Annotated in this window: 220 protein-coding genes, 4 pseudogenes and 1 riboswitch (2 of these 225 only partly in view); of the genes and pseudogenes, 112 read left to right on the plus strand and 112 right to left on the minus strand. The window is 70.4% G+C overall.

Features of this window, described 5'->3' with window-relative positions:
- Together OHA25_RS46575 and OHA25_RS46580 are read left to right on the plus strand one after the other, a co-directional pair.
- On the plus strand, positions 1–97 hold the 3' end of the coding sequence (locus tag OHA25_RS46575) for a carbohydrate ABC transporter permease (RefSeq protein ID WP_327583267.1). It extends 779 nt beyond the left edge of the window; 97 of the gene's 876 nt are visible here — the last part of the coding sequence; its start codon lies beyond the left edge, outside the window; it ends in the stop codon at positions 95–97.
- Positions 94–1,011: a carbohydrate ABC transporter permease gene (locus OHA25_RS46580; protein ID WP_327583268.1), complete on the plus strand. Its 918-nt coding sequence runs from the start codon at positions 94–96 to the stop codon at positions 1,009–1,011. Before OHA25_RS46575 ends, OHA25_RS46580 begins: the two co-directional genes overlap by 4 nt.
- On the opposite strand, the gene OHA25_RS46585 is transcribed toward OHA25_RS46580, so the two are convergent.
- The 5 genes from OHA25_RS46585 to OHA25_RS46605 all read right to left on the minus strand — a co-directional run bounded on the left by OHA25_RS46585 (position 1,008) and on the right by OHA25_RS46605 (position 6,418).
- The gene (locus OHA25_RS46585) at positions 1,008–2,093 is read right to left on the minus strand and encodes a glycosyltransferase family 4 protein (RefSeq protein WP_327583269.1); all 1,086 of its coding nucleotides are present in this window, start codon (positions 2,091–2,093) and stop codon (positions 1,008–1,010) included. The two genes, OHA25_RS46580 and OHA25_RS46585, sit on opposite strands and share 4 nt — an antisense overlap.
- The gene (locus OHA25_RS46590; protein ID WP_327583270.1) at positions 2,090–3,508 is read right to left on the minus strand and encodes a M48 family metallopeptidase; all 1,419 of its coding nucleotides are present in this window, start codon (positions 3,506–3,508) and stop codon (positions 2,090–2,092) included. Before OHA25_RS46590 ends, OHA25_RS46585 begins: the two co-directional genes overlap by 4 nt.
- A gap of 13 nt (positions 3,509–3,521) precedes the next feature.
- A complete protein-coding gene (locus OHA25_RS46595) occupies positions 3,522–4,388 on the minus strand; it encodes a hypothetical protein (RefSeq protein WP_327583271.1) in 867 nt (288 codons plus the stop codon).
- Positions 4,389–4,638: 250 nt separating this feature from the next.
- On the minus strand, positions 4,639–5,148 hold the full coding sequence (locus OHA25_RS46600) for a C40 family peptidase (protein ID WP_327583272.1): 510 nt from the start codon (positions 5,146–5,148) through the stop codon (positions 4,639–4,641).
- A 73-nt stretch (positions 5,149–5,221) separates the two neighbouring features.
- Positions 5,222–5,379: riboswitch (cyclic di-AMP (ydaO/yuaA leader) on the minus strand.
- Between the two features lie 286 nt (positions 5,380–5,665).
- Complete coding sequence (locus OHA25_RS46605) at positions 5,666–6,418, minus strand: methyltransferase domain-containing protein (protein ID WP_327583273.1); 753 nt, start codon at positions 6,416–6,418, stop codon at positions 5,666–5,668.
- A 71-nt stretch (positions 6,419–6,489) separates the two neighbouring features.
- Here OHA25_RS46605 and OHA25_RS46610 point away from each other — a divergent pair, with 71 nt between their 5' ends.
- The gene (locus tag OHA25_RS46610) at positions 6,490–7,410 is read left to right on the plus strand and encodes a LysR family transcriptional regulator (protein WP_327583274.1); all 921 of its coding nucleotides are present in this window, start codon (positions 6,490–6,492) and stop codon (positions 7,408–7,410) included.
- Positions 7,411–7,484: 74 nt separating this feature from the next.
- Here the strand turns inward: OHA25_RS46610 and OHA25_RS46615 are convergent, their stop codons facing one another.
- The gene (locus OHA25_RS46615; protein WP_327583275.1) at positions 7,485–8,432 is read right to left on the minus strand and encodes a C40 family peptidase; all 948 of its coding nucleotides are present in this window, start codon (positions 8,430–8,432) and stop codon (positions 7,485–7,487) included.
- Between the two features lie 111 nt (positions 8,433–8,543).
- Positions 8,544–9,866: an NYN domain-containing protein gene (locus OHA25_RS46620; RefSeq protein ID WP_327583276.1), complete on the minus strand. Its 1,323-nt coding sequence runs from the start codon at positions 9,864–9,866 to the stop codon at positions 8,544–8,546.
- Between the two features lie 144 nt (positions 9,867–10,010).
- Here OHA25_RS46620 and OHA25_RS46625 point away from each other — a divergent pair, with 144 nt between their 5' ends.
- A complete protein-coding gene (locus OHA25_RS46625; protein WP_327583277.1) occupies positions 10,011–11,069 on the plus strand; it encodes a phosphotransferase family protein in 1,059 nt (352 codons plus the stop codon).
- Here OHA25_RS46625 and OHA25_RS46630 read toward each other — a convergent pair.
- Together OHA25_RS46630 and OHA25_RS46635 are read right to left on the minus strand one after the other, a co-directional pair.
- A complete protein-coding gene (locus OHA25_RS46630; protein WP_327583278.1) occupies positions 11,059–11,715 on the minus strand; it encodes a response regulator transcription factor in 657 nt (218 codons plus the stop codon). The genes OHA25_RS46625 and OHA25_RS46630 overlap by 11 nt on opposite strands.
- Positions 11,712–12,950, minus strand: a complete 1,239-nt coding sequence (locus OHA25_RS46635) for a sensor histidine kinase (protein WP_327583279.1) — start codon at positions 12,948–12,950, stop codon at positions 11,712–11,714. The genes OHA25_RS46630 and OHA25_RS46635 overlap by 4 nt, the downstream gene beginning before the upstream one ends.
- Positions 12,951–13,061: 111 nt before the next feature.
- Here OHA25_RS46635 and OHA25_RS46640 point away from each other — a divergent pair, with 111 nt between their 5' ends.
- From OHA25_RS46640 to OHA25_RS46650, 3 genes are read left to right on the plus strand one after another with little or no spacing between them, the layout of a single operon-like run.
- Positions 13,062–13,289, plus strand: coding sequence for a hypothetical protein (locus OHA25_RS46640; RefSeq protein ID WP_305919891.1), 228 nt, complete (start codon positions 13,062–13,064; stop codon positions 13,287–13,289).
- Positions 13,286–13,777, plus strand: a complete 492-nt coding sequence (locus tag OHA25_RS46645) for a PH domain-containing protein (RefSeq protein ID WP_327583280.1) — start codon at positions 13,286–13,288, stop codon at positions 13,775–13,777. The genes OHA25_RS46640 and OHA25_RS46645 overlap by 4 nt, the downstream gene beginning before the upstream one ends.
- Positions 13,774–15,312: a PH domain-containing protein gene (locus OHA25_RS46650; protein ID WP_327583281.1), complete on the plus strand. Its 1,539-nt coding sequence runs from the start codon at positions 13,774–13,776 to the stop codon at positions 15,310–15,312. Before OHA25_RS46645 ends, OHA25_RS46650 begins: the two co-directional genes overlap by 4 nt.
- A 190-nt stretch (positions 15,313–15,502) precedes the next feature.
- Here OHA25_RS46650 and OHA25_RS46655 read toward each other — a convergent pair whose 3' ends face one another.
- The 3 genes from OHA25_RS46655 to OHA25_RS46665 form a co-directional block, all read right to left on the minus strand.
- On the minus strand, positions 15,503–17,056 hold the full coding sequence (locus tag OHA25_RS46655) for a hypothetical protein (protein WP_327583282.1): 1,554 nt from the start codon (positions 17,054–17,056) through the stop codon (positions 15,503–15,505).
- An 82-nt stretch (positions 17,057–17,138) separates the two neighbouring features.
- Positions 17,139–18,566 (minus strand): serine/threonine-protein kinase, encoded by a 1,428-nt coding sequence (locus OHA25_RS46660; protein ID WP_327583283.1) that lies wholly within the window; start codon positions 18,564–18,566, stop codon positions 17,139–17,141.
- A complete protein-coding gene (locus OHA25_RS46665; RefSeq protein WP_327583284.1) occupies positions 18,556–20,055 on the minus strand; it encodes a serine/threonine-protein kinase in 1,500 nt (499 codons plus the stop codon). Before OHA25_RS46665 ends, OHA25_RS46660 begins: the two co-directional genes overlap by 11 nt.
- A 75-nt stretch (positions 20,056–20,130) precedes the next feature.
- Between OHA25_RS46665 and OHA25_RS46670 the strand changes: the two genes are divergently transcribed.
- Together OHA25_RS46670 and OHA25_RS46675 are read left to right on the plus strand one after the other, a co-directional pair.
- A complete protein-coding gene (locus OHA25_RS46670) occupies positions 20,131–21,855 on the plus strand; it encodes a DEDD exonuclease domain-containing protein (protein ID WP_327583285.1) in 1,725 nt (574 codons plus the stop codon).
- A 17-nt stretch (positions 21,856–21,872) separates the two neighbouring features.
- Positions 21,873–22,160, plus strand: coding sequence for an Lrp/AsnC family transcriptional regulator (locus OHA25_RS46675; RefSeq protein WP_305919884.1), 288 nt, complete (start codon positions 21,873–21,875; stop codon positions 22,158–22,160).
- Positions 22,161–22,369: 209 nt separating this feature from the next.
- On the opposite strand, the gene qcrB is transcribed toward OHA25_RS46675, so the two are convergent.
- Genes qcrB through ctaE form a run of 4 tightly spaced genes read right to left on the minus strand, consistent with a single transcriptional unit; the run spans position 22,370 to position 26,612 of the window.
- Positions 22,370–24,019, minus strand: a complete 1,650-nt coding sequence (qcrB, locus tag OHA25_RS46680) for a cytochrome bc1 complex cytochrome b subunit (RefSeq protein ID WP_327583286.1) — start codon at positions 24,017–24,019, stop codon at positions 22,370–22,372.
- Positions 24,016–25,131: a cytochrome bc1 complex Rieske iron-sulfur subunit gene (gene qcrA, locus OHA25_RS46685; RefSeq protein ID WP_327583287.1), complete on the minus strand. Its 1,116-nt coding sequence runs from the start codon at positions 25,129–25,131 to the stop codon at positions 24,016–24,018. The genes qcrB and qcrA overlap by 4 nt, the downstream gene beginning before the upstream one ends.
- Complete coding sequence (gene qcrC, locus OHA25_RS46690) at positions 25,128–25,940, minus strand: cytochrome bc1 complex diheme cytochrome c subunit (protein ID WP_327583288.1); 813 nt, start codon at positions 25,938–25,940, stop codon at positions 25,128–25,130. The genes qcrA and qcrC overlap by 4 nt, the downstream gene beginning before the upstream one ends.
- A 15-nt stretch (positions 25,941–25,955) precedes the next feature.
- On the minus strand, positions 25,956–26,612 hold the full coding sequence (gene ctaE / locus OHA25_RS46695; RefSeq protein ID WP_305919880.1) for an aa3-type cytochrome oxidase subunit III: 657 nt from the start codon (positions 26,610–26,612) through the stop codon (positions 25,956–25,958).
- 208 nt (positions 26,613–26,820) lie between these two features.
- On the opposite strand from ctaE, the gene OHA25_RS46700 reads away from it, so the two are divergent.
- Positions 26,821–27,219 (plus strand): hypothetical protein, encoded by a 399-nt coding sequence (locus OHA25_RS46700; protein ID WP_127940564.1) that lies wholly within the window; start codon positions 26,821–26,823, stop codon positions 27,217–27,219.
- Positions 27,220–27,225: 6 nt separating this feature from the next.
- Positions 27,226–28,272, plus strand: a complete 1,047-nt coding sequence (trpD, locus tag OHA25_RS46705) for an anthranilate phosphoribosyltransferase (RefSeq protein WP_327583289.1) — start codon at positions 27,226–27,228, stop codon at positions 28,270–28,272.
- Positions 28,273–28,343: 71 nt separating this feature from the next.
- Here the strand turns inward: trpD and OHA25_RS46710 are convergent, their stop codons facing one another.
- The 4 genes from OHA25_RS46710 to ctaC all read right to left on the minus strand — a co-directional run bounded on the left by OHA25_RS46710 (position 28,344) and on the right by ctaC (position 32,590).
- The gene (locus OHA25_RS46710) at positions 28,344–29,537 is read right to left on the minus strand and encodes a L,D-transpeptidase (RefSeq protein WP_327583290.1); all 1,194 of its coding nucleotides are present in this window, start codon (positions 29,535–29,537) and stop codon (positions 28,344–28,346) included.
- A 151-nt stretch (positions 29,538–29,688) separates the two neighbouring features.
- The gene (locus OHA25_RS46715) at positions 29,689–30,102 is read right to left on the minus strand and encodes a cytochrome c oxidase subunit 4 (protein ID WP_305919877.1); all 414 of its coding nucleotides are present in this window, start codon (positions 30,100–30,102) and stop codon (positions 29,689–29,691) included.
- Entirely contained in the window at positions 30,102–31,766 is a 1,665-nt protein-coding gene (gene ctaD / locus OHA25_RS46720) for an aa3-type cytochrome oxidase subunit I (RefSeq protein WP_327583291.1), read from the minus strand. The genes OHA25_RS46715 and ctaD overlap by 1 nt, the downstream gene beginning before the upstream one ends.
- Positions 31,763–32,590 (minus strand): aa3-type cytochrome oxidase subunit II, encoded by an 828-nt coding sequence (gene ctaC / locus OHA25_RS46725; protein ID WP_305919875.1) that lies wholly within the window; start codon positions 32,588–32,590, stop codon positions 31,763–31,765. Before ctaC ends, ctaD begins: the two co-directional genes overlap by 4 nt.
- Before the next feature lie 159 nt (positions 32,591–32,749).
- Here ctaC and OHA25_RS46730 point away from each other — a divergent pair, with 159 nt between their 5' ends.
- Positions 32,750–33,883 (plus strand): cysteine desulfurase family protein, encoded by a 1,134-nt coding sequence (locus tag OHA25_RS46730; RefSeq protein ID WP_371825850.1) that lies wholly within the window; start codon positions 32,750–32,752, stop codon positions 33,881–33,883.
- The gene (locus OHA25_RS46735) at positions 33,880–34,125 is read left to right on the plus strand and encodes a sulfurtransferase TusA family protein (protein WP_043638353.1); all 246 of its coding nucleotides are present in this window, start codon (positions 33,880–33,882) and stop codon (positions 34,123–34,125) included. Before OHA25_RS46730 ends, OHA25_RS46735 begins: the two co-directional genes overlap by 4 nt.
- Before the next feature lie 90 nt (positions 34,126–34,215).
- Here OHA25_RS46735 and OHA25_RS46740 read toward each other — a convergent pair whose 3' ends face one another.
- Complete coding sequence (locus tag OHA25_RS46740; RefSeq protein ID WP_327583292.1) at positions 34,216–35,202, minus strand: carbohydrate kinase family protein; 987 nt, start codon at positions 35,200–35,202, stop codon at positions 34,216–34,218.
- Between the two features lie 116 nt (positions 35,203–35,318).
- The gene (gene erpA, locus OHA25_RS46745; protein ID WP_049566397.1) at positions 35,319–35,672 is read right to left on the minus strand and encodes an iron-sulfur cluster insertion protein ErpA; all 354 of its coding nucleotides are present in this window, start codon (positions 35,670–35,672) and stop codon (positions 35,319–35,321) included.
- Between the two features lie 168 nt (positions 35,673–35,840).
- Here erpA and nadA point away from each other — a divergent pair, with 168 nt between their 5' ends.
- Both nadA and OHA25_RS46755 read left to right on the plus strand, forming a co-directional pair.
- Positions 35,841–36,998, plus strand: coding sequence for a quinolinate synthase NadA (nadA, locus tag OHA25_RS46750; protein WP_327583293.1), 1,158 nt, complete (start codon positions 35,841–35,843; stop codon positions 36,996–36,998).
- Between the two features lie 207 nt (positions 36,999–37,205).
- Positions 37,206–37,706: a rhomboid family intramembrane serine protease gene (locus OHA25_RS46755; protein WP_327583294.1), complete on the plus strand. Its 501-nt coding sequence runs from the start codon at positions 37,206–37,208 to the stop codon at positions 37,704–37,706.
- Positions 37,707–38,116: 410 nt separating this feature from the next.
- Here the strand turns inward: OHA25_RS46755 and OHA25_RS46760 are convergent, their stop codons facing one another.
- Complete coding sequence (locus OHA25_RS46760) at positions 38,117–38,878, minus strand: alpha/beta fold hydrolase (RefSeq protein ID WP_327583295.1); 762 nt, start codon at positions 38,876–38,878, stop codon at positions 38,117–38,119.
- A 93-nt stretch (positions 38,879–38,971) separates the two neighbouring features.
- Between OHA25_RS46760 and OHA25_RS46765 the strand changes: the two genes are divergently transcribed.
- From OHA25_RS46765 to OHA25_RS46775, 3 genes are all read left to right on the plus strand, one after another.
- Positions 38,972–39,373 (plus strand): winged helix-turn-helix transcriptional regulator, encoded by a 402-nt coding sequence (locus OHA25_RS46765; protein WP_327583296.1) that lies wholly within the window; start codon positions 38,972–38,974, stop codon positions 39,371–39,373.
- A gap of 310 nt (positions 39,374–39,683) precedes the next feature.
- Positions 39,684–40,934: an ATP-binding protein gene (locus tag OHA25_RS46770; protein ID WP_327583297.1), complete on the plus strand. Its 1,251-nt coding sequence runs from the start codon at positions 39,684–39,686 to the stop codon at positions 40,932–40,934.
- A gap of 242 nt (positions 40,935–41,176) precedes the next feature.
- Positions 41,177–41,926 (plus strand): alpha/beta fold hydrolase, encoded by a 750-nt coding sequence (locus OHA25_RS46775; RefSeq protein ID WP_327583298.1) that lies wholly within the window; start codon positions 41,177–41,179, stop codon positions 41,924–41,926.
- On the opposite strand, the gene OHA25_RS46780 is transcribed toward OHA25_RS46775, so the two are convergent.
- The 5 genes from OHA25_RS46780 to OHA25_RS46800 all read right to left on the minus strand — a co-directional run bounded on the left by OHA25_RS46780 (position 41,895) and on the right by OHA25_RS46800 (position 47,449).
- On the minus strand, positions 41,895–42,497 hold the full coding sequence (locus OHA25_RS46780; RefSeq protein WP_327583299.1) for an SIMPL domain-containing protein: 603 nt from the start codon (positions 42,495–42,497) through the stop codon (positions 41,895–41,897). The genes OHA25_RS46775 and OHA25_RS46780 overlap by 32 nt on opposite strands.
- A gap of 61 nt (positions 42,498–42,558) precedes the next feature.
- Positions 42,559–44,625 carry a serine/threonine-protein kinase gene (locus OHA25_RS46785; protein WP_327583300.1) on the minus strand — a complete coding sequence of 689 codons (2,067 nt, stop codon included), beginning with the start codon at positions 44,623–44,625 and terminating at the stop codon, positions 42,559–42,561.
- Between the two features lie 157 nt (positions 44,626–44,782).
- Positions 44,783–46,132: an alpha/beta fold hydrolase gene (locus OHA25_RS46790; RefSeq protein WP_327583301.1), complete on the minus strand. Its 1,350-nt coding sequence runs from the start codon at positions 46,130–46,132 to the stop codon at positions 44,783–44,785.
- A 217-nt stretch (positions 46,133–46,349) separates the two neighbouring features.
- A complete protein-coding gene (gene pspAA / locus OHA25_RS46795; protein WP_305919838.1) occupies positions 46,350–46,628 on the minus strand; it encodes a PspA-associated protein PspAA in 279 nt (92 codons plus the stop codon).
- On the minus strand, positions 46,625–47,449 hold the full coding sequence (locus OHA25_RS46800; RefSeq protein ID WP_327583302.1) for a PspA/IM30 family protein: 825 nt from the start codon (positions 47,447–47,449) through the stop codon (positions 46,625–46,627). Before OHA25_RS46800 ends, pspAA begins: the two co-directional genes overlap by 4 nt.
- Positions 47,450–47,601: 152 nt before the next feature.
- Between OHA25_RS46800 and OHA25_RS46805 the strand changes: the two genes are divergently transcribed.
- Positions 47,602–48,186 (plus strand): DUF3043 domain-containing protein, encoded by a 585-nt coding sequence (locus OHA25_RS46805; protein ID WP_327583303.1) that lies wholly within the window; start codon positions 47,602–47,604, stop codon positions 48,184–48,186.
- A gap of 15 nt (positions 48,187–48,201) precedes the next feature.
- Here the strand turns inward: OHA25_RS46805 and OHA25_RS46810 are convergent, their stop codons facing one another.
- The gene (locus tag OHA25_RS46810; RefSeq protein WP_327583304.1) at positions 48,202–49,215 is read right to left on the minus strand and encodes an SMI1/KNR4 family protein; all 1,014 of its coding nucleotides are present in this window, start codon (positions 49,213–49,215) and stop codon (positions 48,202–48,204) included.
- 57 nt (positions 49,216–49,272) lie between these two features.
- Here OHA25_RS46810 and OHA25_RS46815 point away from each other — a divergent pair, with 57 nt between their 5' ends.
- Complete coding sequence (locus tag OHA25_RS46815; RefSeq protein ID WP_327583305.1) at positions 49,273–50,271, plus strand: aldo/keto reductase family protein; 999 nt, start codon at positions 49,273–49,275, stop codon at positions 50,269–50,271.
- Between the two features lie 65 nt (positions 50,272–50,336).
- Here OHA25_RS46815 and OHA25_RS46820 read toward each other — a convergent pair whose 3' ends face one another.
- Positions 50,337–50,543: a hypothetical protein gene (locus OHA25_RS46820; protein ID WP_305919833.1), complete on the minus strand. Its 207-nt coding sequence runs from the start codon at positions 50,541–50,543 to the stop codon at positions 50,337–50,339.
- A gap of 82 nt (positions 50,544–50,625) precedes the next feature.
- Between OHA25_RS46820 and OHA25_RS46825 the strand changes: the two genes are divergently transcribed.
- Positions 50,626–51,324 (plus strand): SCO2322 family protein, encoded by a 699-nt coding sequence (locus OHA25_RS46825; protein ID WP_327583306.1) that lies wholly within the window; start codon positions 50,626–50,628, stop codon positions 51,322–51,324.
- A gap of 118 nt (positions 51,325–51,442) precedes the next feature.
- Positions 51,443–52,522: a bifunctional adenosylcobinamide kinase/adenosylcobinamide-phosphate guanylyltransferase gene (locus OHA25_RS46830; protein WP_327583307.1), complete on the plus strand. Its 1,080-nt coding sequence runs from the start codon at positions 51,443–51,445 to the stop codon at positions 52,520–52,522.
- 171 nt (positions 52,523–52,693) lie between these two features.
- Here OHA25_RS46830 and OHA25_RS46835 read toward each other — a convergent pair whose 3' ends face one another.
- Positions 52,694–53,494 (minus strand): ABC transporter ATP-binding protein, encoded by an 801-nt coding sequence (locus tag OHA25_RS46835; RefSeq protein ID WP_327583308.1) that lies wholly within the window; start codon positions 53,492–53,494, stop codon positions 52,694–52,696.
- Positions 53,495–53,527: 33 nt separating this feature from the next.
- On the opposite strand from OHA25_RS46835, the gene OHA25_RS46840 reads away from it, so the two are divergent.
- Positions 53,528–54,484 (plus strand): adenosylcobinamide-GDP ribazoletransferase, encoded by a 957-nt coding sequence (locus OHA25_RS46840; RefSeq protein ID WP_327583309.1) that lies wholly within the window; start codon positions 53,528–53,530, stop codon positions 54,482–54,484.
- Positions 54,485–54,573: 89 nt separating this feature from the next.
- Here OHA25_RS46840 and OHA25_RS46845 read toward each other — a convergent pair whose 3' ends face one another.
- From OHA25_RS46845 to OHA25_RS46865, 5 genes and pseudogenes are all read right to left on the minus strand, one after another.
- Entirely contained in the window at positions 54,574–55,473 is a 900-nt protein-coding gene (locus tag OHA25_RS46845) for a CPBP family intramembrane glutamic endopeptidase (protein WP_327583310.1), read from the minus strand.
- 106 nt (positions 55,474–55,579) lie between these two features.
- Positions 55,580–55,858: an RRXRR domain-containing protein gene (locus OHA25_RS46850; protein WP_327583311.1), complete on the minus strand. Its 279-nt coding sequence runs from the start codon at positions 55,856–55,858 to the stop codon at positions 55,580–55,582.
- Between the two features lie 104 nt (positions 55,859–55,962).
- Positions 55,963–56,265 (minus strand): annotated as a pseudogene (locus tag OHA25_RS46855) (RRXRR domain-containing protein); the annotation flags it as partial.
- Positions 56,266–56,362: 97 nt separating this feature from the next.
- Positions 56,363–57,343, minus strand: a complete 981-nt coding sequence (locus tag OHA25_RS46860) for a hypothetical protein (protein WP_327583312.1) — start codon at positions 57,341–57,343, stop codon at positions 56,363–56,365.
- The gene (locus OHA25_RS46865) at positions 57,340–57,687 is read right to left on the minus strand and encodes a GntR family transcriptional regulator (RefSeq protein WP_327583313.1); all 348 of its coding nucleotides are present in this window, start codon (positions 57,685–57,687) and stop codon (positions 57,340–57,342) included. Before OHA25_RS46865 ends, OHA25_RS46860 begins: the two co-directional genes overlap by 4 nt.
- Before the next feature lie 104 nt (positions 57,688–57,791).
- On the opposite strand from OHA25_RS46865, the gene OHA25_RS46870 reads away from it, so the two are divergent.
- From OHA25_RS46870 to OHA25_RS46925, 12 genes and pseudogenes are all read left to right on the plus strand, one after another.
- A complete protein-coding gene (locus OHA25_RS46870) occupies positions 57,792–59,261 on the plus strand; it encodes a leucyl aminopeptidase (RefSeq protein WP_327583314.1) in 1,470 nt (489 codons plus the stop codon).
- 51 nt (positions 59,262–59,312) lie between these two features.
- Entirely contained in the window at positions 59,313–60,677 is a 1,365-nt protein-coding gene (gene lpdA / locus OHA25_RS46875) for a dihydrolipoyl dehydrogenase (protein WP_327583315.1), read from the plus strand.
- Between the two features lie 39 nt (positions 60,678–60,716).
- Positions 60,717–62,207 (plus strand): 2-oxoglutarate dehydrogenase, E2 component, dihydrolipoamide succinyltransferase, encoded by a 1,491-nt coding sequence (gene sucB / locus OHA25_RS46880; protein ID WP_327583316.1) that lies wholly within the window; start codon positions 60,717–60,719, stop codon positions 62,205–62,207.
- A gap of 101 nt (positions 62,208–62,308) precedes the next feature.
- Positions 62,309–63,202 (plus strand): TIGR01777 family oxidoreductase, encoded by an 894-nt coding sequence (locus OHA25_RS46885; RefSeq protein WP_327583317.1) that lies wholly within the window; start codon positions 62,309–62,311, stop codon positions 63,200–63,202.
- Positions 63,203–63,240: 38 nt separating this feature from the next.
- Entirely contained in the window at positions 63,241–63,978 is a 738-nt protein-coding gene (locus OHA25_RS46890) for a peptidase E (protein ID WP_327583318.1), read from the plus strand.
- A gap of 38 nt (positions 63,979–64,016) precedes the next feature.
- On the plus strand, positions 64,017–64,721 hold the full coding sequence (gene lipB, locus OHA25_RS46895; protein ID WP_327583319.1) for a lipoyl(octanoyl) transferase LipB: 705 nt from the start codon (positions 64,017–64,019) through the stop codon (positions 64,719–64,721).
- A 58-nt stretch (positions 64,722–64,779) separates the two neighbouring features.
- Complete coding sequence (locus OHA25_RS46900) at positions 64,780–65,760, plus strand: M48 family metallopeptidase (RefSeq protein ID WP_327583320.1); 981 nt, start codon at positions 64,780–64,782, stop codon at positions 65,758–65,760.
- 42 nt (positions 65,761–65,802) lie between these two features.
- Positions 65,803–66,732: a lipoyl synthase gene (lipA, locus tag OHA25_RS46905; RefSeq protein WP_327583321.1), complete on the plus strand. Its 930-nt coding sequence runs from the start codon at positions 65,803–65,805 to the stop codon at positions 66,730–66,732.
- A 173-nt stretch (positions 66,733–66,905) separates the two neighbouring features.
- Positions 66,906–67,286 (plus strand): annotated as a pseudogene (locus tag OHA25_RS61685) (hypothetical protein); the annotation flags it as partial.
- Between the two features lie 250 nt (positions 67,287–67,536).
- Positions 67,537–70,068 (plus strand): beta-glucosidase family protein, encoded by a 2,532-nt coding sequence (locus OHA25_RS46915; RefSeq protein WP_327583323.1) that lies wholly within the window; start codon positions 67,537–67,539, stop codon positions 70,066–70,068.
- Positions 70,069–70,132: 64 nt separating this feature from the next.
- Positions 70,133–70,813, plus strand: coding sequence for a DUF4191 domain-containing protein (locus tag OHA25_RS46920; RefSeq protein WP_305919812.1), 681 nt, complete (start codon positions 70,133–70,135; stop codon positions 70,811–70,813).
- Positions 70,813–71,577 carry a class I SAM-dependent methyltransferase gene (locus OHA25_RS46925; RefSeq protein WP_327583324.1) on the plus strand — a complete coding sequence of 255 codons (765 nt, stop codon included), beginning with the start codon at positions 70,813–70,815 and terminating at the stop codon, positions 71,575–71,577. Before OHA25_RS46920 ends, OHA25_RS46925 begins: the two co-directional genes overlap by 1 nt.
- Before the next feature lie 3 nt (positions 71,578–71,580).
- On the opposite strand, the gene OHA25_RS46930 is transcribed toward OHA25_RS46925, so the two are convergent.
- Positions 71,581–72,042, minus strand: a complete 462-nt coding sequence (locus OHA25_RS46930; RefSeq protein ID WP_305919810.1) for an RDD family protein — start codon at positions 72,040–72,042, stop codon at positions 71,581–71,583.
- 77 nt (positions 72,043–72,119) lie between these two features.
- Between OHA25_RS46930 and OHA25_RS46935 the strand changes: the two genes are divergently transcribed.
- From OHA25_RS46935 to OHA25_RS46950, 4 genes are all read left to right on the plus strand, one after another.
- Positions 72,120–73,232 carry a hypothetical protein gene (locus OHA25_RS46935; protein ID WP_327583325.1) on the plus strand — a complete coding sequence of 371 codons (1,113 nt, stop codon included), beginning with the start codon at positions 72,120–72,122 and terminating at the stop codon, positions 73,230–73,232.
- A 126-nt stretch (positions 73,233–73,358) separates the two neighbouring features.
- Positions 73,359–74,783 (plus strand): type I glutamate--ammonia ligase, encoded by a 1,425-nt coding sequence (gene glnA, locus OHA25_RS46940; RefSeq protein ID WP_305919807.1) that lies wholly within the window; start codon positions 73,359–73,361, stop codon positions 74,781–74,783.
- A gap of 447 nt (positions 74,784–75,230) precedes the next feature.
- A complete protein-coding gene (locus OHA25_RS46945) occupies positions 75,231–75,728 on the plus strand; it encodes a hypothetical protein (protein ID WP_327583326.1) in 498 nt (165 codons plus the stop codon).
- A gap of 454 nt (positions 75,729–76,182) precedes the next feature.
- Positions 76,183–77,379, plus strand: a complete 1,197-nt coding sequence (locus OHA25_RS46950) for an LpqB family beta-propeller domain-containing protein (RefSeq protein WP_327583327.1) — start codon at positions 76,183–76,185, stop codon at positions 77,377–77,379.
- 175 nt (positions 77,380–77,554) lie between these two features.
- Here the strand turns inward: OHA25_RS46950 and OHA25_RS46955 are convergent, their stop codons facing one another.
- A complete protein-coding gene (locus tag OHA25_RS46955) occupies positions 77,555–77,833 on the minus strand; it encodes an HU family DNA-binding protein (RefSeq protein ID WP_327583328.1) in 279 nt (92 codons plus the stop codon).
- Between the two features lie 188 nt (positions 77,834–78,021).
- On the opposite strand from OHA25_RS46955, the gene OHA25_RS46960 reads away from it, so the two are divergent.
- Positions 78,022–78,633, plus strand: coding sequence for a hypothetical protein (locus OHA25_RS46960; protein ID WP_327583329.1), 612 nt, complete (start codon positions 78,022–78,024; stop codon positions 78,631–78,633).
- Positions 78,634–78,869: 236 nt separating this feature from the next.
- Here OHA25_RS46960 and OHA25_RS46965 read toward each other — a convergent pair whose 3' ends face one another.
- On the minus strand, positions 78,870–79,604 hold the full coding sequence (locus OHA25_RS46965; RefSeq protein WP_327583330.1) for a helix-turn-helix domain-containing protein: 735 nt from the start codon (positions 79,602–79,604) through the stop codon (positions 78,870–78,872).
- Positions 79,605–80,111: 507 nt separating this feature from the next.
- Here OHA25_RS46965 and OHA25_RS46970 point away from each other — a divergent pair.
- From OHA25_RS46970 to OHA25_RS46980, 3 genes and pseudogenes are all read left to right on the plus strand, one after another.
- Positions 80,112–80,342 (plus strand): CopG family ribbon-helix-helix protein, encoded by a 231-nt coding sequence (locus OHA25_RS46970; RefSeq protein WP_327583331.1) that lies wholly within the window; start codon positions 80,112–80,114, stop codon positions 80,340–80,342.
- 470 nt (positions 80,343–80,812) lie between these two features.
- Positions 80,813–81,238, plus strand: a pseudogene (locus tag OHA25_RS46975) (Clp protease N-terminal domain-containing protein); the annotation flags it as partial.
- Positions 81,239–82,354: 1,116 nt separating this feature from the next.
- Positions 82,355–83,056, plus strand: coding sequence for an MBL fold metallo-hydrolase (locus OHA25_RS46980; protein ID WP_327591145.1), 702 nt, complete (start codon positions 82,355–82,357; stop codon positions 83,054–83,056).
- 254 nt (positions 83,057–83,310) lie between these two features.
- Here OHA25_RS46980 and OHA25_RS46985 read toward each other — a convergent pair whose 3' ends face one another.
- Positions 83,311–83,553 carry an AbrB family transcriptional regulator gene (locus OHA25_RS46985; RefSeq protein ID WP_327583332.1) on the minus strand — a complete coding sequence of 81 codons (243 nt, stop codon included), beginning with the start codon at positions 83,551–83,553 and terminating at the stop codon, positions 83,311–83,313.
- Positions 83,554–83,627: 74 nt separating this feature from the next.
- The gene (locus OHA25_RS46990; RefSeq protein WP_327583333.1) at positions 83,628–84,815 is read right to left on the minus strand and encodes an amidohydrolase family protein; all 1,188 of its coding nucleotides are present in this window, start codon (positions 84,813–84,815) and stop codon (positions 83,628–83,630) included.
- A gap of 46 nt (positions 84,816–84,861) precedes the next feature.
- Between OHA25_RS46990 and OHA25_RS46995 the strand changes: the two genes are divergently transcribed.
- Positions 84,862–85,458 carry a TetR family transcriptional regulator gene (locus OHA25_RS46995; RefSeq protein ID WP_327583334.1) on the plus strand — a complete coding sequence of 199 codons (597 nt, stop codon included), beginning with the start codon at positions 84,862–84,864 and terminating at the stop codon, positions 85,456–85,458.
- Here OHA25_RS46995 and OHA25_RS47000 read toward each other — a convergent pair.
- From OHA25_RS47000 to OHA25_RS47015, 4 genes are all read right to left on the minus strand, one after another.
- Positions 85,448–86,140, minus strand: a complete 693-nt coding sequence (locus OHA25_RS47000; RefSeq protein ID WP_327583335.1) for a B3/B4 domain-containing protein — start codon at positions 86,138–86,140, stop codon at positions 85,448–85,450. The two genes, OHA25_RS46995 and OHA25_RS47000, sit on opposite strands and share 11 nt — an antisense overlap.
- Before the next feature lie 157 nt (positions 86,141–86,297).
- Positions 86,298–86,828, minus strand: a complete 531-nt coding sequence (locus tag OHA25_RS47005) for a GNAT family N-acetyltransferase (RefSeq protein WP_327583336.1) — start codon at positions 86,826–86,828, stop codon at positions 86,298–86,300.
- Position 86,829: 1 nt separating this feature from the next.
- The gene (locus OHA25_RS47010; protein WP_327583337.1) at positions 86,830–87,864 is read right to left on the minus strand and encodes a hypothetical protein; all 1,035 of its coding nucleotides are present in this window, start codon (positions 87,862–87,864) and stop codon (positions 86,830–86,832) included.
- A gap of 32 nt (positions 87,865–87,896) precedes the next feature.
- Positions 87,897–90,827, minus strand: coding sequence for a bifunctional [glutamine synthetase] adenylyltransferase/[glutamine synthetase]-adenylyl-L-tyrosine phosphorylase (locus OHA25_RS47015; RefSeq protein WP_327583338.1), 2,931 nt, complete (start codon positions 90,825–90,827; stop codon positions 87,897–87,899).
- An 81-nt stretch (positions 90,828–90,908) separates the two neighbouring features.
- Here OHA25_RS47015 and OHA25_RS47020 point away from each other — a divergent pair, with 81 nt between their 5' ends.
- Positions 90,909–91,580 (plus strand): HXXEE domain-containing protein, encoded by a 672-nt coding sequence (locus OHA25_RS47020; RefSeq protein ID WP_327583339.1) that lies wholly within the window; start codon positions 90,909–90,911, stop codon positions 91,578–91,580.
- Here the strand turns inward: OHA25_RS47020 and OHA25_RS47025 are convergent.
- On the minus strand, positions 91,558–92,241 hold the full coding sequence (locus OHA25_RS47025; protein WP_327583340.1) for a type 1 glutamine amidotransferase: 684 nt from the start codon (positions 92,239–92,241) through the stop codon (positions 91,558–91,560). The genes OHA25_RS47020 and OHA25_RS47025 overlap by 23 nt on opposite strands.
- Before the next feature lie 57 nt (positions 92,242–92,298).
- Between OHA25_RS47025 and OHA25_RS47030 the strand changes: the two genes are divergently transcribed.
- Complete coding sequence (locus tag OHA25_RS47030) at positions 92,299–95,811, plus strand: serine/threonine-protein kinase (protein WP_327591146.1); 3,513 nt, start codon at positions 92,299–92,301, stop codon at positions 95,809–95,811.
- 9 nt (positions 95,812–95,820) lie between these two features.
- Positions 95,821–96,675 carry an alpha/beta hydrolase gene (locus OHA25_RS47035; RefSeq protein WP_327583341.1) on the plus strand — a complete coding sequence of 285 codons (855 nt, stop codon included), beginning with the start codon at positions 95,821–95,823 and terminating at the stop codon, positions 96,673–96,675.
- Here the strand turns inward: OHA25_RS47035 and OHA25_RS47040 are convergent.
- Positions 96,609–97,589, minus strand: a complete 981-nt coding sequence (locus OHA25_RS47040; protein WP_327583342.1) for a hypothetical protein — start codon at positions 97,587–97,589, stop codon at positions 96,609–96,611. The genes OHA25_RS47035 and OHA25_RS47040 overlap by 67 nt on opposite strands.
- A 40-nt stretch (positions 97,590–97,629) precedes the next feature.
- Positions 97,630–98,343: a PaaI family thioesterase gene (locus tag OHA25_RS47045; RefSeq protein WP_327583343.1), complete on the minus strand. Its 714-nt coding sequence runs from the start codon at positions 98,341–98,343 to the stop codon at positions 97,630–97,632.
- Positions 98,344–98,691: 348 nt separating this feature from the next.
- Here OHA25_RS47045 and OHA25_RS47050 point away from each other — a divergent pair, with 348 nt between their 5' ends.
- The 5 genes from OHA25_RS47050 (at position 98,692) to OHA25_RS47070 (ending at position 103,240) form a co-directional block, all read left to right on the plus strand.
- Positions 98,692–99,459, plus strand: coding sequence for a potassium channel family protein (locus OHA25_RS47050; protein WP_327583344.1), 768 nt, complete (start codon positions 98,692–98,694; stop codon positions 99,457–99,459).
- 104 nt (positions 99,460–99,563) lie between these two features.
- Positions 99,564–100,193: an AAA family ATPase gene (locus OHA25_RS47055; protein WP_327583345.1), complete on the plus strand. Its 630-nt coding sequence runs from the start codon at positions 99,564–99,566 to the stop codon at positions 100,191–100,193.
- 157 nt (positions 100,194–100,350) lie between these two features.
- Complete coding sequence (locus OHA25_RS47060) at positions 100,351–102,312, plus strand: S8 family peptidase (RefSeq protein ID WP_327583346.1); 1,962 nt, start codon at positions 100,351–100,353, stop codon at positions 102,310–102,312.
- Between the two features lie 115 nt (positions 102,313–102,427).
- A complete protein-coding gene (locus tag OHA25_RS47065; RefSeq protein ID WP_327583347.1) occupies positions 102,428–102,775 on the plus strand; it encodes a YciI family protein in 348 nt (115 codons plus the stop codon).
- 21 nt (positions 102,776–102,796) lie between these two features.
- Positions 102,797–103,240, plus strand: coding sequence for a GNAT family N-acetyltransferase (locus tag OHA25_RS47070; protein WP_327583348.1), 444 nt, complete (start codon positions 102,797–102,799; stop codon positions 103,238–103,240).
- Between the two features lie 56 nt (positions 103,241–103,296).
- Here OHA25_RS47070 and glnA (OHA25_RS47075) read toward each other — a convergent pair whose 3' ends face one another.
- Entirely contained in the window at positions 103,297–104,658 is a 1,362-nt protein-coding gene (glnA, locus tag OHA25_RS47075) for a type I glutamate--ammonia ligase (RefSeq protein WP_327583349.1), read from the minus strand.
- Between the two features lie 163 nt (positions 104,659–104,821).
- Here glnA (OHA25_RS47075) and OHA25_RS47080 point away from each other — a divergent pair, with 163 nt between their 5' ends.
- Entirely contained in the window at positions 104,822–105,367 is a 546-nt protein-coding gene (locus OHA25_RS47080) for an EF-hand domain-containing protein (protein ID WP_327583350.1), read from the plus strand.
- Positions 105,368–105,375: 8 nt separating this feature from the next.
- The gene (locus tag OHA25_RS47085; protein WP_327583351.1) at positions 105,376–106,350 is read left to right on the plus strand and encodes a terpene synthase family protein; all 975 of its coding nucleotides are present in this window, start codon (positions 105,376–105,378) and stop codon (positions 106,348–106,350) included.
- A gap of 64 nt (positions 106,351–106,414) precedes the next feature.
- Here OHA25_RS47085 and OHA25_RS47090 read toward each other — a convergent pair whose 3' ends face one another.
- A complete protein-coding gene (locus OHA25_RS47090; protein ID WP_327583352.1) occupies positions 106,415–107,377 on the minus strand; it encodes a DUF5937 family protein in 963 nt (320 codons plus the stop codon).
- A gap of 59 nt (positions 107,378–107,436) precedes the next feature.
- On the opposite strand from OHA25_RS47090, the gene OHA25_RS47095 reads away from it, so the two are divergent.
- The 8 genes from OHA25_RS47095 to OHA25_RS47130 all read left to right on the plus strand — a co-directional run bounded on the left by OHA25_RS47095 (position 107,437) and on the right by OHA25_RS47130 (position 116,657).
- The gene (locus tag OHA25_RS47095; protein ID WP_327583353.1) at positions 107,437–108,630 is read left to right on the plus strand and encodes an MDR family MFS transporter; all 1,194 of its coding nucleotides are present in this window, start codon (positions 107,437–107,439) and stop codon (positions 108,628–108,630) included.
- Between the two features lie 72 nt (positions 108,631–108,702).
- Entirely contained in the window at positions 108,703–110,574 is a 1,872-nt protein-coding gene (locus OHA25_RS47100; protein ID WP_327583354.1) for a sensor histidine kinase, read from the plus strand.
- A gap of 49 nt (positions 110,575–110,623) precedes the next feature.
- Positions 110,624–112,078 carry a BTAD domain-containing putative transcriptional regulator gene (locus tag OHA25_RS47105; RefSeq protein WP_327583355.1) on the plus strand — a complete coding sequence of 485 codons (1,455 nt, stop codon included), beginning with the start codon at positions 110,624–110,626 and terminating at the stop codon, positions 112,076–112,078.
- A gap of 32 nt (positions 112,079–112,110) precedes the next feature.
- Entirely contained in the window at positions 112,111–113,889 is a 1,779-nt protein-coding gene (locus OHA25_RS47110; RefSeq protein WP_327583356.1) for an NAD+ synthase, read from the plus strand.
- Between the two features lie 30 nt (positions 113,890–113,919).
- The gene (locus OHA25_RS47115; protein ID WP_327583357.1) at positions 113,920–114,615 is read left to right on the plus strand and encodes an alpha/beta fold hydrolase; all 696 of its coding nucleotides are present in this window, start codon (positions 113,920–113,922) and stop codon (positions 114,613–114,615) included.
- Positions 114,616–114,685: 70 nt separating this feature from the next.
- Complete coding sequence (locus OHA25_RS47120; protein WP_327583358.1) at positions 114,686–115,048, plus strand: metalloregulator ArsR/SmtB family transcription factor; 363 nt, start codon at positions 114,686–114,688, stop codon at positions 115,046–115,048.
- Positions 115,045–115,548 carry an SRPBCC family protein gene (locus OHA25_RS47125; protein WP_327583359.1) on the plus strand — a complete coding sequence of 168 codons (504 nt, stop codon included), beginning with the start codon at positions 115,045–115,047 and terminating at the stop codon, positions 115,546–115,548. The genes OHA25_RS47120 and OHA25_RS47125 overlap by 4 nt, the downstream gene beginning before the upstream one ends.
- Before the next feature lie 35 nt (positions 115,549–115,583).
- Positions 115,584–116,657, plus strand: a complete 1,074-nt coding sequence (locus OHA25_RS47130) for a DNA alkylation repair protein (protein WP_327583360.1) — start codon at positions 115,584–115,586, stop codon at positions 116,655–116,657.
- A gap of 56 nt (positions 116,658–116,713) precedes the next feature.
- Here the strand turns inward: OHA25_RS47130 and OHA25_RS47135 are convergent, their stop codons facing one another.
- Positions 116,714–117,352, minus strand: a complete 639-nt coding sequence (locus OHA25_RS47135; RefSeq protein WP_327583361.1) for an SDR family NAD(P)-dependent oxidoreductase — start codon at positions 117,350–117,352, stop codon at positions 116,714–116,716.
- A gap of 87 nt (positions 117,353–117,439) precedes the next feature.
- Here OHA25_RS47135 and OHA25_RS47140 point away from each other — a divergent pair, with 87 nt between their 5' ends.
- Together OHA25_RS47140 and OHA25_RS47145 are read left to right on the plus strand one after the other, a co-directional pair.
- Entirely contained in the window at positions 117,440–117,808 is a 369-nt protein-coding gene (locus OHA25_RS47140) for a MerR family transcriptional regulator (RefSeq protein ID WP_327583362.1), read from the plus strand.
- A 115-nt stretch (positions 117,809–117,923) separates the two neighbouring features.
- A complete protein-coding gene (locus tag OHA25_RS47145) occupies positions 117,924–118,946 on the plus strand; it encodes a sigma-70 family RNA polymerase sigma factor (protein ID WP_327583363.1) in 1,023 nt (340 codons plus the stop codon).
- A gap of 15 nt (positions 118,947–118,961) precedes the next feature.
- Here OHA25_RS47145 and OHA25_RS47150 read toward each other — a convergent pair whose 3' ends face one another.
- The 3 genes from OHA25_RS47150 to OHA25_RS47160 all read right to left on the minus strand — a co-directional run bounded on the left by OHA25_RS47150 (position 118,962) and on the right by OHA25_RS47160 (position 121,659).
- Positions 118,962–119,795, minus strand: coding sequence for an SgcJ/EcaC family oxidoreductase (locus tag OHA25_RS47150; RefSeq protein ID WP_327583364.1), 834 nt, complete (start codon positions 119,793–119,795; stop codon positions 118,962–118,964).
- Positions 119,796–119,853: 58 nt separating this feature from the next.
- Entirely contained in the window at positions 119,854–120,855 is a 1,002-nt protein-coding gene (locus tag OHA25_RS47155) for a sigma-70 family RNA polymerase sigma factor (protein WP_327583365.1), read from the minus strand.
- 93 nt (positions 120,856–120,948) lie between these two features.
- Positions 120,949–121,659, minus strand: a complete 711-nt coding sequence (locus OHA25_RS47160) for a TetR/AcrR family transcriptional regulator (protein ID WP_327583366.1) — start codon at positions 121,657–121,659, stop codon at positions 120,949–120,951.
- An 83-nt stretch (positions 121,660–121,742) separates the two neighbouring features.
- On the opposite strand from OHA25_RS47160, the gene OHA25_RS47165 reads away from it, so the two are divergent.
- The gene (locus tag OHA25_RS47165; RefSeq protein WP_327583367.1) at positions 121,743–122,888 is read left to right on the plus strand and encodes a hypothetical protein; all 1,146 of its coding nucleotides are present in this window, start codon (positions 121,743–121,745) and stop codon (positions 122,886–122,888) included.
- Here the strand turns inward: OHA25_RS47165 and OHA25_RS47170 are convergent.
- The 3 genes from OHA25_RS47170 to OHA25_RS47180 form a co-directional block, all read right to left on the minus strand.
- Positions 122,862–123,146, minus strand: coding sequence for a TetR/AcrR family transcriptional regulator C-terminal domain-containing protein (locus OHA25_RS47170; protein ID WP_327583368.1), 285 nt, complete (start codon positions 123,144–123,146; stop codon positions 122,862–122,864). The two genes, OHA25_RS47165 and OHA25_RS47170, sit on opposite strands and share 27 nt — an antisense overlap.
- 353 nt (positions 123,147–123,499) lie before the next feature.
- Entirely contained in the window at positions 123,500–124,081 is a 582-nt protein-coding gene (gene cyaB / locus OHA25_RS47175) for a class IV adenylate cyclase (RefSeq protein ID WP_327583369.1), read from the minus strand.
- Between the two features lie 14 nt (positions 124,082–124,095).
- Complete coding sequence (locus OHA25_RS47180; RefSeq protein ID WP_327583370.1) at positions 124,096–124,737, minus strand: hypothetical protein; 642 nt, start codon at positions 124,735–124,737, stop codon at positions 124,096–124,098.
- 468 nt (positions 124,738–125,205) lie between these two features.
- On the opposite strand from OHA25_RS47180, the gene OHA25_RS47185 reads away from it, so the two are divergent.
- From OHA25_RS47185 to OHA25_RS47200, 4 genes are all read left to right on the plus strand, one after another.
- Complete coding sequence (locus tag OHA25_RS47185) at positions 125,206–126,111, plus strand: SAM-dependent methyltransferase (RefSeq protein WP_327583371.1); 906 nt, start codon at positions 125,206–125,208, stop codon at positions 126,109–126,111.
- A complete protein-coding gene (locus OHA25_RS47190; RefSeq protein WP_327583372.1) occupies positions 126,108–126,473 on the plus strand; it encodes a hypothetical protein in 366 nt (121 codons plus the stop codon). The genes OHA25_RS47185 and OHA25_RS47190 overlap by 4 nt, the downstream gene beginning before the upstream one ends.
- Entirely contained in the window at positions 126,470–127,180 is a 711-nt protein-coding gene (locus tag OHA25_RS47195) for a hypothetical protein (RefSeq protein WP_327583373.1), read from the plus strand. Before OHA25_RS47190 ends, OHA25_RS47195 begins: the two co-directional genes overlap by 4 nt.
- A 757-nt stretch (positions 127,181–127,937) precedes the next feature.
- Entirely contained in the window at positions 127,938–128,078 is a 141-nt protein-coding gene (locus OHA25_RS47200) for a hypothetical protein (RefSeq protein ID WP_327583374.1), read from the plus strand.
- A gap of 874 nt (positions 128,079–128,952) precedes the next feature.
- On the opposite strand, the gene OHA25_RS47205 is transcribed toward OHA25_RS47200, so the two are convergent.
- Positions 128,953–129,336, minus strand: a complete 384-nt coding sequence (locus OHA25_RS47205; RefSeq protein WP_327583375.1) for a hypothetical protein — start codon at positions 129,334–129,336, stop codon at positions 128,953–128,955.
- A gap of 205 nt (positions 129,337–129,541) precedes the next feature.
- Here OHA25_RS47205 and OHA25_RS47210 point away from each other — a divergent pair, with 205 nt between their 5' ends.
- Genes OHA25_RS47210 through OHA25_RS47225 form a run of 4 tightly spaced genes read left to right on the plus strand, consistent with a single transcriptional unit; the run spans position 129,542 to position 130,792 of the window.
- A complete protein-coding gene (locus OHA25_RS47210; protein WP_327583376.1) occupies positions 129,542–129,793 on the plus strand; it encodes a hypothetical protein in 252 nt (83 codons plus the stop codon).
- A 25-nt stretch (positions 129,794–129,818) separates the two neighbouring features.
- Positions 129,819–129,992 (plus strand): hypothetical protein, encoded by a 174-nt coding sequence (locus OHA25_RS47215; RefSeq protein WP_327591233.1) that lies wholly within the window; start codon positions 129,819–129,821, stop codon positions 129,990–129,992.
- A 24-nt stretch (positions 129,993–130,016) separates the two neighbouring features.
- Positions 130,017–130,520, plus strand: a complete 504-nt coding sequence (locus OHA25_RS47220; RefSeq protein WP_327591234.1) for a hypothetical protein — start codon at positions 130,017–130,019, stop codon at positions 130,518–130,520.
- Complete coding sequence (locus OHA25_RS47225; RefSeq protein ID WP_327591147.1) at positions 130,403–130,792, plus strand: ABC transporter permease; 390 nt, start codon at positions 130,403–130,405, stop codon at positions 130,790–130,792. The genes OHA25_RS47220 and OHA25_RS47225 overlap by 118 nt, the downstream gene beginning before the upstream one ends.
- Positions 130,793–130,825: 33 nt before the next feature.
- Here the strand turns inward: OHA25_RS47225 and OHA25_RS47230 are convergent, their stop codons facing one another.
- From OHA25_RS47230 to OHA25_RS47245, 4 genes are all read right to left on the minus strand, one after another.
- Positions 130,826–133,009: a hypothetical protein gene (locus OHA25_RS47230; protein WP_327583377.1), complete on the minus strand. Its 2,184-nt coding sequence runs from the start codon at positions 133,007–133,009 to the stop codon at positions 130,826–130,828.
- A 191-nt stretch (positions 133,010–133,200) separates the two neighbouring features.
- A complete protein-coding gene (locus tag OHA25_RS47235; RefSeq protein ID WP_305919751.1) occupies positions 133,201–133,803 on the minus strand; it encodes a TetR/AcrR family transcriptional regulator in 603 nt (200 codons plus the stop codon).
- A gap of 167 nt (positions 133,804–133,970) precedes the next feature.
- On the minus strand, positions 133,971–135,524 hold the full coding sequence (locus OHA25_RS47240; protein WP_327583378.1) for an MFS transporter: 1,554 nt from the start codon (positions 135,522–135,524) through the stop codon (positions 133,971–133,973).
- 177 nt (positions 135,525–135,701) lie between these two features.
- Positions 135,702–136,949, minus strand: coding sequence for an MFS transporter (locus tag OHA25_RS47245; RefSeq protein ID WP_327583379.1), 1,248 nt, complete (start codon positions 136,947–136,949; stop codon positions 135,702–135,704).
- Between the two features lie 136 nt (positions 136,950–137,085).
- Here OHA25_RS47245 and panB point away from each other — a divergent pair, with 136 nt between their 5' ends.
- Complete coding sequence (panB, locus tag OHA25_RS47250) at positions 137,086–137,916, plus strand: 3-methyl-2-oxobutanoate hydroxymethyltransferase (RefSeq protein ID WP_327583380.1); 831 nt, start codon at positions 137,086–137,088, stop codon at positions 137,914–137,916.
- A gap of 302 nt (positions 137,917–138,218) precedes the next feature.
- Here panB and OHA25_RS47255 read toward each other — a convergent pair whose 3' ends face one another.
- Positions 138,219–139,184 carry a serine/threonine dehydratase gene (locus OHA25_RS47255; protein WP_327583381.1) on the minus strand — a complete coding sequence of 322 codons (966 nt, stop codon included), beginning with the start codon at positions 139,182–139,184 and terminating at the stop codon, positions 138,219–138,221.
- 27 nt (positions 139,185–139,211) lie between these two features.
- Positions 139,212–140,384 (minus strand): trans-sulfuration enzyme family protein, encoded by a 1,173-nt coding sequence (locus tag OHA25_RS47260; RefSeq protein WP_327583382.1) that lies wholly within the window; start codon positions 140,382–140,384, stop codon positions 139,212–139,214.
- Between the two features lie 59 nt (positions 140,385–140,443).
- On the opposite strand from OHA25_RS47260, the gene yczR reads away from it, so the two are divergent.
- Complete coding sequence (gene yczR / locus OHA25_RS47265) at positions 140,444–141,886, plus strand: aminotransferase-like domain-containing protein (protein WP_327583383.1); 1,443 nt, start codon at positions 140,444–140,446, stop codon at positions 141,884–141,886.
- A 13-nt stretch (positions 141,887–141,899) separates the two neighbouring features.
- Positions 141,900–142,601 (plus strand): alpha/beta hydrolase, encoded by a 702-nt coding sequence (locus OHA25_RS47270; protein ID WP_327583384.1) that lies wholly within the window; start codon positions 141,900–141,902, stop codon positions 142,599–142,601.
- Positions 142,602–142,672: 71 nt separating this feature from the next.
- On the opposite strand, the gene npdG is transcribed toward OHA25_RS47270, so the two are convergent.
- Both npdG and OHA25_RS47280 read right to left on the minus strand, forming a co-directional pair.
- Positions 142,673–143,362: an NADPH-dependent F420 reductase gene (gene npdG / locus OHA25_RS47275; protein WP_327583385.1), complete on the minus strand. Its 690-nt coding sequence runs from the start codon at positions 143,360–143,362 to the stop codon at positions 142,673–142,675.
- Between the two features lie 237 nt (positions 143,363–143,599).
- Positions 143,600–144,742 (minus strand): lipase family protein, encoded by a 1,143-nt coding sequence (locus OHA25_RS47280; protein ID WP_327583386.1) that lies wholly within the window; start codon positions 144,740–144,742, stop codon positions 143,600–143,602.
- Positions 144,743–144,916: 174 nt separating this feature from the next.
- Here OHA25_RS47280 and OHA25_RS47285 point away from each other — a divergent pair, with 174 nt between their 5' ends.
- Positions 144,917–145,495: a hypothetical protein gene (locus OHA25_RS47285; RefSeq protein WP_327583387.1), complete on the plus strand. Its 579-nt coding sequence runs from the start codon at positions 144,917–144,919 to the stop codon at positions 145,493–145,495.
- 233 nt (positions 145,496–145,728) lie between these two features.
- Here the strand turns inward: OHA25_RS47285 and OHA25_RS47290 are convergent, their stop codons facing one another.
- Positions 145,729–146,685 carry a LysR family transcriptional regulator gene (locus tag OHA25_RS47290; protein ID WP_327583388.1) on the minus strand — a complete coding sequence of 319 codons (957 nt, stop codon included), beginning with the start codon at positions 146,683–146,685 and terminating at the stop codon, positions 145,729–145,731.
- 73 nt (positions 146,686–146,758) lie between these two features.
- On the opposite strand from OHA25_RS47290, the gene OHA25_RS47295 reads away from it, so the two are divergent.
- Both OHA25_RS47295 and OHA25_RS47300 read left to right on the plus strand, forming a co-directional pair.
- Positions 146,759–147,010, plus strand: a complete 252-nt coding sequence (locus OHA25_RS47295; RefSeq protein ID WP_327583389.1) for a CBU_0592 family membrane protein — start codon at positions 146,759–146,761, stop codon at positions 147,008–147,010.
- A complete protein-coding gene (locus tag OHA25_RS47300) occupies positions 147,007–147,651 on the plus strand; it encodes a cyclase family protein (protein ID WP_327583390.1) in 645 nt (214 codons plus the stop codon). The genes OHA25_RS47295 and OHA25_RS47300 overlap by 4 nt, the downstream gene beginning before the upstream one ends.
- Here OHA25_RS47300 and OHA25_RS47305 read toward each other — a convergent pair.
- Positions 147,648–147,824: a hypothetical protein gene (locus OHA25_RS47305; protein WP_305919737.1), complete on the minus strand. Its 177-nt coding sequence runs from the start codon at positions 147,822–147,824 to the stop codon at positions 147,648–147,650. The genes OHA25_RS47300 and OHA25_RS47305 overlap by 4 nt on opposite strands.
- A 32-nt stretch (positions 147,825–147,856) precedes the next feature.
- On the opposite strand from OHA25_RS47305, the gene map reads away from it, so the two are divergent.
- Positions 147,857–148,705: a type I methionyl aminopeptidase gene (gene map, locus OHA25_RS47310; protein ID WP_305919736.1), complete on the plus strand. Its 849-nt coding sequence runs from the start codon at positions 147,857–147,859 to the stop codon at positions 148,703–148,705.
- A gap of 109 nt (positions 148,706–148,814) precedes the next feature.
- On the opposite strand, the gene OHA25_RS47315 is transcribed toward map, so the two are convergent.
- The 4 genes from OHA25_RS47315 to OHA25_RS47330 all read right to left on the minus strand — a co-directional run bounded on the left by OHA25_RS47315 (position 148,815) and on the right by OHA25_RS47330 (position 153,372).
- On the minus strand, positions 148,815–149,207 hold the full coding sequence (locus OHA25_RS47315; RefSeq protein WP_327583391.1) for a sensor histidine kinase: 393 nt from the start codon (positions 149,205–149,207) through the stop codon (positions 148,815–148,817).
- Positions 149,208–149,414: 207 nt separating this feature from the next.
- Positions 149,415–151,391 (minus strand): cytochrome c oxidase assembly protein, encoded by a 1,977-nt coding sequence (locus OHA25_RS47320; RefSeq protein WP_327583392.1) that lies wholly within the window; start codon positions 151,389–151,391, stop codon positions 149,415–149,417.
- A complete protein-coding gene (locus OHA25_RS47325; RefSeq protein ID WP_327583393.1) occupies positions 151,388–152,002 on the minus strand; it encodes a copper resistance CopC family protein in 615 nt (204 codons plus the stop codon). The genes OHA25_RS47320 and OHA25_RS47325 overlap by 4 nt, the downstream gene beginning before the upstream one ends.
- Before the next feature lie 44 nt (positions 152,003–152,046).
- Complete coding sequence (locus tag OHA25_RS47330) at positions 152,047–153,372, minus strand: helix-turn-helix domain-containing protein (protein WP_327583394.1); 1,326 nt, start codon at positions 153,370–153,372, stop codon at positions 152,047–152,049.
- A 386-nt stretch (positions 153,373–153,758) separates the two neighbouring features.
- On the opposite strand from OHA25_RS47330, the gene OHA25_RS47335 reads away from it, so the two are divergent.
- Positions 153,759–156,644, plus strand: a complete 2,886-nt coding sequence (locus tag OHA25_RS47335; protein ID WP_327583395.1) for an AfsR/SARP family transcriptional regulator — start codon at positions 153,759–153,761, stop codon at positions 156,642–156,644.
- Positions 156,645–156,663: 19 nt separating this feature from the next.
- Here OHA25_RS47335 and OHA25_RS47340 read toward each other — a convergent pair whose 3' ends face one another.
- Together OHA25_RS47340 and OHA25_RS47345 are read right to left on the minus strand one after the other, a co-directional pair.
- Positions 156,664–157,425, minus strand: coding sequence for a DUF6461 domain-containing protein (locus OHA25_RS47340; RefSeq protein WP_327583396.1), 762 nt, complete (start codon positions 157,423–157,425; stop codon positions 156,664–156,666).
- 208 nt (positions 157,426–157,633) lie between these two features.
- A complete protein-coding gene (locus OHA25_RS47345) occupies positions 157,634–157,957 on the minus strand; it encodes a hypothetical protein (RefSeq protein ID WP_327583397.1) in 324 nt (107 codons plus the stop codon).
- On the opposite strand from OHA25_RS47345, the pseudogene OHA25_RS61690 reads away from it, so the two are divergent.
- Positions 157,928–158,225, plus strand: a pseudogene (locus OHA25_RS61690) (transposase); the annotation flags it as partial. The gene OHA25_RS47345 and the pseudogene OHA25_RS61690 overlap by 30 nt on opposite strands.
- 50 nt (positions 158,226–158,275) lie before the next feature.
- Here OHA25_RS61690 and OHA25_RS47350 read toward each other — a convergent pair.
- Both OHA25_RS47350 and OHA25_RS47355 read right to left on the minus strand, forming a co-directional pair.
- A complete protein-coding gene (locus tag OHA25_RS47350) occupies positions 158,276–159,211 on the minus strand; it encodes a hypothetical protein (RefSeq protein WP_327583398.1) in 936 nt (311 codons plus the stop codon).
- A 59-nt stretch (positions 159,212–159,270) separates the two neighbouring features.
- Positions 159,271–160,764 (minus strand): helix-turn-helix domain-containing protein, encoded by a 1,494-nt coding sequence (locus tag OHA25_RS47355; RefSeq protein ID WP_327583399.1) that lies wholly within the window; start codon positions 160,762–160,764, stop codon positions 159,271–159,273.
- A 95-nt stretch (positions 160,765–160,859) separates the two neighbouring features.
- Here OHA25_RS47355 and OHA25_RS47360 point away from each other — a divergent pair, with 95 nt between their 5' ends.
- From OHA25_RS47360 to OHA25_RS47370, 3 genes are read left to right on the plus strand one after another with little or no spacing between them, the layout of a single operon-like run.
- Positions 160,860–163,031 (plus strand): xanthine dehydrogenase family protein molybdopterin-binding subunit, encoded by a 2,172-nt coding sequence (locus OHA25_RS47360; protein WP_327583400.1) that lies wholly within the window; start codon positions 160,860–160,862, stop codon positions 163,029–163,031.
- Positions 163,032–163,048: 17 nt separating this feature from the next.
- The gene (locus OHA25_RS47365; RefSeq protein ID WP_305924655.1) at positions 163,049–163,282 is read left to right on the plus strand and encodes an EF-hand domain-containing protein; all 234 of its coding nucleotides are present in this window, start codon (positions 163,049–163,051) and stop codon (positions 163,280–163,282) included.
- 58 nt (positions 163,283–163,340) lie between these two features.
- Positions 163,341–164,720 carry an NCS2 family permease gene (locus OHA25_RS47370; RefSeq protein ID WP_327583401.1) on the plus strand — a complete coding sequence of 460 codons (1,380 nt, stop codon included), beginning with the start codon at positions 163,341–163,343 and terminating at the stop codon, positions 164,718–164,720.
- Here the strand turns inward: OHA25_RS47370 and OHA25_RS47375 are convergent.
- Positions 164,717–165,640: an excalibur calcium-binding domain-containing protein gene (locus OHA25_RS47375; RefSeq protein WP_327583402.1), complete on the minus strand. Its 924-nt coding sequence runs from the start codon at positions 165,638–165,640 to the stop codon at positions 164,717–164,719. The genes OHA25_RS47370 and OHA25_RS47375 overlap by 4 nt on opposite strands.
- Before the next feature lie 147 nt (positions 165,641–165,787).
- Here OHA25_RS47375 and ald point away from each other — a divergent pair, with 147 nt between their 5' ends.
- A complete protein-coding gene (gene ald, locus OHA25_RS47380; RefSeq protein ID WP_327583403.1) occupies positions 165,788–166,903 on the plus strand; it encodes an alanine dehydrogenase in 1,116 nt (371 codons plus the stop codon).
- A 21-nt stretch (positions 166,904–166,924) separates the two neighbouring features.
- Here the strand turns inward: ald and OHA25_RS47385 are convergent, their stop codons facing one another.
- Positions 166,925–167,626: a DUF3105 domain-containing protein gene (locus OHA25_RS47385; RefSeq protein ID WP_327583404.1), complete on the minus strand. Its 702-nt coding sequence runs from the start codon at positions 167,624–167,626 to the stop codon at positions 166,925–166,927.
- Positions 167,627–168,223: 597 nt separating this feature from the next.
- Here OHA25_RS47385 and OHA25_RS47390 point away from each other — a divergent pair.
- Both OHA25_RS47390 and OHA25_RS47395 read left to right on the plus strand, forming a co-directional pair.
- A complete protein-coding gene (locus OHA25_RS47390; RefSeq protein WP_327583405.1) occupies positions 168,224–168,856 on the plus strand; it encodes a DUF305 domain-containing protein in 633 nt (210 codons plus the stop codon).
- A complete protein-coding gene (locus OHA25_RS47395) occupies positions 168,856–170,298 on the plus strand; it encodes a phytoene desaturase family protein (protein ID WP_327583406.1) in 1,443 nt (480 codons plus the stop codon). The genes OHA25_RS47390 and OHA25_RS47395 overlap by 1 nt, the downstream gene beginning before the upstream one ends.
- Before the next feature lie 679 nt (positions 170,299–170,977).
- Here OHA25_RS47395 and OHA25_RS47400 read toward each other — a convergent pair.
- The 6 genes from OHA25_RS47400 to OHA25_RS47425 all read right to left on the minus strand — a co-directional run bounded on the left by OHA25_RS47400 (position 170,978) and on the right by OHA25_RS47425 (position 178,737).
- Complete coding sequence (locus tag OHA25_RS47400) at positions 170,978–172,036, minus strand: threonine aldolase family protein (protein ID WP_327583407.1); 1,059 nt, start codon at positions 172,034–172,036, stop codon at positions 170,978–170,980.
- Positions 172,033–172,662, minus strand: a complete 630-nt coding sequence (locus OHA25_RS47405; RefSeq protein ID WP_305924664.1) for an SDR family NAD(P)-dependent oxidoreductase — start codon at positions 172,660–172,662, stop codon at positions 172,033–172,035. Before OHA25_RS47405 ends, OHA25_RS47400 begins: the two co-directional genes overlap by 4 nt.
- Entirely contained in the window at positions 172,659–174,785 is a 2,127-nt protein-coding gene (locus tag OHA25_RS47410; RefSeq protein ID WP_327583408.1) for a DUF6421 family protein, read from the minus strand. Before OHA25_RS47410 ends, OHA25_RS47405 begins: the two co-directional genes overlap by 4 nt.
- A 70-nt stretch (positions 174,786–174,855) precedes the next feature.
- Positions 174,856–175,512 (minus strand): response regulator transcription factor, encoded by a 657-nt coding sequence (locus tag OHA25_RS47415; protein WP_327583409.1) that lies wholly within the window; start codon positions 175,510–175,512, stop codon positions 174,856–174,858.
- A gap of 70 nt (positions 175,513–175,582) precedes the next feature.
- The gene (locus tag OHA25_RS47420) at positions 175,583–177,268 is read right to left on the minus strand and encodes a serine/threonine protein kinase (RefSeq protein ID WP_327583410.1); all 1,686 of its coding nucleotides are present in this window, start codon (positions 177,266–177,268) and stop codon (positions 175,583–175,585) included.
- Entirely contained in the window at positions 177,268–178,737 is a 1,470-nt protein-coding gene (locus OHA25_RS47425; protein ID WP_327583411.1) for a zinc ribbon domain-containing protein, read from the minus strand. Before OHA25_RS47425 ends, OHA25_RS47420 begins: the two co-directional genes overlap by 1 nt.
- A gap of 106 nt (positions 178,738–178,843) precedes the next feature.
- Between OHA25_RS47425 and OHA25_RS47430 the strand changes: the two genes are divergently transcribed.
- Both OHA25_RS47430 and OHA25_RS47435 read left to right on the plus strand, forming a co-directional pair.
- The gene (locus OHA25_RS47430) at positions 178,844–180,913 is read left to right on the plus strand and encodes a hydantoinase/oxoprolinase family protein (protein ID WP_327583412.1); all 2,070 of its coding nucleotides are present in this window, start codon (positions 178,844–178,846) and stop codon (positions 180,911–180,913) included.
- The gene (locus OHA25_RS47435; protein WP_327583413.1) at positions 180,910–182,607 is read left to right on the plus strand and encodes a hydantoinase B/oxoprolinase family protein; all 1,698 of its coding nucleotides are present in this window, start codon (positions 180,910–180,912) and stop codon (positions 182,605–182,607) included. The genes OHA25_RS47430 and OHA25_RS47435 overlap by 4 nt, the downstream gene beginning before the upstream one ends.
- On the opposite strand, the gene OHA25_RS47440 is transcribed toward OHA25_RS47435, so the two are convergent.
- The 10 genes from OHA25_RS47440 to OHA25_RS47485 all read right to left on the minus strand — a co-directional run bounded on the left by OHA25_RS47440 (position 182,565) and on the right by OHA25_RS47485 (position 191,422).
- Positions 182,565–183,143, minus strand: coding sequence for a Uma2 family endonuclease (locus OHA25_RS47440; protein WP_327583414.1), 579 nt, complete (start codon positions 183,141–183,143; stop codon positions 182,565–182,567). The two genes, OHA25_RS47435 and OHA25_RS47440, sit on opposite strands and share 43 nt — an antisense overlap.
- Positions 183,144–183,206: 63 nt before the next feature.
- The gene (locus OHA25_RS47445; RefSeq protein ID WP_327583415.1) at positions 183,207–183,845 is read right to left on the minus strand and encodes an adenosylcobinamide amidohydrolase; all 639 of its coding nucleotides are present in this window, start codon (positions 183,843–183,845) and stop codon (positions 183,207–183,209) included.
- The gene (locus tag OHA25_RS47450; RefSeq protein WP_327583416.1) at positions 183,842–184,615 is read right to left on the minus strand and encodes an ABC transporter ATP-binding protein; all 774 of its coding nucleotides are present in this window, start codon (positions 184,613–184,615) and stop codon (positions 183,842–183,844) included. The genes OHA25_RS47445 and OHA25_RS47450 overlap by 4 nt, the downstream gene beginning before the upstream one ends.
- The gene (locus OHA25_RS47455) at positions 184,612–185,646 is read right to left on the minus strand and encodes a FecCD family ABC transporter permease (protein WP_327583417.1); all 1,035 of its coding nucleotides are present in this window, start codon (positions 185,644–185,646) and stop codon (positions 184,612–184,614) included. Before OHA25_RS47455 ends, OHA25_RS47450 begins: the two co-directional genes overlap by 4 nt.
- 2 nt (positions 185,647–185,648) lie before the next feature.
- Complete coding sequence (locus OHA25_RS47460; protein WP_327583418.1) at positions 185,649–186,608, minus strand: ABC transporter substrate-binding protein; 960 nt, start codon at positions 186,606–186,608, stop codon at positions 185,649–185,651.
- Positions 186,609–186,806: 198 nt separating this feature from the next.
- A complete protein-coding gene (locus tag OHA25_RS47465; protein ID WP_327583419.1) occupies positions 186,807–187,661 on the minus strand; it encodes a Gfo/Idh/MocA family protein in 855 nt (284 codons plus the stop codon).
- 62 nt (positions 187,662–187,723) lie between these two features.
- Positions 187,724–188,527, minus strand: a complete 804-nt coding sequence (locus OHA25_RS47470; protein ID WP_327583420.1) for an SDR family NAD(P)-dependent oxidoreductase — start codon at positions 188,525–188,527, stop codon at positions 187,724–187,726.
- On the minus strand, positions 188,524–189,717 hold the full coding sequence (locus OHA25_RS47475; RefSeq protein WP_327583421.1) for a cytochrome P450: 1,194 nt from the start codon (positions 189,715–189,717) through the stop codon (positions 188,524–188,526). The genes OHA25_RS47470 and OHA25_RS47475 overlap by 4 nt, the downstream gene beginning before the upstream one ends.
- Complete coding sequence (locus tag OHA25_RS47480) at positions 189,714–190,670, minus strand: phosphotriesterase family protein (RefSeq protein WP_327583422.1); 957 nt, start codon at positions 190,668–190,670, stop codon at positions 189,714–189,716. The genes OHA25_RS47475 and OHA25_RS47480 overlap by 4 nt, the downstream gene beginning before the upstream one ends.
- On the minus strand, positions 190,655–191,422 hold the full coding sequence (locus tag OHA25_RS47485; RefSeq protein WP_327583423.1) for a phytanoyl-CoA dioxygenase family protein: 768 nt from the start codon (positions 191,420–191,422) through the stop codon (positions 190,655–190,657). The genes OHA25_RS47480 and OHA25_RS47485 overlap by 16 nt, the downstream gene beginning before the upstream one ends.
- Positions 191,423–191,519: 97 nt before the next feature.
- Here OHA25_RS47485 and OHA25_RS47490 point away from each other — a divergent pair, with 97 nt between their 5' ends.
- Positions 191,520–192,164, plus strand: coding sequence for a hypothetical protein (locus OHA25_RS47490; RefSeq protein ID WP_327583424.1), 645 nt, complete (start codon positions 191,520–191,522; stop codon positions 192,162–192,164).
- Between the two features lie 191 nt (positions 192,165–192,355).
- A complete protein-coding gene (locus tag OHA25_RS47495; RefSeq protein ID WP_327583425.1) occupies positions 192,356–193,273 on the plus strand; it encodes a TIGR03621 family F420-dependent LLM class oxidoreductase in 918 nt (305 codons plus the stop codon).
- Here OHA25_RS47495 and OHA25_RS47500 read toward each other — a convergent pair.
- A complete protein-coding gene (locus tag OHA25_RS47500; protein WP_327583426.1) occupies positions 193,257–194,225 on the minus strand; it encodes a zinc-binding dehydrogenase in 969 nt (322 codons plus the stop codon). The two genes, OHA25_RS47495 and OHA25_RS47500, sit on opposite strands and share 17 nt — an antisense overlap.
- A 58-nt stretch (positions 194,226–194,283) precedes the next feature.
- On the opposite strand from OHA25_RS47500, the gene OHA25_RS47505 reads away from it, so the two are divergent.
- Positions 194,284–194,871 carry a histidine phosphatase family protein gene (locus OHA25_RS47505; protein WP_327583427.1) on the plus strand — a complete coding sequence of 196 codons (588 nt, stop codon included), beginning with the start codon at positions 194,284–194,286 and terminating at the stop codon, positions 194,869–194,871.
- On the opposite strand, the gene OHA25_RS47510 is transcribed toward OHA25_RS47505, so the two are convergent.
- The 6 genes from OHA25_RS47510 to OHA25_RS47535 all read right to left on the minus strand — a co-directional run bounded on the left by OHA25_RS47510 (position 194,858) and on the right by OHA25_RS47535 (position 198,229).
- A complete protein-coding gene (locus tag OHA25_RS47510; protein WP_327583428.1) occupies positions 194,858–195,121 on the minus strand; it encodes a sigma factor in 264 nt (87 codons plus the stop codon). The two genes, OHA25_RS47505 and OHA25_RS47510, sit on opposite strands and share 14 nt — an antisense overlap.
- The gene (locus tag OHA25_RS47515; RefSeq protein WP_327583429.1) at positions 195,121–196,002 is read right to left on the minus strand and encodes a hypothetical protein; all 882 of its coding nucleotides are present in this window, start codon (positions 196,000–196,002) and stop codon (positions 195,121–195,123) included. The genes OHA25_RS47510 and OHA25_RS47515 overlap by 1 nt, the downstream gene beginning before the upstream one ends.
- Positions 196,003–196,022: 20 nt before the next feature.
- Positions 196,023–196,781 carry a hypothetical protein gene (locus tag OHA25_RS47520; protein WP_305924686.1) on the minus strand — a complete coding sequence of 253 codons (759 nt, stop codon included), beginning with the start codon at positions 196,779–196,781 and terminating at the stop codon, positions 196,023–196,025.
- A 43-nt stretch (positions 196,782–196,824) separates the two neighbouring features.
- A complete protein-coding gene (locus OHA25_RS47525) occupies positions 196,825–197,082 on the minus strand; it encodes a hypothetical protein (RefSeq protein ID WP_327583430.1) in 258 nt (85 codons plus the stop codon).
- Positions 197,083–197,170: 88 nt separating this feature from the next.
- A complete protein-coding gene (locus OHA25_RS47530; protein WP_305924688.1) occupies positions 197,171–197,407 on the minus strand; it encodes a DUF397 domain-containing protein in 237 nt (78 codons plus the stop codon).
- On the minus strand, positions 197,408–198,229 hold the full coding sequence (locus OHA25_RS47535) for a helix-turn-helix domain-containing protein (protein WP_327591148.1): 822 nt from the start codon (positions 198,227–198,229) through the stop codon (positions 197,408–197,410).
- Positions 198,230–198,450: 221 nt separating this feature from the next.
- Between OHA25_RS47535 and OHA25_RS47540 the strand changes: the two genes are divergently transcribed.
- Together OHA25_RS47540 and OHA25_RS47545 are read left to right on the plus strand one after the other, a co-directional pair.
- On the plus strand, positions 198,451–198,957 hold the full coding sequence (locus OHA25_RS47540) for an ATP-binding protein (protein ID WP_327583431.1): 507 nt from the start codon (positions 198,451–198,453) through the stop codon (positions 198,955–198,957).
- 78 nt (positions 198,958–199,035) lie between these two features.
- A complete protein-coding gene (locus tag OHA25_RS47545) occupies positions 199,036–201,456 on the plus strand; it encodes a helicase-associated domain-containing protein (RefSeq protein ID WP_327583432.1) in 2,421 nt (806 codons plus the stop codon).
- On the opposite strand, the gene OHA25_RS47550 is transcribed toward OHA25_RS47545, so the two are convergent.
- Positions 201,440–202,453, minus strand: coding sequence for an ABC transporter substrate-binding protein (locus tag OHA25_RS47550; RefSeq protein WP_327583433.1), 1,014 nt, complete (start codon positions 202,451–202,453; stop codon positions 201,440–201,442). The two genes, OHA25_RS47545 and OHA25_RS47550, sit on opposite strands and share 17 nt — an antisense overlap.
- 103 nt (positions 202,454–202,556) lie before the next feature.
- On the opposite strand from OHA25_RS47550, the gene OHA25_RS47555 reads away from it, so the two are divergent.
- From OHA25_RS47555 to OHA25_RS47565, 3 genes are read left to right on the plus strand one after another with little or no spacing between them, the layout of a single operon-like run.
- The gene (locus OHA25_RS47555; RefSeq protein ID WP_442942238.1) at positions 202,557–203,606 is read left to right on the plus strand and encodes a FecCD family ABC transporter permease; all 1,050 of its coding nucleotides are present in this window, start codon (positions 202,557–202,559) and stop codon (positions 203,604–203,606) included.
- Complete coding sequence (locus tag OHA25_RS47560; RefSeq protein ID WP_327583435.1) at positions 203,603–204,610, plus strand: FecCD family ABC transporter permease; 1,008 nt, start codon at positions 203,603–203,605, stop codon at positions 204,608–204,610. The genes OHA25_RS47555 and OHA25_RS47560 overlap by 4 nt, the downstream gene beginning before the upstream one ends.
- Positions 204,610–205,416, plus strand: coding sequence for an ABC transporter ATP-binding protein (locus OHA25_RS47565; RefSeq protein ID WP_327583436.1), 807 nt, complete (start codon positions 204,610–204,612; stop codon positions 205,414–205,416). The genes OHA25_RS47560 and OHA25_RS47565 overlap by 1 nt, the downstream gene beginning before the upstream one ends.
- A gap of 6 nt (positions 205,417–205,422) precedes the next feature.
- Here OHA25_RS47565 and OHA25_RS47570 read toward each other — a convergent pair whose 3' ends face one another.
- Entirely contained in the window at positions 205,423–206,061 is a 639-nt protein-coding gene (locus OHA25_RS47570; protein ID WP_327583437.1) for a TetR/AcrR family transcriptional regulator, read from the minus strand.
- Between the two features lie 36 nt (positions 206,062–206,097).
- Here OHA25_RS47570 and OHA25_RS47575 point away from each other — a divergent pair, with 36 nt between their 5' ends.
- From OHA25_RS47575 to OHA25_RS47590, 4 genes are all read left to right on the plus strand, one after another.
- Positions 206,098–206,415, plus strand: a complete 318-nt coding sequence (locus tag OHA25_RS47575; protein WP_327583438.1) for a rhodanese-like domain-containing protein — start codon at positions 206,098–206,100, stop codon at positions 206,413–206,415.
- Between the two features lie 142 nt (positions 206,416–206,557).
- Entirely contained in the window at positions 206,558–207,850 is a 1,293-nt protein-coding gene (locus OHA25_RS47580; protein ID WP_327583439.1) for an FAD-dependent oxidoreductase, read from the plus strand.
- A gap of 78 nt (positions 207,851–207,928) precedes the next feature.
- Positions 207,929–208,849, plus strand: coding sequence for an endonuclease/exonuclease/phosphatase family protein (locus tag OHA25_RS47585; RefSeq protein WP_327583440.1), 921 nt, complete (start codon positions 207,929–207,931; stop codon positions 208,847–208,849).
- A gap of 80 nt (positions 208,850–208,929) precedes the next feature.
- Entirely contained in the window at positions 208,930–209,250 is a 321-nt protein-coding gene (locus OHA25_RS47590; protein WP_138670682.1) for a GroES family chaperonin, read from the plus strand.
- Here OHA25_RS47590 and OHA25_RS47595 read toward each other — a convergent pair.
- A complete protein-coding gene (locus OHA25_RS47595; protein ID WP_327583441.1) occupies positions 209,245–210,159 on the minus strand; it encodes a TolB family protein in 915 nt (304 codons plus the stop codon). The genes OHA25_RS47590 and OHA25_RS47595 overlap by 6 nt on opposite strands.
- Before the next feature lie 54 nt (positions 210,160–210,213).
- Positions 210,214–210,669, minus strand: a complete 456-nt coding sequence (locus OHA25_RS47600; protein WP_327583442.1) for a TIGR02611 family protein — start codon at positions 210,667–210,669, stop codon at positions 210,214–210,216.
- A 160-nt stretch (positions 210,670–210,829) separates the two neighbouring features.
- On the opposite strand from OHA25_RS47600, the gene OHA25_RS47605 reads away from it, so the two are divergent.
- From OHA25_RS47605 to OHA25_RS47620, 4 genes are all read left to right on the plus strand, one after another.
- The gene (locus tag OHA25_RS47605; RefSeq protein WP_327583443.1) at positions 210,830–211,738 is read left to right on the plus strand and encodes a phosphotriesterase family protein; all 909 of its coding nucleotides are present in this window, start codon (positions 210,830–210,832) and stop codon (positions 211,736–211,738) included.
- A 33-nt stretch (positions 211,739–211,771) separates the two neighbouring features.
- On the plus strand, positions 211,772–212,161 hold the full coding sequence (locus OHA25_RS47610) for a PPOX class F420-dependent oxidoreductase (RefSeq protein ID WP_327583444.1): 390 nt from the start codon (positions 211,772–211,774) through the stop codon (positions 212,159–212,161).
- A gap of 46 nt (positions 212,162–212,207) precedes the next feature.
- On the plus strand, positions 212,208–213,236 hold the full coding sequence (locus tag OHA25_RS47615; protein WP_327583445.1) for a sensor histidine kinase: 1,029 nt from the start codon (positions 212,208–212,210) through the stop codon (positions 213,234–213,236).
- 243 nt (positions 213,237–213,479) lie between these two features.
- A complete protein-coding gene (locus OHA25_RS47620; protein ID WP_327583446.1) occupies positions 213,480–214,214 on the plus strand; it encodes a response regulator transcription factor in 735 nt (244 codons plus the stop codon).
- 12 nt (positions 214,215–214,226) lie between these two features.
- Here OHA25_RS47620 and secY read toward each other — a convergent pair whose 3' ends face one another.
- Complete coding sequence (gene secY / locus OHA25_RS47625) at positions 214,227–215,516, minus strand: preprotein translocase subunit SecY (RefSeq protein ID WP_327583447.1); 1,290 nt, start codon at positions 215,514–215,516, stop codon at positions 214,227–214,229.
- Between the two features lie 139 nt (positions 215,517–215,655).
- Between secY and OHA25_RS47630 the strand changes: the two genes are divergently transcribed.
- The gene (locus tag OHA25_RS47630; protein ID WP_327583448.1) at positions 215,656–216,231 is read left to right on the plus strand and encodes an AAA family ATPase; all 576 of its coding nucleotides are present in this window, start codon (positions 215,656–215,658) and stop codon (positions 216,229–216,231) included.
- On the opposite strand, the gene OHA25_RS47635 is transcribed toward OHA25_RS47630, so the two are convergent.
- Complete coding sequence (locus OHA25_RS47635; RefSeq protein WP_327583449.1) at positions 216,216–216,995, minus strand: putative hydro-lyase; 780 nt, start codon at positions 216,993–216,995, stop codon at positions 216,216–216,218. The genes OHA25_RS47630 and OHA25_RS47635 overlap by 16 nt on opposite strands.
- A 57-nt stretch (positions 216,996–217,052) precedes the next feature.
- Between OHA25_RS47635 and OHA25_RS47640 the strand changes: the two genes are divergently transcribed.
- A complete protein-coding gene (locus tag OHA25_RS47640; RefSeq protein ID WP_327583450.1) occupies positions 217,053–218,687 on the plus strand; it encodes a sodium:solute symporter family protein in 1,635 nt (544 codons plus the stop codon).
- Complete coding sequence (locus OHA25_RS47645) at positions 218,684–218,845, plus strand: hypothetical protein (protein WP_305924709.1); 162 nt, start codon at positions 218,684–218,686, stop codon at positions 218,843–218,845. The genes OHA25_RS47640 and OHA25_RS47645 overlap by 4 nt, the downstream gene beginning before the upstream one ends.
- On the opposite strand, the gene OHA25_RS47650 is transcribed toward OHA25_RS47645, so the two are convergent.
- Complete coding sequence (locus tag OHA25_RS47650; protein WP_327583451.1) at positions 218,832–219,242, minus strand: winged helix-turn-helix transcriptional regulator; 411 nt, start codon at positions 219,240–219,242, stop codon at positions 218,832–218,834. The genes OHA25_RS47645 and OHA25_RS47650 overlap by 14 nt on opposite strands.
- Before the next feature lie 67 nt (positions 219,243–219,309).
- Between OHA25_RS47650 and OHA25_RS47655 the strand changes: the two genes are divergently transcribed.
- On the plus strand, positions 219,310–220,269 hold the full coding sequence (locus OHA25_RS47655; RefSeq protein WP_327583452.1) for an NADP-dependent oxidoreductase: 960 nt from the start codon (positions 219,310–219,312) through the stop codon (positions 220,267–220,269).
- On the opposite strand, the gene OHA25_RS47660 is transcribed toward OHA25_RS47655, so the two are convergent.
- Positions 220,270–220,506, minus strand: coding sequence for a hypothetical protein (locus tag OHA25_RS47660; RefSeq protein ID WP_327583453.1), 237 nt, complete (start codon positions 220,504–220,506; stop codon positions 220,270–220,272).
- Positions 220,506–220,730, minus strand: coding sequence for a DUF6158 family protein (locus tag OHA25_RS47665; RefSeq protein ID WP_305924713.1), 225 nt, complete (start codon positions 220,728–220,730; stop codon positions 220,506–220,508). The genes OHA25_RS47660 and OHA25_RS47665 overlap by 1 nt, the downstream gene beginning before the upstream one ends.
- 96 nt (positions 220,731–220,826) lie before the next feature.
- Between OHA25_RS47665 and OHA25_RS47670 the strand changes: the two genes are divergently transcribed.
- Both OHA25_RS47670 and OHA25_RS47675 read left to right on the plus strand, forming a co-directional pair.
- Complete coding sequence (locus tag OHA25_RS47670) at positions 220,827–221,759, plus strand: LysR family transcriptional regulator (protein ID WP_327583454.1); 933 nt, start codon at positions 220,827–220,829, stop codon at positions 221,757–221,759.
- An 84-nt stretch (positions 221,760–221,843) separates the two neighbouring features.
- Positions 221,844–223,304: a S1 family peptidase gene (locus OHA25_RS47675; protein WP_327583455.1), complete on the plus strand. Its 1,461-nt coding sequence runs from the start codon at positions 221,844–221,846 to the stop codon at positions 223,302–223,304.
- A gap of 69 nt (positions 223,305–223,373) precedes the next feature.
- Here the strand turns inward: OHA25_RS47675 and OHA25_RS47680 are convergent, their stop codons facing one another.
- Together OHA25_RS47680 and OHA25_RS47685 are read right to left on the minus strand one after the other, a co-directional pair.
- Positions 223,374–224,510: an FAD-dependent oxidoreductase gene (locus OHA25_RS47680; RefSeq protein ID WP_327583456.1), complete on the minus strand. Its 1,137-nt coding sequence runs from the start codon at positions 224,508–224,510 to the stop codon at positions 223,374–223,376.
- Positions 224,511–224,618: 108 nt separating this feature from the next.
- A protein-coding gene (locus OHA25_RS47685) for a response regulator transcription factor (RefSeq protein WP_327583457.1) crosses the window boundary here: on the minus strand, positions 224,619–225,062 show its 3' portion. It continues 192 nt past the right edge of the window; only the last 444 of its 636 coding nucleotides appear in the window; its start codon lies beyond the right edge, outside the window — the gene reads right to left on this strand; it ends in the stop codon at positions 224,619–224,621.

The raw sequence follows: 225,062 nt of genomic DNA on the forward strand, positions 1-225,062 counted from the left end.
CGGGTTCGGCTCGGCGATCGCGGTGGTGCTGCTGGTGATCTCGCTGGGGTTCATCGTCACGTACCTGTCGCAGCTGTTCAAGGGGGAGGAGCGATGACGCTCACCGCACCGGCCGCCGCTCCCCCGGCCGAGTCGCAGCGCTCGCCGTCACGGCGGCCGGTCCGGCCGTTGCGGATCCTGCTGCACGCGTTCCTGGTGCTGGTGGCGCTGGGGTGGCTGCTGCCGCTCGTCTTGGCGGTGTACGCGTCGCTGCGTCCGTACGAGGAGACCGCCCGGCTCGGCTACTTCTCGCTGCCCGAGCACCTCACGCTCGACTACTACGGACAGGCGTGGAGCCAGGCCGAGCTGCCCCGCTACTACCTCAACACGTTGATCATCGTGATCCCCGGCGTGCTGATCACGTTGTTCATGGCGTCGTTCACGGCGTTCGCGATCGCACGGCTGCGCATCCCCGGCCGCAAGACGCTGCTGATCGTGTTCACCGCTGGAAACCTGCTGCCGCCGCAGGTCCTCATCACCCCGCTCTACACCCTCTACACGCTCATCCCGCTGCCCGCGTGGCTGTCGGACTCGCAGTCGCTCTACGACTCCTACCTGGGGCTGATCCTCATCCACGTGGCCTTCCAGTTCGGCTTCTGCGTCTTCGTCATGGCCAACTTCATGCGCACGATCCCCGAGGAGATCAGCGAGGCGGCGCTGGTGGACGGGGCCGGGGTGTGGAAACGCTACTGGCGGCTGACGTTGCCGCTGTGCCGGCCGGTGCTGGCGGCGCTGTCCACGCTGCAGTTCACCTGGATGTACAACGACTTCCTGTGGGCGCTGGTGCTGATGTCGTCGGGCGACAAGCTGCCCGTCACCTCGGCGCTGAACAACCTGCGCGGCCAGTTCTTCACCGACTACAACCTGCTGGCCGCCGGGTCGATGCTGGTGGCGCTGCCGACGCTGATCGTGTTCCAGATGTTGCACAAGCAGTTCGTGGCCGGGCTCACGCTCGGCTCGACCAAAGGTTAGAGGAGGCTCTGGAAGCGGGCCGCGACGTGGTCCCACGACCAATCGCCGGCGATCCAGTCGCGGCCACCCGCGCCCATCTTGCGAGCCCTGTCCGGGTCGCTCAGCAGCTCGACGATCGCCTGCGCGATCTCCTCCGGGTCCGTGCCGTCCACCACGAGCCCGGTCTCGCCGTGCTTGACCGCGTCGGGCGCGCCGCCCGACGCGCCGGCCACCACCGGCAGGCCGGTGGCCGACGCCTCCAGGAACACGATCCCGAGCCCTTCCACGTCCACCCCGCCCCACCGGGTACGGCAGGGCATCGCGAACACGTCGGCGGCCGCGTAGTAACCGGGCAGGCTCGCGGCCGGCACCGTGCCGGTGAACCTGATCGACTCGTGCCCGGCCGCCAGCCGCTCCAGCGTGCGCCGGTAGGGTCCGCCGCCCACCAGCAGCAGGACGGCGTCAGGCACCGCCCGCAGCACCCGGGGCCAGGCCCTGATGAGCTGGTCCTGGCCCTTGCGTGGCACCAGCCGGGATACGCATGCCACGACCGGCCTGCCCTGCAGGCCCAGCTCGGCCTTGGGCGCGCCGGGGTGGAACAGGCCGGCGTCCACGCCCGGCGCGAGCCGTACGAGCTTGTCCGGCGGGATGGCCGCGACCAGCCGCCGCCGCGTGTACTCCCCCAGATACGTGACTACGTCGGCGTGCTCGCCGATCCTGCGCAGCACGGCGCGGAAGCCCGGTGCGCTCGCCCACGACGCCTCGTGGCCGTGGGTGAGCATCACCACGCGCCGCGCGCCCGCCCTGCGCACGTGCGGAGCGAGCAGGCCGAGCGGCGCCGCCGCCCCGAACACGACGGTGCCCGCCTCGTGCTCGACCACCAGCCGGGCCGCGCGGCGTGCCACGGCCGGGGTCGGCAGCATGAGCCGTGTCGGATGCCGCACCACCCGGAACGGCTGCCGCCGGTCGAACTCAGCGCAGCCCGGCCAGGCGGGTGCGTAGACGGCCACTCCCGGTGTGCGCAGCGCGAGCCCGTGCACGAACGACTGGATGCCGCCCGGCCTGGGCGGGAAGTCGTTCGTGACGATGACCACATGGGTCACGGCACCGGGATGCCGTTCAGCTTCGCCCATGCGCGGGCCATGGCGATGCGCTCGGGGCTGGTGGGATGGGAGGCATAGAGCACATATTCCACCGCATCCGGCGACAAGTCGGAAATATTGGTTACTGCCAGACGTTTCTGCATTTTTATGAATGTGGCGGGATCTCTGGTGAGGTTGAGGGCGTGGACATCGGCCCGGGCCTCGACGCGGCGGCTGATCACGTTCTCCGCGGGTCCCAGGAGCAGTGAGCCCAGGGTCATCAGGCCCAGTACCGCGCCCACGGCGCGAGGGTCGGCGATCGAGGTGACGCCGGTGCGGCGGCGTACCGGATCGAAGACCAGGAACAGCAGCACGGCGCCCAGGCCGGCGCCCAGGCCGCCGATGAGCGTGCCGGTGAGCACGTCGTTGTCCTTGGCGTGGCCCAACTCGTGCGCCACGACCAGCTCCACCTCCGGCTGCGGGGCCTTGAGCAGCGTGTCGTAGACGACGATGCGGCGCGTGGCGCCGAAGCCGGACACGTAGGCGTTGAGCGCCGTCGTCCGGCGCGAGGCGTCGGCCACCAGCACGTCCTTCACCGGCACGCCGTCGCGTTCGGCCATGGCCAGCAGGTTCGTGCGCAGCGGGCCTTGCGGCATGGACCTGAAGTCGTTGAACAGCGGCTCGAACAGCACCGGATACACGAACGACGCCACCACTGTCAGCGCGAACGCCCCGACGGCCGCCGGGATCCACCAGCGCCGCACCTTGCGGGCCAAGGCCACGAGCACAACCAGCATCAGGCAGAGGATGGCCGTCTGCACGCCCATGTTCTTGAGCCGGTCGCCGGCCCAGGACCCCCAGTCCTGGGTGGACAGGCCGAAGGCGCGCAGCAGCGTCTCGAACCACATCCCGAGCGGCCAGCGGACCAGCTCGGTGAGCGCGGTGATGACGACGACGCCCAGGATCACCCGCAGCCACCAGGGGCCCCTCAGCCAGCCCACGGCCTTCGCACCGATCGGGGTGGCCACCAGGAGGCCCGCGATGATGATCGACAGGGCCAGTGATAGGTAGCTCGGGAGGGTGGTGGCCGCGTCGAACGCCTGCGCTCTGGCGATCTGGGCGGCGGTGAAGTCGCGGGCAGGGTCGGGCGGGCCCCCGGTCAGCACCCGCCAGGGGGTCGCGAAGGCGGCCACGGCCAGGATCACCACCCCCAGCGCCACGGCCGCGACCGCCGCCTCCCGCCGCAACCGCCTCCCGTCCGCATCCGGAGCCCCGCCCTTGCCGGCACGCCGATCGCCGCCCACGGCCCGGCCGCCGTCGCCGCCGCCACCCGGGCTCCGAGCGTCGCCGACGGCGGTGGGATCGCCGGTCGAGACCTCGGTTCGGGGCTTCCTCGTCCCTGGTCCTGCGTCGTCCGTGTCGTGCCGTTCGCTCATCGGCCTCCCCCTCTTACGTGAGCTGCTCCCGGACGTACACGCGCCACCGTGCCGTCAGCGTCGCCACGGACAGCCCCAGCGAGGAGAGCGCCCGATCGACGCCGGACGCCTGGGCATCACGGTAGAACCCCACCAGGGTCTCCTCACTGAACCGGTCGGCGAGGAAGCGACACGCCAGCCACGCCTCCTGGTACGCCCGTGCGAGCCGCACGGGATCCCGGCCATCCGCCGCGAACGCCGCAGGCCCCGGCAATTCGCTCGGCACCCGCCCGGCCCGCACCTCGTCGGCCAGCTCGGCGGCGGCCGTCCGCACGGGCAGCCCCGCGTCCCGGTAGCCCACGTAGTCGGCGAACCCCTCGTAGAGCCAGACGGGCAGGTCGCCGGTGCCCGCCACGACGTGGGTGAGCTCGTGCGTGAGCACCACGTCCTTCCCCGTGGAGTTGAGCCTGGCGAAGACCTCCGGGACGACGATCACCCGGCCGCCGTCGGCCACCGCGGCCAGCCCGTCGACCCGCTCGACCCCGGCCAGCCCTGCCGCCTCGCGGGCGGACCCGGGTACGACGACGAGCGGCCGCACAGGCCTGCCGAGGACGTCCGACACCCGGCGTCCCGCCGTGTCGGCCCGCCGCGCCAGCTCGTCCAGCGTGCCGGGCGGGGTGTGGCGGCCGACGACGAGGGAACGCCCTGCGCGGGCCAGGACGACGCCGTCGCGCCACAGGTCACGTGCTTCCGGGGGAAGAAGGGGGGATTCGGGGACCGGGGCGCTGGCGGGGGCGAGGGCGAGGAGCAGGAGTCCGGCCACCACGGCTCGTCGGCTCACCTGCTCGGACACGATGTCCGATCGTAGCCGGGCCGGATCGTAGCCGGGCCCGACCGTCATCGGGCCGATCGTCGCCGGGCCCCGATGTGCCACGGCAGGCGGCCCACGTCGCGTCGTAACGGCGGCCTGCTTGTGAAGGGATCAGACACCGTCTCCCTGGAGGGCCATCAGCCCCGTACGGCGGGTGGGGGACGGTGGCTCGCCGTACAAGAAAGAGGGTGTGCATGAAGAACAAAAGCGGATGTGCATGAAGAACAAAAAAGCGGGTGTGCATGAAGAAAGGGCCCCGATGGGATCGGAGCCCTTTTCCTCACAAGCCGGGACGGACAGCGCCGACGAAAGACGCCTTGCGCCAGCTGCTCAGCTTGTCGATACGCACCCGCTCGCCTGTCCGCGGGGAGTGGAGCATCTTGCCGTTGCCGACGTAGATGCCCACGTGACCGAGCCCTCTGAAGAACATCAGGTCGCCTGGCTGGAGATTCTTCCAGGAGACCTTCTTCCTGATGCCGGCGAACTGGCTGGCCGCCACGCGGGGGATCTTCACGCCGGCCTTCTTCCAGGCGTACTGGGTCAGGCCGGAGCAGTCGAACGAACCAGGGCCCGTGGCACCGTACCGGTAAGGGTCACCGATCTGGTCCTTGGCCACGGCGACGGCCTTGCTGGCCTTCGCCTGCTGCCGGGCGATCCTGAGAGCCTTGGCCGACTTCGCGGAGCTAGCCGCCGTACTGGCCTTGGCCGTGGAGGCACCGGCTGAATCGCTGGTCGTCGCCGCCTGCGCCGTCGGGGCATGGAGGATCAGACCTCCGGCCGTCACGGTCATGGTGAGCGCTACGCCACTCAGGGCAATGCGGGACAGACGGGGGTTCTGCGGGGAGGTAGACAGGATTTCTCCTTGGGTCTTCCACGAACGCCTACCGGGTTAGCTGACGGATTCGGGCCTGGAAGTCGCCCTACGGCGCGATACGCGCCGATTCACCCCTGATCCCGGGAAGGGATCGATGGTTCCCCGGCTCCGTGCCTCCTGGCTGCACGGACTCGGCAGGTCGCCGTCCGGTGTCGTGTTCGACAAGGGGACGTACGGCGGCGACCGGCGGATCTCTATCTGGCTCACATCGGGGGACCGATGCGGATTCGCGGCGACATGGCTTGTCGCTGCGACGCCAGAAGCTACGCCGAAACGTCAAGACTCGGCAAAGCGCCAGTCAGGTTGTAAAGATCCAACAACTGGTTCTGTCAGGTCCGAAACCCCTGTTGGAACGCCAGGTTCAGTTATGGAAATGTGACCCTTCTCACAAACTGCGGCACACTGTCGTGTAAGGTCCCAATTGTCACTTTCGTCACACGCTTCGCGCCGTCATCCTGAAGCCGGTGGGCGGGAGCGTTCCCGCGGCCATACGGTCCCGTTCGATGCGCCATAGCTCGTTGAGGACGTCGGTGCCGCCGTTCGTCACCTTTCCGCCGATATATCGTGACAAGTACGGTTCTCGCCGCATGCTCGTGACCTGGAACCGTTCGGCAAGGGCGGCGAGCATGGCGTCCGCGGGGGTGTGGTCCCCATGCGCCTCGCGCCATCGCTCGAGCGGGTCACGTCCGGGACCGCCGGGCTCGCGCGTGACATCCGCCACTCCCGCGGCGGCGAGCAACGATCCGGCATCGTAGAACCAGGTGGCTGCGGCCAGGTCGGCCCAATCCCACCCGAACTCGTCCACCACCAGCAGCCCGCCCGGCCGGAGCAGTGACCGTACGCGGTCCAGCGCCGCCTGGAGCGGATGCACGTGGTGCAGCGAGAGCGACATGACGACCGCATCGAACAACGATTCACCGTCGTAGTGGCGGACGAGCGCCGGGTCGTCGGCGGCGGAGTCGGGATAGGTCACGACATCGGCCTGCACCGCCGGCACCCCGGCCGCCCGCGCCGCTCCGACCGCCTCCGGCGAGATGTCGATAGCGGTGACCGAGTGACCGCGCCGCATCAACTCGGAGGCCAGCACGCCCCGCCCGCAGCCGACGTCGAGGATCCGCTGCGGCTGCCGGGGAAGCACCTGACTCAGCCACGCGTACTGGTGGTTGTCCACCGTTTCTGTCTCCATGCGACCGAGCATGACCGCCCGCAGCCATGCACACCACTGCAGGCTCGGCATGGAACCCATAAGCTCGGTGCATGCTTGATGTGTGGTCGCTGAAGGTGCTGGTGGAGGTGGGGAGGCTGGGATCGTTCTCGGCGGCGGCCGAGGAGCTGTCGATGACGCAGCCCGCCGTGTCGCGGCAGATCGCCACGCTGGAGCGGCACACCGGCGTACGGTTGTTCGAACGGCTGCCGCGTGGCGTCCGGCCGACGGACGCGGGGCGGGCGGCACTGGAGCAGGCGGATGAGGTGCTGCGGGGGTTGAGGCTGTTCGAAACGCGGATGCGGGCCTTCGCGACGGCGGAGGCGGGGCGGGTCCGGGTGTCGGCCTTCCCGAGCGCCGCGACCAGCTACCTTCCCGACCGGTTCCGTTCGTTCGCGGCCAGGCATCCGGACGTGGAGCTCTCCCTCACGGTCCGCTCCGGCGAGCACGACCCGTGCGCCGCCGTCCTGGACGGTGAGACCGACATCGCCCTCCTGACCTCCTGGGACATGGGCGGCCCTTCGGGAACCGCGGGCATGCCCGGGGTGGCGCTGACGCCGCTGCACGAGGACGAGCTGCTGGTCGCGCTGGCGGTCAGCCATCCGCTGGCGAAGCGAAGCCGGGTGCGGCTGCGGGATCTCGCGGCGGATCCGTGGATCGACGGCACCCATCCCGACTGCCTCGGTCCCATCGCCCAGCTCGCGGCGGCTCTGGGCCGGGCGCCACGGATCAGTCACGTGTGCGACGACTGGAACGGCAGGCAGGGGTTGGTCGCCGCCGGGGTGGGGGTGATGCTCTATCCGTCGATCGCGGGCTACTCGACCGCCCGCCCGGACATCCGGCTCCTGCGCCCCTCACCGCCCCTGCCGTCGCGCACCATCCTCGCCGCCACCCTGCCCCCGACCGACCGCCCTCCGGCCGTCTCCGCCTTCCTGAGCACGCTCACCTCCCTGCCCACCGACCCGGTGCGGTAGGCGGAGAAGATCTGCGGTGGCGAGGGCGCGGTGGCCCAGCGCCTTACCGGCGACCAAACCGGTGGGCGAGCGCCTTACGGGCGGACGGCGCCGGCGAGGGTGCGGCCGTAGTCGGAGAGCTGGACGACCTTGATGACGTCACCGGTCTGTGGCGCGTGCACGATCTCCCCGTTCCCGGCATAGATGCTGACGTGCCCCAGCCCTTCGCTGAAGATGAGGTCACCGGGCTGGAGGTCGTCCAGAGACACCTTGCGGTCGGCCCCCCACGCCCACTGCTGCCACGTCGTGCGGGGAAGCGACACCCCTCCGGCCTGCCACGCCGCCTGCGTCAGCCCCGAGCAGTCGAACCCGCCGGGCCCCGTACCCCCGTAGACATACGGCTTGCCGACCTGCGCGTACGCGAACCGCAGCACCGCCGCCGCGTTCCCCGACGCCGACCCTGTGTACTTGATGCCGGCGCTGCTGGGATTTCCGGGATTGTAGGCGCCCAGCTTCTTCAGGAGCTTCTTCTGCTCGGCGATCAGCTTGAGGATCTCCGAGCGTTCCTTCTCCACCCCGTCGCGTTCGCTGTCCGCCGCTTCCAGCGCCTCCTGCGCCTTGTCACGCTCGGCCTTCAGCCCGCGGTTCTCCCGGTCGAAAGCGGCGAGCTTCTGCGCCCGCTCTTGCGACATCTGCCCCGCGACCGCCAGCCGCGACAGGAAGTCCTCGGGATTGCCCGCGCCGATCAGCCCGGGAAGGGAGATGACGTCGCCACCGAGCCGGTAGCTGTCCACGGCCATGTTGATCACCTGGGCCCGCAGGTCGGCGACCGTCTCCAGCTTGCGCTTGTAGCCGTCGTTCAGCTTGACGTAGGTGCTCTTGGCCTTCTTGTAGCGTTCCGTCGCCGTGTTGTACTGGTCGACGACCTTGTCGGCCTTGTCGTTGAGCTTCTCGAGCTTGGCCTTCGCCTGGCTGATCGTGGGCTTGGGATCAGCGACGGCGGCTCCCATGGGGGACAGCACCAGCCCGAACGCGATACCCACGGACACCGGTACCCGGCCAAACCTCACTGTGTCGCCTCCCAGGGATAACATCTGGGGCGAAATAGTACAGAAGTGGCGGCTGGGGTTGTCCCCAAATCGTCAATTCGTAACCTAGGCCCGGCCGAGCCGACGCAGCAGCAAGGCAGACGGAACGGGTCTGGCTCCCATCCGCCTGACGGACTCGGCCACCTCGCGGTCCGACGACACCACGGCCATGGCCCGGCCGGGCGGCTCCGCGCGTACGAGCTGGCGGATCAGGTCGTCCGCGGTCTCCCCCGGCGCGCTGAACAGCACCCGCACCCCGCGCGGCGCGACCACCTGGACGGGGGCGTTGAGCTCGGCGCCGTCGAACACCACGGTCACCTCGACCCTGGTCTGCGCGACCAGCCCGCCGAGCCCGGTCATCAGCCGGTTGCGCTGGTCGGCGAGCGTGAGCGTGCCGTAGCCGGTCTTCGTGACGTTGTATCCGTCGATGACCAGGTGCACCTGCGGCACCGCCAGCAGCTGGTCGAGCAGCTGCGGGTCGTCGTCGGCGAGGGCGCGCGCGGGCACCGCGCGCACGCCGGGCCGCTCGCCCGTGACGGCGGCGACCGAGTCCGCGGGCCGGCTGATCGTCGTGGGCAGGGCGAGCTCCCGACGCAGCCCGGCCGAGGCGTCCTGCAGCGCGTCGAGCAGCACCCTGATGCGGGCGTCCTCGATGCTCCTGCCCTCGCGGGCGGCCCGGCGCGAGGCCTCGAGCTGCTTCTCGACGTCGGCCAGCCGCTCACGCAACCGCCGCAGCTCGGACTCGCCGGCGCTGCCCGCGACCACGGCGGCCGACCTGGCGTCCTCGGCCGCGCGCTCCATCTCCTCGGCCCGCGCGACCGCGGCCTTGGCGCGCTCGCGGGCGTCGTGGAGTTTGCGCCGCAGGTCGGAATTCTCGGCGCGGGCGAGCTTGACCTGCTCGCGCAGCCGATCGGCCTCCTCCTTGGCGGCGCTCTTCTGCGCGGCGAGCTGCTCACGCAGCCGCGAGACCACCTCTTCGCGCTCCGACCCCTCGGCCGCGGCGGCCGACTGCTCCAGGTCGGTGCGGGCGAGCTCGATCATCTCCTCCCAGCCGGGCGGCCGGATGAGGTAAGCCGCCGCGGCCACGAGCACGGGATCGGCGGCCGGCGGCACCTGGCCCTCGGCCAGGGAGGCCACCAGCTCGGGCCACCCGGCGGCCACCGACTCGGCGACCAGCTCGCGGAACTTCTTGTCGTTCTCCAGCTGCGCGGCGATGGGCGCGCTGCCGAGTTTGGCCCGCTTGCGCGGGTCGAATTTGGCGATGCCGCGCAACGGCGGTGGAATGGAGGCACCGGGCATCGTCCCGAGGACTTGAGCCGCCAGGTCGACGACATTGAGCCGCACCTGCTCGGGAAGCGGGCGAGACAGGCCTTCACCCGCTGAACTCATCCCACTTGTCCCTTCGTGACATGCCCTTTCAGACAAGGGTACGGCTGCCGCGTACCTGACCGTAACGGCCACCTGCGTATGGACGAGCGCTTGGTTGGGGGTGTACGACTGTGCCGGGGCGCCTGTTGAGCCGGGAGGCCGGTCATGACCGAGCAGATGCGTACGTCCACCCGCGACCTGGAACAACTGCATGATCAGCTGACCGCCTGGCTCCGCGGCAGGGTCGGCAGGGACGCCTCGGTGTCCGGACTGTCCAGACCGACGAGTAACGGCATGTCCAGCGAGACCCTGTTCTTCACCGCCACCTGGGATGAGCAGCGAACGCGCTGCGTAGCACGGCTCGCACCGGCGGGAGAAGCCGTTCCGGTCTTTCCTTCGTACGATGTGCGGGCGCAGTTCGACGTGATGCGCCTGGCCAGGGAAATAGCTGGAATTCCAGCGCCCAGGGTCCTCTGGCTCGAGCCGGATCCCGGTCCACTCGGCACGCCGTTCTTCGTCATGGAATGCGCTGAGGGCGAGGTGCCGCCGGACGTGATGCCGTACACGTTCGGCGGGTGGCTGTGCGACGCCGCTCCCGAGGACCAGCGCAGGTTGCAGGACGCCAGCGTCGGGATCGTGGCGGCGCTGCACCAGGCGCCGTTCACGCCACGGGAGCTGTCCGTGATCGGGACCGGCGGGCTGCGGGCGCACGTCGAGGCGCAGCAGGCGTACTACGAGTGGGCGCACGGCAAGCGGCGCATCCCCCTGCTGGAGCGGGCCTTCGGCTGGCTGGAGTCGCACTGGCCGGAGGATCCCGGGCCCGATGTGCTGTGCTGGGGCGACGCCAGGATCGGCAACCTGATGTTCCAGGACTTCACCCCGGTCGCGGTCCTCGACTGGGAGATGGCCGCCGTGGGGCCGCGCGAGCTGGATCTCTCCTGGATGATCTTCCTGCACCGGTTCTTCCAGGATCTCACCGTCGCCGCGGACTTCCCCGGCATGCCTGGATTCATGCGGCGTGACGACGTATGCCAGAAATATCGGGAGCTGACCGGCTACCAGCCCCGCGACATGGACTTCTACGAGATGTACGCCGCCCTCCGGCACGGGATCATCATGGCCCGGGTGTGGCGCAGGATCCATTTCGGCGAGCAGCCCGATCCGGCCGACCCCGACGACCTGGTCCTGCACCGGGCCACGATCGAGCAGCTGCTCAGTCGTTAGCGTCGTAGACCAGCAGCGCCACCTGGACCCGGTTGTTGAGGTCCAGCTTGGTCAGGATCCGCGAGACGTGCGCCTTGACCGTGGGCACGCTCATGTAGAGCTCGCGCGCGATCTCGGCGTTGGACCTGCCCCGGCCCACGGCCAGCGCCACCTCGCGCTCGCGCTCGCTGAGCCGGCCGAGCAGCTTCCTGGCCCGGTCCGTACGCTGCTCCGCGCCGCCGTCCGACACGTGCGTGATCAGCTGCCGGGTCACCGCCGGCGACAGGATCGGCTCCCCGGCGGCCACCTTCCTGATCGCCTGGACGAGGTCGCCGGGCGCGATGTCCTTCAGCAGGAACCCGGCCGCCCCCGCCCGCAACGCCCGCAGCACCTGCGCATCGGCGTGGAACGTGGTCAGCACCACCACCTCGGGCGGCGACGACGTGCCCCGCAGCGCCTCGGTGGCGGTGAGACCGTCGACGCCCGGCATGCGGATGTCCATCAGCACCACATCGGGCCGGTGCTCGGCCACCAGCGGCGGCACCTCGGAACCGTCGCCGGCCTCGGCCACGATCTCGATGTCGGCCACGCCGCCCAGGATCATCGACAGCCCCGCCCGCACCATGGCGTCGTCGTCGACGATCAACAGCCGGATCGGCCCCGTCATGCGTCCTCCAAGGTCGTCTCCACCGGCCACGGCAGCCAGGCGCGTACCACGAACTCCCCCTCGGGCGTCGGGCCGTGCTCCAGTGTGCCGCCGGCGAGCTCCGCCCGCTCCGTCAGCCCGATGAGTCCCGCCCCCGCCCCGGGCAGACGCAGGGGGCGGCGGGACCACAGCGGGTTGCGTACCTCCGCCGACAGCCCCTTGCCGCGCATGCCCGCCACGGTCACGGTCACCGGCGCGCCGCCCGCGTGCTTGCGCGCGTTGGTGAGCGCCTCCTGGACGATGCGGTAGACGTTGCGGCCCAGCCCTTCCGGCACGTCGTCCGCCCGCAGGTCGAGCCGCACGTCCATGCCCGCCTGCCGGCACTCCTCGACCAGCGTCGGCAGGTCGGCCAGCGTGGGCTGCGGCCGGTCGGGCACGGTGTCGTCCCCCGTGTCGTCCGCGCCCGGCCGCGCGTGCCGCAGCACGCCGATCACCTCACGCAGATCCTGCAGCGCCAGGTGGGCGTTGGTCCTGATGGCCCCGGCCGCCTTGGCGATCTCGCCGGCGGGCGCGTCGGGCCGGAACTCCAGCGCGCCGGCATGCAGGCTGAGCATCGAGATGCGGTGCGCGAGCACATCGTGCATCTCCCTGGCGATCCGCTCGCGTTCGAGCCGCTTGGCCTCCTCGGCGGCGATGTCGGCACGCTGCCTGAGCGACCAGATGAGCTGCCGCCTGGCCCTGATCACGATGCCCCACGCGTACACGGTCAGCACGAGGGCCGCGCCGATCAGGCCCCATGTCAGCGGGTCGATGTCCTCCTGTGGCCGGAGGGCGACGTACGGCACCAGGGTGATGAGGGCCAGCAGCGTGATCGGCCCGGAGATCTTGAACGGCCGGTGCACCGCCACGGTGAACAACGCCACGATGGACGCGCCGCCGACGAGCTCCAGATAGGACGACAGCACCCCGGTCACCAGCGCGAGCGCGACCGGCCAGCGGCGCCGCAGCCAGACCGCGACGCACGCCAGGGCCCCCGTCACCTGCTCGATCGCGATGACCGGCTCCGGCTGCTTCTCGATCTCCGGCAGCCCCAAGAGCGTGATGCCGCAGGCAATCAGGAACATCGTGATGTCGACGATCCAGTCGCGCAGCGAGCGCCGCACCCGGCGGCCCTCGCGGCCGTCGCCGAGCAACACCGACGGGAGCACCCACCGGTATTCGGGGACGAGCTCGTCCCGCCCTCGCGCTCGCGTCACAGGCACCGAGATTAGGCCCTTCCACCGGCTTGGCGACACCGACCAAAGTCGCAGCCGGGCGAGACCTCCGGCCGACGCGGGAGGAGCCGGCCGGGCAGGACGCTGGTGCGTATGGAAGCGGTATTGAAGGTGTTCGGCTGGCTGCTGCTCCTGCAAGGAGTGGCCGGCCTGGTGAACGCCGTGCTCGGATGGTGGCGGTGGGCCGAGAGCCTGATCGTGGTCAACCACGTGGCGTTCCTCGACGGGTACGAGGTGTTCGCGGGCGTCGTGATCGGCGTGCTCGGCTTCGTGTTGCTGGCGGTCGCCGACTCGGCGAAAAAGGCGGAGGCGGGCGAATGAGCACGACGTCGCTGCGGCCGCCGCGCCACCAGGCCGATCCGCGGGCGATCCCGTGGTGGACCGTGCAGTGGCTGATCCTCATGGTGCCGGTCGCCGCCGGGGCGGTGGTGTCGTACTGGGTGTTCACCGACCGGCCGGTCTGGCTGGGGACGGTGGTCGCGGCGTTCGCCGTGGGCTGCCTGGTGCTCGCGGTGGTGGCGCCGCGGGCCTCCTACCGGGTGGAGCGGTGGGAGGTCACCGACGAGGCGGTCTACACGCGCAAGGGCTGGCTGACGCACACCTGGAAAGTGGCGCCGATGTCACGGATCCAGCGGATCGACACCGCGCGGGGGCCGGTGCAGCGATGGTTCGGGCTGGCGGACGTCACGGTCACCACGGCGTCGTCGGCGGGCGCCGTCAAGATCGAGGCTCTGGACCACGCGCTGGCCGCCGACCTGGCCGAACGCCTGACCGCCATCACTCAGGCCACCCCCGGTGACGCCACATGAGTGAGATCTCCGTACGGCGCGAGCAGGATGCGAGCCGGAGCCAGGACTGGCAGCGACTGGCGCGCCGCAGCCTGGGGGCGTCGGCGGTCAAGTCATCGGTGTTCGTGGTGCCCGCCGTGCTGGGGCTCGTCCGGTTCCTCACCACTCGGGATTGGCCGGTCGCCGGCGTCGTGGCGGTGTGTGCGGGGGCCGCGGTGCTGATCGTCGCCGGAGTGCTGGCGTACGACCTGATCAGGTTGCGCACGACCCGCTGGCGCCTGACCGGCGACCGGCTCGAGCTGCGCTCGGGCATCGCCGTGCGGCAGCGCCGCTCGATCCCGCGCGATCGGGTGCGGAGCGTGGACCTGCGGGCCGATCCGGTGCTGCGAGCGTTCGGGCTGACCGTGGTCAAGGTGGGCACGGGCGAGCGCTCGGCCGGGGACGACGAGCTCCGCCTGGATCCGCTGACCAGGCACGACGCCGAGACGTTGCGCCGTGCGCTGCTGCCCGGCGCCGTCGCGGGGCCGCAGGCGGACGCGCCTCTGGCGGAGCTCAAGTGGTCGTGGATCACCTACGCGCCGCTGTCGGTGTGGACGTTCACGGGCGCGGCGGTCGTGCTGGGCCTGGCCTACAAAGGGCTCGACACGATCGGCGTCAAGGTGCTCACCACAGAGGTCGCCGCGGGCCTGTGGAGCTGGGTGACCGCGCGGCCGCTGGTGACCGTCCCCCTGCTGGTCGTGGCGAACGCCGCCGTTGGGGTGCTGGGGGCCGTGCTGCTGTTCGCCGAGTCGTGGGGGCGTTACCGGCTGGAACGTGAGCCGGGGCGGCTCCGGCTACGCCGCGGCCTGCTGACCGCCCGGTCGCTCACGATGGAGGAGCGTCGCCTGCGGGGTGTGGAGATCAGCGAGCCGCTGCTGCTCCGGCTGGGCGGCGGGGCGCGCGTCAAGGCCATCGCCACCGGGCTCGGCAAGGCCGGCGAGAACGAGACCGAGGACGTCGCCGCCCTGACCCCGCCACTCCCCCGCGCCGTCGCCGGCCACCTCGCCGCCGAGATCGCGCGTACGAACCTCCCCGCCCCGGCGGGGCTCGCGGCACATCCCCGGGCGGCCAGGCGCAGGCGGATCAGGCGGGCTCTGGTGACCGTGCTCGTTCTGGCGGCGGTCGCGGCCGCCGTGTCGTCGCTGGTGCCGTGGGCGTGGGTGCGGGCCTGGGTCTGGGCGGCGCCCGCCGTGGCTCTGCCGCTCGGGTTATGGCTGGCCGCGGAGAGCGCCAGGAGCCTCGGGCATGCGCTCGCCGGACGTCATCTGATCACGCGGACCGGCGCCGTGGTCCGGCGTACGGTGGCGCTCGACCGCGCCGGCATCTCCGGCTGGACCATCACCGAGTCGCTCTTCCAGAGGCGCCACGGCCTGTTGACGGTGTCGGCCACCACCGCCGCGGGCGACGGGCGCTACGACGTCGTGGACGTCGGTCGCGGCGACGGTCTGGACCTGGCCTCGTGCGCGGTGCCGGGCCTGCTGGAGCCCTTCCTGGACCGCTCAGCACGCAACACGTGACGGAAAAGAAGCGAGCCGCGTGATCCCTTTGGTTTGCCCATGCCCCTGTACTGGACAAACGCGGATCGCGCGGCTCAAGTGCTTGCAGACATAACGGTATTTGTCTCACTTGCAACCCGGTTGCAGCCTCATTAACCGCTGATGCGGAGCACTGGTCAGGAGGACGATCCGCGAGGGGCGCCGCCCCCGCCTAGCTGCCGGCCGGCTGCTTGTCCAGCTCCGCCATGTACGCCCTGGCCAGGGTGAGCGCGCCGCCCAGCGCGTCCTTCTCGGTCATGAGCTTGACCGTGGGCGAGTTCGTCGCCTCACCCTCGGGCCGCTGGTGCCCCGAGTAGTCGACCCGCACGACGACGGCGCCCTTGCGCATCAGCACCGTCCCGGAAGAGGCCGAGACCTCGCCCCGCCCCCTGGTCTGGACGAACTGCCGGTAGGCCTGCTCTCCCAGCCCTTCGACGTCGGTGACCTTGCTCCAGGTGATGCCACCCATCGAACTCTCCGCCATATGGCGGTCGCCGCCGCGCTGGCTGGCGTAGTAGCCCTTGGCCGAGGCCTCGTCGACGCCGCCCGCCCGGTTGGTGAACCGGTGCACGGTGATCAGCGCGCTGCGGATCTTGATGATCCCCTCGCCGCCGGACAGGTTCTTGTTGAGCCAGCGGCACTCGGTCTGGTTGTCGGCCCCGATCGTGGTGCCGCGGGCCCGCGTTTCCGGATCGGGCACCAGCCGGGTGGCCACCTCCGTCAAGGCGCCGCAGTCGGCGGGGAACGAGGGCAGGACGGACGGCGAGGGCGTCGGCGGAGCGCTCGTCGCGCTCGGGGTCTGCGACGGCTCCGGCTGGGCCAGCACGTCGGGGTTCTTCGCCTGCCAGGCGGCCGTGCCCTTGGCGAAGTGCGCGATCAGGCCGCTCACCTCGCGGATCGCGTTTTCCTCGGTGATCGCCTGCACGGTGTCGTTGGACAGCATCTGCGCGTCCTTGCGCTGCTGACTCGCCTGGTATCGGAGCTCGATCGTCATGTCACCGACCCGGGCGTGCGCCTTGCCGAAGGCGTACCAGCTCAGCTTCTTGTCCCGGGTCCAGGTGTATTGGGCGAATGCGCCCTCGCCCACGCCCGGGATGTCCTTGACCGGGGAGTTGTACATCCTCTCGCCGGGGTCCAGGGTCGGCTTGGCGGTTTCGGCGTATTTGCCGCCGCCGTAGTCGATCTCGTAGGAGTTTTGGGCGAGCGACCTGCCGGTCCTGGCGCCCTCGCCCTTCCACTGATCGATCTTGACGTCGATCTCGCGCTCGCGCCGGAACTCCCCGAACGAAATGTTTCGGTTCACCCAGTTGCAGGAGAACGTCACCGTGGTGTCGGACTCTCTGGAGGACTTGGTCACGGTCGCCTCAGGCACGAGCCGGTCGACCTCCTCTTTGGGCAGCATGGCGCACACGTCCGGCCCCTTCGCTCCGCCCGCCGGGGACTGGGACGACGCCGGCTGCCCGGTCTTGGCGGGAAACCACGAGCCGTAGACCTTGCCGTACACCAGATAGGCGCCCACACCGCCGGCCGCGACCAACACCACCAGCGCGGCGGCCAGCGTGGGCAGCAGCCAGGCCGGCCGACGCCGCGTCGGCGGCGGAGGCGGGAACGACGGCGGCAGGTATGGCGCACTCGGCATGGTCGGAGGCGGTCCCTGCGGCTCGAACGGCCTTCCCGGCACCTGGTAGGGGGTGGTCGGCGGCTGGTGCTCGCTACCGGGATTCACGAAGACTCCTGGGGTTGCCCTGACTTGCGGGAGAACATGCTAGTCACGCACCTTGCAAGGTGCTTGCGGCTCACGATCGGCATCACTTCGGGATGGCCGCGGCCACCAGGCGGGCGGCGGCGATGGCCGTCTCCTTGTCCGCCGGCTTCGAGGCCGGCACGTCCTCGCGATGCCAGACCACTTCGCCCAGCAGGTTACTCGTCCGGAAGAGGACGATGCTGTCGGATCGTCCGCTTTCCGCGGAGTTCAGATAGAAAGTGAACGAGTTCTGGATGAACGCCGACTCCCCCGCGCCCTTGACGTCGGTGACGTCCCCCCGGTTCTCTCTCTCGTGCGTGCCCTCCGCGGCGGCGCGCGTGACCTTCTCGCTGGCGAAACGCCGCTCGGCCACCCGAGGGCCGCCGAGGTCGCCGTCGGGACGCTCCGCCCAGACCCGCACGATGAGGCGGCGTTGGGGCTTGTCGCGAATGACCCACTCGCACTCGCCCGGCCTGCTCGCACCGCGCTTGGGCGTGCCCTTCACGAGCCGGGCGGCCTGGGCGTCGCTCACGAGCTTGCACGGGTCGGGCGCCTGGGCGAATCTGCCGGTCTCCGGCTCGACGCGGAGCGCGGCGGCGGCGTACCAGCCGCCCGCGCCCAGCGTCACGACGGCGGCGAGCACAGCGACGGCCGGCCACCAGCGGCGGCGCCGGGGTGCCGTGGCGGCGGGCTGGGCGCGCAGCGCCTGGCGAATCTGCGGCGCGGTGGGCCGCACGGCGGGGTCCTTGGCGAGCATGGCCATCAGCAGGCCGCCCAGGTGGCGGCCCGCCCGCATCGGGAAGGGCGGCTCGTGGAGCAGCACCGCCGCCGCCACCGCGGCCGGCAGGTCCCGCTCGAACGGCGCCCGGCCCTCCACTGCGGTGTACAGGCTCGCGCCGAGCGACCACAGGTCGGACGCCGGGCCCGAAGGCTGCTCGTTGAGCCGCTCCGGGGCCATGTAGCCGGGCGAGCCGCCGCTGCCGAACTGGCCCCGCCCGCCCATCGGGGCCGCGATGCCGAAGTCGGTGAGCATGGCCGAGCCGTCGGAGTCGAGCAGGATGTTCGCCGGCTTGACGTCCTGGTGCAGCATGCCATGCGCGTGCGCGACCTCCAGCGCCGAGAGCACCTGCAGCCCCACCTGGGCCACGAACTCGGGCGGCAGCGGCCCCCGCTCCTTGATCAGCTTGTCGAGCGAACGGCCGGTGACCAGGTCCATGATGATCCACGGCTGGTCGCCTTCGAGCACCACGTCGTGGACCAGGACGATGGCCGGGTCGCGCAGCCGCCCCGCCGACCTGGCCTCGTGGATGGCCCGGTCGGTGAACTGCGCGCGCTCGGCCGGGTTGAGCCCCTCCGGCACGCGCACCTGCTTGACGGCGACCTGCCGGTCCAGGATCTCGTCGATGGCCCGCCACACGGTGCCCGCGCCGCCCTGTCCGAGCCGCTCGATCAGCCGGTAACGGCCTGCCAGCAGGTAGAGGTCATGCGGCATGGCGCAACGCCTGCTCGCTCGCCTGTGCCGCTTTCAGGGCCGACTGCTTGATGTCCTCGTCGGTGGGCCGGTCGGCGATGGTGGCGTATTCGACGCTCACCACGAGGTTGGCCAGCCGGTAGTAGACGTGGGCCGAGAGCATCCGCCCGGTGGGGCCCGTCAGCTCGAAGGCGAACGCCTCCTCCCCCACGCCGGTGATCTGGCGCACCGGCGTGCGTTTGACCGTCATGGAGTCCTTCACCCCGATCTCCGGCCATTTCCACTGCAGCTGGTCGAACTTCGACCAGTGGCGCTTTTGGTTCTGAAACAGCCTGCGGGCGCTGGCCGGGGTCATCGACCAGGGGTCCACCGTGTCGGAGTCCTTCTGCACCTGCAGGCCCACGCCGGTGCGGGAGATCGGCCAGCCGCACTTGGGGCCCACGCTGTCGGCGCCCGGCTGGCCCTTGGGCGGGCTCTGCGTGCGCAGGAGCAGGCCGGCCTCCTCCTGGTTGATCAGCGTGCACACGTCCATCGGCGCGGTGAACGCCGCCGGCGCCCCGCTGTCCATGCTCCTCAGCACGAAGAAGCCGCCGGCCGCCACGACCACGACGGCGGCCGCCGTGGCGATCCACGCCACGGCCCGGCCGCGCTTCCTGACCGGACTGGGCGCGGTCGTCTCCTGGCCGGCCGGCACATGGGGCAGCGGGCCGCCGGCGGCGACCTGCCTGAGCGCGGGCACGATCATCCGCGGGTCCGGCCGGGCCTCCGGGTGCTGCGCCATCAGGGCGCTGATCAGCGGCCCCAGCGGGCCGGGCGCGACCGGCGGCGGCTGCGTCAGCGTGTCGCGTACGCGCTGGGCCGCCGACCCCTCGTAGGCGGCGGCGCCCGTCACCGCGGTGTAGAGCGTGGCCCCGAGCGACCACAGATCGCTGGCCGGGCCTCCGGGGTGGCCCTCCAGCCGCTCGGGCGCGATGAACCCGGGCGAACCGATCATCAGCCCCTGCTCGGTGAGCGTGGCCTGGCCTTCCTGCCGGGCGATGCCGAAGTCGGTGAGCACTACCCTGCCGCTCTCGGTCAGGAACACGTTGCCGGGCTTGACGTCGCGATGCTGCATGCCCTGCGCGTGCGCGACGGACAGCGCCTCCAGCACGTCCGCGCCGATCCGCGCGGCGTAGTCGGGCGGCATGGGCCCGAACTCGCGCACGGTGTCGGCGAGCGTGCGGCCCCGCAGCAGCTCCATAACCAGCCACGGCCGCTCGTGCTCGACCACCACGTCGTGCAGGGCCACGATGCCCGGGTGGCGCAGCCTGGCGGTGGCCTGCGCCTCGCGCACGGACCGCTTCACCGAGTCGGCCCGCTCCTTGGGCGACATGCCCTCGGGCAGCATGAGCTCCTTGACCGCGACGTCGCGGTCAAGCATCTCGTCCCTGGCCAGCCACACCGTTCCCATGCCACCAGCGCCGAGAGGGCGCTGGAGTGCGTAGCGGCCGGCAAGTCTTCCCGTGGACACAAAGGGAAGGGTAACTAATGATCAAGGGGGTTGGTTATTCGATCCTGTCGGTCGGTCTCTCTATGGTCTTGGTTCGTGGACGCGGTACAAGGCACTCTCGACGAACTCGGCACTCCGCTCAACGAGGTCACGTTCGTCGTGTTCGACCTGGAGACGACCGGCGGCGCCCCCAATGAGGACGCCATCACCGAGATCGGGGCGGTCAAGGTGCGGGCGGGCGAGGTGCTGGGCGAGTTCTCCACGCTGATCGATCCCGGGGGGCCGATACCGCCGTTCATCTCCGTGCTGACCGGGATCACCGACGCCATGGTCATGGCCGCGCCGCGGATCGAGGCGGTGCTGCCGAGCTTCCTGGAGTTCATCCGCGGGGCCGTGCTGGTGGCGCACAACGCCGGGTTCGACACCCGTTTCCTCAAGGCGGCCTGTGCCGCGCACGGCTATCCCCCGCCCGCCAACCCGGTCGTCGACACCGTGGACCTGGCGCGGCGCGTGCTGACCCGCGACGAGACGCCCAACGCCAAGCTGGCCACGCTCGCCAGATTCTTCCGCAGCCCGGTCGAGCCGTGCCACCGGGCCCTGCAGGACGCCAGGGCCACCGTGGACGTGCTGCACGGGCTGATCGGGCGGGCCGGCTCGTTCCAGGTGCACACGCTGGAGGAGCTGAAGTCGTTCGTCCGCGCCCCCACGCCCGAGCAGCAGCGCAAGCGGCACCTGGCCGAGTCCGTGCCGCACGCGCCCGGCGTCTACCTCTTCGAGGACGAGCGGGGCGAGGTCCTCTACATCGGCAAGAGCACCAACCTGCGCAACCGCGTGCGCTCCTACTTCACCGCCAGCGAGACCCGGCCGCGCATCCGCGAGATGATCGGCATCGCCGAGCGGGTGCGCCACATCGTCTGCTCCACCTCCCTGGAGGCCGAGGTCAGGGAGCTGCGCCTGATCGGCGGCGCCAAGCCCCGCTACAACCGGCGTTCCCGCTTCCCCGAGAAGGTTCTCTGGCTCAAGCTCACCGCCGAGCCCTTTCCCCGCCTGTCGATCGTGCGCGAACTGAAGGACGACGAGGCCACCTACCTCGGCCCGTTCACCAGTGCCCGGCTGGCCGACGACGCCCGCATCGCGCTGCACGAGGCCGTGCCACTACGCCAGTGCACCCAGCCGATCAGCCTGCGCACCCGGCGCGCGGCCTGTGTGCTGCACGAGATGGACCGCTGCGGCGCGCCGTGCGAGGGCCGGGAGAGCCCGGAGGAATACGCCGTCCACGTCGAGAGCGCCCGCCGCGCCATGACGCTCGACGCCACGCCCGTCTTCACCGCCGTTCAGGCCCGCATGGAGCGCCTGTCGGTCGAGCAGCGCTACGAGGAGGCGTCCGTGGACCGCGACCGGCTGGCCGCGTTCGTCCGCACGGCGGCCCGCATGCAGCGGCTGAGCTCCCTCACCCGCATCCCGCAACTGGTCGCCGCCAGCCCGGCGTTCGGCGGCGGCTGGGACGTCCACGTCGTCAGATACGGCAGGCTCGCCGCCGCCGGTGTCCTGCAGAAGGGCGTTCACCCCACCCCTTTCGTGGCCTCCCTGACGGCTACGGCCGAGGTCGTCATCCCCGGTCCTGGCCCGGTCCACGCCGCCAGCGCCGAGGAGACCGAGTGCATCCTGCGCTGGCTGGAATCGCCGGGCGTGCGACTGGTGGAGGTGGACGGCGTGTGGAGCCTGCCCGCCCGGGGCGCCGCCCGCCACAAGGCCCGCATCGACCTCGCCTACCGCCATCTCGACCAGGGACGTGGCCGCGAGGGGCGGCCTTTGCGGTAACCCGCTAGAGTTGCTCCATGGTCACGGCTATCGTCCACATCAACGCCGAGGTAGACCGGATCACGGAGGTCGCCGAGACGATCGCCGAGATCGACGGCGTCAGCGAGGTCTACTCCATCACCGGCGAATACGACCTCCTTGCCATGGTCCGCGTCCCGGCCTATGAACAAATCGCCGAGGTCGTCCCAGGAAAGATCAACAAGGTCCAGGGCGTCCTGCACACGGAAACGCACATCGCCTTCCGCGCCTTCAGCAAACACGACCTGGACGCGGCCTTCTCCATCGGCTTCCCGGAAGCCGACTGACCGCCTGCCTCCTCCTGGTGCCGCATTGACCACGGAGCAGGCCCAGAATGCGCTCCGTCACGGCGAGCAACCCGTGAGCCTTCACGACCGGCCATGACGGACGGCAAGGGTTTACGGCGTGTGCGGTGACGCTGGGCGACCGTAAAAATGAAAGACACCGGCCCCGGCGGAAAGATCCGTCCGGGGCCGGTGTCATCAGCGGGCCGGTGTCATCGGGTGAGCGTGTGATCCTCGCCGCCGCTGATGGCGGCGTGCTCTTCTTCGTGCTCGTGGCCCTCGTCCAGCGGGATCTTCTCCCCGCCGTACGCCTTGGACATGCGTGCGCGCAGCTTGCCGAGCGGCCCGCGCATGCCCTTGGGCGGGATGCCGGCGGTGTCCTCGGCCACCGGCAGCATCAGCACCGGCTCCTTGCCGCGCACGTGCGCCTCGATGTCGTCCGCCGGCGGCGTGTGGACCTCGATGAACTCACCGTGCGGCAGCCGCTTGATCACGCCGGACTCCACGCCGTGCGAGACGACGGCGGCGTCCTGGCGCTGCAGGCCGAGGCAGATGCGGTAGGTGATCAGGTAGGCCAGCGCCGGCGCCACGAAGATCAGGAACCGGCCGGCGTACGTCGTCCAGTTGAGGCTGATGTGGAAGTTCGCCGAGATCTCGTCGTTGGCGCCGAGCAGCCAGAGGACGCCGTAGAACGTCATGGCCGAGAAGCCGATCGAGGTGCGGTGCGGGTTGTTGCGCGGCCGGTCCGCGATGTGGTGCTCGCGGTTGTCGCCCGTCACCCAGCGTTCCAGGAACGGATAGAGCGCCAGACCGGTCATGATGATGCCCATCGGCACCAGCGCCGGGATGATCACGCTCAGCGGCAACGTGCCCGCGTGGGTCGTGCCGAAGAGGTTGATCTCCCACGGCGGCATGATGCGCAGCGCGCCCTCCAGGAAGCCCATGTACCAGTCGGGCTGCGAGCCGGCCGACACGTCCGCCGGTGTGTAGGGGCCGAACAGCCAGATCGGGTTGATCTGGGCGAAGGTCGCCAGGCCCGCGATCACACCGAGGGTGAACAGGAAGTAGGCGCCCGCCTTGGCCATGAAGGCCGGGTAGAACGGCGCGCCCACCACGTTCTGGTTGGTGCGGCTCTTGCCGGGCATCTGGGTGTGCTTCTGCACCCACATGAGCACCATGTGAGCCGAGATCAACGCCAGGAGGATGCCCGGGATGAGCAGGATGTGCAGCGAGTAGAACCGGGCGATGATGTCCTCACCCGGGTATTCCCCACCGAACAGGAAGAATGTGAGGAACGTGCCGATGAGCGGCAGCGAGATCGCCACGCCCTCGGTGATCCGCAGACCGGCGCCGGACAGCAGGTCGTCTGGCAGGGAGTAGCCGGTCAGACCCTCGAGCAGCGCCAGCGTCAGCAGCAGCACGCCGATGATCCAGTTGAGCTCGCGCGGCTTGCGGTAGGCGCCGGTGAAGAACACCCGCAGCATGTGCACGGTCATGCCGGCCACGAAGAGCAGGGCCGCCCAGTGGTGCATCTGCCGCATGAGCAGACCACCCCGGACTTCGAAGCTGATCTCCATGGTCGAGGCGTAGGCCGCGGACATCCCCACGCCCTTGAGCGGCTCATAGACGCCGTCATAGATGACGTGCTCCATGCTGGGCTTGAACCAGAACGTCAGGAACGTGCCGGTCAGCAGCAGGATGATGAACGAGTAGAGCGCGATCTCACCCAGCAGGAACGACCAGTGGTCCGGGAAGATCTTGCGCAGGTTGCGCTTGAGGAAGTTGGCCCCGCCGAGCCGGTCGTCGAGGAAGGTCGACGGACCGGAGATCGCCTTGGGAACCGTCTTCAGTTCGGTGGTCATGCCTGGCCTCCCTGCTCCCGGGCCGCCTTCTCGGCGTCACCGCGCTCCCAGTAGCTGGGACCGACGGGCACGTCGAAATCGCCCTGAGCGATGAGGTAGCCCTGCTCGTCCACGGCGATCGGCAGCTGCGGCAGCGGCCGCGCGGCCGGGCCGAAGATGACCTTGGCGCCGTCCGCGGCGTCGAACGTCGACTGGTGGCACGGGCAGAGGATGTGGTGGGTGTTCTGCTCGTAGAGCGCCGCCGGGCAGCCCACGTGGGTGCAGATCTTGGAGTAGGCGACGATGCCGTCGTGCGTCCAGTTTTTCCGCACCCCGGACTTGAGCTCCTCCGGGCGGAACTTGATGAGAATGAGCGTGGCCTTGGCGAGGGCGTTGAGGTCGTGCTCGTAGCCCTCGGGGACCACCGACAGGATGCCGCCGGGCGAGTTGAAGTCGGCGGCCCTGATCGGCTGTCCGGTGCCCTCGACGACGAGCTTGAGCGGCTTGCCTTCCTTGTTCTTCTCGCCCCAGACGGTGTGGCGCAGCTCCTCGTTGAACTTGGAGCCCGGCATCTTCGAGTTGTCCAGGTCGCGCAGCAGCACCAGCGGCACCAGGCCGAGCGGCGCCGCCGCCAGCAGCAGCGTGCGGCGCAGCAGCTTGCGCTTGACGAAGCCGCTCTCGTTGGCGCCCTGGACGAAGGTGTCGGCCACGACCTCGCGGTCGGGCTCGTCGGAGGCCATCGCGTGGCGCTCCTGGATCAGCGAGTATTTCGGCATGATCTGGCGGACCCAGACCACGATGCCGACCGCCAGGCCCAGGATCGCGATCGTCAGCGTGCTGCCCAGCGCCAGGTTGGACGTCCCGGTCGCCTCCGGGCTGCCCACCTGGAACACCACATAGGAGACGATGAACGCGACGGACGCGAGGAAGGTGATCGTGAAGCAGAGCGCCACGATCTTCTCCGCCTTGCGGGCCTTGGCCTCGTCCTGCAGCGTCACGCCGGGGACCTCTTCGGCGGCGGGCTCCGCCGCTTCCACGGTGCCGAGCATCGAGGTGCCCGGCGCGGGGGTGCCGATGACGCGCTTGGGTACGCGTTCGTCCGGCTGCTCGATCTCGTGCTCGTTGTCTGTCATGACTTCTGTCGCTTCTTCGCGGTGATCCAGATGGCGGCGAGTGCCAGGGCGCTGAGTCCTACAACAAACGCTACGAGACCTTCGGTGACCGGGCCAATACGCCCGAGGCCGAAACCTCCCGGGTCCTTCTGCGAACGCACCTGGGTGATGTAGGCGATCATGTCGCGCTTCTCTTCCGGCGTGATCGTCGTGTCGTTGAACACCGGCATGGCCTGCGGGCCCGTGACCATCGCCTCGTAGATCTGCGTGGGGGACGCCTCATTGAGGTTGGGGGCGTACTTGCCCTGGGTCAGGGCGCCACCGGCGCCGACCCAGTTGTGGCACTGGATGCAGTTGGCGCGGAACAGCTCGCCGCCCCGGCCGGCGTCGCCGAGCTTCGCGTCGACCTGCTCGGCTCCGGGAACCTGCGGGCCGCCGCCGAGCGACTGCACGTAGGCCGCGATCTGGCGGGTCGTCGTCTCGTTGACCCAGGACGCCGGAGGCTTGCGCGGGACCTGAGGGGCGGGCGCGCCCGCGGGCATGCGGCCGGTGCTCATCTGGAAGTCGACGGCCGCGGCGCCGACGCCGATGAGCGTGGGGGCCTTGTCGCTGATCCCCTCGGCGTTCATGCCATGGCAGCTCGAACAATGCTGGACGAACAGGCTCTTGCCCTCGGCCACGTCATCGACCTTGCCTGCCGCGAGTGCCGCGTCGGCAGGCTTACCCGCCTGGACAAAGGCGGCGTATACCATCCCGACCAGCGCCAGCGCCAAAATCAGGACGGCGTATCTCGCGAGGGGATGCCGCCGCCAAGCGGTGATCCTAGTCACTAGAGATCCCGTTCCTTAACGAATGATGTAGATGGTCGCGAAAAGACCGATCCAGACGACGTCGACGAAGTGCCAGTAGTAGGACACGACGATCGCGCTGGTGGCCTGCTCATGCGTGAAGCGCTTCGCGGCGTACGTGCGTCCCAGCATGAACAGGAACGCGATCAGGCCACCGGTCACGTGCAGGCCATGGAAGCCCGTCGTCAGGTAGAACACCGAGGTGTAGGCGTTGGCGGACAGGGTCGCGCCCTCAGACGCCAGCTTGGAGTACTCGAACAGCTGGCCCGCGATGAAGACCGCGCCCATGAGGAAGCTGACGATGTACCAGAAGCGGAGCCTGCTGACCTGCCCCTTCTCTGCGGCCCACACGCCGAGCTGGCACGTCACACTCGACAGCACCAGGATGATCGTGTTGACCGTTGCGAACGGGATGTCCAGGTGAGCGACGCCCTCGGCGGCTTGCGCGCCTGCGGGAAGTAGCGCGGGGCTCCATTCGAGACCCTTGCCCTCGCTCACCGACCGGATGGTGAAGTACATCGCGAACAGCGCCGCGAAGAACATGAGCTCAGAGGACAGCCACACGATCGTCCCGACGCTGACCAGATTGGGTCTGCGGTACGACGGTGCTGTCGTCGTCGAAGTTATTGCGGATGCTGTCGCCACGGGCAGCATTATTGCGGCTCCAGTAGCCGGTCCCGCGCACGACCCCCCGTTAGCAGGTACAAACCGGCCACCAACCTGGGATAATTGCCGCAAAACGCCCCCAACGGGCGGCAACCTGGGTTTGCACCCCGGCACACCGGTACGATCCAGGGTGACCCTACCGCTACGACCGATAGTGAGCGCGACAGTGACGTCATCTGGGAGCACCGACGACACGATGAAGGTTCTCGTTTACAGCGACGACGCCGCCACGAGGGCCGAGGTGATCCAGGCCATCGGCAGACGGCCCGCGGCGGACGTGCCTTTCGTCGAGATCGTGGAGTGCGCCACCGAGCCCAAGGTCCACCAGTGGCTGGGCTCGGGCGAGATCGACGTGGCCGTCCTCGACGGCGAGACGCAGCCCGCGGGCGGCATGGGCGTCTCGCGCCAGGCCAAGGACGAGGTCTATGACTGCCCGCCCATCTGCCTGATCATCGCCCGGCGCGACGACCGGTGGCTGGCCGAGTGGTCCAAGGCCGACGCCGTGGTGTCGCAGCCGCTGGAGCCCATGGTCGTGGCCGACACGGTGGCCGACCTGATGCGCCGCCGTTCCTCCACCCGACTCAACGCTAAGTAGGTGCCCATGGACTCCCGGACGACCTGGCCTGCCCTGCTCTCCGCTCTCCTGGCCGGAGAGCATCTGACATCAGACGAGACGGCCTGGGCGATGCGGGAGATCATGTCCGGCTCCGCGACGCCGTCTCAGATCGCGGGCTTCGTGATCGCCTTGCGCGCCAAGGGTGAGACGGTGTCCGAGGTGGTGGGCCTGGCCCGCACCATGCTCGACCTGGCCACGCCGCTCAGCGTGGAGGGCCGGGTGGTCGACATCGTCGGCACCGGAGGTGACCGCGCCCACACCGTCAACGTCTCGACGATGGCGGCCATCGTCGTCGCCGCGACCGGCGCGCGCGTGGTCAAGCACGGCAACCGCGCCGCCTCCTCCTCGTGCGGCGCCGCCGACGTCCTGGAGCACCTGGGCATCCGCCTCGATCTCACGCCCGAGCAGACGGCGCAGGTGGCGCAGGACGCCGGCATCGCGTTCTGCTTCGCCCCCGTCTACCACCCCGCGCTGCGCTTCGCCGGGCCGACGCGCAAGGAGATCGGCGTACCCACGATCTTCAACTTCCTCGGCCCGCTCACCAATCCGGCCCGCCCGGCGGCCCAGGCCATCGGCGTCTTCGACGCCAGGATGCTGCCCGTGCTCGCGGGCGTCTTCGCCGAGCGCGGGGTGTCCGCCCTGGTGTTCCGCGGTGACGACGGCCTGGACGAGCTGACCATTTCCAGCACCTCGACGGTGTGGGTGGTCAAGGACGGCACCGCCACGCAGACGACGTTCGACCCCGCGGCCCTCGGCATCCCGCGCGCCGACGCGGGCGCCCTGCGCGGCGGCGATGTGGCGTTCAACTCCCAGGCCGTGCACGACCTGCTGCGCGGCAAGACCGGGCCGGTGCGCGACGCGGTGCTGCTCAACGCAGCCGCCGCGCTGGTGGCCTACGACGGCCCCGGCGACGATCTCGACTCCGCCATGACCGAGGGCTATGCCCGCGCGGCGCAGGCCGTGGACTCCGGCGCCGCCGCGGCCCTCCTGGACCGGTGGGTGGAGGTCAGCCGCTCCTTGCGTCCCGCCTGACGGCGGGGCTCCCGGGCACGGAGCTGCCGGGTCCTCAAGGCATCGCCTGAGGCGGTGCCAGTGCCGACCGGCTACGACAGGCTGATCGTGGGGCCCGCCTTGAGCGAGCTCCACTTCAGCCATTGCCGCCAGTTCTCCTGCCAGTGCCCCCACCCGTTCGTGGGCTCCAGCTTCCGCGGCGACCCGGTAATGATGATCGGGTCGCCGATGAGGGTGTTCTTGATGAACCACTTGGCGTTGTCCGGGCTGATGTTCACGCATCCATGGCTGACGTTCGAGTTGCCCTGCGAGCCGACCGACCAGGGCGCGCTGTGCACGTACTCGCCGCTGTTGGAGATGCGCACGGTGTTGTAGACCGTCAGCCGGTAGTAGCCGGCCTGGCCGGGCCCGATCCCGGGGGAGGTCATGACGGTGACGGGCTCGCGCGACATCGCCAGGTGGATGCCCGAGGTCGTGTAGTACTTCCACTGCCCGCCCTGGCCGGCGCTCATCGGCATGGTGCGGACCTTCTTGCCGTCGCGGCGGACCGTGAGCACGTGCTCATCGGTGCTCCCCTTGGTGATCTGCGATCGGCCGATCTTGAAGTTGAGCGTGACGTCGCGCTTGCCGTACATGGCCGGTCCCCCGCGCACCCCCGCCAGCCGCGCCTCCACCCGCACTCGGGTACGGGCGGGCCAGTACTTCTGTGGCCGGAAGTCGACGTGCTGGTCGTCGAACCAGTGCCAGGCGCCCTCCACCGGCTTGGAGCTGCGGACGGTGAGGTTGCGCTCGATGGACACCCGGTCGGTGACCGGCTTGTCGAAGGCGATCATGATGGGCATGCCGACGCCGACCGTCAGCCCGGTGTCGTCCTTGTTCGGGGTGATCGTCTCGATGTCGAACGTCTCTTTGCCCTTGACCGTTGTGAACGTGCTGCTGGTCGTGGTCTGCTTGCCCGCGGCGTCCTCGGTGACGGCGGTGACCGTGTAGGCGGTGCCGGGGCGGGCGGTGCCGATGCTGCGCCAGCGAGTGCCGTCACCGCTCAGCATCCCCTTGAGGGCGGACTTGCCACCGTCCACCCGTACGCTCCTGAGCTTGCCGCTGTTGGCCGCCACGACCACAGGCTGGTCGGTGGACACGTCCTTGGTCTTGTCCTGAGGAGAGAACGACACCGCGGGACCCCGCGCGCCGCCGACCATGGCGATGGGCGCCGGGTCGTTCGCCGAGCACGCGGTCACCAGCACCAAAACCAGAAGACCGGCGGATCCATACGTTACGCGCTCCACGGTGACTCCCTCGCCCAAGATCGAACCGCTTCTGCCTCCTTTATTACCCTGAGTGCTCGAATCACCACATCCGGCCACTGGTAAAGAACCTGAAAAAGCGGGCGTCCTCCCCCAAGGAAGGACACCCGCTCCGGTTTCGCTCAGCTTTCGCTCAGTGCGAGAAGTTGCCCCGGTAGTACTGGAACACGAACCCGATCATGGCCATGAGGATCAGGAAGACCCCGATCAGGAACATCCAGAAGCCGAACACGAACCCGGCGAAGGCGAAGGCCGCCGCCAGGCACACGAATAGCGGCCACCAGCTGCTCGGGCTGAAGAACCCGATCTCACCGGCTCCCTCGCTGATGTCGGCCTGCTTGTTGTCCTCCGGCTGCGGGCCGATGCGCCGCGCGGTGAACATCAGGTAGTAGCCCACCATGAACGCGAACCCGACCGAGATGGCCATGGCCGTGGTGCCGACCGGCTCACCCTGGCCGGTGGCGGCCTTGGTCCAGAACCAGTAGGCGACGTCGACGCCGGCGAAGAACAGGCCGCACGCGAGGAAAAGCCACCCTTGAATCCTCATCAGGCCTCCACCTCCTGGACGGGCTTGGCGGACACGTGCGGATAGTGCAGGTCGAACGCAGGGCGCTCGGACCGGATGCGCGGCAGCGAGGTGAAGTTGTGCCGCGGCGGCGGGCAGGAGGTCGCCCACTCGAGCGAGCCGCCGTAACCCCACGGGTCGTCGACCGTGACCTTGGGCGCGCTGCGCCACGTCTTCCAGACGTTGTAGAAGAACGGCAGCGTGGACAGGCCCAGGACGAATGCGCCCACCGACGACAGCATGTTGAGGTCGGTGAAGCCGTCGGCCGCACTGTAGTCGGCGTAGCGGCGCGGGAAGCCCGCCATGCCGAGCCAGTGCTGCACCAGGAACGTGGTGTGGAAGCCGATGAACAGCAGCCAGAAGTGAACCTTGCCCAGCTTGTCGTCGAGCATCCTGCCGGTGAACTTGGGCCACCAGAAGTAGAACCCGGCGAACATGGCGAACACGACGGTGCCGAAGACCACGTAGTGGAAGTGGGCGACGACGAAGTAGGTGTCGCTGATGTGGAAGTCGAGCGGCGGCGAGGCCAGGATGACACCCGTCAGACCGCCCAGGAGGAAGGTGATGAGGAAGCCGACGGCGAACAACATCGGCGACTCGAAGCTCAGATGCCCTCGCCACATGGTGCCGACCCAGTTGAAGAACTTCACACCTGTCGGTATCGCGATGAGGAACGTCATGAACGAGAAGAACGGCAACAACACCTGCCCGGTCGGGAACATGTGGTGCGCCCAGACCGTGATGGACAGACCGGCGATCGAGATCGTCGCGACCACGAGGCTGATGTAGCCGAAGATCGGCTTGCGGCTGAAGACCGGCAGCACCTCGGTCACGATGCCGAAGAACGGCAGCGCGATGATGTAGACCTCGGGATGGCCGAAGAACCAGAACAGGTGCTGCCAGAGCAGCGCGCCGCCGTTCTCCGGGTCGAAGATGTGGGTGCCGAGCTTGCGGTCGGCCTCCAAGGCCAGCAGCGCGGCGGCCAGCACCGGGAAGGCCATCAGCACGAGCATGCTGGTGAGCAGGATGTTCCAGGTGAAGATCGGCATGCGGAACATGGTCATGCCGGGGGCGCGCATGCAGATGATCGTGGTGATGAAGTTCACCGAGCCGAGGATCGTACCCAGACCGGACAGGGCCAGACCCATGATCCACAGGTCGCCGCCGATGCCGGGCGAGTTGATCGCGTTCGACAGCGGCGTGTAGGCGAACCAGCCGAACGACGCGGCGCCGCCCGGGGTGAAGAAGCCGGACACGGCGATGATGCTGCCGAACAGGTAGAGCCAGTAGCTCACCATGTTGAGGCGCGGGAACGCCACGTCGGGGGCGCCGATCTGCAGCGGCATCAGCTCATTGGCGAAGCCGGCGAACAGCGGCGTCGCGAACATCAGCAGCATGATCGTGCCGTGCATGGTGAACAGCTGGTTGAACTGCTCGTTGCTGGTGAACTGCAGCCCCGGCTGCGCCAGCTCCGCCCGCATGATCAGCGCCATGACGCCGCCGATCAGGAAGAAGATGAACGACGTGATCAGGTAAAGGTGCCCGATGATCTTGTGGTCGGTGGAGGACAGCCACTTGGCGATCACCTGGCCCTTGGTGGTGGGCCGCCCGACCGGCGCGCGAAGTGGTTCTTGAATGGCGGTCACTGGGCACTCCCAGCCTGTGTAGCGATGTACTGGTTCCACTCGGTGTCGTTGACGAGCTTCACCGAGAAGAGCATCTTGCTGTGGTCGACACCGCACAGCTCGGCGCAGCGGCCCGCGTAGACACCCGGCTTGTCAAGTGTCTTGATCTCGAACTTGCGGCCCGGGTTGCCCTCCGGGATGCCGGGGATCACGTCACGCTTGAACAGGAACGCCGGCACCCAGAACGAGTGGATGACGTCGTCCGTCGACAGGTCGAACTCGACCGTCTTGTTCACGGGCAGGACAAGCTGGGGGCCCTGCCTGTAGTCGTTCACCGGCAGGCCGGCGACGGGCTGCAGCGTCTTGCCGCCGACATTCGTGGTGAAGCGCCAGCTCCACTGGAAGGCCTCGACCTTGACCCGCACATCCGGGTTGTTCGACATGCGGGTCAGGTATTCGCTGTCGCGGGCGGTGAAAAAGAAGAACACCGACACCATGACCAGCGGAATCAAGGTGTAAAGCATCTCGATCGGCAGGTTGTAGCGGACCTGCGGCGGGAGATCGGCCTTCGCCTTGCGCTTGCGGTGGAAAATGGCCGCCCACACGATCAGGACGATCACGACGGCGCCCGTGGCGAGTGCGGCGATCCAGGCCCCGTTCCACAGAGTCTGGATCGGGCCACCCTGCTCGGTGATGTGTTCGGGAAGAAGGCCGCGAGACCAGTCGGCCTCGGGGACGTCATTAGCACACGCCGTAGCAGTGGCCAGCAGCAACGCCAAAGCGGCGGCGCGTGGCACCCTGCGCCGGGCCAACGAACGCCGCGTCGTACGGCGAGTCGGACTCACGGATCGCCTACCCCACAGATGAAGCCCAAGAGTCTTCCCTTGGGCGCTCGTATTACTGTTCTGATCAATGCACAACTGACAAGCAGACACATTAGCGTGCAGGTGCCTTGCCCCACCGCGCGACCCCTCGATGGCCCCGCAAGTGGGACGATGAGTCTCGTGGCGTATTTCGACGCGGCTTCGAGCGAGCCGCTCCACCCGCAGGCGCGTGAGGCGCTGCTGGCGGCGATCGACGTCGGCTGGGCCGATCCCGCGAGACTCTATGGCCAGGCCCGCCGTGCGCATCTGCTGCTGGAGCAGGCCCGCACGGAGGTGGCCGAGGCGCTCGGCGCGCGCCCGGACGAGGTGTCGTTCACCTCTTCCGGCACGCAGGCCGTGCATCTCGGCGTGCTCGGCACCCTACACGGCAGGCGCAGGGCCGGGCGCCATCTGGTGACGAGCGCGGTCGAGCACTCCAGCGTGCTGCACGCCGGCGGCGTGCACGAACGCGACGGGGGCACGGTGGAGACGGTGGGAGTGGATCTGACCGGCCGGGTGGACCTCGACGCGTTCGCCGAGGCCGTGGCGCGGCCCGGCACCGCGCTGGCCTGCCTGCAGACGGCCAACCACGAGGTCGGCACCCTGCAGCCGGTGGCGGAGGCGGCCGCGGCGTGCCGGGCGCACGGCGTTCCGCTCCTGGTGGACGCGGCGCAGACGGCCGGCCGGATGCCGATGCCGCCCGGCTGGGCGGTGCTCACCGCCAGCGCACACAAGTGGGGTGGCCCGGCCGGGGTGGGCGTGCTGGTGGTGCGCAAGGGCACCCGGTTCCGCTCGTTCCTGCCGGAGGACGAGCGGGAGCGGCGGCGGGTGCCGGGCTTCGAGAACGTGCCCGGCATCGTGGCCGCGGCGGCCGCCCTGCGCGCGATGAGCGCGGAGGCCGCGCAGGAGCAGGCGCGGATCTCCGAACTCGTCGGAAAGATCAGGGAGACGGTGCCGAAGATCGTCCCGGACGTGGAGGTGATCGGCGACCCCGAGGAGCGGGCGCCGCACATCGTGACCTTCTCGTGCCTCTATGTCGACGGCGAGGCCCTGCTCACCGAGCTGGACAAGGCGGGATTCGCCGTATCGTCCGGAAGTTCGTGCACCGCTAGTACGCTTCGTCCATCGCACGTTCTTGAAGCGATGGGCGTGCTGACGCATGGGAATGTCCGGGTGTCGCTGCCCAGGGGCGTCTCCGCGGCGGAGGTCGACAGGTTCCTCGCCGTGCTGCCCGAGATGGTGCGCCGCATCCGCCAGGACGCAGGAGTCGCATGACCGAGGTTACTCAGCCGGCTTTGACGATCGACGCACTCGGGAAGAAGTGCCCGATCCCGATCATCATGCTCGCCGAGCAGATCAACTACGTCCCGCTGAACGCCGTGGTGGCCGTGCTGGCCGACGATCCGGCGGCCTATACGGACGTGCCGGCGTGGTGCAGGTTGAAGTCGCATCGCCATGTCGGCTCGTACGAGCTGCCGGAGGGCGGCTGGGCCATCCACGTCAGACGCAACTACTGAGGCCCCGCCCCGGCACGTAGGCCGAGGACGGGGCGGTCTGAAGCGCGCCTCTTGGCGCCGACTCAGGCGTGGTGGCAGCTCGGAGTCGGCTCAGGGGTGGTAGCAGCGCACGTGCTCGGCGATCTCCGCGGCCGCCTCGGCGCCATACGCGGCGGTGAACCGCTCGAGGAAGCCCTGCTGCCCGAGCTCGTATTCCTGCCCGCCGACCCGCTCCAGCACGTGCGTGGCGGTGAGGTTGCCGATCTGCCCGCACCGCTCCAGCGGCAGCGCCCAGGCCAGCCCGGACATGAACCCGGCCCGGAAGGCGTCACCGACGCCCGTGGGGTCGGCCTTGCCCAGCTCGGGAGCGGGCGCGACCTGGATGGACGGCTCGCCCTTGCGGTCGATGACGGCGCCCTTGGGCCCCAGCGTGGTGACCCGCACGCCGACCCGGCCCAGGATCTCCTCATCCGACCAGCCGGTCTTCTGCTCGATGAGCCCCTTCTCGTAGTCGTTGGAGAAGAGATAGGCGGCGCCGTCGACGAGCTGGCGGATCTGCTCGTCCTCCATGCGGGCCAGCTGCTGGGAGATGTCGGCGGCGAAGGGGATGCCGCGCTGACGGCACTCGTCGGTGTGCCGCAACATCGCGTCGGGGTCGTTGGGGCTGATGAGCACCAGGTCGAGGCCGCCGACGCGGTCGACGACGGGCTGCAGCTCGATGAGCCGGGCCTCGGCCATGGCGCCGGTGTAGAACGAGGCGATCTGGTTGTGGTGCTCGTCAGTGGTGCACAGGAAACGCGCGGTGTGCTGGGTCTCGGAGATGTGCACGGAGCCGCAGTCCACGCCGTGGCGCTCCAGCCAGGACCGGTAGTCGGCGAAGTCGTTGCCGACGGCTCCCACGAGAATCGGCTTCAGGCCGAGGCAGCCCATGCCGAATGCGATGTTCGCGGCGCACCCGCCGCGACGAATCTGCAGATCGTCGACCAGGAACGAGAGTGACACCCGGTCGAGCTGCTCGGCGATGAGCTGATCGCCGAAGCTTCCTGGGAAGGTCATCAGGTGGTCTGTCGCGATGGAGCCGGTGACGGCGATGCGCACGGGATTCTTCTTCCTCGTTGTCAGCAGGCCAATGAGCCCCACGAGAATACGCGAAGGTCCCGCGCGCACAAAGGCGAACGGGACCTCGCGGCCGACCTTCGACCAGTGGCCGACGACTAGTTGAACGAGTCGCCACAGGCGCAGGAGCCGGTGGCGTTCGGGTTGTCGATGGTGAAGCCCTGCTTCTCGATGGTGTCGACGAAGTCGATGCTGGCGCCCATCAGGTAAGGAGCGCTCATCCGGTCGGTGACCACGCTGACGCCGCCGAAGTCCGTCACCACGTCGCCGTCCATCGAACGATCGTCGAAGAAGAGCTGGTAGCGCAGGCCGGAGCAACCACCCGGCTGCACGGCGACCCGCAGCTGCAGACCCTCTTCACCCTGCTGCTCCAGCAGGCTCTTGACCTTGGCGGCGGCCGCGTCAGTCAGGATCAGACCCTGCGTCGTGGTCTCGCTGCTCTCAACCGTCATCTGCTGACTCCCTAACCCGGCTGTCTGTTTTCGACGTCCTACCAATGACGCTACCAACACCTGGACGATGCCACACATTCCCGGGCCGCCCGCCGACCGTCCAGCCCCGGAATAACCATGGATGCCCGTGTGTCATCATGAGTATCGTCACTTCGACGATAAGGGGGTATGGCCATGGCCACCCAGACTGGGCTGCCGCTCTTCGTTCTCGGCCGGAACGCCGATCCGCACAGCGAGAAGGGGGTCGACTGCCCCGGCGAGCTGCCACCCGCTTCCGACCCCGGCCTGGTGGAACGTGCCCGCAAGGCCAAGGAGGCGCTCGGCGAACGCCTGTTCGTGCTCGGCCACCACTACCAGCGCGACGAGGTCATCCAGTTCGCCGATGTGACGGGCGACTCGTTCAAGCTCGCCCAGCAGGCCGCGGCACGGCCGGAGGCGGAGTACATCGTCTTCTGCGGCGTGCACTTCATGGCCGAGTCGGCCGACATCCTCACCGGCGATGACCAAAAGGTAATACTTCCGGATATGGCGGCCGGGTGCTCGATGGCCGACATGGCCACGTTCGACCAGGTCGAGGAGTGCTGGGAAGCCCTGGAGGACGCCGGCCTGGCCGATCAGGTGATCCCGGTCACATACATGAACTCCAGCGCCGACATCAAGGCCTTCTGCGGCCGCAACGGCGGCGCCGTCTGCACCTCCTCCAACGCCCGCCGGGCCCTGGATTGGGCGTTCGAGCAGGGCCAGAAGGTGCTGTTCCTGCCCGACCAGCACCTGGGCCGCAACACGGCGGTGCTGGACATGGGCATGTCCCTGGACGACTGCGTGGTGTGGAACCCCCACCGCCCGAACGGCGGCCTCACCCAGGAGCAGCTGGAGCGGGCCAGGATGATCCTGTGGCGCGGCCACTGCTCGGTGCACGGCCGCTTCACGGCCGACTCGGTGGACGACGTACGCGCCCGCATCCCCGGCGTGAACGTCCTCGTGCACCCGGAGTGCCGCCACGAGGTCGTGCTCAAGGCCGATTACGTGGGCTCGACGGAATACATCATCAAGAAGCTGGAGGCGGCCCCCGCCGGCTCGAGCTGGGCGATCGGCACCGAACTCAACCTGGTCAAGCGCCTGGCCCAGATGTTCCCCGACAAGAACGTCTCGTTCCTGGACCGGACGGTCTGCTACTGCTCCACGATGAACAGGATCGACCTCCCCCATTTGGTGTGGGCCCTGGAATCGCTGGTTCTGGGTGAGGTCGTGAACCAGATCACGGTGGACGAGGACACGACGCACTGGGCCAGGGTCGCCCTGGACCGCATGCTCGCCCTCCCATAGGCCGATTTATCCCCATATCCCCCGCCCAACCGCATGGACCTCCGCAGGGGACGCGCTACGCGCGACTGGGCTCCGGGCTCCTCTCACGGGGGAGCCCGGCTCCCCCGCCGAGACGTCGACTCCAGGAGATCCGATACGGCGCGGCGACGGACGCCCCTGTGTTTGAGAGCCACTGAAATTCCAGCCACCGGCCGCACGGCCGAGATCATGATCGCCGAAGCCCGCAAGGCGTTCTGGGTGATGGTCGGGTTCCTGGCTGTCATCTGGGTCGTGCAGATCGTCAGCTGGGCATCGGGCTATGCGCTGAGCTATGAGTTCGGCGTACAGGCATGGAACCCCGCGAGCCTGCCCGACATCGTGGCCAGCGGCCTCGGCGCCTGGTTCACTTCTCAGCCGATGAGCGTCGGCGCGGGCGCGAGCGGCGTCGTCTTCGGGTACTTCGGCTACGTACTGGTGCGCGGCGCGTTCGACCGGCATCTCATCGACATCGTGGTCGGCGTGGTCATGGCGCTGTGCTTCGCCTATCAGTTCGCCGGATTGCTGCCCCAGGAGGGCATCGGCTGGCAGGCTCACTTGTTCGGCTTCCTCGGGGGTCTGCTGGGCGGCTGGTTGTTCCGCGACCGCGGCCGCCCCCGGCCCGCAACGGCGTCCCCTGACCCGAACTCTCGGGCCACGCTACTGAAGGAATTGGACGATCTCGGGCTCTGACGGCGCGCGGGACACTAGCTGGTGAAGGCCCTACAGGTTCCCAAACAGCGAGAACATGACGTAGCCAACCGAGCCGACAAGCAGGCACACCGCACCGAGGGCCGCGCCCGCCGCAACTGCGAAGATTCGCACGTCACGAGGTCGCCCTGCCGAGACCGCTCGCCCCACAGCCATGCCAGCGGCAGGAAGAGCCACGGCCGCGATGCCGCCTCCCTTGATCAGCTCCGTGGTTAGCCACTCCAACTTCCAGAGGCTTCACGCCAACAGCCCGTAGCCGGTGAGGACCGCCACACATACGACGCTGAAGCCGAAAGCGGCAAACAGACGGGTGCCCTGATCAGGGAAGGACGTCTTGGCGCAGATGATCGCATGTCATCGCAACTGCTGTCCTGAGGCTAGATAGTGCGTGGTCAGGTGTTGGCGGCCAGGAATGGCAGCACTTGGGGAAGCACGTCCCCGGACTTGTCCCAGCCCTCCTTGTGATCGGCATCGGGCAAGGAGAAGAAGGCCGCAACACCGGTGCGGTCGGCGAAGGTGCGCATCGGGTCGTGCCAGGGATCCGCCGTGCCCGCATACAGCATCATGGGCACGCCGGAGGCGGCGAGCTCGGCGTGCAGGCCAGCCTCGCGGGAGAACGCCTCGTAGTTGGCGCGGAAGGCGCCGAGGTCGCCGGAGCCGATCAGAGCGGCCTGGTAAGGGTCGGTGGCGGCGCCCTGCTTGATCAGGGTATAGGGGTCGGTGTCGGCGGGCAGGGCCAATTGCCGCAGTGTGGGCTCGATGGCCGAGCGGAAGCCGCCGATGGGGTCCCAGGCGCCGGCCACCAGGCAAGTCAGGCGGTCCGGGGCGAGCGCCGCGACCGCGTAACCGGTCATTGCGCCCAGGGAGTAGCCCCAGAACGCGGCACGGTCGGCGCCCACGTCGTCGAGCACGGCCGTCACGTACGCGACACGCCGTTCCAGCGCGTACGCCTCGACCTCGCGCGGCGCGTCGCCGGCGCCCAGTCCCGGAGGGTCGATGGCGATCACCGTGTAGGCGGGCGTCAGGGACGACGTGTAACCGCTATGGGTCCAATGTGCCCCGTCCTGAAACATCCCGGGGTGGAGCACCAGCGGCGGGCCGTCCCCCGAAACCTCGTAGGAGATCTTGAAACCGTTGCTGCGTGCGATGGGCACACATCCTCCAAAGGGCTTGTACGCAGGAACGTTACGACTTGTAACGGGACCCATCGTGGAGCATGATCGGACGGACCGGAAGGAGGCACTTTCTTGTCGCAACGGAACACCGGGGTAACGGACCAGCTCGCGGCCGGGAGCGAGGCGGGCGGTCCCGACGACGAATGTCCCTTGCCCGAGGTGCTGGCCTTGATCGGCGGCAAGTGGAGTGCCCAGGTGCTGGTGGAACTGGGCGACGGCCCGCGCAGGTTCACCCAGCTGGAGCGGGCCATCCCGGGGATCAGCCGCCGCATGCTGACGGTGAGCCTGCGCGACCTGGAACGCAACGGGCTCGTCACGCGCACCGTCTATCCGGACGCGCCGCCACGCGTCGAGTACGCCACCACGCCGTTGATCGAGGACATCCGCGAGCCGTTGGAGGCGCTCACGGCCTGGGCCCGCCGTGCCGCGCCGGTCATCACGGCGGCCCGCCGGGAGTACGACAACCGTCAGTGAGCGGGCCGCACGCCCATCACAGCCGGTCTGTCAGGAACGCGCTCACCGCCGTACGGAAGCCGTCCGGGTCATCGGCCCAGGGCACGTGGCCGGCCTGTGGAAGGACCACACGGGACACGCGGGCCAGCGCCCGCCGTGGTGCACTCGCTCCATCGATCCACTCTCCAGCGTCTGGACTGGTGTCTTCGGCAGTATGTCGGCTCACGATCCCGCAGAATGTCAGTCCAATGGCTCAACTATGTCGGTTTGGAAAGCCGTGAAATGTCGGTGCTCCCTCCGTAGAATGTCGGTTCTACAGATGGGGGAGCTCGTGGAGCTGGTGCCGAGACACATCGTCGATCATGCGGTCGAGTTCCTGGCGGCCTTCAGAGTGGTGATCATCAACGGGCCTCGCCAGTCCGGGAAGACCACACTCCTGCGGCAACTTGAGGCCTGTCGTGGCGGCACGTACCTGACATTGGACGATGGCACGCTACGCGCCGCCGCGCATGCCGATCCGGAGGTGTTCGTAGCCGACGGGCCCAAGCCGATGATGATCGATGAGATCCAACGTGGCGGTGACGACCTTGTGCTCGCGATCAAATCGGCCGTGGACCGCTCGGCGGAACGCGGGCAGTTCGTGCTCGCAGGCTCGACCAGGTTTCTTGCGACTCCGTCGCTGAGCGAATCTCTGGCCGGACGTGCGAGCATCATTGAAGTCTGGCCCTTCGCGCAACAGGAGCTCTCGGGCGGCGGCACATCCTTTCTCGAGAGAGCATTCCAGGAGCCGGAGTCCTTCAGGACGACGACACCGAGTTCGTGCGACAGGGAGGACTACTTCGATCTCATCGCCCGGGGCTTCTACCCCGAAGTCATGGCGATGCGGTCGGAGCTCGCCCGCGGCGAGTGGTACAGGGCCTACGTGCAGTCCATCATCGACACCGACATTCGAGAGATGGCGAAGATCGATGAGCCCAGCAACCTCCGGCAACTTTTGAGACTTGTCGCCGCCTCCACCGCTCAGGAGCTCAACGTCGTCAAGACCGCCGGCGATCTCGGGCTCCACCGCACCACGGTCAGTCGCTACCTCGGCCTGCTGGAAACCGTTTTCCTCGTGCAGTCGCTGCCTGCCTGGTCGCGCAATCTCAACGCCAGGGCCGTACGGCGTCCCAAGGTGCACATCACCGACACCGGGCTGGCCGCGCACTTGCTGTCGGTGGACGCTGAAGGGTTGTCAGCACGCGTGGCGCCCGCCCGTGGGGCGCTCGTGGAGACCTTCATCGCCAATGAGCTGGCCAAGCAAGCGACATGGGCGCCGTACCGGATGAATCTTTTTCACTGGCGTATCAGTCAGGGTGCCGAGGTCGACCTAGTGATCGAGCGGACCAACGGCCGGGTGGTCGGCGTGGAGGCCAAATCCACCGATGCCGTGGACCTCAAGGACTTCAAGGGCTTGACGACCCTCAGGGACGCTCTCGGCGATCAATTCGTCCACGGATTCGTGCTCTACACCGGGAAGCGCTCACTCGCCTTCGGCGACCGGCTGACCGCGCTGCCGATCAGCGCCCTGTGGGACCGCTAGGAGGGACGCGCGGGCTCGATCGCGGCGGCGGTACTTGCCGGGCTGCCGTTCCCCGCAGCGGAGTTCGACTCGCTGATCTGGGAGCTGGAGGAGCGGCTGGCGCGCGAGCGCAGCGAGGAGTTCAGCGAGCGGTTCCCGCTCTGGGACCTGCTGTGGGGCCGCTACTACCTGGAGTTCCTCGTCTTCGATCTCATGCCGAGCCTGGACGAGACCGGCCTCCTGGCCGGATTGGAGCACAAGCCATGATGCGAAACGCCCTGTACATCGGGCGCGAATGGAACGTCGAGCATGACCGGCGGGCGCAGGTGAGCGACGCCGAGCTCAGGTACGCCGTGCTGGGAGAGGGCGAGCCCGTGCTGAGCATCGAGGGCGGCGCCCAGCACGCCCGCGAACTGCTCGATCACCTGGGCATCGAGAAGGCGCACATCATGGCCTTCTCCTTCGGCGGGGTGATCGCCTTCCAGTTCCTGCTGTCCTACCCCGAGCGGGCGCACAGCGCGATCCTGCTGGAGCCGTACCTGCCGCGCGAGGAGCCGGACACGATCACCGCCAACGTCGACGCCTTCATGAACGCGATGAAGCTGTACGAGACGGGCGACAAGCTGGGCGCGGCCCAGCTGTACATGGAGGCGGTGTGCGGGCCGAGCTTCCTGCCCGCCGTCGAGATGACGGGGCCGCTCGACGTGTGGGACCGCGTCGAGCAGTGCGTCGACACGACCTTCGCCGACTTCCCGGCGATCTCGCAGTGGGGCTTCAAGCCGTCAGACGCAGCGGTTCCTCATGAACTGGCTGCCGCAGGCCGAGCGGGCCGGCATCCCCAACGCCACGCACGGGATGTAGAGCATGAACCCGGTGGCCGTGGGCGAGGCCGCCCACGCGTTCCTCAAGCGCCACCCCATGTGAGGTGGCACACCCACCCGTGCCCCGTCCGGCGTCCCGCCGGGCGGGGTTCGGCGCCTCCTAGGCGAAGTCGTAGCCGACTTCGACGGTGACCGTGAGGGTCTGGCGGCCGGGGCTGATCGAGGCGCTGGTGTCGGCTGCCGCCGCGGCCAGGGTCATCAGCGGCTGGGGGCCGCCCTTGACGTCCTCGCTCACCGAGACGACCCGGCCCAGCGGGCGGCCGGCCAGCTCGGCGTATTGCGCGGCCTTGGCGGCGGCGTCGCGGAACGCTCTGGTCCTGGCCTCCCGCAGCACGTCGGCGGGGCTCGACAGCTCGAAGGCCACGCCGTTGAGCCTGGCCTCCTCGCCGACCCCGGCCACCGTGTCGATGACGCGATCGGCCCGGGTCAGGTCGCGCACCACGACCTCCACGCCTTGAGCCGCGCGGTAGGCGGCCACCTTCGGGTAGGTCTCGTATTCCGGTCCCAGCGACAGCTCGACCGTCCGTACGTCCTCCGCGGCGATCCCCGCCTGGCGCAGCGCGTCCGCGAGGCGGGCGGCGGCGGCGCGGACGGCGGTGAAGGAATCCGCGGCCGACGCCCTGCGCACCTCGACGCCCGCGTGCAGGCGCAGGATGTCGGGCGCGGCCAGCACGCTGCCCTCGCCGATGACGGTGATGTCCACGCCAACCCCCTTGGATGGGTTCCGCCCTTGATCCTAGGACGCCTGCCCGGCGAGCCGAAGCTCATGCGGTGGTGCGCGTGAAGCGGAAGCCCATCGTGTCGAACTCGGCCTTGGCGGGGGCGGTCGCCAGCACCCGGCTGACCTGCCCGGACAGGTCGATCACCACGGCCTCGTACCCGGCCCCCTTTGTGCGCCACACCGCCAGGTGGTCGTCGTCCCACCAGCCGATGAGGCGGCTGCTGGCGAACGGGATGATGACCGGCTGCGGGTCGTCGCCGGAGGTGGAGCGGGCGCAGATCGCGGTGCCCGCCGTCGTGCAGTGAGCCAGGAAGCGGGTGCCGTTCGGGGAGATGTCGTCGCCCTCCACCCACACCGGCGTGCCCACGTTCGCCAGGGTACGCAGCAGCTTGCCGTTCAGGTCGTAGAACCTCATCTGGCCGCCCACCCACGTGCCGACCGCCCGGCCGCCCGCGTCCCAGAAGAAGCGCCACTCCCCCGCGCCAGCCTCCTTGATCGGGAACGCGCGTCCCCGCTCGGTGGTGACGTCGACGATGCCGTACCCGTACTCGACGGTGTTGCCGCCGGCGTCCTTGTAGAGGGTCACCAGGCCGTGCTTGCCGTCCGGCGACCAGCGGGGCGTGGTGGGGAAGACCGGTTTCCTGCTCACCTTGACGATCCGCTTGGCACCGGTGACGTGGTTGATGATCGACACGGTGGCGTAGAGGTCGGTGCTGTAGTCCACGTCGGTGCCGAGGGCCAGGTTGGTCCTGGCGTCCAGGGCGTACTCGAAGTAGCGGGAGTCGGCGGAGAAGGCGTTGGTCGCGTGCTTGCGCACGTAGAGGCGCTTGCCGCTGCCGACGGTGTAAGAGGCGAGCTTGATGGGATCGCCGTCGGCTTCCTCGACGCGGATGGAGGTGCCGGGGAGCGCGATCGAGCGGCTCGCCGGTTTTGGGGTGGACGAAGGCGTGGTGGAGGTCGTCACCGCGCCGCTGGAGGTGGGTAATGCGCTGGAGGTCGTTGCGGAAGGCGTGGTGGAGGTCGTCACCGCGCCGCCGGAGGCGAGTGGCGTGGTGGTCGTGCGGCCGACGCCGGGCAGGCCGCCGAGGCGGATGGCGACGAAGGCGGTGACCGCGATGAGCACGAGCGCGCCGACGGCGCTGCCGGCGACGATCCAGCCGGTGGCGCGGCGTGGAGCGGGCCTGTGGGGCGGGCCTTGGCCGAGGGGCCTGTTGGGCGTGCCTTGGCCGAGGGGCCTGTGGTGGGCGGGTGCCTGCCAGGCCGGGCCGGCCACCCCGGGCACCGGTCCTGACGCGGCCGCGGCGCTGCCTTCCTGCAGGAGGGCGGGAGACTGCGCGGCGGGGGCGTGGCCGAGCAGGCGCATGAGCGCCTCACTCGCCGCGGGCCGCCGGGCCGGGTCCTTGGCCAGGCAGTCCCGCACGAGCGCCCGCAGCCCCGCGTCCTCGATCGCCCCGACGTCCGGCTCGGTGTGCAGGATCCGGTTGACGACCGCGGGCAGGCTGTCGTGCCCGAACGGCGGCCGCCCCGACGCGGCGTACAGCAGCGTGCACGCCCAGGCGAACATGTCCGACTTCGGCCCGGGGCTTGACTCGGTGAGCTGCTCGGGCGCCATGTACGAGGGCGTCCCGATCGCCGTCCCGGTGAGCGTCGAGGACAGGTCGAGCGCCCTGGCGATGCCGAAGTCGATCACCCGGGGGCCGTCGGAGGCCAGCACCACGTTCGACGGCTTGAAGTCGCGGTGCACGATGCCGGCCTGGTGGATGGCGACCAGCGCGGTGACGGTGCCGATGGCGAGCCGGTGCAGGGAGGCGCCCGAGCGGGGCCCCTGCGTGCGGACGACGTCGGTCAGGGTGGGGCCGTCGATGTACTCGCTCACGATGTAGGGCCGGCCGCCGAACAACCCCGTCTCGATGACCTGCGCGGTGCAGAACGGCGCCACCCGCCTGGCCATCGCCACCTCGCGGACGAACCGCTCCGACGCCTCGGCGTCGCCGGCCAGGTCGGCCCGCAGCAGCTTGAGCGCGACCTTGGCGCCGTCCGGGGCCGTGGCGAGGTAGACAATGCCCTGCCCGCCCTCACCGAGGCGCCCGATCAGGGTGAAATCCCCCACCGACGTGGGATCCCCTGGTCTTGGGTCCGCGAGGTCCGGCATTGACGTCTCCCACGTTATGGCGTCTTTCTCGCCATTCTGGTGCGTCGCGCGCTTCCCCGTCACCCGTTATGGCGGGCTTGCGGGCACGGCTGTTAGGGCGGCTTGTGGGAACAGCTCAGACCGCGTCCACGACCGCTCCTGGGTCCTCGAGGTGGATCCGGCGCCCGGCCCGCGGCAGGCGGACGAGCTTGCCGCCGAGATCGCCGGCCAGCCGCTCCGCGCAGCCGGCCCGCTCCCCCGCGCACAGCACGGTCACCGGCACTTCGGGGAACGGCTTGTCCTCCCTGACGCGGCGCAGGTCGGCGGCCATGTCGCGGCGGGCCAGCCACTCCCCCGCCACGGCCGCGGGCACCTTGCCCATGCGGTAGACGCCGAGCGGATCGGGCAGACCGGCCAGTCTCCGATGCGCGGCCGGCCCCGCCAGGCGGGCCAGCGCGGTGGCGGCCCACGTGCCGCCCAGGGCGGGCAGCCACCTGCCCGCCGCCCTGGCGACGGCCTGCGGCCTGCGGCCGTCCGGGCAGACGGGCTCCACCAGGACGAGCTTGGCCACGCGGAGCGGGTGCAGCCGGGCGAAGGCCTCCGCGTGCCAGCAGGCGACGCCGTGGGCCACGACGGTGACCTGCTCCGGGTGGGCGGGGGCCAAGGCGGCCAGGCGGGCGACCTCGGCGTAGAGGGTGGGCGGGGCCGGCGAGCGCGGGCTGAGGCCGAGCCCTGGGCGGTCGAAGCGGATGACGCGGCGGCTGCCGGCCAGTTCGCCGGCGACCGCGTCCCAGTGGAACCAGGCGCCCGCCGGTCCCGCCGTGATGAGCACCGCCGGTCCGTCGCCCTCCTCGACGACGTGCGGCCGGCCATGCCCGGAGTGCCACAGGTCAGCGACGAGCAGGCGCAGCGCCACGTACACCAGCCAGACGGCGATGAGCGTGAGTTGCGCGCGGTGCGCGAGCCCCGCGCCGCGCCCGGCGGCGAGCGCGGCCGCGGTGAGCGCCGTCGCGGCCAGCGTCGCCCAGGTGAGCAACCAGGCGATCCGGGTACGCCACCGCGCGGCCAGCAGCACCATCGCGGCCACCACGGCGCCGACCGCCAGGGCCTCGGCCAGGAGGTGCACATGATGGGCGGGGGACAGGCCCTGCCGCCCGCAGGCGGGATCGCTCAGTGAGGCGCAGTCCAGGGGGAACACCGCGGCGACGATGGTGAGGAGCGCGTACGCGGACAGCGCCAGCCAGCCCTGCCACTCGCGCTCCACCCGGGGCACGAGCGCCACACCGAGGAGGCAGACCAGACCGGACAGCGCGTCGCTGACCCGGAACAGGCGCGCCCAGGGCTGGTCGCGGGCGGCCAGTTCGGTGACGTAGCCGTGGGTCTTGTCGACTCCCGGTGTGGTGAACTGCCCGGTGATCCAGGCACTGCCCAGCACGGCCGCCACGATGAACGCGGAGGCCGCGAGCACGTACAACCTTCGCTCCACGTGATCATTAGACCACTTTGGGTGATCGCCGCACGGGAACCGCGGAAAAGCCGGTGGCGAACGCGTCGGGGACGTCGGAATCCGCGATCGCCACACACGGCTTGGGGCATGCGAGCACCAGCGCGGTCGGCGCCCGCGCGCCCGGGGCCATCCGGGCGGTCAGGACGCCGGCGAACACGCCGTCGCCGGCCGGACGCGCATCGCGTCCGGCGGAGGCTCAGCCGGGGATGAGGCCCTGATCGCCGAGCATCTCCCGCACCTCGTCGATCGAGGCGTCCGCCGGCGGAAGGATCAGCTCTGACGGCTCGAGACTGTCGTCGGGCAGCGCCTTGCCCACGTGACGCACCTTGTCGAGCAGCGCGTGCAGCTTGACGCGGAAAGCCTCCTCGTTGCCGACCTCGATGGCCGCCTCGAGCTCGCTGTCCAGCTCATTGAGCACGGCGATGTCGTCGGCGGAGATCTCCACCTGGCCCTCGCCCATGATCCTGACGATCATGCGCCCTCCCCAGGCTGGCGCAGCTGCTGGGTCTGACCCTGGCCCTGCTGCTGAGGCTGCGACTGGGGCTGGGGCTGCTGCTGCGGCTGGCCCTGCTCGATGGCGGACTGCGGCGCCGGGCCCTGCCCCAGCTCGGCCTTCATCCTGGCGAGCTCCAGCTCGACGTCCATGCCGCCGCCCATGCGGTCGAGCTCGGCCTGGATGTCGTCGCCCTTGGTGCCGGTGAAGTCGTCGAGCGCGCCGCTGGCCAGCAGCTCGTCGATGGCGCCCGCGCGGGCCTGCATCTGCGCGGTCTTGTCTTCGGCCCGCTGGATCGCCAGGCCGACGTCGCCCATCTCCTCCGAGATGCCGGAGAACGCCTCGTTGATGCGCGTCTGCGCCTCGGCGGCGGTGTAGGTCGCCTTGATCGTCTCCTTCTTCGTGCGGAAGGAGTCGACCTTGGCCTGCAGCCGCTGGGAAGCCGTGGTCAGCTTCTCCTCCTCGGCCTGCAGATTGTCGTGCTGGACCTTGAGGTCGGCCATCTGCGTCTGCAGACTGGACCGCCGCTGCAGCGCCTCGCGGGCCAGGTCCTCACGCCCGACGGACAACGCCTTGCGGCCCTGCTCCTCCAGACGCCTGGAGGACTGCTCAAGACCGTTGATCTGCAGCTCCACCCGCTTGCGCGATGTGGCGACGTCCGCCACTCCCCGGCGCACCTTCTGCAGCAGCTCGAGTTGCCGCTGGTAGGAGTAGTCCAGGGTCTCGCGCGGATCCTCCATCTTGTCCAAAGCCTTGTTGGCCTTGGACTTGAAGATCATCGAAAGTCTCTTCATCACGCTCATGCGCGTCGGCCGTCCCCTTCTAGGTCGTGCTGGTGGTCACCCAATGCAGCGCAGCCGCCTTGGGATTACCCTACGCATAACGCACGGGGGCGTCACTAAGTTGCAGTCCAGGTAGGGTTGACGTCGTGTTGCGACGCCGATCCCAAACCTCTGTGGACGACACCCCCGTCCCCGTTGACGATCCTAAGCCCCAGGGTAAAGGTCGTCCCACACCCAAGCGCCGGGAAGCCGAAGGCAAACGGCGCCAGCCAGTCAATGCGCCGAAAGACCGCAAAGAGGCCTATCGATCGATGCGGGCCAAGCAGGCCGCCGAGCGCGACAAGGCCCGCAAGGGCATGCTCGCCGGTGACGAGCGGTATTTTCCCGCTCGCGACAAGGGTCACGCGCGCAAGTTCGCGCGTGACTGGGTCGACGCGCGGCGGCTGCCGAGCCAGTATTTCCTGCCGTTCTCGCTAGTGATCCTGCTGGCCACGTGGGTTCCGTGGCCCATCGAGATCCGGGCGATGGTGCTCAACCTGGTCATCGCGATCGGCTGGCCGGTCATGATGCTGGGCGTGCTCTTCACCTCGATCTACGTGGCGTGGAGGGTGAAGCGGCTGGTGGCGGAGAAGCTGCCGGACGAGCCGCTCAAGGGCGTGGGCTTCTACGCCGCGATGCGGGCGCTGCAGATCCGCAGGCTGCGCTTCCCGCCGCCCATGGTGCTGCCCGGCGGCAAGCCGGTCCCGCCGAAGAAATAGCCGTCCACGGGACGGCTATGTCCTGACGTCGTCCCAGCGCAGCACGCCTCGCCTGACCGCGGGCCGCCAGCCGTCGACCTCCTTGCCTTGCTCCAGGGCGTCGGCGACGGCCCGCAGCAGCGCATGGGTGGACCGCAGGCGAGGCTCCATGCCGGAGATCGTGTCGTCCCATCCGACGGCACCGCCGGCGGAGTCGACCACGGCATACTCCGCCTCCAGCTCCTCCGGATCGCGCTCCGGGAAGGAGAGGAACGGGATCATCCGGCCGTTCCAGTATTCGGTAGCAGGATCGGTCCCGATGTCCGTGCGCTGCCACGAGCACATGTCGCGCCAGGTGTTCCTGATCTCCCGGATGCTGAGGGCGTAGGCGCCGTGGGACCAGAAGCCGAACACCGACGCTCCTCGCGAGCCGTTGTGGCGCAGGAGCGAGGCCCGCAGGTCGTCCGGGAAGTCCACGCCCATCTGCGACTCGGCCACGGCGATCGTGTGCGCCCTGCCGGGCCGGCCGAGCGCCTGGTACGTGCGAGGCGCGTTCACCTTGAGCCACCGCTCGATCCGCCGCCATTGCCGGTCCACAGCCCGCCCGACCCTCGGATCGATCGGCCGCACGGTGACCGGGCGCGGGGCGGGCGTGCAGTTGGGGTCGGGGATCTCGGCCGCCGGCGGCGTATGCGTGACGGGCGGGCCGGTGGGAGCGGCCGTCGCCGGACCGGCGGGAGACGGCATGGCCGGCCGTTCCGGCTCGGCGGGAAGCGCATGCTCGGCCGTGAGGGCCGCCTGCTCGACCTGATACGCGCGCCATGCCGCCGCGGCCGAGTGCTCGGCCTCCGTGGGAGTCAGCGCGGCCGCCAGGGTCACCGCCACGATCGCCGCGATGGCGGCCCACACCGGTCCCATGCGCCGGCGCCGGTCCGGCCTGACCGCCGGGGACTCAGGCCGCTCCCCGGGCACGCGGGAGCGGCGGCGCAGCCGTATCGCTATCGCGGTCAAGATCGCCGCCGTCAGCGCCAGCCGTACGAGCTTCAGCACGTCGCGCACCCTATCCCGAAACAGATCACCCCAGATGCCAGGACTAAGGTCGGACCCATGGAATTCCGACACCTCGGTCGCAGTGGTCTCAAGGTCAGCGAAATCAGCTACGGTAACTGGCTCACCCATGGCTCTCAGGTCGAGGAGGACGCCGCCAAGCAGTGCGTTCAGGCGGCGCTCGACGAGGGCATCACCACGTTCGACACAGCGGACGTCTACGCCGGGACGAAGGCCGAGGAGGTCCTCGGCCGGGCGCTGAAGGGTGTGCGCAGGGAGTCGCTGGAGATCTTCACCAAGGTCTACTGGCCGACGGGCCCCGGCCAGAACGACCGCGGCCTGTCGCGCAAGCACATCACCGAGTCGATCAACGGCTCGCTGCGCCGGCTGCAGACCGACTACGTCGACCTGTACCAGGCGCACCGCTTCGACTACGAGACGCCGCTGGAGGAGACGCTCAAGACGTTCGACGACCTCGTACGCCAGGGCAAGGTCCTCTACATCGGCGTCAGCGAGTGGACGGCAGACCAGATCGCCCAGGCGTTGAAGATCGCCGACGAGATGCGTTTCGACCGGATCGTCTCCAGCCAGCCTCAGTACTCGATGTTGTGGCGGATCATCGAGGCCGAGGTCGTGCCGCTGAGCGAGAAGGAGGGCATCGGCCAGATCGTCTGGTCCCCGATCGCCCAGGGCGTGCTCACCGGCAAGTACATGCCCGGCCAGCAGCCGCCCGAGGGCTCCAGGGCCACCGACGCCAGCGGCAGCGCCATGATCGCCCGGTTCATGAACGACGACGTGCTGGCCCGCGTACAGGACCTCAAGCCGATCGCCGCCGACCTGGGGCTGAGCATGGCGCAGCTGGCGATCGCCTGGGTGCTGCAGAACCCCAACGTCTCCAGCGCCATCGTCGGCGCCAGCCGTCCCGAGCAGGTGCGTGACAACGTGAAGGCATCGGGCGTCAAGCTGGAGGAGGACGTGCTGCGGCGGATCGACGACGTGCTCGGCCCGGTCGTCGAGCGCGACCCGGCCAAGACCATGAGCCCCCGCACCCGCCCATAACCTCATCACAGCAAAAACCCCTTGAGCCACAACAGGGCTCAAGGGGTTTTTCATTTATCCGCAATTCACTCCTGACGCAATGACAAACCCGTGTATTCGACACGGTCCTCATCAAGCAGCGCGACCTGCTCGACACCCAATTCGACCAGGTCACGCCAGTTCTCGCCGATCCAGGACTCGGCGTCCGCCTGGCTCGGAAAAACCTCTCGCGGCAAAGGGCGATCTGTCACCTCACCACCATTTGCATTTTCATAACGCCACCGCCATGTCATGCCATACGCTCCTTTTCCGCGGGTTCGCCGGCGCACCTTCCGACGGCACTGGAACCCTACTCCCGAGCTTGGAGGTCAATCGATGCTGCGCGCATACCGTGTTGCGGCGGGGGTCGCCCTCGGGGCGGCCGCCTTCCTCTCCCTCCCCTCCTCCGCCCTCGCCTCCCCCTCGATCAATCCCAACGCCCCTCTGCCCGGTGTGGCGGATCCCCATGCCACGCGGCTGTGGAGCGTCTGGCAGAGCGACGGCACGGCCTGGCTCGCGACCGCGGCCGGGGACACGCCGGCGGACGGCTCCGTCATCGGCTGGCGCTTCTCCGCGGCCCCGGACGGGGCGGCGAGCGAGTCCCCCGGCGGGGACCTGCCCGCGTTCGAGACCGTGTGCGGCAAGGACACCGCGGCGTCCGGGCACAAGCGGGTTGCGGTGGCAGTGGACTTCGGCGACGGCGACACCGACGCCTACCCCGGCGACCAGCCGCCCGCCCAAGGGGTGCTCACGTGCGTGGCCGGGACCGAGGACGCCACCACGGCCCAGTTGCTCGCCACCGCGGCCAAGGTGCGGGTGAACGGCCAGGGTGACGTCGTGGCCGTCAACGACTACCCGGCCAAGGAGAAAGGCGGCACCCAGCTGACTGCCGCCGCGCCCGCCGCCGGCGGAGGGGGTGGCGGGGTGCCGGTCGCACTGATCGCAGGCGGCGCGGGCGCGCTCGCGCTGATCGCCGGCGGCGCCGTCGTGGCCACCCGCCGCCGCGCCAAGCCCTCCGCCCCTGCGGCCCGCTAGGCGCCCGCGCGGCTCGACCGCCGACGACCCGGCCCGCTAGGCTCCCGCGCGGCCGGACCGCCGACGACCCGGCCCGGCGAGCGCCCGCGGTCCGGCGCCCCTCTGTACGCTCGGCGCGGTGAAGGTCCTTCTCTCCGGTACGGCGGGCGGCGCGGGCTGGCCCGAGCCCGGCTGCCGGTGCGTCTCCTGTGCAGGGCTGCCGCCCGGACATCGCCACCCGTTCGAGCTGGTCGTGGACGGCGCCGTCCGTTTTCCGTTCGCCGAGGCGCCGCGCGGCTACCGCGTCTGCGGCGGCGGCCGCGGGCTGGTCGGCCCGGATGGGGCGGCGCTGCTGTGCCTGCCGCCGAGCCTGAAACCGTCGCCCGACCCCGGCGTGGCCCCCCGGTACGACGACGAACCATCCCGGTACGACGTGGTGCTGATCGACCTGCTGGACCGGCCGGAGCGGCTCGGCGCGCTGCGGCGGGCGGGACTGGTGGACGAGGCGACCCAGGTGGTGGCGATCGGGCTGGATCACCGGGTGCGGTCGGAGGACGAGTTGGCCAGGCGGCTTCGGCTGTGGGGCGCAGTGGCCGTCCCGGACGGGACCGCGCTGGAGACCCCGGACGGCACCGCGCTGGAGACCCTGCCGATCGCACACCGCGCGCCCGTTGAGCGGCGGCGGTCGGCGTGCAGCCCGCAGGTGCGGCGGGCGTTGTTACTGGGTGGGACGCGGTCAGGAAAGTCGGCGGAGGCCGAACTGCGGCTGGCGGCCGAGCCGTACGTGACCTATGTCGCCACCGGCCCGGACGGTGCGGGCGACGGCGAATGGGCCGCGCGGGTGCGGGCACACCGGTCCCGGCGGCCCGCGCACTGGGACACGGTCGAGACGATCGACCTGGCCACCACGATCGCGAACGCCACCACCCCGCTGTTGATCGACGGGCTCGGGACATGGCTGGCAGCGGTGTTCGACGAGCATGGGGCCTGGGAGGGCGACCGGGCGCCGGTCGGCCACCGGTGCGACGAGCTGGTGGCGGCGTGGCGGCAGGCTCCGGAGCCGATCGTGGCGGTGTCCGACGAGGTGGGGATGGGGGTGGTGCCCGCGACGGCCAGCGGACGGCTGTTCAGGGACACGCTCGGCCGGCTCAACGAGCGCCTCGCCGCGGAGTCCGAGTACGTGGCACTGGTCGTGGCGGGACGGCTCCTGGAGCTGTGACCCGCGGAAACGGACCGCACGCGCGACCGGCGTGCGCCGTCACGGGCAGGCGGCGCGGGCGTTCCAGCGGCCGGGGTACGCCGTCACGGGCAGGCGGCGCGGGTGTTCCAGCGGCCGGGGTACGCCGTCACGGGCAGGCGGCGCGGGTGTTCCAGCGGTCGGGGTGCGCCGTCACGGGCGGACGGCGCGGGCGTACCAGCGGCCGTCGAGCCGGTCCACGTGCAGGGGGCGGCCGAAGCAGTCGGAGAGGTTGGCCGGGGTCAGCACGTCCGCGATCGGTCCGGCGGCCAGCACCCCGGCCTCGCGCATGAGCATGGCGTGCGTGGTCGTCGCGGGCACCTCCTCCACGTGGTGCGTCACCGTCACGGTCGTGAGCACCGGCCTGGTCGCGGCCAGGTCCTCGACGGCGGTGATGAGGTCTTCGCGCGCCGGCAGGTCGAGCCCCGCGAACGGCTCGTCGAGCAGCACCAGCGCAGGGTCCGCCATGAGCGCCCTGGCGATCCTGATCCTGGCCCGCTCACCCTGCGAGCACACGCGGAACGGCCGGTCCGCCAGGTCCTTGCAGCCCAGGTCGGCCAGGAGGCGGTAGGCCCGGTCCCGCTCGGTGTCGCCGTACTTGTCCCACAGCGGAACGCTCGTCCCCGTGTGCCCGGTGAGCACCACGGTGTGCGCGGTCGCCCCTTCCTCCTCCATGAGCTCCTCGTCGATGAGCCGCTGGCTGGAGGCGACCAGGCCGATGTGGCGGCGCAACTCCCGCACGTCGACCCGCCCGAGCCTGTGGCCTAGTACCTTGACCGTGCCCTCGCTGGGGTGCCGTACGGCCCCGGCCAGCGACAACAACGTCGTCTTGCCCGCGCCGTTGGGGCCGAGGACCACCCAGTGGTCGCCGTAGTCCACCTGCCAGTCGACTGCGTCCAGCAGCGACTTGCCGACGACTCGGACGCCTACGCCTTCGAGTTCAACCACGTGCATCCCGCCACCCTAGTGGCCCTACGATCGTCGGATATGCCACTGATGCACGGGCTGCGTTTCGCGATCGGGACGCTCAGCGTCTTCCCCGTGCGGGTCGATCACGTGGACCGGCAGGTCGCGGGGCAGGCGATGACGCTGGCGCCCGTCGTCGGGCTGGCGCTCGGCGTGCTCGCCGGATTGCCTCTGGGCCTGCCCGTGCCCGCCTTGCTGGGTGCGGCGCTGGCGGTCGGGCTGCTGGCCCTGCTGACCCGGGGCCTGCACCTGGACGGGCTGGCCGACCTGGCGGACGGGCTGGGCAGCGGCAAGCCCGCTGATCAGGCGCTCGACATCATGAAAAAGTCGGACATCGGGCCGTTCGGCGTGATGGCTCTGGTCTTCACGTTGCTCGTCCAGGTGGCGGCACTGGCGGAGGCCGGGTTCGCGGCCCTGGTGGCCGCCTGCGTGGCGGGGCGGCTGACCCTGACGTGGGCCTGCCGGCCGAGCGTCCCCGCCGCCCGGCCGGAAGGGTTGGGGGCGACGGTCGCCGGCACGGTACGCCCTTCCGCGCCCTGGCTCGTCACCTTGGCCGCCCTGCTCGCCTCCGCCGCCTTCGGCCTGTCCATCGACTCCCACGTCTGGGACGGCGGGCCGGCGGCCTTGGCCCGGGAAGCGACCACGTGGTTCACCGGCTCGGACCCCCGGTACCTCACGCCAGGGGTCAAGTACGGCGACGAGGCCGTGCTCGTTGAGAAGTACCTCGTCGGCGAGCCCTCGACGCTGGGTGTCGCCATGGCGTCCCGGTACCCGCCGGAGGGCGTACCAGGGAACGCGGGCCTGGGGCTGCCCGCCCTGCTGGCGCTGCCGCTCGGCCTCCTGACCGGGCTGGCGGCCGCCCTGCTGCTGCTCCGGCGCGCCAGGCGGCGTCTCGGCGGCATCACCGGCGACGTCCTAGGCGCGCTGGTGGAGACGGCCACGGCCGCCACGCTGGTGGCCTGCGCGCTGCTCAGCTGATCGCGCTCGACTGACCGCGCTCGACTGACCGCGCTCGGCTGAGCGGGCTCGGCTGACCGGGCTCGGCTGAGCAGCGGAGTCGGGCCCGGCTAGGCGGCGGGCTCGGCAGCCGGTTGCGGCGGGCGTACCGGGAAGAAGCGCAGCAGGGCCGCGCCGATCACCGCGATGAGGACCCACCCCACCAGGCCGGTCACCCCGACCAGCACCTCGTTCGGCGGGGCGGCGGCGTCGCCGAGCAGGATGGCGGCCGGGGCCACCGCGTTCAGCGAGCCGTGCGCCACGACAGCGGGCCACACGCTGCCCGTGCGCAGCCGCAACCATCCGAACACCACCCCGGCGAGCACGCAGAACCCGATGAAGTACAGCGCCGCCCACGACCCGAGCCGGGGATAGTTGTAGCCGAGCAGCGTGAGCGGCGCGTGCCAGACCCCCCAGATGGCGCCGGACAGCAGAAGCCCGGCGAAGACGCCGTTCCCGGACACGAGCCGGGGCAGCAGCCAGCCGCGCCAGCCCCACTCCTCCCCCAGCGCCGGGATCGCGTTGAGCACGGGACCGGCGAGCAACGCCAGCACGACCTGGATGGCGGCCACCGAGCCGAGGTCGGGTGGCACCGGGGCGCCCCGGCCCTCCAGCGCCGACCTGAGCAGGCTGAGCCCGCCGAGGTCCAGCGACACCAGCCCGACCGCGGCACTGAGCCCCATCGCGAGAAAGACCAGCAGGGGGACGCCGAACCACGCGGCGAGCACGAGCGCGCCCGTGCGGCCCTTGCGCTCGCCGAGCGTCAGCCCGGTCTGCCTGGCCCACTCCTTGAACGGCGTGCGCGAGAGCGCCCACACCCCGAGCACTCCCACGGTGGGCGTGAACATCATCAGCGTGGCCAGCCCGGCCATCAGCGGCGAGCCGAGCCCACCGCCGAACCAGATGGGCAGCACCGCCGCCCAGGACAACCCGAAGGCCAGGACGATGAAGATGAGCAGAGGTCTTTTCATCAGAATCTCCGTGGATACTCCGGCCTTCTGGCCGGAGAGGAAACGGACTCATGCGGAGCATGGTGGGGACGGCGATTCGACGCCAGGCGAATCGCCGTCGAACCAGTCACGGTGGCGCATCGTCGCTGCCTTCTCTTTGGTGGTGGTAGGCGTAGCCGTCGCCCCGTTGCAGCAGGCGGACGTGCCGATGGACGGTGCCGTGGGCGGTGGTGATGTTGGTGTCCACCCGGTGCCGCAGCGACGGGGCCAGCCACCCCTGCGGCCGGGCTCGGTTGAGGAAACGCGGCGCCCGATAGCGCAGGTTCGCTCCCCGGCGGCGCCGCCGCAACGCGGCCCGCGCCGCCAGCCGGTCTCGGATGCGCCCGCCCCGGTGGTCGAGCTGCACCGCGAACAGTCCCGTTCGGGTGCCGTCACCGTCGTGGAAGACGGACAGCCGGTGTGCTTGCCGCCGGGGTCGACACCGATCTCGACGCCGGGCACCGCGCAGGCGTCGGCGTCCCGGTCTTTCAGCCGGATGACCAGGGGGGTGTGCCGGTGGATCACCGCCCGGCCGGAGGCCGGCAGCTTGCGCGCCATCACCGGGCGGGTGGGTTGAAGCGGCGCGCCGTGCTTGTCCAGCACGAACACTCGGGTCTCCCCTCGCCCATGTCCCACACCGGGTGCGCGGCCTGCCGCGCGCCTGTCCCCCGTTTCGTCCCTGCTCCCGGGGTTGTCTGCTGAGACAGGTTCCAGAGCGTGCCGCTGAGGAAGCACGGCACGGTGGGTCTTCTGTCCTGCGTGAAACGTAGCCATCAAGGATGCACCTCCTTGTCGGTGATGGCTCGGGCTGGTCAAACAACGCTCACCCGCCGACGACGCACAGCCGTCCACGGCGGGCAAGCCCCGGCCTTCAAGCCGGGGGAGCGTTTGACGATTCCACTCGCTCGTTGATGAGAGCGTTGATGAGGGACGCGCCGCGCACGGTGTCGTCGATGCTGATCGCCAGTTGCCCGCCGGTACGGTAGCCGAGCACCAGGCATTCGCCACCGCGCAGCATGATGGTGGCATTTCCGGGCAGGCCGCGTATGCCCCATCCGCCGACTCGGCTCGGATGGCGCACCTCCGCCCAGGCCGACTCGATCTTGGAAAGCGGGATCCTGCGCACGGGCCAGCCCAGCGGGCCGAATTGGATGACGACCCGGTCGTCTCCGGCCCGTACGGAGACCGACGAGGTCAGGACCCCGAGCGCCAGCACGAGGGTGAGCCCTGGCAGGACCAGCACCGCGAGCTCACCCGGCACGATGCCGGCGAAGGAGAGCGCGGCCAGCACGGCGATGACAGCCGCCGCGACCGCGGTGACCACGGCCAACCACGGGTTGGCGACGTGACTGACCCAGACGGTCCGCTGCCCTGCCCTGAGCCGCAGGAGCGGCGGCCGCGGCCCGGCGGGCGCGGGCTCGTCGGGCGCTCCCCTGCCCAGGTAGCCGGCCGCGACGGCGACGGCCAGTGTCGCGCCGACGATCGCGAGGACGGCCCAGCCCGGCAGCCGCGCCTCGCGCCAGCCGGGCGCGTCCAGGTTGGCCAGCACGGTCGTGACGTTCATGCCGAACGCGAACACGCCCGCGCCGAACAGCACGCCCCACCAGAGCATCCGGCCCTGCCTGTGGGTCAGGGCCCGCACCGTCGCGAGCAGGACGAGCCCCGGCACCGCCCAGACCAGCGCCACCATCGCCACGTACGCGGTGAACGGCATCGAACCGTCGGGCCGGTCGCCCAGGCCCCAGTGTGTGGCCAGCGGATCGGGCAGCCGCTCCCGCATGGCCAGGGGCAGCAGGACCTGCCCGGCGAGGACGAGCAGGCCCCACGCGGGGGCGGCCACTCGGGCGTTCATGACAGCTCCTCCAAGATGGTGATGAGGTCGTTGCGGCCGTAGCCGTGTTTCCTGGCCTCTTCCAGCAGTTCGCGCGTCCGCTGCACGAGCAGGGCGCGACCGCCGGCGAGGCCGGCGACGCTGACGCCGCGCCCGCGCCGGAACTCCAGGAGCCCTTCGTCCCGCAGGTCGCGCAGCGCGCGCAGCACGGTGTTGGGGTTGATGCCGAGCGCCTGGGCCAGGTCGCGGGCGGGCGGCAGGCGGTCTCCCGGCGCGTAGGAGCCGTCCCCAATGGCGCGCCGGATCGCGCCGGCCACCTGCTCGTGCAGGGGCCGCGCGTCGTTGAGATCGAGCGTCAGCAGCATGGTGCTAATGACACTAGCACCATGTCTCGGAAGACGCTACCGGCCATTCATAGGATGAACCCCTGTTTGTGAGTACGCAGAAACCCTGGATAGCATCGGTTTACGTGACCACTGTGCGGCTGAACTCAGCAGATCCCGTCTCCCTGGACACCGACGCTTTGATCGTCGGCTTCACGTCGAGCGAGGAAGGTCCCAGCCCTGCCACGGGCGCCGAGTCCCTGGACGCGGCCTTCGGCGGAAAGCTGGCCGCGTCGCTCGCCGCGGTGGCCTTCTCCGGGAAGGCCGGGGAGCTGGCCAAGCTGCCCACGTTCGGCGCCATCGCCGCCCCGCTGCTGGTCGCGGTCGGACTCGGCGACTCCTACGACGCCGAAGGGCTGCGCCGCGCCGCCGGCGCCGCTGTACGGTCGCTCGCCGGCACCAGACGCGCCGCGCTCGCCCTTCCCGCGGGCTCCCCCGAGGAGGCCGAGGCAGTCGCGCTCGGCGGCCTGCTCGGCGCCTACTCCTTCGCCCGCTACCGCACCAACGGCGAGCAGAAGGCGCCGGTGGCCGAGCTGACCGTGGTCTCCGGGCAGCCCGAGTCCGTCGCCGAGCGCGCGGGCGTCCTGGCCGAGTCGGTCGCGCTGGTCCGCGACCTGGTCAACACGCCGCCTTCGGACCTGTGGCCGGCCAAGTTCGCCGAGATCGCCGAGCAGGCGGGCGGCAAGGTGGGGCTGAGCGTCGAGGTGCTCGACGACAAGCAGCTCAAGGACGGCGGCTACGGCGGACTCATCGGCGTCGGCCAGGGCTCGGCCAACCCGCCGCGCCTGGTCCGCCTCTCCTACAGCCACCCGGACGCCGGCAAGACCCTCGCCTTCGTGGGCAAGGGCATCACGTTCGACTCGGGCGGCCTGTCGCTCAAGCCGTCCAACGCGATGGACTGGATGAAGTCGGACATGGGCGGCGCGGGCGCGGTGCTCGGCGCCCTGATCGGCATCGCCAGGCTGGGCCTGCCGGTCAACGCCATCGGCTATCTGTGCCTGGCGGAAAACCTGCCGAGCGGCACCGCGCAGCGCCCCTCCGACGTCATCCACAGCTACAGCGGCAAGACCGTCGAGGTGCTCGACACCGACGCCGAGGGCCGCCTGGTGCTCATGGACGGCATCGCCAGGGCCGCCGAGGACAACCCCGACGTGCTCGTCGACGTGGCCACGCTCACCGGCGCGCAGATCGTCTCGCTCGGCTGGCGCATCTCCGGCGTCATGGCCAACGACGACGCGATCAGGGAGCTGGTTCTCCAGGCCGCGGGCGCGGCCGGCGAGGGCGCGTGGGGCATGCCGCTGCCGGAGGAACTGCGCAAGGGTCTCGACTCACCGATCGCCGACATCGCCAACCTCCATCCCGAGCGGTGGGGCGGCATGCTGGCGGCGGGCATCTTCCTGAAGGAGTTCGTGCCCGAAGGGGTGCGCTGGGCCCACATCGACATGGCCGGGCCCGCCTTCAACAAGGCCGAGCCATATGGCTACACCCCGAAGGGCGGGACCGGAGCCGTCACCCGTACCCTCATCGGACTGGCAGAGCGGCACGCGAGCATCTGAAACAAATGAAAAGATGGCGGCATCACGTACACCCCGACAAGGAGCCTTCCTGTGGCCTATGACATCGTCGTCCTAGGGGGCGGCAGCGGCGGTTACGCCTGCGCGCTTCGGGCGGCTGAGCTGGGCAAGTCGGTCGTCCTCATCGAAAAGGACAAGATCGGCGGCACTTGCCTCCACAGGGGATGCATCCCCACGAAGGCTCTGCTGCACTCGGCCGAGGTCGCCGACGAGACCCGTGAGAGCGAGGCCTTCGGCGTCAAGGCCCGCTTCGACGGCATCGACGTGCAGGGCGTGCACGCGTTCAAGGACAAGATCGTCACGCGGGCCTGGAAGGGCGTGCAGGGCCTGCTCAAGGGCGCGGGCGTGACGATCGTCGAAGGCGAGGGCCGGCTGGTCGGCGCCAACAGGATCCAGGTGGGCCAGGACGTCTACGAGGGCCGCACCATCGTGCTGGCCACCGGCTCGGCGCCCAAGTCGCTGCCCGGCCTGGAGATCGACGGCGAGCGCGTCATCACCAGCGAGCACACGCTGAAGATGGACCGCGTGCCGACCTCGGTGATCGTGCTGGGCGGCGGCGTGATCGGCGTCGAGCTCGCCAGCGTCTACCGCTCCTTCGGCGCCGAGGTCACGATCGTGGAGGCGCTGCCGCACCTGCTGCCGACCGAGGAGGAGTCGAGCTCCAAGCTGCTGGAGCGGGCCTTCCGCCGCCGCGGCATCAAATATGAGCTGGGCGTCTTCTTCGACAGCGCCAAGACCACCGAGACGGGTGTCGTCGTCACGCTGGCCAGCGGCAAGACCCTCGACGCCGAGCTGCTGCTGGTCGCCGTCGGCCGCGGCGCCGTCTCCTCGGGCATGGGCTTCGAGGAGCAGGGCATCGCCATCGAACGTGGCGCCGTCGTGGTCGACGAGCACTGCCGCACCTCCGTGCCGGGGATCTACGCCATCGGCGACCTCATCCCCACCCTGCAGCTGGCCCACGCCGGCTTCGCCGAGGGGATCATGGTGGCCGAGCACATCGCCGGGCTCAACCCGCCGCCCATCGACTACGCGGGCGTGCCCCGCATCACCTACTCCGACCCCGAGGTCTCCTCGGTGGGGATCACCTCGAAGCAGGCGGCCGAGCGCGGCATCGAGATCGTCGAGCAGGTCTACGACCTCGCCGGAAACCCCAAGAGCCAGATCCTCGGCACCTCGGGCGCGGTGAAGGTCATCGCCCAGAAGGACGGCCCCGTCGTCGGTGTCCACATGGTGGGCCGGCGCATCGGCGAGCTCGTCACGGAAGGCCAGCTGATCTACAACTGGGAGGCGCTGCCCGCAGAGGTCGCCCAGCTCATCCACGCACACCCGACCCAGTCCGAGGCCTTGGGTGAGGCGATGCTGGCCCTGGCCGGCAAGCCGTTGCACGTCCACAACTAGTCCTAGCCCTCGAGATCAGAACGCGAGAGAAGAATAACGATGCCGGTCTCCGTACAGATGCCCCAGCTCGGCGAGAGCGTGACCGAGGGCACCGTCACCCGTTGGCTGAAGAAGGAGGGCGAGCGCGTCGAGGCCGACGAGCCGCTCCTCGAAGTGTCGACCGACAAGGTCGACACCGAAATCCCGTCGCCGTCCGCGGGTGTGCTCACCAAGATCGTCGTGGCCGAGGACGAGACGGTCGAGGTCGGGGCCGAGCTCGCCGTCATCGACGAGAACGCCCAGCCGGGCGCCGCCGCCCCGGCTCCTGAGGCGGCGGCCCCCGCCCAGGCGCCCGCTCCGCCGCAGCCCGAGCCCGAGCCCGAGCCCGAGCCTGCCCCGGCGCCGGTCTCCTCGATCCCGCAGCCGGCCCCCGCTCAGCCGACGCCGCCGCCCGCCCCGGCGCCCGCCCCGGCCCCGCAGGCCGCTCCTCCGGCCCCGCAGGCCGCTCCCCCGGCGCAGCCGGCCGCCGAGCCGACCCCGCTGCCCTCGGGTGAGAGCCCCTACGTCACGCCGCTGGTGCGCAAGCTCGCCAACGAGCACGGCGTCGACCTCGACGCGATCAACGGCACCGGCGTGGGTGGCCGCATCCGCAAGCAGGACGTGCTCGAGGCGGCCAAGGCCCAGCGTGAGAAGGCCGCCGCGGCCGAGGCCGCGCCGGCACCCGCCGCCGTCCAGCCCGCTCCGGCCGCCGCCCCGGCTCCGGCCGCGCAGGCCGCCCCGGTCGCCGCGGTCGCCGCGGCGCCCGAGCCGGTGGCGGTCGACACCACGCTGCGGGGCCGCACGGAGAAGATGTCGCGACTGCGTCAGACCATCGCCAAGCGCATGGTCGAGTCGCTGCAGACCGCCGCGCAGCTCACCTCGGTCGTCGAGGTGGACGTCACCAAGATCGCGCGGCTGCGGGCGAAGGCGAAGGACGACTTCTTCCGCCGCGAGGGCGTGAAGCTGACCTTCACCCCCTTCTTCGCCATGGCGGCGGTCGAGGCGCTCAAGCAGCACCCGAAGCTCAACGCCACGATCAACAACGAGACCAACGAGGTGACCTACTTCGACGTGGAGAACCTCGGCGTCGCGGTGGACACCGAGCGCGGCCTGCTGGCGGCGGTCGTCAAGAACGCCGGCGACCTCAACCTGGCCGGTCTCGCCCGCAAGATCACCGACGTCGCCGAGCGCACCCGCAACAACCAGGTGACGCCCGACGAGCTCACCGGCGGCACGTTCACGCTGACCAACACCGGCAGCCGGGGCGCGCTGTTCGACACGCCGATCCTCAACCAGCCGCAGGTGGGCATGCTCGGCACCGGCGCCGTCGTGAAGCGGCCCGTGGTGGTCGACACGCCTGAGGGCGAGGTCATCGCGGTGCGGTCGATGGTCTACCTGGCGCTGACCTACGACCACCGCCTGGTGGACGGGGCGGACGCGGCGCGCTTCCTGACGACGATCAAGCGCCGTCTGGAGGAGGGCCGCTTCGAGGCCCAGCTCGGCCTCGCGTAAGGGGTTCAGGGAAAGGGCCGGGCGGGGTTCCGCCCGGCCCTTTCCCTGTGCCGGCCCGGTTCGCCGGGCGCATCCGCGGGTGGGCCGCGTAGGGTGAGCGTATGGCGATCATCGTGACGGGAGCGTCGGGGTTGCTCGGCACGTCGCTGGTGGCGGCGCTGCGGGCCGAGGGGCAAGAGGTCGTCAGGCTGGTGCGCCGGGAGCCGAGGAGCCCGGACGAGGCCTACTGGCAGCCCGCCGAGCAGGAGGTCGACCTTGCCGCGCTGGACGGCGCCGAGGCCGTCGTGCACCTGGCCGGGGCCTCGATCGGGGACAAGCGGTGGACGGCGGCGTACAAGCGGGAGCTGGTCGACAGCCGGGTGCGGAGCACCCGGGTGCTCGTGGACGCCCTGCGCGCGCTGTCCAGGCCACCCGAGGTGCTCCTGTCGGCCTCCGGAGTGGACTTCTACGGCGACACCGGCGACCGGGAGATCGACGAGAGCGAGGACCGGGGCACGGGGTTCCTGGCGGACCTGTGCGTGCAGTGGGAGGCCGAGGCGCGGCGGGCCAGCGAGGCGGGCATCAGGACCGTGCAGATGCGGTCCGGGCTTGCGCTGAGCCGGCGGGGCGGGGTGCTGGGCCGGGTGTTGCCGATCTTCAAGATGGGGCTGGGAGCGCCGCTGGGATCGGGAAAGCAGTACTGGTCGTGGATCTCCTTGAACGACTGGGTGGGAGCCGCACGACATGTCCTGAAAAATCGGGATGTGGCTGGGCCGGTCAACTTCACCTCGCCCTCCCCCGTCACCAACGCCGAGTTCACCCGTGCCATCGCAAAAGCCCTGGGCAGGAGCATGATGCCGATGCCGGTCCCGGCGTTCGCGCTGTCCATAGGGCTCGGTGAGTTCGCCCGCGAGGGGCTGCTGCCCAGCCACCGCGTCCTGCCGCGCACCCTGCTGGACAGCGGCTACGGCTTCGCCCATACCAGTCTCGGTGAGGCGCTGAGCGCCGTACTCTAGGGGCCGTTCATCCTTCTTTTCAGGTAGGAGATCATGACATGATCCGGTCAGGACAGTCGCACATCCTCGCGATCGGGGGTGGCTCGTTTCGCCCGAGTGCGCGTTACAGCTTCATCGAGGCGAGCGGCCTGCTGCGCTACGGGCTCGACCTGACCGGCCAGGACCGGCCCAAGCTCGGCCTGCTCGCCACCGCCACGGGCGATGCGTCGGACTGGCTGCTGAAGATGTACGGCGCGTTCGCGGGCTGGGACGTCGAGCTGAGCCACTTGACGGTGTTCCCGATGCCCAACGTGGCCGACCCCAAGGCGTGGATCCTGGAGCAGGACATGATCTACGTGAGCGGCGGCAGCGTGGCCAACCTCATGGCGTTGTGGCGGCTGCACGGCCTCGACGAGGCGTTCGAGGAGGCCTGGCGGTCCGGGGTGGTGCTCACGGGGCAGAGCGCCGGCGCCCTGTGCTGGCACGTGGGCGGCAACACCGACTCCTTCGGCCCCGAGCTGCGGCCCTGGTCCGACGGGCTCGCGCTGCTGCCCTACTCGTGCGGCGTCCACTACGACTCCGACCCGCAGCGGCGCCCGCTGCTGCACGCGTCGGTGGCCAGCGGCGAGCTGCCCGCCGGCTTCGCCGCCGACGAGGGCGTCGGCCTCCACTACGTGGGCACGGAGTTCATCCAGGCGGTGTCCGTCGAGCCCGGCGGCTCCGCCTACCGGCTGGAGCACGACGGGGCGGCGGGCATCAAGGAGTTGAGGATCGAGCCTCGTCTGCTCACACCCTGAATTACCCTTCAAGGGTGAGGGAACGGCACAATAGGCTCATGCGCCCCGGAGCTCGCACCCACGGGGACGATCCCCACGCACTGGCCATCGTCCGTCTCGGCGTCGACGTCCCCTACGAGCAGGCCTGGTCGCTGCAGCGCTGGGTGCACGGCAAGCGCGTGGCGGGCGAGCTGCCCGACACCGTACTGATCCTCGAGCACGCGCCCGTCTACACCGCGGGAAAGCGCACCGCCCCGCAGGAGCGCCCGTCCGACGGCACCCCGGTCATCGACGTCGATCGCGGCGGCCGGCTCACCTGGCACGGTCCCGGGCAGCTCGTCGCCTATCCGATCGTCGGCGGCGTCACGGACGTGATCACGTACGCCTGCCGCCTGGAGGAGACGATGATCCAGGTGTGCGCCGACTTCGGCGTCACCGCCCGGCGGGTGCCGGGCAGGGGCGGCGTGTGGGCGAAGGGCGATCCGAACCTGGGGCTGCCGGATCGCCAGCTCGGCGCGGTCGGCATCCGCGTCTCGCGCGGCGTCACCATGCACGGCTTCGCGCTCAACTGCGCCAACGACCCTCGCTGGTTCAACCGCATCGCGCCGTGCGGGCTGCCCGACGTGGGCGTCTCCTCGCTGTCGGCGGAGACCGGCCGGCGCATCGTGGTCGAAGAGGTCCTGCCGATCGCGGAGAAGCGGCTGGCCGAGGCGCTCGGCATGGAGGCGTTCGAGCTGCACGAAGAGGACCTCCTCCGGAGGTAACCGGATCGGCATTTAATAGCGTCGAAAACCGGGATATCACCGGCTTACCATCACCCGTGTGAAGCGCCTCCTGGCTCTCCTTCTCGCGCTCCTCGTGCACCTGATGACGCTGGCGTTCCTCGTGCTGGGCGCGTGGACCATCCTGGCGCACGCGGATTCACTGCTCGCGTGGCTGCTCGGCGGGCTGTGCCTGGCCATCGGCTGGGTGCTGCGGCCACGCCTGGCCCGGCTGCCCGCCGACGCCGAGACGCTCGAGCACGACTCGGCCCCTGAGCTGTACGCCGTCGCCGAGCGCGTGGCGGACCGGGTCGGCGTGACGCGGCCGCGCAAGATCGCGATCAGAGACCTGGCCGCCGAGACCGGCTACGACCGGGTGGGCCTGGCACGTACGCCGGTGCTGGTCGTGGGGCTGCCGCTGTGGCTGGCCCTGCCGCCCAGGCAGCGGGTGACGCTGCTGGCGAGCGCGTACGCCCGCGTGCCGACCGGTGAGGAGCTCATCGTGGGTGGCGCGCTGGACACGCTGGAGGCCTGGCGGGACGCCCTGATGGAGGCCGGGCCGCTGCGGGTCAGGGAAGAGGCGCACACCACGATCACCGCCGCCTCCCTGGGCGTCGCCGACCAGCCGGGGACCGCGTACGAGGTGGCGGGGTTCTTCGGCCGCCTGCTCGGCCGGGTGCTCGGCGCTCCCGTGCTGCTGATGCGGTACGCGCTCAGCCGGCTGGCCCGCGCCGGCGAGCCCCGTACCAGGGAACGGCGGCAGGCGCTGACGCGGCGGGTCGCCTCCGCGGCGGAGCAGGCGGAGCTGGAGGAGCTGCGGTCCGGCGGCTACCTGGCGCCGATGCAGGCGGCGGCGCTGCGCGGCGAAAACGCGGCGTCGATCAGGCAGGCTGCGCTGGCCAGGTCCCGGCTCACCGCCGACGGCGTGCTCGCCGCGGCCCCGCACTGCGATCTGCTCGGCACGCGCGCGTCCGAGCGCATCGACGACGAGCTCCAGACCTATTACGCCCGGGCGATCCGCGGCTTCGGTCTCATCTCGTGACCCTCGACCGGGCCGGCTCACCGGGAGACGTAAGCTGAGGACGTGACCGTTGCTCCTGAAGGCCGAAAGCTCCTCCGCCTGGAGGTGCGCAACGCCGAAACCCCTATCGAGCGCAAGCCCCCATGGATCAAGACCAAGCTCAAGACGGGCCCCGAATACACCGAGCTGAAATCGCTCGTGCGCCGCGAGGGCCTGCACACGGTCTGTGAAGAGGCGGGCTGTCCCAATATCTACGAGTGCTGGGAAGACCGCGAGGCGACCTTCCTCATCGGCGGCGACCAGTGCACGCGCCGCTGCGACTTCTGCCAGATCGACACGGGCAAGCCGAAGGAGTACGACCGCGACGAGCCGCGCCGGGTCGCCGAGTCCGTCCAGCAGATGGGCTTGAAGTACGCGACCGTGACCGGCGTGGCCCGCGACGACCTGCCCGACGGCGGGGCCTGGCTCTACGCCGAGACCGCCCGCCAGATCCACGCCCTGCTGCCCGGCTGCGGCGTCGAGCTGCTGGTGCCCGACTTCAACGGCAACCGCGAGCAGCTGGAGGAGGTCTTCTCCAGCAAGCCGGAGGTGTTCGCGCACAACGTGGAGACTGTGCCGCGGATCTTCAAGCGCATCCGTCCCGCGTTCCGCTACGACCGATCCCTCAACGTGATCACCATGGCCCGCGAGGCCGGGCTGGTCACCAAGTCCAACCTGATCCTGGGCATGGGCGAGACCCGCGAGGAGATCGTCGAGGCCATGCGCGACCTGCACGCGGCCGGCACCGACCTGCTGACCATCACGCAATACCTGCGGCCGACGCCCCGCCACCACCCGGTGGAGCGGTGGGTGAAGCCGGAGGAGTTCGTCGAGCTGCAGGCCGAGGCCGAGGCGATCGGGTTCGCCGGCGTCCTGTCCGGGCCGCTGGTCCGCTCGTCCTACCGGGCGGGCAAGCTCTACAAGCAGGCCATCGAGGCGCGCCAGACCGCTTGAGGCCAGCTGAGGACAGCCCCGGGCGCGCTCGCCCGGGGCTCTTTCGCTTTCGCGTGCTGGGGCGCGTCGTTACCATGGCCGGGGGCATCCGACGGAGGGCGACGGGGCATGGCCGTACTGATCCGCACCAGTGATGTTCCCGCAAGCGCCGCCACGACGCCTGGCGGAGCATCGTGTGCGACACGCTCGGCCCCCTCGACTTACGCATCGATCCGGAAGCGCCGTTGCGGGGCGAGATCGAGATGGGGCGGCTCGGCGCCGTGGGCGTCGGCCGGATACTTACGTCCACGCCGCACAGCGTGCACCGCACCGCCGGGCTGATCCACCGTGACAATCCCGACCTCTACCGGGTGGTGCTGGCCCTTTCTGGCAGCCCGCGCCTGGCCCAGGACGAGCGGTACACGCAGCTGAGCCGGGGCGAGTTCGCGATCTACGACTTCACTCGGCCGTACGAACTGGCCTATGACAGCGCCGTGCGGCTGGCCGTGTTCAGCGTCCCGCACGACCTGCTGGCCCTGCCCGCCGGCTCGGTCGCCGCGCTCACCGCGTTGCCCATCAGCGCCGACTGCGGCGCGGGCGCGCCGGCCGTGCCGCTGCTGCTGCGCGTGCACGCCTTCATCGAGCAGCGCCTGGGCGAGATCGACCTGGACCCGGGCGCGATCGCGGCCGCGCACCACATCTCCGCGCGCGCACGATGTGGCGGTCGAGGCGCTGGTGCCCGAATTGCTGGAGTTCTTCGCACTTTAGGTAACGCTAAGGTAACAAACCTATCGAGTGGTTGGTTTTCTGGTGAACACTGGGCGGGTGGACTTCGACGAACTGATCACCCGCCTGGACCTCACCACCAAGATCGGACTGCTCACCGGGGCGGACATGTGGTCGCTCCCGCCGGTTCCCGAGATCGGCCTGGACCGGCTCGTCATGAGCGACGGACCCATCGGCGTGCGCGGGGAGCAGTGGAGTTCCGCCGACCCGTCGATCGCGCTGCCGAGCCCGACCGCGCTCGCCGCGACCTGGGACCTGGACCTGGTCAGGCGGGCCGGGCGGCTGCTCGCCCAGGAGGCCCGGCGCAAGGGGGTGCACGTGCTGCTCGCCCCCACGCTCAACCTGCACCGTTCGCCGCTCGGTGGGCGGCATTTCGAGTGCTTCTCGGAGGATGCGTACCTGACGGGTGAACTCGGCGCGGCGTACGTCGAGGGCGTGCAGGAGGGCGGCGTGGCCACCACGCCCAAGCACTTCGTGGCCAACGACTTCGAGACCGACCGGTTCACTGTGGACGTCCGTGTGGGTGAGCAGGCGCTGCGGGAGGTGTACCTGCGGCCGTTCGAGCGCGTGGTGCGGGCGGGCGCCTGGGGCGTCATGACCGCGTACAACGCGGTCAACGGCACGACGATGACCGAGCACGCGGAGCTGGTCAACGGGGTGTTGAAGGGCGAGTGGGGGTTCGACGGGTTCGTCGTGTCCGACTGGACGGCGGTGCGCTCCACCGAGGCGGCCGCCATGGGCGGGACCGATGTGGCGATGCCGGGGCCGTACGGGCCGTGGGGCGAGAAGCTGGAGGCGGCGGTGCGGGACGGGCGCGTGCCCGAGGCCGTCATCGACGACCGGATCCGCCGCATCCTGCGCCTGGCCGCACGCGTCGGCGCCCTCCACACCCCGGACGAGTCCACCGGGGCCTTGGCCGCCTCCCCCACCGGCGCCTCCGACCCGGCGGCCGCCACACGCATCGGCGCCTCGGCCACCGACCCGACCGGCCCGGCCGGCGCGGCCGAAGTTGCCGACGCCGGCGAAGGGGCCGATGCGCGGGCGGGCGCAAGCGCGGGTGCGGGCGCGGGTGCGGGCGCGGGCGCGGGCGCGGGCGCGCGTGGCGAGGTGATCGATGGTGTGGCGCTGGCGCGTGAGGTCGCCGCACGGGCCTTCACGCTGCTGACCAACGACGGCGTCCTGCCGCTCCGGGGCGCTCCGACGATCGCCGTCATCGGCTCGGCCGCCGACAAGGCGCGCGTCATGGGCGGCGGCAGCGCCCAGGTCTTCCCCGACCGGATCGTCTCACCCCTGGAGGGTCTCGGTGCGCGTGCCGAGGTCCGGTACGCCCTCGGCACCGACCCCCGGGTCCGCCTGGCGCCGATCCCTTCCCCCACCAGGGCCCTGTTCCTGGACGAGGCGGGCGGCGTGCTGGCCGAGCACCCACTGGCCGACGGTGAGGCGCGCTGGATCGGCCAGCTGCCGCCGGACGTGGACGGCGATCGGCTCAAGGCGGTCCGGCTGGTGACCGCATACACGCCGGGGCTCTCGGGTGAGCACCAGCTGTCCGTCGTCGGCGCCGGCGCCTTCACCGTCACCGTGAACGGCGAGACCGTCTTCGACGACACCATCGACCCGCCGGGCGGCGACCCGGCCGCGGCGTTCCTTTCTCCGCCGGAGCAGCGATTGAGCGTGCCGATGACGGCGGGCGAGCCGTACGAGGTGACCGTGACGCACCCCACAGGGGCGTTCGGCGGCATGGCGATCGTGTCCTTCACGCTCGGCCACGCCGACCCGAGCCCCGGCGACGAGGCGCTCATGGCCGAGGCCGTGGGAGTGGCGGCGGAGTGCGACGTGGCGGTGGTCGTGGCCGGGACCACGCCGGAGGTGGAGAGCGAGGGCTTCGACCGTACCGACCTCAGGCTGCCCGGACGGCAGGACGAGCTGATCCGCGCAGTGGCCGCGGCCAACCCGCGCACGGTGGTCGTGGTCAACGCTGGCTCGCCGGTCGAGATGCCGTGGGCCGGGGAGGTGGCGGCGGTGCTGCTCACCTGGTTCCCGGGGCAGGAGGCGGGGGCCGCGCTGGCCGAGGTGCTGTTCGGGGACGCCGAGCCGGGCGGGCGGCTGCCGACGACCTGGCCGCGCCGCCTGGAGGACGTTCCCGTGGCCGGTGTGACGCCCGTGGACGGGGCGGTGGCGTACGAGGAGGGGGTGTTCATCGGCTACCGGGCATGGCAGCGGTCGGGGAAGGAGCCGGCATTCTGGTTCGGGCACGGCCTGGGGTATACGACCTGGTCGTACGACTCCATCGCCGCCGAGGGCACCACCGTCACGGTGGCCCTCACCAACACCGGCGACCGCCCGGGCCGCGAGGTCGTCCAGCTCTACGTCGCCGACGGGGCCGATCGGCGGCTGGCCGGGTTCGACGTGGTCGAGGCCGAGCCGGGGCAGACCGTGCTCACCACCGTCTTCCTGCCCGAGCGGGCCTTCCAGGTGTGGGAGGGCGGTTGGCGCACGCTCACGGGCGAGCACACGATCGAGGCGGCACGCCACGTGGCCGACTCGCGGCTCTCCGTCACCGTCAAGATCTAGCCGTCGGCGAAATCGCCGGGCCGCGTTTCCCATAGCCCACCAGTTGGTTTGTATCCTTCAGAGCATGGCAAAGTCCGAGGATCCAGAGAAGCCGGGGCGCATCAAGCAGCTCCGCATGGTCGCGCAGATCATTAAGCAGGCCAATCCCAAGGGGATGCCGCTCGTCTTCCTCTCGGCGGTGGGCACGCTCGCTGTGGTCGTCGTGATCGGCCTGGTCACGGGCTATTTGTGGTATTCGGTCTTCATCGGCGTCCTGGCCGCGTTCACCGTCGGCCTGGTGGTGTTCGGTCAGCTCGCGCAGAGGGCGCAATACTCGATCCTGCACGGGCAGACCGGCGCCGCCGCCGCGGTGTTGCAGGGCATGCGGGGCAACTGGCAGGTCAACCCGGCCATCGCGGTCAACCGCGACCAGGACCTCGTGCATCTCGTGATCGGCTACCCGGGAGTCGTGCTGGTGTCCGAGGGGCCCGGCAACCGGGTGGGCAAGATGCTGGCGGCCGAGAAGAAGCGGATCGCGCGGGTGGTGCTGGGCATCGAGATCTACGACATCCAGTGCGGTGACGGCGAGGGGCAGGTGCCGCTGGGCAAGCTGCAGCGCCACCTCATGAAGCTGCCGCGCAACCTGAAGAAGCCCGCGGTCAACGAGGTCAAGGACCGCCTGCGCTCGCTGCCGCGCAACATGCCGCTGCCCAAGGGCCCGATGCCCAAGGGTGCCCGCATCCCGCGCGGCCCCAAGATGCGCTAGTGCTGTCGCTTTCCTCGCGGGCCAACCGCGGCTGGTGGGACGTCAACGCCGACGACTACCAGGTGGAGCACGGCGAGTTCCTGCGTGACAGCGGGTTCCTGTGGTGCCCCGAGGGCGTGGACGAGGCCGACGCGCACCTGCTCGGGCAGGTGCGCGGGCGGCGTGTGCTGGAGATCGGCTGCGGTGCGGCGCAGTGCGCGCGGTGGCTGGTGACGCAAGGTGCCAAGGTGGCGGCGTTCGACATCTCACATCGCCAGCTGCGCCACTCCCAGCGGATCGATCTCGACACAGGGCTGCACGTGCCCGTGGTGCAGGCCGACGCCGAATTGTTGCCGTTCGCCGGCGCCGCCTTCGATCTGGCGTGCTCGGCGTTCGGGGCGCTGCCGTTCGTGGCCGACCCGCTCGCGGTGTTCCGCGAGGTGCACCGGGTGCTCAGGCCGGGAGGCCGGTTCGTGTTCTCGGTGAGCCATCCCATCCGGTGGGCGTTCCCTGACGACCCGGGGCCGCGCGGGCTGACCTCCGACCGGTCCTACTTCGACCGCTCCCCCTATGAGGAACGGGACGAGCGCGGCACGGTCACCTACGTCGAGCATCACCGGACGCTGGCCGACTGGGTCAACCTGCTGGTCGCCTCCGGCCTGACGATCACGGGGCTGCTGGAGCCGGAGTGGCCGGAGGGGCACGAGCGGGTGTGGGGCGGCTGGAGCCCACTCCGCGGCCGGCACCTCCCGGGTACGGCGATCTTCAGCTGCGTGCGCGGCTAGCGGTCACATCCGAACGGCCATCGTGTTGGACGCGCGGTCATGGATGCCGCGATGGTCGCGGTCGAAGATCAGCGCGGGCACGACCAGGCACAGCAGCACCGTGCGGGCCAGCACGGGCAGCCATCGGGGCCTGCCCCCGTCCATCGCGGCCACCCTGATCCCCATCAGCCGATGCCCGAACGTCTGCCCCATGAAGCCGACCAGGATCAGATATTGCACGGCGAACACGGCCATGGGCGCCCACGGCGACTCGGCCGGATTCATCCTCAGCAGCAGCTGCACGACGGCCCACGTGCAGATCACCCAGTCGATGACGAGGGCGCCGATCCTGCGGCCCCACCCGGCGATCGACCCGCTGCCCTCCTCGGGCAGCCCCAGGCGCTCGCCCGGGTATCCGAGGTCGACCCCGGCGGCCCGGACCCCGCCGAGCCACGTCTGCGTCCACCGAGGTTCCTTGCTGCTCATGCCCTCCACGGTATCCGCCCGATACGCCGGTCGGCATTGTGACCCAACCGCGTCGTGGAGCGGCCACGATGTACGCCATGCCATACGGGGATGACCTCGACGAGCGTTTCAACGAGCTGGTCGCGCAGATCGACGCCGAAGAGCGGCGCAGGATGCGGGCCACCGCCAAGAAGGAGGCCAGAACGGGGCGCCGCAGCCGCTCAGGACGCCGGCCCGGCCGCGCCGACGGCCCGTCGCAGGACTCTCACTTAGCCGGGCCGCCGCGCCGGATCGGGCAGGTCTGGCTGGCGATGGCCACGGTCGCGGCGCTGATCGCGGCCGCGGGGGTCGTCATCACCCTCCGCCCCGACCTGCTGGCTCCCTCAGGCGCGATACCGGAGGAGACCATGCCGGTGCAGGCCGCTCCTCTGGCCGAGGAGCCGGAACCCGAGGAGACGGTGGCGGCGGAAACGACGGCGGGCCAGGAGGAGACGGCGGGTCCGTCCGAGGGATCGACGGCGGCAGGGCCGTTCGAGGGATCGGCGGCGGAAGACTGGGCGGAGGGCGCGGCCGGTTTCGCCATGCCCAAGGCCAAGGCGCTCGGCGGGCTGTCGAAGAAGCAGGTCGCCGAAGGACTGAAACGGGCGCGCGACCTGTTGGCGGCGGCGCATCTCGACCGCGAGACGCTCATGGGCGGCAACCCGACGCCCTTCGTCAAGCTGCTCCATCCCGATCAGCGATCGTGGTTCCGGAAGAATCTCAACGGCGCGAAGGAGCGGAACACCAGGTCATGGGTGACGAGCTTCGCGCCGAAGACCGCCGAGCAGGCCACCGATGTGATCAAGGTCCACGGCCGGACCAAGCTCTCGGCCTTCAAAGAGGACGGGATCACCGGCGCCAAGCTGGAGATCAACCACTTGATCGTGTACGCGATCCAGCGCCCGGGTCGGCCCGACACGACGATGCGGCTGGTCAAGCACCACCGCGGCACCGTGCTCATGTACCGTGACACACGGGGCACGATCACCTGGATCACCGATTGGGGCAGCAGCGCGACGCCCGCGCGGTGTGACGTACGCGACGGATATATCCACCCCGCGTACCCCGACTCGGCCCCTGATAAGGAAGTCCCGGTGGGCACGCCCACAGACCCATATGTCCTCGACGAGGAGCGGCATACGGGCGAGTGCCGCGCCGCCAAGAGAACATGATCGGCTCCCGGCTCGATCATGTGCGAAGCTGACCCTGCGTAACACGTGCGAAACAATCGAGACACCATACGGAAACGGCCAAGCCCTAGCGTCGGAATGATGGCCAGTCCCCAGGGAGGTTCGAGAGTGTTCAACTCCGCCGACGACGTCCTGAAGTTCATCAGTGACGAAGGGGTGCAGTTCGTCGATGTCAGGTTCACCGACCTGCCGGGGACGACGCATCACTTCACCTTCCCGGTAGAGAACTTCAGCGGAAGCGTCTTCACCGACGGGCTCATGTTCGACGGCTCGTCGATTCGCGGCTTCCAAGCGATCCACGAGTCCGACATGCTTCTGCTGCCTGACCCGTCGAGCGCCGTGGTGGACCCGTTCCGCCAGCACAAGACGCTCAACATCAACTTCTTCGTGCACGACCCGCTGACCGGCGAGGCCTACAGCCGCGACCCGCGCAACGTGGCGCGCAAGGCGGAGGAATTCCTCAAGGGCACGGGCATCGCCGACACGGTCTACTTCGGCCCCGAGGCCGAGTTCTACATCTTCGACGACGTGCGCTTCGAGACGAAGCAGAACGCCGGCTATTACTACATCGACTCCATCGAGGGCGCCTGGAACACCGGCAAGGCGACCGAGGGCGGCAACCTCGGCTACAAGCCGCGCTACAAGGGCGGTTACTTCCCGGTCCCGCCGATGGACCACTTCACCGACCTGCGCTCGGAGATGGTCCGCAACCTCATCGAGTGCGGCATCGAGGTCGAGATGCAGCACCACGAGGTCGGCACCGCCGGTCAGGCGGAGATCGACTTCAAGTTCGGCACGCTGCTCAAGACCGCCGACAACCTGATGCTCTACAAGTACGTCATCAAGAGCACGGCCCTCGAGTACGGCCACACGGTGACGTTCATGCCGAAGCCGATCTTCGGTGACAACGGCTCGGGCATGCACTGCCACCAGTCGCTGTGGAAGGACGGCTCGCCGCTCTTCTACGACGAGGTCGGCTACGCCGGCCTGTCGGACACGGCCCGCTACTACATCGGCGGCCTGCTCAAGCACGCCCCGTCGCTGCTGGCCTTCACCAACCCGACGGTCAACTCCTACCACCGCCTGGTGCCGGGTTACGAGGCGCCGGTCAACCTGGTCTACTCGCAGCGCAACCGGTCGGCCTGCGTCCGCATCCCGATCACGGGCTCCAACCCGAAGGCCAAGCGCATCGAGTTCCGCGTGCCGGACCCGTCCTGCAACCCGTACTTCGCCTTCTCGGCCATGCTGATGGCGGGCATCGACGGCATCCGCAACAAGATCGAGCCGCCGGAGCCGGTCGACAAGGACCTCTACGAGCTGCCGCCGGAAGAGGCCCGCAACATCCCGCAGGTGCCCGGCTCGCTCACCGACGTGCTCAACGCCCTGGAAGAGGACCACGACTACCTGCTCGAGGGCGGCGTGTTCACGCCTGACCTGATCGAGACGTGGATCTCCTACAAGCGGGAGAACGAAGTCGACCCGATCCGGCTGCGTCCGCACCCGCACGAGTTCGAGCTCTACTACGACGTGTGACGGCCCGGTTTTCCGGCCTCGGCGATCATCCCTAAAACGGGCGCTGAGCTGGGAAAACCTTGTGGTTAGTTGTCGTTGTTTGTCGTTGCTGAGCAACGTCAGAAGGAACAGAGAGGTAACAGAACGGCCCGGCATCGTAATCGGTGCCGGGCCGTTCTGCGCTGGTGGGGGCGAAGATAGCGGTTCCGCAATCGTCACCTCGCCGCCTGCTCCGCGTAGTAATCCCGGAACCACGTTACCGGACAAGGCCCACAGAATTTTCCCAGAAGCCCGCGTGGCACAGGCTGGCCGGGACCAAACGGTGACGATTGGCGACGACCTGCCAGCGACGAACGACGTTCAGTCGTCGGACGAGGGGCGGCGACGGCATGCGTCCGACGCGACAAGACGACGGAAGCGCCCTAACGTGGAAGCCACGCCACGCCACCACAAGGAAGCCACACAGCCATGCCACGCACCCCCAAAGCACCGCAGCCAACCCTCACCGAACCCGGCACCGCAGCCGCGCAGCAGCCGACAGCGGAACCGCAATCGGCACGAACAGGCCCCCGCCGCGGCCGCAAACCGCAGTGGACCAAGCTCCAGCCCACCATCGCCCACCTGTACGAGGACATCGACGAACGCCTCACCGCCGCCCTGGAAACCACCGGCATGGGCCTGCAGGAGACGTTCGAGGAAGCAATCAACACCTACTGCGACGCGCTGCGGCCGCCCATCCCGGCCGAGATGCCGGAGGACGCCGACCTCAAGATGCCGCGCGACCCCAACCAGCCGCCGCCAGGCACGCCGGTCGATCGCCCCACCGTGGCGCCGGCTGTCGTACGGCTCACGCGCAACACCAGGGCGCGGCTCGTCGCCGCGTGCCACCAGGAGCAGATAGGCGGCAAGGCCGTCATCAACGACGCAATCGAGGCGTATCTCGACGAGCTGGGTCTGGAGCAGTAGCCAGGTCCGCTCATGCGGAAAGGCCGCCGCCACCTCGATTTGTCCCTGGAAACGCGAAGGGCGCGGGCCGTATCGTCCACCCCCGACCCAGTGCACTCGGTCGCGTACCACTCCTGGCTTGTGCAGAGAGGCTGCTCGCCGGGCGGGATCAGCTGAATGCTGACGGCGACTTTGGGGTTAGCTGCTCAGGCTCGATGTCGGAGTGCAGTCGCCGAGGCCGCTGACACGGGCCGTCGAGAACACGCTGGCGCGACCCGCCGCGACGCGCGCACGGAAGGAACTCGAGTCGTCAGCTTCCTCGATCTCGCCGACGCCAGCACGTAATGTAGTCACTTGAACCCCTTAGGTAACTCCTGGGCCTTGGACAACAGCCCTGCGGATCGCCCCCTAACGCAGGGATTTCTGACACATCCATAGACACCGGCACCGGTCGGAGCACGTAAGGGGGCAAGCGGTGAATAGACAGTCCATCGCCGCTACAGGCATCGCCGTCGAGCAGGGGGCGGGCACACGCAAACCGCGGAGCATCACAACAGGAGTCGTCGGCCGGGCGGTGATAGCCGTGATCACGGCTGCCGTGACGGTCGTGATGGCCATGGGGGTGGCGGCGGTTCCGACCGGGGCGGTGGTCCCCGGTCGCAACGGCAAGATCGCCTTCGTCAGCTTCCGGGACGGCAACCTCGAGATCTATTCGATGAATCCCGACGGCAGCGGCCAGACCCGCCTCACCAACAACCCCGCGAACGACGTTCAACCGGCGTGGTCACCGGACGGCACCAAGATCGCCTTCGCTAGCGACCGGGACGGCAACACCGAGATCTACGTGATGAACGCCGACGGCAGCGGGCAGACCCGCCTCACCAACAACCTCGCGCCCGTCGCCGACATCGACCCGACGTGGTCACCGGACGGCACCAAGATTGCCTTTGCCAGCAGCCGGGACGGCAACCTCGAGATCTATTCGATGAACGCCGACGGCAGCGGGCCGACCCGCCTCACCAACAACCTCGCGTCCGACGATCAACCGGCGTGGTCACCAGGTGGCACCAAGATTGCCTTTGTCAGCGCCCGGGACGGCAACACCGAGATCTATTCGATGAACGCCGACGGCACCGTGCAGACCCGCCTCACCAACAACTCCGCGCTCGACCTTGCGCCGGGGTGGTCACCAGATGGCACCAAGATCGCCTTCGCAAGCAACCGGGACGCCGGCGTCGAGATCTATTCGATGAACGCCGACGGCACCGGGCCGACCCGCCTCACCATCGCCACCGTCGGGACCAACAATCAACCGGCGTGGTCACCAGATGGCACCAAGATCGCCTTTGTCAGCAGCCGGGACGGCAACGCCGAGATCTATTCGATGAACGCCGACGGTACCGGGCAGACCCGCCTCACTAACAACTTGGCGTTTGATGTCCAGCCCGACTGGCAGGCCATCGCCGTTACCGCCCGCAATATCAGGAGTCGCGTGACCAAGACTCGCGGCCAGCACCAGATTCTCGGCCAGCGCCAGACTCACGGCCAGCGCCAGACTCACGGCCAGCGCCAGAACCAGAACCAGAACCAGAACCAGAACCAGAGGCACCACCAGAGCCAGGGCCAGGGCCAGCACCAGAAGATCCATATCAAGAAGTCAGGATCACGGTAGCCGCTGCCAGACTCCGACTGGGTAATCGTCTTGGCGCGCCGGTGCACGCCGCGCCGACGACCGCCCCGTAAGGGCCATGCACGGCCCGCGCGGATGCCTCAACCCCGCCCACGTTCGAAGCGCCAGGAAACGTCGGCGGCCCGCGCCCCCGCAGCGGACCGCCGACGAGCTGGTGCTACTTGTTGACGGCGTCCTTGGCACCCTTGCCGGGCCGGAACCGCATGACCCATTTACCGGGGACGCTGATCTCCTCGTTGGTGTTCGGGTCACGGGCGATGCGGGCCTTGCGGTACACGCGGTCGAAGACTCCGAGCCCTCCGATGCGGACCTCTTCGCCGGTGGCGACGCTGCTGACGATGATGTCGATGAACGCCTGGACGGCCCGCTCGGCGGCCGCCTTGGTCGGGGCTCCGGTCCGTGTGCCCCACTGCTCGATGAGTTCTGCCTTGTTCATGCGTGGCACTCCCCCGGTGTGACGGTTCTGTTGATACAGAACGGTGGAGCACGCGACAGACGCATATGACACGCCGAACGCGTCAAATGGTCACACCGCTTCCCACAGGTGTGCGAAATACGCTCGCCACCGACCGCACGGCACGAATCTCTGTACCCGTCCCCGTCCGCGGCCATAACGTCGGATCCATGTCGCAAGCTCACCGTGGCACCAGCCTGACGATCATCGCCCTGCTGTGCTTCATAGGTCTGCCTGCCGTGGCTATCCCCACACTTTCGTGGCTGCTGCCATCTCGATCCACAGAGCCGCCGCCGCCCGATGCGCCGTGCCCCGCCGACCTCAAGGGCGCGGTGCGCACCCCCACGCAGTACACCGACAAGGCCTCGCCGTACCAAGGGGCGGGACCGCATCCCATGCGGCTCGTCGAGGTCCTGCCCGAGGGCAACCACGACATCTCCTACTTAGCCGTTGGGCCAGGGGTGTATGAAGCCAACTTCCATCCCGAGAAGGTGCAGTTGGTGGCCTGCGAGTACGCCATCGAGCGCGGCGCGGTCCTCGCGTGCGAGTACTCGGGCTTAGGTGTTCTCCGGCCCATGCGCGTGACCTACGTCTACCGGGTCTACGAGGCCAAGACCTCCAGGTTCATCAAAGAGTTCCGCATCGGCACCGTGCGCAGGTGCCCGAACGAGATCGGCGTCTACAACGGCGAGCGGCCGAACGGCATACGGGAAGAGCGCGACCGCACGGCACTGGAAAAGGCCCTGGCCCCCTTGGTCGAACGCCCGGCCAAGGATGGCTAGGCGCACGCGGCATCGTCGATGAGCGTGCGGGCCTCCTCCTCGACGGTCTTGTTGCGGCGGGGTCAGAGCCACTTCGGCCGTCGTTGATCTTCTTCGAGTTTACGCAGCCGCTCCCGTGCTTCCATGAGCCGCATGTCTATCGCCGTTAGAGACTGCGCCCGCATGTCAGCATCCGCAGCCGCGCGACCGGCCTTCATCCTGGCCGAGTCGGCTGCCATTCTGGCAGCCTCGAACGCTTAGATCCTTTCCTGGAGCTGGGCTTCCGCCCTGGATTGCCGGGCATGGGAGATCATTAGTGCGTGTTCAGCGTCACGCCTCACACGCTCCAAGGTGGCGATGTCCTCTTGAGCGAGGATGGCAAGATCCGGTAGTAGGTCCTGCAAGTCCACGGCAAGGACCCGAGCCAACGCCACAGCTTCATGCAGTCGAACTGGCCGCGTGCCGGCCTCGATGCGGGCGATCGCACTCTGGTGCAGCGACACGCCCAGCTCGGCCACCCACAGGCGGGCCTGCACGACGTTCTCGACGCCGAAGCCGAGCACGGGCTTGCCGTGTTTCTCCTGGCAGTGACGCAGGTAGGTGACCACCTCCTCCATCAGGGCGCGGCTTCGGATGCGGGTCTTTTGGTGCTCGGTCAGGTTGTCCAGGTCGTCGGCCCAGAGGGCCATCTGGTCTTCCTTGTCGAAGTACCGCGTCTCGCCTGATGCGGTGCTGAACGCGGGGCAGGCAGGGCTCGCCCAGAAAAAGCCGGCGTAGGGGAACTTCTCGATTGCGTCGGCCGCCTGGACGTCGCCGAGCCAGCAGTCCACGTCGGGGTGGTTCTCGACGTACGTCCACTTCGCGGGCTTCGCGTGGTTGGTGGCGAACTTCAGCTTGGTGCCGGGGACGGCGGCGATTCCGGTTCCTGAGCCGCCGCCGCCCGCGAACATCTCGACAACGTCAATGTCGTCGGGGAAGCCTCGGGTCAGCACGAGGACTCCCCACGGGCAGACTCCTCGGCGGCGGCCCTCAGGGCGCGGACCTGCTCGACCGCCGAATGATCGTGGGCAGGAGGTACCGCAGTGTGGCGGTTCATCAGTGGTGTTGCCTTTCGCAGATAGCGAGGGATTAGAGCGAGAGCGAAAGCTGGGCGGGCCCGTTCAGGCCCGCTTGCCACGCCTTGTCGAAGGAGGTGAGGGTCTTGTCGTGCGCCAGCGCGGGCGCGACGACGAGGCGCATTCAACGCACGGGTAGTAGAAGTTCCGGATGCGCAGCCACACCCAGCGGTGGCTGCAGTCCGCCTCCACCCGGCGGCACGAGCAGGTGCGCGGGCGCGGCATTGCTGACCTACCGCGTGTCGGTGCGGTGCTGGACGGCTCGACTGCCTCGATCCTCGTCGCCGTACCCACCAGCCGACCTCCCCAGCCCTGTACGGCTCGCGGTGACCTGCCACGCCCACCGGCCGAAAGGAGGCGTGATATCGTGATATCACCATGCCGATGAAACCTGGAAGCACCAAGAACCTGCTGCTACGCCTCGACCCCGGCCTGGCCGAACGCCTGCAGACCGTGGCCGAGGTCGAGGGCCGCTCGATCTCCGAGGTCGTGCGCGAGGCCATCGCCACGCTGGTGGAGCAGCGCCGCAGGGACAAACGGTTCCTGCAGTTACTCGACGACAACCTCGCCCGCCACCAGCAGGCGCTCGACCTGCTCCGGGACGACCAGCCATGATCTGCCTTGGGATCGCCGACCTGGTCATCATCGCCAGCCGTACCCTCGGGCTGGACACCGCCCAGGTGCTCGACCTGCTCGACCTTGCCGCCGCCGAGCGCGCCCTGGACCAGGCACAGCACAGCAGCGAACCCAGCGACCCCGCCACGCAAGCCGCCGCCCTGCTGCACGCGTTGGCGCGCCAGCGGCCGCTGCGGCACGGCAACCACCAGGTAGCGCTCGCCGCCATGCTGCAGTTCCTCGCGCTCAACGGCTGGAACGTCACCCTCGAGCGGCCCAAGGTGGTCAAGACCGTCGTAACCGGGCTCACAGCCGGCGCGCTCGGCGCCGGGGACGTGACCCGCTGGCTGGCACCCCGGCTGCGGCGGCACGGCCGTGCGGAGACCCACACGAAGGAGGCACCAATGCGGCGATGGCTGCCGCCGGCTGCGGAGATGAGGCTGGCAACGCTGCGGAGGCAACCGATCGGCATGTTCCGGCGGTTCACCGGCCGGGCCCGGGAGGCTGTCCAGGCGGCCGAGCAGGAAGCCCGGCGCCTCAACCACAATCACGTCGGCACCGAACACCTCCTGCTCGGCCTGCTCGGCGAGGGCCGTGCCGCCAAGACACTGGAGTCGCTCGGGATCTCACAGGAGGCCGTGCGGGCCCACGTCGAAGAGCTGATCGGCCCTGGCCTCAGCGCCCCGGCCGGACACATCCCGTTCACCCCCCGGGCCAAGAAAGCCCTCAAGCAGTCGCTGCGCGAGGCGCTTCGCCTCGGCGACAGCTACGTCGGCACCGAACACCTCCTGCTCGGGCTGGCTCGCGAGGGTGAGGGGGTCGCGGTCGAGATATTGGTTGGGTTCGGCGCCGGGTATGCCCGCCTGCGCGAGCAGGTGCTGCAGGTGCTGACCGGCGAGGGTGAGCGAGCAGGTGCGTGGATGCGGCTGGTCCGCATGACTGTGCCCGCTGATCTTCACGACTACGACGAGCAGATCGCCCAGGTGCGGCGCGAGAAGGAGACGGCGATCGACGCACGCGACTTCGCCGCGGCAGCGGCGCTTCGGGACCGGCAAAGGCAACTGCTCGCCGAGAAGCTGCGGCGAGAGCGGGAGTGGATGGCCGACGTGGACGTGCAGGCGGTGATCACGGAGAACCAGCGAGCACACCGCGAGCTCGAGCGGATGCGAGACCTGCTCCGCCAGCACGGCATCGACCCAAGTGGTGGTACCGCCCGAACCGCCTGACACCCGGTCCGGCCTAAGAGAACGCACGTCCCCCGCCCGCAGGCGGGGGCGGGTACGGTCGGCGCCATTTCCAAGGCTGCCCGGTCAAACCTGGCATGCACGGACAGCCGGATGTCGTACGTACGGTGGACGTAGCGGAGCACCTACCACCAGAGTTGACCCCAAATTCCAACCTTGGTTTGATTCCACGCCGCCTGCCGACCCGTACGTTGGCGACATGTCTCGGGCGGACACTTGTCCGCCGGGTCCTGTTCGTCAACGAACCTCGGTGAGGTGGCACATTGGCTCGCGGCTTCAAGACCCTGCCCGCCGTCGTGGCGGCCAGCATGATCATGACAGTGTCCCTGGTGAGCGGCCCTGCGGCGGCCACTACGGACTCCGCTTCCTTCTGCCCACGTCCGAAGGTCAGGAACGCGGACACCGGCTACGCCATCATGATGAGGACGGTCGGCCTCAAAGCCGGGCCGTACGCGGGAAGCCGGTGCCGGACAGTGGGTCAGGCCCGCCTGCGCCAAGTTCTGTACTTGCACTGCTGGGTGAAGAACGCCTACGGGAAGTGGTGGGCCTACGGGCGGCTGAAAGGCACTTCACTGCACGGCTGGACGTCCATAGACAATCTTTACCAGTGGCGAACCGACGGAACTCCGCATTGCGAAGACGAGGATCACCGCGACTAGTAGCAGGCGTCGCCGTGCGGGCCCACGAGTTGCACCGTGCGGGTGACACCGGGGTACTTGCGGCTGTGCTGAACCATGTCCACGGAGTTGTCGCCCCAGCAGGTACGCGATCCGCAGCGACAAGGGCCTCACCATCGTGGACGCCGGGATCGGTCCGGCGGACGGCCCGGCCGTCTCGTGGGCGCCCGTGCCCGGTGCGCTCCCCGAGTCGCTCGCCGCCGCGGGCATCGACCCGGCTGAGGTCGACACCGTGGTGCTCACGCATCTGCACACCGACCACGTCGGATGGGCGGTCGTGACCGAGGCGGCCGTCCCGTCAGCGGGCGGCGCGGTGGACGGCAACACTTCGACCAGCAGCGTGGTGGGCGGCGCCCCTGCGCCCGGCAGCGCGACCAGCGACCGCCGCCCCTACTTCCCGAACGCCGAATACCTGCTCCAGCGGGCCGAGTTCGACGCCCTCGACGCGCTCAACCCGCAGCTTCGCGAGACCCTCACCGACCCACTCGCGGCGGCCGGTCGGCTCCGGCTCCTCGACGGGGACACGCCGCTGCGCGCCGGGCACACGGTCGCCACGCCCGGTCACACGCCCGGGCACCAGAGCGTGCTGGTCGCCGACGGGCGCGAGCTGGCGCTCGTCACCGGCGATCTCCTGGCGCACGCGCTCCAGCTACTCCACCCCGAGCTCGCCTACTCGCACGAGATCGACCCTGAGGCGGCCAGGCACTCAAGGAAGCGCATGCTCGGCCGCGAAACCGTCACCACGCTGCACCTGGCGACACCGCATCTGACGGAGCCGTTCATCTCGGCCTGATCGCGGCCGCCCGAGCCGTTCGGCGCGGGGCAGGCCACGAGGGCATGCAGACGCTCCAATTTCACGGTGGTTTCGTCGTCGACGGGACTGAAGACCGTAAGGCGGCAGCCGCCTCTGGACTGGAGCCACATCCGATCTGCGTGCAGGCATAGCACGCCGACCACCCGATTGCGGCGTGGGGCCGCCGTCGACCAGGAGCAGGTCGGCGCCTGCTGCTCCAGAGCCAGGCCTCCCCAAGTCCCCGTTCGAAGCGATCAGCCAGAAGGAGAGCATCGGCCGCCGCCGAGCGAGTCGAGATGCGCGACCATGTCTTCGGCAGAGCGATGGAAGGTCGTGCGGCGGGCCGCGATGTGCGCTGCTGCCTGCACCTCACCGGCCCGCCATTCAGTCGTCCAGAACCACGCCTCGTCAGCGGGGATCGACACGAAGTCACGAACCGTCACGGTACCGTCGTCGTATACGGCGAATCCCACCTCATCCCCTTCGCCGATGTGCACTGCTCGAACTCCGACTCTCGTTCTCCTACACCTTAGGCGCCGTAGGCTCGCTGTGCCGCGGTCGTCACGGAATGTCACTCCCTCGGTAGGCGACGGCCTGCTAACCACACGCCGACGATGTCGAGCGTGGTGTCGATGTCGGCCGTGGGGTCGCCGTCGACCAAGAGAAGGTCGGCGCGTAGGCCCGGAGCGATGCGGCCGCGGTCGTGCAACGCGAAACGGTCGGCGGGAGCCGAAGTGGCGGCGGCGAGGGCCTCACGCGGGGGCAGGCCGGCCGCGACGAGCAGGGCGAGTTCCTGGTGGAGCGTCGCGCCGTGGGCGGTGCCGACGTTGGAGGCGTCGGAGCCGGCGAGCAGGGTCACGCCGGCGTCTCGTAGGTCCGCGACCGTGCGTGTCGCCACGCCGAGGTCGTGCCGGGCGCCCTCCCCCAGGGGGAACGGGCCCATAGTGAGCATGCGGCGCGAGCCCTCGGTCAGGTACGGAGACACTCTCGGGTCGGCAGCCAGGGCCTTGCCTCCCGTCCCGGGGCCGAACAGTTCACCGAGCACGGCCAAGGTGGGGACCACCGCGGTCTCGGCGAGTTCGTAGACAAGCTCAGGATCCGGGCGGTCCACGTACACGTGCCCCAGCACGTCCGCGCCCACCCGCAACGCCTGACGGGCGGTCTCGGCGGTGAGGGCGTGCGCGACGACGATCTTGCCTCGGTCGTGCGCCGCCGTCACCAGCGCGCCGACCGTCTCCTTCGCCAGGGAAGGCGTGGGCAGGCCGGTCGTGGAGCCGTCATCCAGAAGGATCTTGAGGTAGTCGGAGCCCTCCGCGAAGCGGCTCGCCACGAACATGTCCGCCTCATCCGGCGTCACGAGGGTCGGGAACGGCGGCAGGAGGCCCATGTCCACCAGATACCAGCCGTAGCCCCCAGGGACCGTCGCCGCGGTGCCCGCCGTACGCAGATCCGCTCCTCGGCTACCACGCAACGTGGCGGCCTGCGCAGGGTCGGCCATCATGTCGAGGACTGTCGTCACGCCGAACAACGCGGCCTGTTCGAGGTCGCCAGGGAATACGTGGGCGTGCGCGTCGATCAGGCCAGGGAGCAGGGTCCGCCCGCGCCCCTCGATCACCTCGTCGCCCGGGGAATGCGGCGACAGTTCCTCCCCCACGAAGAGGATGACGCCGCCGGAGACCGTCACGTTCGCCGACCTCAGCGTCGTGTCGCCAGTGAACACCCGCACATTCCTGAAGATCAGCCGCTTAGATACATGCATGAATGTATCTAAGCATACGTGCACGCATGTATGAAAGAGTGCAGTCATGCGACGAACGGCCGAGGAAGCGGCGGAGACCAGGAAGGCGCTGTTGAGAGCCGCGCTGGCCGTCTTCTCCGAACGGGGGTACGCCGCCGCCACCCTCGCGGGGATCGCCGAGCGGGCCGGGGTGACCCGCGGGGCCGCGTACCACCATTTCCATGACAAGGCCGCGCTCTACCTCGCGACGATCAGCGAGCTGTGGGCCGAGGCGGCCGCGCCCGTCTGGGGCACGCTTGACGGTGACGAGCCGGTGATGGAGCGGATGCGGCGGTTCCTGGTGGCGTTCTTCACAGCGCTGGAGCGGGACGCGACGCTGCGGCAGGCGTTCGCACTGTCGATGCGCAGTGCCGAGGGGCTCCCTGAGCTCGAGACCGGGCTGCGGGACAAGCGAATCATGATGGAGGGATGGAAGCGCGGCCTGATGGAACTGCTCGCAGGGGCGGGACTGCGCGACGAGGTCTCGGCGGAGGCCGCCGCGCTGACGATCATCACCTCCGTGAACGGGACCGCCGCCACCTGGCTGGCCTGCCCCGACCTCTTCTCCCCCGCCGATCAGGCCGAGGCGCTGGCCGACGCCGTCCTATGCGGCATCACACGGTGAACTCGGGCGCCGAGGGACTGAGGATCGCCGCCCGGGGAGTCACCGGCCAGAGCGCTGCCAGTTCGTCGTTGAGCGTGGCCATGAGGGACTCGACGTCGGACTGGGCTGTTTCGTGCAGCGCCTCGGTGACGATCAGGACGTCGGTGGTCGTGTCGCGGACAGCCGAGTGGCCGCTCTGGCGGTTGGTCCAGCGGCGGGCGTGCGCCATCCTCTCGGCGTCCGCGAAGATCACCTCTCCGGCGGGCGGGTGCTCCGTCTCGCCGGAGAAGGTCACGTAGGTCTCGTCGCCCACCGCATGCCGTACCTCGACGTATTGCGCGATCTTGGAAGTGTCGAACACCGCGACCGGGATCGCGTACGCGATGGAGACCGCGTTGCACAGGTCGATCAGCGGGTGCAGGCGCGGCAGGGCGCCTTCTTTTCTGAAGCGGCGCAGCAGCGATTCCGAGGCGCACCGGTATTGGGTCGGCTTGAGCCCCATCTTGGAGAACGCCCGGCGCCACGCCTGGATCTCCGGGAGCTCGCCCTCCGACGCGGTAGCCAGCCGCTTCGCGGCGAGCTCGCCGAACGTCGCGACCCGGTCCTCCACGGACACGCCCGCGTTGACGCCCCGCACGGAGATCACCGCGGGGACGAGCTCGGGGAAGTCCCGCCAGATGTCGCTCGAATGCTGGAAACGCACGGTCACCTCCGTCGTCGTGGCCACGAACACGCGCCCGCATGGCGCTCCGCCGCGCCGATCACAATACTCGCCATCCGCAGAGGACGGACGGAGGCGCGGGTCGGGCGCTGTCCGGGCGCGAGCCGGCCCTGCGCGACGTGCTCTATGCCCTCAGCGGCTAAGCGTCTTCGCCGCGCTTGAGCCGGTAGAGGACGTGCGGGACCAGCGGGCTGTCTTTGGGGATCCGGGGATGGTCGAAGTCCGCCTCGTACGTCATGCCGAGACGCTCCATGACGGCGCGGGAGCGCAGGTTGCGCGCGGCGGTCATGGAGATGATGTCGTCGAGGCCCGCCTCGGTGAAGGCGTACGCGACGGCCCGCCTGGCCGCCTCGGTGGCGTAGCCGTGGCCCCAGGCCGGGCGGGCCAGCCGCCACCCGATCTCCACGGCGGGCAGGAAGGGCGCGTCGAAGGTCTGCCAGCCCAGCCCGGCGAAGCCGATGAACTCCCCGCTCTCGCGCACCTCCAGCGCCCACCAACTGAACCCGTGCTGGTCGAAGTGCTGCTCGATCTTGTCGACCAGGGTGTCGCTCTCCTCACGGGTGAGCGGAGCGGGAAAGTGCTCCATCACCTCGGGATCGGCGTTCATGACGGCGAAGGGCTCCCGATCCTCTTCGCGCCATCTGCGCATGATCAGCCGATCCGTCTCCACCTCAGCGCCTCCCCTTGATGCCGGTGATCCGACGGAACACATCCCACCAGAACGGCGCGCCGAACAGCAGCGCCACATACGTCAGCAGGAATCCCGGCCAGTGGCTGGGCGTGCTGATCCGGTCCCACCACAGGCCGCCGTTCCAGTGCACGCTCGGGTCACCCTGCTCTGGGATCGACACGCTGACCAGGGCCTGGTCGAGCATCCTGACCAGGGCCGGCTGGCTGAGCGTCTCGGTGACGCACCGCATCGGGTCCTCGCCGCTACAGCGGGCCTTGAGCTCGTTGTACGCGTCCGGCCCCGCCTCGGCCACGGCGGTCACCGAGGCGCGGAAGGCGTTGTCCCGCAGCAGCGTCTTGCCGTACTCCAGCCCGTCCATCGAGAACAGCAGCGTCACCAGCAGGCCGAGCACGGCGACGACCCACTTGACGTAGCGCTTGTACAACATCGACAGCCGCTGCATCTCGCTGTCGAACCAGGTCTCGATACCCTGCCTGAACCGGTCGAGGTCGCGCTGCGCCGTCTCCCAGATGCCCTTGAGGGGGCCGTACAGGGGGCTGTCGATGGCCTTCAGCTTTCCCAGGAACCGGTCGACGTCGCCGTCCTCCCCCGCGGCCAGCTCCATCACCGCGACCGCGAACCGGCCGGGCGGGATGTTGGCGATGCTGGTGCGACCGCGTTTGGCATGGTCGATCTCCCTGACCCGCTCGTACAGCAGGTTGATCACGGAGTCACCGGCCCGATGCTGGGGATCGGGCAGCCCGCCGGCCTCGGCGGGCGCGGGCAGGTCGCTGTGGCGGGGACGTGGATCGCGCAGGAACGGCAGCGCGGTGAACACGTCGCGTATCTTGGCCGGCAACCACGACCCGGTTTTCTCGTCGGCGCCGTCCATCGTGTCCCTGAGGTACGCCCACAGGAACTTGCTCCGGATGGCGAGCACCCGCACGAACGCCTCATTGACACCGCTCACCAGCAGCGACAGCAGCAGGAACGACACCACCAGGCCGAGGGCCAGATCCACGTAAACGGATAACACCGGGCCTTGATACACCGGCGCACCGGGGTCGATCAAGCCCCGTAGAAGACTCGATCCACCACGAGGCGTGCGCGGCGGGTCACGCGGCGGTAATCGTTCAGGAAGTCCTCCGAGCCGTCCGGCGGGTAGCCGAGGGTCTGCGCGAGAAGCTTGCGCTCGCCCGCGTCGCGCGGCACGCTGTCGCCGGGACGGCCCTTGACCAGCATGATCGCGTCCCTGATGCGGGAGGCGAAGCGCCACGACTCGGCCAGCACGGCCTCGTCGGCGGGGGAGAGCAGCTCTTCGGCCACGGCGGCGCGCAGCGCGTCCAGCGTGCGCGTGGTGCGCAGCGACGGCAGCGTGCCCGCGTAGCGCAGTTGCAGCAGCTGCGCCACCCACTCCACGTCGGACAGCCCGCCGGGGCCCAGCTTGGTGTGCAGGCCGGGGTCGGCGCCGCGCGGCAGCCGCTCGGCCTCCATGCGGGCCTTGAGCCGCCTGATCTCCCTGACCGCGTCGTCGTGCAGCCCGCCCTGCGGGTAACGCAGCTCGTCGATCATCTCGGTGAACGCGGCGCCCAGCTCGGCGTCGCCCGCCGAGAACCGTGCGCGCAGCAGCGCCTGCGCCTCCCACGGCGACGACCAGCGGGAGTAGTAGGCGCGGTAGGAGGCGAGCGTGCGCACCAGCGGGCCCTGCCGGCCCTCCGGCCGCAGGTCAGGGTCGATGATCAGGGGCGGGTCCGGCGCCGGCAGCGACAGCAGCCTGCGCAGCTCGTTGGCCACGGCGAAGGCGGCGTCCGTGGCCTTGCGCTCCTCGACCCCGGGCTTGGGCCGGTGGACGAACATGACGTCGGCGTCGCTGGCATAGGAGCTCTCCAGGCCGCCCAGCCGGCCCATGGCGATGACGGCGAAGGAGGTGACGTCGCCGACCTTGCTGAGCGCGGCGTCCATGGCCGCCTGGAGGGTCACGTCGGTCAGCGACGACAGGGCGCCACCGACCGTCTCGATGTCGGCGAGCCCGAAGATGTCGGCCACGGCGATGCGGAACAGCTCCTTGCGGCGCAGCGCCCGCACGGCGGCGACGGCGGTCTCCGCGCCGCCGTCCCCGTCGACGTGCCTGGACACCGCGGCGGAGGCCTCGCCGCGCAGCGACTCCCGCGGCCGCACGGCGAGCTCCTCGTCCGAGCCCAGCATGGCGACCGCTTCGGGTGCGTTCATGAGCAGGCCGGTCGCGTAGCGGCTGGTGCCGAGCACGCGGGCCATCCTGGCGGCCACCGCCGTCTCGTCACGCAGCAGCCGCAGATACCACGGCGTGCTGCCCAGCTTGTCGCTGACCTGCCTGAACCCCAGCAGGGCCGCGTCCGGGTCGGGCGTGTCGGCGAACCAGCCCAGCATGACCGGCAGCAGGGTGCGCTGGATCGCCGCCCGCCTGGACACCCCGGAGGTGAGGGCGCCGATGTGGCGCAGCGCCCCGTTGGGGTCGACGTAGCCGAGCGCCTCCAGCCTGGCCGCCGCCGCCGAGGCCGACAGCCGCGCCTCCGACTCCTGCAGCCGCGACACCGCCTGCAGCAGCGGCCGGTAGAAGAGTTTCTCGTGCAGCCGCCGCGCCTCCATGGCATGCCGCCGCCACCTGGCCGTGAACTCCCCCACCGGGTCGGTCTGCATGCCCAGCGCCCGGCCCAGCCTGCGCAGGTCGCCCTCGCCTGTGGGCACGAGGTGCGTGCGCCGCAGCCGGTGCAGCTGCAGCAGGTGCTCGACCTGGCGCAGGAACGAGTACGCCTCCGCCAGGCTGCGCGAGTCGTCGCGGCCGACGTAGCCCCCTCGGGAGAGCGCGGCGAGCGCGGGGAGCGTGGCCCGGCGGCGCAGCAGCGGGTCGAGCCGCCCGTGCACGAGCTGCAGCAGCTGCACCGCGAACTCGATGTCGCGCAGCCCGCCGGGCCCCAGCTTGAGCTGCCGCTCCCCCTCCGAGCGCACATGGGCCTCGACCCGGCGGCGCATGGCCTGCACGTCCTCGACGAAGTCCTTGCGGGTGGCCGCCGTCCAGACCATGTCGTTGACCGCCTCGACGTAGGCGGCGCCCAGCTCCATGTCGCCCGCCACCGGCCGGGCCTTGAGCAGCGCCTGGAACTCCCACGTCTTGGCCCAGCGCCGGTAGTAGGCCAGGTGGCTGCCGAGCGTGCGGACCAGCGGCCCGGAGCGTCCCTCGGGACGCAGGCCGGCGTCCACCTCCCACAGCGAGCCCTCGGGCGTGGTCGCGGTGCAGGCCCGCATCATGGCCTGGGCCAGCCTGGTCGCGGTACGCAGTGCCTTGGCCTCGTCGGCGTCCTCGCGCGGCTCGGCCACGAAGATCACGTCCACGTCGCTGATGTAGTTGAGCTCCCTGGCGCCGCACTTGCCCATGCCCACGACCGCGAGGCGTACGTCGCTCGCGTCCACCTCCGCCCGCGCGATGGCCAGGGCGGCCTCCAGCGCGGCGCCCGCGAGGTCGGACAGCTCGGCCATGACCTCCTGGAGCGAGGCCTGGCCGGTCAGGTCGCGCGCCGCCAGGTGCGTGAGCCTGCCCCGGTAGGCCACCCGCAGCGCCACCAGCGTCCTCTCGCCCGTGGCGACCGGCTCGGAGGCGTCCGGATCGGCGCCGACCGCGCGCAGCAGCTCGGCTCGCGCCTCGCCCGGCTGCGGCTCGGCCAGCCACGCGATCTGGCCGGGGTGACGGACGAGGTGCTCGCCCAGGGCGGCGCTGACGCCGAGCACGGCCAGCAGCCTGACCTTGAGGTCGCCGTCCTGGCGGAGGGTGCCGAGCACGGCGGGCTCGCGCTCGATCAGCCGGGTCAGCGAGACCAGTGCCAGGTCGGGGTCGGCCACGTCGACCAGCGACTCCAGGAGGTCGTCCAGGTCGGTGCCGGCCTGGCGGACGAGCTGGGCCGCCCTCGCGCCGTCGGCGAAGCCGAGCTTGGCGAGGCGCGCGGTGGTCGATTCGATCCTGGGCACCTCTCCATCTTGACAGCACTCGCGCCGGCAGCCGTAGCATCGAACGCAACGTTGCGTTGCGTTTCGGCGAGGAGGGTGGACGTGGGACGGGTGGACGTGGGACGGGTTTCGGCGACGGTGACGTGGGGGCTGCTCGCGGCTTGGGCCGTGCACGACGCGGAGGAGCTGGCGACCATGGCGGGATGGGCGCGAGCCGCCCGGCCGCGGCTGGAGGAGCGGCTTCCCTGGATTCCCTGGGAGCGGCTGGAGGTGTCACAGCGGCACGTCAACGTGGCCATCGGGCTCATGGGCGGGGTGATGGCGGGGGCGGCGGCCCTGGGGGCGCGCACGGGCGGGCGGAGCCCGGTCTTCCAGGCGGCGCTGGCCGGCTTCGGCGCGCATGGGGTGGCGCACCTGGCGCAGGTGGCCGTGACCCGTGGGTACACGCCCGGGGCGGTGACCGCCCCCCTGGTGGTGATCCCCTTCTCGGTGTGGGCGTGGCGGCGGCTGCGGTCCGAAGGGGTGCCGGTGCGTTCCGGGCGCGCGGGCCTGGCGGCGACGGCGGCTTTCCCGCTGGTGCTGGGCGGCGTGCATGCGATCGCCCACGCGCTCACCCAGCCGCGCGGCACGCGCCGGGCGAGTGCCGCACGGGCCGCGCGGGCGGCGGGCGGACGAGGTGCGACGTCCGACAGCGGGGAGCCGCGGGTCAAGGGCGGCCCAGGCGCGACATCCGGCGCCGGCGGGCCGCGGGTCAGGGGCGGGCGGCGGCTCTGACCACGTCGGCGAAGGCCTGCGCGACCGGGCGCCACGTGGCCACGAGGGCCCTCTCGGCGGCCTTCACCTGGGCGTTCAGATCCTCGGCCGCCTCCAGATCCGACTCGGCCGTCCAGGAGGCGAAGATCTCGGGCGTGGCCTCGGGATGGAACTGGACCACCCAGGCGGCCTCGCCGAGCCGATAGGCCTGGTTCGGGTACGGGGAGCCGGTCATCAACGGCACCGCCCCGTCCGGCAGCCGCGTCATGGCGTCCTGGTGATACTGGACGGCCACGGCCGTACCGACGCCCGACAGCAGCCGGTCGGCGGCGGCCTCGGGCAGCGCGACCACCTCGCACGCGCCCACCTCCAGCCCGCCGGCGCCCCGCTCCACCGTCCCCCCGCAGGCCACGGTGAGCAGCTGCGCCCCCAGGCAGATGGCGAGCGTGGGCGTGGCCTCGTCCACCGCGCGGCGCAGCAGGTCACGGGTGGCCGGCTGCCAGGGGCAGCGCTCGTCCTCCCACGCCGCCGCCGCACCGCCGAGCACGATCAGACCGTCCGCGGCCCGCTCGGGCACGTCCTCCCCCAGGTACGGCCGCACGACCTCGCAGGTCGCTCCCAGCCAGCCGCCGAGATACCCGAGCCCGGCCTCGGCCTCGTGCTCGATTACGGTGATGCGCATACCAGGTAATTTATCCGGAACTTTCGTCCCAAACGTATCATCCAACACGCCGTGGAGATGTTGACCGAGGACGATCCCCAGCGGTTCGGGGACTACTGGCTGGCCGGACGGCTCGGAGCGGGCGGCCAGGGGGTCGTCTACGAGGCGTACGCCGAGGACGGCCGGCGGGTGGCGATCAAGGTGCTGCACCGCGGCCAGGCCGCGCAGCTGGCCAGGGAAGTGACCGCAGCACAGCGGGTGGCCGCGTTCTGCACGGCCAGGGTGATCGAGGCGCGGCTGGAGGAGGCCAGACCGTACATCGTCAGTGAGTACGTCGAGGGCCCCAGCCTGCGCAGGGCGGTCGCGGAGGGACGACGGTTCACCGGCGGCGACCTGCACCGGCTGGGGACGGCGGTGGCCACCGCGCTGACCGCGATCCACGACGCGGACGTGATCCACCGTGACCTCAAGCCGGACAACGTGCTGCTCGGCTCGGACGGCCCGCGAGTGATCGACTTCGGTGTCGCCAGGACGGCCGAGATGTCGCTCACCAGCACCGGGCTGGTGACGGGGACGCCGACGTACATGGCGCCGGAGGTGTTCACCGGGCAGCGGGCCGGCAAGCCGGCGGACGTGTTCGCGTGGGGCGCGATCATGCTGTACGCGGCGACAGGAAAGGATCCGTTCGAGGCTGAGAGCCTGGGCGGGGTCATGCACCGGGTGTTGTCGGCCGTCCCCGACCTGAGCGTGCTGCCGGAGGCGTTGCGCCCACTCGTGGCCGCCACGCTCAGCAAGGAGCCGCTGCACCGGCCGACGGCGCGGGAGCTGCTGCTGTCCCTGGTCAGCGGGCATGCCGGGACGGACACCGCGCATCTCCTCGCCGAAGGCGGCAGGGAGGCGGCCGGTGTGACGGCGGCCGCGGCGGACCCGGCGCTCGGGACGCTGGCCGAGGAGGCGTACGCGCACCTCGGCCAGGAGGAGCGGGAGCTCGCGCCGGAAGTGTTCCTCAGGCTCGTCACGGTGGGCGAGCGGGGCGAGCTGTCGGCGCGGCGCGCGGCGCTGGCCGAGCTGGTGGACGGCCGGCCGCTGCCCGAGGTGTCGTCGGTGACGCGGATCCTGGAGGTGTTCGCGTACCTGCTGGGCAGGGACGGCGAACAGGTCTGGCTGACCCGGCCGGCGCTGCCGCACGCCTGGCCGCGCTACCGCCGCTGGGTGGACGCCAACCGGGACGGGCTGTCCGTGCACCGGGAGATCCTGGCGGCGGCGCGGCGCTGGGAGCGCGCCGGGCGCAGGGACGGCGACCTGTTCCATGGCCACAGCCTGGAGAACGCGCTGCAGTGGGCGGCCACGGCCCGCAGGAACATCACGTTGTCGCCGTTCGAACGGGACTTTCTGGCGGCGGGCGCACGGATGCGGGCGCGCAGGGCCAGGCGGGACCGGCTCGTGACGCTCTCGCTCGGCGGCCTGCTGGTGATCGCTCTGGTCGCCGCTGGGCTGGCCGTGTACCAGGGCGGACTGGCCGACGAGCGGGCCGCGCACATCGCCGCCCAGCGCGACCAGGCGGAGGCGGCCAGGCTGGCGCAGCTGGCGGGCACGCTGCGGCACAGCGATCCGCGGATGGCGATGCAGCTCAGCGTGGCGTCGTGGCGGCTGCACCGCACGCCGCAGACGCGCGCGGCGCTGACGGCCTCGCTGGCGCAGCGGGAGGTGGCGGCGTTCAGGGATCCGGCCACGGCCGCTGAGACGCTGCGGATGCTGAGCCTGGACGGCAGGACGCTGGCCAGCGTCGGCGAGGACGCGATCCGGTTGTGGGACGTGCCCACCGGCCGGCGGACGGGCGGGATCGCCAGGCTGGGCATCGCAGGTGAACCCCTGGTCAGTGCAGCGCTGTCGCCCAGCAAACGCTACGTGGTGGTGGCGACCGCCGCGCGGGCCGACGTCTGGGATCTGCGGACGGGCAAGGTGACGCGCTCGTGGGCATACGGCAAGAAGTCCACGCCTATGTTCTTCGCGTACGGGACCGTGGACCGGTACGTGCTGGCGTGGGACGGCGATGACAACCACGTGTGGGATCTGGAACGCGGCACCCGGGTGAGGACCAAGGCGGCGCTGGGCGCCATGACGCCCTCGGGAGAGGCGATCTATGCCATGGACACGCCTGGGCGGATCGACCTGCTGCGCCTGCCCGACCTGGCCCGGAAGTCCACGCGGCCGGCCGCGGAGCGATGCGACGCGTGCGGGCTCCCGCTCGCGCTGACCCCGGACGGCCGATCGCTGCTGGAGAGGGTGCGCCGCGGGCTTCAGGAGACCTCGTTGAAGGACGGCGCCTCCTGGCAGATCGGCTTGGACGGGACGAGCTGGAACGAGGGCGAGCTCACCTTCAGCCGGGACGGGCTGCTGCTGGCGTCGGTGACACGTACCGGGATCCAGGTGTGGCGGCGCCACAGCACGTTCCTCACGGCGCTGTCATTGCCCGGCGGAGCGGACGACGACGCTCAGCCGGTCCCCCAGGCCGCCTTCGACGGGCACACGTTGCGGTACCTGAACGAGGACCGTGTCGTCACCGTGGACCTCGCCGACCTGACCGGGGAGCGTCCGGAGCCGGGGGGCATCGGGTGGACGCTGGCCGCGCTCGTCCCCGGGCGCGTGCTGGCCACGGGGGACTTCTCCGCGATCCACCTGACCACACCAGGCAAGCCTTCAGGAAAGCCCGTGCAGCGCAGGCCGGACGCCGATGGGGCCGGCGCGCTGGCACTCAGCCCGGACGGGCGGCTGGCGGCCGTAGGGGGCAGCAGCACGATCACGTTGCTGGACACGAGCACGCGGCGGGAGCTGGCCCGCTGGCCGATCGGCGACTTCTCCAACACGACCCTGCTGGCGTTCAGCCCCGACGGGACGCGGCTGGCGGGTGTACTGGAGGCCGCCGACCTGGACGAAGAGACCTCATACACGCTGCGGGTGTGGGACTGGCGGGCCCGCCGCCCGCTGTGGTCGGCCCACGTGGACGAGATCCGGGATATGGCGTTCTCCCCCGACGGCACGACCCTGGCGGCGGCGTCGGACGCGCAACAGCTCTTCGACGCCGCGTCGGGCACGCGCCACGGCGGGGCCTTCGGCGGTACCGGACAGGGGACCACGATCATCGGCGTGATGTTCACCAGGGACGGCGGCAAGGTGGCGGCGGTGGACTCGCGCGGCCGGGTGACGGTGTACGACGTGGCCACGCACCGCCAGTCCGGGGAGCCGATCCGGGGCCGGCTCGGCGGCCGCGGCGCCGTCGCGGCCAGGTCGCCGCACGAGGACGTGGCGGCGGTGACCACCCAGGACGGGCGGGTCCAGCTGTTCGACCTGGCGGCGGGGGCGGACCTGGGAGTGCTGCGCGACGGGGCGGTGGAGGGGCCGATGGCACTGGCGTTCTCTGCGGACGGGTCCAAGGTGGTGGAGCTCGACGGCTCGGGAATGGTGCGCGAACAGCTCGTCGGCCCCGGCCACGTGGCCGCCGCGGTGTGCGCCCGCGCGGGTGTGCCGTTGAGCGGCGCCGAGTGGAAGCGGTACGTGACCGGTGTGCCCTACCTGAAGGTTTGTCCTTAAGATCCGGATATGAGGGTCGAAGAGGTCGGCGGGCTGCGGATCGCCACGTTCGGGAACGGGCCGCGGATGATCATCGCGGTGCACGGGATCACCGCCTCGCTGATGGCGTGGGGCGCGGTGGCGCGGCGGCTGCCCGAAGGGTGGTCGCTGGTCGCGATGGACCTGCGCGGGCGCGGGCACAGCGCCTCGCTACCCGGTCCGTACGGGCTGCCCAGGCACGCCGAGGACGTGCTGCGGGTCGCCGGCCACGTAGGGGCCGGGCCGGACGCGGTGCTGACCGGCCACTCCATGGGCGCGTACGTCGCCGCGCTGGCCGCCGCCCAGCGGGACTGGGCCAGGGTGGTGCTGGTGGACGGCGGGATCCCGTTCCCGCGACTGCCCGAGGGCGTGGACCCGGACGCGGCGCTGCAGGCCACGCTGGGGCCCGCGCTGGCGCGGTTGCGGCAGACGTACCCGTCGGCGCAGGCGTACGTCGACTTCTTCAAGAGCCATCCGGCCTTCATCGGGCACTGGAACGACGACGTCGAGGCGTATGTCCGCTACGACCTGACCGGGCCCGAGGGCGCGCTGCGGTCGCGCGTCGTGGGCGAGGCGGTGCTGCAGGACGGGCGATGGCTCAACACCGAGCAAGACCGGGCGGGGGCGGCGCTGGAGGCGATCACGTCGCCGCTGCTGCTGCTCAGGGCGCCGCGCGGGCTGCTCAACCAGGACGTCGGCCTGCTCCCCGACGACCTGACCGCCCCGTGGACGGCGCGGCTGCCCGGGCTGCGGGACGAGATGGTCCCCGACTGCAACCACTACACGATCATGTTCGACGACCGCTGCGTGAGGACCGTCGTGGAGCGGCTCACCGCCGACAGGTAGGAGATCATCGCGCCGCCTACCAGTGTGGTCAGCACGGGGATGTGCCAGAACGGGCGGATCTCCGCCGCCGGAGCCGGCCAGAGCGGCCCCAACGGACCCACCGCCATGAGGATCACCAGGCCGAGCACGTAGAGAGGGGTCACCATGCCCGCCAGCACCCGCACCCGCGCACTGCCGCGCCGCGCCGCGATGCCCATGGCGACGGTTGCCGCGCTCGCGACCGCCAGAGCGATCCCGGCGGACTCGAGCATGCGCCACGCGTCCCGCACCACGCCCTCCGGCACGCCGCCCCAAGCCGCCTCTTCCGGCGTGACGGGAGGCGGCGTGACCGAGGAGACCCAGATGCCGCACGCGCACGCCGCCAGATAAGCGGCGCACCAGGCAGGCTGCAGGAACATCAGGCGGGCCGCCCGTGGCGACGGCGCGGCCTCCAAGCCACGGGCCAGCCGCAGCACGCCCCAGACCTGCGCGATCGCCGCCGCGGCCAGGACCACGGCGAGCGCGGGAGGGCTCCAGCCGAGACCGATCACCTCGGGCGCGACGGAATGACCTTCGTCGGCCGCCTCCCGCCCGAGCCGCAGCAGGTAGTTCGCCGGATTGGCCTTGCCCACGACGTACAGGCCGAGCAGGTAAGGCGGCGTCAGCAGGCCCGCCGCCAGCAGGACGCGGGAGGTCGGCCGCGCCCTGGCCAGGTGCCAGAAGGAGAGCGCGGCCAGGGTGAAGAACACGCAGGCGAACGCGGTCGGCTCCATCACCACGTCCGTGACGACGCGCTGGGCCGCGAGCACGTCCTCGAGCGGGCGTCGGATGTCCGTGCTCGCGAAGGTCGCCGTTTGCTCGTAGCCGATCAGGTAGATGGCGACGGCGGCGGCCCCGAAGACCGGAGTCAGCCTGAGTAACGGATTTCCCGCCATCGCGGCATGATCGGCCACCGCCCGTATGGCCGGCGTAAGGTCAGCGTGGAGCGATCCACGTGGCGCGGGCGGCCGCCACCAGCGTGCCGTCCATCTCGTAGATGGCGCTCTGGCCGTACATCTTGCGGCCGTCGCGGCCGGTCGGGCGGGCCACCACCGAGTAGCGGCCGCCGGGCTGCACGGGCCGGTGGATCTGCAGGGCCAGCCTGCCGAGCAGGGCGGTCTCGCCGGGGCCGAAGTGCGCCCAGCCGGTGATGCAGTCGAGCACGGCGCCGATGATCGAGGCGGGCACCCCGTCCTCGCCCGACACCGTGAACGGCACCCGCCAGCCGGCGGCCACCAGGTCCGTGCCCTCGACCGGGCCGGGGAAGATGCGCAGGCCGTCACCCGGCTCGCGCAGCCCGCACGCGAAGCACTCGGCGAACGGGTGCGCCTTCAGCCCCACGAACCCGGCCTCGGCGCGGGCGGCGTCGTTGAACGCCACGAACCCGGGCCCCTCCAGATCCTCGGCCACGGGGATGGCCTCGACGAGCAGCTTGTCGTCGTGCGTGAGGGACACGGAGTTGGCCACGTGCTCCAGCCGCAGCTCGGTCTCCAGCGGTGTGGGGGCATGGAGCGTGACCTCGACGGCTGATCGACCACCGTTGAGCGCCTCCGCCATAGTGCCCGCGATCCAGCCGCCGTTGGCGACTCCCTCGGGCCCGCGGAAACGCTGGGGAACGGTCAATACGGTCTGCAGGGCAGCCGTCGTCATGCCACATCCTCCAATATCGCCACATGAGGCGCAAAGTCCGGAAATACCATAAAGAGAGGGCCAATTTTACCTGGACCACCCGTTTGCCCAGAGGGCGGGGGTGCCGGGTGCTCCGTACCCCTCCCATAACGCCTCGACCGGGTCCGAAACTTCCCCACCCTCACCATGAGGTTAGGCACCGCACGTGGCACAAGCGTGACTCAGGGGTCAGAAGCAACGAAAATCGGCCTCACTCCGGGAGCGATCCCGATGTGAGGCCGATCAAGGCGTTGCCCGTACTTTAGCCCGGAAATCCCTCGTGTCGCGACCAATCCCCCCAATACGGGCTGACCGGTGCAGACTGTCCGCATGGACCGGCTGACCTCCTGGGAGCGACGCACCAGCGTGGCGCTCCTCGCCATCGGCACGGGGTTCCTCTTGAGCTGGGCGATCCCCGTCCTCGTCCCCGACCTGTCTCCCGCCGCGCACAAGGCCTTCTGGTACGTCCAGGTCGCCACCTGGGCCCTGTTCACCACCGACTATCTGATCCGCTTCGCGCTCGCGCCCCGCCGGCTGCGTTTCCTCCTCAGGAACATCCCCTCGCTCCTGGTCGTCCTCCTCCCCCTCCTGCGGCCGCTGTGGCTGCTGCGGGCACTGCTGCTGCTCCAGGTCATCGCCGAACGTGTACGGCTCCCGCTACGCCTGCGCGCCGTCGTGTACGTCACGGGCACGGCGCTGTTCCTGTGCATGGTCGGCAGCATCGCCGTGCTCGACGTGGAACGTGACATCCCCGACAGCAACATCAAGACCATCGGCGACGCGCTGTGGTGGTCGCTCACCACGATGACCACCGTCGGGTACGGCGACCGCTTCCCGGTCACCGCCGAGGGCCGCCTGGTGGCCTCCGGCCTGATGATCGCCGGCATCGCCTTGGCCGGCGTCGTCACCGCCGCCATCGCCTCCTGGTTCGTCGAGCGGTTCGAGCGCACGGCGGCGCTGGAGCGCCGTACCGAGGCCGAGCTCGCCCAGATCGCCGCCGAACTGGGCGAGACCCGCAAGGCGCTGGCCGAGCTCGCCCACACCCACGGCGCGCTGCGCGACGAACTGGCCACGCTCACCGCCCGGTTGAATTCATAACCTCTAAGGTGCGCGCCAGCCTGCTGCCTCGGCGAGGCTGGTCGTTGCCGGCGTGATCGGAGAGAAGTTGCCCGGCGTGATCGGAGAGAAGGGGACACGGATCCGTGCGAAGTGAACCTGTGCAGGGCGCGATGGTGCGCTACCCGTCCGGGTCCCTGGTCATCCTGACCGGGCTCCCCGGCGCGGGCAAGACCACCCTGCTGCAACGCCTGTACGGGTTGCACGGCGCGGAGAGCGCGCCGGTCGCGAAGGACACGGTCATGGTGATCGACTCCTCGCAGTCCCGGCGCCACTGGGACGGCCGCATGACCTGGGCCCCCTATCCCCTGCGCCGCGCCGTCGTCTTCGTCACCCACTTGACCCGCATCCGCCGCGCGCTCGCCGGCGGGCAGTCGGTCATCGCCCACAACCGGGGCTGCGGCCCGTACGTGCTGCGCGGCTTCGCCTGGCTGGCCCGCCGCCACGGCGCCGCCTTCCACCTGCTCCTGCTGGACGCCCCGGCGGAGGCGGCGCTGGCCGGGCAGCGAGCCAGGGGCAGGGTGGTCGCGCCCCGCACGTTCGCCCGCCACCAGCGCAGGTGGGGGGACCTGGTGGCGCGGGTCAAGAACGGCGACCCGGCCCCGGCGGCCGGCGCCCGCATCCTCGACCGCGCCGAGGCCGCCCTCCTGGGGTCCATCGTCTTCGACGGCCCGACCGGCAATTCAACACACCAAGATTTCCACATAACGGAATAACCTCATTCCCACCCTTTCCTCCGGTCACTCCATACGCTTACCGCTCAGACATAAGCGGGGAAGCGTTCCAACATCAGCCACGGGGAAGCGCGGGCGTCGCTGAGCTCTGCTCGCATGTCCGCTGATGGGTGGGTCCCCTCAACCCCCCGGAGGTCCTGTGAGACTGCGGTCTCTGCTGGCGAGCGCATCTGCGCTCGTCATGACAACGACGGCCTTGCTGGCCGTCGCCGCGCCCGCCCAGGCGAGCGCCGGCGACCCCGAGGTCGCCAAGAGCGTCACGGCCGATGTGAAATCGGGCGAGAAGGTACGCGCGATCATCGAGCTGAAGAAGGGCGAGAGCGTCGCGAAGGTGGCCGAGAAGACGGAGGCCGCGTCCAGCGAGACCAGGGTCGTCGACAAGACGATGTCCGACGAGTTCCTAGTCGCCACTCTGGACGCCAGCACGCTCAACACGATCAAGACGGATGACCGGATCGCGGCCATCTACGAGGACCGGCTGAGCAAGCCGACGCTCGCACAGAGCACCGCGCTGATCGGCTCGGACAAGGCCAACGAGGCCGGCTGGACCGGCGCGGGCTCCACCATCGCGATCCTGGACACGGGCATCGACCGCGACCACCCGTTCTTCACGGGCCGGATCGTTGACGAGGCCTGTTTCTCCGCCAGTACCACCGACACCTACTACAAGGCCCGCTCGCTGTGCCCCAACGGCCTGCCGCTCCAGGTGGGCGCAGGCGCTGCCAACGCCGAGATCCCGCAATGCATGGCGTCGGGGCAGAACGAGTGCGCCCATGGCACGCACGTCGCAGGCATCGCGGCGGGCAAGAAGACGGGCAGCGCTCCAGCAAACGGCGTCGCCCCGGAGGCGGGTATTCTGCCCATCCAGGTGTTCGTCAGGTTCGACGGACCCGTCTGCCAGGAGGAGCTGGACACCAGCGCGCCGTGTTTCGCGAGCTTCGACTCTCTCCAGAAAGCCGCACTGCAGTACGTAGAAAGCGTGCGCGCCCAGCACAAGGTCGTGGCGGTCAACATGAGCCTCGGCGGCGGGCCGAAGCACACCGCGCACTGCGACAACGACCCGGCCTACGGCACGCTCGCGCCCGAGGTCGCCTCGCTGCTAGGGGCTGGTGTGACCACGGTCATCGCCTCGGGTAACGAATATCACGAGGACGGCGTCGCCAGCCCGGCCTGCCTGTCCAAGGCACTCACGGTCGGTGCCACCGATGACAACGACGCCCCGGCCGGTTTCGGCAACCGCGGCCCGCTGCTCGACCTGTTCGCTCCCGGCGTGAACATCATTTCCTCCGTGCCGAGCAACACCTACGGCTCGGCCGGTGGCACCTCGATGGCGGCCCCGCACGTGGCCGGTGCGCTGGCGCTCATGCGGCAGGCGTACCCGAACCTGTCCGCCGGAGAACTCGCCGCGAAGCTGCAGACCACCGGCAGGAGCATTACCTACGAGAGCGGCAACAGTCAGGTGACCACTAAGCGGATCAACCTGACGGACGCGCTGCCGCCCAAGGCGACCCAGAGCCCGACGGCGACGCCCACCACCTCCCCGACCGCCACGGCCTCCCCGACCGCGACGCCTACGGCCACCCCGACGACAACGCCCACGGCCACGAAGTCGCCGACGCCGAGCCCGACTCCGACGCACACCCACACGGGCGGTCCCGGAGACCCGGGCGGAAACATCGACCTGGTTCCGGTCCCCGACAACTGCACGCGGGGCAAGGGCACCAAGCCGCTGAGCGCCAAGACCTGGGCCAAGGAGATGCTGAAGAACAAGGGGTCGCTGAGCGACAAGACGCTCGTGTGCTATCTGACGCTGGCCCAGAACAGCAGCAAGATCTTCCCCGAGCTGACCGACGCGACCACCCTGGCCAAGGCGTACAAGGTGCTCGGCACCAAGAGCAAGGCCGCCAAGGCGCTGCTCGACCGTGAGCTGCTGGCCGCCTGGCTGAACTACGCGCACGGCGTGTACAACGGCTCGGCCAAGGTCCACGGCAAGACGACCCTCTCCAAGGCCGTCGCGGCCGCGGAGCGGCACCGTACGGGCAAGAGCACGGCCGCGATGAAGAAGGCAGCCGTATACCTGTACAAGCACGTCAACAAGTAGAAGTTTCTGAAAAGCGGGTCACGTCGATGACGTGGCCCGCTTTTTCGTTCCCGGGTGTCGATCCGGGCGGACGTCGTTCGTGTAAGGGGTGAGTACTGACGGAAAGGAGCACCTCATGAAGCAATACGTCCTCACCATTTACCAGGGCGACGGGCCGCCGCCGGCACCCGAGATCCTGGACCCGATCATGCAGGACCTCAACGCCCTCGACAAGGAGATGAAGGACGCCGGCGCGTGGGTCTTCTCCGGCGGGCTGCAGCCCGCCGACCAGGCGCGCGTGATACGGATGCGGGCCGGCGAGGCCTTCACCACCGACGGGCCGTACACCGAGGGTAAGGAGCACATCGGCGGGTTCACGATCATCCAGGCATCCGACATGGAGACGGCGCTCGAGTGGGGCCGCAAGATGGCGGAGGCGGTGGCGCTGCTGCCGGTCGAGGTACGCGAGTTCCAAGGCGAGTGATCGGCTGGCTATCCTGCCCGCATGTCGATGATCCGTCCCGCCACGGCCGATGACCTGCCGCTGCTCACCGCCTGGGAAGGTGACCGCGACACGGCGGCGTGGCTGGGCGAGACGGGTCTGGCCTGGCACGAGCATTCGCTGGCCGACCCGGATCAGGATCACGTCGTCGCCGAGCACGACGGCGCGGTGACGGGGTTCGCGGTGCTGGCCGGGCTGAACGGCGGGGACGGTGTCATCGAGCTGCGCAGGATGGTGGTCGATCCGGGCCGGCGCGGGCCCGGTCAGGGGCGGGCGCTGCTCAGGGCGGCGCTCGCCCGCGCCTACGAACACCACGGCGCCGGGCGCGTCTGGCTGGACGTCCGGGCGGCCAACCGGCGCGCCCAGGCGCTCTACGAGTCAGAGGGCTTCGCCGTCACCGGGGCGGTGACGGCGGAGGACCTGATCATCATGTCCCACCGCCGCTGACCGAGCGGCCCGGCGCACGTGGCCATGAGCGCCGGGCGGCCGTCAGCGCACGCGGGTCAGAGGACCGGCAGGTAGCGGCCGAGCTCGAACTCCGTGACGTGGCGGCGGTATTCGCGCCACTCCGACCGCTTGTTACGCAGGAAGAAGTCGAAGACGTGCTCACCCAGCGTCTCGGCCACCAGCTCGCTGCGCTCCATGACCTCGATCGCGTCGTTGAGCGAGCCGGGCAGCGGCTGGATGCCGAGGGCCCGCCGCTCGGCGCTGGTCAGCGTCCAGACGTTGTCCTCGGCCGCGGGCGGCAGCTCGTAGCCCTCCTCGATGCCCTTCAGCCCGGCCGCGAGGATCAGCGCGAACGCCAGGTAGGGGTTGCAGGCCGAGTCGAGCGAGCGGAACTCGATGCGCGTCGAGCCGCCCTTGTGCGGCTTGTACATCGGCACCCGCACCAGGGCCGAGCGGTTGTTGTGGCCCCAGCACACGTAGGAGGGCGCCTCGCCGCCCTGGCCCGCGATGGCCTCGGCGCCGCCCCACAGCCGCTTGTAGGAGTTGACCCACTGGTTGGTGATGGCGGTGATCTCGGCGGCGTGCTTGAGCAGCCCGGCGATGAACGAGCGCCCGATCTTGGACAGCCGGTAGTCGGAACCGGCCTCGTAGAAGGCGTTTCTGTCGCCCTCGAACAGCGACATGTGCGTGTGCATACCGGAGCCGGGGTGCTCGGTGAACGGCTTGGGCATGAACGAGGCCCAGATGCCCTGCTCGAGCGCGACCTCCTTCATGACCAGCCGGAAGGTCATGATGTTGTCGGCCGTGGTGAGCGCGTCGGCGTAGCGCAGGTCGATCTCCTGCTGGCCGGGCGCGCCCTCGTGGTGGCTGAACTCGACGGAGATGCCCATGGACTCGAGCATCATGATCGCCTGGCGCCGGAAGTCGTGCCCGGAGCTGTGCGGCGTGTGGTCGAAGTAGCCGCCGGAGTCGATGGGCTCGGGCCGCTCGCCGGCCTCGGGCCGGTTCTTCAGCAGGAAGAACTCGATCTCCGGGTGGGTGTAGAACGTGAAGCCCATGTCGGCGCACTTGGCGAGGGTGCGCTTGAGCACCCAGCGCGGGTCGGCGTGCGACGGCGAGCCGTCCGGCATCAGGATGTCGCAGAAAATGCGCGCGGCCCCGGGCGTCTCGCTGCGCCAGGGCAGGATCTGGAACGTCGACGGGTCCGGCTTGGCGAGCATGTCGGACTCATAGACGCGGGCGAAGCCCTCGATGGCGGAGCCGTCGAAGCCGATGCCCTCGGCGAAGGCCCCCTCGAGCTCGGCCGGTGCGATGGCGACGGACTTGAGGAAGCCGAGAACGTCGGTGAACCAGAGCCGGATGAACCGGATGTCGCGTTCCTCGAGCGTGCGGAGCACGAACTCCTGCTGGCGGTCCAAGGCATCCCCTCATGAAGACAGTACAGGTCTCCTACCAGCATGCCGTGTCCGTGTTTCGCACACGTTACGGGGGGTGCCGGTGAACAAGCCGGTGCGTGCCTCACTGACAAAGCCCCCGCCCCCCCTTACTGTGATCACGCAGTCAGTCTCGGGGGAGGCATTGGTGGCTATCGACCTGCTCAATCACAAGCTCGATCGGGCGTTCGACCACATCGACGCGAGCGGTTACGGCGTCGTCGAGCGTGAGGACTTGCTGGGGCTGGGCGCCCGCATCCTGGTGGGCTTCGGGGAGTCCCCCACGTCGGTCACCGGGGCGAGCCTCGTCGACAGCTTCGACGGCATCTGGTCCGCTCTGGCGAAGGCGCTCGAGCGCGACGGCGACTCCGGCATCGCGCGCCCGGACTTCCGCACTGCCATGACGGCCGCGTTCGTCATCGGCGATCAGTACGAGCCGGTGTTCAGGCCGGCGACGGTGGCGGTGGCGGAGCTGTGCGACGGCGATCGGGACGGCGAGATCGACCTCGCCGAGTTCCGCACCATGTTGTGCGCGTTCGGCGTCGCCTACGACGACGTGGAGGAGGCGTTCGACCGGCTCGACCGGGCGGGCAGGGGCACGCTGACCGTGGACGGGCTGGTCGCGGCGGCCTCCGAGTACTACCGCAGCGACGACCCGAATGCCGCCGGCAACTGGCTTTTCGGTCCCCTGTGAGCATCACCATGACGACCACCGTGTTCGCCACGGTGCGCACCGCGCTGCGTTCCGTGCTGACCTCGATGATGCCGCTGCCGCGCCGGGGCGGCGCCGCGGCCCTCGCGCTGCTGCCGCTCATCGAACGCGTGCCGGGGATGGCCCAGCCGTGCCGGATGCACCCGGCCGTGTACGCGATCGAGGCCGCGGTCATCGACTGGGCCAGGAGGACGGGCCTGCGGGCCGATCCCGGCGTCGGCTTCCACCGGATGGCGGGCCGGGCGTTCGCCGAGTTCGACGCGGCGGCGGCGGCGTTGTTCGCGCAGTGGCTGACGTGGCTGTTCCACCTGGACGACGAGCTGGACGAGGGCGAGTGCCGGCTGGAGATCTTCACCGGCATGCTCAAGGGGGCGGTGCGCCACCCGCTGGAGGCGGCGTTCGCGGACCTGTGGCGGGTGACGAGCGTGCGGATGAGCGACCGGTGGCGGGCCAGGTTCGCGGTGGGCCTGCAGCGCCAGCACGACGCCTGCCGTACCGAGGCCGACAACCGAGCGGCGGGCCGGATGCCGACGCTGGAGGAGTACCCGGCGCTGCGCAGGGGCACGGTGGGGCCGTACCTGTACGACCTGGTCGAGCCGTGCCTGCGGGTGGAGGTGCCGGCCTGGGTGCATGAGTCCGAGCCCTGGCAGCAACTGGTGAACGCCTGCAGCGACGTCACCGCCTGGTGCAACGACGTGGCCTCGCGGCCGAAGGAGCACGGCGACGTGCACAACTTCGTCGTGCTGGCGATGCGCCAGCTCGGGCTGAGCGAGCGGGAGGCGACAGGCTGGGTGCTGGACAGGATCGTCCGGCGCTGCGAGGACATGCAGGCGGCGGCCAGGCTGCTGCCGCTGGACGATCTGGCGCCCAAGGCGGCGCGGGACGTCAGCAAGGTGGCCTGCGCCTACCTGGCGGCGCCCCGCGCGCACCTGGACTGGCTGCTGGAGTCCACGCGCTACGCCTGACCGGCGAGCGGCTCGCCCGGCGGCCGCTCACGCCTGACCGGCGAGCGGCTCGCCCGGCGGCCGCTCACGCCTGACCGGCGAGCGTGTCGCCGGTCGGGGTGCGGCGGTAGACGACCTGCTTGCCGACCCGCATCCCGACCGTGAGCCCGCCGCCGCTGAGCACGCCGAGGTGCTGGCTGACCGCGCCCGGCGTGAGCGACATGCGGGCGGCGAGCGCGGAGGTGGTGCTGGGCTCGGCCAGCGCGAGCAGGATCTGCGCCCGGCTGCGGCCGATCAGCGCCGCCAGCGCGCCGGGCGCGGGCGGCGGGCCCTGCGCCCACAGGGTGCCGACGCCGTGCACGGGGTAGACGAGCATCGACTGGTACGGCGCCGACATGATCGCCACCGCCGGGCCCCAGAAGGCGCTGGGCAGCAGCACGAGCCCGTCGCCGTGTAGGCCGCTGACCTCGCAGTGGTGCCGTTCGATGAGCAGCCGCTCCCCCGTCCAGACCACGGTGGGGTCGAGCCCGGCGAACAGCGCGCTGGCGCCGCCCTGGGCCAGCTGCCGCGAGCGGCGCAGGACGTCGCGTTCGAGCAGGGCGTACACGCGCGGCCAGTACTCGGAGAAGCATGACTCCCAGTACGCCTGAAGCGTGTTCGCCACTCTGGCCACGCCGGCCTCGGGGTCGGCCATGAACCGCTCCAGCACGGCCCGGTCGGTTCCCTGCACTCTCGCCGCCTCCTGCTCGGCCCGCTCGGGCGGCGCGTTCCTGACCCGGTCGAGCTCGGCGGCGAAGTCCGGCATCGGCGTGTCGGGCGGCGGGGTGACGAAGTCGGCGATGTAGCCGGCCGGCGGCACGAGCGCGAACAGCTCGGCCAGGTCGAGACCGGCCAGCCGGTGACGGACGACCTTGAGCCACGGCAGGTGGATCGAGTGCCTGGCGGGCTGCTGGAGGGTGCGCAAGCTGGCCACGAGCTCCCACATCGGGGAGAACGCGAACCGGATGCGCGCCACGTCCTCCGGCGTCATGACCCAGGTGATGGACATCCTTTTAGTGTGGGCTAAACCGTTCGCGCCGGGAAACCGGAAATATCAACCTTTGTTGCGTGTCTAGTCCCACTGTCGAGAAGCCGTCGTTCCTCCGTTCCCAGGTCGCCGGCCTGCCCCGCCCGTTCTGGGCCCTGTGGGGCGGCACGCTGGTGAACCGCCTGGGCACCATGGTCGTGCCGTTCACCGGCGTCTACCTGACCCAGGCCCGCGGCCTTTCGGTGACCGCCGCGGGCCTGGTGATGGCCGTGTTCGGCGCGGGCTCGCTGCTGTCCCAGCTGCTCGCCGGCGTGCTCACCGACCGTGTCGGGCGGCGGGCCACGCTGTCGGGCGGCATGCTGGCCACCGCCGCCTCCATGCTGGCGCTCGGCTACAGCACCTCGCTGCCGGCGATCCTGGCCTCGATGTTCGTGCTCGGCCTGGTGATCGACGCCTACCGGCCCGCGTCCAACGCGCTGGTCGCCGACCTGGTCTCGCCCGCGGAGCGGCCCCGGGCGTACGGGCTGCTGTTCTGGGGGATCAACCTCGGCTACTCGGTCGGCATGACCGCCGGCGGCTGGCTGGCGGGGCTCGGGTTCATCTGGCTGTTCTGGATCGACGCGGTGTCGAGCGTGGTCTTCGCCGTGCTGGTGTGGCGGGCGGTCCCGGAGACGCGGCCGGCGGCGCGGGAGTCGGGCGGCGGATTCGGGGTGGTGCTGCGCGACCGGGTGATGGTGGCGTTCACGCTGGTCACACTGGGTCACGCGGTGCTCTACGCGCAGACGATGAGCATGCTGCCGGTGGCGATGACCAAAGTGGTGGGGTTGACGACGGCGCAGTTCGGGCTGGCCATGGCGCTGAACGGCGTGCTGATCGTGGTGGTCCAGCCGCTGGTGTCCGGCTGGCTGGGACGCAGGGACGCTTCACGGACGTTCGCGCTGGGCGTGGCGGTGATGGGGGTGGGGTTCGCGATGACCGCGTTCGTCACCAGCCCTCTGGGGCTGGCCGCGACGATCGCGGTGTGGACGGCGGGGGAGATCGTCACGGCGGGCATCGCGGGCTCGATCGTGGCCGCGCTGGCGCCCGCGGAGTTGCGTGGGCGGTACGCGGGGTTGTTCGGGTTCGCGTGGTCGGTGGCCATGGTGCTGGCGCCGCTGCTCGGCGGGACGCTCCTGGATCTCGGGATGGAGGCGCTGTGGTGGACGATGGGCGGGGTCGGGCTGGTGTCCGCAGCGGGGATGCTGGCGCTCGGGCCCGCGATCCGGCGGCGTTGAGAGAATTTTGATCGGGTATTGGCACTTGCCCGATAATTTTCTCCCATCCATGGGGTGGGAAGGGCGGGTGCCATGCGCCGCGCAGGTCTGGCGAGAGGTGCGGCGATCGGGATCGCCGCGCTCGCGGTCGTACTGGAGCTCACCGACATCTGGGTGACGGCGCAGTTGCCGCAGTCTCCTCATACGCCGCTGCCGTTCGCACCCGAGGACATGGCCGGCACCGCCTTCCCGATCTTCGGGGCGATCCTCGTCCACAGCAGGCCGCGCCTGGTCATCGGATGGCTGCTGTGCGTCGGCGGGCTGAGCGCGGCGGCCAACATCCTGTCGGCCAACCTCTTCACGCTCCTGTACGGCGGCCCGGCCCACGGCTGGATGATCGTCAACCTTACGTGGAACGTTCTCCAGCTCACCCTGGGCGTGCTGCTCCCGCTGCTCTATCCGGCGGGAGAACTCCTGTCCAGGCGGTGGCGCTGGGTGGTCGTCCTGGCCGTCACGGGCATGGCGCTCGACTGGGTCGCGGTGGTGGCCGGCCAGCGCTCGCTCAGGGAGTTCGCGCACTGGATGGTGGCGGCCGCCATGGCGGCGGCGTTCGCCTCGCTCGTCGTCCGGTTCAAGCGCGGCGACGCGGTCGAGCGGCGACAGCTGCTGTGGCTGCTGGTGACGCTGCCGGGGCTGCTGATCCCGTTCATCGTGGGCGGCTCGGTGTGGTGGCTGGCGACGCTGGCGATCCCGCTGATCCCGGCCGCCATCGCGGTGGCGGTGCTGCGGTATCGGCTGTTCGGCATCGACACGTTGATCAGCCGGGCACTGGTGGGCACCGGCCTGGCGATCGTCACCATGGGCGTCTACGTGGCGGTGAGCGCGGCGGGCAGCATGTTCCTGTCGGAGGTGGACCCGATCGCGGGCATCGCGGCGGCGGTGTTCGCCGGAGCCTTCTTCCAGCCGATGCGGCGCGGGCTGCAGCGCGTCGTGGACCGGCTGCTCTACGGCAGCACCGGCGTGCCGGGCGCGCTGGCCAGGCGGCTGCGGCACCGGCTCCAGCACGCCGACCCGGTGCACGGGCTGCTGGCCACGCTGGACGTGCTGCGCGAAGGCCTGTCGGTGACGGGCGTCGCGGTGGAGGTGGACGGCACGACGACCACGTCGGGGGCGGTGGGCGACGCGGGCAACGCCCCGCGCCCCGTCAAGACCATCGCGCTGGTGTGGCACGGGGAGCCCGTGGGGCTGCTGCTGATCGGGCCGACCGACCGGCGCAGGTTCCCTGCCGCCCACGACGAGCGGGTGATCGCGACGCTGACGCCGTACATCGCCGACGCCGCGCACGCCGTACGCCTCACGGCGGCGCTGCAGCGCTCCCGCGAGCGCATCCTGACCGCCCGCGAGGAGGAGCGGCGGCGGCTGCGCCGCGACCTGCACGACGGGCTCGGGCAGTCGCTCACCGGCATGGCGATGTCGATCAACGCCGCCCGCCTGAGCGTGCGTTCCTCCCCGCAGGAAGCCGACCGGCTGCTCGCCGACCTGCGGGCCGGCATGGACGCCGTGAGCGGCGACATCAAGCAGCTCGTGTACGGGCTGCGCCCGCCCGCGCTCGACGAGCTGGGGCTGGCAGGCGCGGTCGAGGAGCTGGCGGAGACGCCGATCGAGACCTCGGGCGACCTGGCGAGCCTGCCGGCGGCGGTCGAGGTGGCCGCCTACCGCATCGTCCAGGAGGCGCTGACGAACGCCCGCAAACACGCCCACGCCACCCGGATCACGATCAGCCTGCGCCGCGACGACCGGCTGCGGGTGAGCGTGACCGACGACGGCGTGGGGATGCCGCCGGACGCCCGGCCGGGCGTGGGCCTGGGCTCCATGCGGGAGCGGGCCGCCGAGCTCGGGGGCACCTGCGTGGTGCGCGAGGCCGAAGGAGGAGGCACCGTCGTCCAGGCCGAGCTCCCACTGTGACCTTTCGCCATATACCGAAGCCCGTTCTCCCTCTAAAGTTACGCGTGACATGCTCATCTTCACTGCTCTCGGACCGTTCCAGGCCTGGGCCGGCGGCGCCCCTCTCGACCTCGGCGGCCAGCGGCAGCGCGCGGTGCTCGCGCGCCTGCTCGTGGCCGGCGGCCGCGCCGTTCCCGTGAACACCCTCATCGACGAGCTCTGGCCGGGCGGCCCGCCGGCGCAGGCCCTGTCCACGATCCAGGGCTACGTCTCCCGCCTGCGGCGCGCGCTCGAGCCCGACCGCGCGCCGCGCGAGGAGGCCGGCGTGCTGGTGTCCGCGCCGCCCGGCTACGCCCTGCGGGCCGGGACCGAGCAGGTGGACGCCTGGCACTTCGAGAGCCTGGTGAAGTCGGACGGCACGCCGGCGCAGGTGTGGGCGGCCATGGACACCGCGCTGGGGTTGTGGCGGGGGCCCGCGCTGGCCGAGTTCAGCGAGCTGAGCTGGGCGGCGACGGAGGCCGGGCGGCTGGAGGAGCTGCGGCTGATCGCCATCGAACGGCGGGCCGACGCCGGGCTCGCGCTGGGCCGGGCAACGTCGCTGGTGGCGGACCTGGAGGCGCACGCGACGGCGTACCCGCTGCGTGAGGAGGCCTGGCGGCTGCTGGCCGTGGCGCTCTACCGGCTGGGCCGCCAGGGCGACGCGCTGGCCGCGCTGCGCAGGGCGCGCGCGGTGTGGCGGGACGAGCTGGGACTGGACCTGTCGGCCGCGCTCCAGCGCCTGGAGGGCGACATGCTCGCCCAGCGCCTGGAGGAGCCGGCTCCCGCGCCGGCGCCGGCGGCGGTTCCCGGGGACGTGCTGCGGGTGCTGGTGGCCGACGACCAGGCCCTCGTACGGGCGGGGCTCCGGGCCATGATGGCCGCCGAACCAGGGGTGACGCTGGTCGGCGAGGCCGGCAACGGCGAGGAGGCGATCGCGGCCGTCCGCGAGACCCGGCCCGACGTGGTGCTGCTCGACATCCAGATGCCGCATCTGGACGGTCTGGCCGCCGCGCGCAGGATCCTGGCGGAGGAGCGGCCGCCGAAGGTGGTCATGATGACCACGTTCGGCAGCGACGAGAACCTTTACGCGGCCCTGCGGGCGGGAGTGAGCGGATTCCTGCTGAAGACGGCGGCTCCGGAGCAGTTCGTGGCCGCGATCAGGGCCGCCGCCGGCGGGGACGCGCTCATCGACCCGGCGGTCACGACGCGGCTGATCTCCGCGTTCGCCGGGCGGGCCGACCCGGCCTCGCCGCCGGCGCTGGCCGGGCTCTCCGACGCCCTGCTCGACGTGCTGAAACTGGTCGCCAGAGGCCTGACCAACCGCCAGATCGGCCAGACCCTCTCGCTGCCGGAGGAAGAGGCCTCGCTGATGGTGAAGTCACTGCTCGAACACCTCGGGCTGTTCGACCGGGCGCAGCTGGTCATGGCCGCGTACGAGTCCGGGCTGGTCACGCCAGGTGAGAAGGCTCACTTTTCGTCGCTTTGACGATAAAAATCGCGCCATATTAGGCTGGGCGCGTGGCACAACTGCGCATTGCCCTGGCACAGACCAACCCGACCGTCGGCGACCTGGCCGCCAACGCCGACCGGCTGGTGGCGTGGACCCGCGACGCCGCCGAGCGCGGGGCGCACCTGGTCGTCTTCACCGAGATGTTCCTCACCGGATACCCCGTGGAGGACCTGGTGCTGCGCACGTCCTTCGTGGACGCCAGCATCCGGACTCTGGAGGAGGTGGCGCGCAGGTTGGAGCTGGAGGGCCTGGGCGACCTCCCCGTGGTGGCCGGCTACGTCGACCGGGCGGGCCTGGCGCCCCGGGTGGGGCAGCCGAAGGGCGCCCCGCTGGACGCCGCCGCGCTGCTCTACAAGGGCGAGGTGGTCACGCGTACGGCCAAGCATCACCTGCCGAACTACGGCGTGTTCGACGAATACCGCTATTTCGTGCGCGGCGACCGGCTGCCGATCTTCCGGCTGCACGGGGTCGACGTGGCGATCGCCGTCTGCGAGGACCTCTGGCAGGAGGGCGGTCCCGTGTCGGTCGTGGGGCAGGCGGGGGCCGGGTTGCTGGTGGTGCCGAACGCCTCGCCGTACGAGAAGGAGAAGGACGACGTACGGCTGGAGCTGTGCCGGCGGCGCGCCCGTGAGGCCGGGTGCGCGCTCGTCTACGTGAACCAGGTCGGCGGGCAGGACGAGCTGGTCTTCGACGGCGACTCGATCGTGGTGGACGGCTCGGGCGAGCTGGTGGCGCGGGCGGGCCAGTTCCGGGAGGAGCTGCTGGTCGTGGACCTGGACGACCTGCCGGTCTCGGACGCGGAGCCGGGCACGTACCCGCACGACGCGGGCGACGACTCCACGATCACCGTCGAGCGGCTGGTGCTGTCGGAGCAGCCCGTGGCGCCCTATCCCGCTGAGCCGGCCGGCATCGCCGAGCGGCTCGACCTGCACGCGGAGGTCTATGCGGCACTGGTGCTCGCGGTCAGGGACTACGTGCGTAAGAACGGGTTCCAGTCGATCATCCTGGCGCTGTCGGGCGGGATCGACTCGGCGCTGACCGCGACCATCGCCTCCGACGCGATCGGCCCGTCCCGGGTGCACGTGGTGCTCATGCCGTCGCGCTACTCCTCCGAGCACTCGGTGACCGACGCCGAGGAGCTGGTGCGCAGGCAGGGGGTCAACGCGCAGATGGTCCCCATCGCCGACGTCGTCGACGCCTTCGAGAAGGAGATCGAGCTGTCCGGCCTGGCCGCCGAGAACCTCCAGGCCAGGGTGCGCGGCATGATCCTCATGGGCCTGTCCAACCAGCACGGCCACCTGGTGCTGACCACGGGGAACAAGAGCGAGCTCGCGACCGGCTACTCCACCCTCTACGGCGACTCGGCCGGCGGCTTCGCCCCGATCAAGGACGTGCCGAAGACGATGGTGTGGGCGCTGTCCCGGTGGCGCAACGCGCACTCGGACCCGCAGTTCCTGATGACGGCCGAGCGCCCGATCCCGGAGAACTCGATCATCAAGGAGCCGAGCGCGGAGCTGCGCCCGGACCAGCGCGACACGGACTCGCTGCCGCCCTACGAGGTGCTGGACCGGCTGCTGGACGACTACGTGGAGAAGGACATGGGCTCGCAGGAGCTCATCGCGGCCGGCCATGATCCTGAGCTGGTGACGCGCATGATCAGGCTGGTGGACCTGGCCGAGTACAAGCGCCGCCAGTATCCGCCGGGCCCGAAGATCACCCCGAAGAACTTCGGCCGGGACCGCCGCCTCCCGATCACCAACCGCTGGCGGGAGACCACCACCGGCTGAGTTGTCGGAGGGCTCGGCTACGGTGCCGCCATGGCTGAATTCGTGATGGTGGCAGGCGCGTGGCTCGGGGCGTGGGCGTGGGACGAGGTGGTGCCGGAGCTGCGGGTGGCCGGGCACGGCGCGCACCCGTTGACGCTGTCCGGGCTCGCCGACAAGCAGGGTGTGCCCGCCGGGCAGCAGACCCACGTCCAGGACATCGTCGACGAGGTCGAGCGCCGCGATCTGCGGGACGTCGTCCTGGTCGGGCACAGTTACTCCGGCATCCCGGTCGGCCAGGCGGCCGAGCGGATCGGCGACCGGCTGGCCCACATGGTCTTCGTGGACTCCAACGTGCCCACGCACGGCGAGGCGTTCGCGTCCGGGGCGCCGGAAGGCTGGGCGGCGACCGAGATCGACGCCCACGGCGGCTTCTGGCCGCCTCAGACCGCGGCCGACTATGCGGGCCAAGGGCTCAGCGACGAGCAGATCGCGCGGATCGTGGAGGGCTCGACGCCACATCCCGGGGCCTCGCTGACCGAGCCCGCGGTGCTGGCGCGGCCGCTCGGCGAGCTCCCCGCCACCTACATCAAATGCCTGCTCGACGGCGAGAAGCCGGCCGACGACGTGGCCAGGCTGCTGACCAGCAAGCGGTGGCGGCTGGTCGAGATGGACACCGGCCACTGGCCGATGTTCTCCCAGCCGCGTGAGCTGGCCCGCATCCTGCTCGACGCGGCCACGCGCCGGTAAGGGCCCTCTCTTCCGCCACGATGCGGGAGAGGTGCTGGCGAACGCGTAACCAATGGGTTACGCTTTCTGTGTGGACGAGGTGGCAGGGGCGATCGCGGATCCGGTGCGGCGGCAGATCCTGGTGCTGCTCAGGGACGGGCGCCTGGCGGCCGGCGAGGTCGCCGACCGATTCCCGATCAGCCGCCCCGCCGTGAGCCGCCACCTGCGCGTGCTCAGGGAGAGCGGGTTGGTCCGGGCGGAGCTCGTCGGCAGACAGCGCTTCTACACGCTCGATCCTGATCGGTTCACCGAGCTCATCGCGTGGCTGGCACAGTTCGTCCGGCCCTCGGGCTGGGAGCACCATTTCGACGCGTTGGAGACAGAGGTCTACCGAACGCGCCGCGAACGCCGCACGGGCGGCGCCGCTGACAGCAGAAAGGCAGACACAGCATGAACCGATTCCCCACCGGCCGACTGTTCCGCACGGAGTCCGGCAGCGATCTCGTCCTCACCCGCACCTTCCGCGCAGCCGCCGAGGACGTGTGGGCCAGCATCACCGAGCCGGAGCGCACCGCGCGCTGGTTCGGCCCGTGGGAGGGCCAGGCCGGGCCCGGTCGGACGATCAAGGTCCAGATGGCGTACGAGGAGCAGCAGCCCTGGTACGAGATGCGCATCGACGCGTGCGAGCCACCGCGGCGGCTGGAAGTGTCCGCCGTGGACGAGGCCGGGTCCTGGCATCTGGAGCTGCTGCTGTCCGAGGCCGACGGCACGACGGAGCTGCGGTTCGTCCAGCACCTGGCCGACGAGGAGGGGATCGGCGAGATCGGGCCCGGCTGGGAGTACTACCTCGACATGCTCGTCGCCTCCCGCGACGGCTCCCCCAAGCCGGACTTCGACGACTACTACCCGTCGATGAAGCCGTACTACGAGCAGTTGCGGGACACGGACGCGTAGCGGGAATTGTCGGTGGCGGCTGACACAGTGAGGCCGTGGCTCAACCGCTGAAAGACATGATCAACGCGCAATCCGTGTCGGTGCTGGCCGACGGGCTCGCCGCGGCCTGGGAGCCGTTCCCCCGGGACCGTTTCGCCGGGCGGGCCCTGGCCGGGCTCGACGGGCTGGAGCTCAAGGACCGGGTCAAGCACGTCGCCGCGGCTCTGCACGACGCGCTGCCGCTGCCCTATCCGCAGGTCGCCGAGATCGTGCGCGCAGCCGCCTCTCGGTCGGTGCTGGACATGTGGAGCGGCTGGCCGGCCACCGACCACACGGCCGTCCACGGCGTCGATCACCTGCACGAGGCGATGGACACGCTGGCCGTGCTCACGCCGTACTCGACGGGCGAGTTCGCCGTGCGGCCCTACCTGGAGCGTTACCGCGACGACGCACTCAAGATCATGTACGGCTGGGCGGAGTCGCCGGACGAGCATCTGCGCCGGCTGGCGTCGGAGGGGTCGCGGCCGCGGCTGCCGTGGGCCACGCGGGTGGGCTGGCTGATGACGCCGGGGCCGACGCTGCCCCTGCTCGACCGGCTGCGCGACGACCCGAGCGAATACGTCCGCCGCTCGGTCGCCAACCACGTCAACGACCTGGCCAAGGACCATCCGGAGGAGGCGCTGGCGCTGCTGGCGCGCTGGCGTGCCGACGGCGGCTCTCACGTGGAGAAGGTCCTGCGGCACGCGGTGCGCGGGCTGCTGCGAGCCGGGCATCCTGAGGCGCTCGCGCTCATGGGCGCCACTCCGGGCAGCGGCGCGGTGGACGTGCTCGCCCTGGAGTCGGAGGCGGTGGCCGTCGGCGAGAAGCTGGGCTTCTCGGTCACGGTCACGGCTGATGGGGCGGGGCCGCTGCTGCTCAAATACGCGATCCGGCGGCCGGGCTCGCGTCGCGTGTTCCACCTGGGCCAGCGTGAGGCGGACGGGGCCGGGGCGACGTTCACGTTACGGAAGAGCCATTCCTTCCGGCCGGTGACCACGCGCGACGAGCCGCCCGGGCCCAGGGAGCTCGACGTGATCGTCAACGGCCGGGTGGCCGCGACCACCGCCTTCACCCTGACACCTGCACCGTGACCTGGACACCGTGACCTGGACACCTGACCCCGGGCACCCTGGCCCGGCCGCCCAGGTCACCGGTCGTGGCGGCCGTTGTGGAGGATCTCGTGGTCCCAGCGGTCGCGGGGCTGAGTGTGCAGGCGCCAGTAGTGCTCGGCGATGTCGTCGGGATCGAAGGCCGTGCCCGGCGCGACGGGGCCTGCCACGGTGACGGTGGCCACGTGCACGCCCGAAGGGCCGTACTCCTGGTCGAGCAGCGTCACCAGTGTGCGCACGCCGCTCTTGCCCAGGGACAGGCTGGTGTACTGGCGCTTGGGCTCGGGCATGCCGCCGGTGATGATGAACGTGCCGCCGTCCCGCCGCGCCATCGCAGGGGCGACGTGGGCGGCCGCGATGAGCGCGCCGACCACGTTGACCGCCCAAGCGTCCAGGTGGGCGCGTACGGTCGCCTCGCCGGGCGAGTCGGGCCGGATGATCGCGGCGTTGTAGACCACGACGTCCGGCGTACCCAGATCGGCTGCCGACGCGTCCAGGGCGGCCCGCAGAGCCGTCTCGTCGGCGCTGTCGGCCTGATAGGCCCGCACCTTATCGAGTCCCATGGTGTCGCCCGTTCGCGAGACGAGGGCCACTGGCAGGCCCTCACGTGCGAACCGGCGGGCGACCGACCGGCCGATCCCTGGACCCGCCCCGATAATCACCGCACCTGGCATCATCGGCTCCTTCGCTTTGTTGGCAGTGGCAGACAAGGGGACGCTAAGGCGTCACATCGATGTGAAGGTCAAGCTCGGAGCGAGGAGCACATGCGGATCGGCGACCTGGCCCATGAGACCGGGGTGAGCAGGCGGTTGCTGCGGTACTACGAGGAGCAGGGACTCTTGCGACCTGTCCGGCTGCCCAACGGCTATCGCGAGTACCACGAGTCGGACGTCGCCGCCGTCCGCCACATCCGGACCCTGCTGGCCGCCGGCCTGCCCACCGCGGTCATCGCCCGGCTGCTGGACTGCGTCCACGACGACGAGGGCGGGCGGATGGTGCCGGTGGCCTGCCCCGGGATGATCACCCATTTGCGGCAGGAGCGGCGGCGCATCACCGCGACGATCGAGCGCCTCCAGACGTCCCAGCAGCACTTGGACACCATGCTGGCCTCCGTCCGGGAGCAGCACGTCTGAGCCCCAGCCACCACCCGGTCTCGACCGGCACCAGGCCCAGCCGAAGCGTGCCCCCGATCCTCTGAGCGGCACCAGCGCTCCCCCCAACAGCCCTCTTGGGGCACAATCGGGGCTCGTGAGCGAAACTCGCCAGCCAACCGCCGATTCGGCAACGCAGGATCGTGACCTGGGCCGGGCACGCGAAGGGGACGATGCCGCCTTCGACCGCCTGATCGCGCCCCTGCGCCGTGAACTGCACGCGCACTGCTACCGCATGCTCGGCTCCGCCCACGACGCCGACGACGCCCTGCAGGATGCCCTGGTGCGGGCCTGGCGCGGGCTGGCGCGCTTCGAGGGTCGCAGTTCGCTGCGTTCGTGGTTGTACACGGTGGCGACCCGTACGTGCCTGGATCTCGTCGAGACGCGCGGCAGGCGGGCCCTGCCGGTGGATCTCGGCCCGGCCGCCGACCGCACCGTGGCCGACAACGCGCCGCGGACGGACGTGGCCTGGCTGGGACCGTACCCGGACACTGGCCCGGCCGCGCGGTATGAGGAGCGGGAGGCCGTCGAGCTGGCGTTCGTCGCAGCCCTGCAGCACCTGCCGGGCAACCAGCGAGCGGCGCTGCTGCTGTTCGAGGTTCTCGGATTCTCCGTCGCTGAGATCGCCGCCATGATGCGGACCACGACCACGTCCGTCAACAGCGCGTTGGCGCGGGCCCGCAGGATGGTCGCCGAACGGGTGCCTTCCCCTTCCCAGCAGCAGACGCTGCGGACTCTCGGGGACACCCACACGCGGGAGATCGTCGCCGGGTACGCCGCCGCGCTGGAACGCGGCGACGCCGACGCCCTGGTCGCGCTGCTCACCGAGGACGTGACCTGGTCGATGCCGCCGATGCCGCACTGGTACCGCGGCCTGGCGGCCGTCACCGACTTCGCGGTACGGGTGCCGCTGACCTCGTGCGGCTCCTGGCGGCACCTCCCGACGCACGCGAACGGCCAGCCGGCCGCCGCCTCCTACCTCTGGGACGACGCGGCCGGCGCGCATATGGCCTGGTCGATCAACGTGCTGACGCTGCGCGGGGAGCGGGTCAGCGAGATCACCTCGTTCATCGGCCGCGAGCACTTCCCGCTGTTCGGGCTACCCGTGTCGCTCCCCTGACGGCCGCCCGCGTCGCTACCGCGGCGGCGACGGGCGCAGGTCGGTCCTGGCCGCGCCGGTGGCCTGGTCGAGCGGGAACGACAGGTGCTGGTGGGTCATCATCCAGGCGCCGTCCCGCCGCTCGAACACCCGCGTGCCCCGCGACCAGGTCTCGGACACCTGACCGTCCTCGCCTGCGACGCGGACGCGGTTGAGTCCCCACGCCACCGCGAGGTCCTCGCGTACCAGGATCTTCAGGTCGGGCACGTCGAAGCTCACGTCGCCGGGGACGTCGAGGCCACGGGCGCAGACCTTGCGCACCTCGTCGACGCCGACGTACTCCAGGGGCGTCTCGTGCTCGTACGAGACGACGTCGTCGGCGATGGCGGTCATCATGCCGTCCAGGTCCTTCGCGGCGGTACCGGCGTACCAGCGTTCGTGGACCTGCCGCACCTCCTCCTCGGCCGCGCCCTCGTCCCCGAGGGGGAACGAGTGGTGCTCGTGGGCGACAACCCAGCGGCCGTCCTCCTTGCGCAGGCCGAGCGTCAGCCGCAGCCGGTAACCGGGGTTCGCCGCCAGCTCACCGGGGGTGCCGCAGCGCAGCAGGGCGTGGGCGAAGGCGACGTCGGAGCCGGCGGTGACGTCCAGGGTCTCGATCTCGAACGACGCGCCCTGCGCCTGCCACTGGAAGAAACCCGGCCACGTCTCCTTGTACGCCTCGATGCCGTGCACGCCTTCGTAGGGCGGCGGCACGTCGTACATCACGATGTCGTCGGCGTGATCGGCGAGAACGCGCTCGAGGTCGCCGGCGTGCACCGCCTCGGCCCAGCGCTCGATCAGCTCGCGGATCCGCTCTTCGTCGCCGGTCATGGTGCAGTCCTTTCGGTCGGTGGTCCGTCAGGAGTACAACCTGGGCCGCGGCGCGAAATCATCGCGGCAGTTGCGGCGGAAGGTCGAAGTCCCCGAAATCGGCCTCCAGGAACGAGACGACCTCGGCGATCCGGGTGCCGCGCACGACGATCAGGTCCACACCCGCCGGGACGTACGCGGCCCGCCGCTCATCCCACATGTACGTCCCGAACGCGAGCTGCCCGTTCGCCCGTGCGGGCAGGAAACGCCAGCGGCTGGTCAGCGGCCCCTCGGCCAGGAAGCCGCGGATGCCGTCGTGGCCCTGGTACCAGGCGGTCAGCGGCGGCATCGAGTACTTCGCGTCCTCGGTCAGCATGGCCACGATGGCGTCGATGTCGCCGGCCTCCCAGGCGGCGGCGTATCGGCGGGCCAGCTCCCGCTGCCCGGGCTCACCCAGCACGTCGAGTATCTGCAGCTGGCTCGGCTCCGGCAGCAGCTCGGTGAGGACCTTGCGGGCCCGCTGCAGGGCGCTGTTGACCGCCGCGACCGTGGTGTCCAGCTGGTCGGCGGCCTCGGCGGCGGCGTACCCGAGCACGTCCCGCAGCAGCAGGGCGGCCCGCTGCCGGGCCGACAGGTGCTGCAGCGCCGCGACGAACGCCAGCTCCACGCTCTCCTTCGCCACCGCGCGGGCCTCGGGGCCCAGCTCGGCCGTCCAGCCCATCAGCCGGTCCGGGTACGGCTCCAGCCACGCCACCTCGGCCACCGGCGCGGCCTCGGGGCTCAGGTCGGTAGGCAGCTCGCGCCGTCCACGGCGTTCGAGCAGCGTCAGCGCCCGGTTGGTCGCGATCTTGTAGAGCCACGCCCTGAACGTCCCGCGGTCGTCGAACCGCGCCATACTTCGCCAGGCCCGGTCCAGCGTGTCCTGCACGGCGTCCTCGGCGTCGTGGACGGATCCCAGCATCCGGTAGCAGTGCGCGCGCAGCTCCTCCCGCAGCGGGCCGACCAGGCGGCCGAACGCGTCGCGGTCGCCCGCCCGCGCCGCGGCCAGCAACTCCGCCGCGTCCGCCGGCGTCGTGGCCATCGTTTCCGTCCCCTCTCCGGCTGCCCCGTGGTCAAGCTACCCGAGACGATCGCAGGCGGGTGAGCGGGATCCACCGTCCGGCCGACCTGGAGATCACGACTCAGTGCGGCGCGGCGTTTCCCGTCCTGGCCGGTCACCGGTCTGGAGCCGGGCCTCGATGCCGTCGAGGATGATGTCCAGGCCGAGGAGGAAGTTGCGGTCGAAGTCGCCGTCGCCCACGTCCGCATGCCGCGACAGCTCCGGAGCGTGCTCGTCGAGGTAGCGGACGGCGCGTGCGCGGATCTCGGCGTCCGTGCCGGGCGTGCGGACGGTGGCCCACCAGGTGTTCTCCGCGGCCACGTACCCGTTCACGTAGGAGGACAGGGCGCCGACGGCGGAGTTGAGGGCGGGGCCGCTCAGCCCGGCGCCGGCGAGGGTGGCGTAGAAGAGCTGGGAGCGGGCCAGCGCGTTCGGGCCGAGCAGCGGACGGGTGGCGGTGAGCTCCGGCACCCAGGGGTGGCGGCGCATGACGTCCCTGCTCTGGGTGAGCCGGCGGACGATGGTGGCCCGCCACGTAGGCTGCTCCTCCGGCTCGATCTCGCCGAAGACCTCGTCCAACGCCAGGTCGAGCACGTCTTCCTTGCTCTTGACGTACTCGTACAGCGACATTGTGCCGGCCCGCAGGCGGGCGGCCAGAGCCCGCATGGAGAAGCCGCGCACGCCCTCGGCGTCGAGCAACGCGATGGCGGCCTCGACGATGCGCTCGCGCGACAGCCGGGGCCTGTGCGGGCGGGCGTCGTCACGGAACCAGATGGACTCCGGCATCTCCGAGCCCTTCCGTGCACTGTACGGAAAACCGTACAGCTAGCTTAGGCGACGGCGAGCGCGAGACGAAGGAGGCGGATTCGATGCACGATTGGCAGCGCGACTACGCGATGCTGGCGTTGCGGATCAACCGGCTGGCGGGCGGCGCCCTGCTCATTTACCGCGGGCCCGAGGAGTGGAGTACGCAGGCGGCGAGCGAGCCGCCGCTCTCGCCCGGGGCGCTGGCCGACGAGGCCGAGCGGCTGCTGGAGAGCGCGCCGTCCGGCTATCTGGCCGGGCACGTACGCGCGATGCGTACCGTGGCCCGCTACCTCGACGGCGAGCGGCTGCCCTTGGCCGAGTACGCGCGGCAGTGCCTGGGCCTGGAGCCGCGGCGGCTGCCGGAGGGGGTGTTCGAGGAGGCGCACGCGGAGTTGGACGCCGCCCTGCCGAAGGGCCCGGGGTCGCTGGCGGAGCGGCTCCAGGCGTGGCAGGCGGCGCACACGCTGGGGCGGATCGAGCGGCTGCCCGATCTGGTGGCCAGGGCGGTGGCCGAGACGCGGGCGCGGACGAACGCCATCATCCCGCTGCCGGAGGACGAGGTCGTGGGCTGCAGGCTCGTCGAGGGAGTGTCGTTCCATGGAGCCGGGGACTACGAGGGCGGGCTGAGGTCGACCATCCACATCAACAAGGCGATCCCCTTCAACCTGGCCGATCTGCTGTATCTCGTCGCCCACGAGGGCCACCCCGGGCACATCGCGGAGTCGATGCTGAAGGAGATCCATCTGGTGGGGCGGGCGGACCAGAGGGTGCGGTTCATGGTGTCGCCGTCGTTCGTGCTCAGCGAGGGGCTCGGGCTGCTGGCCGAGGAGATCCTGTTCCCCGGTGATGAGGCGCAGGTGTGGCTGAACCGGCAGATCTTTCCCGAAACAGGGATCCGCCCCAGCGGCGACTTCGCGGCGATCCACCATGCCAAGAACGTCCTGTGGGGAGTGTGGGGCAACGTGGCGTTCCTGGCGGCCGAGGGGCGTACGGACGCGGACCTTGCGGCCTACCTGGCGCGGTGGTCGCTCTACAGCGACGCCGAGGTGGCGCTCGCTCTGGGGTTGCTCAGGCCGTCACCGATGAGCCCGTACATCTTCGGATATTTCCACGGATGGGAGTTGCTGCGGCCCTGGGCGGCGACGCGCCCCGACCGGGTACGCCGGCTGCTCACCGAGCAATTACTCCCCTCCGACGTGGCCCTCTAGCACTCGCCGCCGGATCAGCGCCTCGACACCGTCGAGCAGCAGGTCGAGCCCGAATACGAAGTCGCCGTCGTCCACCCAGCCCTCCGCGCCGCGCATGGCGCCCGAGCGCATCGCCGCCGACAGGGCCGGGTAGGTCTCGGGGTCGAGCACCTCGGCCAGCACCTCGCCGTAGTCGGCGGCGCCCTTGATCCCGGATTCCTCCATCCGCGGGTCGCCGACGGCGTGGCGGACGAATCGTTGCGGTGGCGCTGACTTCATGGGGCAAGATCGTAAAAGGGGGGCATGACAATCGTCCGCCAATCGGGGAGGGGCTGCGCCCCTGCTTCCCTCCCCGCCCCCTTTTGCGATCTTGGAGGGGTCCCCATGAAGTTGGCTCCGAAACGATTCGGTAGTCCCGCCGTGCTCTACGGCGGTCGGCCAATGCCGGTCTACGGCGAGTCCAGCGGGCCAGAGGCACGCATGATGGTGGCCAACCCGAGGGGGTTCCCAAAAGCTTTTGAGGGGTTTGAGGGAGACTCATCACACGACCGGATGCAGGGCGACCGTTGGTGCTGGAGATCATGACGCCGGGGCCAAGACGCCAAGCTGCGGATGACGCGGGCAAGTAAGCCTCATGGGTTGGTGGGTCGATGGTGATCGCGGTGCTCTGTGACTGCTTCGGTGTAGTCCATGGTCGATAGATCGTCTTCAGTGATCCCGAGGTCGTACATCTGCAATCTCACCGCTTCAAGCGCGGCCGGAAGCTGATCGAGGCTATCAACGATCGTCTCGATCTCCAGGAAAGTACCGTCCAGTTCGGGGACAGTAACCATGGTTGCGAGCATGGCGCGTCCCTTCGCTTGAAACTGCCAATTGACGCAGTGCTTCTCGAATGAGATGTACGGGTTGTAACCAAGGCTCCTCAGGATGGTGTCGATCGCCTCCGCGTCGGCGACTTCCGTCTCGTCCTCGGGCTTGGAATGGCTGGCCTCGTCCACCATGGGCGACTTGTGGGTCAGCAGAACGTGATGTCCCTCGTTGCTGGTCACCGTGCGGACGCGCAACTCACGGCCGATGGCAGTGAGGGAACGGTCCGAGCAGTCGTAGTAGGTGTCGCGGTAGATGCTGGTGGCGCTCGTGGCCTGATGATCCAGTGCCTCGCCGACCAGGTCGGGATCGCGGAGTCGGGCCTTCAACTCGGCTTCGATGCGCACAGATGTCCTCGCTTTCAGATGATGCGTTGAGCGGTGCGACGAGTTTGCTCGAACAGACGACGAAACCCTCGGTGGAGAGCCCCTTGGGGAGTAGGTGCGAGCTTGTAAACCGCGGATTCGTGCCCTTCCCACTTCTGGCCGAATGCTGACACGTACTGGATCTCATCCAAGGTGATCAGCCGCCAGACGGGGAAGATGTTGTACCTGTAAACCTCAAGGGTGAGCGATGGGGCGATGGTGCCTAGCTCCCTCAAGCGGGCCTCAGCAAGGTGGATACCGGCAGAGAAGGATTCGGGGGTTTCGTTGATCTCCTCGGCCCGGCGAGCAGCGGCCTGACCCTCAGGGGAGAGAAGTAGCACACGAAGAGTGCGAGGGACATCGGGTTCCCCGATCAACTCGGGGCGCAAGAGGGAGTCGTTGAGACCGAGTATTCCCAGTCCCCGGACGGCGAGGACGTCGATAGCCGTGACGTGGCGCGCAGCAGTACGGATGTCCTGGGCCGCCGTTGACTGGGACGGGAATGTTTGGATGATCTCCGCTCGCCCGACTGGGCCTAGGTGATCAAGGCCAGCCGGGTGCTGGGGAGCAAGCCCAAACATCAGTCGCGCCTCGTCGGGCATCCCTAGACCCTCGGCTACCCGCTCGTACGTCTCCATAGCTGTGATCGTGCGGACGCCGCGCATTACTTCACTGACCCTGCCTTGCAGCATCCCGGTCGCGATTGCAAGGCGAGTTTGAGTTGCGCCGTGATGCTTCGCGAGGGCGAACAACGCGCGTACATCCCTTGCCTGAAGCGCGGCTCTGGTGCTCGGGAGCCTCCACGACCGGAGGGGAATGACGATTGGGTCATACAGCGGAGCGCTCACTCTGACTCCTGTCCCGGAAGCAAGTAAGCAGAGTATCTCACCATGAGATACCACACGTGAGATGGCAGCGCACGCCTTTCACGGGGATCGTCATTACGCAGTAGGACGAAGGGTTGGGCGTAGGGCAGAGCATTGGGCCTCCCAACGAGCCCATCCAGTCAGGGGCGAGAGAACGTCACAAAGGCGGGAGCCGCAGGCGCTAGCACGCCGTACGGCTCCCTCGATCAGGAATCGAGGTCCCGACCTATGGCACAGGATATGACCAGTCCAGAAGCGCGAAACAGCGGTAAGGGTGGCTCGGCGGCGCTTGATGCGGATCTTCTTGGGCATCAGCGCACCGTGGTCACGATCTCTACCTATCAGTCGGGCTCAATGGAGAGTCCGCAGATTGACCCCAATAGGCCGAATGTGGCCCGGATGTACGATTACTGGCTGGGCGGCAAGGATAACTTCCCGGCGGACCGTCAGGCGGCGGAGCGAGCGTCGAGAGCGAACCCCAATGCGCAATTCTGTGCGTGGGCGAATCGGGCGTTCCTTGGCCGGGCGGTGCGCTTTCTGGCGAAGCAGGGAATCCGGCAGTTCCTCGACGTCGGCAGTGGTCTGCCCGCTGTCGGCAACGTGCATGAGGTGGCGCAGTCGATCGAACCGGGCGCGCGGACTGTGTGTGTGGATTACGACCCGATCGTGTCCCAGCATGGGCGGGCGCTGCTGGCCACCGATGAGCGGACCACGATGGTCCAAATGGATCTCCGGAATCCGGAGTTCATCCTGGACAAGGCCGCTGGCCTGCTGAATTTCGACTTTCCCGTTGCGGTGCTGCTGGTGGCCACGCTGCACTTCATCACCGATGAGGAGGATCCGCACGGGATCGTCAAGACGCTGATGGAGTGCACGGAGCCGGGCAGTTACCTGGTTGTCTCGCATGTGCTGGAGACGCCGACCACGATCGCGGCTGCTGGCGCTGGGTACAAGGACGCGTCGGCGGGGGTGACGCTGCGCAGCGAAGCGGAGATCAGTGGGTTCTTCGCGGTGACGGAGACGGAGTTGCTGGATCCGGGGTTGGTGCGGGTGCCGCTGCGGCGGCCGGAGGTCGCGCAACCGCTCGCTGAGGAGGACGCCGCGAAGGTCGATTTCCTGGGTGGGGTCGGGAGGAAAGAGCGGTGACGACGGCTACACGTGTGTGGAGTCCCGCTGGACGGCTGGCGCGGGAGTTGGCGGGTCACCTGGGGCGTCGCGGCATCAGCTCGCAGATCTCCGAATGCGAGGGGATCGCGCTGGTGGGCGTGTGGTCGGTGGGGTTGACGGTGTGGTGTGAGTGGGGGCCGACCGGATGGCGTTTCCGCTGGTCGCTGAGCGATACCAGCGCACCGGGGCCATGGCGCTACACCTCCTGCCCGTGCTCGGCGATGGAGACGGCCGTGGGGCGGATCATGCGCTTGTACACGGAGCGGTACTGGCGGATGTATGGGGCGGCTCCAGAGGGGGCGCAGCACCGATCGGAAGCCGGTGAGGACGGCCGGGCGTGAGCGCCTACACGACGGTGCCGTACACGATCGCGTACGCCAACGAGGAAGTGACGGATCCGATCTACTTCGAGTGGCACAACCACGAATACCGCCTGACCTACAGCAAAGCTCAGCGCGGTGATTGGATGCACGGCATCCTGCTTGGCCGCGTGGGGGAGCTGCGGGACAAGCCGGAACGTCGCGGGTCTGAGCGGATGCGGAAGCTGAACAGGCGGCGGCAATGGCGTTGCATGGACAAGTTGTTGTGCCAGGTGTGCGGCGGTCGCGCCTCCGACTCGGAGACGGGCCGGGTTCCGTGGTTGCTGGTTGAAACGGTGTTCGAGGAGACGGGCGAGGACAGCGGGCGCACCAACGCACCGCCGACGTGTTGGAGTTGCATCCCCAAGGCGTTGGAGGAATGCCCCATGCTCCAGGACAAGGCCATCCTCTGCACGGTGGCTTCCGTCACCAGCGCGGGTGTCCTGGCAGATCTCTATGCACCAGGGATTGATCCCATGGTGCCCATGTTGACCCACCACAACGCTTTCGTTGCCTGGGACGCCCACCGGTATCACGCGTGTGCGCTGGCGGTCGCTCAGGTAGTTGAGCTGCACGGGATGAAACGGGTGGGTAAACAGCCCCCGTCCCGATGCGAGACCTCGCGGCTAGCCGGAGGGCTTCCGTGGCCCTGTGAACCTCCGGTGTGGTCGTATCCCCGCCCTGGTTAGCCGTGTTTCCGGATGACGGCTGGTGCCGCCGAGCCAGGGATGTCGGCCTCCGCCTTGGGACCTCAGGCGGGGGCCGCGCTTTTTCACAGGATGTGAAAGGAGTGTGCGTTGGATGGATCTGCCCCACCAGATCCAAGCAATAGGGCTGATGGCCATACGAGTTACAGGCTTTAGGCGACCCGGGCCCCGCCTAGCACTCTTTAACGTGATATCTCCAGAATATCCATCCAGAACTTATCAGTCTTTGCTCCCTGTACGAGTGCAGATGTGTCCCGGAGATAGTCCGGTGGGTATTGAAGACTAATCTGAATAGGTCGTTACCGTGTCTCCCTACGGGACCTATTCCGTGGCCGCAGTAGGTTGTGTGATGCGCAAGTGCTGGTTCTGCACTCACAGTGAGCGATCCAGCAAGAATGCCGATCACCACTAGCGCCCGCAGTGCGAGCGGATGACGACTGTTTCTTCTTAGCTCCACAGATTGCCTCCATTCGTGAATCGGAGCTATGACAACCGTGAGGCCGTGAAAGATCCGCAACTCATCCCGGCCTGGCCAAACGTCAACCCGTGTAGATCACGACCCCCTTAAATCAGATCCTGTGATCAGCGAATCACTCGCCGAGACGTCGCGCAAGTGTGGCGAGGGGCCCCAGGATCGCGCCGCCGCATGAGACGGGGGTCGCGGGGACATTCCTTGGCCCGCTGAGGCGAGGAAGATACCGGCTGGCCTGTGATGAGGCTGGCCAGGAAGGATAGGCCGATGTCCACGTATGCCAGGCTCGCTGTTGTGCTGGCCACAATCGCGTACGCAGGAGCCGTGAGCGCGGTGTTCCTGTTCGTGGTCCTACGGCAATTGCGGCCCGAGAATTCGTACGAGGAATGGGAACGGGACTGGATGTGACGTGACGCCGTGAGGTGGCGAATGCATGCCCAGGGCGGCCAGCAGTCCACTCGGTGAGCGTGCATCCCTGGTTGGAGGATGACGCATCCTCCCCGGGCTCCGACACCCGGGGGAAGGGGGGAATCCCGGCACGCGCACACCGCGCCGGGCTCGGTCGCGGGCGCGGGCTGCCATTGCTCGCCGCGGGGCAAAGGGGCGGTTGGTCAGGCGGGTCGGGGCGTCGGCGGGTGTGGTTCGGTTCGGCGGTCTCCGCGAGGGCGTGCCGTCCGGGCGGCGAGGGCGAGCACGGCGCGTTAGCGCCGCGCGCAGTCCCGATGGCGATCCGGCCGGCGCGTCCCGTGGCCGGGGCCGCCTGGGAGAGGTGCCGGGGTGTCGGCGCGCACCCGGCTACGGCGTGAGCGGGCCGTGGCGGTTTGGCCGCGAGCGAAGCAATGGACATGGGCAACCACCCTGGCAGCGTGGGCCGCGTTAGGGCACTCCGGCTAGCGTGAGCGGTGGTGGAAGGGGAAGAGGACACACGCCCCTCCCCATGGGAGGGGTCAGGGGAGGGGCGCAGCCCGCTCCCCTACGTCCGGGTCATTACAGGGGAGCTGCAAGGTGGCTCGGAGAGTGCGGCCATCGAGATCTCTTTGCTCTCTGACACAGTAAATTACAGACAGTAATTGTTCAAGTGCTGATAGAAATTGGCGCGCCTGCCGGTGTGGATTGGGTGGCTGCGTCTGGGCGATCCCTCGCCTGCTCCAGACGCCCATCCCCCAAGATCATCTCTGTGGGATGTGTCCCGCCCCAGCGGGGCCGGGCAGGCTTGATCTAGCAGGGAAACTCATCACACAGTCCCATGTGGTGCGCAGAGTCACGCGGGGTGGTGATCGTGTTAGGACTTCGGTCGGCGATAACGAGAGAACCAAGATCGCGAGGAGCGCGGCAGGAGGAGCAACAAGATCGTCGCGCAACTGGCTGGTATGAGACCGACGGTGGCGGCGGCGATCAGCCGCGTGTACGTGTCTTGGATGGGTTCGCCTTGGACGAGCGCGCCTAGTGCGCTTACGCCAACGAGCAGCGTGAAGACGCTGAAAAAGATGGCAAGAAGCCGAGGGCCGCGCCAGCCCTGCCACAGTCCCCACGATATCGCGCCACCTAGAAGACCGAAGATCGCGAGAGGCGTGCGCGTGGCGATGAGTGCGACAGAGATCAGGCCGACCACGGCCACGGCGGTGATGACGGGCGTTGGAGGCGTGCTCCCCGTTGGGGAGGTCATGGCAAGAACCATACGACAGATGGCGGGGACTGGTCCCGCACAAGGCAATCGACCGGCGCACGCGCGGGCGCGCGCCTAGCATGCGCGGGGCGTCGGCGGGTGCCGTAATGCCGTGACGGCATCGCATGGAACTGTTCGAACGTGTGTTCCGGTACAGCCTGCCATCGTGGGTGTCACGGGGACACCCGTAGATGGGAGGTAAGCGATGCGCTTTCCGATCGACACGAGCCAACTCAGGTTCACGGTCACCTCGCCGCCGACTGCGGCGAAGGACTTCACGACCAAGAAGGTTCGCGTCACCGACGACGGTCGGCCGGTCATGGTGGTGAACCTGCTGGCCATGGACGGCACCGACTCCACGAAGATCAAGTTCAACCTGCCGGGTGCAGCACCACCTGACACCGGGCCTGCCGGTACGGGTGGAAGGGCTGTGCTACGGCATGGCCCGGGACGGTGAGGTGCGATGGTGGAGCGCCGATGCCGTGATCCCGCTGAACGCGGGGCCGGTGACGGCGCAGCACGTCTCGGCTCCGGCCGTGTCCGCCTCGGTGCCCGCGCCCAACGGCGAGGGTGCGGCGGCCACGCGGGGGCGTAACCCGCTCTCGTCGGCCCGGCACGGTACCTCATCGATGGGTGAGGGCGGGGGCGAGTCCTGATGGACCTGGTGATCGCGCCGCGGCATGAGCGGGGTGCTGACCGCCGCGGGCGACCTGCGCCGCGTCGTCGTCCGCGGTCTGCGCCGCGAGGTGCGCGTACTCGACGGCCTCATCGTGAACATCGCGCTGCCCGTCGTCATCATGGTGTTGTTCGTGTACGTCTTCGGCGGCGCGATCACCACCGGCTCCAGCGGGCTGGCCTACATCGACTTCGTGGTGCCCGCCGTGCTGCTCATGTCAGGCGGGTACGGGGCCGCGCTGACGGCCGTGAACGTGGCCGGCGACATGACCGGAGGCATGATCGACCGCTTCCGTACCCTGCCGATCGGCGGCTGGGTGGTCCCCGCGGGCACGTGGTCGCCTCCGTGGTCCGCAATGTGGCGGCCTGCGGCTTCGCGCTGGTCGCGGCCATCGCCCTCGGTTTCCGCCCGGACGCCACGCTCGCCGGGTGGGCTCTGGTGCTGGGGCTGGTGGCGGCGTACGTGCTGGCGATGTCGTCGCTGGCGGTGCTCTGGGGGCTGCTGGTGAAGTCGACTCAGGCGGCCGGGGCGTTCAGCTTCGTCGTGTTGTTCCTGCCGTACCTGTCGGACGGGGTGGTGCCGGCCGAGACCATGCCGGGCGTGCTGCGCGACTTCGCCTACAACCAGCCGATCACGCCGATCGTGGCGACGTTGCGGGCGCTGCTCCTGGGCGAGCCCGTGGGGTCGTTCGGCGTGGTGGCGGCGCTCTGGCTCGCGGGCGTGGTGGCGGTGAGCGTGCCGATCGCCGCGGTGCTGTTCCGCCGCCGGACCTCGGCCTAGCCCGCCTCTGCGTGCATCGCACCGCCGGGCGGTTCACGCCGGCACCTCGGCCTCGGCGGTGCTCTTGTCCGCGCTGCGGCTGTCCCGGAGCACGAGCACCAGGACCGCGCACACCACCCAGAGGCCGGTGAGCAGCCCGCGTACCCATCCGGGCCCCAGCGGGACGAACGGGATCAGGTGCACCAGCCGATCGAAGGCGTCCGCCACGGCCAGCCCGCCCACCACGACCGTGAACCAGCCGAACACCGGCCGCCTGTCCCGCAACGCCGCCCCTAGGCACAACCACCACGCCGCCATGAGGAGCAACGCCACCCCGGCCTGTCGTGGACTCCCTGCTGCTGCCGCCACCACGTCGAGCACCAGCCCGGCCGCCCCGGCGAAGGTCCCCGCCACGATCAGCCGGTGTCTGCGCCGCATGAGCGCCGTCGCCGTGTTCCCTGACGGATCGTCTTCCCCGCCGATCCGTGCGGCCGCCTCCGGCCGCCGGCCCGCATCGGCCGTGACGTGCGGCGTGGCGCGAAACATGATCCGGAATGTGCCGCCGGGGAGGTGGGCGGCACGGCGGGAACGCCACCAGAAGAGCCCCGCCAGCAGGCCCAGCACCACCGAGCCGGCCAGCGCCAGCAGAGCCTCGACCTTGCCGAGCCCGGACGCGCCGAACCAGTCGCACCCGGCGGGCAGGCGGGGCTCCGAGGCGCTGAAGTCGGCGCACATGTACAGCTTGATCAGCTTCACGGGCTCGGCCAGGAGCCGGTTCGTCCCGCCCGACAGCTCGGGCGCCCGGTCCGCGCACACCGGCAGCACGGCGGGTGTGGACGTGCCCGTGTCGCCCTGCCAGCAGTTGCCGGTGCCCTGCCCGTCCCACCACACGTCCAGCCCGTTCGGCCGCCGTTCCCCCGCCGGCGTGACGCCGAAGACGTTGCGTTCGTACCGGTTGAAGTCGGAGGTGTCGGCCTGCTTGGCCAGATCGTTCTCGCCCCTGATGAAGGCGGGCACGCCGAACAACTGGAACGCCGCCCGCCGGTGCCCCCAGATCCGGTTGCCGGTGAAGACGTTGTAGTTGCCGCCCGCGACCAGGATGCCCGTGCCCGACGGGACCCCGACCTGAGGGCAGACGACGCCCTGCTCGTAACCCCGCTGGGCCGGGGGCCTGGCGCAGGTGCCGTTCCGCAGGTACCGGTAGTAGTCGCGGTTGTTGTCGTAGATCTTGTTGTTCTCGAACCTGGCGTGGTTCTGCGGCAGGCCGGGGTGGGACGGCCAGAGGCTGTCCATCGTGGCGCCGACCATGTTGCCGTAGAACTCGTTGTCGTGCGCCCACACCGAGTCGCCGGCGGTGCCGGAGTAGCCGAGCGCGTTGTCGTGGCTCTTGCAGCGGCGGATCTCGATGGCGTAGCGGGGCACGTCGTGGCCGCGGCCGTCGTTGATGTCAGAGGCGCTGCCCGGATACAGGCCGCCGTCGCCGTTGCCGTACGACTCGCAGTCGGTGTAGAGGCCGTGGTCGCTGGCGAAGGTGAGGAAGCCGTACTCGTCGTTCCAGCGGGTGAGGACCTGGTCGATGACGAAACCGTCGGTTTCGAGCACATACAGGGAGTTGAACGTGGTGCGCTGCGCGGTGAAGTTCCTGAAGTAGACACCGTCGGCGCGGTCGGCGCGGATGGCGTTGAGCTTGCGGTATTCGGCGTCGATGACGACATCCAGCGGGCCCGCGCCGGTCCCCTCGATCTGCAGGTCCTTCTTGCCGAGGACGGCGACGAGGTTCTGGTTGTGCGGGCATTGGCGCTGCTGGTCGAAGCTGAGGATCTGGTATCCCCCGTGGTCCGCCCAGCGAGCGGGGAGCCTGGCGCAGTCGCCGGTCGGGGCGGCGTGGCTGGGTTCCTCGCGGTAGAGGCCGGGGAGGATGGCGATGGTCATTCCGGGGCGGTCGACCTGGTCAACGGCTTCCTGGAGGTGTCTAGCCCCGTTCTCCTGACATTTCGCGAAAAGGTCGCGGTTGCGCCCCTGGAGCTGCGCCGGAAATTTCGCGATTCGCCGCTCGAAGTCGGCCTGGTCGGGTTTGCAGACGAGCACATCAGGCTCCCCCGTCCGGAGCCGCGGGACCGTACCCGTGCCGTCGGGGAAGCTCACCTCCCGCTCCTCATGCGCGAAGGCGACACCGGCGGGTAACAGCAGACCTGACGCGAGCGCGACGACCGCCGCGATCCTCCGCATGGGGCCCATGACCGCGAGACTAGAACGATGCTCACGTCCTGCCCAGGCCCAGAGCAGTCGTCCGGCCGACGACTACCGCGTCGTCGAGGTGACCGACCCGCGCGGGCCGGGCCATGCCGTCCGCCGCCAGCCGGTCGAGCAGACCTGCTGGACGGAGGCCGGGCCGGCACCGCGCGGCCGGGCGGGCGTACGATCTCCGCTTACGGGGCCATGCCCGCCAGGGCCGCATCAACGATGCGTTCGGCAAGATCGACAGGAAGGTCCCCGGCCGGACCCCACTTGGTGTGCCACAGCATGGCGCCCGAGAGGATGGCCATGCCCAAGTCGACGTCCACGTCGGCCCGGAGTTCGCCGGAGGCGACGCCGCGTTCGATCACGCCGCGCAACGCCTGCCTGCGGGGCTCAACGGCGCGCTTGACGAAGCGTTCCAGCAACTGCGGGTAACGATCGGCCTCGCTCATCGCGATGTTCATCACGCAGCGGCTGCGCTTGTTGCCGTGCTCCTGCCGCATCGCGTCGAGCAGGCTGATCAGATCGTCCCGCACCGACGTGCCGGCGAGGGGCGGCACCGGCGCCTTGAGCGTGGAGAGCGCGTCGACGACCAGGTCCTCCTTGTTGGACCAGCGCCGATAGATCGTCGTCTTGCCGACGCCCGCCCTCGACGCGATCGCCTCGATGGACAGCTCGGAGATGCCCATGCCCTCGCTGATCAAATCGAGGGTGGCGTCAATGATGGCCTTCTCGGCCTTCTCGCTTCGCGGGCGCCCGGCCGGACGGGCGGCCCCTGTTTCCTGGATCGTCATCGCGGTCTCACCGTACATCTCCACCGTGCCTTCGCCCTCCCCCGGTCAAGGGAGGGCACGGGGAACGGCGCGGCACGTCGGCCTCCCGATCTTGCCACCGGTTCACTTGTCCTCCTCTTGGCGTGAGATGGGCTGAATCCCCCGCCCGGATCAGGCGGGGGAGGACGTCAAACGGTGGCGGGTTCCTTCAGCCCCTCCACCTGCTCCACGGGGCGCGGCTTGCCCGGCATCCATCTGGCCACGACCACGACGCCGAACAGTGCGATCGCGGCCGACACCAGGGCCGTGACGTGCATGCCGTTCACGAAGGCGGTGAACGCGGGCTGGATCAGCGCCTCGCCCCGCCCGCCGAGCCCCTCGGCGACGCCCAGCGTGGCCATGATGGACTCACCGGCGGAGTGCCGCACGTCTGCGGGCAGCACGGCCAGGGCGGGCGCCATCTCGCCGCGGTAGCTGGACGACAGCACCGAGCCGAGCACGGCCACGCCGAGCGCTCCGGCGACCTGGCGGACGGTGTTGCTCATGGCCGAGCCGACACCGGCCTTCTCCCTGGGGAGCGCCTCCATGATGGCGGTGGTGGCGGGCGGCATGATGTTGGCCATCGCGGCGCCCTGGACGAAGAAGATGACCTCGATGAGCAGGATCGGCGTGTGCTGGTCCATGAGCGCGTAGCTGGCCAGCGCCACGGTCACCACGCTCATGCTGACCGTGGCCGACAGCTTGGCCCCGAACCGCTCGTTCACCCGCTGGCTGAGCGGCGCGAAGATGAGCTGCGCGGCGGCGAAGGGGATCATCAGCGCGCCTGCCTGCAGCGCACTGAAGCCCATCACGGCCTGCAGGTAGAAGGTCAGGAAGAACATCCCGCCCATCATCGCGAAGAACACGATGCCCATCATGCCGATGGCCGAGCTGAACTTGACGTTGGAGAAGTTGCGCACGTCGAAGACCGGGTGGTCGATGCGCCGCTCCCACCACACGAACGCGCCCAGCACCGCAACACCGATCAGCGTGGGCACGATCACTTCGGCGCTGGCAACGGTGCCCAGGTAGCCGCCGCGGATGATGCCGAACACGAGGGCCACGAGGCCGATGATCGACAGCACCACGCCCACCGGGTCCAGCCTGGACGGCTTCGGGTCCTTGGACTCGGGCACGATACCGGCGATGAGGAACAATCCGATGATCACGATCGGCACGTTGATCAGGAAGACCGAGCCCCACCAGAAGTTCTCGATCAGCAGGCCGCCGGTGATCGGGCCGATCGCCACCGCGAGCCCCACACCGCTGGCCCAGATGCCGATCGCCCTGCCGCGCTCGCTGGGCGGGAAGACATTGGAGATGATGGCCAGGGTCGCCGGCATGATCGCCGCACCACCGATGCCCATCGCCGCCCTGGCCAGGATCAACTGCATCGGATCCTGGGCGTAGGCGCTGGCCAGCGAGGCCAGGCCGAACAGCGCCATGCCGATGAACAACATCCGCTTGCGGCCTGTCCGGTCACCGATCACACCGAACGTGAACAACAACCCGGCGAACACCAGCGTGTAGGAGTTGATCGCCCATTCCAGCTCACTCTGCGTCGCCCCCAGCCCTTCAACCGGGTCGGCGATCGTCTTCATCGCCACGTTGAGGATCGTGTTGTCGAGCACGACCGCCAGCAAGCTGAAGACCAGCACGCCGAGGATCGCCCATCGGCGTGGATGTCCTGCGTTTGCATCCATGGGAGGCATCCTTAATTTCGATACGTCTGAGTTTCGCAACGACACCGTATCGCAAGCTATTCCGATACGCAACGGTCCCGTTTCGTAAACTCCATGTGAACTCCGGGCGTGCCTCCGTTCCGCCCGCAGCCTGTGCGGCACCGACGCCCCTGCAACCGGTGCCGCGACGAGCGTGCGTCAGCTCACCGTGGAAGGAACCGGAGCCGGTGTCTCCTGTGCGACATCCTCGACCGGTAGGGAGGAAGCCCCCTGCGGACGGCGCCGCCAGAACGGCAAAGCGACCAGCACCATGGCCACCCCCACCAGCCCCGCCACCATGAACGCCCAAGCAGGGCCGACGCCGTCGATGACGGCCCCGGCGATCGGAGCCGAAGCGGCGCCGCCGATCAGCAGAGCGGTGCCGTGGAAGCCCATCGCCTCACCTCTGGCGCGGGCGGGCACCCATCCGCTGACGGCGTCGACGGTGGACGACAGCGACGGCGCGCAGAGCAACCCGGCCGGCAGGAGGGCGACGATCAGCCAGCGCCAGTCGCCGCCTGCCAAGCCCACCGGAATGGTCAGCAGGCCCATGCCCCCGATGAGCGTCAGGGGCGTGAAGCCGCGCGACAGGCCGCCGTAGACCAGACCGCCGATCAGCGAGTAGAGGCACCAGATGCCCACGGCGAGGCCGACCCACGCGGTCTGGTGAGCCTGGGTCATGGTCGCGACCAGGGCGAGCTCGCTCGCAGTGAGCACGAACGTGGCCGCCGCCACTGTGCCGAGCAGCGCCCCGAACGCCGGCGTGAACCACTGGCGCCTGGGCAGCCTGACGCCCGACTGCTCTTCCTGGCTTTCCTTCTCGTCGGCCGACCGGGTGGGCGGGTTGAGCACGATCAGCCCCAGCCCGGCGGCGGTCATGCCGGCCCCGACGACCGCCATGGTCACGCCGCTGCCCAGCGTCGTGATGCCGGCCACCGCCAGCGCCGGCCCGGTCATGTAGGACATCTCGACCAGGATCGAGTCGAGCGCGAAGCCGGTGCGCCGCTGCGGAACGGGCACCATGGCGGCCAGGCACTGCCTGATCACGCTGAACACCGGCAGCGCCAGCAGCCCCGCCAGAGCCGCCGCGACGAGCAGGACGGGGAACGGCAGCGCCCACGCGCACGCCCAGAACGCCGCCTGCGCCACGGTGGTGACGGCGAGCACGGGACGCAGGCCGTGCTTGTCGACGAGCCTTCCCGACAACGGCGAGCCGACCGCCATGCCGATCGTGCTCGCCAGGGTGACCAGCCCCGCCTTGGCGTAGCCGAGCTCGAGCACCACGGCGACGTGCAGGGTCAGTGCCATGCCCGTGGCCGTGGCAGGAACCCGGGCCAGCAGCCCCACCAGCAGCAACGTGGGGACGCCCCGGATCCTGAGCAGGCGTCGGTAAGGGTCGAGAGCCATGTCGTTGATTACCTCCACGTTGATTGTGGCAACAGGCACCGACAGTTTCGCCACAGGTTTTCCGCCCGTGCCATCATCAGAAGGAGTCCGGGGACGCCACTGGGGCGCCTCGAGACGTTTTCCGGAGGGTTTACGCATGTCCTCTTCAACCACGCTGTACGGCGGCGTCTCCGGGCGCCGTGTCACCGTCCGCGATCTCGCCGCCGCCAAGGAGCGCGGAGAGCGGTGGCCCATGGTCACCGCCTACGACGCGATGACGGCGCGGGTGTTCGATGCGGCGGGCATCCCGGTTCTGCTGGTGGGCGACTCGGCGGCCATGGTCGTCTACGGCTACGACTCCACGCTCCCCGTCACGGTCGACGACCTGCTGCCTCTGACGGCGGCCGTCGTGCGCGGGTCGTCACGCGCGCTCGTGGTCGCGGATCTGCCGTTCGGGTCTTACCAGTCCTCGCCCCAGCAGGCACTGGAGTCGGCGGCACGCTTCATGAAGGAGGCAGGGGCGCACGCGGTCAAGCTGGAGGGCGGCCGCCGGATCCTGCCGCAGGTGGAGGCGCTGGTCGCGGCGGGCGTGCCGGTCATGGCGCATCTCGGGCTGACCCCGCAGTCGGTCAACGTCCTGGGCGGCTACCGCGTACAGGGGCGGGGGCAGTCGGGCGACGAGCTCATGGCGGACGCCAAGGATCTGGAGCGGGCCGGGGCGTTCTCGGTAGTGCTGGAATGCGTGCCGGCCGACCTGGCGGAGCGGGTGACGACGTCGCTCGCGATCCCGACGATCGGCATCGGGGCGGGGGCGGCGACGGACGCGCAGGTGCTGGTGTGGCAGGACCTGATGGGGTTGACGCCGCGCCCGGCCAAGTTCGTCAAGCGCTATGCGGACCTGACCGCCGACATGGATCGGGCCGTCCGGGCCTTCGCCGACGAAGTCGCCTCCGGCGCCTTCCCCGGCCCGGAGCACACCTACACCTGACCGTCCCCACCTCAGCGACCTGGGACCCGGCCGCACGAACACCACGCCGACGCGCGGGCGGCCGGTCCACCCGGTCGGCACGCCCTGCGGCGCCGTCGCGCCAACGGCGGACCGAGCGGGCAGCGGGCCATAGCACGCTGGCCGGCCGCCCCGAGGGCGTACATGCGCGACTGGCGGGCGGGCGCGCAGGCGGGCGGGCGCGACTGGCGGGCGGCGCGCAGGCGGGCGGGCGCGCAAGGCGGGGGCGACCGGCGGGCGCGCACGCGGGGGCGGATCCGGCCCGGCGGGGCAGGAGGACGTGGTCAGGAGTTGCCGAGGGTGGCGGGGTCGGTGTTGGAACCGCAGACAACCACGGCCACCCGCTCCCCCGCCCTCGGCGTGTACGCGCCCGACAGCAGCGCCGCGTACGCCGCCGCGCCCGCGGGCTCGGCCACCAGCCGGTGCCGCTCCCACAACGTCCGGCGGGCCGCCACGATCGCCTCGTCGCTCACCAGCACGCTCTCCACCCGCGGCCCCGAGAGGATCTCGAAGGCCAGGCCGCCGATCTGGCTCGCGCCCAGGGCGTCGGCCGCCACCCCGCCGACCTCGACCGGCACCGGCCGACCGGCCCGGAGCGCCTCGCGGAGGGTCGGGATGCGCTCGGGCTCGACCGCGACGATCCGCGGACCCGCCGCGCCCGCCGCGCCCGCCGCGCCGGCTTCGCCGGCCGAACGCGCGGACGTCCCCACAGTGATCCCCCCGGCGAAGCCGCCGCCTCCGACGGCCACCACCACGGTGTCCACGCCCCCGGTCTGCTCCATGATCTCCAGCCCGGTGGTCCCCTGCCCGGCCACCACCTCCGGCTGATCGTAGGCGTGCACGCTCAGCGCACCGGTCTCGGCGGCCCTCTTGGCCGCGGCCTCCGCGGCGTCCGAGTAGATGGCCCCGGTCTGCGTGATATCCGCCCCCAGCGCCGCCAGCCCGGCCACCTTCACCGGGCTGGTCACCTCGGGCACGAAGATCTCGGCCCGCACCTCCAGCGCCTTCGCGGCGTACGCCACCGCCAGCCCATGGTTCCCCCCGCTGGCCGCGATCACCCCGCTGTCCGGCAGGGCACCCGCCGACAACATCCGGTTGAAGGCCCCCCGCACCTTGAACGACCCTGAGTGTTGCAGCAGCTCCAGCTTGAGGAACAGCCCGGGCGAGACCTCGACCATGGGCGTGCGCAGCACGAGCCCGGAGATCCGCCCGGCGGCGGCCAGCACATCCTCATACGCGACGGCAGTCATGGAATCACACCCTAAGACGGAGGAACGCTACGACAGCGCCTGGGAGACGTCGGCCCAAAGGTCCTCGGGATGTTCGATGCCCACCGCGATCCGCACCGTGCCCTCGCCGATCCCGCTCCTGGCCAGCTCGTCCGGGCTCAGCGCGCGGTGCGAGGTGGTGGCCGGGTGCAGGATGAGCGTCTCGACGCCGCCGAGCGAGGGGGCGAGCAGCGCGAGGCGTACCGAGCTCATGAACTTCTCCCCCGCCGCCCGCCCGCCGGCCAGGTCGAACGAGAACACCCCGCCGAAGCCGGGCAGCAGCTTGCCGGCCAGCTCGTACGACGGATGCGACGCCAGCCCCGGCCAGTGCACCGCCTGGACGGCGGGGTGCTCGGCCAGCCTGGTGGCCAGGAACTCGGCGTTGGAGCAGTGGCGTTCCATGCGCAGCGCGAGCGTCTGCAGCCCGCGCAGCGTCAGCCAGGCCGCGAACGGGTCGGCCGAGGCGCCCAGCTCGATCGCGAAGTGCCAGATCCGCTCGTAGAGCGCGGTGTCGGCGAAGACCGCGAGGCCGCCGACCACGTCGGTGTGCCCGGACAGATATTTGGTGGTCGAGTGGATGACGATGTCCGCCCCATGCTCGAAGGGCCGGCACAACATCGCCGTGGCGAACGTGTTGTCCACCACGGACGGGATCCCCAGTTCGCGCGCCACCCCGCACATCCCAGGCAGATCGGCCACCAGCGTCATCGGGTTGCTGATCGTCTCCAGGTAGACGAGCCTGGTCTCGGGCCGCACGGCCGCACGCAGGGCGGCGGGATCGTTCTCGGGCACGTACGTGACCGTGATTCCGAACCTGCCCACCAGCTCGTTGAGCATCGCGGCCGTCCCCCCGTACAGCGACCGCTGGGCGATCAGGTGGTCGCCGGGCTGGAGCAGGCCGAGCAGGACGGTGTTGATCGCGCCCATGCCGGAGCCCGCGGCGATGGCGGCCGCGCCGCCCTCGAGCCCGGCGACGGCCAGCTCCAGCGAGCGCACGGTCGGGTTGGTGTAGCGCCCGTACACGAACGCCCCGTCGGGACGCCCCATAGCGTCGGCCATCACGGCGGGGTCGTCGAAGACGAACCCCGAGGTCTGGTAGATCGGCATGGTGATCGGGCGGCTGCCCTCGACGGTCGGCTGAGGGACGTGGACGGCCCTGGTCTCGGGGCGGAAATCGGTCATGTGGCCATGATTTCCCGTGCGGGGATTCAACGTGAGAGCCAATCGGGCAGAATTGGTTCATGAATGGGGCCAATCTGGATGACCTCGTCGATCTGCTGGGGCGGTGGGCGTCGGGACGCGGCCCGCTCTACCTGCTGCTGGCGGTCCGGCTGCGGGCGCTGATCGACGACGGCGTGCTCCCACCGGGCGACGCGCTGCCGCCCGACCGGGTGCTGGCCAAGCGGCTCGCGGTGGGCCGGGGCACCGTGGTGGCGGCGTACGACCTGCTGCAGCAGGAAGGCCGCGTGGTGCGCCGGCAGGGCAGCGGCACCCGGGTGGCCCCGCTCGACCTGCCCGCGACGAGGGCGGCCGACGGCGTGGTCGCCAATCCGCTGCTGCAGCACATCCTGCATCCGCCGGACGGGGTGATCCTGCTGACGTGCGCCGCTCCCCATGATCCGCCGCAGGCGATGTTCGAGGCGTACGAGGAGGCGGGGGCGCGGCTGGCCGGCGTGCGCGACCTGGGCTACCAGCCGGCGGGCAACGCCGAACTGCGCGCCGCGCTGGCGGACTACTACTGCGCTCGCGGCGTGCCGACGACGCCGGAGGAGATCATCACGACGACGGGCGCTCAGCAGGCGCTCACGCTGCTCACCGCGCTGCTGGCGGCGCCGGGCGACACCGTGCTGACCGAGTCGCCGACGTACCCGGGCTCGCTGGAGGTGTTCAGGCACGCCGCCGCGGTGGTCAAGCCCGTGACGCCGGAGCAGCTGCGCGACGCCCTGCGCGAACGTCCCGCGTTCACCTACTTCGTCCCCACCGCGCGCAACCCGGACGGCGCCGTCATGGCCAACCACGACCGCAGGCGGCTGGTGGCTCTGACCGGCGAGCACGACGTGCCGCTAATCGACGACGAGGTCTGCGCCGAGCTGTGCTTCTCCGGCGAGACACCGCCCCCGCTGGCCGCGTTCGGACCCAGAGCCGGCCAGGGCGAGCACGTCATCACGATCGGCTCGCTGAGCAAGCTCGTCTGGGGCGGGCTGCGCGTGGGCTGGATCCGCGCGGCAGCGCCGCTCATCTCCCGGCTGGCCCGGCTGCGGGCCGTGCACGACCTCGGCGGCGAGGTCTTCAGCCAGCTCGCCGCCGCGGCGCTGCTGCGCCGCCTGGAGGAGGTGCGCGCGGTCCGCGTGCGCGGGCTCCGCGAGCGCCACGACCACCTGTGCGCCGAGTTGCGCGGGAGCCTGCCGTCGTGGTCGTTCGAGCCCGCCCACGGCGGCCAGACGATCTGGGTACGGATCCCGCGCGGCGACGCCGACGCCTTCTCCCAGGTGGCTCTGCGGCATGGTGTGGCGGTGCCGCCGGGCAGATCGTTCGACCCGCTGGGCGGACACGCCGACCACATGCGGCTGCACTTCCTGTTCCCGGCCGACGAGCTTTCGCGAGCGGTGAACAACCTGGCCGCGGCCTGGGCGGTCTTCGACGGAGCGGGGCGCACGGCCTCCCGCCACACCCTCATCGTCTGAAAGTGTGGGACGTGTGGAGACGACTCTTATCGAGAAGACCTTCGTCCTGGTGCACAGCCCCTCCGTCGGACCGTCGACTTGGGCTCCCGTGGCCGAGTCGCTGCAGCGCCGCGGACACGCCGCCGTGGTGCCCGAAGTGACCGGCATCTCCGTCGGCGGGCCGCCTTACTGGCCGCGGGTGGTGGCGGCGGTCAGGGACGCCACGCCGGACACGCCTGTGGTGCTGGTGGGGCACAGCAACGCGGGGTTCTTCCTGCCGCTGATCAAGGAAGGGCTGGGCGATCGCGTGGTGGCGTGCGTGTTCGCCGACGCGCACATCCCGCCCCGCGCCGGGCTGATCAAGGTCGCGGACGACGGTTTCCTGCCGTTCCTGCACGATCTGGCCGGGCCCGACGGGGTGCTGCCGCGCTGGACCGACTGGTGGGACGAGGAGGACGTGGTGGCCATGCTGCCCGATCCCGCCGTACGCGTGCGGGTCGCGGGAGAGCAGCCGCGGCTGCCACTCGACTACTACACACAGTCCATCCCCGTGCCCGCCGGGTGGGACGAGGTCAGGTGCTCGTGCCTGTGGTTCGGGCCTCCGTACGACAAGGTCGCCGAGGAGGCGCACCGGCGGGGCTGGCCCGTGACCCGCGTCCCCGGCAACCACCTGCACCAGATCGTCGACCCCGAAGGGGTCACGGACGCGCTGCTGAAGCTGTCGCGCACGTCGTGAATGCGGGCTGACCGGCCGGGCGGGGCACGACGATCCGCAACAAGATCGACGACATCCGCTGGCTGTGATCTTCAGATGTCGGTGATGCGCAGCCCCGCGTGCGCCTTGTAGCGGCGGTTGACGGAGATGATGTTGGCGGTGAGCGCCTCGATCTGGTGGGCGTTGCGCAGCCGGCCGCCGTAGACGCCGCGCACGCCCGGAATGACGTCCGCCAGCGCCTGCACCGTGTCGGTCGCCTCCCGGTCGTCGCCCAGCACCAGGACGTCCAGGTCCACCTTGTCCACCGCCGGATCCATCAGCACGACGGCCGACACGTGGTGGAAGGCCGCCACCACCCGGCTGTCCGGCAGCACCGCCGCGGCCTGCTGGGCGGCGCTGCCCTCCTCGACGGGCAGCGCGTACGCGCCCTGCTTGTCGAACCCGAGCGGGTTCACGCAGTCCACCACGATCTTCCCTGCCAGCTCGGCGCGCAGGGACTCCAGCAACGCCTTGTGGCCCTCGTACGGCACCGCCACGATCACGATGTCGGCCTGGGCGGCCACGGCGGCGTTCTCACCACCCGTGACGCCCGACCCGATGGAGTCGGCCGCGTCCTGGGCGCGTTGCGCGCTGCGCGACCCGATCAGCACCTGATGGCCCGCCAGCGCGAACCGCCGCGCCAGCCCCTTCCCCTGGTCGCCGGTGCCGCCGAGGATGCCGATGGAAAGCCCGTTCACGTCAGTCATATGCCGCATCATGCCAGCACCCCGCTCCCACTCCACCGCCGCCCACACCCTCCGCCCGCGGCCCACCCCATTTCGCGGCACGGCTCGGCACAACGCGCCCGACCCTGCACACGGTGCGACACGGCACGGCGCGGCCAAGCATGGGATGGCCGGGCCTGTGCGGCCTGGGCCGTGAGGTGCCGGCCGGGGGCAGTGGAGGAGCGGCGCCTCGGCGCCCCTCGCGCCGACAGCCGGACCCGGGTTGCCCGGGCCCGGCTGTCGGATCGCAGGCCTCTAACAGTTGCCGAACGCCGGCAGCCCGAGTATCCGCAGCGTCAGCCACTCGATGGCGAGCGGCCCACCCTCAACGGCCCCCGTGACATGGTCGGGCGCGGGCAGCGCCGCCCACCGTACGTTCACCCCCGCCCGGCAGTACTCCGAGCGCAGAGTGGACCCCACCGCGAGCGGAATGATCTCGTCACCCCTGGCGTGGTACAGGAACATCGGCACCCGTGGCGTCACCGCCCCGAGCCGGTTCTCGGCCAGCCGCGCCAGCCACTTGGGCTGGTTGAGCAGGTCGATCGGGCTCAGGTCGGAGAAGCGGAGCCCGGCGAGCCTGTCGAGGTCTCCCACGCAGTCGTCGGCGGCGTCGGCGAGCAGCGCCCGTCCCCGGTCGTTGAGATCGGCCTCGAGGTCGAGCTCGGGGTAGGCGGCGTCGAGCCCGACCCCGGCGGCCGCGGCCAGCCCGAAGTTCTCGCCGCCGTCCAGGTGACTCGCCACGGCGCGCAGGTCGGCGGGCACGCCGCCCGCTGCCACGCCCCTGAGCCTGAGGTCAGGCGCGTAGGCGGGCTGCAGCTGAGCGGCCCACCCGGCCGACGCGCCGCCCTGGGAGTAGCCCATGACGGCGACCGGCGCCCGGGTCGACAGCCCGGCCGCCGGCACCCGCATGGCGGCCCTGACCGCGTCGAGCACGGCGTGGCCCTGCGAGATCCCCGCCATGTAGGTGTGCTGCCCCGGCGTCCCGAGGCCTTCGTAGTCGGTCACGACCACGGCGAACCCTTTGAGCAGGAACAGGCTGACCAGCGCCAGCTCGGCCTCCCTGCCCTCGCTCATGCTGACGGACGGGGCGCACTGGTCGCCGAGGCCGTGAGTGCCGGTGGCGTACCCGATGATCGGGCGCGCGCCCAGCGGATAAGCGCTCTTGGGCACGAGCAGTGTGCCGGAGACCGCGTTGAGCGCGCCGATGGCGGAGGTGGAGTGGTAGAGGATGTGCCAGGCGTTGACCGGCACCTCCAGCAGCTTCCCCGGTAGGAGGTAGACAGTGGTGGGCTGTGCGGAGACCACGTCTCCCGCCGTCGCGGCGCGCGCGGGGGCCGTGGTGAGGGACATGATCGATAACAGGATCACGGACACGCTGACGCGGACACGTAAGTTCATGTGCCGCCCCTCTCCCTGAGGATCACTCGACTTGGGACGGCGACGCCGCGAGCCGATCGTTACCCGAGGGTAACTCCATGTCAAGGCCCGAAATGACGGAGAAACACAGCTTGTGTCAATACATCACTCGCGAAACAGCTCCCCCGAACGGACTCGTCAGGCACCATGGAACCCATGGACTCAGGATCGGTAGCCCTTCTGCGCGAACTCCTGGCCCAGACCGGCTGGCTCGAACGCGCCCGCGAGCTCGGCCACGCCCTGCGCGCCACCCGCTCCCCCGGCGGCCTGCTGCTGGTGGGCACGCCTGACGACGAGCCATGGCACCTGACCGCGCACCTCGGCGACGAGGCCCGGTTCTCCGGTCTGCCGCAGCTGACGCCCACCCTGGTGCGCTGGGCGCCGCCCCTCGACGCGCCCGCCCACCTGCGCGTCGGCCTCAACCGGCTGGAGCAGGCGGCGCGGGGCGAGACGTTGTTCGTGCTGTCGGAGCAGCAGGCGCCGGTGCCGCTGCTCGAGCGGGTGAACGACGCCCGCCACACGGGCGCGACCATCCTGGCGATCGAGGGCGGCGACACGGAGCTGGCCGGTCTGGCGCACGATGCGATCGCGGTGCCGCGGGACGGGCTGGTGACGTTCGACGGCGCGCAGCATCTGGTGAGCGCGGCGGCCGGGGAGGTGGAGCAGCGGCTCGGCCTGCGCGCCCGCCTGGCCCGCCTCCTGGAGAAGGTCAGCGGCCCCCAGCTGGCCGACTGAGCCGCAGCCCCGCTACGCGGCCAAGCGCCGACCATCCCCGTCCCCGACCGCACCCGCCAGGCACAGCCCGGCCACACAGCCCGGCCGAGCACATTCCGGCCAGACACAGTCCCAGCCCAGGCAAAGTCCCGGCCGAGCGGGTCCAGGAGCCGAGCGGGTCCAGGAGCCGAGCGGGTCCAGGAGCCGAGCGGGTCCAGGAGCCGAGCGGATCCAGGAGCCAGCGGCTCGGGCGGCTACGAGTCGAGCGGTTCGGGGGTGCGCAGACGGCCGCTGAGAGGCGTCGCCAGGGCCGCCGTGGCCTCCTCGATCGCGCCGATCACCACGGCCTGCACCGGATCCGGCTCCCCCGACCTCGTACGGCTGACCCGGGTAACAGCGTCAAGCCGCCGCGCCCCCACATCCCGCAACCCGCTCACCCGCACCTCGCCTTCGGGCACGTCCAGGAGGGCCAGGGCGGGCACGATCGCCACCCCGTGCCCGGCCGCCACCAGCGCCAGCGTCGGCCCGAACTCCGTGATGACGTGCACCCTGCGCGGCTCGAACCCGTGCAGCCCCGCCAGCCGCTCCAGCGCCTGCCCGGTCGCCTGGCTCGGCTCCCCGGCCACCCACGGCACCTCCGTCAGGTCGGCGAAGGCACGCGGCGGGTCCGGCCAGTCGGGCGGCAGCACGATGCGGTACTCGTCCACGTAGAGCAGGCGCGTGCTCAGCGACGGCTGCGACAGCGCGGGCAGTCCCATGTCCTGCTCGGTGATGAGCACGTCCACCGCGCCCATCCGCAGCTCCTGCAGAGCCGGCTGGCCGTAGATCTCGTGGATGATCGGCGTGATCTTGGGATGCCGTACGGCGAGCTCCCGCATGGCCGGCACCAGCACGTGCGTGATCACCGTAGGGAACGCGGCGATGCGCACGGGCCCGGCCAGCCGTTCGGTGAACCGGGTGAGCTCCCGCCTGGCCTCCAGCAACTCCTCCTCCACCCGTTCGGCGTACCCGGCCAGCACCCGCCCGGCCGGGGTGAGAGAGACGCTGCGCTGGGAGCGGTCGATGAGCGCCAGCCCGACCTCGCGCTCGAGCTGGGCGAGCTGCTGGGACACCGCGGAGGGCGTCAGGTGGAGCGCCTCGGCGGCCCGCATCACGCCACCGCGGCGGGCGACCTCATGCAGGACGCGCAGCCGCCGAGGATCAATGTCCATGAAGGTTAGCTTACGACCACCTTTAGGTTTCTTTATTTGTGCTTCAGCGCCAAATTTCCGGACAATGGCGCTCATGGATTTGCTCCTCGCCGCCGTCGGGTGGGCGGGCGCCGCCGCGCTCCTGCTCGGCTACGCCCTGGTTTCGTCGTCCCGCCTTTCTGGGGACGGGGTGGCATACCAGCTGCTCAACCTGTTCGGCTCGGTCGGCCTCATGGTCAACAGCGCCTACAGCGCCGCGTGGCCCTCGGCCGGGCTCAACCTGGTGTGGGCCGCGATCGGCGGGGTGGCCCTGATCAAACTCGCACGCGTAGGAGTGGCCAAATGATCGTCGAGCTCAGCCATCGCATCGTCGACGGCATGGTGACCTATCCCGGTATCCCCGGCCCCAAGCTGGGCGTGCATCTCAGCCGGGAGGACTCCCGCGAGGTGTACGCGCCGGGCACGGAGTTCCACATCGGCATGATCACCTTGGCCGCCAACACCGGCACCTACCTGGACACGCCCTACCACCGCTACGCCGACGGCCCCGACCTGTCACAGGTGCCGCTGACCAAGCTCGCCGATCTCCCGGGACTCGTCGTGCGCGCGCAGGGACCGCGGGAGGTGGTCCTGGACCAGGGCCTGGACGTACGTGGCAAGGCCGTGCTGATCCACACCGGCTGGGACCGCCACTTCGGCACCGACGCCTACACCCACGGCCACCCCTACCTGGCGCCGGGGTCGGCCAAGTGGCTGGCGGAGCAGGGCGCGGCGCTGGTCGGCATCGACTCGCTCAACATCGACGACACCCCGCCGCACGGCGAGCGCCCCGCCCACACGATCTTGCTGGAGGCGGGGATCCCGCTGGTGGAGCACCTGACGGGCCTGGCGGAGCTGCCGGGCGAGGGCTTCCGCTTCCATGCCGCGCCACCGATGATCGCCGGCATGGGGACCTTCCCCGTCCGGGCCTACGCCATCGTCACCTAATCGTCGTCCTCGTCGGCCTCGTCCCATGCCTTGTTGCGCTCGGCGGCGCGTTGCAGTGCCCCGGCCGCCTCCTGCTCGGAGGAGTAGGGACCCATCCGGTCCTTGTTGGGGCAGCCCTGCTCGGGCTCGACCCGCATGTGCTTGAGACAGAACCACCACTGGCCTTCGCTCACGAGGTCAATTCTGCCCCGTAGACTCCTAGTTCATGACGACACTGCTCCAGCCAGGGCGAGTTTCGCCCTTGCGAAAGGTCCCCGCCCACATCGAGCGGCCGGAGTACGTCGGCAAGAAGCGCCCCAAGATCGGCGAGTCCGACGTGAAGACCCCCGAGATCATCGAGCGGATGCGGGTGGCGGGCAGGATCGCCGCCCAAGCGCTCGAGGAGGTGGGCAAGCACGTCCAGCCGGGCGTCACCACCGACGAGCTCGACAGGATCGGCCACGAGTTCCTCCTGGACCACGGCGCCTATCCCAGCACGCTGGGCTACAAGGGCTACCCCAAGTCCCTGTGCACCTCGATCAACGAGGTGATCTGCCACGGCATCCCCGACGACACCGTGCTGCGCGACGGTGACATCGTCAACGTCGACATCACCGCCTACATCGGCGGCGTGCACGGCGACACGGACGCGACGTTCCTGGTGGGCGAGGTGGATGAGGAGTCGCGGCTGCTGGTCGAGCGCACCCGCGAGGCGACGATGCGCGCCATCAAGGCGGTCGCCCCCGGCCGCCAGCTCAACGTGGTGGGGCGGGTCATCGAGGCGTACGCCAAGCGCTTCGGCTACGGCGTCGTCCGCGACTTCACCGGCCACGGCATCGGCACGAGCTTCCACTCCGGCCTGATGGTCCCCCACTACGACGACCCGACGCTGCGGGTGGAACTGGTGCCCGGCATGACGTTCACGATCGAGCCGATGCTCACGCTGGGCACGATCGAGTACGACATCTGGCCGGACCAGTGGACCGCGGTGACGAAGGACCGCAAGCGCACGGCTCAGTTCGAGCACACGATCGTGGTCACGGAATCGGGCAGCGAAATCCTCACCCTCCCGTAATCCACCACCGCCGCCCGCAGGTCCGGCCGGTTGCCGACGCGCCGCAGACCCGCAGGCGGCGGCAGCGCGGGACAGACCTCCGTGACTGCAACGCTCCAATCCGGCACGCTCAGTGACGCTGTGTGGGCACCACCCCGGTGATCGTGGTGCCTTCGCCGTGCACACTGTTGACCGACAAGCTGCCCCCGACCTCGGCGAGCGCCGCCCGCATTCGCGCGATCCCCCGCCCCGCCCCCGTCGCCGGGAAACCCTGGCCGTTGTCGCTGACGGTCATGCGCAGCCCGCTCTTGCCGGCCGTCACGGCGATGGACACGGTCCTGGCCCTGCTGTGCTGCTCCACGTTGTCCAGGGCCTCACGCAGGGTGGCCATGACGCTGCTGGAGACGCGGGCTGGAACGTCGGTGGCCGGCAACGCCCAGGTCTCAACGGCGATCCCGGTGCGTCCCGACCATTCGGCGAGGTAGCTCTCGAGCGCCTCGGCCAGGCTTTGCCCCCCGCGCATGCGTGTCTCTTCCGACAATGGTTCTCGCCTTCCTCGGCACCCCGGGCCGGCGCCGGTCCCCACTCCGGCGCTCTCACTGGCGGTGCGCAATCCCCCCTCAAGGCTGCGCTCGCTAGCTGACGAGGTTATGCCCGTCTCCCCTGAGAGAAAGGCTACCTGGCGGTCCAGAGACTTGTAGTGGGAAGATAGGAGGGCATGGCCGAACCGCTACTCGCCCTTGTCAGCGCGGTTGAGACGGGCGAGATAGGCGTTGTAGGAGTCGAGTTCTGGATCTCCCGCGCCGGTCCGTTCGGCCCTGCGGTCGGAGCGCCGCGCCTGCCGGGAATCGTCCTTGTACCACTGCACGGCGATGGCCAGCAGCACGATCAGCGTCGGGATCTCGCCGAACCCCCACGCGATGGCGCCGCCGTCCTGCTGGGTCTGCAGCAGGGTGTCGCCCCAGGTGCGGCCGAGCTGCTCGTACCAGCCGGAGGCGATCACCGTGCCCGTCATCATCAGCGCGATGCCGAAGAACGCGTGGAACGGCATGGTGACGAACAGCATGAGCAGTCGCCCGACGTGCGGGAGCCGGTTGGGCCCGGGGTCCACACCGATGATCACCCAGAAGAACAGGCACCCGCTGATCAGGAAGTGCAGGGTCATCCAGATGTGCCCGAGGTGCTCCGTCATGGCGGACTCGAACAGCGGCGTGAAGTAGAGCGCGTAGGTGGAGGCGATGAAGATGGACGTGGCGACGAGGGGATGCGTGACGACCTTGGTGAACCGGCTGTGCAGGATCGTCGTGATCCACTCGCGCGGCCCCCGGTCGCCCTTCCTCGCAGCGGGCTTGAGCGCGCGCAGGGCCAGCGTGACGGGCGCGCCGAGGACGAGGAAGATCGGCACGATCATGGAGAGGGTCATGTGCTCGATCATGTGGATGTCGAACATGACCTGGGCGTATCTGGCCAGGCCGCTCTGCGTGGCGAACACCAGCAGCGCGACGCCGACGAACCAGGAGACCGTGCGCCCCGGCGGCCAGCGGTCGCCGCGCCGCGCGAGCCTGCGTACGCCGATCCCGTAGAGACCGGCGAGCACGGCGGCCACCACGGCGAAGAACAGGTCGAACCACCACAGGGCGAACACGTTCGCCGCGGTGATCTCCGGCGGGAGGGGGAAGCCGAGCAGCTCGAACGCCCGGTCGGCGGGGATGCTGAACTCGGGCGGCGGCGTGCGCGACAGCGCGACGGCCAGGCCGACGGTGCCGAGCATGAGCAGCGTCTCGCCGCCGGCCAGCCGGGTGAACGCCCGGGGCTTGCCGGACTCGAGCTGGGCCAGGGTGCGTCCCCTGTGCCAGTAGCCCACGTAGCCGAGCAGCACGAATGCGACGATCTTCACGACGGCGAGCACGCCGTATTCGGAGGTCCACAGGTCGGACACCGCGCCCAGCCGGGCGACCAGGCTGAACAGCCCGGACAGCCCGACCCCGACGTAGCACCACAGGGCCATCTTGGAGAACCGGGTGGCGGCCACCTCCAGTTGCGGCTGGCGCCGCAGGGCGTGCGTGGCCAGCACCACCAGCCCGCCCACCCACAGGGCCAGCGCGAGCAGGTGCAGCGACACCGCCGAAGTGGCCAGGTCGTGGTTGGGCGAGGAGGAGGTGTGCCCGGTGAGTGGCGCGGGCAGCAGCGTCACCAGGGCGAACACCAGCAGTCCCGCCGCGGCGCCCGCGGTGATCGCGCCCCGTGAGAACAGCGCGATCGCCACGCCGAACAACACGACGAGGGTGAGCGCCACGCCCTGTGTGGTCTGGGTGGCGTAGCTGCTGAGGATGGGACCGTCGAGGATCTGGGGCACGGTGCGGCCGATGGACTCGGCGGCGCCGAACACGATCGCGAGGAACGCCCCGCCGGCCCAGGCCAGCGCCGCCCAGGAGGCGGCCTTGACGTAGTGGAGCGCGGGCTTGCCCAGCACGCCCTTGTCGTTGGGCAGCAGCGCGGCGGCCATCAGCAGCAGTCCGACGGTGAGGAGTCCCGCGCCGTCCATGAGGAGCTTGGACACGGGCAGGCCCCACCTGACGACCGCGCCGGAGTCGGGCAGTCCGGGAATGATCCTGGGGAAGGCCCTGCCTCCGGCGATCATGCCGAGCACCAGCGCGACGACCGCGGCCGCCGCTCCCGCGAACGCGAGACGCGCCGCCCTGCTCATGGCTTCTTTCTCCGTGCGCTGAGGAGGAATCCGATGCCGATGCCGACGAGCCCGCCGATCACGATGATCAGCCAGACGGGGAAGCCGCCGTCCTGGGTGGCCGACGCCTGGTCGGCCTCCAGCGACGCCTGCCCCGCGGGCGCGGACGCACCGGTCGGCGCCACACTCGGCGACGCCTCCCCCGTCCCGGACGGCTCGGGGGTCGCGGACGCGTCACCGGACGGCTCAGGGCTCGGGGACGCCGTCTTCGCGCCCTTGACCGTGAACGGGATCTCCCCTTCGATCGGATGCCCGTCGGACGACACGACCCGGTAGGCGATCGTGTATTTCCCGTCCGGCAGCGGCCCCTTCACCGCCTGCGTCACGAGCTTGCCGTCCACCTGCGGGTCGCCGGCCTGCCGCGGGGTGTCCCCGGGCCCGCGCACGATGACGAACGGCATGCGCACCCTGGCGCTGAACTCGAGCTTGACCTCGTCCAGGGCCTCGACTTCTGCCCCCTTGGCCGGGGTGCTGCTTTTGAGCGCGTCATGCGCCAGCGCCGGCCCGGCCGTGCCGAGAACGAGCAGGGCGGCGAGTATCGCGACGAGTGCCGCGAGCGGGGATGTCTTCATGGCATCCTCAAGGCTACCGACGCCACTGCCCGGTCCGGACCGCGCTACAGCCCCACGCAGGCCAGCGCCCGCTGGTATGCCTCCACCGTGCCGTCGGAGTCGCCCAGCTGCTCCATGGTCTCCGCCGTGGCGTACCAGGTGGAGGCGGAACGGCGTGAGTCGGGCAGCGGCGTCAGCCAGTCGCGTACGGAGGCCGTGTGCCCGGCGGCCTCATCGGCCCGGCCGACGGAGCCGTAGATCCTGCCGAGCAGGAGGCCGGCCTCGGCGCCGAGTGCGTGCCCAAACTCGGGTAGCAGCTCCCGGCCGATCAGAGCGTGCTCGACGGCCTTGTCCAAGTCGCCGGTCATGTATTCGGCGTATGCGAGCTCCACGTGGACTCGGGCCCGGTCGATCTGGCTGGTGGAGGTCTGCTCGAACTCGGCCACCGCCGCACGGAGCGCGTCGCGTACGGCCTGGGCCTCATGGGGGCGGGCCCTGAGCCGCTTCTGCAGGAGCGCGAGGCGCATCCTGGCGATGGCGCGTGGCTGGCCGTTCTCGACCTGTACGGCCATGGCGCGCTCGGCGAACGACAGCGCCTCCTCGTCGTGGCCGGTGATGTTGGCGACGCTGGAGGCATTCCAGTTGGCGGCCACGATGGCGCGGGGCGTGCCGAGCACGTCGGCGGCGTTGAGGAGCTCGGCCGCGAACTGGCGGGCACGTAGCAGGTCGCCACGCTGGTAGTAGGCGGACAGCAGGGTGGCGCCCAGCTCGACGAGCTGATCGGTCCAGGGAAGGCGCTCGTTTCCGACCAGCATCCGCTCTCCCACCTCGACCGCCTCGGTCAGCCGCTCGCTGTCCCGATAGGCGCGGCAGAGCACCATCGCGACCTCGATGCGGCGCTCGGGGGACAGCTCCTCGTCGCGGAGACTCAGCAGGATGGAGATCGCCTCGTCGACATCTCCGCACGCCTCGTGAGCGAGGGCGAGACCGAACTCGGTGTCCTGACGAAGAGAGGTGAGCCCGGTCAGGTTGTTGTTGGACAGGAGCTCGATGTAACGGGTGCGTGCCTCGTTGACCTCGCCGTTCTCGAGCGCCAGCCGCGCGTAGCCGAGGGCCAGCTCGATGTCCTCCATCTGCTCTGCGGTGACGCCGTTGATCAGATAGGACAGGGAGCAGTCCAGTTTCTGGGCCAACAGCTCCAGAACCGCCGGGGTCGGGGTACGCTTGCCACTCTCGATCAACGAGACGTAACTGTCCGACAACTCGGGGTGCGCCAGCTGTGCCTGTGACAGGCCGCGTTGTCGCCGAACCGTCTTGATACGGAGTCCGACTAGGTCAGATGTAGTCACAGTTTTCCGTCCCTGAGAAGATGAAGTCCGAGCAACCCCCACATAGGCGAGGGAGAACCCCCATGCGCATGCGTATTGCCCTGTCCGCCCTGATCACCGCGGTCGCGGTCGCGACGACCATTGGAGGTAATGTTACGGCCGCAAGTGCCGACGCGTCTTCCCTCTATTCAGCGGTGGACAACAGCGACTGCTGTTGAGCTGAGTTCGCAAGAGGGGGCGCATACGCCCGCCACTGGCTCGACACCGCACCGCGCCTCGGGCAACGCACCTCATGTGCCCTCTCTTCCGGGTCCCCACCCCAGCGCTGAGGACAGCTTAGCGACCGGCCTCTATATTCGATCTACATCGTCTCGGCCCCTCTTCACAGGATCTCAAAAGAGACTACGCTGCGGTCCTGGCACGGATGGGGGGCGACGACGGAGGCTGGCGTGAGCGAGGGGATCTTCATTCGCCTGCTCGGAGCGGTGACAGCCGTGCGCGGCTCCGTCTCCCTCGACCTCGGCCCGGCCAGACAGCGGGCCGCACTCGCCATTCTCGCTGCCGCACCCGGCCGTCCCGTCCCGATGGGCCGGCTCGTCGCCGGGATCTGGGGTGAGCGGGCCCCACGCAACGCCGAGCAGAGCGTCTATACCTACATCGCCGGACTGCGTCGCGCCTTCGAGCCGGACCGGGGACGCCGTGAGCCGTCGCGAGTGCTGGCCGGGTCGCCGGCCGGCTACGTCTTATGCGTGGAGCCCGGGCAGGTGGACGCGTTGTCGTTCGCCGAGCGAGTGCGCCAGGCGCACCAGGCGCGGCACGCCGGTGACGACCGCCGGGCCCTTCACCTCCTCGACCAGTCCCTGGCCATGTGGCGGGGCACCGCGCTGAGCGGGTTGCCGGGGCTGTTCGCGGAGGCGGAACGCGCCCGTCTGGAAGACCTGCGGCTGGCGGCGGCCGAGCGCCGCGCGGACGTCCTGCTGCGGCTGGGGCGTCACCAGGAGGTCACCGACGAGCTCCGTGACCTCACCCGCCATCATCCCTTGCGCGAGCCGGCGCGGGAGCTGCTCATGACGGCTCTGCTCCGCTCGGGCCGCCGGGCCGAGGCGCTGGAGGTGTACGAGGAGGGCAGGGTCCTGCTCGCCGAGGAGCTGGGCCTGTCGCCGGGCGACGGGTTACGCCGGTGCCACGAGATGGTGCTACGTGCGGAAACCCCCGCCCAGGAGCCCGAGACGCCCGCTCGAGGACCCGAACCCCCTGGCTCGGGGACCGACGCCTCCGGGGATCCTGAGACACGCACGCTCGTGCCACATCAGTTGCCCCGCCCGCTGGCGGAGTTCGTGGGCAGGGTGCGGGAGACCGTACGGCTGAAAGAGCGGCTGGCACCGTGGGACGACAGCCCGCCCGGCCCGCTCGTGATCATCTCCGGCCCGCCGGGCGTCGGCAAATCGGCCTTGGCCGCGCACGTCGCCCACATGGCGAAGGCCCGCTTCCCCGACGGTCAGCTCTATGTGAACTGCCGGGGCGCCACGCCGGAGCTGCCCCCGCTCACCGCGCTGGACGTGCTCGGCCGATTCCTTCGAGGGCTCGGCGTGCCGGCTCAGTCCGTGCCCGCGGACCTCGACGAGGCGGCCGCCATGTGGCGCAGCCGCCTGCACGGCCGGCGGGTGCTGGCGCTTCTGGACGACGCCGCAGACCTGGGGCAGATACGGCCGATGCTGGCGGTGCCCTTCGGCAGCGCGCTGCTGGTGACCAGCCGCGAGAGCATGTCCTGGAGCGAGGACGCCTACCAGCTGGAGCTCGGCCGCATGTCTCAGGCGGAGGCGGCCACGATGCTGGCCAAGCTGGCCGGCGCGGAACGAGTCGCGGCCGACACGGGCGAGACCGCGCGGCTCGTACACCTGTGCGAAGGCCTTCCCCTGGCCCTGCGCATCGCCGGGGCGCGCCTGGCCGGCCGTCCTGACTGGAGCGTCTCGGCGCTGACGGCGCGGCTGAGTGACGAGCGGCGCCGCCTGCACGAGCTTTCCGCAGGCGACCTGGCCGTACGCTCCAGCCTGTCCGCCAGCCACACCGCCCTCGAACGCGGCCCACGCCCGGTGGACCGGCTGGCCGCGCACGCCCTGGCGCTGCTCGGCCGGTTGCACGTGCCGGAGGTGACCGCGGAGGCGGCGGGCGCGCTGCTCGCGGTCACCGCCCCGGAGGCGGAGGCGGCGCTGGAGCGGCTGGTGGACGCGCACCTGCTCGATCGCCTCGGCCCCGCCCGCTACGAGCTGCACGACCTCGTGCGTCTCTTCGCCGGCGAGCTGCGGCCGGCCGGGGCCCGCGAGGCGCTGATGCGCGCGCTGTCGTACTACGCCGCCTCCACGCGCCTGGCCAGCCACGTCAGCGACCCGCACCGTTCGCAGCCCGCCGGGCAGGTCGACGCAGTTCCGCACACGGTCGGCGATGCGGCGCAGGCCAGAGCATGGCTCCAGGAGGAGGAGGCCGTCTTGATGGCAGCGGCGCGCCAGGCGCTCGGCTCCTCGGACGAGACGATCGCCCGGCTCGGCGTCAACCTCGCCTTCGGACTGCTCTGGGAGCAGGAGCGGACCTTCCGCATGGCCGAGATGTACGAACTCAACACTCTGGCGCTGCGAGCCGGCGAACGGCTCGGCGACGAGGCGAGCACCATGCTCGCCCACGGACACATCGCCAACGCCCTGCGCATGACGGGACGCACGAACGAGGCCCTCGCGCACTTCCAGGCCGAGTTGGCGATCGCCAGGCGGCTCGGCGACTCTTTCCGCGAGATGTGCACGCTCGGCAACCTCGCCACCGCCTGCAACTCGGGCGAGCGCCATGAGGAGGCGCTGCCCTGGGCCGAGCGTCAGCTGGAGCTGGCCAGGCGCATCGGTGCCCGCGTCGGCGTACGGTACGCGCTGATGGTCATGGGCGGCGCCCTCGTGGGCGTGGGGCGTCCGGAGAAAGCACTCGACCCGCTGCACGAGGCCCTGGCCAACGCCAAGGAGGCGAGAGATGCCAGCCACGAGGCGGGGATCCGCTTCGCGCTCGGCGAGGCCTACCTCGCCATGGGCGACCCGGAGCAGGCCCTGCCCCATCTCCTCGCGGGCCGCGACCTGATCACGGCGGACGGCTACCGGATCGGGCTGCTGCGCTGCCTGGTCGCGCTGTCGAGGACCTACCGGATGCTCGGCGACCTCGACCGAGCCATGGCCGTGCTGCACGAGGCGGCCGCCGCGGGCGGCGGCCTCGGGCACGCCCGCTGGGAGCGGCGGCTCAGGGACGAACAAGCCGCGGTGCACGAAGCGCGCGGCTCCGCGCCTGTGCACCGGGTGTGATCACAGCTCAGCGCGGCGGTCAGTGTCCGCCGTCCGCTGCCGCCTGTGCCTGCGCGCTTGCCTCGTCGGGGTTTACCTGCTGCGGGTCATCTCGCCGGATCGCCGCAAACAGGCCGGCGGTCGTGTGCGATGTTGTCCCCTGCTGCCCATCGCCCTCTTCTAGGCTGTCGTCAGCCTGAGAGCCGACAACACCGCCCACTAGCGGACCGTTCAGCACTTCTGGGGTCAACACGACGCCGGTCAGCCGGGCCGCGAGCATCAGTGCTTCGCTCATTGTCGGAGCGCCGGTGCTGATGTCTTCGTCTCCGGCGACGTCTCCTCCCGGTAGGTACGTTGGATCAACACCTACCTCCCGCATCGCGTCGAGGAGGCGATCCGGATCGCTGCCGTACCGCCATGCGGGCTTCCTCGGGTCGAAGGAAGTCAGCCGATCCCTGTCGATGGCATACACGAACAGATCGGTCGCGTAGTCGTGCCGCAGCACGGACACGAGTTCCGTCCCGGCCGACAGCGCTCGCATCGCATCCGGTTCTGTCGCCTTGCTGCCGTTCCGCTCGATGAGCACGACCCAACCCTTAAGACGCCCAGCCAGAACCGTGTGCGGGAACAGTCCCGAATCCGTCAATTCCCTGTAGCTCAGCGGCCGGATGCTCTCCTCGGCGGCGCCTAGCCGCCGCAGTGCTTCCGCCTCTTCCAGACCTCGTAGGAACGTCAGACACCATGCGTCGCCCAATTCCCACCGGTCCGCGAGCCAGCTGATATCGGCGTAAGTGATTTCCACTCCCAGCGCTCCTCATGCGTCATCCACTCTCCGAGAGCGAAGAAGGGCAGGACCTAGCCACCCCGCAAGGGCAAGACGCCTAACAAGATCCACAATGGATACGACGCCGCGCACCCGACCAAGGTTCACCCGGTGAACGCAATCGTCACCGCTCCGCTGAAGCCCGCGATCCTCCCATAGGCGGGCCAGGGGCCGGGTCGAACCCTATCTACCATGGGATCTTCACGGCACGCCCTGCGGCTTCAGGTTGGAAACCCTCAGTGATCGCGTGTATTAGGTAGATCGAATTCACCGTGACGCACCCCGGCCAGGAATGCCTCCCATTCGTCGGGCCCGCCCGCCTGAGCGCGGCGCTCAGCCCGGCGCAGACGCGGGTGTCCGGCAGCGCGGCCAGCACCTCGCCCCCGACGCGGAGCCGGTCGGCCAGGGCCGTGGCGCGCCCGCGCAGCAGCACCACGGCGACCCCGCCGTCGGCGCCGGCCGCCTCGGCGAGCAGGAGGCCGTGGCGCGGCCAGGCCACCGCAACGGTCATTGCCCCATTGGCGTCAAGACCACTAGCGGGCGATCATCATCGCCCGTCCCAAGCTGCGCAGTACCACCGAGAAGTTCGCCTCCCGGCTGTTCGGCACTGGAGTGACCCGCACCGACGCGCTGGAGACCCTTTCGATCGCCTCTTTCGTGAGCGGCCTGGCGGTGCACGATGTCGAGGGCGCCCTAGCCGACCGCTCGGCTCCGAGGCCGCCCTGTCGAAGTCGACGGTCTCGGCTATCTGTCAAGCCATCCTCGGCGAGTACGACGCCCGGCCGTGGAGAACATAGACGGCCTGCTGTGCGCTACTCCCCCACGACGCCTAGGACCGGGGTTCCGACTCCGAATCGTCGTCAAAAAGGTCGTTGATGTGCGTGGCTTCGAGAGCGCGCCGCAGCCAGACCTCCAGGAGGGCAAGGTCGGTGCAGGTGGTGATCTGCATAACCCGGTCGGGGGGAATGTCGATGCCGCGGAAGCGTAGGACGGTGAACACAGAGGCTCTCTTTTCCTGGGCGCGGCCTTGCTGATCGCCTTCTTTCCAGCCTTCTTCTCGGCCTTCTTCTCGGCCTGCGGCCTGGCCCTTGCGGTACAGGTTCTGGGCCCAGGGGCTGTGCTCGGGAACGTAGATCGTCACGGTTTCCTCCAGAAGCCGGCGGGCCTGCGGCGCGGCCATGTCGATAGTGTAGCCAAACAGCGACGCCGCGTCATCGGCTGGCAAGTCGGTGAGGAGCTTGATGAATGCCTCGGTGACCTCCGGCAGGTGGCCGTGAGCCATCACCGACAGCGCCGCCGTCAGCAGGTCTGCGGCCATCTGCTTCGAGTCGGTCAGGACGGGGATGCGGTCGGGCCCGACGATCACCGATTGCATGGTGATGGTCAGGCAGCCGCTGCTGATCTTCACCAGCTCGGTGAAGCGTGCCGCGCCGGGATCGGGCGTGATGAAGATGACGTAGACCGGTTTGCGGGTCTCCAGCCGCAGCATTTCGGCCGCCTCGACGGTCTGCTGCAACTTCTGCTCCGACATTTCGGTCTCAACCTCGACGATGGTGGAAAACCATCGATCCTGGGGCGGGCCGCCGAATACGACGGTGTCGGCATGCATCTCCCTGGAGATGCGGTCCCGCAGGTCTCCTGGCCCCACCCACAGCGGGGCGTCGGTCGGCAATACGATCCCGCCGACTTCGCGCAGCAGGCGGATGGGCAGGTCGAGATGGTCGCGGATGAGCCGGTTGAGGGCGTCGTGCCGGGGGGAGGGCATGCACGCAACGTTATCATCCGGTCACGCATCCGTATGTCTTTCGGCGATCTGTAATGCGGTTATCGCGGCAGACCCGTGTCTCTGAGGGCCAGGAAGAAGTCCACGCGGTCGGCCATGGTGGACAGGTTTCTGCCGGTGAGCTCCTCGATTCTGCGGATGCGATAGCGGACGGTGTTGACGTGCACGTGGAGCTGCTCGGCGCAGGCGTTCCATGAGCCGGCGCAGTCGAGGAAAACCCCGAGCGTGCGCACCAGCTCGGACTGGTGTTTGCGGTCGTAGGCGAGCAGCGGCGACAGCAGCCGCGCCGCGAACGAGCGGCGCACGTCGCCCGGCACCGTGGCCAGCAGCAGCGCGTGCGTGTAGATCTCGTCGCTGGTCACCACCCCGCCGGCGCGGGCCTCGGCCAGCCGCCGGGCGTGCCCGGCCTCCTCCACGCCGCCCTTGATCGCGGCGGGCCCGGTGAGGGCGCCGCTCAGCCCCGCGCAGACGCGGGCGTCCGGCAGCACGGCCAGCACCTCAGCCCCGGCACGCAGCCGGTCGGCCAGCTCGGCCGTGGTGCGCCCGCGCAGCGGCACCACGGCGACCGCGCCGTCGGCGCCTGCCGCCGCCACGACCTCGCGGCCGAGCAGCTCCTCGACGATCTGGCCGCCGAGCGTGGCGGGGTCCGGTCCGCGGGTGGCGCCCGGACGGGGCGCGGTGGCGTTCACGATCGCGTACGGCTCCGCCGCGTCGATCCCGCACGTGCGCAGCCTGGCGTTGAGCTCGGCCACGTCGGCGTCGGCGAGCGCGGCCACGATGAGTTGCTCGGCCAGGCGGCGTTCGACCCTGCGACCCTCCTCCATGCGGCTGCGTTCGAGCCCGACGCAGGCGGCCAGCTCGTAGCCGAGGTCGGCGCGGCCGATCAGGTCGCCGTCGCAGGCCAGGATCCAGCCCGCGGCGCGGTGCCCGCGCCCGACCGCGAAGATGGTGCTGCCGGCGACCAGGGCGGGCAGCCGTGGCGCCGTCAGGTATGCCCTGGCCAGGTCCACGGGATCCTGGACCGAGCCGACGATCATCCCGCCGGAGGCGGACAGGACGGCGCCGGTGACGCCGAGCTCGGCGGCGGTCAGCTCGAACAGCTCGCGCAGGTCGGCGCCTTCGGCGATGGCCGCGACCAGCCTGCGGTGGCGCCCGAGCGCGTCGCGTACGTCGCCGGACAACCGGGGCACGACCAGCTCGGTCAGCGTGCGGAAGGAGACCTCGGTCGGCACCTCGATCAGCGGCAGGTCGGCGGCCCTGCACGCGTCCACCAGGTCGCCGGGGACGTGGCCCAGCCAGGCCGCGCCCGCGCCCAGGGCGGCGACGCCGGCCTCGGCCAGCGCGGCCACGAATCTGGAGGAGTCCTCCGGCGTGTGCCGCCACATGAGCCCGGTCAGCACCAGCTCCCCGCCCGACAGGTAGCGCCCCGGCTCGGGCAGGTCGGTGATGTGGACCGTGCTGAACTCGCGATCGGGGTCGCCGCTGAGCAGCGTCAGCCGCAGATCGTCGATGGCCAGCAGGTCACTGATACGCACTTGGAGGAATATACAAGCCGCGTGTTACGTGCTTTGACACGGATTTCACGTCGTGTGCATAGGACCGGGACGGGCGGCGGTGCTCTACTCGGAGGATGACGGAGACGGCGTACACGACGCGACACGGTGTCGGCGAGAGCGCGCGGCGTCCTGACGCGGCGCTGAAGGTGAGCGGCGAGTTCGCGTTCGCCTCCGACCTGTGGATCGACGGCATGGCCTGGGGGGCGACGTTGCGCAGCCCGCATCCGTCGGCGTGGATCCGCTCGATCGACGTGGGCCCCGCGCTGAAGATCCCCGGCGTGTTCACCGTGCTGACGCACGAGGACGTGCCGGGCGCGAAGTTCTACGGGCTGGAGCACAAGGACCAGCCGGTGCTGGCCGTCGACCAGGTCCGCTACCAGGGCGAGCCGGTGGCGATCGTGGCGGCCGACCACCCGGAGACGGCCCGCAGGGCGGCCGCGGCGATCGTGGTGGAGTACGAGGTCCGCCAGGCCGTCACCGACCCCCGCGAGTCCCAGGAGATCGTGCGGTACCAGCCGGTGCGGGTGGGCGACACGTTCGAGGCCGAGGTCGTGGTCACCGGCGAGTACGAGGTCGGCATGCAGGACCAGGCCTTCCTCGGCCCGGAGGCCGGGCTGGCGGTCCCGGCCGAGGACGGCGGCGTCGATCTGTACATCGCCACGCAGTGGCTGCACGTGGACCGCGACCAGCTCGCCCCCTGCCTCGGCCTGCCTCAAGACAAGGTGCGCCTGACGCTGTCCGGCGTGGGCGGCGCGTTCGGCGCCCGCGAGGACCTGTCGATGCAGGTGCACGCCTGCATGCTCGCTCTGCGCCTGGACCGCCCCGTGAAGATGGTCTACGGCCGTGAGGAGTCGTTCTTCGGCCACGTGCACCGCCACCCGGCCAGGATGCGCTACGAGCACGGCGCCACCCGCGACGGCAGGCTGGTCTACGTCAAGGCCGACATCCTGCTGGACGGCGGCGCGTACTGCTCGTCCTCGCCGGCCGTGGTGGGCAACGCCGCGTCGCTGGGGGTGGGCCCGTACGAGGTGCCGAACGTGCACGTGGACGCCACCGGCGTCTACACCAACAACCCGCCGTGCGGCGCGATGCGCGGCTTCGGGGCGGTGCAGGCCTGTTACGCCTACGAGTCGCAGATGGACCGCCTGGCCGAGGCGTGCGGGCTGTCGCCGGTGGAGTTCCGGGTGCGCAACGCCGTCTCCCAGGGCTCGCGGCTCATCACCGGCCAGCTGATCGACTCGCCGGCCCCGCTCGCTGAGATGCTGCGCGACCTGGAGGCCATGCCGCTGCCCGCCGACGCCCAGGATCGGGACCTGCGGGGGTTGCCCGGCGGCGTCTCCCAGACCACGCACGGCGAGTCGGTGCGGCGCGGCGTCGGGTACGGCGTCGGCATCAAGAACATCTGCTTCTCCGAGGGCTTCGACGACTACTCCACGGCCCGGGTGCGTGCCGAGCTGGTGGGCGGCGAGCCGCACGTCACCGTGCACACGGCCGCGGCCGAGGTGGGCCAGGGCCTGGTGACGATCCAGGCCCAGATCGCGCGCACCGAGCTGGGCGTCGACGACGTCACCGTGGCCACCGCCGACACCCAGGTGGGTTCGGCGGGCTCGTCGTCGGCGTCGCGGCAGTCGTACGTCACCGGCGGCGCGGTGAAGGCCGCCTGCGAGGCCGTGCGCGAGCGGTTCAAGGGGCTGCCGGCGCGGGAGGCGCTGGAGAGGTTCGGGCCGATCGAGGAGACCCGCGAGTACCGGCACCGGCCCACGTACCGGATGGATCGGCGCACCGGGCAGGGCGACTCGCACACGCAGCTGGCGCTGTGCGTGCACCGGGCCGTGGTGGACGTGGACGTGGAGCTCGGGCTGGTCAAGGTGGTGGAGCTGGCGGCCGTACAGGACGTCGGGCGGATACTGAACCCGCTGGCGCTGGAGGGACAGATCCACGGCGGGAGCGCGCAGGGCCTCGGGCTGGCGCTGATGGAGGAGATCCAGATGCGCGACGGGCAGGTGCTGAACCCGTCGTTCACCGACTACCTCATCCCCACCATCCTCGACATGCCGCCCATGCAGCTGAAAATCCTGGAAAATCCTGACCCTGCGGCTCCGTACGGGCTGCGTGGCGCGGGCGAGCCCCCGACGTTGTCCTCCACCCCCGCCATCGCCGCGGCGGTGCGGGCGGCGACGGGGCTCAGGTTGACGCGTGTTCCGATCAGGCCGGAAGATATCGCCCTGTTCGGTAAAGGGGTCTAACTACGGGGAGGTATCCGATGGCAAGCGCACGTGAGGCGGCCGAGGCGGAATTCCGGCGTTTCGACGCCGACGGCGACGGCCTGCTGACCGCGGCCGAGATCCGCCAGGCCAACGAGGCGCTGGGCGGGCAGGGCGTGTCCGAGAGCGAAGTCGAGGCGTTCATCAAGTCCGCCGACCGCGACGGCGACGGCACGATCGGGCTCGAGGAGTTCGTCGGTCTCGTCGGCCACGGGCGGCACGAGAAAGCGTGATCTTGTCCCCCGCCGGGTAGGTGGTCCGGCATTCCCCCTGATCGTCGAGGGGGATGGTGTGCTCGACCGATTCTTCGAGCTGACCGGGCGGGGGACCACCGTCGGCCGTGAGGTGCGTGGCGGGATCACCACGTTCGTGGCCATGGCCTACATCATCCTGCTCAACCCGATCATCCTGGCCGGCGCGAAGGACGTCACGGGCGCTCGGCTCTCCATCGCCGAGCTGACCACCTCCACCGCGCTGGCCGCGGCCGTGACCACGCTGCTCATGGCCTTCATCGGCAACGCGCCCTTCGGCCTTGCGGCCGGGCTGGGGCTGAACGCGGTGGTCGCCTACCAGGCCGCGCCGCACATGACATGGGCCGAGGCCATGGGACTGGTGGTGCTCGAAGGCCTGGTGATCATCGTGCTGGCCGTGACCGGCCTCCGCACCCTGATCATGAACGCGATCCCGCTGGCGCTCAAGCACGCCATCAGCGTGGGCATCGGCCTGTTCATCGCGCTCATCGGGCTGGTCGACGCCGGCTTCGTGGCGGCGGGCGCGGCCACGCCCGTGCAGCTCGGCACGACCGGGCACCTGACGGGCTGGCCGGTCACGATGTTCTGCTTCGGCCTGCTGCTGATGATCGCCCTGTTCGCGCGGCGGATCCCTGGCGCCATCCTCATCAGCATCGTGGTCACCGCGGCCCTGTCCATCCTGGTGAACGCGCTGGCCACGATCGATCCCAGGTCGTGGGGCGTGGTCACGCCACGGGTGCCCGAGTCGCTGGTCGCCGCGCCGCAGTTCGGGCTGGTCGGCGAGTTCGACGTGTTCGGCGGGTTCGCCAGGGCGGGGGCGCTGACGGCGGGAGTGGTGCTGTTCACCCTGGTGTTGTCCGGGTTCTTCGACGCGATGGGCACGATCATCGGTGTCAGCGACGAGGCCGGGCTCGTGGACCGGCAGGGGCGCGTGCCGCGGCTGGGCCGGGTCCTGACGGTGGACGGCGTCGGCGGCGTGGTGGGCGGTGTGGTGAGCTCCTCGGCGAACACCGTCTTCGTGGAGTCGGCCGCCGGCGTCGGCGAGGGGGCGCGGACGGGCCTCGCCAGTGTGGCGACCGGGGCGCTGCTGGGGCTGACGCTGCTGTTCACGCCGCTGGCCGCGGTGGTGCCCGCCGCCGCGGCGGCGCCCGCGCTGGTGCTGGTCGGGGCTCTGATGATGATGCAGAGCAAGAACGTGCCATGGGATGACGTCGAGCTCGCCGTGCCGGCGTTCCTGACGATCGCGCTGATGCCGTTCACCTACTCGATCACGAACGGCGTCGGCGCCGGTGTGATCGTCTATACGCTCATCAAGGCCGTCAAGGGGAAGTTCGCCGAGATCCCGTGGTTGTTGTGGATCGTGTCGGCGATCTTCCTGGCGTACTTCGGGATCGACTGGCTTGAGCGGCTCTTCGACTAGCGGATGTCCGCGGAGTTGCAGGCCGTGCCGTTGTTGTCGACGTCGGGGTACCAGGAGTATTCCTCGTGCGTGCCCTTGTGATAGGGCCCGTAGCCGGCCGCCCGGGCCTCCTTGCAGGTGGCGAAGCGGCGGTTGGGGGTGCGGCCGGCGTTGGTCGCGGGGTTCGTCACGCCGGGGTTCGTCCCCGTGCCACCGGTGCTCCCTGTGGTGCCAGGGGTTCCCGTCGTGCCGGTCGTCCCGGTCGTGCCGCTCGTGCCGGTCGTGGCGGGGGGTGTGGCCGGCGGGCTGCTGCCGAGGGAGTCGGTGGGCGCGGGGGTGCCGCTCGCCCCCGGGCCGAGCAGACGGGAGGACAGCGCGCGGGCCTCAGCCTCGGTGTAGCCGGCGATGCTCATGCTGTCGCCGTCCATGCTCTGGGTGACGATGGGCGCGGCCAGCACGATCTTGGGCTGGTCGGGTTGCTCGGGCGCCAGCACGACCGCCACCTGTCGCTGCTCGGACACCAACTCGTCGATGAGCTGGACCAGCCGCTCCTTGAACGCCGGCGCGATCGCGATGCGCACGGAGTATTGGCCGTCCTTCTCGCGCACCGGCTCGATCTGCTGGACGGCGCCGACGGTGACGCCGTCCTCCAGCAGGTAGCAGGTCTTCTGCTGCTCGTCCAGCACGGCCGGATCGCCCGGGCACGGCGCGGGCTTGGTCTCCCTGACCGGGGCGAAGTGGATGGGCACGGGCAGGCGGTGCGGCGGCGTGCCACCTAACAGCGGCGTGTCGGGATTTTGCGTCATCAGCACGGCGACCGTGCCGGCCACGCCTGCGACGAGCACGACGAGGACCAGCGAGACGATCAACACGATGGTGGTGAGTCTGCTGGCCTTCGGCTCCCCCGGGTCCGCAAGTGGCGGCTCTTCCGGCTTGTCCATCGATGACGTTTCCCATCCTGATGTTCGGGCTGCCGGTGAGCCTATCGAGGACAGGCCTTACCGAGGTAATCAGCCGGAGCATCCCCGTTCAACCGCCCCTGTGGAGGAAGAATGAAAGAAGGATCCCGAATGGACGGGAGTTGTTCCATGAAGATCGGCGTTCCTCTAGAAGTCAAGAACAGCGAATATCGGGTGGCGCTCACCCCTGCGGGGGTGAACGAACTGGTGCGCCACGACCATCAGGTCTACGTCGAGCGGGGGGCCGGCGATGGGTCGTCGATCCCCGACTCCTACTACGCCGCGGCAGGCGCCGTCATCGTGCCCACGGCCGACGAGGTGTGGGGCGCGAGCGACCTGATCATGAAGGTAAAGGAGCCGATGCCGGAGGAGTACCACCGGCTGCGCAAGGGGCAGGTGCTCTTCACGTATCTGCATCTGGCCGCTTCCCAAGCGTGCACGCGGGCGCTGCTCGACTCGGGCTGCACCGCGGTCGCGTACGAGACCGTGCAGACCCCGGACGGCGCGCTGCCGCTGCTCGCGCCCATGTCCGAGGTGGCGGGCCGGCTGGCGCCGCAGGTGGGGGCCTACCACCTGATGCGCTCGGCGGGCGGCAGGGGCGTGCTGATGGGCGGCGTCTCCGGCGTGCACGCGGCGCGCGTCGTGGTCATCGGGGCCGGCGTGTCCGGCATGAACGCCGCCGCCATCGCCCTCGGCATGCAGGCCGAGGTGCTGCTGCTCGACAAGAACATCGACAAGCTGCGCCAGGCGGACATGATCTACCAGGGGCACCTGCAGACGGTCGCCTCCAACATGCTGGAGATCGAGCGTGCGGTCCTGGAGGCGGACCTGGTCATCGGCGCGGTGCTGGTGCCCGGCGCCAAGGCGCCCGAGCTGGTGAGCAACGACCTGGTCAGCCGGATGAAGCCGGGCTCGGTGCTGGTGGACATCTCGATCGACCAGGGCGGCTGTTTCGCGGACTCGCGGCCGACCACGCACGGGGAGCCGACGTACCGGGTGCACGACTCGATCTTCTACTGTGTGGCCAACATGCCGGGGGCCGTGCCGCACACCTCGACGTTCGCGCTGACGAACGTCACGTTGCCGTACGCGCTGGCCATGGCCAACCTGGGCTGGCGGCAGGCCATGCGCGAGGACGCGGCGCTCGCGCTCGGTCTGAGCACCCACGAGGGCCATCTGACCAGCCAGCCCGTGGCCGAGGCGCACGGGCTGGAGTGGACGCCGTCGGAGGCGGTGCTGGGCTGACACCCGGCACCGCGCGCTCCGCTACTGCTGGGACTGGCTCGGCGACGGGGAGGCGGTCGGCTGCTGCTGGCCCGTGGGCTCGGACGGCAGCGGAGCCTGGTCGGCCGTGGTCGTGATGGCGTCGGCGCCGCCGCACGTGGCGCCCGGCTCCGGCGTGTCAGCGCCGTTCTGGTAGCGCTTGATGAACGCCCCGAGCTTCGGGTCGTCCGGGCTGTTCAGCTTGAGCTGGTGACCCCACGATGACACGACGATCGGTGCGGATAGGTTGGGGAACGGGCTCATCAGCATGTATTCCTGGTTGCCCGTGGACGCGGCCACTTCCTTCAGCTTGTCGACCTGCGCCTTGGGCAGGTCGAGCCGGTAGGTGATCCAGGAGGCGCCGTGCTCCATCGAGTGCACGGCATGCTCTGGGTGGATCGGCTTGTCGTAGATCGCGCACTGCTGCCAGTAGTTGTTGTGCTCGCCACCCACCGGCGGGGTCTCCTTGTAAGAGACGGCGTTCCACACGTGCTGGCCGGCCTCGTACTTGTAGTTGGCCACGGCGTCCAGCGAGGTCTTCCGAGCCTGGTCGATCAGGTAATAGCCGACCACGCCGACGAGCAACACGATGATCAGTCCGCCCGTTCCCCACATGAGCAGCGCGGCGCGGCGTTGTTTGCGCTTCTGCTCGGCCCGCATCTGCTGCAGATGCTCGCGCCTTGCCTGCGCCTTCTCCTTCGTCATCGGAAAATTCCTTCATGGATACTTCGGCCCCTAGGCCGGAGGGGAAACGGACTCCCGCGTAGCGGGGCAGGGAAAGCCGCTTCGCCGTCCAGGCGAAACGGCGTCAAGGTGCGCCGTGCCGCCCTGCGGCGAGAAGGGCGCGGGGTGGCACGGAGGTACGGTCTCACGACCGCGTACGCCGCTTGCGCGGGTGACGCCCGTACGGCCAGGTGAGGCCGTGCGGGTCTCCCCTCGACCATGTTGTGCACTCCGCTGCCTGAAGGCGTCCGCGCCCCGTTTCGTCCCTGCTCCGGGGTTGTCTGCTGACGCGGATTCCAGGGTCCGCCGCTGAGGAAGCACGGCGGAGTGGATCTGCTGACGTGTGTCCAACATAGCCACCAAGGTCACCTCCCTATGCGTGGTGGCTGGGTCTGGTCACTCCGGCCCGCCCCGGTTCAGCGGGGCAAGCCCCGGCGTTCAGGCCGGGGAGGGAGTAACCGTTCCTCCATAGGCGTACCAACAGGGGTCACCCTATGCCCTCCGGCCGTATGCGGAGAATAAGACCGGTGTAAGCGTGCGATCACGGGCGCGCGTGCAGGTGGGTACGCTGGACGAGCCATGAAAAAGCCCGTCAGGAATCCACTCCTTGTCGTCTGCGGCGTGCTGGTGCTCGCCGCCGCCGCATTTCTGCTGTTCGGTCGAGCGGGCACGCCGGGCGACTCCTCGCCCGAGGCCGGATTCGCCCGCGACATGGCCGCGCACCACGCGCAGGCCGTGGACATGGCGTTCACGATCAGGGACAAGGGTCCCGCCAAGGAGGTCAGGAATCTGGCCTTCGACATCATCAACACCCAGGCCAACCAGCGTGGCATGTTCCTCGGCTGGCTGCAGCAGTGGGAGCTGGACCAGGCGAGCGACCAGCGGCCGATGGCCTGGATGAGCGGCCACGGGCACGGCGGCGCCACGGTGGCGCCCGGCACCATGCCCGGCATGGCCACGCCCGAGGAGCTGACCAAGCTCAAGGAGGCGCAGGGCACACAGGCCGAGATCCTCTTCCTGCAGTTGATGATCCGCCATCACGAGGGCGGCGTGGAGATGGCCGAGGGCTTGCTCAAGCTGTCCACCCGGCCGGAGGTCGTCAGCATGGCGCAGAAGATCGTCCAGGGGCAGAGCGGCGAGATCAAGCTCATGACGGACATGCTGCGCCAGCGTGGCGCCCAGCCTTATCCGTCGATACTCCAACCTCAGTGATGGACGCCGACGCGATCGTCGTCGGCTCCGGGCCCAACGGGCTGGTCGCCGCGGTCACGCTGGCCCGTGCCGGACGCAAGGTGCTGCTGCTGGAGGCGGCCGAGCGGTTCGGCGGCGGGCTGCGCTCCGGCGAGCTGACCCTGCCGGGACGGGTGCACGACTTCGGGGCGACCGTCATGGCGATGGCGCTGGCCTCGCCGGCGTTCCGCCGGCTCGGCCTCGAAGGGGGCGAGTTTCGCAAGGGGGGCGAGTCCCTCAGGGGGGTCGAGTTCGTCCATCCCGCGGTGCCCGCGGCCCATCCGCTGGACGACCGTCCCGCCGTGCTCGTGCACCGCGACCCGCGCCGCACCGCCGAGGCGCTCGGGCGGGACGCGGGCGCGTGGCTGGCCACCGCCGGCGCGGCGGCGCGAGCCGGATTCCCGCTGGTGGAGCTGCTGCTCGAGCCCTTGGGGCCATGGCACGTGCCGCCGCGGGCGTTCGCGCAGGCGGCCAGATTCGGGCTCGCGGGCGCGCTGCCGGCCACGACGTTCGCGCGGCGGGCCTTCCGCACCGTGGAAGCGCGCGCGCTGATCGCGGGCATGGCCGCGCATGCCATGCTCGACCTGCGCTCCCCCATCACCGCCGGATACGGCCTGATGCTGGCGTCCCTGGCTCACCTGGTGGGCTGGCCGCTGGTGCGGGGCGGGTCCCAGGTGCTGGCCGACGCCCTCGTGGCCGAGCTCAGAGCGCTGGGTGGGGAGGCGGTCGCCGGGCACCGGGTGCGCCGCCTGGCCGAGCTGTCCGCGCCGACCGTGGTGCTCGACGTGACACCCCGGCAGCTCATCGCCATGGCCGACCTGCCTGCGGGCTACCGCCGGCGGCTCGAACGCTTCCGCTACGGGCCCGGGGTGTTCAAGGTGGACTGGGCGCTGGACGGGCCCGTGCCGTGGCGGGAACCGGCGGTGGCGGGCGCGGGCACGGTGCACCTGGGCGGGACGCTGGAGGAGATCGCGCTCAGCGAGGCGGAGACGGCGGCGGGGCGGCATTCGCCGCGTCCGTACGTGCTCCTCGTCCAGCCCTATGCGGCCGACCCGACCAGGGGCGGGCACACGCTCTGGGCGTACTGCCACGTTCCCAACGGGTCGGCGGTGGACATGACGGACGCCATCGAGACGCAGATCGAGCGGTTCGCGCCGGGGTTCCGTGACCGTGTGCTGGCCAGACACACGATGGGGCCGGCGGATTTGGAAGCGGCCAATCCGAACCTGGTGGGGGGCGACATCGGGGGCGGGCTGGCGAGCCTGACCCAGTTCCTCCGCCGCCCTGTGTGGTCCCCCGCCCCGTGGCGCACGCCGCTTCCCGGGGTGTTCCTGTGCTCGGCCTCAACGCCGCCGGGGGCCGGGGCGCACGGAATGGGCGGCTGGCAGGCTGCCCGCCTGGCCCTCCGCCCTCGCACACCGTGACGCTTCCCGGCCCCGGGTAGCGCGCACTCCGCCGGGTGCCGGGATCGCGCCCTCCCGCCGATTCCCCCACGCACGACACGCGGCGGCGCACCGCAAACAGCACCCCAGCCGCGCACGACACGCACCTAGGCACCCCGCGCCTTGCGCCGGTGCGGCGGGAGGTGCATAACACGAGATGCGCGACAGATAGGTGCGCCAGGCCAGTTGCGCGGCCCAGGTGCGCCACGCGAGGTGCGCCACGCGGGGGTGCGCAACGCCAGGCGCGCCACACGAGAGTGCGCAAGGCGAGGTGCGGCACGCGAGCTGCGCCGCGCCAGTTGCGCGACACCAGTTGCGCGGCCCAGGTGCGCCACGCGAGGTGCGCCATGAGGGGTGCGCGGCGCGAGGTGGCCGGCGCCAGTTGCGCGATGCCAGCTGCGCGACAGCAGCTGAGCGACGCCAGGCGCGCGCCACGAGAGTGCGCAACGCCAGGCGCGCCACACGAGGATGCGCAAGGCGAGATGCGCCACACGAGGATGCGCGGCCCGAGCTGCGCGGCCCGAGCTGCGCGGCCCGAGCTGCGCGGCCCGAGCTGCGCGGCCCGAGCTATGCAGCGCGAGCTATGCAGCGCGAGCTATGCAGCGCGAGCCATGCGGCGCTCAAGGCCGGGCGAGGCCAGCGCGAGCCGGGGCGGGTGGCGTCAGGAGCCGGCGGCCTGCATCTCCTCCGCGATGGCGGCGGCGAAGGCGTCCACGTCGGCCTCCGTCGTGTCGAAGGCGCACATCCACCGCACCTCCCCCGTCGCCTCGTTCCACGTGTAGAACCGGAACCGCTTCTGCAACCGCTCCGTCACGTCCCTGGGCAGAACGGCGAAGACGGCGTTGGCCTCCACGGGCCGGGGCAGCGTGACGCCGGGGATGTCGCGCACGGCCTCGGCCAGGCGCCGCCCCATGGCGTTGGCCCGGCGCGCGTTCCGAAGCCACAGGTCCCCCGACAGCAGTGCCTCGAACTGGGCCGACACGAAGCGCATCTTCGACGACAGCTGCATGAACGTCTTGCGGATGTAGTCCACGCCGGTCGCGGCCGAGGGGTTCAGCACGACGACGGCCTCGCCGTACAGGAGCCCGATCTTGGTGCCGCCGAAGGACAGCACGTCCACGCCGGCGTCCGTGGTGAGCGCCCGCATCGGCACGTCCAGCGCCGCCGCCGCGTTCGTCAGGCGGGAGCCGTCGAGGTGGACCAGCAGGCCGAGATCGTGGGCGTGCGCGCAGATCGCGGCGATCTCGCCGGGTGTGTAGAGGGTGCCCAGCTCAGTGGTGTTCGAGATGGACACCACCCGTGGCTGGGCCCGGTGCACGTCGCCGAAGCCCCACGCCTGCCGGTCGATCAGCTCGGGCGTGAGCTTGCCGTCGGGCGTGGGGACGGTCAGGAGCTTGATGCCCCCGGCGACCTCCGGCGCGCCGCCCTCGTCGGTGTTGATGTGGGCGCTTTCGGCGCAGATGACCGCCTCCCAGTGCGCGGTCATGGCGCGCAGGGAGACGACGTTCGCGGCCGTGCCGTTGAAGACGGGCCACGCCTGCGCCTGCTCGCCGAAGTGCCGCCGGAAGACGTCCTGCAGAGCCTCGGTGTACACGTCGTCGCCGTAGGCGATCTGGTGGCCGCCGTTGGCGGTCGCGATGGCCTGGAGGATCTCGGGGTGCACGCCCGCGTAGTTGTCGCTGGCGAACGCCTTGTGCTGGGGGTCGTGCCGGGGAATCAAGAAGTGAGGTCCAATCGGGTGCCGTTGAGCTCGGCGGCCGGGCGGTCGTACAGGCCGCCGATCGCCGCCGCGAGGTCGTTGACGTCGGTGAAACCGGGGAAGCGCCCGTCCGGTTTGGCGGCCCGCATGGCGTCGTTGACCAGGGCCTTGACGACGAGGATCACCGCTGCGCTGTCCGTGCCGGACAGGGCGTCGGCGAGCGACAGCGTCCACGCCTCCGCCGCCGCCTTGGCCGCCGAGTAAACGGCGCCACCGGCGGTCGGCCGCTCGGCCGCCTTGGCGGAGACGATCACGAAGCGACCGTTGTCGCTGCGGCGCAGCAGCGGCTCGAAGGCCAGCGACACGTGCTGGAGCGTACGGATCAGCAGGTCGTGCAGGACGTCCCAGTCCTCGAGGTCGGTCTCGGCGAACGTGCTCGCCCCGCGCCACCCGCCGACCAGATGCACCACGCCGTCCACCCGGCCGTGCTCGCGGTCGATCCGCTCCGCCAGGCTCTGTACGGCCGCGCGGTCGAGCAGGTCGACGTCGTCCTTGTCGACACCGATCACGGTGTGGCCATTTTTCCGGAAAAATCCGGAAACGGCCTCACCTGTGGGCCCTCCGGCCCCGGTAACCAGAATGATCATGCTCGGAGTCCCTTGGTCGATTCGACGACTTCGCCCAGCTTACGGCGCAGCGCCTCGTAGAACATGCTCAGCGGGAACTCGTCCGGCAGCACCGCGTCCACCTTGGCCTTCTGCTCCTCGGGCAGCGCCTCGATCCCCTTGGCCCAGGTCGAGCCCGGGTGCGGCGCGACATAGGAGCTCACCAGCTCGTACGCCGCCAGCCAGTGCGCCAGTTTGGACCGGTCGATGCTGTCCCGGTAGAGCTTCTCCACCTCGCCCCGCAGGTCGGCCACCCCGTCCGCGACCCGCTCCCAGTCGATCGAGAGCCGGTTGTCGGTCCACCGCACGACATCGTTGCGGTGCAGGTAGGCGAAGAGCAGCTGCCCGCCGAGCCCGTCGTAGTTCCGCACCCGCTCCCCGCTGATCGGGAACCTGAACAGCCGGTCGAACAGGATCGCGTGCTGCACGTACCGGGCGTGCGGCACGCCCTGCCGCTCCAGCTCCACCGCCTCGCCGAACGCGGTCAGGTCGCAGCGCAGCTCCTCCAGCGAGTACAGCCAGTAGGGCATCCGCTGCTTGATCATGAACGGGTCGAACGGCAGGTCCCCGTGGCTGTGCGTGCGGTCGTGGACCAGGTCCCACAACACGAACGTGTCCTGCGCGAGCTGCTGCGAGTCCAGCAGCCTGGCGGCGTCCGGCGGCAGGTCCAGCTTGAGCGTCTGCGCGGCCGCCGCGGACACCCGCCTGAACCTGGCGGCCTCGCGGTCGGCGAAGATGCCGCCCCAGGTGAAGCGGGCCGGCGCCTGGCGCACCGCCACCGTCTCGGGGAACAACACGGCCGAGTGCGTGTCGTAACCGGAGGTGAAGTCCTCGAACGCGATCGGCACGAACATCGGGTTGTCGTAGCCGTTCGCCTCCAGCCTGGCCAGCCAGTCCGGCCAGATCGTCCGGATCCAGACGGCCTCCAGGTTGCGGTTGGTGTTGCCGTTCTGGGTGTACATGGGGAACACCACGACGTGCTCCAGACCGTCCACGCGCTGGGTGTCGGGGTGGAAGTGATCGAGCGAGTCGAGGAAGTCGGGCACGCCGAGTCCCTCGCCGGCCCACTTCGCCAGGTCATGGCGCACGGCCTCGAGGTACGCGGCATCGTGCGGGAAATATGGCGATATTTCGCTTACGTGGTCGGCGATCTCGCCTACCAGCGCCTTGGCGCGTTCCTTGGACTCCTCCGGCACCGAGCCGTCCTTGACCTGGAGCGGCCTGAGCTGCTCGACGGCGGCCTTGAGCCGGGCGAACAGGGCGGCCTTGGCCTCGTCGCGCGTCCCCGCCGCCCCGTCGCCCACCGGGACGCGGGCGGCCCAGGTGACCACGTTCGCCCAGAGCCTGCGGTGGTCGTAGTCGTCAATGGAGTCGTCGCCGAACAGGTCGGAGTCGGCGAACACGACCACGCGGCCCCGGCCGTGCCGTACGGCCACGGCCAGCGGCACACCGGCCGGATCGGCGGTGGGCGAGGTCGTGAACAACACGGTCGCCTCCGCCGCGGTGGCGCCCCCGACGGTCGCGGGCGCAGCGGACCCCGCGGCGGACCCGGCGGCGGGCGCGAGGGTCAGGACACCGGTCCGGTAGAAGCAGGCGGTCTTGACGCCCGCGAGCAGCCCGTCCGTGGTGGCGCGCGTGGCGAGCACCCAGGTGGCCACGTCCCGGTGCGCGTGCCTCGGGTCGCGCACGGTGGTGTGCTCCACCGCGACCCCGAACCGCCCGAGCAGCTCACGCACGTTGTTGCCGTACTTGTCCTGCTCTTCCTCGGCCAGCACCACCAGCCCGCCGCCCGCGGCCACGTACGCCTCGACGGCGTCCAACTCGGCAGCGGAGAACACCGGGGTGCCCTGCCCGGTGGTGCGCTCCCACCGCTCCCCCGAAGGGTGCGCGATCACCAGCACGTCCTGCTCGGCCAGGATCGCGGCGTCGAGCGGGCCCGACGAGTGCGCGACCACCGTGTGCCCAAGGTGCCGCAGCAGCCCGGCCGCGCGGGCATAGCTGTTGTCGTCGGGATGCGCAGGATTGATGGCCTCGGCCACCTCGCGCCGGATGGTCCACGACTCGTTGTGGGCTTCGTCGAACAACACTCGAGGGAACGCTCGCATGAAATATCTCCTGCATCTACCGCCTTATGCAGGAAAATATACACATAACTACCGCATGCCTCGCCAAACCTCAGGCGGCACCGGGCCGGACGACGCCGGTCTCGTACGCGAACACCACCGCCTGAGCCCGATCGCGCAGGGAGAGCTTCATGAGCACCCGCGCCACGTGCGTCTTGACCGTCGCCTCCCCCACGTACAGATCCCTGGCGATCTCCGCGTTGGTCAGGCCGCGGGCGAGCAGCCGCAGCACCTCCAGCTCACGCGGCGTCAGCTCGGCCAGCATGGGCGAGGGCGCCGGGTCGGCCCGGCCGGCGAACGAGGCGATCACCCGGCTGGTCACGGCCGGGTCGAGCAGCGCGTCGCCGGCGTGCACCACCTTGATCGCCTCGAGCAGCTGCTCCGGTGGCGACACCTTCAGCAGGAAGCCGCTGGTGCCGGCGCGCAGCGCGGCGTAGAGGTTCTCGTCGGTGTCGAACGTGGTCAACGTGATGATCTTCGGCGGCGACGGTGTGTCGAGCAGCTCCTTCGCCGCGGACAGCCCGTCGAGTCTGGGCATCGAGATGTCCATGAGGACGATGTCCGGACGCGTGCGCCGGGCCACGGCGACGGCCTCGCGCCCGTCGGCGGCCTCGCCGACGACTTCCATGCCGGGGTCGCTATCGACGACCATGCGTAACCCGGCCCTGACCATCGCCTGGTCGTCGGCGATGACTATGCGAATGCCCACAAGGCGGAGGGTAGACGCCCGGCGCCTGCCTTGAATACCCAGGCCAAGCCGGGCACAAGTGAGTTACAAGTCACGACACGTGGACGCTCTGCCTGATGCGGGTCTGGGTGGCGTCGTCGCAGGTGGCCTTGGCGCAGAAGTACATCACGAGCATCGTCTTGGGCTGGCGGTCGATCACGTAGCTCACGAAGCCCAGCCTGGTGCCGGTCGCGGGATCGCGCAGCGAGCCGTCGAAGCGGGTGGCGGGGCTGTTGCCGGCCTGATCCTGCACGGGCTTGCCGACATCGACCTCGCCCGGCAGCAGGACCTCCATCTTGGCCTTCATCTGCTCGGAGTCGCCGGCGGGGTCGAGGGTGTCGGAGGTCTGGACGTACACGCCGGAAGCCGCCTCGGGGTCGTCGCTGACGATCTGCGAGACCTTCGACCAGTCGGCGCCGGGGCCGGCCACGAACAGGGCCTCGAACTCCGTGGCGTGCGGCGAGGCCACCGCGAACAGGTCGCGGTGCGTACGTGCCGTCCAGTCGCCCGGATACTCGAACGTCAGCGGCGCGGCCGTGCTGGTCTGGTAGCGGGACCAGGTGTCACCCCGGTGGTTCATGATGATCAACGCGACCAGCGCGAGCGCGGCGACGGCGGCGACCAGCGTGGTGGCCACGATCGGGACACGGCCTGGGTGCTTGTGCGGCCCGGTGGGGTGGGTGGGCGGCGCGGGCGGCGCGGCCGCCCTGCCCGTGGCGGCCTGCGGGAACGGGGCCGCGAGCGGGGCCCCGGCATGGGGTCCGGACGACGGTCCCGCAGGCGGCAGGGAATGAGGACCCGACCCGGGGCCCGAGCCGGGCACGGGGTGCGGCCCGGAGTGCGGGCTGCCGCCGGGACGCGGGATGGAGTAGGCCCCACCGGCGAGGTCGTCGGGCGCGTGCCCGCTGACGGCCTCGCGCAGCGCCGAGACGAACTCGGTGCAGGTCGTGTAACGCTGCTCGGGCGACTTGGCCAGGGCGCGGTTCATCACGGCGTCGATCTGCGGCGGCAGGTCGGGCCGCAGCTGGGACAGCGGCGTGGGCTGCTCGGCCAGGTGCGCCCACAGCAGCGCGATGTCGTTCTCGCGCTGGAACGGCAGTCGCGCCGACAGCGCCTCGTAGACCACGCAGGCCAGCGCGTACTGGTCGCACCGGCCGTCGATGTGCTCCTTGTTGATCTGCTCGGGCGACATGTAGCGGGGCGTGCCGATGAACTGGTCGGTCTGGGTCAGCCCGGAGATCGACGAGCGGTGCTTGGTGATGCCGAAGTCGGTCAGGTAGACGTGGTTGTCGGCCAGCAGGATGTTGGCCGGTTTGACGTCGCGGTGGATCAGGTCGTGCGCGTGGGCGGCGTCGAGCGCGGCGGCCACCTGCGCGAAGAGCTGGTTGGCCGGGCCGATCGGCAGCGGTCCCCGGTCGTAGATGAGGCGGCGCAGGTCGAGGCCGTCGACGTAGCGCATGGCGATGTAGAGCACGCCGTCGGCGTCGGCGTTGGCCTCGTAGATCGGGATGATGTTGGGATGCTCGATGCTGGCGACCGTCCTGGACTCCAGGATGAACCGCTGCCTGAACCGGTCGTCGACACTGAGCACCGGGTTGAGGATCTTCAGCGCCACGCGGCGGCTCAACCGGGGGTCGAGCGCCAGGTAGACGACGGCCATGCCGCCTTTGCCGACGATGTCCTCGATGTAATACCCGGCCACCTCCTGGCCGATGAGCGATCTTTCGTTCAATTGCATCACATCTCGATGGGGTGACCGCAGTAGCCGCAGAATCGATGCGCCTGTCCGAGCCTCATGCCGCACGACGTGCAGTATTTGATCGCCGAATCGGGCGCCGTCATCACCTGCTGCTGCTGTGGGGCCACGTGGAACGACTGGGACCGCCGGACGACCACGGTCTGGTTGGCTCCGTCGTCGAGGTCGAACGGTGGACCGGCCGCCAGCGGCTGTGGCAGTGCTGTCGATTGATCCGGAGTGCGGCGGCGCCACAACAAATACGCTCCGCCGCCGGCGGCCAGGAAAAGTATCGCCGCCGCCACGATGAACGGCCACAGTGGCGTGGACCCGGTCGGCTCCGCCGCCGCTCGCTTGGTGCCCTGGTCCTCAGGGCCGCCCCGCTTGGCCAGTGAGGTCTTCAGCAGCCCCGCGGCCACCACGTTGCCGGGGTAGAGCTCGAGCACGCGCTGGAAGCCGGGCGCGGCGTCGGTGTAGTACTTCGTGTGGTAGCGGGTCAGCGCCGCCTCGAACGCCGTGTCGATCGGGCCCCGGCGCGGGACCACCTTGGCCTGGGACAGGATGCCGGTGATCTCCCTGACCCCGATCATCTTGCCTTCCTTGCCGCCGCCGACGAGCAGGCCGACGACGTGGCCGTTCTTGTCCCCGATCACCGGCGCGCCCACCAGGCCCTTGTCGGCCAGGGCGCCCAGTTTGACCGGCTCGTCCACCTTCTTCTCGGGGTCGGCGAACGGCCTGCCGCTCTCGCCTGCCCCGCCTCCCTTGCTCAGGTGGGCGATCTCGACGGTGTGCTGCACGTTCGGGCCCGGCCGGCCGAGGAAACCGGCGATGTTGGCGGGCGCGCCCACCTGGTCCGGCACCTTGTCGGCGAGCGGCGCGGTCGGCATGCCGACGCCGCCGGCGACCGGCGTGACCGGCACCAGCACGGCCGGGCTGTCGGGGTCGGGGCCCGCCTTGATGCACTTGACCTTGAAACCTTCGGTGCTGGCCGGCGAGACGTTGGGGAAGGCCGTGATGTCGGGGGTGACGTTGATGATGCAGGTGGCGGTGTCGCTCTTGGGCGGGTAACAGGCCTGCAGATGGCGGTTGAGCTGGTCGTCGGAGAGCTTGTGCTTCTCGTAGTCGGCGGGGATCTTCACCTTGTGGTGCTCGGCGAAGATCTTGTTGGCCGCGTAGATCGCGACGTCGTTGTCGTTCACCGCGAAGCGCCGCAGCCCGACGATCGTCCCGTCGGGGTTGACCACGGTCCCCGTGCCCGACCCGAACGGGATGTCATAGGACCGCTCCACGTGCTTCAGCTCGCCGAGGTGGTCGAGCAGGGTGATCTCCACGTGGGACACGGCCTCCACGCGCACCACGGCTGGACTCACCAGGTCGGTGATCCCGCTCGGGTGCTCGTGTGCCGCGACCGGTAATGCGGTCAGCACCAGGGCTGCCGCGATGCCACCTGCCAGAGCTGTGAGGCGCGCCATCTCTCCGCTCCAAACACAAGGGATAGGACCAGGGTCCCAATCACCTGTCGTAAGTCAATAGACCACTGCATAGACAAGCGCTTGCTAGGGGGCATAACGTACCCGCGTGGCCTACACGATCGGCGTCGATGTCGGCGGCACCTTCACCGATGTGGTCCTTCGCAGTACGTCGGGCGCGATTTCCGTGGTCAAGTGCTTGAGTACACACTACGACCCCATCGCGGGAATCGTCTCCGGCGTTACGCGCGCGCTCGGCGACCGCGACCCCGCGCAGGTCACCCGGGTGGTGCACGCGACCACGCTGGCCACCAACGCGGTGCTCGAACGCAAGGGCGTGCGCGTCGCCTACGTCACGACTCAGGGCTTCCGCGCCTCCGTCCCGCTCGGCCGCTACGCGCGGGTCGAGGAAGACCGCTACGATCTGCGCTTCTCCCCGCCCCCTCCCCCGGTGGCCGCGGCGGACTGCTTCGAGGTGGTGGAGCGGATCTCGGCGCGCGGCGAGGTCCTGACGTCGCTGGATGCGAACTCCGTACGGCACGTGGCCGCGGAGATCGCGCGGCGCGGCATCGAGTCGGCGGCCGTGTGCCTGTTGCACGCCTACGCCAATCCCGATCATGAACAGCAGGTGGCGGCGATCCTCCGGGAGTCCGTCTCCACGGTGGTGACCTCGTCGGAGGTATGGCCGGAGATCCGCGAGTACGAGCGCGCCACCACCACCATCATGTCCGCCTATATCAGCCCATTGATGGCCTCCTACCTGTCACGGCTCCGCGCCCGGCTGGCCGAGATCGGCATCCAAGCCCCCATCCACGTCATGGAGTCCAGCGGCGGCGTGATCTCCGCCGACCTGGCCGCCAAGCGGGCGGTGGCCACGATCGAGTCCGGGCCTGCGGCGGGGGTGCTGGCGGCCGCCGGGGCCGGGTTCGCGGACGTGATCTCGTTCGACATGGGCGGCACCACCGCCAAGGCGTGCGTGGTACGCGGCGGGCGGCCGGAGATCACCCATGAGTTCCACGTGGGTGGCAAGGGCAGCTTCGGCGGGCGGCGGGCGGGCACCGGCGTGCCGATCAAGACGCCGGCCATCGACCTGGCGGAGGTGGGGGCGGGCGGCGGCAGCATCGCCTGGCTCGACGCGGCGGGCGCGCTGCGCGTGGGCCCGCACTCGGCCGGGTCGTCACCCGGCCCCGCCTGTTACGGCCTGGGCGGCTCCGAGCCGACGGTCACGGACGCGAACCTGGTGCTCGGCTATCTCTCCTCCGCCTCGATCCCGCTGTCGCCGTCGCTGGCGGACAAGGCCCTGGACCGGCTGGCGGGGCCGCTCGGGGTGTCGCGGGAGGAGGCGGCGTACGCCGTGCACGAGATCGTGAGCGCCTCGATGGCGTCCGCGGTGCACGTGGTGACGGTGCAGCGCGGCATCGACCCGCGCGGCTTCGCCCTGGTGGCCTTCGGCGGGGCCGGGCCGATGCACGCGGCCAGGGTGGCCGAGCGGTTCGGGATCTCGACTGTGGTGGTGCCCGCGTACTGCGGGGTGGCCTCGGCGGCGGGCCTGCTGGCCGGGGAGCTGTCCACGGACCGGGTGCTGTCCCGGCTGGACGCGGGCGACCCGGAGCCGATCTTCGCGGAGCTGTCCGCGGAGGCCGCCGCCGACCTGGGCGTCTCGCCGGCGGATCCCGGGGTTTCTGTGCAGCGGTCGGTGGACGTCCGCTTCAAGGGCCAGTCGCACGACCTGACCGTCGAGTGGTCCGATGCGCCGGAGGTGCTCGCGTCCCGGTTCTTCGAGCGATATCGGCAGGTGTACGGCATCGCACAGCAGGGCGAGATCGAGCTGGTCAGCTACCGCGTCCGCGTGATCGTCCGGGCCGACGGGGGCAGTTCCAGCGCCGGTGCGGCGGGACGTGGTACGGCGGAGTCCGGCGCAACACGTCCGGCGGCCGACCCTGCGTCCCCCGAGACCAGCGAGGCCCACCCGTACCTCCCCGCTCCACGCCGGGCGTACTTTCCCGAGCTGGGCGGCTACGTCGAGATCCCCGTGCACACCAGGGACACCATGGGCGCCGCGCTCCCCGGCCCGGCCGTCATCGAGGACGCCGAGTCCACCATCGTCCTCCCGCCCGCCTGGACCGCCACGCTCACCGAGTCCCGCGCCGTCCATCTGACACCCGGGAGCGGCGGATGAGCGACGCCCTGACCGCGGAGGTGCTCAGGAACGCGCTGGTGGTGGCCGCGGAGGAGGCCAGCATCGTGGTGGTGCGCTCGGCGTACTCGACCTTCATCGTCGAGGGATCCGACGCCTCCGCCGCCGTCCTGGACGCCCGAGGCCGCCTGATCGCCCACTCCATGGCCACCACGCTCATGAACAGCATGGCCCTCAAAGTGGCGCTCCCGGAGCTGATCAAGGACATCCCCCTGGACACGATGCGCCCCGGCGAGGCGTACGTGCTCAACGACGCCTACCGGGGCGGCGTGCACACCAACGACCTGCTCGTCTACCGCCCGGTCTTCGTCGACGGCGCACCCGCGTACTTCACCGCCACCATGATCCACGTCTCGGACCTGGGCGGCCTGTCGGCAGGTGGGATGGCGCCGCTGGCCACGGACATCTTCCTGGAGGGCCTGCAACTCCCGCCGGTACGCCTGGCGACCGCCGACGGGATCGACCCGGCCATGGAGGCCATCCTGCGGGCCAACAGCCGCACCCCGGACAAGGTCATGGGGGACGTACGCGCTCTCGTGGCCGGCACGGCGGTGGCCGCCGCCCGCTTGGAGGCGCTGATCGCCGAGCACGGGGTGGACGGGCTGGCGGCAGGCGTCGACGACTACCTGGACTACACGGAGGCCAGGACCCGCGCCTCCCTGGACGACCTCCCGGAGGGCCGCTTCGAGGCGGCATACCCGATCGACGACGACGGCATAAATCCCGAAAAATCACACCACATCCGCGTCGCCGTCACCCTCAGCGCCACCCAGGCCGTGCTGGACTTCGCGGGCACCGACCCGCAGGTCCCGGCCGCCATCAACGCCTCGGCCTCGCAGTCCCTGGCGGCGGCCGTCTTCGCGGTCCGCTGCTTCCTGGACCCGACGATCCCCATGAACGACGGCTGCCTGCGCGCCATCGAGGTGCGCCTGCCGGAGGGCTCCCTGCTCAACGCCCGCTCCCCTTATCCCTGCGGCGGCCGGTACGTCCCGATCTACGCCGCCATGGAGGCCGTCTTCCAGGCGCTGTCCGACGCGGTGCCCGAACGGGCGATCGCGCCCAGCGGGATCCTGCAGCCGTTCTCGATCGCCGCGGTCGGGGCGCCGTACTGGATCCACCTGGCGTACGACTTCGGCGGCGTCGGCGCCCGGCAAGGGCTGGACGGGCCGGACGCGACGGGCGTGCACTTCGGCATCGGGCGCAACTCGGTGCCGCAGGTGGAGCCGGTGGAGAGCCGCTGTCCGCTGATCGTCGAGTCGATCGAGACGATCCCGGATTCGGGCGGTCCCGGGCGGTATCGCGGCGGGCTGGGCTCGCGCACCGTCTACCGTTTCCTGGCCGACTGCCACGTCACGACCCGCGGCGACCGCCTCCGCCTGCCGCCCCCGGGCCGGGACGGCGGGCTACCGGGGCGGCTGGGCGGCTTCTTCAAGCGCCATCTGGACGGGACGGTCGAGCGGCTCGCGTCGAAGGTCAACAATGTGCGGTTCGCGGCCGGCGAGGCGTTCATCGTGGAGACCACGGGCGGCGCCGGCCTCGGCCCGCCAAGCGAACGGGACCGAGCGGCGGTCCTGGCCGACGTGGCGGCGGGCCGCGTGACGGCCCAAGGCGCGGCCGAGGACTACGGGATTGATCAATCGTCGATCAGCTCGGCGGGGTCGAAGGTGACCGGATAAGGCGCCGACAGGGTGATCATGCTCCCTGCCTTGTGGGCGACGGGCTTTTGGTAAGTGTCACCCTCAAGTTCGTAGACGTAGAGTATTGGCCCTTCAGGATCGACGCGCCAGTAGAGGGGAATGCCCGCCGCTGCGTATGCCTCCACCTTGGCCGTCCTGTCATGCATGCCGGTGCTCGGGCTGACCACCTCCACAACCAGCAGTAGGTCGCTGGGCGCGAACATGAGAGCTACGGACCTGGCTCTGGCCCTCGGCACGACGACGATGTCGGGGATGTAGAAGTCCCTGTCAGACGCGCGGACGTTGACCGTCGAGAACACCTTCAGGTGCGACGGCGCCGCTTGGTGGAGAATCGTCTGCAGACGGAAGATCACGTCTTGGTGCAGGGGGGTGGGGGCAGGGCTCACTACAAGGCTCCCGTTGAAGAGCTCGTAACGCCTTCCGTCGACCGGAAGCTCAAGCAGGTCGTCGACGGTAAAGGGCGGCGCTCCTGCTGGAAGAACCGTGCGTCGAGGAGTCGGTTCGATCGTTGCCATTGCGGTCACCCACTCAGTATCGGGAGTCTCGCCCTCGCCCACATGCTACTTCCCCAAATTTCTTTACCCTGAGTCACGAGGACGCCACGCTACGGCGCCCCGCCGCACCGCCGCGTGCACCGCCCGCGCCACCCGGGTCCCCCACTCCGACCGCGGCCCGCCGAACAACTCCTCCGGCCCCTCAACCGGCACGGCCACGCACACGGCGTCCGACGCCGTCCCCGTGCCCGCGAACCCCGCCTCGATCAACGCCTGGGACTTGGCCTCCGTGACCGTCATCACGGCGTTGACCAGGGCCGCGTCCGTCATGGCGACAGGCACCACGGTGACGATGTTGACGGTCCCCACCCGCATGGGAGCCAGCTCAGGATCCTGGAAATCCTCTGGCGCGGCCGCCCAGGTGGGCACCCGGAGCCCCACCGTCGCGAAGGCCTCCACGCGGCCGTCGGCCGCCCGCACGTACCGGTCCACCGACGCGGCGGTCATCATGCCCACCCCGTCTCCCCCAGGCCCTAACGAGCGGAGGTGATCGACCGGGTCCATGCGCGCATACCCGGCCACGACCTGGGCGTTCAGCACCCATTCCCGCACCCCGATCCCCCCGCCGAGCATCGCCGAGGAGATCATCCGCCACCCGGGCCCGAACTCCCACAGCAGCGCCCCGAGCCGGACCCCCTCCTCCACCCGATACGTCAGCTTCACGATCCTCCCCGGACCAGATGCACGACCGGCCGCCCATCCGGCCCGGGCTCGATCTTGACATGGGCGTCGAAGTGCCGTCCCACCAATTCCTCGGTCAGCACCTGGGCGGGCTTCCCCGAGGCGACCGCCCGCCCTTCGGCGAGCAGCAGCAGCGCGTCGGCGTACAGGCCGGCGACGGTCAGGTCGTGCAGGGTGGTGACGACGGTGAGCCCGTCGGCCCGCCTGAGCCGGTCCACCAGCTCCAGCACCTGCTGCTGGTGCCCGAGGTCGAGTGCGGTGGTCGGCTCGTCGAGCAGCAGCACGGGCGCCTCCTGGGCGAGCGCCCTGGCCAGCACCACCCGCTGCCGCTCCCCGCCGGACAGCTCCCCCAAGTGACGCGTGGCGAGGGCGGTCAGGTCCAGCCGGTCGAGCACGGACGCGGTGACCTCACGGTCGTGGCGGCTCTCACGCCCCAGATACGGGATGTACGGCGTCCGGCCCAGCAACGCGTAGTCGAAGACCGTCATGTCGGGCGGCAGGGCGGGGGTCTGCGGCGCGTACGCCAGCAGCCTGGCGCGCTCGCGCGGTTTCAGCCCCGCCCCCGGCCGCCCGGACAGCGTGACGTCGCCCCGGTGCGCGACCAGCCCCATGACGGCCTTGAGCAGGGTGGACTTGCCCGCCCCGTTGGGCCCGATGATCGCCAGCCATTCGCCCTTGCGTACCCGGAGACCGACGTCGCGGACGACCTCGCGCTCGCCGAGCCGTACGGACAGGCCCCGGGTCCCGATCATGTGAAGGACCGCCGGGTCATGCGCAGGACCGTCACGAAGAACGGCGCTCCCACGAACATCGTCACCACGCCGATCGGCAGCTCGGCGGGCGCGAGCACGGTGCGGGCGACGAGGTCGGCCAGCACCAGGAACGCCGCGCCGCCGATGAGCGACAGCGGCAGCACGATCCGGTACGAGCCGCCCGCGAGCCGCCGCACGACGTGCGGCACGACGATGCCCACGAACCCGATCAGCCCGCTCACGGCCACGGCCGCCGCGGTGGCCAGCGACGCCGCCAGCAACACGGTGAAACGCACCCTGGCGGCCCGCAGGCCGAGGCTCGTGGCCTCCTCGTCGCCCACGGAGAGCACGTCGAGCATCCGCCCGTGCAGCAGGAGCACGGCGGAGGAGACGGCGGCGTACGGGAGCACCAGCCAGAGCTGGTCCCACCCGCCGCCGACGTCGCCGAGGATCCACGAGTAGATGCGCTGCAGCTCCTCGACCTTGAACTGCTGCACGAACGTCTGGATCGCGGTCAGGAACGACGTGACCGCCACCCCGGCCAGCACCAGCGTGGCGGTGCCGCCGGCCCGCCCGGCCGTGTTGCCGAGCGTGTAGGCCAGGAACACGCCGCCCACCGCCCCGATGAACGCCGCGACCGGGATGCTTCCGGCCACGGCGGGCAACATCACGATGGCCAGGGTCGCGGCGAGTCCCGCCCCGGCGGCGGCGCCCAGCAGGTACGGGTCGGCGAGCGGGTTGCGGAACACCCCTTGGTACGCGGCCCCGGCCATGGCCAGCAGCCCGCCGACCACGGCCGCGACGAGCACCCGGGGCAGCCGCAGCTCGTACAGCAGCCCCTGTTCGACGGGGGCGAGCCCCGAGTCGACGTGGACGAGCGGCAGCCAGTCCACCGCCTGGAGCAGCACCTGCCACGGCGAGATGTCGGCGGCCCCGTCGAGGAGCCCGGCGACCATGGACACGGCCAGCACGCCCAGGGCGCCCAGCACCCAGCGGGGTCTGGCCCTGGACGGGCCGGCCTGCCTGGTCATGCTCAGCTCGCGCCGGCCTTGGACACGGCGGCGCCGATGCTCTCGGCGAGCTGGACGATCCGCGGGCCCCACCGGGAGGCGATGTCGTCGTCGAGCTGGATCACCCGGTCGTTCTTGATGGCCGACAGGTTCGCCCAGCCCGGCCGCTTGGCCAGCGTCTCCTTGCTCTGCTGGCAGCACTTGACGTCGGCCAGGAAGACCAGGTCGGGATCGGCCTGGGCCACGAACTCGGCCGACAGCTTGGGATACCCGCCGGCGGCGTCGGGTGCCTTGTCCGCGATGTTGGTGAGGCCGAACATCGAGTAGATCTGCCCGATGAAGGTCTGCGAGGTCGCCGCGTACGGCGTCTGGTCGAGCTCGTGGTAGTAGGTGAGCTTCTTGTCCTTGGGCGCCTCGGCGGCCAGCTTCTCCATGGCCGCCTTCATGCCGGAGACGACCTCGTCGGCCTTGGCCTTGTTGCCGGTGGCCGCGCCGAGCTCGGTGATCTCCTCGTACGCCTCGTCGATCTTGGTGGCGGCGGGCTGGAGCAGGACCGGCACGTTGAGCTTGCCGAGCTCGGCGACCACCTTGTCGAGGTCGTCGGAGACGATGACCAGGTCGGGCTTGTGAGCCACGATGGCCTCGACGTTCGGCTTCAAGCCGGACAGGTCGGTCTTGGGGGCCTCCGGCGGGTGGTTGGACTGGTCGTCGGCCGCGACGACCTGGGGGCCCGCGCCGATGGCGAACAGGGTCTCGGTGTGGGTGGCCGAGAGGGAGATGATCCGCTCCGGCTTCTTGGTGAGCGTGACCTTGCCGTTGCCCGCCTCGATCGTGACGGGGAAGTCAGCGGAGGCGGAGGCGGGAGCCGAGGTGGTGGCGGGGGCCGAGGTGGGGGTGGCAGTGGTGGTGCCGGACTGGCCGCATCCGGCCAGCACCAGCGTTCCCAGCAGCGCGCCCGCGAAGGCCGTGCGTACGGGCCTCACGAGAAGTCCTTTCACACTGTCGGAACCGAGAGACCCGCGATGTGCGACGGATCACCCTTTTCCACGAGGGTTGATGGCGTCAGCGCAGAGGCAGGCGACCTGGCTATGACAGTTGCGGGACAGCGCCGGACTCGCACCGGACTTCGCTGCGCCCTGCGCATCGGACAAACGCTATCAATCCCCTAAACGCCGGTGCCGTCAAGGGGCGAGTTGAGCCTCGGCCTCGGCGATGATCCGCTGCAGCCTGAGCCCGTGCGCGGCATCGAGCGGGTGGCCGCCGTTACGCACGGTCGCGGCGAACTCTTCGGCGATCACATCCAGGGGGTCGTCGTCGAAGGACGGGAGGACGGCGGTGCCGGTACGCCCGTACACGGCGAACGTGGGAGGCGGCACGTCGCCGACGGCGGCCATGCACAGCGACGCCTCGGAGACCGCGCCGCCCTCATGCTCGAGCAGCAGGCCGGTCCAGCCGAGCGAGCTGCCGTGCGCGCGCACGGCGGTCACCCGGCCGAGCGCGGCGTCCAGCAGGTCGATCACGTGCGGGCCGACGTCGAGCAGCGCGCCGCGCTGCAGCCGCCAGGGGGTGGCGAAGGGGTGGTCGCCGAGGAGGGCGCCGGAGATGTTCGCGGCGTGGCCGCCGAAGGGCTGGATCTCGCCGCATCGGGCGAGGAAGGCGCGGGTCTGGGCGGCGTAGCGCAGGGTGAGCACCATCTGGGAGGCGACGCCCGCCTCCGCGACGGCGTCGGCCAGCCTCTGGGCCGCCTCCAGGGAGTCCCCGAGGGGCTTCTCCAGCAGCAGCGCCTTGCCGGCGCGGGCCGCGCGGGCGCCGAGCTCGGCCTGTACGGCCGGCGGCACGCAGAACGCCACGGCCTCGCAGACCTCGAACAACTCCTCGACCCGCGCGAACACGGGCGCGCCGAGCTCTGCCGCCGCCTCGGGACGCCGGGCCCATACGCCGGCCAGCCGCGTGTGCGGCCCCTTGGCCAGCATGGGCGCGTGCGCCATCCGGGCCCACGGCCCCGCCCCGATCAACCCGACCGCCACCGGTTCCATGAGACCTCCCAAAGGTCACCCTATGGGGCATTCATCCCGCACGTCGCCAAGCGCATCCGGCCTCACTGCTGCTCGCGCCACCGCTGGAGGGCGTGCTGGGGCCGGTGGGCCAGGGTGCCCGAGTCGATGACGAGGGTCTGGCCGGTGACGCAGCGGCTCTCGTCGCAGGCCAGGAACGCCACCAGGTTCGCCACGTCGTCCACCGTGCACGGCCACGGGAGCAGGCGTTCGGCGGCTTTGTCGGCGAGTTGCCCCGGCGTCAGGGCACGCTGGGCGGCCGGCGTCATGACGAGGGCCGGGGCGACGGCGTTGCAGCGGATGCCGCGGGCGCCGTACGCGGTCGCGACGTAGCGGGTGAAGCCGATCAGGGCCGACTTGGAGGCGCCGTACGCGGCGTGCACCGTGTCGCCGACCAGGGCGGACACCGACGACATGAGCACGATGGCGCCGCCGTCGGGCATGACGGGGACCGTGTGCTTGACCATGAGCATGGCGCCGCGCAGGTTCACCTCCATGGTGCGGTCCCAGACGGCCACGTCGAGCGTCTCGAGCTCGCGGTCGCGGCCATACACGCCGGGGTCGAACACGGCGGCGTTGGCGTGCAGGACGTCCACCCGGCCGAACGACGCCACGAGGGTCGCCACCGCCTCCTCCACCTGCTTCTCGTCGGAGACGTCGCAGGTCAGCGCCATGGCCGTGCCACCATGGGCGCGGATGGCGGAGGCCGTGGCCTTGGCGGCGGCCGCGCGCAGGTCGAGCACGCCCACGCAGGCGCCTTCGGCGGCCAGCCGGGTCGCGCAGGCCGCGCCGATCCCGGACCCGGCCCCGGTCACCAGGGCGACGCGCCCGTCGAAGCGGCCGGTCACCACGCCACCCGCAGCGAGGTCAGGCCGCGGCCGACGATGGACTTCCTGAAGGCGACCGGCCGGCCGGGCACGAGCCGCATGCTGGGCAGGCGGCGGCCGAGCACGTCGAGCGCGGTGCGCAGTTGGAGGCGGCCGAGTGCGGCGCCCACGCAGAAGTGGATCCCGTAGCCGAAGACCATGTGGTCGGCGGCGTTCGGCCGGTCGACCCAGAAACGTTCGGGGTCGGGGAAGACGGTCTCGTCGTGGGCGGCGGAGTCGGTGGACAGCAGGACGAGGGCGCCGGCGGGGATCGTCACGCCATGGAGTGAGATATCCGTCGCGGCGTACCGGAAGGAGCCCAGAGAGGCGCCGTCGATGCGCATGCACTCCTCGGCCGCGTTCGCGACCTGCTCAGGCGGCACCGGCCAGGCGTCCTCCTTGAGCAGGCGCAGGACGGTGTTGCCGAGCTGGTTAGGCACGGTGTCGTTGCCGCCGAGCAGGATCGTGGAGATCAGCTCGACCACCTCCCTGTGGGTCAGCTCGGCACCGATCAGCGCGGTCATCAGCGAGGTGAAGTCGTCCTGCGGGTCCTTGGCCCGGGCGGCCACCAGGCGGTCCACGTAGTCGAGGTAGGTCAGGAAGCTGCCAGCGAGCTCCAGCTGGCGCTGCGGCGGCTGCGGCGACAGAAAGAGCTGGAACCAGTCCTTGACGTGCGCCTGCACGAACGCCTCGTCCGACTCCGGCACCCCGATGAAGCGGGCGGTCAGCTTGATCGACGGCTCGTGCCCGATCTCGGCCACGAAGTCGGCCCCGCCCTGTGGGGCGATCCTGTCAAGGAGGTCTTCGTTGAGCGTCCGGAACGTGTCCTCCATGGCGGCGACGGCACGCGGCGTGAACGCCCTGGACACCGACCGGCGCAGCCTGGTGTGGTCGGGCGGATCCACGTTCGCCACGAAGCTGGACAGGAACGACCCGTGCTCGCCCAGTTTCTCCCTTGTCTCGGCGGTCAGGCTGCGGGAGATCGTCAGCGAGCCCTTGGAGGAGAAGCGCCGGGGGTCGCCGTAGGCCGCCCGCACGTCGGCGTAGCGGGTCAGGACGTACGCCTGGAGATGCTCGCTCCAGAACACCGGCGACTCCTCGCGGAGCCGGGCGAGGAATGGGTACGGGGCGGCGACGTGCCAGTCCGAGCTGACGTCGAAGTCCTTGATCACGTGAAGATCCTCCGCGGGTTGTCGACGAGCATCTGGTGGAGCTGGTCGTCCGTGACGCCCCTCTTGCGGAGCTCGGGCACGACGTCGCGGGAGATGTGGAGGAGGTGGTAGTTCGGGTGACGCTGCCGGACGACGTCGGCGTCGAATCGGTCGTTGAAGCAGTACGAGTCATGACCTAAGACCATTTTTCCGGCGTGTCCGCGCTCGCACATCGCCGCCACCACCGACACCCGGTCCTCGAACGAGCTGATCGTCTCGATGCCGAAGCGGTCCATGCCCAGGTAGGAGCCGTTCGCGACCAGCTCTTCGAGGTAGGCCACGTCGGTCGAGTCCCCGGCGTGCCCGATCACCACCCGGCCGAGGTCGACTCCGAGCGAGCCGAGCAGGCGCTGCTGTTCCAGGCCGCCCTCGCTGGCGCTGTGGGAGTGTGTGGTGATCGGCGCGCCGGTCTCCAGATGCGCCTCGGCGACCGCCCTGAACACCCGCTCGCAGCCCTTCGTCATGCCGAGGTGGTCGGAGGCGCACTTGAGCATGGCGGCCTTGACCCCGGTCCGCCCGATGCCCTCGACGATGTCGCGTACGAAGAACTCCGCCAGGCGATCGGGCCCACCGAACAAGGACCCGGGACCGCGGTTGCCGAAGTACGGCGGCAGCGCGTCATAGGTGTAGAGCCCCGTGGCGGCCACGATGTTCACGCTGGTCAGCTCGGCCACCCGCTGCACGGACGGGATGTGCCGGCCGAGACCGACCACGGTCAGGTCCACGATCGTGTCGATGCCCTCGGCCTTCAGCGCCTCCAGCTTGCCCGCCGCCTCCCGGGCCCGCGTCTCCAGGTCCCACCCCTCCGGGATGTCCGGCCAGTTCCACAGGATCTCCGGGCTCAGCCCGAAGACGTGCTCGTGCATGAGCGTCGCCCCGAGGTCGGCGACCGGGCCTCTCACGGTCTCAGGCACGGGAACCTCTCGTGCTCGAACGGCCGGTTGACCTCGAGCCCGAGCCCGTCGGTCTGCGTGTACGGCAGGCCGGTGTAGAGCGCGTCGGCGTCGAAGTAGGTGACGGTGAACGACAGCCGCGGGCTGCCGTGGCGGTTGGCGGGTGCGCCGTGCACGGTCAGCGCGTGGTGCACGGTCGCGTCGCCGGCCTTGAGGTCGAGCGGCGGGGACACCTCCAGCTCCTTCAGCCACGGGTGCTGGCTGAGCTGGTCGTCCCCGGGCCGGGTGAAGCTGCGCCCGAGCAACCCGTGGCGGTGCGATCCTTCGTAGAACCTGAGCGAGCCCATGTCGGCGGGCACGTCGGCCAGCGCCAGCCACACGGTCAGCATGGCCGAGCGATCCATGGGCATCCAGGGGAAGTCCTGGTGGAACTCGGTGGCGCCGTGCTCGCCGGCCTCCTTGACCAGGAGGTTGGTGACCTGCACGCGGACGGCCCGGACGCCGCGTAGCAGCCGTACGGCGTTGCGGCCCATCTGGGGGCTCATGGTCAGGGCGCCGAACATCTCGTCGCTCGCCGCGATGTCCCTCGACTGCCCGAACGCCTGGTCGACCAGCGTCTGCTTGCTCTTCGCCCGGCCGCTCAGGTAGCCGGCGGCCCGATCGCGCAGCTCGCCCGCGGTGCCGGGGTCGATGAGCCGGCCGAGCCGCACCCAGCCGTGGTCGTGGAAGAACGCCACCTCGTCGTCGGTGGCCTGGCGCACCGGGATCTCCATGGCCTCAGTCTCGCATCTGAAGCAAGCGCTTGGTAAGAGATGATTTTGAGTAGCCCCTACTCATGCGTCCGGCGCACGCCGGCCGCACCCTCGGGGCATGACCATAGTGGAGACATCCCCTGCGACGGCCGGTTTCACCCGGTACGCCATGATCGCCTGTGCGGTGGTCGCGCCGCTCACGCTCGCCCTCTCGCTGCTGTTCGCGCCCTTCACCACGACGGCCGAGGGCGAGCCATACATCCGGGGCCTCGTCGCCAACCTCGACAGCTATCCCCTGTGGAGCTGGATCAGCGTCCTGAGCTTCGTCACGTTCATCCCGGCGATCTTCGCGGTGAGCAAGGTGGCCAGGTCGGGGCGGCCGGTGCTCGGCTTGGCGGGGATGATCCTCGCGTTCATCCTGGCGCTGCCGGTCACGGTGAACACCGACGACGTGATCTACGCGGCGGCCAAGGCAGGGCTGGACGTGCCGACCACGAACCGGCTGATCACGGAGCTGAACGAAGGACTGCCGACCTCGCTGCTCGGGTTCACCTTCTTCTTCAGTCTGCTCGGCTTCGTCCTGCTGGGCATCGCGGCGCTGAGCAGCGCGGCGCCGAAGTGGGCCGCCATCGCCATGATCGTGGCGCCGTTCCTCATCCCGATCGCCTGGATGGCCCAACTGGGCAACCTGGCGGCAGGCGCGGCCTGGCTCGTCTTCGCCGCCGCCTCCGGGGGGATCGCCCTCGCCCTGCCACGCTCTTGACGGCTCAGCGCACCTCCGCCCGGAGGAGCGCGACGCCGTTGAACCCGAGACCATCAGCACCGATCCCATCGCTCGAGCCACGCACCGTCCCGCTCAAGCACCTCGTCGGTGAACCGACGGGTGGCGGCACGTTCAGGGAGTTTTCCCCATAAGGTTTCCCCAAGCGCTTGCTTGACTACCTAGGAGGACACGTGCGGCCGTTCAGGTTCGGGGCTGTGGTGCGGGAGGCGGAGTCCGGGAAGGCGTGGGCCGAGAAGGCCAGACGGCTGGAAGGGGCCGGGTTCGATGTGCTCCTGGTGCCCGATCACCTGGTCGGGCCCCGGTTCGCGCCCATCGCGGCGCTGACCGCGGCCGCCTGCGCCACCGACCGGCTGCGGGTGGGGACGCTGGTGTTCGCCAACGACTTCAGGCACCCGGCAGTGCTGGCCAAGGAGGCGGCGACGCTCGACCTCCTGTCCGGCGGGCGGCTGGAGGTCGGGATCGGGACCGGCTGGATGGCGGGCGACTACGCCGGAGCGGGGATGGCGCTGGAGGCGCCCGGGGTGCGGGTGGGGCGGCTGCGGGAGGCCGTGGCGGTGCTCAAGGGGCTCTGGGGGGACGGGGCGTTCGACTTCCGCGGTGACCACTATCGGATCGACGGGCTCGACCAGCAGCCCAAGCCCGTGCAGCGGCCGCATCCGCCTCTGGTGCTGGGCGGCGGCGGGCCGCGGGTGTTGCGGCTGGCGGCCGAGCAGGCCGACGTCGTCAACATCGGGATGCGGGTGAGGCCGGACGGCAGCGGGCCCGACACACGGGACGGCGGTCTTGAGGCGTTCCTGGGCAAGCTCCACCACGTCCGCGCGGCCGCCGGCGCCCGCTACGCCCGCCTGGAGCTGGGCACGAGCGTGGTCCAGGCGGGCCGGCGGAAGGCGGAGGAGGCCTGGAGCGCCGCCGACAGCTCGTCGCTGGACGAGACACCCCAGGTGCTCCTCGGTACGCAGCGCGAGATGGTCGACAAACTCCGTCATTGGCGGGATGAGCACGATATTTCGTACTTTGTCGTGCACCACGAGCGCGACCTCCCCGCCCTCGTCCCCGTCGTCGAGGAGCTCGCTACGGCACGAGGATGACCTTGCCCATGGTGTTCCTGCTCTCCAGCGCCTCGTGCGCCGCAGCGGCCCGGGCCAGGGGGAACGCCTGGACGGCGGGCGTGAGCGACCCGTCGGCGACCGCGTCGAGAGCCCGGGCCGCCAGATCGCCCACACCCCCGTCGCGGCCGAGGAGGTAGGGGATCCCCTCGTAAACGGTCACGTCCCGCGCCGCGGCGTCCTCCTTGCCGGGGACGAACCAGTCGCCGGCCGCCGCCCCGAAGACCACGTACCGGCCGCCCCGCCCGAGCAGCCCGTACGCCGCGCGCCCGAGCTCGCCGCCGACGCCGTCGAAGGCCACGGTGACCTCGCCGAACGCCTCCCGCACCAGCTTGTCCCACCCGGGCTGCCGGTAGTCCACGGCCAGGTCCGCGCCGAGCTCCTCGACCCGCGTCACCTTCGCGGGCCCGCCGGCCGCCCCGATCACGCGGGCGCCGGCCCGGCGCGCGTACTGCACGAGCAGCGTCCCGATGCCGCCGGCCGCGGCCGTGGCCAGCACCACGTCGGACGGGCTCAAGGGCGCCAGCTCCAGCAGGCCGAACGTGGTGGCCCCCGTGGTGTTCATGGCCACCGCCGGGCCGTAGTCCACGTGGTCGGGCAGCGTGGTGAGCGAGGAGGCGGGGGCCACGGCGAGCGAGGCGTACCCTCCCGAAGTCACGCCGGACGTCACCACGCGGCGTCCCACGAGCTCGGCGGGCACTCCCTCGCCCACGGACTCCACCACGCCGGCGACCTCCGTCCCGAGGACGGCGGGCAGCGGCGGCGCGGGGTGGGGTCCGACGGCCTGCCCCTGGCGCATGAGGGTCTCGATGAAGTGGAGCCCGACGGCGTGGACGGCCATGCGGGCGTCTCCCGGCCCGGGCGCCGGATCGGGAACGGTCTCAAGGCGGAGGTTGGCGGCGGGGCCGTAGGTGTGCAGTCTGATCGCATCCATGACCCCACCCTGCTACCTCAAGCTTGGTTGAGGTCAATCGTGCCGGATGATGGAGTCCATGAATGAGATGCTGCTGCTCCGGCACGGTGAGACCGAATGGAGCAAGGCGGGCCGGCACACCGGACGTACGGACCTGCCTTTGACGGAGCACGGCGAGGATCAGGCCAGGGCGCTGGCGCCGCTGGTCAAGGAGTCGTTCGACCTGGTGCTGGTCTCCCCCGCCCAGCGCGCGCGGCGGACGGCGGAGCTGGCCGGGCTGACGGACTTCGAGGTGGATCCGGACTTGTGGGAGTGGGACTACGGCGGCTACGAGGGCATCACCACGCCGACGATCCGCGAGACCCGGCCCGGCTGGTACCTGTGGCGCGACGGCGTGATCCCCGGCGACGCCGAGCACCCCGGCGAGAGCGCCGCCCAGGTGGCCGCCCGCGCCGACCGGCTGATAGCGCGCGCCAGGGCGGTCGAGGGACGGGTGGCGCTGGTCGCGCACGGGCACTTCCTGCGGGTCCTGGCCGCGCGCTGGCTGGGCCTGGGGCCCGCGGAGGGCCGGCTGCTCAAGCTCGACACCGGCACGTATTCGCGGCTCGGGTTCGAGCACGCCGAACCGGTGCTGCTGACCTGGAACGCCCCGGTCAACTCACCTTAGAGCGCAGCGCCGACTCGTGCAGCGCGCGGCTGACCAGCCAGCCGCGCAGCGAGCCGAGGCTCGGGTCGTACGACAGGGGCTGCTCCCAGAGGGCGACGAACACGCTCTGGGTGATCTCCTCGGCGTACTGCCGGCTTCCGGTGATCTTGGCGGCGACGCCGTACACGTGCGGACCGTGTTGATCGTAGGCGTCGGCCAGCGCGTCGAGGTCACCGGCGGTCAGCCGCGCGCACAACTCCATGTCGCTCATCAGTCGCACCCCAGCGTCGCGGCGGCACGGATCAGGTCGCGGGCGAGGACGGGGTCGCCCTCGGCGGCGTAGGGGAAGGAGTCGGGTGGCCATCGGTTGGCCAGCAACCGGCAGAAGCCCACCGCGTCGGCCGAGATGAGCACGGCGACGTGGTCGGAGGCAGGCGAGAGCGGGATCGTCCAGGTGCCGCCGCCGGGGCCGGTCAGCATGAAGGTCGCCGAGACGTCGCGGCGCGGCCCCGTCATGGCGCGCGGCAGCAGCGCAAGCCCGAACTCGGCGATCATGTGCACGTGCTCGTCGCGCGGCGCGGACGTGGAGCCGCCGGTGGCGGCCCTGATGTCGTCGGTGTGGGTCCAGGTCTCGAACGTGCGCTGGATCATGGCCTGGCGCAGCGGCGCGCGGGCCGGCCGTGTCCCCGCCAGGGTCACCTCGACGCCGAGGAGGACCTCGTTACTGGAGGAGACGCGTTCGAGCAGGGTGCCCGCCTGCTCGCGCCAGCGCCGGTGCACCGTCGCGGCGCCGGCCGCCGGCACGCCCATGAAGTGGGCGAGGGCGGCGTCGTTGGCCGCCAGGTGCTCGACCATGCCCCTGATCGTGCCGTGCTTGGCGACCGGGGCCTCCCATTGGGCCAGGCTCAGCTCGGCCAGCAGGTCGTCCATGATCGCGACCTGCTCGGCGTACGGCACCGCCACGGACGCCACCCCTACCAGAGCCGGGCTGCGGCGGCGGCGCGCCTTGGACAACACCGCCTCGCGTAACGTGGGCGGTGGCGCGAGCGCGGTGTCCGGTTGGTCGAGCAACGTGATGGCCGCGCTGCACTCAGGACACGACGCGACGTGATCGTCAGGACTCTGTCCGTTGTAGAGGTATGAATCCGTCATGGCCACCTCCGCAGCCGACGCTAACCCGGCAGCTCCCCGGGCGCCAGGCGACAGCCGGGGAACGGTGCCAGAAGCGTCTCACGCCACGGGCCGTCAAGGTAGTCGCGAGCCCGTTTTCCCCAGTCCAGCAGCCGGGAATCGGGCGCGACCTCGTCGTCGAGACCGAGGGCGGCGTCGCGGGCACGCTGTGTGGCCAGGTGGTCGTCGAGCGAGACGGCCCACAAGGTGACCGCCTCGGTGTCGCAGAACAGCACCTCGTACAGGCCGACCAGGCTGTGGCCGTGCTCGGCGAGCAGCGGGGCGCGCTCGGCGCGTACGGCGGCGAGGTAGTCGAGCGCGGCCCCGGGGCGGACCCGGGCGCTCTCGAAGAGATAGAGCTCGGCGGCGGGTGCCTCGGCCAGCGGCGGGCAGCCGGGCACGGCGCCGAGCGGCCGGGAGAACGCGGAGAAGCGCAGGTCGTCGATGTCGGACAGGAACAGTTTGGCGTCGACCCCTTGGTAGATCTCCATCATCTGCCGCCAGCCGCCCTCCCACCCGCCGTGGCAGTCCCACAGCGTGACGGCCTTGAACTGCGGGTGGCCGGTGATGCCGACGGCGTAGAAGGCGCCGACGAGGTCGATCTCGCGGGACCTGATGGAGGTGCCGGAGGTGAGCTCGGGAGCGGTGCGGGTCTCGTCCTCGCGTTTGTACGTGGTCAGCCAGGTCAGATACTCCAGCGGCCGTCTGGAGTTCATCGGCCTGAAATCGACCTCCTCGAGCAGGTGGATCGCGCGCCGCACCACGCCTCCTCTACCAAGCGGTTGCTTGGCATGAGGATAGCGATCAGGCCAGCGCTTGGGAAGGCTGCGGCCCTCGGCCCGTGAGCCACTCCAGCACCTTGCGGTGCCCCGAGGTGGCGTCTTCGAAGTGGCCCCAGTGCCAGTAGCGCGGTTGGTCGAGGATGCCGGTCACCCACGTCCGATAGGAGACGGAGGCGCCCGTCGTCGTGGGCGCCACGCCATAAGTGCGAATCACGACCTTGCCGCCCGGCGCGAACAGCACGTCGTCGGCGATCGGATACAGGGTCATCTGGTCGAGCATGACCTGAATCCTGACCTAGGGGCGAGGCCGGGCGGTTACGCCTCCGGCGCACCCCGGTTAAGCAGGCACGCCGGAGGTTAACACGGTGTTACACGAGGAGGCCGTCGAATTCTCCGTCCTTCACGCCGAGCACCAGGGCCCGGATCTCGTCGCGGGTGTAGATGAGGGCGGGGCCGTCGGGGAAGCGCGAGTTGCGCACCGCGATGGCGCCGTCGGGCAGCTGCGCGAGCTCCACGCAGTTGCCCTGCGAGTTGCTGTAGCGGCTCTTGCGCCAGGCGACCTGCGTCAGATCGGTCGCCGGCATGCCGTTGTAGGTCTGGTTCATCTAAATCTTTCTGAGAAGACCGTCGATGAGCTCGACGGTGCCCCCTGGCGTGGTGCTTTCCACGCACAGCTGCTCCATGGCCGTGAGGTACGGATCGACGTCCTCACGCTTGTCCAGGTACAGGGCACCCCAGAGCTGCTCGACGTAGACAACGTCCGACAAGTCGGACTCGGGAAACCGCAAGATGCTGAACGCACCCCCCTCAGCGGCGTGCTTGCCGAACTTGAAGGGCATCACCTGAATGGTGATGTTGGGCAGGGCAGCGACCTCCAGCAGATGCTGGAGCTGCTCGCGCATGACCTCCCGTCCGCCGATGGTCCGCATGAGCGCCGCCTCGTCGATGACGGCCCACAGCCGGGGTCCGTCCTTCTGGCTGAAGCGCTCCTGACGCTGCATGCGCAGGTGCACGCGGCGTTCGATTTTGTCGGAACCCGCATCGGGGTGGCCCAGCTGGAAGACCGATCGCGCGTACGAGGCCGTCTGCAGCAGGCCCGGCACGAACTGCACCTCATAGGTGCGGATCACACTCGCGGCCTCCTCCAGGCCCACGTAAGTGGTGAACCACGAGGGCAGCTCGGCCGAATACTTATGCCACCACCCGGGGGTGTTGGCCTCGCGAACCATCTCCAGCAGGGCTCGGCGGTCGGCGTCGTCGACGACGCCGTACAGGGTGAGAAGGTCTTCCACGTCACGTGTCTTGAATCCGACACGGCCGAGCTCCATACGACTGATCTTGGACTCGGACGCCCGGATGTGGAATCCGGCCTGTGCCCGGTCAAGCCCGCTGGCTTCACGCAGGCGCCTCAGGCTCGCCCCCAGCATGATGCGCCGAACGGTCGAGCCGGAACCGGGCGGATCAATGGACACGTGCTGCTCCTTGGTCGTTTCCTCGCGATACAGTCTGTCACTTCACGGCCGAAAGATCATGGCCGCGGACAAGATCCCCTTTCCCCCATATTGACCATTTGATGGCTACCGTAGCGTGTGCACGGATTGTCTGCACGTGCATTCGCTCTTGCACCTGCACGAGAGTTTGCCGCAGAATGATCACCGTGCAATCCACCACGGCGCCGCCCGGCCAGTGGACCACGTTCGATTGGTGGCCCCCGCTCGGCTGGTGGCCGGAGGCGGCACGCGATCTGCTGGTCCACGGGCCTTACGCGAGCGCCACCTTCGTGCTCCCGCCCACCCCGTCCTCGGTCCACTCCGCCCGCAGCTTCACCGTCGGCGCCCTGACGGGATGGGGGCTTGCCGAGCTGACCGAGAACATGGAGCTGGTGGTCTCCGAGCTGGCGACCAACGCGTTGCGCCATGGCCTGCGCCTGACCGGCTCGCCCCGCGACTGTCCCGTCCACATGTCGCTCGTCCGCCACGGACCACTGGTGACCTGCGCCTTCACCGATCCAGGCTCCTCGGTGCCGGTGCTGCGCTACCCTGGGCCCCTGGACACCGGTGGCCTCGGACTCCACATCGTCGAATCACTCAGCCACCGCTGGGGCTGGTCGGCGCTGGCACCTCAAGGGAAGATCGTCTGGGCAGTCCTCTCCTGACCGGAGGTGGTCTGCATTACCGTGGATGGTCATGGCTCACGGTGAGTCCCGCGTGCGACCCCATGAGAGTGCTGACGGATGGAAGATCACCTGCTCGGCTGGCTGCGAACACTAGACGAAGACAGGCTTGCCCGCATCCTGGCGAACAGGCCCGACGCCATCGCGGCGCCATGGCCGCGGCGGCTCGACACGCTCGCCCAGCGCCTCGGCAACGGCTTCGCCGTGATGGAGACGCTGCAGCGGCTGCCGCTGCCCTGCCTGCAGCTGGCCGAGGCGGCGCTGGCCCTGCGCGAACCCACCGCCGAGCGGCTTGCCGCCTTCGTCGACGCGCCGGCCGATGACGTGATCGGCTGGCTCGAGCACCTCTACGACCACGCGCTGGCCTGGCCGGGCGAGGACGGCGTGATCCACCTGGCGGAGGGCGTCACGCGCTGGTGGGCCGCGCCGCTCGGCCTCGGCGAGCCGCTCGACCACTACCTCAACTCCTGGACGATCAGCAACGACGCGCTGCGCGCGCTCGCCCGTAACCTCGGCCTGCCCGCCCAGGGCCACAAACGCCGCACGATCGCCCGCGTGGCCGATACGCTCGGCGACGCCGAGCGTATCAAGGCGCTGATCCAGGGCGCCCCCGCCGGCACCGCCGCGCTGCTCGACCGGTTCGCCTGGGAAGGGCCGGCGCTGCCCGTGGACGGCGGCAGGTTCGTCATGCCCGGCACGCCGGAAAAGTGGTGCGCCGACCACGGCATGCTCTTCCGTCCCAGCTGGCATATGGCCGAGATCCCCCGCGAGGTGGCCATCTGCCTGCGCGGCCCCGGCTACCATCCGCCGTTCGTGCCCGCGGCGCCCGAGGTCGCCACGATCCCGGTCGATCCCGAAGAGGTCGACCACCTGATGACGCTGGCCGCGCCGCACGTGGTCGAGCGGTGCGCGGCCCTGCTCGACAACACCTCCAAGACACCCCTGCCGCTGCTGAAGACCGGCGGCGTGGGCGTGCGCGAGATCCGCAGGGTGGCCAAGGAGACCGGCTGCGACGAGGACGAGACCCGCCTGCTGCTGGAAATCTGCGCGGTGGCCAGACTGCTGGCCTGGGACGAGCCCGCCGGCGGCCTGGTGCCCACCGAGCGCTTCGATCGCTGGCGCCTGGACGAGGGCGCGGCCCGGCTGCGCGTGCTGCTGTCGGCGTGGTGGCGCATGGAGCGCTCATCGCTCCGCAAGATCGACGGCAAGTACGGCACCGTGCTCGGCGACGACCCCGCGGGCAGCGCCGTGGCCCGGGTGCGCCGGTCGGTGTTGCCGGTGCTGGCCTGCCTGCCCGCCGGCACGGCGTTCGCCGATCGCGACAGCCTCATCGCGAGCGTCCACTGGCACGCGCCGCTGATCGACCGTCAGCTGCTGCTGGACTGCGCGCCGCCGGTGCTGGACGAGGCCAGGCTGCTCGGGCTGGTGGCCAACGACGCGCTGACCGATCTCGGCCGGGGGCTGGCGGGTCTCACGGCCCAGCCCGGGGATGAGAACGACGAGGCCGTGCCCATGGTCGAGCACGATCCCGTGCTGGTCGAGGTGTCCACGCGGGCGCTGGCGAGCGTGCGCAGGAGCGCGTTGTTCGGCCCTGACCTGACGGCGGTGGTGACCGGCCCGCCGTCGGCGGAGCTGGCGGCGCTGCTCGACCGGGTCGCCGAGCGCGAGTCGCGGGGCGCCGCCTCGGTGTGGCGTTTCACCGCCGAGAGCGTGCGCCGGGCGCTCGACCGCGGTTACGAGGCCGACGACCTGCTCGACGAGCTGGCCGCGGTGGGTGCGATCCCGCAGCCGCTCGAATATCTCGTGCGCGACACCGCGCGGCGGCACGGCGAGGTGACGGTCACCACGGTCGGCTGCGTCATCCAGGCCGGCGACCCCGCGCTGCTCGCCGAGATCGCCGCACACCGGCGGCTGGGCCGGCTCGGCCTGCGCCTGCTGGCCCCCACCGTGCTGGTGAGCTCGGCCGAGGCCGAGCGCACGCTGTCCGCACTCCGGGAGGCCGGCTACGCGCCGGTGCCCGTCTCCGACACCGGCGAGATCACCATCCACCGGGTCAGGGCCGCGGAGCTCGCCGAGCGCGAGGAACCGATCAACGGCAAGCTGATCCTGCTGCCCGGCGGCCAGGTGGCCGAGCTAGGTGGGTTGGAGGCGCCGGCTCACCTGCTGGCCGAGCCGCCGCCCGACCCGGGCGAGCACGCCCGCCGGCTGATCGCCGCCAGCCGGGCCGAGTCCGACAAGAGCGGCCGCACCTGGGCGATCATCGGCAGGATGGCGACCAGGCTGCCGACAGCACAGCAGTCGCTGCTGGGCTTCGTGGTGGACCGGGGCGTGCGGGCCGGCATCACGCTCACCGACGGGCTGACCGCCACGATCAGCCACGGCGAGCTCAACGGCGGCGCACTCGACGCCTGGTGCGAGGAGGCGGGCGACTACCTGGAGTTCCCCCTCGCCGAGATCGTCGAGGTCAGAGGAGCTTTTTAGCCTTCTTCAGGTTCGCCACGAGCGCCTCGAGGAAGTCCGCGTACCCCTGATAGCTGTAGGGCGCCTCGGCGTTCCACGGGTAGAGCTGGCCGGCCTTGACGGCGGGGAGCTTGGCGAAGGTGGGCTTCTTCATCATCTCCTCGGGCTTGAGCGCCTGGGTGCGGGTGTCGTAGAGGATGACGTCGGCCTCGTACTCGTCGGCGTTCTCCCAGCTCAGCGTCTGGAAGAAGCCGCCCTCGTCCACCTTGGACGGGGTGACCACGTTCAGCCCGGCCTGGGTGAGGTGGACGATGTCCGGATACTCGGGCGGGTTGACCACCCAGAAGGCGTCCGCGCCGCCCGACGCCATGAGGATCTTGAGGTCCTTGAACTGGGCGAGCTCCTTGGTGGCGGCCTCCATGCGGGCCTTGGCCTCGGGCACGCCCTGCAGGTCGGCGCCGAGGGACTTGGCGAGCTCCTCGTACTTGGAGATCACCTGGGTGGCGCTCTTGCCGGTGAGCATGATGCCGGCGGTGGGGGCGACCTGCTCGATGGTGTCCTTGGACTTCTCGGGCACGTACCAGAGGGTGCCCTTGATGTACATGCTGCTGACCAGGAGGTCCGGCTGGAGAGCGATGTACTGCTCGACGTTGAACTCGTCCCACACGTTGCCCAGGCCCTGGACCTTGGTGATGTCGACGTTGCCGACCTGCGGGTCCTTGCTGCCGTCCTTGAGCTTGTGGGGGCCGAACACCGCGATGGGGCGCACGCCGAAGTCCCACAGGGCGGCGGCCGCGCCGACCTGGGCCACGATCCTGGAGGGGACCTTGGGCTGGTCGATCTTCTTGTCGCGGTCATCGGTGAACGACCAGGCCTGGGCCGCGGGGGCGGAGGAACCGGCCGTGGTGGGCTGCGCTTGCGTTCCACCGTCGTCGCCGCACGCGGCCAGCGTCACGGCCGCCGCGAGTCCTGCCGTGGCCGACAGGAAGCCCCTGCGTGCCAGTACCGGTCCCGACATGGTCATCTCCTAAGGTTAGGCTTGCCTTGCTACAAGGCCCTTAGATTAGCCTTGCCTAAGTTTGACTGCGACGAGAGGGGTTCGGGTGCGCCCGGCGGTGACCATGGACGAGGCGGCCGAGGAGGCGGCCGAGTCCGCGAAGAGACCGGCGTGGGCGCGTCCCGGGGTGCTGGCGATCGGACTCGTCGCCGCCCTGGCGGTGCTGGCTCTGATGGCGATGGCCAGCGTGGCGCTCGGCGCCCGGTCCGTGCCGTTCGCCACGGTGATCGACGCCTTCCTGGCGCCGGACGGCTCGAACGACCACACGGTCATCCGGGAGCTGCGCGTGCCGCGTACGCTGCTCGGGCTCGGTGTGGGCGCCACGCTGGGCCTGGCCGGGGCGCTCATGCAGAGCCTGACCCGCAACCCCCTCGCCGACCCCGGGCTGCTGGGCATCAACGAGGGCGCGGCGCTGGGCGTCACGCTGGCGCTCGGCCTGTTCGGGCTCAGCGATCCCGCCGTCTACGTGTGGTTCGCGTTCGGCGGGGCCGCGCTGGCCTCCGTGATGGTCTACTCGCTCGCCTCGGCGGGTCGCTCGGACTCCAGCCCGGTACGCCTCACGCTCGCGGGCGTCGCGCTCGGCATGGTGGCCACGGCCATCGCCTCGGCGATCCTGCGGATGGACACGCAGACCTTCGACCGGATGCGGTTCTGGCTGACCGGGTCGCTGGCCGGGCAGACGGCCGACACGCTGGTGCGGCTGGCCCCGTTCATGGTCGCCGGGCTGGTGCTCGGACTGTCGCTGGCCAGGCCGCTCAACATGCTGGCGCTCGGCGACGACGCGGGCAAGGCGCTGGGCGTGGCCGTGGGCCGCACCAGGGCGCTCACCGGAGTGGCGGTCACCTTGCTCTGCGGGGCGGCCACCGCCGCGGCCGGGCCGCTGTGGTTCGTGGGGCTGATCGTGCCGCACGCGGTGCGCGTGCTGGTGGGGCCCGACCAGCGGTGGGTGTTGCCGTACTCGGCGGTGGCCGCGCCGGTGCTGCTGCTGGGGGCCGACGTGGTGGGCCGCCTCATCGCCCGCCCGGGTGAGGTGCAGGTGGGGATCGTGTGGGCGGTGATCGGCGCGCCGATCTTCATCATGCTGGCCAGGCGGAAGCGGGTGGCGGCGCTGTGAACGTCCGGGTCGGCCCGTATTCCGTACGGCTGGCGCCCCGCGCCCTGCTCGTCACCGCCGCCCTCCTGCTGGTCGCCTGTGTGGTGGCCGTGGCCGCGATCTCGACGGGCGAGTTCACCGTGCCCGTGCCCGACATCATCACCGCGCTCTTCGGCCAGGGCACACCGGTCGCCGAGCTGATCGTGAGCAAGCTGCGGGCGCCGCGCGTGGTGACGGGGCTGCTGGTCGGCGCGGCGTTCGGGATGAGCGGCGCGATCTTCCAGAGCCTCACCAGGAACCCCCTGGGCAGCCCCGACTTCATCGGCTTCACCGCCGGGGCCTCGACGGGCGGCATCATCGCCGTGGTCGCGGGCGGCTCGGCCATGACGATCGCCGGCGGCGCGCTGGCGGGGTGCGTCGTCACGGCCGTGCTCGTGTACGCGCTGGCCTTCCGCGGCGGCGTGCAGGGCTACCGGCTGGTCCTCGTCGGCATCGGGGCGAACGCGCTCTTGCTGGCGGTCAACTCGTACCTGCTGACCAGGGCGAACATCAATGACGCGGCCACCGCGGGCGCGTGGCTCACCGGCAGCCTGAGCGGGCGCGGTTGGGACCACGCGCTACCGGTCGCGCTGGCGGTGGCTCTGCTGGTTCCCGTGTGCCTCTATCTGGCGCGGCCCATGCGGATGATCGAGATGGGCGACGACGCGGCCAAGGCCATGGGCATCAGGGTCGAGCCGGTCCGCGCGGTGGCCATCACGGCCGGTGTGCTGCTGTCCGGCGTGGCCACCGCCGCCGCGGGCCCCGTCATCTTCGTCGCGCTCGCCGCGCCCCAGCTCGCCCGGCGGCTCACCCGCTCCCCCGGCGTCACGATGGGCGCCTCGGCGCTGATGGGGGCCGTGCTGCTGACGAGCGCCGACCTGGCGGCACAGCGGCTGCTCGCCCCCACCCAGCTGCCCGTCGGCGTGCTGACCGCCGCCATCGGCGGCACGTACCTCGCCCTGCTCCTGCGAAAGGACCGCCACTGATGCCCGATGCGCGTCTGTCCGGCACCGGCCTGACCCTCGCCTACGACCAGCGTGTCGTGGCCACGGACCTGAGCGTGGCGATCCCCGACGAGTCGTTCACCGTGATCATCGGCCCGAACGCGTGCGGCAAGTCCACCCTGCTGCGGGCCCTGGCCAGGATGCTCAAGCCCAAGACCGGGGCCGTGCACCTGGACGGGAGCGTCATCACGTCGCTGCCGTCGAAGGAGGTGGCGCGACGGCTCGGCCTGCTGCCGCAGAGCTCGATCGTGCCGGACGGGATCACCGTGGCGGACCTGGTGGCCCGTGGGCGGTATCCGCACCAGCGCCTCATGCGGCAGTGGTCGCGGGCCGACGAGGCCGCCGTGACCGAGGCCATGCGCTCCACCGACGTGGCCGAACTGGCCGACCGGATCGTGGACGAGCTGTCCGGCGGGCAGCGGCAGCGGGTGTGGCTGGCCATGGCGCTGGCGCAGGAGACGCCGATCCTGCTGCTGGACGAGCCGACCACGTTCCTGGACATCTCCCACCAGATCGAGGTCCTCGACCTGTGCGCGGACCTCCACGAGGCGGGGCGGACCATGGTGGCGGTGCTGCACGACCTGAACCAGGCGTGCAGGTACGCCACCCACCTGATCGTGATGCGTGCCGGGACGATCGTGGCCGAGGGCGATCCCACCGAGATCGTCACCCCTGAGCTGGTGCACGAGGTGTTCGACCTGCGCTGCGAGATCATCCCCGACCCGCAGTCCGGCACCCCGCTCATCGTCCCGGAGGCGCGCCGCCGAGTGAGCGCCGCCTCCGCCTGACACCCGTCAGCGCGAACTCGCCACGGCCAGGGCCAGGTCGGTGATGCCCCGCACCGCCCGGTCCTGGCCGTAGTCGGCCTTCAGCACGCCTGCCGCCTCGGCCCCCACGGCGGCCAGCAACGCGTGCGCCAGGACGTCGGCGTCGGCGCCGGGGCGGGACTCCGCCAGCAGGATGGCCACGTGCCGGTGCCAGAACCGGTAGGCGCCGATGCGGTAACGCGCGCCCGGGCTGGCGGTCTCCGACATCCGGACCAGGTCCAGGTGGTCGAAGAGATAGCCCAGGTAGGCGGCGACGAAGGCGGGCAGCCGCTCGCGAGCGGGCGCGCCGGGACCGAGCGGCGGCGGGCCCGACAGGATGCGCTGCTGGAGGTCGCGTTCGCGGTCGTCCAGGAGTGCCACGGCCAGCCCTGACTTGTCGCCGAACCTGCGGAAGAGCGTGCCCTTGCCCACCCCGGCCGCCGCGGCGATCGCATCCATGGACACCGCCTCCACGCCCTTGTCCGCGAAGAGCGCCGCCGCGGCGGCGAGCACCTTCTCCCTGTTGCGTGCCGCGTCCGCGCGCTCTTTGGGTGGCCGGGCCCGCAGCAGCTCCAGAGGCACGCTTGACGAACCGGACTGCGGTCCGGTAATTTTCGAGTCGTCCACGAACCGGACTATAGTCCACTTTCTCTGGAGGACACAATGAACGTCATCACCCGCGACGAACTGAAGGCCGCCCTGAGCACCGTGACGGTGGTCGACACGCTGGGCGGCGACTACTACGCCCAGCAGCACCTGCCGGGCGCCATCGCCCTGGTCGAGAGCGAGGTCGCCGAGCGTGCGGCCGCGCTGCTGCCCGACAAGGACGCCTCCATCGTCACGTACTGCACCAATCCCTCCTGCTCCAACAGCAAGGCTGTGGCAGCCCGGCTGAGCGCGCTCGGCTACACCGACGTCCGCAGATACGTCGAGGGCATCGAGGACTGGGTGGAGGCCGGCCTGCCGGTCGAGTCCGCGTAGCAGAGTCGCTCCCCGCTAGCAGAAAGGCCCGGCCGCCGCAAGGCCGGGCCTTTCTCCTGGAACGCGCCAAAGGACATAGAAGGAATCCTGTCCGCAGGCGACTCTCTCCCGGACGAGTCACACGACACAGGGGGAGACGAAAATGGACCACGCCGTCGTCATCGGCGCGAGCATGTCGGGGCTGCTGGCCGCGGCCGCCCTGCACCGGCTGTTCGGCCGGGTCACGGTGCTCGACCGCGACACGCTGCCCACGGTGGACGCCCACCGCAGGGGCGTCGCGCAGAGCCGCCACGCGCACGGCCTGCTCGCCAAGGGCCGCGAGGTCATCGACGAGTTACTGCCCGGCCTGTCGGCCGAGCTCGTGGCGCAAGGAGCGATCAGGGGAGACCTGCAGCGGGACGCCAGGCACATCCACGGCGGGCACCGGCTCGCCCGCGGTGACAGCGGCCTGTCCGGGCTGCTGGCCAGCCGCCCGCTGCTGGAAGGCCAGATACGACGCCGGGTGAGCGCGCTGCCCGGCGTGCGGGTGCTGGCGGACCGGATCGCCACCGGCCTGCTGGCACAGGACGGCCGCGTCACGGGGGTGCGGCCGGCCGACGGCGCGCCGATCCCGGCGGACCTCGTGGTCGACGCGGGCGGCCGGGGCTCGCGCACGCCGTTCTGGCTGGGCGAGCTGGGCTATGAGCCGCCCCGGGAGGAGCGGGTGGTGATCGACGTGCGGTACGGCACCCGCGAGTTCCGCCGCCGGCCCGGCGACCTCGACGGGGACCTGGTCGTCATCATCGCCCCCACGCCGGAGCACCCGCGCGGCGGGGTGGCGCTGGCGCTGGAGGACGAGCGCTGGATCGTCACCATGGCGGGGTACGGCGAGGGTCCGGGCCTCGGGCTGACCGAGTTCGCCGACTACGCCGCCACGTTGCCGGCCCTCGATCTGCACCACCTCATCAGGAACGCCGAGCCCGTCGGAGAGCCCCGCTCGTACCGGAACCCGGCCGGCGTCCGGCGCCGCTACGAGCGCTTGAGCCGTTTCCCCGAAGGGCTGCTGGTGATCGGGGACGCGGTGTGCGCGTTCAACCCGCTCTACGGCCAGGGCATGACGGTCGCCGCGCTGGAGGCGAAGGTGCTGCTCGAGGCGGAGCTGCGGCCGCAGGCGTTCTTCCGGCGGATCGCCAAGATCGTGGACGCGCCGTGGGACATCACGGTCGGCGGTGACCTGAAGATGCCCGGCGTCGAGGGCGACCTGACGCCGAGGATGCGCATGGTGAGCGCGTACCTGGAGCGTTTCCACGCCGCCGCCGCGCACGACCCCGAGCTGGTGCTGCGCTTCCTGCGGGTGACCAACCTCTACGACCCGCCGCCGTCGCTGATGAGCCCGGCCGCGCTGCTCAAGGTGCTCCGCGGCGGCGCATCGCGAGCAGTGCCGGTGCCCGCGTAACCGCGCACGGCCTGACCTGCTGCCTGGGGGCGTGAACTCACGAGGGGACTCGTGGCGATACAGGGCGTGCGGACATGGGTGAGCTGGATTGCGGTGGTCCCCTTCGCCTTGTGGGCGGCGGTGCGGTTGAGCGGGTTGGAGCCGGACTGGCCGTGGGTGCCGGTGGTGGCGTACACGCCGTACGCGACCGTGGCGGCGGTGGCGGGCGGGCTGCTGGCCTGGGCGCTGCGGCGGCGGGCGGCGGGCACTGTCGCGCTCGTGGCGGTGCTGGGGCTGGTGCCCGCTGTGCTGCCCCGGGCGTTGTCCGACGGCAATCCGGACGCGAAGGGGCCGGTGCTGCGGGTGCTGGCGGCCAATCTGCTGGTGGGCCAGGCCGACACGGCTGAGCTGATGGAGCTGGTCGGCCGGCTGCGACCGGACGTGCTGGCCTTGCAGGAGTTCACCCCGGCCGCCATGGAGCGGCTGGACGAGGCGGGGGTGCGCAAGGTGCTCCCGCACGCCGTCACGCACCCCCTGCCGGGCGTCGGCGGGTCGGCCGTGTACGCCCGTCACCCGCTCGAAGCCGGAAAGCTGATCATGGAGGGTGGGTTTGGGCAGGCCAGGGCCTGGCTGAAGCATCCCGGCGGAAAGCGGATCGAGATCGTGTCCGTGCACCCGTGCGCGCCCAAACGGCACAGGCGGCAGCCGTGCTGGCAGGCGGGCCTCGACGCGCTGCCCCGCGGGGGCGACGTGCTGCGGGTGCTGGCGGGCGACTTCAACGCCACGCTCGACCACCTGCCGATGCGCGAGCTGCTGGCGGCGGGCTATCGGGACGCGGCCGACGTCATGGGGAAGGGCTTCGTGGCGACGTGGCCGCAGAACGGCCCGCTGGTCCAGTCACCGGGGGTGACGATCGACCATGTGCTGGCCGACTCCCGGATGGCGGTGCGCGCGTTCGAGGTGCTGTCGCTGCGGCGCACCGACCACCGGCCGGTGTTCGCCGAGCTCAGGCTGCCGTGATCGCGCGGTCGTGCGGGGCGGCCGAAGGCGCCGAGGGCGTACCGGAAGATGGCGGGTGCCGTGACTCATAGACTTGAGCCGTGGAACAGCCCAAGTTCGAGATTCAGATGCTGCACGACCGGGTCATGATCAAGCTGGAGCAGGAGGCGGAGGAGCGGCGCAGCGGCTCCGGCATCGTCATTCCGGCGACGGTCAAGCTGGCCAACCGGCTGGCCTGGGGCGAGGTGTGCGGCGTGGGCACGAACGTGCGCTCGGTCAAGGTGGGCGACAAGGTGCTGTTCAACCCGGAGGAGCAGTTCGAGGTGGAAGTGCACGCGCAGGTCTACCTGGTGATGCGGGAGCGCGACCTGCACGCCGTGGCCACGCAGGAGACCGACCACGGGACCGGGCTCTACCTATGACCCGCGGGTGAATGACACCCACAACTCCGCGGCCCATGTCTTGGCGGGGACATTCGCGAGTACGCGCGTCACCTTTCCGCGCAGGTCCACGACCGACAGCCGGTAGGCGCCCCGGTGCGGCATGACCGCGATGACGTGGCTCTCGTCCCACCAGCCGAACACGGCCTCGGGCCGTACGTCGACCCGCTGGGCGATCTTGCCGGCGATGGGGTCGACCAGGCAGAGCTGCTCCTTGAAGCGCGACGGGCACCAGGTGGTCAGGCGTTTGCCGGACGGCGAGAACGAGTCCTCAGGACCGGTCGGCAGGCCGACGCCGGCCAGCGTGCGCATGACGGCGCCGTCGGACGGCCGATAGAGGCGCAGGCCCGTGCCGTGCCGGGAGACGAGGTTGCCGTCGGGGCTCCACCAGAAGCCCGCGCTCGCGCTCAGGCCGTTGATCCGTACCGTGCGGGCGGTCTTCGCCGTCACGTCGACGACCGTGAAGCCGACCACCCGCCACCTGCCGCCCACCTTCTGCTCGACGGTGAGCGCGACCTTCTTGCCGTCGCGGGACCAGGAGGCGTAGGAGGCGGTCAGCGGCTTCTTGACCGTGCGGATCCTGGTGGACGCGCCGGTGGTGCGGTCGGTGACGACGAGGGCGTCGTAGCCGGAGCGGTACGTGGCCGGCACGCCTGCCGCCAGCCGGCCGCCGGGCGCGACGGACACCTCGGTGAGACTCTTCTCCCAGGCGAAGGCGGATCCACTCGCGGAGCGCAGGTAGGTGCGCTTGGTGCCGAGACCGTACGCGGCGAGCCGAACGGGATCGCCGGTGTCTTCGCGATATTTCATGCCGCCCGTACCTGGTAACGCGAGATCCACCGGGGCGGCGGATACGGTCAGGGACAGCGCGAGGGCGATAGTGGCGATCACGCCCGCAGAATAGGCAGCCATCCGCCCGATTCCGGGCGGCCATAACCACCGGGTCTAGATGTAGCGCTGCGCGAACTCGAGGACGTCGAAGCCCAGCGTGAGCAGACCGAAGTAGACGATCACGGCGGCCGCGGCCAGCGTGACGACGAGCACGATGATGCGGACCGTCCAGCCCTGTCTCTTGTACCACTCCGTCCAGGCGTGCAGCGTGGCCTTGCCGAACTCCAGCAGCTTGTGCGCCCAGTGGAACTCGGTGGCCAGCACCGCCAGGCCGGCGAACACCACGAGCCAGCCGGGGCCGGGGAACGGCACCATGATGAGACCGCCCACCACCATGACGGCCCCGATCACGCCGATCACGATCTTCAGCGTGAGCGCGCCCGTACGGGTCGCTCTGATGCCGTCGAGCCAGCCCTGGATGCCGTGGCGGCGTCCGGGCATGCTGGAGTCCTCGGCGGCTTTCCCCTTGATGACGTCGGCGTCGCCGGTGTCGGAGTTCTGAATCGGCACAATGCCCCCCGGCAGTCGGTGTGCCCCCTAGGATACGGCCCCGTCCATGTCATCAACTTGCAGATGACTAGCAAATCACCAAACTTCGCGTAACGTAAAATTTCCGGCCCCGGACCGGCCTGAGCTGCCACTATTCGGCAAATATCGGTTAATGTCTGTTATGCCCGAGGTCTTGCTTCGTACCGTCACCGGTCCCGTACGCGCGGACGCCGTCAACGGCGCCGTCCTCCCCCACGAGCATCTGCGCACCGACATGCGCTGGGGGGTAGGCGTCGACTCCGACCCGTACCGCTGGCTCGACGAGGAGGCGGCCGTCGCCGGCGAGTTCCGCGAGCTGCGCAAGTCCGGCGACCTGAGCCTGGTGGTGGATCTGACCAGCCTGGGCATGGGTCGCGACGCGGCCACGCTGGCCCGCGTCGCGGCGAGCAGCCGGGTGCCGGTGATCGCCTCGACGGGCCTGTTCGCCGAGCCGTTCACGGACGTGCGGGACGAGGACGTCGACGAGCTCACCAGACAGCTGATGTACGAGATCTCCAGCGGCCTGGACGGCACGGGCGTGTTCCCCGGCGTGATCGGCGAGGTCGGTTGCTGGGGTCCCGAGCCCACGCCGCGCGAGGAACGCTGCCTGATCGCCGCCGCTCGCGCCGCGCTCCAGTCCCGCCTGCCCGTCGCCACGCACGGCATGAACGCCCTGGCCCTGCTGGAGATCCTGCTCGGCCAGAACCTGCACGGCTCCCGGATCGCCATCGGCTACACGGGCAATGACCTGGGCGCCGCACGCAAGATCGCCGAAGAGGGCGCGTACGTGAGCCTGGGCGTCGTCAGCCTCGGCGCCGACGAGGCCGCCAGGATCGCCCTCGCCCTCATCGAGGACGGCCACGCCGAACGCCTCCTGATCAGCACCGGCCTCAGCCGGGTCGCGCACCTGCGCGCCTATGGCGGGCCCGGGTACGCCCACCTGTTCCATGAGCTGCTCCCCCGCCTGCGCGAGGCGGGCACCGGTGAGGACACGATCCACCTGCTCACCCGCGACAACCCGCTGCGGTGGCTGACCTCGGGCTCGGCTTGACCTCAACGGCGCTTGAGGTTGCACGCTGACCGTATGACCTTCACGCCAGAAGAACTGGACTACCTGACCACGCAGCGGCTCGGCCGTTTGGCGACCATCTCCCCCGACGGGCAGGTCCAGAACAGCCCCACCGGCTTCTTCGTCGACGCCGGCGCGGGCACGATCGACATCGGCGGGCACAACCTGGGCGAGTCCAAGAAGTTCAAGAACATCCAGGCGGGCAGCACGGTGGCGTTCGTGGTGGACGACCTCTCCTCGGTGCATCCGTGGACGGTGCGCGGAGTCGAGATCCGGGGCACGGCGGAGGCGCTGACGGGGCAGGAGCCGCCGTTCCACGGCTTTTCCGGAGAGCTCATCAGGATCAAGCCCAACAAGATCATCTCTTGGGGTCTGGGCGGTCCGGCATCGAACCGGAGAGTGTGAAACTCGCTAGGATCAGGGCTACGACGAGCCTTGGCCGGGTGGGGGGATGGAGACGCAGCACACGCCTAGGGGCGGCCGCCTGCGCAGGCCGCTCGCGGCTCTGTCACGCCTGACCCGCCTGGGCGACATTCCGGTCGTGGTCATGCTCGCGTGGGCGGGCTGGCTGGCCGTCCCATGGTCGTTCAGCGGCCTCGCCCAGGCCCGCGCGGCCGCTGCAGCGGCCGCGGACACCGAGCCGCCCCAACTGCACGCCACAGCGCCGGCAGCACCCGGGGCGGCTCCCGCCGCGATCGGGCAGCGGAGTGTGACAGGGCTCTCCATCGCTGCTCCGAAGGCGGTGCGCCCTCCGGCTCGCGACCACACCGCCGTGGGCCGGGCGCTGGACACGTATGCGCCGGCCTCCTCCGCTCGTCAACCGTCCGGCCTGGATGGGGCGGCGCCGTTCACCGCCGGCCGGTCGCCGGTCCAGACGGATGCCGTGGCCCCGGTCGAGACGGATGCCGTGGTCTTGGAGCGGGCCAGGATCGCCGGTGAGGTGCACGACGCCGCGGGGCACGGGCTGGCGGCCATCGCGATGCAGGCCGGGCTCGCGCTCGTCACCCTCGACGACGATCCCGAGCAGGCGCGGGCCTCGCTGCAGGCCATCAGGGAGACCAGCATGACGGCCCTCGCCGGGTTACGGGCCGCGCTCGACGGCATCGACCCGCCTGAAGGCGACCTGACGAGCCTGATCGACGGGGTGCGGGCCGCGGGCCTGCCGGTGGACGTCGAGCCCGCAGGCCCCGCCGTGCCCGCGTCTCTGCAAGGGACCGTCTACCGGGTGGTGCGCGAGTCCCTCACCAACGTGCTGCGCCACGCGGGCCCGACCAGGGCGCTGGTGCGGGTGGCGAACGACCCGTGCGAGTTCGTGCTCGAGGTGGCCGACCGTGGCGTCGGCTGGACAGGCGCGGCCGAGGGACGAGGGCTCTCGGGGATGCGGGCCCGGGTCGCCGAGGCAGGCGGTCACTTCACCGCCGGGCCGCGTGAGGGCGGCGGCTTCCAGGTGATCGCCCGGTTCCCGCAGGTCTCGGCATGACCGCACACCCCCGCCGGCCTGCCGGAGCATGGGTTGAGCAGGAGCCGACCGCCGGACGGTGGAGCCTGGCCGCCCGAGCACACGAGCCGACCGCAGGACGGTGGAGCCTGGCCGCCCGAGCACACGAGCCGACCGCAGGCAGGCACGGCCTCGCCAAGGAAGCCGCTGAAGGACGCCGGTCGGGTGGAGCGCGGGGTCTCCGGGTCGAGGAGCGCGGACGGCGGGACAAGGGAAGCCGGCCCCATGGGTGAGGCGGTCACCGGTTCGGACGGGGCGGGCTCCGCCGTCGGCGGCGCGGCGGCGTCGTTCGGCGGTGACGGCCACCGGCCCCTTCGGGTGGCCATTGCCGACGATCAGGCGGTCGTGCGGATGGGGCTGCGGGCGCTGCTGGATCGGGAGCCCGGCATGGAGTGCGTCGGCGAGGCGGCCGACGGGGCGGCGGCGCTGGCGCTGATGCGGCGGGCCCGCCCCGACGTGCTCCTGCTCGACATCCGCATGCCCGGCATGGACGGCCTGGCCACCCTGCGGGCGATCGCCGCGGACCCGGAGCTGCGGGGCTCGCGGATCGTGGTGGTGACCACGTTCGCCGTCGACGAGTACGTCTTCGCCGCCCTCCAGGCCGGAGCCAGCGGCTTCGTGCTCAAGGACAGCGCCCCCGACGAGCTGGCCAACGCGGTCCGCGTGGTCGCCGCCGGAGAGGCGCTGCTGTCACCGGCGATCACCAGGAAGGTGATCGGCCTGTTCGGCCGGCACGGCACGGAGCCGGTCGAGGGCATCGAGACGCTCACGCCCCGGGAGCGGGAGTTGGTGGCGTGGGTGGCCACCGGCAGGTCGAACGAGGAGATCGCCAAGGAGCTGGTGATCAGCCCCGACACCGTGCGGACCCACGTCAGCCGCGCCATGGTGAAGCTGCGCGCCAGGGACCGGGCGCAGCTCGTGGTGTTCGCCATGCGGGCCGGCCTCACCGGCCCTCCCTGACCGGCCGGCTGCCTACTTCAGGAAACCCTCGTAGTTGCGCTGCTGAAGCTGGGCCTCGATCTGCTTGACGGTGTCGAGCCCGACGCCGACCATGATCAGCACGCTGGCCCCGCCGAACGGGAAGTTCTGCTGAGTGCTGGGATCCTTCAGGATCGCGAACGCCACCAGCGGCAACAACGCCAGCGCCCCCAGGTACGCGGCCCCCGGCGCGGTCAGCCGGGACAGCACATACGCCAGATACCGGGCCGTGGACCGCCCCGGCCGGATACCGGGCACGAATCCGCCGAAGCGCCGCATGTTGTCGGCCACCTCGTCGGGGTTGAAGGTGATCGACACGTAGAAGTAGGTGAAGGCCACGATCAGCAGCACGTAGCCGGCCATGTAGAGCGGGTGCGTTCCCGACGTCAGGTTCTGCGCCACCCACGCGCCCGCCTCGTCCCCGAGCAGCGGCGCCGCGAGCGTCGGCAGGTAGAGCAGCGACGTGGTGAAAATGACGGGCACGATGCCCGCCTGATTCACCTTGAGCGGGATGTAGGTGCTGCTCCCGCCGTACATGCGCCGTCCCACCATGCGCTTGGCGTACTGCACCGGCACCCGCCGCTGCGCCTGCTCCACGAACACCACGGCCGCCACCAGGAACAGCCCGGCCACCGTCATCACGACGGCGCCGACCGGAGTCAGCACGAAGATCTTCGACATGTAGCCCGGGAAGACCGCCACGACCTGCGTGAAAATGAGCAGCGACATGCCGTTGCCGATTCCCCGGTCGGTGATCAGCTCGCCCAGCCACATGACCACGCAGGCCCCCGCCACCATGGTGAGCACGATCACGGCCGTGGACAGCAGGCCGTCGTCCCGCAGCAGCGGCCGGGCGCACCCGGGCAGCAGCTGCCCGGCGCGGGCCAGCGCGACGACGGTGCCGGCGTTGAGGAGGGCGAGCGCGACGGTCAGGTACCGCGTGTACTGGGTGATCTTCGCCTGCCCCCGCTGCCCTTCCTTCCTGAGCGTGTCCAGCCGGGGCACCATGACGGCGAACAGCTGCATGACGATGCTGGCGGTGATGTACGGCATCACGCCGAGCGCGAATACCGACAACTGCAGCATCGCGCCCCCGCTGAGCATCTGCGCCAGATCGAAGAGTCCCCCGCTCGCCGTCCCGACGCATTCCCGCACCGCGGCCACGTCCACTCCCGGCGACGGCATGAGCTGGCCCAGCCGGAACAGCGCGATGAGCGCGAGCGTGAACAGCAGCTTCTTCCGCAGGTCCGGCACGCGGAACGCTCTGATCAATACGGTCAGCATGGGCACCGAGTCTGACCGGCGCGCCCCCGGACGTCGTCCGCCCAGCCGAGGCACCGGCGTACGCAGATCTGCGTAGGCGGGGCGCAAGCGCCGCTGCCTGTGGTGGGCCCCTGGACGCGGCCCACCATATCTTGACCCCATGAGCACTGTCTGGGTGATCAGCGGGCCGCCGGGCGCGGGCAAGTCCACGGTGGCGGCCGAGCTGCTCACTCGCCTGTCCCCCGTGCCCGCCGTGCTCGACAAGGACACCGTGTACGGCGACTTCGTGGCGGAGGTCCTGCGCGCCCACGGCCAGCCGGACGGCGAGCGCGAGGGACCTTGGTACGACCAGCACGTCAAACGCCACGAATACGCCGGCCTGACCAGGCTGGCCGGGCAGATTCGCGGGCACGGCTGCCCGGTGCTGCTCGACGGCCCGTTCACCACCCAGGTCCACGACGCGGCCAGGTGGGCGGAGTGGGTGACGGAGCTGGGCGGCCCGCCGGTGCGGCTGCTCTGGGTGCGCTCCGACGGGCCCACCCTGCGCGAGCGCCTCACCGCCAGGGGCTACGGCAGGGACGCCGGCAAGCTGGCGGCGTTCGCCGACTACCTGCGCACCATCCGGGTGGACGAGCCGCCGGTCGTCCCGCACCTGGAAATCGACAACCGGTGCGGCGCGCCACCGGTCGGCGAGCAGCTCACGGCGGCGGGCATCCCGCCTCAGACCACCAGGTAGTCGTCGTCCCGGACGTCCAGGATCGCCATGTGGCCCGGCAGATGCCCGATCGCGTACTCGACGCCGCTGGCCATGATCGCCGCCTGCGGCGTCACCCCGCACGCCCAGAACAGCGGCACCTCGCCGGCCCGCACCTCCACGGGGTCGCCGAAGTCGGGCCGGGCCAGGTCGCGGACGCCGATGGCGGCGGGGTCGCCGTGGTGCACCGGCGCCCCGTGCACCTGCGGGTATCGTCCGCTCACCTCGACGGCGGTCTCGACCAGTGCCTCCGGCACCGGCCGCATCGACACGACCAGCGGTCCGGACAGGCTGCCCGCCGCCTTGCAGGGGACGTTGGTGACGTACATCGGCACGTTCGTCCCCAGCTCCAGGTGCCGCACCGGCACCCCGGCCGCGAGCAGCGCCCGCTCGAAGGTGAAGCTGCAGCCGATGAGGAACGGCACGAGGTCCTCACGCCACTCCTCCACCACCTCGCCGAGGTCGGCGACCGGGCGGCCGTCCCGGTAGAGCCGGTATCCCGGCAGATCGGTACGGAGATCACCGGCGAACAACGCCGTGGACCAGGCGCCCGGCTCGCCCACGTCGAGCACCGGGCACGCCTGCGGGTTCTGGTGGGCGAACAGCAGCAGGTCGTACCGCAGCCGCGCGGGCACGGCGATCAGGTTGGCCTGCGTCCAGCCCCGGCACCAGCCTGCGGTGGGCACCCGCTCGCCGGTGCGGAATCGCTCCCGCGCCTGCGCGGGGCTCAGATCGGCGACGTCCACAGACACGACATTACGCCTTCTGTGTGATGTCGTGGCTTAACCGGGTAGCGGGCGCGGGTGCGGCTTGATGTGAACCTCCTCGACTACCTTCTCATCGCCATCTACTTCGCCACCGTGCTCGCGATCGGCTTCGCCGCGCGCAGCCGGATCACCACCAGCCTGGACTTCTTCCTGGCCGGCCGCGGTCTCCCGGCGTGGGTGACCGGCCTGGCGTTCGTGTCGGCGAACCTGGGCGCGATCGAGATCCTCGGCATGGCGGCCAACGGCGCCCAGTACGGCGCCATGACCGTGCACTACTACTGGATCGGCGCGGTCCCGGCGATGGTGTTCCTCGGCATCGTGATGATGCCGTTCTACTACCGCTCCAAGGTCCGCAGTGTGCCCGAGTTCCTGCGCCGGCGCTTCAACGGTGCCACGCAACTGCTGAACGCGATCACGTTCGCGGTCGCGCAGATCCTCATCGCCGGGGTGAACCTGTACACGCTGGCGCTGGTCCTGGAGGCGCTGCTGGGCTGGCCGCTGCCGGTCTCCGTGGTGGTCTCGGCGGTGATCGTGCTGACGTACATCACGCTCGGCGGGCTCTCCTCGGCCATCTACAACGAGGTCCTGCAGTTCTTCGTGATCCTCGCCGGCCTGATCCCGCTGACCGTGCTCGGGCTGATGAAGGTGGGCGGGATCACCGGCCTGTTCGACAAGGTACGGCAGAGCGCGCTCGGCGAGGGCGGCCTGCACACCTGGGCGGGGATGGGCACGGGCGAGAACCCGATGCAGGCGCACTGGATCGGCATCGTGTTCGGGCTCGGCTTCGTGTTGTCGTTCGGCTATTGGACGACGAACTTCGCCGAGGTGCAACGGGCGTTGTCGGCCAGGAACACGAACGCGGCCCGGCTCACGCCGATCATCGCGGCGTACCCGAAGATCTTCATCCCGCTGGTGACGGTGTTGCCCGGCATGATCGCGCTGGTGCTCTTCAGCGACCTGGGCCGGGGGCAGGCGTACAACAACGCGATCCCGCTGCTGATGCGCGACCTGCTGCCGAACGGGGTGCTGGGGATCGCGGTGACCGGGCTGCTGGCGTCGTTCATGGCGGGAATGGCGGCCAACATCAGCGGGTTCAACACCGTGTTCACCAACGACATCTGGCAGGCGCACCTGGTGCGGGACCGTCACGACGACTACTACGTGCGGGTGGGCCGGATCGCGACCGTGGTCGGGGTGGCGATGGGGATCGGGACGGCGTTCATCGCCGCCGGCTACTCCAACATCATGAACTACCTGCAGGCTCTGTTCTCGTTCTTCAACGCGCCGTTGTTCGCGACGTTCATCGTGGGCCTGTTCTGGCGGCGGATGACGCCGTGGGCGGGCTTCTGGGGCCTGCTCGCGGGCACGCTCGCCGCGTTCGTGTCGTACTTCTTGTACAAGGCCGGATACGTGGAGTTCGGCACCGAGCTGAACGCCAGCTTCTGGGGCGCCGGCCTGGCGTTCGCCGTGGACGTGGTGGTGTCGATCGTGGTCACGCTGGTCACCACCCAGAAGCCGCAGGAGGAACTGCGCGGGCTCGTGTACGGGCTCAGCGACGTCACCATCGAGGACGACGCGCTGGCCGGGGACGCCAAGTGGTACCGCTCGCCGGTGTTGCTGGGCACGGGCGCCGTCGTTCTCGCGGCTGTGATGTACGGAGTGATCCTATGAGTGATATCCGGATGGTGATCGGCGGTCTGTTCCTGATCTACGGCGTGATCCTGATCATCGCCGGCGTCCTGGGCAGCGCCGTCAACCTGTGGACCGGGCTGGCCATGGCGGTGTTCGGCGGCACGTTCGTGGTGTGGGCGCGGGTCAGACGGATCTGACCGGCTCCTGGGCCTTCTTGTCGTACGCCTCCCGCGCGGCGATGACCTCGTCGGCGTGCTCCCCCGCCCACGCGCCGATGGCCCGCAACACGCCCATGGCGCTGCTGCCGAGCTCGGTCAGCGCGTAGTCCACCCGCGGCGGGATCGTCGGGTAGACCGTGCGGCTGACCAGGCCGTCGCGCTCCAGCGTGCGCAGGGTCTGGGAGAGCATCTTCTGGGTGATGCCGTCGAGCATCCTGCGCAGCGCGTTGAAGCGCCTGGGGCCGTCGAGCAGCGCGCCCAGCACCAGGCCCGTCCACTTGCTGGTGAAGATCTCGAGGACCGTGTTGGGCTTGCACGCCTGGAGGAACGCCTCGGCGCCGCCGTACTGTCTCAGGTCGGGAAACGTAGTATCCATGAGGTACCTGAATATCAAACAAGTGCCTTCTTCACAACGGATACCTGCGATGACCAGCATGTGAGGCATGCATGCAATGACCTACCGCTCCTTCGGGGAGCCGGACGTGCTGGAACTCACCGAGGTTGCGCGGCCCGTGCCGCAAGCCCACGAGGTGCTCGTGCGAGTGCGGGCGGCGGGCGTCAACCCGCCGGACTGGAAGCTGCGGCGGACGCCGTATCCGCCGGATTACGTCGATCTGCCGCTGATCCCCGGGTGGGACGTGTCGGGCGTGGTGGAGGAGGTCGGCGAGTACGTCGGCCGGTTCAAGCCCGGCGACGAGGTCTTCGGCATGCTCAACTTCCCGCGCTACGCCGGGGCTTACGCCGAGTACGTGGTGGCCAGGCCGCGGCAGTTCGCCCGCAAGCCGGCCGGGATCGATCACGTGCAGGCCGCCGCGCTGCCGATGCCGGCGCTGACCGTCTGGCAGGCGTTCGAGGACGTCGCGGAGGTCACGGCGGGGCAGCGGGTGCTGGTCCACGCCGCGGCCGGAGGGGTCGGGCACCTGGCTGTGCAGGTGGCCAAGCTGCGCGGCGCGTACGTGATCGGCACGGCGCGGGCCGCCAAGCACGCGTTCGTGCGAGGGCTGGGGGCGGACGAGGTGATCGACTACACCTCCGTGGACTTCGCCCGGTCGGTGTCGAACATGGTGCCGGACTCGGGCACATCGGGTGTCGACGTCGTGCTCGACATGGTGGGCAAGGACTATCCGGCCCGATCGCTGCCGGTCCTGCGGTCCGGCGGCGCGTTCATCGGGGGCGCGGGGATGACGCCCGAGGACGTGGCGGCGTACGAGGCGGCGGGGCTCCGGTCCGGGGTGTTCGTCGTGGAGCCCGACCATGCCGCGCTGACCTCGATCGCCGGCTTGGTGGCGGAGGGCCGGCTGGCCGCGCACGTGGACCGGGTTTTCCCGCTGGCCGAGGCCGCGAAGGCGCACGCGCTCATGGAGAGCGGCGACTTCGTCGGCAAGCTCGTCCTGGAGATGTGATCAGTACTCGACCTCGAACGTGTGCGGTCCCAGCCCGTACCCATCCCCCTTCGGCACCACGTACCCGTGCTCGACCAGTCGCGCCAGGCTCCTGCGCAGGTCTTCCTCGGCCAGCCCCGACGACCGGATCAGCGTGTCGAGCTCCGCGTGGCCCTTCTCGACTGCCTGGGACGCCACGGCCTCGTAGACATGGATGTCGACGTCCGACAACGCCTGCACATCATGACCTTCGGACATCAGCGCTGCCTCGCTCCCTCCCGCAACCTGAAGGGGTCGACCTCACGATCCGGGTACCGGCGGAGGTATTCGGACTCGAGCTCATTGGTACGGGAGGTGTGCACGGCCAGGGCGTCGTCGGAGCCGTGGAAGAAGGTGTCGCTCCGGGTGGTGTGCAGCTGGCGCAGCTCGCGTACCAGGTCGTCGTCACTGAGCTGAGCCGGGTCTATTCCCATCGTCGTCATGGGTTCCCCTCTACCCCAGACTCCTCCGACAATATCTGTCATATTTCCTGACATATAGGGATTGTCTGTAAGATGTCCGGGCTTTACCTTCCCGTTATGGACCTCGAGCTCCGGCACCTCAGGATCGTCCGCGCGGTCGCGGACGCGGGAAGTGTGAGCAAGGCCGCGTCCCTACTCGGGCTGGCACAACCGGCCCTGACCGCCCAGCTCAAGCGCATCGAGAGGGTGCTCGGCGGCACCCTCTTCGAACGCGACCGCCACGGCGCCAGGCCCACCCGCCTCGGCGAACTCGTGCTCGCCAGGGCACGGGTGCTCCTCCCCGCTGCCAAAGAACTGCAGGAGGAAGCCGTACGATTCGCCCACGCCCCCTCCCCCGGTTTCCGCATCGGCGCCACCAACGGGCCGATACTCGGCGGTCTGGTCGACCGGCTGGCCGCCGAGCGCCAGGTCAGCACGCACACGTCCTGGTCGGCGCACGAGCTGACCGGCATGGTCGAGCTCGGCCGCCTCGACTACGTGCTGACGGGCGCCTGCGGCGACTCCGGCACCCCCACCGGCTCTCTCGTGTGGGAGACGATCAGCCTCGACCCCGTCTTCTGCCTGGTCGCCGAGGCCCATCCCGCCGCCAGGGAGAAGGAGGTGGAGCTGGCCGACCTCGCCCGCGAGCAGTGGGCGGTGACGCCCGGCGACGGCTGTTTCGCCGACTGCTTCGCGATGGCGTGCGCCCGCGCCGGGTTCACGCCCGGCACGATCTACGAGACGGACGTGCCGACGTGCACGCACCTCGCGCAGGTCGGCCGCGCCGTGGTGCTCTGCCAGGCCACCACCCAGGCCGCCCAGGGCCTGGTCATGGTCCCGTTCGCGGGCGCGCCGCTGCGCTGGCGGCAGCTCCTCGGCCGCCACCCCACCGCACCCGAGGCCACCTGGGTGGTGGCGCAGGCCAAGGAGGCCCATAGGGACGCCGTCCGCCGGAGCCCGGTCTACCACGACTGGCTGGTACGAAATCCGGGTTATGGCACCGCGCCATAACACGGTGATAGGGGCAAAGTAATACTCCTCCGCTTCTGGGTCCGCCGTTACCGTGACGGCACCCCCAGCAGCGAGGAGACCATCATGCTCCGCACTCCGGCGCTGATCGCGATCGCGATCGGCGCGTTAGTCGTGACGGCCACCCCCGCCGTCTCCGCACCCATCACCGCTTCTTCCGCCGCCAAGCCACCCTCTGGCGTGGTGGACGCCCTGGAACGCGATCTCGGGATCACCGAGGAGCAGGCGATCAACCGCCTGGCGAACGAGGCCCGCGGCAACTCCGCCGCACCCGGCCTGCGCAAGAAGCTCGGCGACCGCTTCGCCGGCACCTGGTACGAGGGCGCCGAGAGCACCTTCGTCGTGGCCACCGTCGACCCGGCCGACGTCGGCGAGATCCGCCGCGCGGGCGCCGTGGCCCGCGTCGTGCCGCGGACACTGGCGCAGCTCTCCACCGTCAAGGACGGCCTGGACCGGACCGCGCCGCCCGCCACCGTCCACAGCTGGGCCATCTCGCCCCAGGACAACGCGGTCATCGTGCACGCGAGCGACGCGGCGGCGGCACAGTCCTGGATCAGCGCCGGCGGCGTGGACGCCGCGGCTGTGAAGGTCGAGCAGTCGGCCGAGCGCCCGCGTCTGTTCTACGACATCCGTGGCGGGGACGCGTACTACACCTCGGAGGGTTACCGCTGCTCGGTCGGCTTCGCGGCCAGGCGCGGCACCCAGCTCGGCTTCACCACCGCGGGCCACTGCGGCGGCACGGGCGTGACCACGACCGGCTACAACCGGGTGGCCCAGGGCACCGTCCAGATCTCGTCCTTCCCCGGCAACGACTACGCGTGGGTCGCCACCAACACGCAGTGGACGGCCCCCGGCGTCGTCAACGGCTACAGCGCCGGAACCCTCCCGGTCCGCGGCGCGACCGTCACCCAGCCCCAGGGCTCGGTGTGCCGCTCCGGCTCCACCACGCAGTGGCACTGCGGCACGGTCACCGCGCTCAACGCCACCGTCAACTACCCGGAGGGCACCGTCACGGGCCTGACGCGTACCACGGTGTGCGCCGAGGGCGGCGACTCGGGCGGCTCGTTCATCTCGGGCGACCAGGCCCAGGGCATGACCTCGGGCGGCTCGGGCAACTGCACCGTGGGCGGCACCACGTACTTCCAGCCCGTGGGCGAGATCCTCTCCGCAGGGGGCCTGACCCTGGTCACCGCCGGCGGCACCGACCCGCCGCCCGGCTGCCAGAGCTACGAGGAGACCTACAGCGGGTCGCTGACCTCGAACGCCAGCGCGTACCAGCCGAACGGCTCCTACTACCAGGCGACGGTCTCCGGCACCCACGCCGCTTGCCTCGACGGTCCGAACGGTACGGACTTCGACGTGTACCTCCAGAAGTGGAATGGCTCGTCGTGGGCCGTGGTCGCCAGGGGCGACAGCCCGAACCCCGACGAGACGATCAGCTACAACGGCACCGCCGGTTACTACCGGTATCGGGTGCACGCTTACAGCGGGTCGGGCTCGTACACACTGGGCCTGAACCGCCCATGACGGCTTGCTCCAGCTGAGCAGACGGTGGGGCCGGGACGCTGATCACGTCCCGGCCTCACCATGCGTCACCTAGATCCGGCTGCTGAGGGCACGCAGCAGAAGTCCGAACCCACGGGTGGCAAGCCGCGGCGGTGTGGCGCCGTTCATCCAGATGAGGTGCTCGCTCTGCATCACCGTGCGCGGGCCGGACACCGCGAGCGCGTGCGAGGCCACCGTGGAGGCCAGGGCCGCCCGCCGCCTCCGCCTGGAGGAGTACACGCCGACGACCTCCCGCGGATCGGGCACGGCGCCCAGGCACTCCACCAGCGTCGCCACGTCCTCGAGCGCCTGGTTCGTGCCGTGCGCCATGACGGGCGGCATCCCGTGCGCCGCGTCCCCGAGCAGCACGCACCGCCCGTCGCCCCAGCGGCGCGGCACCTGGTGCCGGGTGTGCGGGAACACCTCAGCGTCACCGTCCCCCAGCGACGCCAGCACCTGCTCGACCGGCGCACCCCAGCCCCCGAACCGGCGGCGCAGCATCTCCAGCGGCTTGTCCTCCGGCGGCGCGCCCGGCGACCACGGCACGTCGAAGAACCACTGCATGAGCCCGTCGCCCGCGCCCATGTACCCGAAGTCGCCCTGCCGGCCGACCATCAACGTCGTGGTCGACCCGGGATCGAACGGGGCCGGCGTCAGGCCCTGCCAGACCGCCGCACCGGTCAGAGCCGCCTGGCCACCTCCCAGCAGGAGAGCGCGCACCCGGGAGTGCACACCGTCGGCCCCGACCAGGAAGTCACCGCTGATCTCCTGACCTGTTTCCGTCCGCACCCGTACGCCGTCCCCGTCGGCGTCCAGCTCCGCCACCCGCGCTCCGAACCGCACGGTCCCCTCCGGCAACCCGCTCTCCAGGAGGGTGATCAGCGACCCGCGCGGGATCACCCGCGCCGCCGACCCGAACCGCCGCGCCAGCGCTTCCAGGTCGAACTCCAGCACGCGGCGTCCGCTCGCGGTCCGCAGGCATAACGTCGTCAGCGGCTGCCCCACCCCGTCCAGGCCCACGCCCAGATCCGCCAGGATCGCCGTGCCGTTGCACCACAACGTGATGGCCCCACCCCCGAGGCGCAACTCCTGCGCCTGTTCCAGCACCACCACTTCGTGCCCCGCGGCGATCAACCCTCGCGCCGCCGCGAGCCCGCTGATCCCCGCCCCCACCACAAGCACCCGCACCGCCGCCCCCTTTGCTCTACAATAAGTAGTACTACTAGATATAGAGCATCGGCCCGATCATCCTCAAGATCCCGACAAGCGCCCGGCTGGTACGCGGCGACGCGGCGATCAGAGGGACTTCAAGTACGTGAGAACCGCCAGAATGCGACGATTGCTCTCCGCCGAGTCCGGCAAGTTCAGCTTCTGGAAGATCGATCGCATGTGCGCCTCCACCGTGCGCTCGGCGATGACCAGGCGGGCGGCGATGGCGGTGTTGGAGTGTCCCTCGGCGACGAGGGCGAGGACATCGTGCTCGCGCTCGGACAGGCGCGCGATCTGCGTGTTCTGGGCGTTGATCAGCGCCGCCACCACCTCGGGATCGAGCGCCGAGCCGCCTGCGGCGACCCTGGCGAGGGCGGACAGGAAGTCGTCGACGTGCAGCACCCGGTCCTTGAGCAGATATCCGAATGCTCCGGTGCTCACCAGCGGGACCGAGTTGGTGGTCTCGATGTGCTGGGACAGCAGCAGCATGGGGAAATCGGGCAGCTCCCGCCGAAGAAGCCGGGCGGCCTG

Source organism: Nonomuraea sp. NBC_00507 (assembly GCF_036013525.1).
Classification (GTDB): domain Bacteria; phylum Actinomycetota; class Actinomycetes; order Streptosporangiales; family Streptosporangiaceae; genus Nonomuraea.

Bases quoted from the DNA above. Each gene is read 5' to 3' on its own strand.
- OHA25_RS46580 (WP_327583268.1), top strand. From the start codon at position 94: ATGACGCTCACCGCACCGGCCGCCGCTCCCCCGGCCGAGTCGCAGCGC.
- OHA25_RS46590 (WP_327583270.1), bottom strand. From the start codon at position 3,508: ATGAGCGAACGGCACGACACGGACGACGCAGGACCAGGGACGAGGAAG.
- OHA25_RS46595 (WP_327583271.1), bottom strand. From the start codon at position 4,388: ATGACGGTCGGGCCCGGCTACGATCCGGCCCGGCTACGATCGGACATC.
- OHA25_RS46600 (WP_327583272.1), bottom strand. From the start codon at position 5,148: ATGACCGTGACGGCCGGAGGTCTGATCCTCCATGCCCCGACGGCGCAG.
- OHA25_RS46605 (WP_327583273.1), bottom strand. From the start codon at position 6,418: ATGGAGACAGAAACGGTGGACAACCACCAGTACGCGTGGCTGAGTCAG.
- OHA25_RS46610 (WP_327583274.1), top strand. From the start codon at position 6,490: ATGCTTGATGTGTGGTCGCTGAAGGTGCTGGTGGAGGTGGGGAGGCTG.
- OHA25_RS46620 (WP_327583276.1), bottom strand. From the start codon at position 9,866: ATGAGTTCAGCGGGTGAAGGCCTGTCTCGCCCGCTTCCCGAGCAGGTG.
- OHA25_RS46625 (WP_327583277.1), top strand. From the start codon at position 10,011: ATGACCGAGCAGATGCGTACGTCCACCCGCGACCTGGAACAACTGCAT.
- OHA25_RS46630 (WP_327583278.1), bottom strand. From the start codon at position 11,715: ATGACGGGGCCGATCCGGCTGTTGATCGTCGACGACGACGCCATGGTG.
- OHA25_RS46640 (WP_305919891.1), top strand. From the start codon at position 13,062: ATGGAAGCGGTATTGAAGGTGTTCGGCTGGCTGCTGCTCCTGCAAGGA.
- OHA25_RS46645 (WP_327583280.1), top strand. From the start codon at position 13,286: ATGAGCACGACGTCGCTGCGGCCGCCGCGCCACCAGGCCGATCCGCGG.
- OHA25_RS46650 (WP_327583281.1), top strand. From the start codon at position 13,774: ATGAGTGAGATCTCCGTACGGCGCGAGCAGGATGCGAGCCGGAGCCAG.
- OHA25_RS46660 (WP_327583283.1), bottom strand. From the start codon at position 18,566: ATGCCGCATGACCTCTACCTGCTGGCAGGCCGTTACCGGCTGATCGAG.
- OHA25_RS46675 (WP_305919884.1), top strand. From the start codon at position 21,873: ATGGTCACGGCTATCGTCCACATCAACGCCGAGGTAGACCGGATCACG.
- qcrB (WP_327583286.1), bottom strand. From the start codon at position 24,019: ATGACCACCGAACTGAAGACGGTTCCCAAGGCGATCTCCGGTCCGTCG.
- qcrA (WP_327583287.1), bottom strand. From the start codon at position 25,131: ATGACAGACAACGAGCACGAGATCGAGCAGCCGGACGAACGCGTACCC.
- ctaE (WP_305919880.1), bottom strand. From the start codon at position 26,612: ATGCTGCCCGTGGCGACAGCATCCGCAATAACTTCGACGACGACAGCA.
- OHA25_RS46700 (WP_127940564.1), top strand. From the start codon at position 26,821: ATGAAGGTTCTCGTTTACAGCGACGACGCCGCCACGAGGGCCGAGGTG.
- trpD (WP_327583289.1), top strand. From the start codon at position 27,226: ATGGACTCCCGGACGACCTGGCCTGCCCTGCTCTCCGCTCTCCTGGCC.
- OHA25_RS46715 (WP_305919877.1), bottom strand. From the start codon at position 30,102: ATGAGGATTCAAGGGTGGCTTTTCCTCGCGTGCGGCCTGTTCTTCGCC.
- OHA25_RS46735 (WP_043638353.1), top strand. From the start codon at position 33,880: ATGACCGAGGTTACTCAGCCGGCTTTGACGATCGACGCACTCGGGAAG.
- erpA (WP_049566397.1), bottom strand. From the start codon at position 35,672: ATGACGGTTGAGAGCAGCGAGACCACGACGCAGGGTCTGATCCTGACT.
- nadA (WP_327583293.1), top strand. From the start codon at position 35,841: ATGGCCATGGCCACCCAGACTGGGCTGCCGCTCTTCGTTCTCGGCCGG.
- OHA25_RS46755 (WP_327583294.1), top strand. From the start codon at position 37,206: ATGATCGCCGAAGCCCGCAAGGCGTTCTGGGTGATGGTCGGGTTCCTG.
- OHA25_RS46775 (WP_327583298.1), top strand. From the start codon at position 41,177: ATGATGCGAAACGCCCTGTACATCGGGCGCGAATGGAACGTCGAGCAT.
- pspAA (WP_305919838.1), bottom strand. From the start codon at position 46,628: ATGATCGTCAGGATCATGGGCGAGGGCCAGGTGGAGATCTCCGCCGAC.
- OHA25_RS46800 (WP_327583302.1), bottom strand. From the start codon at position 47,449: ATGAGCGTGATGAAGAGACTTTCGATGATCTTCAAGTCCAAGGCCAAC.
- OHA25_RS46815 (WP_327583305.1), top strand. From the start codon at position 49,273: ATGGAATTCCGACACCTCGGTCGCAGTGGTCTCAAGGTCAGCGAAATC.
- OHA25_RS46820 (WP_305919833.1), bottom strand. From the start codon at position 50,543: ATGACATGGCGGTGGCGTTATGAAAATGCAAATGGTGGTGAGGTGACA.
- OHA25_RS46825 (WP_327583306.1), top strand. From the start codon at position 50,626: ATGCTGCGCGCATACCGTGTTGCGGCGGGGGTCGCCCTCGGGGCGGCC.
- OHA25_RS46835 (WP_327583308.1), bottom strand. From the start codon at position 53,494: ATGCACGTGGTTGAACTCGAAGGCGTAGGCGTCCGAGTCGTCGGCAAG.
- OHA25_RS46840 (WP_327583309.1), top strand. From the start codon at position 53,528: ATGCCACTGATGCACGGGCTGCGTTTCGCGATCGGGACGCTCAGCGTC.
- OHA25_RS46845 (WP_327583310.1), bottom strand. From the start codon at position 55,473: ATGAAAAGACCTCTGCTCATCTTCATCGTCCTGGCCTTCGGGTTGTCC.
- OHA25_RS46860 (WP_327583312.1), bottom strand. From the start codon at position 57,343: ATGAACGCCCGAGTGGCCGCCCCCGCGTGGGGCCTGCTCGTCCTCGCC.
- OHA25_RS46865 (WP_327583313.1), bottom strand. From the start codon at position 57,687: ATGCTGCTGACGCTCGATCTCAACGACGCGCGGCCCCTGCACGAGCAG.
- sucB (WP_327583316.1), top strand. From the start codon at position 60,717: ATGCCGGTCTCCGTACAGATGCCCCAGCTCGGCGAGAGCGTGACCGAG.
- OHA25_RS46885 (WP_327583317.1), top strand. From the start codon at position 62,309: ATGGCGATCATCGTGACGGGAGCGTCGGGGTTGCTCGGCACGTCGCTG.
- OHA25_RS46890 (WP_327583318.1), top strand. From the start codon at position 63,241: ATGATCCGGTCAGGACAGTCGCACATCCTCGCGATCGGGGGTGGCTCG.
- lipB (WP_327583319.1), top strand. From the start codon at position 64,017: ATGCGCCCCGGAGCTCGCACCCACGGGGACGATCCCCACGCACTGGCC.
- OHA25_RS46920 (WP_305919812.1), top strand. From the start codon at position 70,133: ATGGCAAAGTCCGAGGATCCAGAGAAGCCGGGGCGCATCAAGCAGCTC.
- OHA25_RS46930 (WP_305919810.1), bottom strand. From the start codon at position 72,042: ATGAGCAGCAAGGAACCTCGGTGGACGCAGACGTGGCTCGGCGGGGTC.
- OHA25_RS46935 (WP_327583325.1), top strand. From the start codon at position 72,120: ATGCCATACGGGGATGACCTCGACGAGCGTTTCAACGAGCTGGTCGCG.
- OHA25_RS46945 (WP_327583326.1), top strand. From the start codon at position 75,231: ATGCCACGCACCCCCAAAGCACCGCAGCCAACCCTCACCGAACCCGGC.
- OHA25_RS46955 (WP_327583328.1), bottom strand. From the start codon at position 77,833: ATGAACAAGGCAGAACTCATCGAGCAGTGGGGCACACGGACCGGAGCC.
- OHA25_RS46960 (WP_327583329.1), top strand. From the start codon at position 78,022: ATGTCGCAAGCTCACCGTGGCACCAGCCTGACGATCATCGCCCTGCTG.
- OHA25_RS46970 (WP_327583331.1), top strand. From the start codon at position 80,112: ATGAAACCTGGAAGCACCAAGAACCTGCTGCTACGCCTCGACCCCGGC.
- OHA25_RS46990 (WP_327583333.1), bottom strand. From the start codon at position 84,815: ATGCATGTATCTAAGCGGCTGATCTTCAGGAATGTGCGGGTGTTCACT.
- OHA25_RS46995 (WP_327583334.1), top strand. From the start codon at position 84,862: ATGCGACGAACGGCCGAGGAAGCGGCGGAGACCAGGAAGGCGCTGTTG.
- OHA25_RS47025 (WP_327583340.1), bottom strand. From the start codon at position 92,241: ATGCGCATCACCGTAATCGAGCACGAGGCCGAGGCCGGGCTCGGGTAT.
- OHA25_RS47030 (WP_327591146.1), top strand. From the start codon at position 92,299: ATGTTGACCGAGGACGATCCCCAGCGGTTCGGGGACTACTGGCTGGCC.
- OHA25_RS47035 (WP_327583341.1), top strand. From the start codon at position 95,821: ATGAGGGTCGAAGAGGTCGGCGGGCTGCGGATCGCCACGTTCGGGAAC.
- OHA25_RS47040 (WP_327583342.1), bottom strand. From the start codon at position 97,589: ATGGCGGGAAATCCGTTACTCAGGCTGACTCCGGTCTTCGGGGCCGCC.
- OHA25_RS47045 (WP_327583343.1), bottom strand. From the start codon at position 98,343: ATGACGACGGCTGCCCTGCAGACCGTATTGACCGTTCCCCAGCGTTTC.
- OHA25_RS47050 (WP_327583344.1), top strand. From the start codon at position 98,692: ATGGACCGGCTGACCTCCTGGGAGCGACGCACCAGCGTGGCGCTCCTC.
- OHA25_RS47065 (WP_327583347.1), top strand. From the start codon at position 102,428: ATGAAGCAATACGTCCTCACCATTTACCAGGGCGACGGGCCGCCGCCG.
- OHA25_RS47070 (WP_327583348.1), top strand. From the start codon at position 102,797: ATGTCGATGATCCGTCCCGCCACGGCCGATGACCTGCCGCTGCTCACC.
- OHA25_RS47085 (WP_327583351.1), top strand. From the start codon at position 105,376: ATGACGACCACCGTGTTCGCCACGGTGCGCACCGCGCTGCGTTCCGTG.
- OHA25_RS47090 (WP_327583352.1), bottom strand. From the start codon at position 107,377: ATGTCCATCACCTGGGTCATGACGCCGGAGGACGTGGCGCGCATCCGG.
- OHA25_RS47100 (WP_327583354.1), top strand. From the start codon at position 108,703: ATGCGCCGCGCAGGTCTGGCGAGAGGTGCGGCGATCGGGATCGCCGCG.
- OHA25_RS47105 (WP_327583355.1), top strand. From the start codon at position 110,624: ATGCTCATCTTCACTGCTCTCGGACCGTTCCAGGCCTGGGCCGGCGGC.
- OHA25_RS47115 (WP_327583357.1), top strand. From the start codon at position 113,920: ATGGCTGAATTCGTGATGGTGGCAGGCGCGTGGCTCGGGGCGTGGGCG.
- OHA25_RS47125 (WP_327583359.1), top strand. From the start codon at position 115,045: ATGAACCGATTCCCCACCGGCCGACTGTTCCGCACGGAGTCCGGCAGC.
- OHA25_RS47135 (WP_327583361.1), bottom strand. From the start codon at position 117,352: ATGATGCCAGGTGCGGTGATTATCGGGGCGGGTCCAGGGATCGGCCGG.
- OHA25_RS47140 (WP_327583362.1), top strand. From the start codon at position 117,440: ATGCGGATCGGCGACCTGGCCCATGAGACCGGGGTGAGCAGGCGGTTG.
- OHA25_RS47150 (WP_327583364.1), bottom strand. From the start codon at position 119,795: ATGACCGGCGACGAAGAGCGGATCCGCGAGCTGATCGAGCGCTGGGCC.
- OHA25_RS47155 (WP_327583365.1), bottom strand. From the start codon at position 120,855: ATGGCCACGACGCCGGCGGACGCGGCGGAGTTGCTGGCCGCGGCGCGG.
- OHA25_RS47160 (WP_327583366.1), bottom strand. From the start codon at position 121,659: ATGCCGGAGTCCATCTGGTTCCGTGACGACGCCCGCCCGCACAGGCCC.
- OHA25_RS47165 (WP_327583367.1), top strand. From the start codon at position 121,743: ATGCACGATTGGCAGCGCGACTACGCGATGCTGGCGTTGCGGATCAAC.
- OHA25_RS47170 (WP_327583368.1), bottom strand. From the start codon at position 123,146: ATGAAGTCAGCGCCACCGCAACGATTCGTCCGCCACGCCGTCGGCGAC.
- OHA25_RS47180 (WP_327583370.1), bottom strand. From the start codon at position 124,737: ATGGAGACGTACGAGCGGGTAGCCGAGGGTCTAGGGATGCCCGACGAG.
- OHA25_RS47185 (WP_327583371.1), top strand. From the start codon at position 125,206: ATGACCAGTCCAGAAGCGCGAAACAGCGGTAAGGGTGGCTCGGCGGCG.
- OHA25_RS47200 (WP_327583374.1), top strand. From the start codon at position 127,938: ATGTCCACGTATGCCAGGCTCGCTGTTGTGCTGGCCACAATCGCGTAC.
- OHA25_RS47205 (WP_327583375.1), bottom strand. From the start codon at position 129,336: ATGACCTCCCCAACGGGGAGCACGCCTCCAACGCCCGTCATCACCGCC.
- OHA25_RS47210 (WP_327583376.1), top strand. From the start codon at position 129,542: ATGCGCTTTCCGATCGACACGAGCCAACTCAGGTTCACGGTCACCTCG.
- OHA25_RS47220 (WP_327591234.1), top strand. From the start codon at position 130,017: ATGAGCGGGGTGCTGACCGCCGCGGGCGACCTGCGCCGCGTCGTCGTC.
- OHA25_RS47230 (WP_327583377.1), bottom strand. From the start codon at position 133,009: ATGGGCCCCATGCGGAGGATCGCGGCGGTCGTCGCGCTCGCGTCAGGT.
- OHA25_RS47235 (WP_305919751.1), bottom strand. From the start codon at position 133,803: ATGACGATCCAGGAAACAGGGGCCGCCCGTCCGGCCGGGCGCCCGCGA.
- OHA25_RS47240 (WP_327583378.1), bottom strand. From the start codon at position 135,524: ATGGATGCAAACGCAGGACATCCACGCCGATGGGCGATCCTCGGCGTG.
- OHA25_RS47245 (WP_327583379.1), bottom strand. From the start codon at position 136,949: ATGGCTCTCGACCCTTACCGACGCCTGCTCAGGATCCGGGGCGTCCCC.
- panB (WP_327583380.1), top strand. From the start codon at position 137,086: ATGTCCTCTTCAACCACGCTGTACGGCGGCGTCTCCGGGCGCCGTGTC.
- OHA25_RS47255 (WP_327583381.1), bottom strand. From the start codon at position 139,184: ATGACTGCCGTCGCGTATGAGGATGTGCTGGCCGCCGCCGGGCGGATC.
- OHA25_RS47260 (WP_327583382.1), bottom strand. From the start codon at position 140,384: ATGACCGATTTCCGCCCCGAGACCAGGGCCGTCCACGTCCCTCAGCCG.
- yczR (WP_327583383.1), top strand. From the start codon at position 140,444: ATGAATGGGGCCAATCTGGATGACCTCGTCGATCTGCTGGGGCGGTGG.
- OHA25_RS47280 (WP_327583386.1), bottom strand. From the start codon at position 144,742: ATGAACTTACGTGTCCGCGTCAGCGTGTCCGTGATCCTGTTATCGATC.
- OHA25_RS47285 (WP_327583387.1), top strand. From the start codon at position 144,917: ATGGACTCAGGATCGGTAGCCCTTCTGCGCGAACTCCTGGCCCAGACC.
- OHA25_RS47290 (WP_327583388.1), bottom strand. From the start codon at position 146,685: ATGGACATTGATCCTCGGCGGCTGCGCGTCCTGCATGAGGTCGCCCGC.
- OHA25_RS47295 (WP_327583389.1), top strand. From the start codon at position 146,759: ATGGATTTGCTCCTCGCCGCCGTCGGGTGGGCGGGCGCCGCCGCGCTC.
- OHA25_RS47300 (WP_327583390.1), top strand. From the start codon at position 147,007: ATGATCGTCGAGCTCAGCCATCGCATCGTCGACGGCATGGTGACCTAT.
- map (WP_305919736.1), top strand. From the start codon at position 147,857: ATGACGACACTGCTCCAGCCAGGGCGAGTTTCGCCCTTGCGAAAGGTC.
- OHA25_RS47315 (WP_327583391.1), bottom strand. From the start codon at position 149,207: ATGCGCGGGGGGCAAAGCCTGGCCGAGGCGCTCGAGAGCTACCTCGCC.
- OHA25_RS47320 (WP_327583392.1), bottom strand. From the start codon at position 151,391: ATGAGCAGGGCGGCGCGTCTCGCGTTCGCGGGAGCGGCGGCCGCGGTC.
- OHA25_RS47325 (WP_327583393.1), bottom strand. From the start codon at position 152,002: ATGAAGACATCCCCGCTCGCGGCACTCGTCGCGATACTCGCCGCCCTG.
- OHA25_RS47345 (WP_327583397.1), bottom strand. From the start codon at position 157,957: ATGACCGTTGCGGTGGCCTGGCCGCGCCACGGCCTCCTGCTCGCCGAG.
- OHA25_RS47350 (WP_327583398.1), bottom strand. From the start codon at position 159,211: ATGCCCTCCCCCCGGCACGACGCCCTCAACCGGCTCATCCGCGACCAT.
- OHA25_RS47360 (WP_327583400.1), top strand. From the start codon at position 160,860: ATGACGGAGACGGCGTACACGACGCGACACGGTGTCGGCGAGAGCGCG.
- OHA25_RS47365 (WP_305924655.1), top strand. From the start codon at position 163,049: ATGGCAAGCGCACGTGAGGCGGCCGAGGCGGAATTCCGGCGTTTCGAC.
- OHA25_RS47375 (WP_327583402.1), bottom strand. From the start codon at position 165,640: ATGGACAAGCCGGAAGAGCCGCCACTTGCGGACCCGGGGGAGCCGAAG.
- ald (WP_327583403.1), top strand. From the start codon at position 165,788: ATGAAGATCGGCGTTCCTCTAGAAGTCAAGAACAGCGAATATCGGGTG.
- OHA25_RS47385 (WP_327583404.1), bottom strand. From the start codon at position 167,626: ATGACGAAGGAGAAGGCGCAGGCAAGGCGCGAGCATCTGCAGCAGATG.
- OHA25_RS47390 (WP_327583405.1), top strand. From the start codon at position 168,224: ATGAAAAAGCCCGTCAGGAATCCACTCCTTGTCGTCTGCGGCGTGCTG.
- OHA25_RS47395 (WP_327583406.1), top strand. From the start codon at position 168,856: ATGGACGCCGACGCGATCGTCGTCGGCTCCGGGCCCAACGGGCTGGTC.
- OHA25_RS47405 (WP_305924664.1), bottom strand. From the start codon at position 172,662: ATGATCATTCTGGTTACCGGGGCCGGAGGGCCCACAGGTGAGGCCGTT.
- OHA25_RS47410 (WP_327583408.1), bottom strand. From the start codon at position 174,785: ATGCGAGCGTTCCCTCGAGTGTTGTTCGACGAAGCCCACAACGAGTCG.
- OHA25_RS47420 (WP_327583410.1), bottom strand. From the start codon at position 177,268: ATGCAATTGAACGAAAGATCGCTCATCGGCCAGGAGGTGGCCGGGTAT.
- OHA25_RS47425 (WP_327583411.1), bottom strand. From the start codon at position 178,737: ATGGCGCGCCTCACAGCTCTGGCAGGTGGCATCGCGGCAGCCCTGGTG.
- OHA25_RS47435 (WP_327583413.1), top strand. From the start codon at position 180,910: ATGAGCGACGCCCTGACCGCGGAGGTGCTCAGGAACGCGCTGGTGGTG.
- OHA25_RS47440 (WP_327583414.1), bottom strand. From the start codon at position 183,143: ATGGCAACGATCGAACCGACTCCTCGACGCACGGTTCTTCCAGCAGGA.
- OHA25_RS47450 (WP_327583416.1), bottom strand. From the start codon at position 184,615: ATGATCGGGACCCGGGGCCTGTCCGTACGGCTCGGCGAGCGCGAGGTC.
- OHA25_RS47455 (WP_327583417.1), bottom strand. From the start codon at position 185,646: ATGACCAGGCAGGCCGGCCCGTCCAGGGCCAGACCCCGCTGGGTGCTG.
- OHA25_RS47465 (WP_327583419.1), bottom strand. From the start codon at position 187,661: ATGGAACCGGTGGCGGTCGGGTTGATCGGGGCGGGGCCGTGGGCCCGG.
- OHA25_RS47485 (WP_327583423.1), bottom strand. From the start codon at position 191,422: ATGGAGATCCCGGTGCGCCAGGCCACCGACGACGAGGTGGCGTTCTTC.
- OHA25_RS47490 (WP_327583424.1), top strand. From the start codon at position 191,520: ATGACCATAGTGGAGACATCCCCTGCGACGGCCGGTTTCACCCGGTAC.
- OHA25_RS47500 (WP_327583426.1), bottom strand. From the start codon at position 194,225: ATGGATGCGATCAGACTGCACACCTACGGCCCCGCCGCCAACCTCCGC.
- OHA25_RS47505 (WP_327583427.1), top strand. From the start codon at position 194,284: ATGAATGAGATGCTGCTGCTCCGGCACGGTGAGACCGAATGGAGCAAG.
- OHA25_RS47510 (WP_327583428.1), bottom strand. From the start codon at position 195,121: ATGAGCGACATGGAGTTGTGCGCGCGGCTGACCGCCGGTGACCTCGAC.
- OHA25_RS47515 (WP_327583429.1), bottom strand. From the start codon at position 196,002: ATGACGGATTCATACCTCTACAACGGACAGAGTCCTGACGATCACGTC.
- OHA25_RS47525 (WP_327583430.1), bottom strand. From the start codon at position 197,082: ATGCTCGACCAGATGACCCTGTATCCGATCGCCGACGACGTGCTGTTC.
- OHA25_RS47530 (WP_305924688.1), bottom strand. From the start codon at position 197,407: ATGAACCAGACCTACAACGGCATGCCGGCGACCGATCTGACGCAGGTC.
- OHA25_RS47535 (WP_327591148.1), bottom strand. From the start codon at position 198,229: ATGCTGGGGGCGAGCCTGAGGCGCCTGCGTGAAGCCAGCGGGCTTGAC.
- OHA25_RS47540 (WP_327583431.1), top strand. From the start codon at position 198,451: ATGATCACCGTGCAATCCACCACGGCGCCGCCCGGCCAGTGGACCACG.
- OHA25_RS47545 (WP_327583432.1), top strand. From the start codon at position 199,036: ATGGAAGATCACCTGCTCGGCTGGCTGCGAACACTAGACGAAGACAGG.
- OHA25_RS47550 (WP_327583433.1), bottom strand. From the start codon at position 202,453: ATGTCGGGACCGGTACTGGCACGCAGGGGCTTCCTGTCGGCCACGGCA.
- OHA25_RS47555 (WP_442942238.1), top strand. From the start codon at position 202,557: ATGGACGAGGCGGCCGAGGAGGCGGCCGAGTCCGCGAAGAGACCGGCG.
- OHA25_RS47565 (WP_327583436.1), top strand. From the start codon at position 204,610: ATGCCCGATGCGCGTCTGTCCGGCACCGGCCTGACCCTCGCCTACGAC.
- OHA25_RS47575 (WP_327583438.1), top strand. From the start codon at position 206,098: ATGAACGTCATCACCCGCGACGAACTGAAGGCCGCCCTGAGCACCGTG.
- OHA25_RS47580 (WP_327583439.1), top strand. From the start codon at position 206,558: ATGGACCACGCCGTCGTCATCGGCGCGAGCATGTCGGGGCTGCTGGCC.
- OHA25_RS47605 (WP_327583443.1), top strand. From the start codon at position 210,830: ATGCCCGAGGTCTTGCTTCGTACCGTCACCGGTCCCGTACGCGCGGAC.
- OHA25_RS47610 (WP_327583444.1), top strand. From the start codon at position 211,772: ATGACCTTCACGCCAGAAGAACTGGACTACCTGACCACGCAGCGGCTC.
- OHA25_RS47615 (WP_327583445.1), top strand. From the start codon at position 212,208: ATGGAGACGCAGCACACGCCTAGGGGCGGCCGCCTGCGCAGGCCGCTC.
- OHA25_RS47620 (WP_327583446.1), top strand. From the start codon at position 213,480: ATGGGTGAGGCGGTCACCGGTTCGGACGGGGCGGGCTCCGCCGTCGGC.
- secY (WP_327583447.1), bottom strand. From the start codon at position 215,516: ATGCTGACCGTATTGATCAGAGCGTTCCGCGTGCCGGACCTGCGGAAG.
- OHA25_RS47630 (WP_327583448.1), top strand. From the start codon at position 215,656: ATGAGCACTGTCTGGGTGATCAGCGGGCCGCCGGGCGCGGGCAAGTCC.
- OHA25_RS47645 (WP_305924709.1), top strand. From the start codon at position 218,684: ATGAGTGATATCCGGATGGTGATCGGCGGTCTGTTCCTGATCTACGGC.
- OHA25_RS47650 (WP_327583451.1), bottom strand. From the start codon at position 219,242: ATGGATACTACGTTTCCCGACCTGAGACAGTACGGCGGCGCCGAGGCG.
- OHA25_RS47655 (WP_327583452.1), top strand. From the start codon at position 219,310: ATGCATGCAATGACCTACCGCTCCTTCGGGGAGCCGGACGTGCTGGAA.
- OHA25_RS47660 (WP_327583453.1), bottom strand. From the start codon at position 220,506: ATGTCCGAAGGTCATGATGTGCAGGCGTTGTCGGACGTCGACATCCAT.
- OHA25_RS47665 (WP_305924713.1), bottom strand. From the start codon at position 220,730: ATGACGACGATGGGAATAGACCCGGCTCAGCTCAGTGACGACGACCTG.
- OHA25_RS47670 (WP_327583454.1), top strand. From the start codon at position 220,827: ATGGACCTCGAGCTCCGGCACCTCAGGATCGTCCGCGCGGTCGCGGAC.
- OHA25_RS47675 (WP_327583455.1), top strand. From the start codon at position 221,844: ATGCTCCGCACTCCGGCGCTGATCGCGATCGCGATCGGCGCGTTAGTC.